Source organism: Cupriavidus sp. C3SS-1, from assembly GCF_057073755.1.
In genome coordinates this window covers 1,700,788-1,926,453 of the sequence record NZ_CP172699.1, presented here as the reverse complement: position 1 = coordinate 1,926,453, position 225,666 = coordinate 1,700,788, and the positions used below count along the sequence as shown (strand labels likewise).

Genomic DNA, 225,666 nt, shown 5'->3' with positions numbered 1-225,666 from the left:
GCGCTGGCGCTGTTCCTGTTCACGGCCATTGCGGGGCGGCTCTTCTGTGGCTACGCGTGTCCACAGACGGTCTACACCGAAATATTCATGTGGATCGAACGGCATGTCGAAGGTGACCGCTTCGCGCGGATCCGTCTGGACGGCGATCCGTGGAGTTTGCGCAAATTTCGCCTGAAGGCGACCAAGCACTCGCTGTGGCTACTGGTCGCGCTATGGACGGGCTTCACGTTCATTGGCTACTTCGCGCCGATACGCGAGCTTGGCGGTCAGGTCCTGAGCTTCTCGCTGGGGCCGTGGCAGGCGTTCTGGATGCTCTTTTACGCCTTCGCGACATGGGGCAATGCGGGCTTCATGCGCGAGCAGGTGTGCAAGTATATGTGCCCGTATGCGCGATTCCAGAGCGTGATGGTTGACCGCGACACCTACGTGGTCACCTACGACGTCGGGCGCGGCGAGCCGCGCGGGAGCCGGTCGCGCAAGGTGGATCATCATCAGGCAGGGCTTGGCGACTGCGTCAACTGCAGCATTTGCGTGCAGGTGTGTCCGACAGGCATTGATATCCGTGACGGGCTGCAGTACGAGTGCATTGGTTGCGGCGCCTGCATCGATGCCTGCAATCAGGTCATGGACAAGATGGACTACCCGCGTGGGCTGATCCGGTACACGTCCGAGAACGCCATGCGCAAGGCGCTGTCAGCCGCGGTGGCGCGCAAGCGGCTCGTGCGGCCGCGGACCATCATCTACTCGGTCATCTGGATGGTGATGGTAGCGGGTTTCGTGGTGTCGCTAGCGCTGCGCACGCCGTTGAAGGTCGACATCATCCGCGATCGCGGGGCGTTGGGGCGTGAGGTGGATGGACGCTGGATTGAGAACGTCTATCGACTGCAGCTGATCAACACCACCGAGGCACCCATGCGCATCAGCGTGCAGGCCGAAAGCGACGATCTGAAGAACCTGACGGTCGAGTACGATCCCGACGCGAAGGCCCTGGCGCCGACGTCGAACAAGCTGGTGCCGATCCGGATTCGCGTGCCGATCGACGATGCCGCGCAGGGTACGCACAAGATCAGCGTGACGGTGACAAGCGAAGGTTCGGGGCAAGGTAGTGCGCAAATCAGGCAATCTACCAGTTTCATCGTGCCGCGCAATTTGTGATGCTAAGGGCGGTGCAGCGCATCGGCGCTGCGCCGTACCAACCGCGAGCGCCTCGGTGAGGCGCCGACGAAGGAGGCAAGACGATGCAAGAAAGCAATCCGTGGTGGAAGGAGCCGTGGCCGTGGCTTCTGATGAGCGGCCCGTTGCTGGCCATAGTGGCTTGCGGCGTAACCATCTGGCTGGCTTCCACCCATCCTGACCGGCCGGTAGTCGAAGGTGTGTCCCGGCACGGCCTGGTCGTCGAGAAAGCAGAAGGGGTCCCGGGCAGTGCCAAGGCACCGCAAGCGAGGCGGCCATGAGGCTGCGCTGGCTGATGTGGGTACTGTGGCCGGCGTTCCTGATGGCCGGGGTGGCCACGGCAACCGTGTTTTCGGTGGTGGATCCCGGAGATCTGAATTTCTTCGGCCACCCGATCGAGGCCTCGCGCGAGGCCATTTATACGATCGGGTTCTTGCTGGCCTGGGTATTCTGCGCGTTGTCCAGCGGATTGACGCTCTATACCATGCCGACGAAGCTCAGCGAAACGGACGAGCTGGAGTGATTGGGCTGAAGCGGACCGTCTTGCCAGGCAAGGCGGTCAGACGGCCTCAGCAGGAGCGGCTGTAGACTTGCTTGATGCCTTCCATGTCGACGAGCTTGACGTGGCGTTGACGGATCTGGATCAGGCCCGCCTCGGCGAATCGTGAGAACAGGCGGCTGACCGTTTCGAGCTTCAATCCGAGATAGCTGCCGATTTCTTCCCGGCTCATGCGCATGACGAACTCGGTCGACGAATACCCGCGTGCGGACAGACGTTCTGACAGGTTGATCAGGAACGCGGCAAGTCGCTCTTCGGCACGCATGGACCCCAGCGTGACGAGCATGAGCTGATCATGCGATATTTCCTTCCCCATCAGTCGCAGGAACTGCTGCTGCAGCGATGGCAGATCCATGGACAGCGTCTGAAGATCGGCCATGCGTACGACGCATACTTCCGTGTCTTCAAGCGCGGTGGCATCCGAGGCGTGCTGCATTTCACCCAGGCCGTCGAGGCCGACCACTTCGCCAGGCAAATGGAAGCCGGTGATTTGCGAGCGGCCGTCTTCCGTGGTGACATGCGTCTTCAGGGTGCCGAAGCGAATGGCAAAAACCGCAGTCAGCGGATCGCCCATGCGGTACAGGGTTTCGCCCTTGTGGACACGGACGCGCTCTTGCACCAGGGTATCCATCTTTTGCAGATCCTGCTGGCTCATGCCCACCGGCAGGCACAGTTGCCCCATGCCGCAAGTGGAGCAACGGGGCGACATCTCGGTGACGGGGATGGATGTTAGCAATTGGAACCTGCAAGGAATGAGCGGCGAGGGCGCAATGCATGCATTTTAACGCGCGATGTGATGCGGTAGGGAGTTGCAATTGACTTTTGGTGTGCTTCTCAGTGTTTTCATGCTTGCCTTGCTGGGGGGCTTTCATTGCGCTGCCATGTGCGGTGGCGTTGCCCTCGCAGTCGAGCAGCGCGCCGCGGACGTGCCGATTGCCGTGGTGCGGCGCCCCCAAGACTGGCTCCTGGAGTTGCTGGTGATGCATGTGGGCAGGATTTCCACCTACATGCTGCTCGGTGCGATCCTTGGAGCGGTGGGGGCGACGGCCTGGCGCCAGGATTACCTGCCGGTTCAGCGCTGGCTATTTGGCGCCGGGAGTGCCTTGCTGCTGGTATCTGGCTGGCGCCTGCTACGCGGCGAAGCGTTTTCCATCGTGTGGCTGGAACGGTTCGGCGCGCGCGCGGGGACCGCCGTTGCCGGAAGCTTCGGCCGGCTTCGCCGCAAAACTCCGGCCACGGCGGCGAGAGGCGGTGGTCTGGTGCGCCGCTACGGCATGGGCTTGGCGTGGGGGCTCGTGCCCTGTGGCATGGTCTATGGTGCGCTTGCCCTCGCGTTACTGGCCGGTAATGCGCCCTCGGGTGCACTGGTAATGGGCGCCTTCGGGCTTGGCACGTTACCGAATTTGCTGGCGCTATCCAGCTTTTCGGGGCTGCTGCGCGCTTGGGCTCGCCGCCGTTGCGTCAGGATGGGAGCTGGATTGGCGGTCATGGTCTTCGGCGGCCTGGGAATCGGTCGAGCGGTGCTATTGCCACATTCGCTGGCCGAGCATGGTTTTTGCCTGGTGTTTTGACGCCACCGTGAAGGCGCGGGAGTGCGCGGTGGTTGCAGGCGGATGCGGGAATGCCATACAATCGCCTGCATTGCGGTATCGCGCGGCGTGTTTCCGAGCGGCGCCTGGCAGCCCTTCCAAAAAAAGGGCGTCCGGAGTTTCGGGCAAGCCGACATTTCGGCGCCGAACCCTTCCGCAGTCCATCCGGTTCATAATATCTGTTCAAAAGTCCGGCTGGCTCTGCGACCGTGGTGCGGTCATTGCTGGCCCTGATCCCGATATTCGTTTTTCTTGCGGCCCAGGCGGACGTTCGCCGGAAGCCATGTCCGCCCATGTGGGCGCGTGCAAGAGGTTCGTGCACTGGTACTTGCCGGTGACCGGGCAATCTCCTGCCGGAACACACCCGGCAAATCGAAGCAAAAGAAGGTGCACGGTCTCGAAGCGAAACGCTTTCGGGTTTGCTGCGCGATGAGATGGCGGTGGCAATCGCACCGTTAAATCCACAATGTCCAGGGCTCCGGATTCGTCCCTGAGCAGGTGCAAAGACAGGCTGCACACCCAACATGAATACCCAAGAGGCGAAGATCGTCCTCGAGACTGCGCTGATCTGTGCGCAGGAGCCCTTGCGCGTGAGCGACCTGCGCCGTCTGTTTGCAGACGATGTCGGCGCGGACACTGTTCGGGTCCTGCTTGATGAGTTGCGCCAGGACTGGCGCCAGCGTGGGGTCGAGTTGGTGGCACTGGCCAGCGGCTGGCGTTTCCAGAGCCGGCCTGAGATGCGGGAATACCTCGATCGCCTCAATCCCGAGAAGCCCCCCAAGTATTCGCGGGCCGTCATGGAAACGTTGGCGATCATTGCTTATCGTCAGCCGGTAACGCGTGGTGACATAGAGGAAATCCGTGGCGTGACGGTTAGCACGGAGGTGGTCAAGAAACTGGAAGACCGCAGCTGGATCGAGGTCATCGGCCACCGCGATGTACCGGGGCGACCGGCACTCTATGCGACCACCAAGGCATTCCTGGACGATCTGGGTTTGCGTACGCTGGACGAACTGCCTCCGCTCGAAGACGCCCAGGCGCAATCGCAGGCGGCGCTACTGGATCAGCAGGCGATCGATTTTGAAGAGATGGCAACGGCGCTGCCGGTGGCTGGCGACGAAGAGGCCTTCCCTGAGCCGGAGCCGGTTACGCCGGCCGGTGAGTCGTCCGATGCCGCCAAGCCGGCTGCTGGCGACGAACCTCCTGACGAGGCTGGGGCCGTCGCGCAGGCCAGCGCCGACGCCATGCAGGTGGCAGATCTCGCGTCGGCTGTGACCGAGGCAAATGGCTTCCATGCCGAAAGCGCGCCGGGCAACCAGGACGGCGGCAATTCATCCGGCGACGATACTGCGCCGCCGCACGCGAGCGAGCATGATGATGAGCGCGTGCCCAACTGAACAATATGCAACATCCGATAGTGAATACTTTGTCTGATTCCGTTGAACAAGACACCCGGTCAGCCGGGTCACCGGCTGCCGACGGCGCAGCAGAATCCGGGTCAGGCACCGATACGGCGCCGCGCCGGAAGGGGCTGAGACGCGGCTTGCGCAACCTGGTGGCTTCGCGCCGGCAGGGCGGGCAGGATCGAGACGGCAATCGCGCCGAAGGAGCCGAATCTGGCGCCCAGGCTGATGCTGGCGAGAGCAGGCCTGCCGGCGAACCCGGCGGGCGTGCGGCCCCGCGTGGCCGCGGCAAGCGCAAGCCGATCAGGGCGGAAAATGCGCCGGCCCGGGAAGGCGGTCAAGCTGGGCAGGAGCGCGGCGACAAGGGCGAGCAGGCGGGCCGCAAGCGCAAGCCGCAGGGCCAGCGCACTGCCCGGGCCACGCCGGAAGGCGATGTCCAGTCGGCGGGTCGGCAGCAGGGCCCGCGCAAGGGTGGTCAGTCGCAACGGAAGGGGCCGGCCGGTCCCGAGAAGGCGGGCGCGAGCAGCGAAGACCTGTTCCGCTTCGTTATCTCGGATCAGTACGACCAGGAAGACACCGTCATCCCACGCACCAAGGCTAAGCCGGTGCGCGAACTGTCCGCGGACGACGATGCGCCTAAGCTGCACAAGGTCCTGGCTGAAGGCGGCCTGGGCTCGCGCCGCGAAATGGAGGAGCTGATCCTGCAGGGCCGCGTTTCCGTCAACGGATTGCCCGCGCATATCGGCCAGCGGATCCTGCCGGCCGATCAGGTCCGGGTGAACGGCAAGCTGATTCATCGCAAGATTTCTTCCAAGCCTCCGCGCGTGCTGCTGTACCACAAGCCGGCCGGCGAGATCGTGAGCCAGTCGGATCCCGAGGGCCGCCCGACCGTGTTCGACAGCCTGCCGCGCATGAAAACCGGCAAGTGGGTCGCGGTGGGCCGCCTGGATTTCAATACCGAAGGCCTGCTGATCTTTACGACGTCGGGCGACATTGCCAATCGCTTCATGCATCCCCGCTATGGCGTGGAGCGCGAGTACGCGGTGCGTACGCTGGGTGAGCTGGCGGAAGCAGATCGCCAGCGCCTGCTCCATGGCATCAAACTCGATGACGGCGAGGCCAATTTCCTGCGCATTGCGGATGGTGGTGGCGAGGGCGTGAACCAGTGGTATCACGTGGCGCTGACCGAGGGGCGTAACCGTGAAGTGCGCCGCATGTTTGAAGCGGTGGGCCTGACGGTGTCGCGCCTGATTCGCACGCGTTACGGGCAGTTCCTGCTTCCGCGCGGCCTGAAGCGCGGGCGTTGGCAAGAGCTGGAGGCGACGGAAGTCAGGACGATGATGGATGCCATCGGCCTGAAGGTACCGGGCAGGGGTGAGCAGCAGGGTGGCAAGGGCATGACCAAGGTCGGTGGGCGCAAGCAGCGCACCGAGGCGGCAATTGCCGGCATGCCCATGCATACCGGTATGGACGGCCTGCCGCGGGTCGACAAGGGCGGTGCGGGCCGTGGCCAACCCGATCCTATGCGGACGTCGATGGGCTATATCAGCCATGGTCCCACCGTGCTGACGTCGCACGCCGCTAATCTGGGTGGCGGGCGCGGACAGGGTGGCGGACGCGCTGGCGGCGGGCGCGGCGGTGCGGGTGGCGCGGGCCTTGGTGGCCAGGGCCGGCCTCAGCGCCGCGGCGGCGATGTCAACGGCAATGTGATGCCGAAGGCTGCAAAGGGCGGCGGCAATCGCTCGGGCCGCGGCAAGGGCGGTGGCGCCGGCGGTGCTGGCGGCGGCAACCGGGGCGGTAACCGAGGTAACCGCTAAGCGGCAGCCCCGGCGGCCATTCACTGCCGGGGCCTGATCAGGCGCCGATACATGCCCTTTTGCCTTTTGGACATAATCTGCGTATAATTAAAGTCTATTCAAAAAGTCATCCTCCCAGAGGATGGGCGAATGATGGGCATTGTGCCCATTTTTTTTTGGTTCGCCCGTTTGACGCATGTGCGCCGGAGGCTGACTGGCAGGTGGCTTTGCCCATGTCGTCCCAGGCGGGGCAGGCAAGCCAGCCTGCCCTGGAAGTTGATGGCCATTACTTGGGAATACAGTGCATCTGGCAGATTTGATCGAAACCACCCTTAACGGCATGGGATACGAGCTGGTTGAGCTCGAACGTGCTCCGGCCGGACTGTTGCGTGTCTATATCGATCAGCCTGAAACCGGCATCGTCATCGAGGATTGCGAGAAGGTGAGCCGGCAGTTGACGCACGTGTTGACCGTCGAGAACGTCGATTACGAACGGCTTGAAGTCTCCTCGCCGGGGTTGGACCGGCCGCTGAAGAAACTGGCCGACTATGCCCGCTTCGCCGGGGCAGAAGCGCGCGTGACGCTACGCCTGCCTGTCAATGGGCAAAAGAACTTCACGGGCATTCTGCGCGAGCCGACGGGTGAGGCTGGCGCCGAGAAGGTTGGCCTGGAGTTCCAGGGCAAGGACGGTCCGGCGCTGCTGGAGTTCACGGTATCTGATGTCGATAAGGCGCGCCTGGTGCCGGTGATCGACTTCAAAGGAAATCAAAGAAAAGGGAACAAGCAATGAGCCGCGAAGTTCTGTTGCTCGTCGATGCGCTTGCGCGTGAAAAGAACGTCGACAAGGATGTGGTATTTGGCGCGCTGGAGGCTGCACTGGCCTCCGCGACCAAGAAGCGTTTCGAGGAAGACGTGGATATCCGTGTCGCGATCGACCGCGAATCGGGCGAGCATGAGACGTTCCGCCGCTGGCTTGTCGTCCCTGACGATCAGGGCCTGCAGGAGCCGGACAAGGAAATCCTGCTGTTCGAGGCACGCGACGACAACCCGAGCATCGAGCTGAACGACTATGTCGAGCAGCAGATAGAGTCCGTCGAATTCGGGCGTATCGGCGCCCAGGCCGCGAAGCAGGTGATCCTGCAGCGCATCCGCGACGCCGAGCGCGAGCAGATCCTGAACGACTACCTCGATCGCGGCGAGAAGATCATGACCGGTACGGTCAAGCGCGCCGACAAGAAGGGCCTGATCGTCGAATCCGGTCGCGTGGAAGCGCTGCTGGCACGCGACCAGATCATCCCGAAGGAAAATCTGCGCACCGGCGACCGTGTCCGTGCGTATATCCTGAACGTGGATCGCGCGGCCCGCGGCCCGCAGATCGAACTGTCGCGCACCGCGCCCGAGTTCCTGATCAAGCTCTTCGAGAACGAAGTGCCCGAGATGGAAGAAGGCCTGCTGGAGATCAAGGCGGCAGCCCGCGACCCGGGCGTGCGCGCCAAGATCGCCGTGGTGGCGCATGACAAGCGTATCGATCCGATCGGTACCTGCGTGGGTGTGCGTGGTACGCGCGTGACGGCCGTTCGCAACGAGATCGGCGGCGAAGCCGTGGACATCGTGCTGTGGTCGGAAGATCCGGCGCAGTTCGTGATCGGCGCGCTGGCGCCGGCGCAGGTGCAGTCGATCGTCGTGGATGAGGAAAAGCACAGCATGGATGTGGTCGTCGACGAGGAGAATCTCGCCGTGGCCATCGGTCGCAGCGGGCAGAACGTGCGCCTTGCGTCCGAACTGACCGGCTGGCAGATCAACATCATGACGCAGGAAGAGTCGGCGGCGAAGCAGGCCGAGGAAAGCGATGTCGTGCGCAAGTTGTTCATGGCCAAGCTGGACGTCGACGAAGAAGTGGCCGATATCCTGATCGACGAAGGATTCTCCACGCTGGAAGAAGTGGCCTACGTTCCCATCAGTGAAATGATGGAAATCGAGGCGTTTGATGAAGACACCGTCAACGAGCTGCGCAACCGCGCACGTGATGCGCTCCTGACGATGGAACTGGCCCGGGAAGAAAAGGTTGAAGAGGTGTCGCAAGACCTGCGCTCGCTCGACGGCCTCAACCCGGAACTGATCGGCAAACTGGCCGAAGGCGATATCCATACGCGTGACGACCTGGCAGAACTGGCCGTCGACGAACTGGTCGAGATGACAGGCGTCAGCGAGGAAGAAGCCAAGGCGCTGATCATGAAGGCACGGGAACATTGGTTCAACTGAGGGACACGTCCGGGCATGTGACAACATTACCGGACGCGCTTTCCACATACGATTTGTCCCGACGAAGAAACCAAGCATTGAAAGGGTTTGAATGGCAAGCACAACAGTTGCCCAACTGGCCGCAGAACTGAGTCGCAGCGCAGCTGCCCTGCTGGAACAATTGCAGGCGGCTGGGGTGGGCAAGGCGACGCCAGAAGATATCGTCACGGAATCGGATAAGACCAGCTTGCTGGACTATCTGAAGCGTTCGCACGGCCAGGCCGATGACAGCGCACGCAAGAAGATCACGCTGACCAAGCGTGAAACTTCCGAAATCCGTCAGGCCGACTCCACCGGCAAGACGCGCACCGTTCAGGTCGAGGTGCGCAAGAAGCGCGTGTTGATGAAGCGCGACGAAGCGACGTCCGACCATCACGCCGAGTCGGAGCCGCATACCGTGGACGCCGACGCCGCCGACCAGGCGCGCCGTGAAGAAGAGGAGCGCAACCAGGCGGAACTGCTGGCACGCCAGGAAGCCGAAGCGAAGGCGCGCCGCGAGGCCGCCGAGCGAGAGGAAGCCGAGCGCCGTGCGCAGCAGGAAGCCCTGGAAGCCGAACAGCAGCGCCAGAACGCTCTTCTCGCCAAGAAGGCCGAAGAGGAAGCTGCTGCCGCGCGTGCCGTGAACGAGGCCGCCGAAGAAGCTTCGCGCAAGAAGGCCGAGGACGAGCAGGCGCGCGTAGCCGCCGAGCGCGCGGTCGCGCAGAAGGCTGCCGACGATGCTAAGGCAGCTGCCGACAAGGCGCGTGTCGAGCAGCAGGACGCCGCACGCAAGCGCCGCGAGGCTGCCGAAGCCGAAGCCCGTGCCATCCAGCAGATGCTGAATGCGCCGGCACGCGTGCTCAAGGCACCGTCCGAGCGCAAGGCGGAAGAAAAGAAGGCCGAGCAGACCGGTACGCTGCACAAGCCGGTCAAGCCGGCCGGCGCCACGGCCGAGGCCAAGAAGGATGAGAAGAAGCCGGCCACCACTGCCGCACCCAGCACGACGGTCGACAAGAAGACCGGCAAGCCTGGTGCCCCGGGGTGGAAGGATGACGCCTCGCGCGGCAAGAAGGGCGGCCTGAAGACACGCGGCGATTCGTCGGGTGGCGTGGGCGGCTGGCGCGGTGGTCCGCGTGGCCGCGGTGGTCGTCACCAGCGTGACGACGACGGCCGCAGCAATTTCCAGGCGCCGACCGAACCCGTGGTGCGTGAAGTGCACGTGCCGGAAACCGTTTCGGTGGCGGATCTTGCACACAAGATGGCCGTGAAGGCATCCGAGGTCATCAAGCAGATGATGAAGCTCGGCCAGATGGTGACGATCAACCAGGTGCTGGACCAGGAAACCGCCATGATCGTGGTGGAAGAAATGGGCCACAAGGCGTTTGCCGCCAAGCTGGATGATCCGGAAGCGCTGCTGGTGGTGGACGGCGAAGAGCACACCGATGCCGAGCAGCTGCCGCGTCCGCCAGTGGTGACCGTCATGGGTCACGTCGACCACGGCAAGACCTCGCTGCTGGACTACATCCGCCGCACCAAGGTTGCAGCGGGCGAAGCCGGCGGGATTACGCAGCACATCGGTGCCTACCATGTGGAAACCGACCGCGGCGTGATTACGTTCCTGGACACCCCGGGTCACGAGGCCTTCACGGCCATGCGTGCCCGCGGTGCCAAGGCTACCGACATCGTGATCCTGGTGGTCGCGGCCGACGACGGCGTGATGCCGCAGACCAAGGAAGCCATTGCGCATGCCAAGGCTGCCGGGGTGCCGATCGTCGTGGCGATCAACAAGATGGACAAGCCGGATGCCAACCCCGACCGCGTCAAGCAGGAGCTGGTGGCCGAGCAGGTGTTGCCGGAAGAGTACGGTGGTGATTCGCCGTTCGTGCCGGTGTCGGCCAAGACCGGTGCCGGCATCGAGGATCTGCTCGAGCAGGTGTCGCTGCAGGCCGAAGTCCTGGAACTGAAGGCACCGGTCGACGCGCCGGCCAAGGGTCTGGTGGTGGAAGCCCAGCTCGACAAGGGCAAGGGCCCGATCGCGACGATCCTGGTCAGCAGCGGCACGCTCAAGCGTGGCGATGTAGTGTTGGCTGGTAGCGCCTATGGCCGCGTGCGTGCCATGCTGGACGAAAACGGCAAGCCGACCAAGGAAGCCGGTCCGTCGATCCCGGTGGAAATCCAGGGTCTGTCGGAAGTGCCGGCTGCCGGTGAAGAAGTACTGGTGCTGCCGGACGAGCGTAAGGCACGCGAAATCGCGCTGTTCCGCCAGGGCAAGTTCCGCGATGTGAAGCTGGCCCGACAGCAGGCTGCGAAGCTGGAAACGATGCTGGAGCAGATGAGCGAAGGCGACGTCCAGACGCTGCCGCTGATCGTGAAGGCAGACGTGCAGGGGTCGCAGGAAGCGCTGGTGCAGTCGCTGCTCAAGCTGTCGACCGCCGAAGTGCGCGTGCAGATGGTTCACGCCGCGGTGGGTGGCATCACCGAATCGGACGTCAACCTGGCGACCGCTTCGAAGGCTGTCATCATCGGCTTCAACGTGCGTGCCGACGCCGGTGCGCGCAAGCTGGCCGAGAACCATGGCATCGACATCCGCTACTACAACATCATTTACGATGCGGTAGACGAGATCAAGGCGGCCATGTCGGGCATGCTGGCGCCGGAGAAGCGCGAGACCAATATCGGTCAGGTCGAGGTGCGCCAGGTTTTCCGCGTGCCGAAGATTGGCGCGGTGGCTGGCTGTATGGTTACCGACGGTCTGGTCAAGCGCACCTCGCTGGTGCGCGTGCTGCGCAACAACGTGGTCATCCACACCGGCGAACTCGACTCGCTCAAGCGTTTCAAGGACGACGTCAAGGAAGTCAAGCAAGGCTTCGAGTGCGGTCTGTCGATCAAGAACTTCAACGATGTTCAAGAAGGCGACCAGCTCGAAGTGTACGAAATCACCGAGGTGGCGCGCACGCTGTAAGGCGGCGCAACAACGGCGGGCTTCGGCCCGCCGTTGTCGTCTCGACAAGATGGTATTGAATGGCCAAGAAAGGCAGTATTTCCTCCCGTAACCTGCGTATCTCCGACCAGATCCAGAAGGACCTGGCCGAGATGATCCAGCGCGAGCTGCGCGATCCGCGCCTCGGACTGATCACGCTGCAGTCCGTCACGCTCACGCCGGACTATGCGCACGCCAAGGTCTACTTCACGGTGCTTGGCGCCGATGCCGTGGAAGCGGCAGCAATCCTGAACGAAAAGGCGGGTTACCTGCACTCGTTGTTGTACAAGCGCCTGCATATCCATACCGTGCCGACGCTGCGGTTCTTCCACGACACATCGGTCGAACACGCGATCGAGATGTCCAAGCTGATCAACGAAGCGAACGCCACGCGTTCCAGCGACGACTGATCCGATTCCGGCCGCGCCGGAATGCACAGTCCCGGCGCGGGCAACACGCCCGCCGCCCCCGCATTGTTCCCATGACCGATTCCGCCAATAACCGTCCGCCCCGGCTGCCGCGCCGAGAGGTGCATGGCGTGCTGCTGCTCGACAAGCCGCTCGGGTTGTCCTCAAACGATGCGCTGGTGCGCGCCAAGCGGCTGCTGCGCGCGCTCAAGGCTGGCCACACCGGAACGCTCGACCCGCTCGCCACCGGTCTGCTTCCGCTTTGCTTCGGCGAGGCGACCAAGTTTTCGCAGGACCTGCTCGAGGCCGACAAGACCTACGAGGCGATCGTGCGGCTTGGGCAGAAGACGACGACGGGCGACGCCGAAGGCGAGGTGCTGGCGGAGCGTCCGGTCGCTTGCGATCGCGCTGCGCTCGATGCGGCGATTGCGCGCTTCATGGGCGAGATCGACCAGATTCCCCCGATGCATTCGGCGCTGAAGAAGGACGGCCGTCCGCTGTACGAATACGCGCGCGCCGGACAGACGGTTGATCGCCCGCCCCGGCGCGTCAAGATTCATGAAATCAATATCCTCGACTGCGCGTTGCCGCAGGCGCCGGCGTTCACGATGCGCGTGAAATGCAGCAAGGGTACGTATATCCGTACGCTGGCCGAGGATATCGGCGAGGCACTTGGTTGCGGCGCGCACCTGACTGGCCTGCGCCGCATTGCGGTCGGTGACCTGACCCTGGACGCCGCCGTGACCCTGGAGCAGATCACCGCACAGCCGGACGATGCGCGTCCGGCCCTGCTCGCGCCGGTGGATGCGCTGCTGCAGCGTTGCCCGCCCGTCACGCTGGACGCCGAAGCGAGCGCCCGGTTCCTGCAGGGCCAGCGCATTGCGCAGAGGGATCTGCCGGCAGGCAGCGTGCCGCAAGAGGACACGCTGGCCCGCGTCTATGGCGGCGCGCCGGCGCGTCTGCTCGGTGTAGCGCGCATGCGCGAAGGCGCGTTGCGGCCGGAGCGACTGGTGCGCCTCTGAGGGCGTTGCCGCAACCTTCTTCGAGGCACGCGCTGGTCGCTCGCCTACAATGCAAGAGCCGTATGAAGGCCAGAGGTAACAGGAGGTAGCATGAGCGAACAGATCAGCCAGTTCCGGCCCCTGGATCCGGGCCGCATCAACCTGATGGACCCGTTCGAGGTGCAGTACTGGTGCCGCGAGCTGGGGTGTACCGAGCGTGCCCTGGAGGATGCCGTGGACGTTGCGGGCGAGCATATCGCCGCGGTGCGGGCCCGACTGGAGGCCGCCGGAGGGCAGGCCGGCGCAAGTTAGCAACGGTGAACCGGGCCGCTCTAGAACAGGCTGGCCCTAAGGGAAAAGGCCACGTGCTATCCAGCGCGTGGCCTTTTTTCCATGAGAGCTTCCGTTAATGTGCGCCGGCGGCCGCGTCCGCCCCGGCACCGCCCTTGGCCGGCTTGGTCAGCCATACAAAGCCGATCAGCACGAAAAACAGGACGCCGGAAATCCAGAAGATGTCATTGGCGCCAAGCATCGCCGCCTGCTGGCTGATGTTGCGTTCCATCAGGCCTACCGCCTGGGCCTGGCTCATGCCCATCTGCATCAGGTGATGAAGCTGGTCCGAGTAGGCCGGATTGTAGGGATTGATCTTCTCCACCAGCTGGGCGTGGTGCAGGGCGGTCCGGTTTTCCCACACGGTGGTGGAAATCGACGCGCCGATGCCGCCGAACGTGATCCGCACGAAATTCGACAAGCCCGATGCGGCCGGGATCTTGTCGGGCGGCTGGCCCGACAGGATGATCGACGTCAGCGGGATGAAGAACATCGCCATGGCCGCGCCCTGGATCAGGGTGGGGATCATCAGCGTGCGCGTGTCTACCTGCGTGGTGAAGCCCGCGCGCATCAGGCTGACAATGCCGAACGTGACGAATGCGGCCGTGGCGACCCAGCGGGCATCCATTTTCGGCAGGTTCCTTCCGATCACCGGCGACAGCAGGATCGCGAAGATGCCCACCGGCGCCATCACGATGCCCGCATCCGTGGCCGTGTAACCCACGATGGTCTGCAGCCACAGCGGCAGGATCACCAGGTTGCCGAAGAACAATCCATACGCCACCGAGATCGCCACCACGCCTGAGCTGAAGTTCCGGCCCTTGAACAGCGTGATGTCGACGATCGGATGCTTCTCGTAAGTCTCCCACACCAGGAAGAACAGGAAGCCCAGCACCGCCACCAGCGTGAGCACCACGATCTCGGTCGAATGGAACCAGTCGAGCTCCTTGCCCTTGTCGAGCATCAGCTGCATCGAGCCTACCCAGATCACAAGCAGCGACAGCCCGATGCGGTCGATCGGCAGCACCTTGGTCGGCGTTTCGCGGTCCTTGTAGATCGTCCACGTGGCGTAGGCGGTCAGCAAGCCCACCGGCACGTTGATGTAGAAGATCCACGGCCAGGTCATGTTGTCCGAGATCCAGCCACCGAGCAGCGGGCCCATGATGGGCGCCACCAGCGTCGTCATGCCCCACAGCGCGAGCGCCATGGTGCTCTTTTGCGGAGGGTAGCTCGATAGCAGCAGCGACTGCGACAGCGGGATCATCGGCCCGGCCACCGCCCCCTGCAGCACACGCGCGGCCAGCAGCGTTTCCAGGTTGGGCGCCACGCCGCACAGCCAGGACGACAGCACGAACAGCAGGATCGACGTGATGAACAGGCGCACCGCCCCGAAGCGCGTGGTGAGCCAGCCCGTCAGCGGCACGGAAATGGCATTGGCCACCGCAAACGACGTGATGACCCATGTGCCCTGGTTCGGCGCCACGCCGAGGTCGCCGGAGATGGCCGGAATCGATACGTTGGCGATCGACGAATCGAGCACGTTCATGAACGTGGCCAGCGACAGCGCGATGGTGCCGACCACCAGCTTGCCGCCGCTAAGCGGCTGCGTATGCGTCGGCCGTGCCGGCGGCTTTGGCGCGGCGCCGGCACGTTCGCCCACGGTCAGTGCGTCCGCCATGATCAGCCGCGGTTCGAGGGCCGCGCCACGGCGGCGCTGGCCGCTGCGTCGTCGGCCGGGAGGTTGCGCACCGGTGCGCCCTTGGCCGGTACGGCATCGGCAGGGGCGGGTGCACGGCCGCCGTTGTTCACGGCGATGATGCGCGCGATCAGCTGGTCGGCATCCTGCGCGACCTTGTCATAGACGTCGGTCTGCATCGGCTTGGCCGCGGTGGTGCTGACCATCGCGGCGCCTTCTTCCTTGCGCACATCGACCGTCACGTTCATCGACAGGCCGACGCGCAGCGGGTGGTCCTTCAGTTGCTGCGGGTCAAGCGCAATGCGCACCGGCAGGCGCTGCACCACCTTGATCCAGTTGCCGGTGGCGTTCTGCGCCGGCAGCAGCGAGAAGGCGGAGCCGGTGCCGGCCGAGAATCCTTCCACCTTGCCGCTGTACTTGACCTTCGAGCCATAGACGTCGGCTTCAAGCGTCACGGGCTGGCCGATGCGCATATGCGTGATCTGCACTTCCTTGAAGTTGGCGTCGACCCAGACCTGGTCCAGCGGCACGATGGCCATCAGCGGTGCACCGGCGGCCACGCGCTGGCCAACTTGCACCGAGCGCTTGGCCACATAACCGGTCACAGGAGCGGGCAACGCCGAGCGTGCGTACGACAGGTATGCCGAGCGCACATTGGCCGCGGCGCGCTGCACGCTCGGGTGCTTGTCGACGGTGGTCTGGTCGGTCAGCACCTTGTTCGAGGCGAGTTGCTCGCGTGCCGCAAGCAGGGACGACTGCGCGCCTTGCAACGCGGCCTGCGCGTGGGAGATTTCTTCGCTCGACACCGCGCCCGAGCCCGCGATGGCCTGGCGGCGGCGCAGGTCATCGCGCGCCTTGGCGACGTCGGCTTCGCGCAGCGCCACATTGGCGGCCAGCGAACCGTTGTTGACGTAGAGCGTGCGCACCTCGCGCACTGCCTGGGCCAACTGGGCCTCGGCCTGTTCCAGCGCCACCTGCGTATCGGCGCGGTCGAGCTGGATCAGCGGCTGGCCGGCCGTGACGAGCTGCGTGTCATCGGCGGCGATCGATACCACCGTGCCGCCCACGAGCGGCGTCACCTGCACGACGTTGCCCGCGACGTAGGCATCGTCGGTGCTTTCAAAGTGCCGCGCATAGAGGCCCCAGTACACGCCATAGCCGACGCCTGCGACCACGATGGCCGCGGTCAGGGAAAGCAGCAGGCGCTTGCGCTTGCCATTGTTGTTGACGGATGCCGCCGGAGTATTGGAGTGGCCGGCTTGCTGGTTGTCGCTCATGTTGGTCTCTCGTGAATCTGTTCTGCAATGACGGGCGCGCGGATCAGCCGCGGGCGCCGGTCTGGCTGGTTGTCTGGTTCGTTGCTGCAGCGGCGGGGGCATGGCCTTCGCCGCCTTCCTGCGGTTCTTCGTAGCCACCGCCGAGGGCTTTCATGAGGGCCATCTGCAGGTCCAGCCGGCGGGCCTGCAGGTCGGTCGCCAGGCGGCGCTGCTGCAGCACATTACTCTCGGCGTTGAGCACGGTCAGTTGCGTGCCGAGGCCGGCCTTGTAGCGCATCGTGGCGAGCGAGTAGGCGTGTTCGGCCAGGTCCAGCGCTTCGCGCTGCGTCCTGATCTGGTTGTCCACGCTGCGGATGCTCGTCATCGTGTCGGCGGTTTCCTTGAGCGCGTCGACGAGGGTCTGGTTGTAACTCGCGACGGCAATGTCGTAGCGCGCGTACTTCCCCTTCAGGTTGGCGCGCAGCTTGCCGCCCTCGAAGATCGGCAGGTGCAGCGCGGGGCCGAAGCCCATGGTGCGGCTGATGCCCATGAACAGGTCTTCCGGGCGCAGCGACGCCAGGCCGGCAAAGCCGGTCAGCGTGATATTGGGCAGGAACTCCGCCTTGGCGACCTTGATCTCCTTGCCGCTGGCTTCCACGCGCCAGCGCGCGGCCACCAGGTCAGGGCGGCGGCCCAGTAGCCCGATGGTCAGGGCGTCCGGCACCTTTGGCGTGGCCTGCGCGAGCAGGACCGGCTTCTGGATCGACAGCCCGCGGTCCGGGCCCTTGCCCAGCAGCGCGGCGATCTGGTTGCGCGACAGCGCGATATCTTCGTCGATGCGCTGCAGGTCGGTGCGGGCGGCGGCCACCGTGCCGCGTGCCTGGGTGGTTTCCACCTGTGTGTCGAGGCCCGCGGCCAAGCGCTGCTGCGACAGCGAAGTGAGGTCCTGCCGTTGCGTGATGGCACGCTCGGCCACGTCGCGTTGCGCATAGAGCGCGGCCAGGCGGGCGTAAGCCCTGGCGACCGACGTGGTCAGGATCAAACGGGAGGCCTGGCTTTCGGCCTCCATGGCGTGATCGTCCGAGAGCGCGGCTTCGAGTGCCGAGCGGTTCTTGCCCCAGAAATCGAATTCATACGACAGGTTGGCCTGCAGGTGGGACTGGTTCCACCAGCGGCCCGCCAGCGGCGTGCCGGCGAACAGGTCGGTCTCGGAAAAGATCTGGCGTGTGATGTCGGCGCCGAAGCCGACCGTCGGGTAGAGCGCGCTGCGGGTCACGTCGGCCATGGCGCGCGACGCTTCCACGCGCGCAAAGGCGACCTGCAGGTTCGGGTTGTCCTTGACGGCTTCATCGACGAGCGAACGCAATTGCGGGTCCTGGAACTGATCGATCCAGTCGATGCCCGGCCATTGGCCATGTTCGGCCGGCAGGGTCTGATCGGTAGCCAGGGCGCTGGCTTCCGTCATGGTCTGCGTACTGTGGGAATTGCCAAAGGCGGCGCACCCGGCTAGCACGGCCGCGGCCACGACCGTCAAGGCCAGCGTGCCTGCGCGGCGGCCCAGGGCGCGTGCGTGCGACGGGCTATAAAGAAAGTTTGAGAGCGCTTGGTTCATGGTTGATGCACCGGGCTGCAAAGGCCGGGCTGGAAATCTGGATCGATATCGGTTCGATATGGGTGGCGCAAGCGGAAAACGTGCCGGCGCGCTAGCCGGAGTTGTTGCAGATCACCCGGCGCAGCATGCTGCGCAGCGCTTCGACTTCTTCCGTCGAAAAACCGCGGAAATGGCTGGCCATGACCTTGCAAAAGATGGCGGGAAGTTGTGCGGCGAGAGCATGGCCCGCCGGCGTCAGCGTCAAGTCGATCACACGGCGATCGTCGTCGCGGCGCGTGCGCTCGATCAGCCCGCGCTTTTCCATGCGACTCAGCAGGCGCGTAATCGAACCCATGTCGGTGCTAAGTTCACGGCCCAGATCAGTGACCGTGCTGGCGCGCCCGGAAGAAATCATGGTCAGGCAACTCGCCTGCGCATGCGTGATGTCCAGATTGCCCACCTCTTGCTCGATGCTGTGGGCGAGCGTGTTCCTGGCGCGGGATATCAGATACCCCACGCTTTCGCCCATGACGTAGCGCTCCGGGTCAAACAAATCATTGGAAGAAGTGGCGGACGGGTCCGGTGACATCATTTGCCTCTGCAATCTTTGCTCTGACAAATATATGTGTGTGTTTAACTATCCGCAAGGATGGAAATTCGTCATTTCTGTTTTGGAAATAATTAACGCACAGTTTGGGCAGGTTTGAAGCAAGGCGTGCCGCGCTGCAGCATGCTATAATGTTGGGTTACTTCAGATTTCTGCACAGCGAGCTGCAATGACCCGCGCCATCCGTAATATCGCCATCATCGCCCACGTCGATCATGGCAAGACCACTCTGGTCGACCAACTCCTGCGCCAGGCAGGCACCTTCCGTGACAACCAGCAGGTTGCAGAGCGGGTGATGGACTCGAACGACCTGGAAAAGGAACGCGGGATCACGATTCTCGCGAAAAACTGTGCTGTCGAGTACAACGGCACCCACATCAACATCGTCGATACCCCGGGGCACGCCGACTTCGGTGGCGAAGTGGAGCGCGTGCTGTCGATGGTTGACGGCGTGCTGCTGCTGGTGGACGCCGTCGAAGGTCCGATGCCGCAGACCCGCTTCGTGACCCGCAAGGCGCTGGCGCTGGGCCTGAAGCCGATCGTGGTGGTCAACAAGATCGACCGCCCGGGCGCACGCCCGGACTGGGTGATCAACCAGACCTTCGATCTGTTCGACAAGCTGGGCGCCACCGACGAGCAACTCGACTTCCCGGTGATCTACGCCTCGGGCCTGAACGGCTTTGCCGGCCTGACCGAAGATGTTCGCGACGGCGACATGAAGCCGCTGTTCGAAACCGTGCTGGACAAGGTGCCGGTGCGTGACGACGATCGCGACGGCCCGCTGCAGCTGCAGATCATCTCCCTGGACTACTCCAGCTACGTCGGCAAGATCGGCGTGGGCCGCATCTCGCGTGGCCGCGCTCGCCCGCTGCAGGACGTGGTGGTCAAGTTTGGCCCCGAAGGCAACCCGATCAAGGGCCGCATCAACCAGGTGCTGAAGTTCCAGGGCCTGGAGCGCGAGATCGTGCCAGAAGCCGAAGCCGGCGACATCGTGCTGATCAACGGTATCGAAGAACTGGGTATCGGCTGCACCGTGTGCGCGCCGGACGCCCAGGACGCGCTGCCGATGCTGAAGGTCGACGAGCCGACGCTGACCATGAACTTCTGCGTCAACACCTCGCCGCTGGCCGGCCGTGAAGGCAAGTTCGTGACCAGCCGCCAGCTGCGCGAGCGCCTGGATCGCGAACTGAAGTCGAACGTGGCGCTGCGCGTGGCCGATACCGGCGACGACACCATCTTCGAAGTGTCGGGCCGTGGTGAACTGCACCTGACCATCCTGCTGGAAAACATGCGCCGCGAAGGCTACGAGCTGGCCGTGTCGCGTCCGCGCGTGGTGTTCAAGGAAATCGACGGCGTCAAGAACGAGCCGTACGAACTGCTGACCGTGGACGTCGAAGACAGCCACCAGGGCGGCGTGATGGAAGAGCTGGGCCGCCGCAAGGGCGAACTGCTCGACATGGCCTCGGACGGCAAGGGCCGTACCCGCCTCGAATACCGCATTCCGGCCCGTGGCCTGATCGGCTTCCAGGGCGAGTTCCTGACGCTGACGCGAGGCACCGGCCTGATCAGCCACATCTTCGACGACTATGCGCCGGTGCGTGAAGGCGGCCTGGGCGAGCGCCACAACGGCGTGCTGATCTCGCAGGACGACGGCGATGCCGTGGCCTACGCGCTGTGGAAGCTGCAGGATCGCGGCCGCATGTTCGTCAAGCCGGGCGATGCGCTGTACGAAGGCATGATCATCGGCATCCACAGCCGCGACAACGACCTGGTCGTGAACCCGATCAAGGGCAAGCAGCTGACCAACGTGCGTGCATCGGGTACCGATGAAGCCGTGCGCCTGGTGCCGCCGATCCAGATGTCGCTCGAGTATGCGGTGGAATTCATTGCCGACGACGAACTGGTCGAGCTGACGCCGAAGAGCATCCGCCTGCGCAAGCGCCACCTGAAGGAGCACGAGCGCAAGCGTGCTTCCCGCGAAGGCGCATAAGCGCTGCCGTGCTGAAAAAAACCGCGCTTCAGGGCGCGGTTTTTTTTTGATGGACTCTCTAGACGCGACCATGTGTGCTGGCCTCGCGGGGTTGCGCGGGAGGGTTTCTCCAGGTAGGGAATCACGTGGGCCGAATGACGACAGGAAAGTCAGTTCTGTGTGTCATCGCGCAAGGGTCAAGGAACGATTTGCCGTGCCGTAGACCAGCAGGACGGCCGGCTGGGCCGTCCTTTTACTCCGGAGAGCCCATGTTTCGCAACACTACTATCGGAGCCAGATTGTGGTTTCTGGTTGTCGTCACAAATATCCTGCTGCTCATCGTTGGCGCAGTGGGCATGATCGGCATGTCGCGCAGCAATGACGCCACGCGCGAGATCTACGAGCATCAGTTGATCGCGGCCATGCACCTGGCCGATGCCCGTTCCAATCAGCTGCTCGTGCGCGTACTGCTGGACCAGGCAACCCTTGCCAAGGATCCCGCCGACGCGCGAGCGCGCGCCGAGACCGCGCAGGGCTTTGCGAAGAGTTCGGAGGCTGCGTGGAAGGCCTACCTCGCATTGCCGCGCGCGCCAGAGGAAGCGAGCCTGACGCAGGACGTGACGGCCAAGCGCGACGCGCTGTTTTCGCAGGGGGTCGCGCCGATGATTGCGGCGTTGAACGCCGGCGATCGCGAGGCGATGATGACCGCAGTGCTCGAAACCATCCCGAAGCTCGACATTGCCTTCACCGCAGCGAGTGCCGATCTCAATCGTGCGCAAGTCGCCGGTGCGCGTCGGGTCTATGAGGCATCGCAGCAGCGCTACAGCATGCTTTTGGCCGGGGCGGCGGTGGTGCTCGTTGCGGGGCTGGCGTTCAGCACGGTGGTGGCATGGCGCCTGCGCCGGTCCATCGTCAGGCCGCTGGATTTTGCCATTGCGCGCTTCGAGCGCATGGCAGGCGGCGACCTGAGCGGGAGGGCGGGCGACGGCGGCGTGATGGCCGATGAGCGGGCGCGCAGCGAGACCAGCCGGATGCTGGGCATGCTGGCGCGCATGCAGTCGAGCCTCGTCGCCATGGTTGGCCAGGTGAGCGGCGGTGCGGATTCGATTGCCGCGGCGAGCCGACAGATCGCCGGTGGCAATGCGGACTTGTCGCAGCGCACCGAGCAGCAGGCCGCGTCACTGGAGCAAACCGCGTCGAGCATGGAAGAACTGACCGGTACGGTGCGCCAGAACGCCGACAGCGCGCGCGAAGCCGCTACGCTGGCCAACGAAGCCACCACGCTTGCCGAACGTGGCAGCGAAGCGGTGGCGCGGGTCGTGCATACGATGCAGTCCATCGACGCGAGTTCGGGCAAGATCGTCGACATCATCGACGTGATCGAGAAGATCGCTTTCCAGACCAATATCCTTGCGCTGAACGCCGCAGTGGAAGCCGCGCGTGCCGGAGAGCATGGGCGCGGCTTCGCCGTGGTGGCCGGCGACGTGCGCGACCTCGCGCAGCGCTGCGCGGGCGCATCGAAGGAGATCCGCGGGCTGATCGGCAAGTCGGTGGCCAACGTGCGCGAGGGTACTGGGATGGTGGATGACGCAGGCCGCGCCATGCAGGACATCGTCGATGCGGTGCGGCGGGTCGGTGCGCTCATCCGCGACATCAGCGCGGCATCTGACGAACAGTCCAATGGCATCGAGCAGGTGAACCTGGCGGTCTCGCACATGGATGGCATGACGCAGCAGAACGCAGCGCTGGTGGAGCAGGCCGCGGCGGCTGCTGCGTCGCTGCAGGATCAGGCGCAACGACTGATGGCACTGATGTCGACGTTCAGGCTTGCATGATGGCGGCATGAAGGCGTGTGCGGATGCCGCACACGCAGGCGTTGCCGCGAGAATGATCGGCGTAGAATCGCGGCTTGCATTCGCGTAGGAGAGCAACATGACTGACTTCGTCACGACGGAAGTCCAGGGTGGCATTGGCTACCTGACGCTGAACCGGCCGCAGGCGCTCAACGCGCTCTCGCTGGACATGATTCGTGCCATGACCCAGGCACTGCGTGCATGGGCCGATGCACCGGAGGTCGTAGCCGTGGTGGTGGCAGGGGCCGGCGGCAAGGCTTTCTGCGCAGGCGGCGACATCCGCTATTTCCACAAGGCCTCGCATGAGGGCGATCCGCTGCTCGACCAGTTCTTTGTCGAGGAATATGCCCTCAACTTCCTGATTCACCGTTACGCCAAGCCGTATATCGCGCTGATGGATGGCGTGGTCATGGGCGGCGGCATGGGCATTTCGCAAGGTGCGCGCCTGCGCCTCGTCACCGACCGCACCAAGATGGCCATGCCCGAAACCAATATCGGGCTGTTCCCGGACGTGGGCGGCGGCTGGTTCCTCGCGCGCACGCCGGGCAGCATCGGCGAATACCTGGGCTTGACCGGCACCGTGATCCACGCGGCCGATGCCCTGTATGCCGGACTGGCTGATGCCTATCTGCCGGGCAATGTGCTGGCTGAAGTGGCGAACGACCTGCGTGCGCGAACGTTCGGCAACGGCCAGGCCGTGCTTGACCACATCGCCACGTTCACGCAGCAGCATCGTGAAGCCTGCGTGCCGGCGCAAAGCCAGCTCGCCGGCCTGTCGGCGCAGATTGACCACCTCTTTAGCGGCGCAACGATGGTCGACATCCTGGCCGCGATCAGCGATGCGCCGGGCGACTGGGCCGCTCACACGGCCGCGATGCTGCGCAGCCGCTCGCCGTTGATGCTTCATGTGTCGCTGGAGCAGATCCGGCGCGCGCGCACGATGTCACTGGATGACGAGCTTCGCATGGAACTCGACATGATGCACTACGTGTTCCGCAACGGCGACGGCGTGGAAGGCATTCGTGCGCTGGCCATCGACAAGGATCACCAGCCGCGTTGGCAGGATGCGCGCATCGACGAGGTAAGGCGCGAGAAGGTGCTGTCGTTCTTCGACAGCCCATGGCGCACGGAAGATCATCCGCTGGCGAGCCTCGCCTAGTAAAGTGGGTGCGCCGCGCGGCTCTGCGGACTCGGGTAGAGTGAAGGCTGGATCGGCGCCAGGCAGGCCATGTGATCCATGGGGCCAAGGCTGTTCCGCTTCATTCGAACCACACAGTTGAAGGAGTCGTGATGAGCAATCCTCGAGATGTCGCTGTATTGGTGGGAAGCCTGCGCAAGGAGTCGTTCAACCGCAAGCTGGCCAAGGTGCTGATTGGTCTGGCGCCGCAGTCGCTGAAGCTGGAGATCGTCGAGATCGGCAACCTGCAGATGTACAACCAGGACCTCGACGCCAGCCCGCCACCCGAGTGGACCGCTTTTCGTGACCGTATCCGCCGTGCCGATGCAGTGCTGTTCATTACGCCCGAGTACAACCGATCGGTGCCCGCGCCGCTGAAAAATGCCATTGACGTCGGATCGCGCCCCTATGGCAGCAGTGCATGGGATGGCAAGCCTGGCGGTGTCATCAGCGTTTCGCCCGGCGCAATTGGCGGCTTTGGCGCCAATCATCACCTGCGGCAGTCGTTGGTGTTCCTGAACGTGCCCGTGCTGCAGCAGCCGGAAGCGTATATCGGCGGGGCGGACAAGCTGTTCAGCGAGCAGGGCGGACTCGCGAACGACTCGACGCGCGGATTCCTCGAAAAATACCTCGCGGCCTACGCCGCCTGGATCGAGCGCAACGCAGCGCCTCGTTGAGGCGGCAATCGCCTGCGGGCGCGGGTCGCAGCGCAAACGCGCGCTGTGGCCTATACTCTTGACCTTTCCCGCGTAGACCCGATGCCGGTGCCCGCAGAACTGCCTGGGCCGGCACATGAGCGCGTATCGCGGCCGCTTTGCCGGCCACCTCCGCTCAGCAACAAGTCATTCATCCATGAAGCCAAGCCCACGCCGCATCTCGGTTGCACCGATGATGGACTGGACCGATCGCAATTGCCGAATGTTCCATCGCCAACTCAGCCGCCACACCTGGCTGTATACGGAAATGGTGACGACCGGCGCGCTGCTGCATGGCGACGTGCCGCGGCATCTGGACTTTGATGCCGCGGAGCATCCTGTGGCCTTGCAGTTGGGCGGTAGCGAGCCGGCCGACCTTGCCGTGGCGGCGCGCCTTGGTCAGCAGTGGGGATACGCGGAAGTAAACCTCAATTGCGGCTGCCCGTCCGAGCGCGTGCAACGGGGCGCGTTCGGTGCCTGCCTCATGGCAGAGCCGCAACTCGTGGCCGACTGCGTGAAGGCGATGCGCGACGCCGTGTCGATCCCGGTGACCGTCAAGCACCGCATTGGCATCGACAAGGTCGAGCACTACGAATTTGTCCGTGATTTTGTCGGCACGGTGGCGCAGGCCGGCTGCGAGACCTTCATCGTGCATGCGCGCAATGCGATCCTGAAAGGCCTGAGCCCGAAGGAAAACCGCGAAATTCCGCCGCTGAGGTACGAAGTGGCTTACCGCTTGAAAAGGGATTTCCCGCAACTGGAAATCCTGATCAACGGCGGCATCGTCAGCTACGACGACATGGCGGCCCACCTGGAGCATGTCGACGGCGTAATGATCGGACGCGAAGCCTATCACCAGCCTTATGTGCTCGCCGAAATGGATGGCCGTTTCTACGGCGATGCCGATGCGCCGGTGCCGTCGCGGCTGGAGGTGGAGCTTGCCATGCAGCGCTATATCGGCGAGCTGGTGGAACGTGGCGGATACATGGGGGCGGTGACTCGCCACATGCTGGGTCTGTACCGCGGCATCGCGGGTGGCCGTGGCTGGCGGCGCGTGCTGTCCGACGCCAAGCGGATGTCCGCAGCCCGCGCGCGGAGCGACGTAGATGCAATCTTCGCAGAGGCGCGTTCGCATCTGCATTCCACCGAGCACGCGGAGGCAAACCAACGCGTCGCCGCATAGGCGATTACTGCAAACAGTGCCAGGAAACTTGTGGAGTAAAAACTCTAATTCCGAACGGCGAACCTATGCATAGGGCGCTTCGGGTAGCGCGTGCGGCACATGTGCCCAGCCACTGCCCGGAAAGCCGCGCCAGGAAAGGGATTCCCCTAATTAGCCGAGGGCAGGCGCTTTCATACACTGTGCCTGCCCTCGAATACAGGGCTTTCTTCAACTGATTATTCAGCCCGCATTGCGGGCTGTTTTTTTAGTTGCCCGGCTGCGACGTTCGGTTAACCCGAATGGTGCCGGGCGAGGCTGCCAGCTACAGTGCAACGGCCTTCAGGGCATTTGAGATCGCAAAAGTTGAGAGTCCGCGCTGCGGGCTCTTTTTTTTTGACTCGTACCGAGCAGGCTGTTGGATGCAACTGTGACGGCAGAGTTCCTCCGGCGGCAACTATTTGCTTGTGTGGCTGACGCCGACATCAACCGTACCATAGGTGGTGATACTTGAGCCGCCACCCTCTGCCCCGCCGCCAGCGCATGCGGCCAGCATGATCGCCAGCAACGCTGTCATCGCCATCCCGGATATCTGTTTCACTACCACCTCCACAAAGCTAATACACGGCAGTGTTTGGCAAATGACTGGGCTCCTGGGTTCCGCGCCAGCAAGCTGTTCAATCCAAAAAAAAGCAGGCGGCTCTCCGAGAGGCCGCCCGGTGGGAAGGTCGAGGGGGGTCAATGTCCCTCGCGTAAAAGTATCCTTGCGCCGGAGCAGCCGTTGAACCCTGCATCAGTAGGGGCTGCGTAGAGCATATCTACGCTCGAATCGGATGTCCGGTGCGAGTGGCAAGGCCGCGTCTCATTGTGCGGGTGACCGTGATACGATCGGCGGCGACATGGAAGCGAAGCCGTGTTTTTGTCAATTCAATCGCTGGAATGAGGTGGCTGTGGTGGATGACCAGACGTCGTTCGGGGTCGTGTTCGAGGACTTCCGGTTGGTTTGGGTGGCCGAGCAATTGCAGGATGGCAAATGGACGGCCCGCTATTGCTGGCGCCTGGGCACGACCGAGGCAGCGGGCAGGGCGCTCCAGGAAGACGCGCTCAATGGAAAATCGCGCCGGCTCCTGGGGCAGTACAATACCGAGGCCGAAACCATCGAAGCGATCAAGCAGGCGGTGCTGCTGGAGGCAAAATGGTCGCCTCGCCGTTGACGATGCTGGGCCTCGAAAAAATTTTGTGCGGGATACTAGCCATAACGAAAAGTAGTTTGTATAATCTTGTTTTTCGTCGATCAGCGCTTCGCTGATGACCTCTACGGTGGCTGTAGCTCAGTTGGTAGAGTCCAGGATTGTGATTCCTGTCGTCGTGGGTTCGAGTCCCATCAGCCACCCCAAAATTCCTTTTTCGCATCAGTGCTTTGCGGGTTTTCTAACCCTTTAGTGATGCGAATTCCTTACGGCGCCATCGGCGCCGTTTCTGTTTCTGCTCCCCTTATTCTGTCGCCTGGGCCTCATCGACGAGGAGATAGTAATCCGCCGGGTGCCAAGGAATCACGAGGGTGCTTGACCCGGATTCGATGGGCGTTGCAGTGATCATCACCCCGTCCTTTCCGATCTCGCAGCGTTCAAAGACAGCGGCAAAGCCCTCTCGGGCCACCACGATTCTCCTGCCGGGGAAATGCTGCCGTAGTTGTGAAACTTTGTCAGTCAGTGCACTCAAGGCATCGCGGTCCTTCATTTTGACTCTCATTGTGAGCTAGTGGGTGCTGCCGACCGCGAGGCAACTCAGCCCGGTTGAACGGGTGCGTCGGAAGCAGGCTGCTGCGGCGCACAAATGAAAACTCAGTTTAGAGGGATGATTCTAATTTCGTCCCTAGGGGATTTCCCCCCCGAACCAGAGAAGGGGAGCGCGATGGGTGCCTATTAGGGCATGCATGACATATTCGCTGCTGCATTGGCGGACACCGTTCGGTGCCATATGAACAGAAGACACAGCAATCTCCAGTCTTTGGTCTGAGCATCGTGTGGCAGTACTCGCACATATAACGCCACATGCAGGCGTCCAGCGGCATGGTTTCTTCTTTGGCATGCCCGCAGTTAGGACAGGTGATGACTGACTGCAGCTTGAGGTTGCTCATCTTGGCCCCTTCCCCGAAGTGCACTGCGAATTGCAAACTGCCCTTTCCCAATGTGAGGTTTATGCCTAGCCTAGTTCCGTACCAAGGTACGGAGTCAAGCCATGGAGCACATGCTAACCATCGGCAAGCTGGCCAAGGCGGCGGGCGTCGGGGTGGAAACGGTGCGCTACTACCAGAGGTGCGGGTTGCTGTCGGTGCCAGAACGTGCCTTTGGGACCGTTCGCCGGTATTCGCAACAGAGCCTGCAGCGCCTTTATTTCATCCGCCGGGCCCAGTCTCTCGGTTTCACCCTGGATGAAATCCAGGTACTGCTGCGACAGAGCAATGGTGGCTCGTGCAAGACCGCCCGCACACTGGCCGAACAAAAGCTCGATCTTGTCGAGAAGCGATTGCAGGATTTGCGACGGTTGCAAGCCGAGTTGGAGCGTCTTGTCCGGCAATGCCACACCCATGGCGATGAGGCTTCGTGCCCATTGATCGATGCCTTGTCCGGGATTGAATGACAAGGCCCGGACATCAAACGCGTCCAGTCGCCGCGCGCGCCCGCCCGCTCATGTCGCTAGCCTCGAACCGGCGGCGTGGAGCGATGCAGCAGATTGAGGAGATCGGACTGCCTTGTCGTACCGGTCTTCGAAAAGATGTGCTGAAGATGGGTGCGAACAGTCGGCTCGCTGATGCCTAGCATCTCCGCCGATTCCATGCCTCCAAGCCCTTGTGAAAGCGCCAGTAATACGCGTAGTTCGCCACCGGTCAATCCGTGCAGCCGCGCAAAGGCTTCGCCGGGCATGAGCGGGACCTGGATGGGGTCTTGCATGAACACGGCGACCGATGCGGCGAACGGTGCCAGGATGCCGCTGCGCTCGCCGTTCTCTATTGGCAGCAGGGTGGCGACGTAGCCGCGGCCTGTTCCGGCGCCATCGGGAATCGCCACCGAATGCTCGTTCCACGATGAAGCGTTGTCGGCGCGCGTCGCGGCATCGATGTGCTTGGCAAGTGCCGCGCGAGCCGTGGGTTCGACCGCCGACAGCCGGTTGTGAGCTATGCAGATCGAATGGCCGGCCTTCACCTGTCGCTCGGCTGCGGCATTCATATAAACCACGTGCCCATCGCGCGCCGTAAGGAATACGCCTGCTGAAAGCCCGTCGAGCGTCTTTTCGAGCATCTCGGATCGAAGTGCCCGGATGTCGAGTGCGTCGGAGATCGCCATTGCCCGGCAGACATGAGGAGACAGCAGCCTGAACAGCTGCGCCTCGGGCTGCTGGTAGTGCGGCTTCTTGTTGCTGCGGGAAGCGTGCAGCGAGGCCACGCGTCCGCCCGTGCGAAGGGCCGGAAACCAGATGATGTCGGTCAGTCCGTACGGCTCCAGGACTTCGCGGTAGAAGCGGCTTTCAAGCAGTTGCCGGGGCTCCCTGGCCAGCGAATTGACGTCCCCGACATTCGAGACGATGTCCGCCGCGGCCATCGGGCTTTGCGCGAACTCACTGCCCAACTTCTCCAGGAATTCGGGCTGGTAGCCGAACACGAACAACTGGTCGTTGCGCACTTGCTTGAGGTCATGCACGCAGATGCCGCCGCCCGTGCTTGCGCACAAGTCCGCCACCGACCGGCACGCGCCGGGCCAGCGCGCGGGCTCTAGCGCGCAGTCGTAGATGGCGCCGATCACGTCGGAGAGTTGCTGGGCTGTCACGCCCTCCAGGCCGTCCATGGCGAACTCCCTTTTTTGTTATGGGTGTTGTCCGTCATCGCTTCCGATGACGCGGCGTTGCGAAGGAGTTTATACGCTTACGAGCAGCATGAATCCCTGTAACGAGAAGGTTGCCAAGATGCTCCACCGTGTCAATCGAGTTCTAGCCACGCCCGCCCGGCGAACATCCGCTGGCTATATGATCGCGCTGATCTACTGCATCCTTGCAGCGTTGATCTGGAGCGCGCCGGTCGGGCATGTCGGGACGACCATGTCTTCCCGGCCAACCGAGTCAACGATCGCTTGGCTCTACTTCATGACAAACGCGGCGCGCATCTTCACCTATGTGCCGCAATTGATGGCGGTGTGGCGCAGTACCGACGGCGCGCGCGACATTTCGCTGTTGACGTGGGGATCGTGGGTCGTGGCCAATGCCACCGCTGTGGCCTACGGTGTCATCGTCGTCCACGACCTGTTTTTCACGCTGATCGCGTTGCTCAACCTGGTGTGCTGTGCGGCGGTGACCGTGGTGTGCATGCACCGTCGCAGGGGGCCGCGGTAACGACCGGGCGCATGCTGACACTCCCATTTGGGGGGCTTCCATGATCGCGGTTGCGCCGTTGTAGGAAAGCACCCGGCAGTCACAGAACCCCTGTCCTACATCCTCCCGAAGGTCCGCTGCATATGCTGGAAAGGACGAGGATAGGACAGGAGAGTCTTATGAAAATCACTCTTGTGCTGCTTACCGCTTTCACAGCGTTGCTCAGCGGTTGCGTCGTGGCCCCCGATCGCGATGAGCACCGGGACGGTGGCTACTACAGCGATGGTCGATACCACAATCATGATCGCGATCGCGGCGACCGGGATGACCATCGGGACTACGGGGACAGGGATCGGTGGCAGAACGGGCCGAGATACTGACGCTGCAGCGTGGCGATTGACAATCGGACGGCCTAGCGACCGCGGGCGGGCAGCGCCTTGATGGTCATCGTGCCGTCCTTCTGGACATCCGCGCGGGCAAGTGCATCGAGCGAAATCGTCTTGGTCGGCTTTCTGGGCACGACGATCACCGCATCCCCGCGGAGATTTTTCACCCAGCAACCGGTGTCCCACGCGCCGTGGTAGGCCGCATAAAAGCGCATTTGATCGGCGCCGGCCAAGGGCAGGTCGCACTTCTTGTGCAGGTACAGCACCGTGGGGAACGGCGTTCGAACCGTTTCCCCGACCCTCATGTCGTCAAACGGATAGACATAGGCGTCTTCGGCGCGCGCGGCTGTGGCTGTGGCGGCGGCCAGTGCCGCGATCATCCATACCAGCTTCATCATGGCGATCACCAGGGGCTGACGAAGGCGGGTTTGCGAGCCCGCGCCCAGCCAGAGAGCTATCTGGCAAAAATTGTACGTCGCCTTGCAGCGAAAAACCCGGCGACACGCGCCGGGTTATGTTCGCCAGCCGCTATATCGAGCGTTGTCCTGGGTGTCCGGTTTCGCGAGCCGGCCCAGCCATCACTCTTTGATGTCGGGCGTCTCCTGGCCAAACGAATTCCTTTCATGGATCTGTCCATCCCGGCCGTGAATCAGCAGCTCGACCTTCGTCCGTCTCGCCTTCTCCGTGCCGGTGGCGATGGCGTGTTGCTGGCAGGTGAAACGCTGCTCATTTCCGGACCCGCCTTCGAGCTGTACGGCCCAGCCATTGTAGGTCGGCACGACGTGGATATTCTTGTTGGCCATGGCTGTCTCCTGGAGTCTGTGCAGATAGTGTCGGCCTGGGAACACCGCGCCGGTATCAGTCGCTGTCCGACAAGGCGATCGCAGGCGGATGGGGTTTATACCGACTGTCCCGATTCGCCAAGCGGATGTCACCTGGAGTCAAATGGATTTGCACCGGTTTTCCATACTGGCGTGGTAACGAACTCGTTCTCCACATCATCATGCTTGCCCTGGCTATCTGGCTGCTTTGTTCTTTCGGGATTGGTCTGCTGGCCCACATTCTGGGCCGCTCCGTTGCGGTCTGGCTGACCTTTTCGATGATCTTCACGCCATCCCTCGGGCTGATCGCAATGGCTATCCTGGGTAAGAAGGCAACGACACAGCAGCTGCGGGTCTGAAGAGTGCGGCCGTCGGCTCGGCACGACCCTGTTCCGCCCCCGCCGAGCGGGAAGCAACTGGCTTCGGATGGTCAGGACCTTCATGCTACGATGCCCCGGACACCGGGAGGCTGCCATGGAATATCGATACAAGAGCCGGGAAATCTCGATTCAGTCAATCAAGGCGCCCGACGGTCAATGGGACTGGTCGTTTGTCATCCGTGGACACGGACATCGACATAACGCCGGCGCGCTCGCGGCAACGGAAGACAGTGCCATCGAGGCGGCCTACGCGGCTGCGAGGCATGAGATCGACCATATCTCCGGCGACGCCAACGACTAGCCGCCGTCAGGGCGGCATTACCGCTGCATTTCACTCCGGCCGGCCCCGCCCATCGGCAAGCCTCAGGCCAGGAGCTTGGTCGGCTCGGCCAGTTCCAGCATCCGGCAGATCGCCGCCATGCTGCCAACCATGGTACGGCGCTGCGCGCCCTGATAGATGCGAACCCCCTTCGATTGCCGGAACGGCACGGGCTTGACCGGCTGGCGTGCGGCGATGTGGTTGGTTTGCGGCATGGCTACACCTCTCGATTGGCAAAAGCGGGGTCAACACCCGTCAGGCGGGCGGCGTCGGCACTGCAAGGAGGAGGGCGGCGGCTAGCGCGCGGCTGGCCGCGCTGGTCAGAAGCCCGAGGAGCGGATCAGCCCGACGGCAATGCCTTCGAGCGAGAACTCTTCGCGTCCGGGCCCGACCATGATGTTCGGGAAGTCCGGGTTTTCCGCGATCAGCTCGATGGCGCCGTCACGGCGCTGCAGGCGCTTGACGGTGACGTCGTCGCCCAGGCGCGCCACGACGATCTTGCCGTTGGGCGCCTCGCTGGCCTTGCGCACGGCCAGCAGGTCGCCGTCGAGGATGCCGGCGTCGCGCATGCTCAGGCCGCGCACGCGCAGCAGGTAGTCGGGGCGTTCGTCGAAGACCGAGGCATCGACCTGGTACTGCCGGTCGATATGCTCGGCGGCCAGGATCGGGCTGCCGGCGGCCACGCGGCCCACCAGCGGCAGCGTCAGCTGCATGACCCCGGACATCGGCAGGGAAAACTGGTCGGGGGTTTCCGAATCGCTGCGCGCCACCTTCAGGCGGATGCCGCGCGACGCGCCCGGCGTCAGTTCGATCACGCCCTTGCGCGCCAGCGCTCGCAGATGTTCTTCCGCGGCATTGGGCGATGAGAAGCCAAACTCCGCGGCGATCTCGGCGCGCGTGGGCGGGAAACCCGTGCCGCGGATCGTATTGCGGATCAGGTCGAAAATTTGCTGCTGCCGGGGTGTCAGGGTCGCCATGGAAGCGTTCCGATAAGTGCCCCGGTGCTATTTGTCCGCCAGCCGGGTGAGCACTGTATGTTTAAACAGTATGCTGTGATTTTATACAGTATCGGCGCAAGCGCAAGCAGAATTTCAGAAGCGTCTGCTCGACATCCGGTTTGCCCGCATGCCGCAGGTACAATCGCCGGACTTCAGCTCCCTGTATCCCCCACCATGTCCCAGCTTCCCCGCATCGTGGTTCTGGCCACTGGCGGCACCATTGCCGGCGCCTCGACCAATCCGGCCAGCAGCGCGCGCTACCAGGCCGCGACGGTGCCCGTGTCGACGTTGCTGGCGGCTGTGCCGGCGTTGCAGTCTATGGCGCGGATTGAAGCCGAGCAGGTGGCGCAGATCGATAGCAAGGACATGGTGTTCTCGCTTTGGCCGACGCTGGCCGCGCGTATTCAGCATTGGTCGGCCGAGCCGGACGTGGCCGGCATCGTCATTACACATGGCACGGACACGCTCGAAGAGACGGCGATGTTCCTGCACTTGACCCAGGCCTGTCCGGTGCCCGTGGTACTGACCGCCGCAATGCGGCCGTCGACGTCGTTGTCGGCGGACGGTCCGCTCAATCTGCTAGATGCGGTGCGCGTCGCCGGCCATCCGGCTGCGCGCGGCAAGGGGGTCCTGGTGGTGCTGAACCAGCAGATCCATGCGGCGCGCGACGTGACCAAGGCGCATACCTCGGCGGTGGATGCCTTTGCGTCGCCGCAGGGCGGTCCGCTGGGTTTCGTGCAGGACGAGCTGGTGCGGCTGCCGCGCACGCCCACGCAGTCCGTTGCGGCGGTCTTTCCCGTGCCGGCCCGGTGGCCCGAGGTCGAGATCGTCGCGAGCTATACGCAGCCGGGGCGCATCGCGGTGGACGCAATGGTGGCTGCCGGCGTACGCGGCCTGGTCGTTGCGGCGGCGGGCAACGGTTCGGTGCATGAGACGCTGATCGCGGCGCTCAGGGACGCCGCCGCGGCCGGTGTTGCCGTGGTGCGGAGTTCGCGGACCGGGGCCGGTCATGTGTCGATTCCGCCAGTTACGGACCCCGATGCCGGCCTGTTTGTCTCCGCCGCGGACCTGAACCCCTATAAGGCAAGGGTGCTGTTGCTGGTGGCGCTTGCGCAAGAACCGGGGCTGGCGGCGGCGCCGGACCGGCTCCAGGCGCTGTTCGCCTCGGCGTGATTGCGGTTGCGTGATTGTCAATAGCCGGGCTATACTTTAAGGCTATTCAACCTTGCCGCACCGGACGTGACGCCCGGGTGGCTTATCCAAAAGGAGCGTCAATGCGTCATTACGAAATCGTATTCATCGTCCACCCGGACCAGAGCGAGCAAGTGCCGGCCATGATCGAGCGTTACAAGTCGCTCGTGACGTCGCAAGGCGGCCAGATTCACCGCGTGGAAGACTGGGGCCGTCGCCAGATGGCTTACATGATCCAGAAGCTGGCAAAGGCTCACTACGTTTGCGTCAACATCGAGTGCGGCAAGGATACCCTGGTCGAGCTGGAACACGCCTTCAAGTTCAATGACGCCGTGCTGCGCCATCTGATCGTGCAGACCAAGAAGGCCGAAACCGCTCCTTCGCCGATGATGAAGGAAGTGCAGCGCGAAGAAGCCCGCAAGGCCGCGCAAACGACCACCGAAGGCCAGGCTGCCTGAATGCGGATTGCGGTGCCTGTCGTGGCTGGCAAGCCTGATCACGACAGCGTGGGCAACACACTGCAAGGGGCGACGCGTTGAATCAGCTTCGGCTAGCCGCCACCCTGGCGGAACGCGATGCCCTCAGGTACACCCCGGCCGGCGTGCCCGTCGTGAACTGCATCTTGCAGTACAGCGGCGCGGCAATCGAGGCGGAAACGCCGAGGCAGGTCGAGTTTGCCATTGCAGCGATGGGGATCGGGCCAGTTGGCCAGCGTTTGGAGCGGTTGCCGCTCGGCACGCTGCTCGATTGCGAAGGATTCCTGACCCGCAAGCACCGCAACAGCAAGGCCCTCGTCTTTCACATCACTGGATGTAAAGCATTCGTAAAGGATTGAATCGTGGCATTCATCAAACGTAACGACAAGAACAAGAAGCGCTTCCAGCAACAGAACCCGCTGTTCAAGCGCAAGCGCTTCTGCCGCTTCACCGTGGCTGGCGTGGAACAGATCGACTACAAGGATCTGGACACCCTGAAGGACTTCATCGGCGACAACGGCAAGATCACGCCGGCTCGCCTGACCGGCACCAAGGCTCACTATCAGCGTCAGCTGGATACGGCCATCAAGCGCGCGCGTTTCCTGGCGCTGATGCCGTACACCGACCTGCACAAGAACTGATAGTCCAGGCCATAGGTCCGTAAAGGAGAGAACACGATGCAAATTATTCTGCTGGAAAAAGTGATCAACCTGGGCAACCTGGGTGACATCGTCAAGGTGAAGGATGGTTACGCCCGTAACTTCCTGATCCCGAGCAAGAAGGCCCGTCGCGCCACGCAAACCGCGATCCAGGAATTCGAAGTGAAGCGCGCCGAGCTGGAAAAGGCCGCCGCCGAGAAGCTGGCCGCCGCGCAAGCCGAAGGTGAGAAGCTGAACGGCCAGACCGTTCAGATCTCGCAGAAGTCGGGTGTGGATGGCCGTCTGTTTGGTTCCGTGACCAACGCCGACATCGCTGTGGCCCTGGGCAACCAAGGCTTCAAGCTGGAAAAGGCTCAGGTTCGTCTGCCGAACGGCCCGCTGAAGACGGTGGGCGACCACCCGGTCAGCGTTGCCCTGCACACCGACGTGGTGGTCGACGTGACCGTCGCCGTCGTGGGCGAGCAAGTCTAAGCACGACCTTGCCGTGCCGGTCCATCCGGCACATGCAAGCGAAAAGGCAGGAGCATGGCTCCTGCCTTTTTCTTTGTCTGCAGTACCGGCTGCATGGCCGCCCGTTTTGCTGCACACCCGGCGCTGTCAAGGCCTGATGTCAAATTGTTGCCGCTCAAATGTCAGTCGGGCAGCGTCCACCCGCCGGTATAATCTCACCCCATGAACGCGCCCGTCGCCGACCCCCAACTTGAAAGTCTCAAGGTACCGCCGCATTCGATCGAGGCCGAGCAATCGGTGCTTGGTGGCTTGTTGCTGGACAATTCCGCCTGGGACCGCATTGCCGATTTCATCTCCGAAGCGGACTTCTACCGCTTCGACCACCGGCTGATCTTCCAGAACATTGCGAAGCTGATCTCGGCGACCAAGCCCGCCGACGTCATCACCGTCTTCGAAATGCTGCAGGTGGCTGGAAAGGCCGAGGAGGTAGGCGGCCTGGCCTACCTGAACTCGCTCGCGCAGAACACGCCCAGCGCTGCCAACATCCGCCGCTACGCGGAGATCGTGCGCGAACGCTCGGTGCTGCGCAAGCTGGTTACCGTGGCGGACGATATCGCGTCGTCGGCGTTCGCTCCGCAGGGGCGTGAAGTCCGCGAATTGCTGGATGCGGCCGAATCGAAGGTCTTCGCTATTGCCGAAGAAGGTTCGCGCGGGCAGAAGGGCTTCCAGGAAATCCAGCCACTGCTGACGCAGGTGGTGGAACGTATCGACGAGCTGTACCACCGCGATTCGACCACCGACGTGACCGGCGTGCCGACCGGCTTCATCGACCTCGACAAGATGACCAGTGGCATGCAGGCCGGTGACCTGATCATCGTGGCGGGTCGTCCGTCGATGGGTAAGACGGCATTCTCGCTGAACATCGGCGAACACGTGGCCGTGGAGCAGGGGCTGCCGGTCGCGGTGTTCTCTATGGAAATGGCGGGCACCCAGCTGGCCATGCGTATGCTGGGTTCGGTCGGCCGCCTGGACCAGCACCGGCTGCGTACCGGCCGGCTGCTCGACGAAGACTGGCCGCGCCTGACCCATGCGATCCAGCGCATGAACGACGCGCAGCTCTTCATTGACGAGACGCCGGCGCTCAACCCGATGGAGCTGCGTGCACGCTCGCGCCGGCTGGCGCGCCAATGCGGGCAGCTCGGCCTGATCATCATCGACTACCTGCAGCTGATGTCCGGCTCCGGCGGCGGCGAAAACCGGGCGACCGAAATTTCGGAAATCTCCCGTTCGCTCAAGGGTCTGGCGAAGGAACTGAACTGCCCGGTCATCGCGTTGTCGCAGCTGAACCGAAGCCTGGAACAGCGTCCGAACAAGCGCCCGGTGATGTCCGACCTGCGTGAATCGGGCGCTATCGAACAGGATGCCGACGTGATCCTGTTCATTTACCGCGACGAAGTCTACAACCAGGACTCCCAGGACAAGGGTACGGCCGAAATCATCATCGGCAAGCAGCGTAACGGCCCGATCGGCACGGTGCGCCTGACCTTCCTGGGGCAGTTCACGAAGTTCGATAACTTCAGCGGCGGCCCGGCCTTCTTCGACAACGACAACTGAAGTCAAGCCTGCCGGCAACCGAGCGTCTCGTTTGCGACATATCGGCAGGCATTGCTGCAACAACCCTGTAAAATATTGCGCTTTGATGACAGTGGCCGGAAATGCCGCTGTCGCGCGATGCATTGCGCAACCTCCAGCAACAAACCAAGCGGCGTACTGCGCTGCGACAAGGAACATTCCATGTTCGGCCGATTCATGCCCACAGAGGGCAAGTTCTTCGAATACTTCAACCAGCATGCCGACTGCGCGGTGACCGCCGCCCACGAACTGCAGACCCTGGTCAATGACTTGCCCAATGCCGAGGCGCATGCCCGCCGGGTCCAGGCGACCGAAAAGAAGGCCGACCGGATCACGCACGACACCATCGACCTGCTGCACAAGACCTTCATCACGCCGCTGGACCGCGACGAGATCCACAAGCTCATCACGACCATGGACGACATCCTGGACCTGATGGAAGACGTGGCCGAGACCATCTCGCTGTACGACGTGACCAGCCTTACCGACGAGGCGCTGCGCCTGGCGGCCATCTGCGTGCAGTGCTGCGACCAGGTCAAGATCGCGGTGGGCCTGCTCGAGGACATGGGCAATGCCAGCACCATCCTGAAGACGGCCCAGCAGATCGACCAGCTCGAATCGGAAGCCGACCGCGTGATGCGCTCGGCCATGTCCAAGCTGTTCCGCGACGAGACCGACGTCAAGCGCCTGATCAAGCTGAAGGCCATCTACGAGCAGCTCGAAACGATTACCGACAAGTGCGAGGACGTGGCCAACATCATTGAAGGCATCGTCCTGGAAAACGCCTGAGCGGAATCGGCATGCATACCATTCAAATGAGCCTGTGGGTGATCGGCCTGCTGGTGGCGCTCGCGCTGCTGTTCGACTTCATGAACGGCTTCCACGACGCGGCGAACTCGATCGCCACAGTGGTCTCCACGGGCGTGCTCAAGCCTCACCACGCGGTGGCGATGGCAGCGATGTGCAACGTCGTCGCGATCTTCATCTTCCACCTGAAGGTGGCAGCCACCGTGGGTACCGGCACCGTAGACGTCAATATCGTTGACCACTACGTGATATTCGGTGCGCTGGTCGGGGCCATCGCCTGGAATGCGATCACGTGGTACTACGGCATTCCGTCGTCGTCCTCGCATGCACTCATCGGCGGCCTGGTCGGCGCAGCGGTGGCCAAGGCGGGCACCGGCGCGCTGGTGGGCAACGGCTTGCTGAAAACGGTGGTGTTCATCGTGGTCTCGCCGCTGCTGGGCCTGATCCTGGGTTCGCTGATGATGGTGATCGTGGGCTGGACGTTCTTTCGCACGCCGCCGTCGCGCGTGGACCGCTGGTTCCGCCGGCTGCAGCTGGCATCGGCCTCGCTCTACAGCCTGGGCCACGGTGGTAATGATGCGCAGAAGACCATCGGCATCATCTGGATGCTGCTGATCGCGAGCGGCCATGTCGCCGCTGGCGGCGAGCCTCCGATCTGGGTGATCGTAAGCTGCTATGTGGCCATCGGCATGGGTACGCTGTTCGGCGGTTGGCGCATTGTGCGCACCATGGGCCAGAAGATCACCAAGCTGAAGCCGGTCGGCGGCTTCTGTGCCGAGACCGGCGGCGCCATTACGCTGTTCATCGCATCGGCGCTGGGCGTGCCGGTGTCGACCACGCACACCATCACCGGTGCCATCGTCGGTGTGGGCTCCGCGCGGAAGATGTCGGCGGTGCGCTGGGGCGTGGCCGGCAATATCGTCTGGGCGTGGGTGCTGACGATTCCCGCTTCCGCGTTCATGTCCGCGATTGCGTGGTGGATCGGCCGCCATATTCTGTAAGATGCGGCGGTTCCTCCGGTCGTGACAAAGAGCCAGGCAAGTTCCTGGCTTTTTGTCATTCATGGCGCCCTATTTGTTGGCGAAGGCGGCGATCGGGTCGTCGTCGACCGGCGGCGCGGATTCGGGCGGCATTGCCGGCGTCGGTACGGGAGCCGGTACCGGGCTCGCTGCCGGGGCCGGCAGCGGCTGGTTGACCGCCGCCACCACGCGTCGCGCGCCGTTGTACCGGGATGCCCAGTAAGACTTGCCCATGTCCTCAAGGCGCACGGTGCCGCCGGTGGATGGCGCGTGCACGAAGCGGTTCTGGCCGACGTAGATGCCGACATGGGAGTTGGCGCGGCCCGTGGTGTTGAAGAAGACCAGGTCACCCGATGCGACCTCGCTGCGGTCCAGAGCGGAGCCACGCGTACCCATGGCTTCGGTGGTGCGCGGCAGGTTGACGTTGGCGGCGCGCGCAACCACGTATCGCACCAGGCCACTGCAATCGAAGCCGCTGTCAGGCGTGTTGCCGCCGTAGCGGTAAGGCGTGCCGACCAGTGACATGGCCTGGATGGAGATTTCTTCGAGCCCGGCGCTCGGGTCGATCATCGGCTTGCCCGGCGCACGGGGCAGATTGGCATGGCGGGACGGGGTGCCGGCGCAGGCCGCCAGCAGCAGGGCGGCGGCACAAACCAGCGGCAGCCGTGCCGCGATGGGAACCGCGGGCAGGCGCAGCCGGATGGCGCGAAGGGCAAGGGATCGGCGCGAAGGCATCCTGTCTGGCTCGGTCGCCAGCCCCGACCCCGGATTTTCGCTACCAGCGCAACTGAGCGTCGCGGCTTCCGGTGCCGATCCTGATGGTCTTGGTCTGGCCCTTGTAACTGGCCTCGATATTGTAGCTGCCTTCGGGCGCACGTATGAGGCAGCGTGGGCCGGCGGCACGGAAGGCCGCGACCTCCTGCTCGTCGCGCAACAGCCGCACGGCGACGTCCGAGAGGAACTCCCCATTGTTGCCCTGTGTGAACAGGATACCCATGTTGAAGTTCTTTTCCAGGCCGGCCAGCGCCGCGCGTTCGTCGTCGGCAACGCCGCCGCAGACATAGCTCACCGGGCCCATGGTGCGGATCACCATGGGGTCGGCCGCCCGCGCTGGCCGCCAGGCGGTGGCCAGAGCCATGGCCGCCGCGGTCAGTGCGACGAGCGCCAGCATGCGCTTGCGGTCCCATCGGGGACACACGGCGCGCGTGCATAGCGCGGTGGGGCGATGCTGGCCCGGCGATTGCTGATGACTCATCGATGCCTCCTGTCGAGCGATCTCATCGCGAACAAAAAAAAAGCGCCCGCGGCACGGGCCGGGGCGCGGATTCTGGCCGCCGGCCTCGCTGCGGGGGCAGCCCGGCGGCACGCCTTACAGCACGTCGCCGGCGTGGTCGGCCAGCCGCGAGCGCTCGCCGCGCGCAAGGGTGATATGGCCGCTATGGCTCCAGCCCTTGAAACGATCGACCACGTAGGTCAGGCCCGACGAACCTTCGGTCAGGTACGGCGTATCGATCTGCGCGATATTGCCCAGGCAGATGATCTTGGTACCCGGGCCCGCGCGCGTGACCAGCGTCTTCATCTGCTTCGGCGTCAGGTTCTGCGCTTCATCGATGATGACGAACTTGTTGACGAAGGTGCGGCCGCGCATGAAGTTCATGCTCTTGACCTTGATGCGCGAGCGGATCAGCTCCTGCGTTGCCGCGCGGCCCCATTCGCCCGCGCTGTCATCGCTTTTCTGCAGGACTTCGAGGTTGTCGTCGAACGCGCCCATCCACGGCTGCATCTTCTCTTCCTCGGTGCCGGGCAGGAAACCGATGTCCTCGCCGACCGGCACGGTGGCGCGGGTGACGATGATCTCGTTGTACAGCTTCTGGTCCAGCACCTGCTCCAGGCCCGCCGCCAGCGCTAGCAGCGTCTTGCCGGTACCGGCCTGGCCGAGCAGCGTGACGAAGTCGATGTCCGGGTTCATCAGCAGGTTGAGCGCGAAATTCTGCTCGCGGTTGCGGGCGGTCACGCTCCACACGTTGTTCTTGTGGTGCGTGTAGTCCTTGAGCGTCTGCAGCAGCGCGGTCTTGCCGTTGATCTCCTTTACCTGCGCATAGAGCGGCAGGCTGCCATCCACGGGTTCGAGATAGACGAACTGGTTGACCAGGAAGGAGGGCACCAGCGGACCGGTCAGGCGATAGAACATCGCGCCGGTCTTCGGATCCTGCCAGCTCTCGACGCCCTTGCCGTGCTTGGCCCAGAAGTCGCCGGGCAGTTGCATCACGCCGGCGTAGAGCAGGTCCTTGTCTTCCAGGACCTGGTCGTTGTAATAGTCCTCGGCCGGCAGTCCCAGCGCACGCGCCTTGATGCGCATGTTGATGTCTTTCGACACCAGCACGACCTGGCGCTCCGGGTACTGCTGCTGCAGCGCGCTGACCACGCCCAGGATCTGGTTGTCGGCCTTGCCCTGCGGCAGGCCTTCGGGCAGCTTGATGTCGTTGAGCCGGGTCTGGAAGAACAGCTTGCCCTGCGCGTCGCGGTTGCCGAGCTTGGCCAGCGGCAGGCCCTCGTCGAGCACGCCGCCGGTGTCGCTTACCAGCGAATCGAGCGTGCGGCTGACCGTGCGCGCGTTGCGCGCGACTTCGCTCATGCCCTTCTTGTGGTTGTCCAGTTCCTCGAGCGTCATCATGGGCAGATAGACGTCGTGCTCTTCGAAGCGGAACAGGGAACTCGGGTCGTGCATCAGCACGTTGGTGTCGAGCACGAACAGCTTGCTCGGGCCTTCCGACTTGCGTGCGCGGCGCGTCGGGCCGGCCGCGGGTTTGACCAGGCTGACCGGGGCCGTGGCGACCGGCGTTTCCGGCAAGGTTGGCGCGGGGGTCGAGCGGGCGCGGGTACCGGCGGCGGCGCGCGCCTTGACGGCGGGCGCGCCGGTTTCACCGGTTTCCAGCAATGCCACGCGCTCGAGTGCCGACACAGGTTTCTTCTGCTGTGCGACGGCTTTGGCCTTGGGCACCGCGGAGACCGGAGCAAACTCGCTCGGATCCAGCAATTGGGCAGGCTTGGCGGGCATGGTGGGCAGCGGCATGCTTGGCTTTCCTTTCAGGGGGACAAGATGGGGGCGGAACTATCCGTGCGGCATTTCGCAAGGAAAATGCCAACAGCCACCGGAGCATGCACGCGCGAGGCACCCGGGGCATCGGATAAACAAAAAAGCCGCCATTCCTGCGATACAGGTTTGGCGGCTTGCATGCGGACCTGCGACACGGCAGATCCGCCACCGGCCTGCGGCGCGAACCGCCTGGGCCAGGAAGTCGAATCAGCGTGGCATCCGGAATCTGAACTCATTACGAGCCAATGTATCCGAAGGTTTTGGGTTTGGCAATTGCCACTCACGCGGAGAAAGTGCGGTGTCGCGGCGATGCCAAACGGGCCCGTCTCGCCACCTCGTTGGATAGTGGCCATGCGCATGCGTGTCAGAGGCCGCGAACGATCTCCAGCACCTCGTCCACGTGGTTGGGCACCTTGATGCCGCGCAGCTCGTGGCGCAGGATGCCCTTGCCGTCGACGATGAAAGTACTGCGCTCGACGCCGCGGTGCTCCTTGCCATAAAGCTTTTTCATTTTCATGACATCGAAAAGATTGCAGACCGCCTCGTCCGGGTCCGAAATCAGTTCGAACGGCAACTCGAGCTTCGCCTTGAAATTCTCATGCGAGCGCAGGCTGTCGCGCGAGATGCCGAACACGGCTACGCCGGCCTTGACGAAGTCGTCGTGCTGGTCGCGGAAGTTCATGGCCTCGGTGGTGCAGCCGGGGGTGTTGTCCTTCGGGTAGAAGTACAGCACCACGGTCTTGCCGCGCTGCTCGGACAAGCGGAAGGTGCCGCCGTCGCCGGTGACCGGCGCGCTGAAGTCTGGTACGGCCTTGTTGAGACTGACTGTCATTGTTGTGGCTCCAGGGGAGGGGCAGTATCGGAGAGGCTGCGAGGGTCCGCACGAAGGCCGCGCGGGTAGCGCGCCTGCGTCACGAGGGGAGCAGATTGGGGCGCGCGCGCGGACTTCAAGCGTGGCGCCTTCTCAACTTTTCCAGTCCGGCCAATGACGGCTCAGCGGCCTGCGGCTTCGGGTTCCAGCAGCAGCACGGCGGCCACCTTGCGGCCTTCGGCCATCAGGATATTGTAGGTGCGGCATGCGGCCTGCATGTCCATGGCATCCACCCCGACATGCTTGCGGGCCAGGGAGGCCGTCAGCCGCGGGTGCGGAAAGCGCAGGCGAGAACCCGTTCCCAGCAGCACGACCTCGGGCGCCAGTGCCGCCAGCGCCTCGAAGTGAGCGGGTTCGAGGTCTTCGAAGCGGTCCACCGGCCACGGACGGATCTCGCCCTCAGGAAGCACCAGGATGGAATGCGTGTGACGTATCAGGTTGATTTCAATGTAGTCCGGCCCATAGGCGGTGACGGTATTGAGCGCCTGCGGCTGGTCGGCGTGAAGTTTCAATTGGGGGCCCCGAAGGCTGTCTGGCCGGCGCCGTGGCGTTCCGCCCGGGGCGGATGGCCGGCAGCGCGGGCAGGCAGCGGGTTGGCGGCAGTGATGCAGGCGCCGGCGGCGGCGGGTTTCGCCGGGGGCCGGGGCACGCTGCAATGCAAGAATTGCTGCCGAAGTCTGTCATAATCCGATAAATTATAGCTTTTGCCTCCGTGTCTGCCACGTTCACGGCACGACAGCATTGCACCGCAACGGACGGCGCACCCAAACTCCATCCGGATCCCCATGTTCGCTGCCGCCGACGCGGCAGTTTTCGCCTCCGCCGACATCGCCGTGAAACCCATCCAGAAATCCAACAAACTCAATAACGTTTGCTATGACATCCGCGGCCCGGTGCTGGAAAAGGCCAAGCAGATGGAGGAAGAGGGGCACAAGATCATCAAGCTGAATATCGGCAACCTGGCCGTATTCGGTTTCGATGCGCCGGAGGAAATCCAGCAGGACATGATGCGCAACCTGCCGAATTCGGCGGGATACTCGGATTCGAAGGGCATTTTCGCCGCGCGCAAGGCGATCATGCACTACACCCAGCAGAAGAATATCCAGGGCGTCGGCCTGGAAGACATCTACGTGGGCAACGGCGCCTCCGAACTGATCGTGATGGCGGTCAACGCGCTGCTCAACAGCGGCGACGAAGTCCTGGTGCCGGCGCCGGACTACCCGCTGTGGACCGCCGCGGTGAGCCTGTCGGGCGGCACGCCGGTCCACTATATCTGCGACGAGTCCAACGAGTGGATGCCTGACCCGGACGATATCCGCGCCCGCATCACGCCCCACACCAAGGGCATCGTCATCATCAACCCGAACAACCCGACCGGCGCGCTGTATTCGGACGAACTGCTGCTGGAGATCGTCGCGATCGCGCGCGAGCATGGGCTCATCATCTTCGCCGACGAGATCTACGACAAGGTCCTGTACGACGGCAACGTCCATACCTCGATCGCCTCGCTGTCGACCGACGTGCTGACGGTCACGTTCAACGGCCTGTCCAAGAACTACCGCTCGTGCGGCTACCGGGCTGGCTGGATGGTGGTGTCGGGCGACAAGCGCCCGGCGCTGGACTATATCGAGGGCCTTAACATGCTGTCCTCGATGCGCCTGTGCGCCAACGTGCCGGGGCAGTGGGCCATCCAGACCGCGCTGGGCGGCTACCAGAGCATCAACGACCTAGTGGCAGAAGGCGGCCGCCTGCGCCGCCAGCGCGACCTGGCGTACGAGCTGATCACGGCGATTCCGGGCGTCACCTGCGTCAAGCCCAAGGCCGCGCTGTACCTGTTCCCGAAGCTGGACCTGTCGATGTACCCGGTGCAGGACGACCAGGAGTTCATCTATGAACTGCTGCAGGAGTCCAAGGTGCTGCTGGTGCAGGGCTCCGGCTTCAACTGGGACAAGCCGGACCATTTCCGGATCGTATTCCTGCCGCACGAGGAAGACCTGCGCGAGGCGATCAACCGCATCGCGCGCTTCCTGGAGGCGTACCGAAAACGCCACGGCAAGGTGGCTGCCTGATCGGGCGGCCGCTGCATCTCATCCTTAGCAACCTAGAGTCAGATTGTCCATGAACCCCATCAAAGTTGGCCTGCTCGGCATCGGTACCGTCGGTAGCGGCACGTTCAACGTGCTCAAGCGCAACCAGGAAGAAATTCGCCGCCGCGCCGGCCGCGGCATCGAGATCGCCCTGGTGGCAGATCTCAACACCGAGCGCGCACGCGAGCTGACCAACGGCGAAGTCGAGATCGTCAACGACGCCAACGTGGTGGTGACCCGCCCGGACATCGACATCGTGGTCGAGCTGATCGGCGGCTATGGCATCGCGCGCGAGCTGGTGCTCAAGGCCATCGAGAACGGCAAGCACGTGGTCACCGCCAACAAGGCGCTGCTGGCCGTGCACGGCAACGAGATCTTCGAAGCCGCGCGCCGCAAGGGTGTGATCGTCGCGTTCGAAGCGGCCGTGGCCGGCGGCATCCCCATCATCAAGGCGCTGCGCGAAGGCCTGACCGCCAACCGCATCCAGTGGATCGCCGGCATCATCAACGGCACCACCAACTTCATCCTGTCCGAAATGCGCGACAAGGGCCTGGATTTCGACACGGTCCTGAAGGAAGCGCAGCAGCTCGGCTATGCCGAGGCTGACCCGACCTTCGACATCGAAGGCGTCGATGCCGCGCACAAGGTCACGCTGATGAGCGCGATCGCCTTTGGCATGCCGGTGCAGTTCGACAAGGCCCACGTGGAAGGCATCACCAAGCTGGCCGCGACCGACATCAAGTACGCCGAGGAACTGGGCTACCGCATCAAGCTGCTGGGCATCACGCGCCGCCGCGACGACGGCGTGGAACTGCGCGTGCATCCGACGCTGGTGCCGGCCTCGCGGTTGATCGCCAACGTGGAAGGCGCGATGAACGCCGTGCTGGTGCAGGGCGACGCCGTGGGTGCCACGCTGTACTACGGCAAGGGCGCCGGCGCCGAGCCGACCGCTTCGGCCGTGATTGCCGACCTGGTCGACGTGACCCGCCTGCACACTGCCGATCCGGGCCACCGCGTGCCGCACCTGGCGTTCCAGCCGGACGAGCTGTCGAATGTGCCGGTGCTGCCGATCGAGGAAATCAACAGCGCCTACTACCTGCGCATGCGCGTGGCGGACGAGACCGGCGTGCTGGCCGAGATCACGCGCATCCTGGCCGAGGCGGGCATCTCCATCGACGCCATGCTGCAGAAGGAATCGCGCGAGGGGGAGCCGCAGACCGACATCATCATCCTGACGCACGTGACCCGCGAGAAGCAGGTCAATACCGCCATGGCGAAGATCGAGTCGCTGCCGACCGTGCTGTCGGCGGTCACGCGCCTGCGCATGGAAGAACTGAACTGAGCGGCAGGATATTCCGGACCCATGAAATACCAGTCGACCCGCGGCCATGAAGTGCCGCAAACGTTCTCCGAAATCCTGCTGGGCGGCCTGGCGCCGGACGGCGGCCTGTACCTGCCCGTGCAGTATCCGCAGGTCACCGCCGACGAGCTGGAAGCCTGGCGCAAGCTCTCGTATGCCGATCTTGCGTTCGAGATCCTGAGCAAGTTCTGCGATGACATCCCGGCCGAGGACCTGCGCGCGCTGACGCGCAAGACCTACACCGCCGAGGTGTACCGCAACGCGCGCGCCGGTGACAACACTGCCGACATAACGCCCCTGCGCACGCTTGGCGAAGAAGGCGGCACCAAGCTCCAATTGCTGGGCTTGTCCAACGGCCCGACGCTGGCCTTCAAGGACATGGCCATGCAGCTGCTGGGCAATATGTTCGAGTACGCGCTGGGCCGCGCCGGGCTGGAGCTGAACATCCTCGGCGCCACCTCGGGAGATACCGGCAGCGCTGCCGAATACGCGATGCGCGGCAAGCGCGGGATCCGCGTGTTCATGCTCAGCCCGCACCGCAAGATGAGCGCGTTCCAGACCGCGCAGATGTTCAGCCTGCAGGACCCGAACATCTTCAACCTGGCGGTGGACGGCGTGTTCGACGACTGCCAGGACATCGTCAAGGCGGTTTCGAACGATCTGGACTACAAGGCCCGCCAGCGCATCGGCACGGTCAACTCGATCAACTGGGCGCGTGTAGTGGCCCAGGTGGTGTACTACTTCAAGGGCTGGCTGCTCGCGACCTCGGGCCCGGGCCAGAAGGTGTCGTTCTGCGTGCCGTCGGGCAACTTCGGCAACGTCTGCGCCGGCCATATCGCGCGCATGATGGGCCTGCCGATCGACAAGCTGGTGGTGGCCACCAACGAGAACGACGTGCTCGACGAGTTTTTCCGCACCGGCGCGTACCGCGTGCGCAAGTCGGCCGAGACCTACCATACGTCCAGCCCGAGCATGGATATCTCGAAGGCGTCGAACTTCGAGCGCTTCATCTTCGACCTGCTCGGCCAGGACGCCGGCAAGCTGTCGGCGCTGTTCCGCGACGTGGAAGAGAAGGGCGGCTTCGACTTGTCCGGCACCCCGGAATTCGAGCGCATCCGCGGCGAATTCGGCTTTTTCTCGGGCCGCAGCACGCACGACGATCGCGTGGCGACCATCCGTGACATGTCGGCCCGCTACGGCATCACCATCGATACCCACACCGCCGACGGCATCAAGGTGGCGCGCGAGCATCTCAGCGCCGGCGTGCCGATGGTAGTGCTGGAAACCGCGCTGCCGGCCAAGTTCGCGGACACCATCCGCGAGGCCCTGGGCCACGAGCCCGAGCGTCCGGCTGCGTTCGAAGGCATCGAGAAGCTGCCGCAGCGCTTCGAGGTCATGGCCAACGACGTCGGCCAGATCAAGGCCTTTATCGCCGGTCACACCGGCCTGTAAGCGCGGGCGCCTCCGGGTGGCTGCGGCGCCGCCGCATGCCTTGGCGGCGTCAACTCGCTACAATCAGGCTAGCCGTGGCCCAGACCCGGCCCCCGCATTGCCCGCACCCGTCGATAGACGCTGTGCGACGCAATGCGCGGGCCGTTTTTCATGGGCGCTCCGAACCCACACATCCCATCATGACCCAAGCTGCAGCGTCTTCCCGCCCCCCGATGCTGACCATGGCCCAGGCGCTCGACGCCCTGCTGGCCGCCGCCCGTCCGCTGGCCCAGGTTGAACACGTCGACACCCTGGCCGCCAACGGCCGCGTGCTGGCTGCTCCGGTCACCAGTTCCCTGCAGGTACCTCCCGCCGACAACACCTCGATGGACGGCTACGCGATGCGCGCCGCCGAAGTGCCTGCCGCGGGAACGCGCCTGCCGGTGTCGCAGCGCATTCCGGCCGGCCATGTCGGCACCGACCTGGCGCCCGGCACCGCCGCGCGCATCTTCACCGGCGGGTTGATCCCGCCCGGGGCCGATGCCGTGGTGATGCAGGAGCAATGCGTGGCGGATGGCAACGACGTGATCGTCAACCACGTGCCGCAATCGGGCGAATGGATCCGCAGGGCCGGCGAGGATATCGAGGCCGGCAGCGTCATCCTGCCTGCCGGCACGCGGCTTACGCCGCAGGCGCTGGGACTGGCCGCCTCGGTGGGCCAGGCACGCCTGGACGTGGTGCGGCGCGTGCGCGTCGCGGTGTTCTTCACGGGCGACGAACTGGCCATGCCGGGCGAACCGCTCAAGCCCGGGGCGATCTACAACTCGAACCGCTTCACGCTGCGTGGCCTGCTGGAAAACCTGGGCTGCGAAGTCAGCGACCTGGGCATCGTGCCGGACACGCTGGCCGCCACGCGGGAGACGCTGCGCAAGGCCGCACAGGGCCATGACCTGATCATTACGTCGGGCGGCGTCTCGGTCGGCGACGAAGACCACATCAAGCCCGCAGTGGAAGCCGAAGGGCGCCTCGACATGTGGCAGATCGCCATCAAGCCGGGCAAGCCGCTGGCGTTCGGGCAGGTCGGCAACGACGGCAGCGATCCGGCGTTTTTCCTCGGCCTGCCGGGCAACCCGGTATCGAGCTTCGTCACCTTCCTGCTATTTGTGCGGCCCTTCATCCTGCGCCTGCAGGGCGTGGCCGACGTGACGCCGCGGCGCCTGCCGCTGCGCGCGGACTTCGAGTTGAAGAAGGGCGATCGCCGCAACGAGTTCCTGCGCGCGCGCATCAATGCCAATGGCGGCCTGGACCTGTTCCCGAATCAAAGCTCGGGCGTGCTGACCTCCACGGTGTGGGGCGACGGCCTGATCGACAACCCGCCCGACCGGGCAATCGCGCACGGCGATACCGTGCAGTTCATTCCGTTCGACGGCCTGCTGGCATAGCGGGCGGTGCGGACGGTGCTAGAAGTCGTGATGAACATCGAACTACGTTTTTTTGCCAGCGTGCGTGAACAGGTCGGCGTTGCCGCTGAGCGCGCGGAAATCCCCGCCGATGTGCGCACGGTGGGCGAGGTCCGCCAGTGGCTGCGCACGCGCGGCGGAGCCTGGGCCGAGGCCCTGGCAGAAGGCCGCGCACTGCGCATGGCCGTCGACCACGCCGTGGCCCGAGCCGATACGGCCATTGCCGATGGCTGCGAAGTGGCCTTTTTCCCGCCGGTAACCGGAGGCTGATATGACCGTCAGGGTACAGCGCGAAGATTTTGACCTCGGCGCAGAAGTCGCCGCGCTGCGGGCCGGCCGGCCCGGCGTTGGGGCGGTGGCAAGCTTCATCGGCACCGTGCGCGATGTGAGCGAGGGCAGCGCGGTCAGCGCGATGGAGCTTGAGCACTATCCGGGCATGACCGAGAAGGCGTTGGCGCAGATCGAGGCCGCTGCCTGCACGCGTTGGGAACTGTTGGGCGTGACCATCATCCACCGCGTCGGGCCGCTGCTGCCGCTCGACCAGATCGTGATGGTGGCCGTGGCGTCCGCGCACCGCGGCAACGCATTCGCGGCATGCGAATTCATCATGGACTACCTCAAGTCCGAAGCACCGTTCTGGAAAAAGGAAGAAACGCCGGAAGGCGCGCGCTGGGTCGATGCCCGCGTGACCGACGAGGCGGCCCTGAAGCGTTGGGGGATCCCGTCCATCAACGCCAGCGGCGCCGAGGCCGGCAGCGACGGCGGCAACTGATGGGCCCGCTGGGGTTCGTGGCGGTCGGCATTGGCGCGGCGATCGGCGCATGGCTGCGCTGGGGGTTCTCGGTCATCTGGAACGCCCTCAATCCCGCCTTGCCCTACGGCACCCTGGCCGCGAACCTGCTCGGCGGCTACCTGATCGGCGTGGCCGTCGGTTTCTTCGACTCCCATCCGGGGCTGCCGGCCGAATGGCGCCTGCTGGTCATTACGGGCTTCCTTGGCGGCCTGACCACGTTTTCCACGTTTTCCAGCGAGGCGCTGGCCAACCTCATGTCGGGCGACTACGGCTGGGCGCTGCTGCATGTGGCCAGCCATCTGGGTGGCTCGCTGCTGCTGGCCGGGCTGGGTTTGTGGACTTACCGCTTTTTGGCCTGACCGCAGGCGGGCGCGGCGCGGGTGCCGCATGGTACGGGAAAGCCATGCATTGACATCGGCCGCCGGCGGTCTATACGATGAAACGTGAATCAGCCCTCACGTTTCGCGGTGCCGCACCGGGCAGAGGAGGCCGGACGGCGGGGCAGGTCGCGGGACGCTGGTAACGCACACAGAGGGCGCCCGAGCGCCACAGTGGAGACACGATGTCCCAGACCGAATCGGGCAGGACTGACTCCGGCATCTGCCCGCCCAAGACAGCGCGCGGGCAGAAGACCCGCGAATCGCTGCTGCGTGCCGCCGAAAAGGTGTTCGGCGAGAAAGGCTACTACGTCGCATCGATTTCCGAGATCACGCAGGAAGCCAAGGTCGCCATGGGCACCTTCTACCTGTACTTCAAGGACAAGGAAGACATCTTCCGCGCGCTGGTCCACCACATGCTGGAGTTGTTGCGCGCCCACCTGCGCAACCACCTGGCATCGGCCACCAGCCAGCTGGACGCCGAACGGCTCGGACTGAAGGCTTTCCTGTCTTTTGTTTCCCGACACAAGAATCTCTACCGGATCGTGCTCGACTCGTATTCGGTGGACGAGACCATCTATAGCGGCTACTTCCAGGTCTTTGCGGACCTGTACAGCCGGCGCCTGAGCCGCGCGGCCGAGCAGGGCGAAGTGTGCCCGGGCGACGCCGAGGTGCGCGCCTGGTGCCTGATCGGCATCAGCAATTTCCTTGGCATGCGCTACGCACTGTGGAAGCGGCCGGCCTCGATGGACAAAGTGGTCGATGCCGCCTTCGACATGATCACGCGCGGCTTGCAGGCGCGGTGAGGGCGTTCTTACCGTGGTCTTCCGCACAGTCTGCACAGTGCCGTCGGCCATATTCGCTACCATGACCGGTGTGTTGCCGGCAGCGGCTGCTGTGGCTCGGGTTGCAGTCGCGCCCTGAACCGCGCCATGCACGCCGACCGGCAAGGTCGAACAACACATGCTGCGCGCACGCTTCCCGGGCCCGGGAAGGCGGCGGGTGGCCCGGCAGTTTGCAGTTCGGAAGTCTTCTCGGCATGAGCGGATAGTCAGCAAACCAGGAGGGTCCCATGCAGCATGACAACTTTCATCGCCGCGGCAAGATGGCTTTTGCTGCGGCCGCGGCATTGCTGTCCGCGGCCTGTGGCGGCAGCGACAGCGGCGACGGCAACACCAACCCCAATATCAAGCCGGCCAATATCGGCACGGTGACGATCAAGGCCTATGACGGCATCACGGACGACTTGCTGACCGCCGGCCTTGGCAAGGATGGGTTGGCAAGCGCCACGGCGCCGGTGCCCGCCAGCCCCAACGCGCCAACCGCGGCCGAGCTGCGCCGCTACGCGATCTACACAAACTACCGCGCGATCGTGGACACCACCGCCGGCGGGGGCTTCGGTACGTTCTACGGGCCCAATGTCGATGCGCAGGGCAATGTCACGACCGGGCAGGGCAGGATCGCCGGCGTCGAATACCTGGCCTTCTCCGACGACGGCAGCGGGCAGGAGAACGTGACGATGCTGGTGCAGATCCCGAACACGTTCAATCTCAGCAAGCCTTGCATGATTACCGCGACTTCGTCGGGTTCGCGTGGCGTGTATGGCGCGATTTCCGTGGGCGAGTGGGGCCTGAAGCGCGGCTGCGCCGTGGCTTATACCGACAAGGGCACTGGCGCCGCACCGCACGACCTCGATACGGACACCGTGCCGCTGATCGACGGCACGCGCGCGACGCGCAGCGCCGCCGGCAGCAACGCACAGTTCGCGGCCAGGCCGGGCATCCTGTCGCTGGCCGATTTCACGACGCAGGCACCGCATCGCCTGGCCTTCAAGCATGCCCATTCGCAGCGCAACCCGGAGAAGGACTGGGGCAAGTTCACGTTGCAGGCCATCGATTTCGGCATTTGGGCGATCAATGACCGCTTTGGCCTGGTCGCCGGAAATGGCGTGCGCCAGCGGACCCTGGGCAAGAACGCGATCCTGGTGATCGCCTCCAGTGTCTCCAACGGTGGCGGGGCGGCGATCGCGGCGGCCGAGCAGGACGCCACCGGCATGATTGACGGCGTGGCCGTGGCCGAGCCTAACCTGAACCTGCCGCCGAATGCCAACATCCTGGTCAAGCGTGGCGGCAGGCAGGTCAATGCATCGGGGCGCCTGCTGTATGACTACATCACCACGGCCAACCTGCTGCAGCTATGCGCGTCGCAGGCGACCTCGCTGGTCAATGCGCCGGCGTTTGCGACCAACCAGTTCTACATCGCCCGGTGCCAATCACTGGTCGACAACAACTTGATCTCCGGCACCACGGTCAGCGACCAGGCGGCAAGCGCGCTGCAAACGCTGCACGATTCTGGCTGGGAGCCGGAATCGGATGCGCTGCATCCGTCGCTGGCCCTCTTCGACACGGCGGCCTCGATTGCCGTGACCTATGCCAATTCCTACGCCCGGGCCAGCGTGACCGACCGGCTGTGCGGCTACAGCTTCGCCGCCACGCTGACCGACTTCAAGCCGGCGGCGATCGCGCCCGCGGCGCTGGCATCGATGTTCTCGACCGGCAACGGCGTACCGCCGACCAGTACGGTGCAACTGATCAATGACCGCGACCTGCAGCATGGCCCGTTCCTGAATGGCCAGTCGGTGTCCGCCTCCAGCAACCGGCCCGATGCCAACTTCGACGGAGCCAGATGCCTGCGGGACTTGCTGACTGGCACCGGTTCCCAGGCGTTGGCGCTGCAGTCGGGCCTGTCCGAAATACAGCGTTCGGGCAACCTGCGTGGCAAGCCTGCGCTGATCGTGCACGGCCGCAGCGATGGCCTGTTGCCGGTCAATCACACCTCGCGGCCATATCTCGGCTTCAACCGGCAGCAGGAAGGCGCAGCCAGCAAGCTGTCGTATATCGAGGTCGAGAACGCGCAGCATTTCGATGCCTTCATCGGCGCCGTGTCGGGTTACAGCAACCGCTACGTGCCGCTGCACCTGTACCTGATCCGGGCGCTGGATGCGGTCTATGACAACCTCACGACCGGCAAGGCGCTGCCGCCGTCGCAGGTGGTGCGGACGATCCCCCGCGGCGGCGCCACCAATACCACCACCGCGCCGACGCTGCTGCCGGCCAACGTGCCGCCGATCTCGGCAAGTCCGGACAACGGCAACCAGATCACCGCGAGTACCGGGTCTGTACAGGTACCGGATTAATCCGTGTTCCGGATGGGCTCGCCGATGGGTCGGCGAGCCGCGCCCCGGTGGCGTATTCGCCGCTTGGACCACTGACCTGCCTGCTCGCGCCATAGACCGATTTCTGCACTTTTTATCGTGCGAGGATCGCGTCGGCGTGGTCTTGAAATGTCAAGCCGAAGCCTTATCTTTCGGTAAGACATACAGTGTCCGGCCGGGCGAGCTCCCTAGCATCAGGACACTCACCGAGAGAGGGAATCCTATGCGTCTTGACAAACTGACTACCCGGTTCCAGGAAGCGCTCGCCGATGCGCAAAGCCTGGCACTGGCCAATGACAACCAATACATCGAACCGCAGCACCTGCTGCGCGCGCTGATCGCGCAGAACGACGGCGCCGCCAAGGCGCTGCTGCAGCGTGCCGGCGTGAATGTGAACGGGCTGCAGACTGCGCTGGACGCGGCCATCAAGCGCCTGCCGCAAGTGCAGGGCACGAGCGAGGTCCAGGTGGGCCGCGACCTCGTCAACCTGCTCAACGCCGCCGAGAAGGAAGCCATCAAGCGCGGCGACCAGTTCATCGCCAGCGAACTGTTCCTGCTGGCCGTGTCGGAAGACAAGGGCGACGCGGGCCGCATTGCGCGCGAGAACGGGCTCAACCGCAAGCCGCTGGAAGCGGCCATCCAGGCCGTGCGTGGCGGGGATACCGTCAACAGCGCCGACGCCGAAACGCAGCGCGAGGCACTCAAGAAGTACACCATCGACCTCACCGAGCGCGCCCGCATGGGCAAGCTCGACCCGGTGATCGGCCGTGACGACGAAATCCGCCGCGCGATCCAGATCCTGCAGCGCCGCACCAAGAACAATCCTGTGCTGATCGGCGAGCCGGGCGTGGGCAAGACCGCGATCGTCGAAGGCCTGGCGCAGCGCATCGTCAACGGCGAGGTGCCCGAGACCCTGAAGAACAAGCGCGTGCTCGTGCTCGACATGGCCGGCCTGCTGGCAGGCGCCAAGTACCGCGGCGAGTTCGAGGAACGCCTGAAGGCGGTGCTGAACGACGTCGCCAAGGATGAGGGCCAGACCATCGTCTTCATCGACGAGATCCACACCATGGTCGGCGCGGGCAAGGCCGAAGGCGCGATCGACGCGGGCAATATGCTCAAGCCGGCGCTGGCGCGCGGCGAGCTGCACTGCATCGGCGCGACCACGCTGGACGAATACCGCAAGTACATCGAGAAGGATGCCGCGCTCGAGCGCCGCTTCCAGAAGGTGCTGGTGGACGAGCCGTCGGTGGAAGCGACCATCGCCATCCTGCGCGGGCTGCAGGAAAAGTATGAGCTGCACCACGGCGTGGAGATCACCGACCCGGCCATCGTCGCCGCGGCGGAACTGTCGCACCGCTATATCACCGACCGCTTCCTGCCCGACAAGGCGATCGACCTGATCGACGAAGCCGGTGCGCGCATCAAGATGGAAATCGACTCCAAGCCGGAGTCGATGGACAAGCTTGAGCGCCGCACCATCCAGCTCAAGATCGAGCGCGAAGCGGTCAAGAAAGAGACCGACGAAGCCTCGCTCAAGCGCCTGGACCTGATCGAGCAGGAGATCACGCGCCTGGAGAAGGAGTACGCGGACCTCGACGAGATCTGGAAGGCCGAGAAGGGCGCCGCGCAGGGCACGGCCGCGCTGAAGGAAGAGATCGAGAAGGTCAAGCTGGACATCGCCAAGCTGCAGCGCGAAGGCAAGCTCGACAAGGTGGCCGAGCTGCAGTACGGCAAGCTGCCGGGCCTGGAAGGCAAGCTCAAGGCTGCGACCGACGCCGAGGCCAGCGAGCAGAAGCAGCCCAACAAGCTGCTGCGCACGCAGGTCGGCGCCGAGGAAATCGCCGAAGTGGTGAGCCGCGCGACCGGTATTCCGGTGTCGAAGATGATGCAGGGCGAGCGCGAGAAGCTGCTGAAGATGGAAGACCGCCTGCACAACCGCGTGGTGGGCCAGGACGAAGCCGTGCGGCTGGTGTCCGATGCCATCCGCCGTTCGCGAGCGGGTCTGGCGGACGAGAACAAGCCCTATGGCTCGTTCCTGTTCCTGGGACCGACCGGCGTCGGCAAGACCGAACTGTGCAAGGCACTGGCCGAATTCCTGTTCGACTCGGAAGAGCACCTGATCCGCATCGACATGAGCGAGTTCATGGAGAAGCACAGCGTGAGCCGCCTGATCGGCGCGCCGCCCGGATATGTCGGCTACGAGGAAGGCGGCTACCTGACCGAGGCCGTACGCCGCAAGCCGTACAGCGTGGTGCTGCTCGATGAAGTCGAGAAGGCCCACCCGGACGTCTTCAACGTGCTGCTGCAGGTACTGGACGACGGCCGCCTGACCGACGGCCAGGGACGCACGGTGGACTTCAAGAACACGGTGATCGTGATGACGTCCAACCTCGGTTCGCAGATCATCCAGTCGATGGTGGGCGAGCCGCAGGAAGCGGTGAAGGGCGCCGTCTGGCAGGAAGTGCGCACGCATTTCCGTCCGGAGTTCCTGAACCGGATCGACGAGGTCGTGGTGTTCCACGCGCTCGACCAGAAAAATATCGAGTCGATCGCGCGCATCCAGCTGCAACGCCTGCAGGCCCGCCTGGCCCGCATGGACATGACGCTGGAGGTCAGCGAGCTGGCGCTGGAGAAGATCGCGAGCGCGGGTTATGACCCGGTGTTCGGGGCGCGTCCGCTCAAGCGGGCGATCCAGCAGCAGATCGAGAACCCGGTGGCGCGCGCCATCCTGGAAGGCAAGTTCGCCGCCAAGGACGTGGTGCCGGTGGACTACGAGGACGGCGAGTTCACGTTTGGGCGCAACCTCGACTAAATCGACCGGACGGTGTGCATCCAATAAGGACCTCTGAGGAGGTCCTTATTTTTTGTCCGCAATCGTGGGGCGGTTGATCTTCATCAACTGGCCAATGGGAACGGCCCGCTAATATCTGAACCGTCATGGAGATGCGGGGGCGCTCTTCATGACTTGTCTACCCGTTTCCAAATGGAAACTTGGCCCGCACCGCTAACACGGTGCGGGCGTTTTCTTTTGGGCATCCGGTTTTCGGCTCGGGCCGCCGTGCTACAGCTGGCGCATGTCCATTGCGCCATGCGCGCCCGACAGAATCACTCTGCAATGTCCTTGCATCTGGCGCTGGCACGGCCCGGATCGGTGCCGTGCGCAGGCATGTGCATATTTCCGACCGATCTTATGCGGAAAACACGCAAGGTTCGGCGAAAGCATTCGTTCCGTTCAGATAGGCCGCTCGGTAGTCTTGCTCCTGACAGAAGCCCAGCCGCCACGGCGGGCAGCCAATGAGGCGCTCCAGCGCCATTCACGACACCTGACGGGAGCAACTAGATGATTCGCAAGCTGGCCATCGGCCTGGCCGCAGTGGCCGCCCTTGGCGCCGCGCAGACAGCGACGGCAACCACACTGCTCAATGTTTCCTACGATCCGACGCGCGAGCTGTATGTGGACGTGAACGCCGCATTCGCCAAGGCATGGAAGGCGCAGGGCGGCGATGCGGTGACGGTGCGCCAGTCGCACGGCGGCTCGGGCAAGCAGGCCCGTTCGGTGATCGACGGGCTGGATGCCGACGTGGTCACGCTGGCGCTCGGCTACGACATCGACGCCATTGCCGAGAAGGGCCTGCTCAAGTCCGACTGGCAAAAGCGCCTGCCGCACAACGCTTCGCCCTACACGTCGACCATCGTGTTCCTGGTGCGCAAGGGCAACCCCAAGGGCATCAAGGACTGGAACGATCTGGTCAAGCCGGGCGTGCAGGTTATCACGCCGAACCCCAAGACCTCCGGCGGTGCGCGCTGGAACTACCTGGCGGCATGGGGTTATGCGCTGCGCCAGCCGGGCGGCAATGACGCCAAGGCGCGCGATTTCGTCGGCGAGCTGCTCAAACACGTGCCGGTGCTCGATTCGGGCGCGCGCGGCGCCACCACCACGTTCGTGGAGCGCGGCCTGGGCGACGTGCTGATCGCCTGGGAGAACGAAGCGATCCTGGCGATCAAGGAGCTGGGACCGGACAAGTTCGACATCGTCGCGCCGTCGGTGTCCATCCTGGCCGAGCCGCCGGTTGCCGTGGTCGACAAGGTGGTGGACAAGAAGGGCACCCGCAAGGCGGCCGAGGCCTACCTGCAGTTCCTGTACACCGACGAAGGCCAGGAGATCGCGGCCAAGAACTATTACCGGCCGATCTCCCCGAAAATCGCCGCCAAGTACGCGGCGAACTTCCCGAAGGTCAAGCTGTTCACGATCGATGAAGTGTTCGGCGGCTGGCAGACGGCGCAGAAGACCCACTTTGCCGATGGCGGTTCGTTCGACCAGATCTACCTGCCCGGCAAGAAGTAATCCACCGAGACGGACGGGCCGGGGCCGGTGTCCCGGGCATCCGGCACCGTCCCGCCAACCCGAAGAAGGAAGCCCCGATGTCCATCCTCACCCTGTCCGGCAGTCCCTCGGCGCAATCGCGCTCCGCTCACCTGCTGGCCCACCTGCGCGGCGAGCTGGAAGCGGTTGGCGAAGGCACCCGCCACATCGACCTGCGCGGACTGCCCGCCGGCCCTCTGCTGGCCGCGCGCGCCGATGATCCCGCCATTGCCGCCGCCGCGCGCGCCGTCGCCGAGGCGCAAGTGGTGGTGCTGGCCACGCCGGTCTACAAGGCGGCGTACAGCGGCTTGCTGAAAGCCTTCCTCGATTTATTGCCGCAGACCGGCCTGCGCGACAAGGTCGTGCTGCCGATCGCCACCGGCGGCAGCCTGGCGCATGCGCTGGCGATCGACTATGCCCTGCGTCCGGTCCTGTCGGCACTCGGTTCGCGCCATATCCTGCCCGGCATTTTTGCCGTGGACCAGCAGATCGAGATCGACGGAAGCGAGCCCGCGCGCTTTGACGCCGCGCTGGCTCTGCGCCTGGAAGAGGGCGTGCTACGCGTGCGCGAGGCACTGGCCCGTGCGCGCATCGACGTCCCGCTTCAATTCGTGCCGGTCCCGCCGGCCCGGTGCGCCGCGCAAGCCGCGGTGGCGCAGCGATGTCCTGCCTGAGCTGATCCGTAGCCCGGCCGGCCACTAGCGCGTCAGCGCTGGCCGGCCTCACCGGCAATCCTGTTGTCATGCCGCCTGTGCACCAGGCCGGCAGGGCGGGTTGTTGCCCGGGGTGCTGCACACATCGGCCGACGATCCGGCCAAGACCATCCATCCATCCATGCAGGCAGATTGCCGGACGCGTGCCGGCTCAGGAAAGAATCCATGACATCGTCGACCTTGTCGCCGCTTGCCGGCGAATCCGCAACCACTTCGCGCCACCCGCAGATCGCGAACCAGCGTCGGCGCCGCGCCCTGATTGCTGCACTCGTGATCGCCACCGGCGTGGCCTATGGCCTGGTGCCGGGCCGTGCCGAAGCCCAGTCGAAGACCGTCGATGCCAAGGTGCTGCGCATCGGCTACCAGAAGTACGGCACGCTGACGCTGCTGAAGGCGCGCGGCACGCTGGAGAAGCGCCTTGCGCCGCAGGGAATCACCGTCAAGTGGACCGAGTTCCCGGCCGGCCCGCAACTGCTGGAAGGCCTCAATGTCGGCGCGATCGATTTCGGCACCGTTGGCGAGGCGCCGCCGATCTTTGCGCAGGCCGCCGGTGCACAGCTCGCGTATATCGGCAACGAGCCGCCGGCGCCGACTGCCGAAGCCATCGTCGTGCCCAAAGGCTCCGCCATCAAGAGCGTGGCGGATCTGCGCGGCAAACGCGTGGCGCTGAACAAGGGCTCGAACGTCCATTACCTGCTGGTGCGCCAGCTCGAGAAGGCTGGCATTCCTTACAACGAGATCCAGCCGGTCTATTTGCCGCCGGCTGACGCGCGCGCTGCCTTCGAACGCGGCGCGGTCGACGCATGGGTGATCTGGGACCCGTTCCTGGCTGCCGCCGAAAAGCAGCTCGGCGCGCGCGTGCTGGCCGATGGCCGCGGCGCGGATGGCAAGAACGTGGTCAGCAACCATCAGTTCTATCTGGCGTCGCGCCCGTATGCGGAGGCAAAGCCGGAGATCGTAAGGCTGTTGCTCGATGAACTGGCATCGCTGGGTGCGTGGGCCGAGAAGAACCCGAAGGACGCGTCAGCAGTTCTGATCGGGGAGGTCGGCCTGGAGCCTGCCGTGCTGGAACTGGCCGTATCGCGGTTCTCGTATGGCGCGCGGCCGGTGAACGCCGAGGTGCTCGCCGAGCAGCAGCGCATTGCCGATGTCTTTCATTCGCTCAAGCTGATCCCGAAGCCGATCAAGGTCTCGGACGCAAGCTGGCAGCAGGCGCAGCGCTGAGGCGCGCGGCCACAACGATAACGAGGTTCCGACATGCAAGTTTTCTGGTTTATCCCGACCCACGGCGACAGCCGCTACCTGGGCACATCCGAAGGTGCGCGTGAGGTCGGCATCGACTATCTGAAGCAGGTAGCCGTCGCCGCCGATACGCTTGGCTATGAAGGCGTGCTGATTCCTACCGGCCGCTCTTGCGAAGATCCGTGGGTAGTGGCTTCTGCGCTGGCTGCCGTGACACAGCGCCTGCGTTTTCTCGTGGCCGTGCGCCCGGGATTGATGACGCCGACGCTGGCCGCGCGCATGGCCGCCACGTTCGACCGCATCTCGAATGGCCGTCTGCTGGTGAATCTGGTGACGGGCGGTGACGTGGCCGAGCTGGAGGGCGACGGTTTGTTCCTCGATCACGCTGCGCGCTATGAGGCCTCGGCCGAATTCATCCGCATCTGGCGTGACGTGCTGGCGGCAAGCCACGACAGTGGCGAGATCAGCTTTGAAGGAAGTCATCTCAAGGTGAAGGGCGCGCGCGTGCTGTACCCGCCGTTGCAACGGCCGCATCCTCCGGTGTACTTCGGTGGTTCTTCCGCAGCCGCGCACGAACTCGCGGGTGAACAAGTCGATACCTACCTGACCTGGGGCGAGCCGCCGGCGGAGGTCGCGCAGAAACTCGCCGATGTGCGCAGGCACGCGGCACGCCACGGCCGCACGGTGAAGTTCGGCATCCGCCTGCACGTGATCGTGCGCGAGACCGAAGCCGCCGCCTGGGCCGCGGCCGACGATCTGATTAGCCGCCTCGACGACGACACCGTGGCGCGCGCGCAGGCGGTGTTCGCAAAGATGGATTCGGAGGGCCAGCGCCGCATGGCCGCCTTGCATGCCGGCGGCGGCAAGCGCACGCGCGAGGCACTGGAAATCGGTCCGAACCTGTGGGCCGGCGTGGGCCTGGTGCGTGGTGGCGCGGGCACGGCGCTCGTCGGCGATCCGCAACAGGTAGCGGAGCGCATGGGCGAATACGCGGAACTGGGCATCGACACCTTCGTGCTGTCCGGCTATCCGCATCTGGAAGAGGCCTACCGTTTCGCGGAACTGGTGTTCCCGCTGCTGCCGCGTTCGGTGCGTAGCAAGTTGCCGGGCCAGGTGCTGTCGGGGCCGTTCGGTGAAGTCATGGCGACCGGCATCGTGCCGCGCGCTTCGCAAAGCTGAGGAGATCGCCATGTCTGCTTCCTTGATCGCATCGCGCCGCGAATGGCGCACCGTGGCGCGCACGCTGGCGCCATGGGTAGTGCCGGCGCTGCTGTTCGTCGCCTGGCAGGCCGCATCGGAGTTCGGCTGGTTGTCCACACGCGTGCTGCCCGCGCCATTGGCCGTGGTGCGTGCTGCGTGGGAGCTGGCCCGTTCCGGTGATCTGTGGACTCATGTCTGGGTCAGCACGTGGCGCGCCGCTGTGGGCCTTGCCGTGGGCGGTGGCCTGGGTTTGCTGCTCGGACTGCTGACCGGCACGTTCCGCAGCGCTGCCACGCTGCTCGACAGCACGCTGCAGATGATCCGCAACATCCCGACGCTGGCGCTGATCCCGCTGGTGATCCTCTGGTTCGGCATCGACGAGACCGCCAAGCTGTTCCTGGTTGCGCTGGGTGTGTTCTTTCCGGTGTACCTGAATACGTTCCACGGCATCCGCTCCGTCGATCCGGGGCTGGTCGAAATGGCGCGCAGCTATGGGCTGTCGGGCTGGTCGCTTTATCGCGAGGTGATCCTGCCCGGCGCGCTGCCCAGCATCCTGGTTGGCGTGCGATTCTCGCTGGGCCTGATGTGGGTGATCCTGATCGTGGCCGAGACTATCTCCGCGCAGTCGGGCATCGGCTACATGACCATGAACGCGCGCGAGTTCCTGCAGACCGATGTGGTGCTGGTCGGCATCCTGCTCTATGCGCTGCTCGGCAAGCTGGCCGATGTGATGTCGCGCGGGCTGGAGCGCTTCTGGCTGCGCTGGCATCCGGGTTATCAAGCCGCCTGAAGCAAGGGAGAACTGACATGCAAAGCAATCCGGTAGAACAGGCCGCGCTCGCGTATGCCGATGCAAACCTGAAGGAAGTGCGCCGGGCGCGCCAGTCTGATGCGCCCGCCGGCGGTGTGGCGCTGCACGTGCATCAGGTGATCAAGCGCTATGACGGGCGCGCGGTGCTGCACCGTATCGCGCTGAGCGCGGCACCGGGGGAGTTCGTCGCCATCGTCGGGCGCAGCGGCTGCGGCAAGAGCACCTTGCTGCGGCTCGTTGCCGGGCTGGAAGCCACGGACGAAGGCGCCATCACGCTCGATGCGCAACCGGCCCGCGCGCGGCAGCAGGACATCCGCGTGATGTTCCAGGACGCTCGCCTGCTGCCGTGGAAGCGCGTGCTGGGAAACGTCGCGCTGGGCCTGCCGCGCGAGCGTCGCGAAGAGGCAGCGGCGGTGCTGGCGCAGGTCGGCCTGGCGGATCGCGCGGAAGCATGGCCGGCACGGCTTTCCGGCGGCCAGCGCCAGCGTGTTGCCCTGGCGCGCGCGCTCGTGCATCACCCGCGGTTGCTGCTGCTTGACGAGCCGCTCGGCGCGCTGGATGCGCTCACGCGCATCGAGATGCAGGGGCTGATCGAATCGCTGTGGGGCCGGCTCGGCTTTACCGCGCTGCTGGTGACGCACGATGTGTCCGAGGCCGTGGCACTGGCGGACCGCATCGTGCTGATCGAGGACGGCCACATTGCGATGGATGAACCCGTCGCGCTTGCCAGGCCACGGCAGCACGGTTCGGCAGCGTTCGCGCAATTGGAAGAGCGTGTGCTGCGTCGGGTCATGCAGCACACCCCGTCCGTCGGCTCGCCACCGCAGGTGGAGCAGGAACCCACTGCGGACTGGTCGCTGGTACGCACGGTGGAGTCGGTGCGCTTCGCGGTGTAACGCATCCGAAACCCGCACATCGTCATTACACAATCTTCATACGCCTTCACCAAAGGAGCTTCTATCATGAGCATTCAGGCCATCAACGTACGCAACCAGTTTCGCGGCAAGGTCGCCGCCATCATCGAAGGTCCGGTGGTTTCCGAAGTGGATGTGGAAACGCCGGCCGGCATCGTTACCTCGGTCATTACCACGCGCTCGATTCGCGACCTCGGCCTGACGCTGGGCAGTGAAGTCGTTGCGTTGGTCAAGGCGACCGAGGTATCCATTGCCAAGCTGTAAGTTGCCGCGGGCCATGTGCGCACGGCCCGCAGCGTGAACATCAAACGAAATCCCCGTGCCGGGAGGCGCGAAAGGAAACAGAAGCATGGCCATCGCAGGCGCGAATGCACCCGAAGCCAGGTCCAGCGCTCTCGAGCGCTACCTTGACACGCTGCCGCGGCAGCCGCTGGCCGACCGCCAGCTGTGGCGCGATGCGCGCGGCCAGGTGCAGGGCCAGTTCTTCAACTGTTCGCTGACCAGCGCGTTCGAGCCGCTGGTGACGCTGGCCGACCGCGAGGTCGTGGCACACGAAGGCGCGGTCCATACCTATGCGGAGGATGGCATGGGCCTGGCCGCGTGGAAGCTGTTTGCCATGGCGGCCGATGACACGACGCTGGTGTCGCTGGACCGGCTGTCGCGCCTGCTGCATGCGATCAATTACTTTGCGGCCGAAGGTTCGCACAAGCTCGTGCTCAATGTGCACAACCGCTTGCTGGCCGCGGTGGCGGATGACCACGGCGCCGCGTTCCGGCGCGCGCTGCAGTCGCTCGGACTGCCGCTGGAGCGATTCGTGATCCAGGTGCCGGCCAGTGCCAATGATGACCTGCCGCTGCTGCTTCACGTGGTGGGAAATTATCGCCGCAATGGCTTTGCCGTGAGCCTGCAGGCCTCCGACCCGGCCGAGGCCGGCGCGCTGATGGCGCATGCGGTGCCGGACTGGCTCAAGCTCGACATGCGCCGCACCTGGACCGATCGCCAACTCGCCGGACTGCGCGCGAGCGCGGCCAGTTCCGGCGTGACGTTGATCGGCCGGCGGCTGCAGGACGCGCGGAGCGTGGAGCGCCTGCAGGCGGCCGGCATCGGACTGGGGCAGGGGGTATTTGCCGGTGGACTGGTAACGCCCGCAAACCTGCGTGACGCGCGGACATTGAGCGAGGAGGTGGTATGACGGATCGCAGTAAGCCGGTTCCCCGGCTGGACATCCCCCGGCATCTGCAGGTGCTGACCGTGCCGGGCCTGCATGGCAGCGGCCCCGGCCACTGGCAGAGCCGCTGGGAGCAGCGCTTTCCCGACTGGCAGCGCGTGGAACAGCATGACTGGTCGCGTCCCAGCCTGCCGCTGTGGGCCGAACGCGTGTCGGAGGGCGTGATGCGCGCGCAGCGCGTGGCGGCACGCGGCGCCGTCCTGGTCGCACACAGCTTCGGCTGTCTGGCGACGCTGCGGCAGGCGGCGCTGGATCCGGCCTGGATTGCGGGCGCGCTGCTGGTGGCGCCGGCCGACCCGGACAAGTTCGGCGTCGCCCACCTGCTGCCTACCTACCGGCTGCCGTTCCCGACGATCCTGGTGGCGAGCCGCAATGATCCATGGATGCCACAACGCACGGCCTTCAGCTGGGGCACGCTGTGGGGCAGCGAGCTGATCGATGCGGGCAGCCTGGGTCACATCAATGCCGATTCCGGCTTGGGCGAGTGGGGCGAAGGGCTGGCCCTGCTCGGCACGTTGGTGCAGCGCATTGGATTCGAAGGTAGCGCCGAAGCCACGGGAGATCAGGCCGGCCCGTGGGAAGCGGGTGTAGAAGTGGCTTCCGCAGTTCCTTATATCTAATTCGTCTAAGAAAATTCGTAAAGATTCGTTCTGTTTATAAGGACGCATCTGCAGAATTTGTCTCGTAGGCCGGCGCTTTATGCGCCGGTTTCATAAGTGAGGCCCGTCTGGCGAGGGGCCCACCACAGACGAGACCACATGCCACCCTCCATTTCCCTGGCGGACACGCCATCCCCGGCCGCGCCAGAATCGGGCGCCACCCGCAATGCGCCGAGACGCAACGGCCGCCAGCGCTTCACCGTGCTGCCCGGCTTTGGCCTGTCGCTGGGCTTCACGATCTTCTATCTGACGCTGATCGTCCTGATTCCGCTGTCGGCGGTATTCCTGAAGACGTTCACGATGACGTGGGATGGCTTCTGGACCACGGTGACGGCGCCGCGCGTGGTGGCTTCCTACCAGCTGAGCTTTGGCGCGTCGCTGATCGCGGCAATCATCAATACGGTCTTCGGGCTGGCGGTGGCGTGGGTGCTGGTGCGCTACCGCTTTCCCGGCAAGCGCCTGATCGATGCGCTGGTGGACCTGCCGTTCGCACTGCCTACCGCGGTGGCGGGTATCGCGCTAACGGCACTGTTCGCGGGTAATGGCTGGATCGGCCGCTACCTGGAGCCGCTCGGCATCAAGGTCGCCTTCAGCCCACTGGGCGTGGTGGTCGCGCTGACGTTCATCGGCCTGCCGTTCGTCGTGCGCACGGTGCAGCCGGTGCTGGAAGACGTCGAACAGGAACTGGAAGAGGCCGCTGCCAGCCTCGGGGCCACGCGCCTGCAGACCTTCGGGCGCGTGATTCTGCCTGCCATCCTGCCGGCGCTGTTGACGGGCTTTGCGCTGTCGTTCGCGCGGGCCACTGGCGAGTACGGCTCGGTGGTGTTCATCTCCGGCAACATGCCGATGGTCTCGGAAATCGCGCCGCTGATGATCTATTCCAAGCTCGAGCAATACGACTACGCGGGCGCTACCGCGGTGGCCGTGGTGATGTTGGTGATTTCCTTCGCGCTGCTGCTGCTGATCAACCTGCTGCAGGCCTGGACCCGCCGCCACCAGTCTGGCGCGCGCGACGGCCTGGCACTCGAAGCGCCCGCCACGGGCAAGGAACACTGACATGGCCGGCGCAGTTTCGGGCCGCCTCGGGCGGCAGGGCACGGCCCACCATAAATTTGACGCGACCAACGAAGCGCCGTGGGTGCGTTACACGCTGATCACCGTGGCGGTGCTGTTCCTCGCGCTGTTCCTGTTCGTGCCGCTCGCTTCGGTCTTCTACGAGGCGCTGCGCAAGGGCGTGCAGACCTACTGGGAAGCGCTGGTCGAGCCGGATGCCTTGTCCGCGATCCAGCTCACGCTGACGGTGGCCGCGATCGCCGTGCCGCTGAACCTGGTGTTCGGCGTGGCGGCGGCGTGGGCCATCGCCAAGTTCGAGTTTCCCGGGAAGAACCTGCTGATCACGCTGATCGACCTGCCGTTCTCGGTGTCGCCGGTGATTTCGGGCCTGGTCTATGTGCTGCTGTTCGGCGCGCAAGGCTGGTTCGGGCCGTGGCTCGAGACGCATGACATCAAGATCATGTTTGCGGTGCCGGGCATCGTGCTGGCCACCATCTTCGTGACCTTCCCGTTCGTGGCGCGCGAGCTGATTCCACTGATGCAGGCGCAGGGCAGCGAAGAGGAAGAAGCGGCCATCGTGCTGGGCGCATCGGGCTGGCAGACGTTCAGGCATATCACGCTGCCCAATATCCGCTGGGGCCTGCTGTACGGCGTGATCCTGTGCAATGCGCGGGCGATGGGGGAGTTCGGCGCGGTGTCGGTGGTGTCGGGCCATATCCGCGGGCTGACCAATACCATGCCGCTGCATGTCGAGATCCTCTACAACGAGTACAACTTCGCGGCGGCATTCGCGGTGGCATCGCTGCTGACGCTGCTGGCCCTGGTCACGCTGGGCATCAAGACGCTGGTGGAACTTCGCGCCCGCAAGGAAAACGAAGACGCTGCCGCGGAAGTCCCATTGGCCGCTTTGCAAGGACAGGCATCATGAGCATTAAGGTCAAGAACGTAGAGAAGCGCTTTGGGGATTTTGTCGCGCTGGACAACGTCTCGCTGGACTTCGAAGAGGGCGAGCTGACTGCGCTCCTCGGGCCATCAGGCTGCGGCAAGACCACGCTGCTGCGCATCATCGCGGGCCTGGAGCGTGCCGACGCGGGCCAGATCGTACTGGCCGGGCGAGATGCCTCGCAGCAGCATGTGCGCCAGCGTCAGGTGGGCTTCGTGTTCCAGCACTATGCCTTGTTCAAGCATATGAGCGTGTTCGAGAACGTGGCCTTCGGCCTGCGCGTGAAGCCGCGCGCCGAACGCCCGAGCGAGGCGCAGATCCGCGAGAAGGTGAAGTCGCTGCTGGAACTGGTGCAGCTCGACTGGCTGGCCGACCGCTATCCCGCGCAGCTGTCTGGCGGCCAGCGCCAGCGTATCGCACTGGCCCGCGCGCTGGCGGTGGAGCCGCGCGTGCTCTTGCTCGATGAGCCATTCGGCGCGCTCGACGCCAAGGTGCGCAAGGAACTGCGCCGCTGGCTGCGGCGCTTGCATGACGATCTGCACGTTACCAGTGTGTTCGTCACGCACGACCAGGAAGAAGCGCTGGAAGTGGCCGACCAGGTGGTGCTGATGAACCGTGGCCATGTCGAACAGTTTGGCTCGCCTGAAGCGGTCTACAACCATCCGGCCACGCCGTTCGTGTTCGGCTTCCTCGGCAACGTCAACCTGTTCCACGGCCGCCTGGAAGTGGGCGAGAGCGGCGGCCTGCTGCACACCGGCGAAGCGGTGCTGCCGGTGGTGGGCAGCGGCCACGAGACCGCCGGCGATGCGGTGGCCTATGTGCGCCCGCACGACCTGGATCTCGAGCGCTATGCGCCGGGCACCGACGGCATCGCCGTCACGCTGCGCCGCGCGCTGACGCTGGGCCCGGTCGCCCAGCTCGAACTCGAGCGCGAGGACAACCAGGACGTGATCGAGGTGGCCCTGCCGCTGGAGCGCTACCGCCACGCGGGCTTCCGCGAAGGCGAGCTGCTTGCGGTACGGCCGCGCCAGCTGCGCGTCTTCAACCAGCCGACACCATAACAATCGAACGCGCGCGGCAACGGCGCGGCAACAAGCCGACAAGGGGCAGGGCAATGAATTTCCAGCAACTCCGATCCATCCGCGAGGCGGTGCGCCGCCAGTTCAACCTGACCGAGGTCGCCAACGCGCTCTACACCTCGCAGCCGGGGGTATCGCGCCAGATCCGCGAACTGGAGGAAGAACTCGGTGTGGAGATTTTCGAGCGCTACGGCAAGCGCCTGACCGGGCTGACCGAACCGGGCCGCGAGATCGTGCGCATTGTCGAGCGCCTGCTGCTCGAGGCGGAGAACCTGCGCCAGGCTGGCGACGAATTTGCTGGCCGCCATACCGGTCGCCTGACGGTCGCCACGACCCACACGCAGGCGCGCTACGCCTTGCCCCGCGTGGTGCAGTCGTTCCGCCGCGCCTATCCGCACGTCACGCTGGCGCTGCAGGAAGCGTCGCCCACGCATATCGTCGAACTGCTGCTGACCGGGCAAGCCGACATCGGCATTGCGACCGAGGCGCTGGCCACCGAGTCCGGACTGACCTCGTTCGACGCCTACACCTGGCAGCACGTGCTGGTGGTGTCGCCGGATCATCCGCTGACACGCCTGCCCGAACCGACGCTGGAGGACGTGGCAGGCTTCCCGCTCATCACGTACGACGCTGGCTTTACCGGACGGCGCAAGATCGACGGCGCCTTTGCCGAGGCTGGCCTGCAGCCAGAGATTGTGCTGACCGCGCTGGACGCCGACGTGATCAAGACCTATGCGGAGCTGGAACTGGGCGTGGGCATTATCGCGTCGATGGCCTATGACGAGCGCAAGGACACCGGCCTGGTGCGGATTTCCGCGGACCACCTGTTCGCCTCCAATACCACCAGCGTGGCGTTGCGCCGAGGCGCCTACCTGCGCGGCTACGCGCACGCCTTCATCAATATGTTCGCGCCGCACCTGTCGCGCGACACCGTCAGCAGCGCACTGGGCGAAGCCGACACGCAGCAGGCGCTGGCAGCCTGAGACCCGCGCCAGGCTGCACCAATCGCCACACGGGCCACGGCGCTGGCCCGCTGCTGTGCGGGCTGCTGCGCACGCCGCAGTCCATCCGGCCACCGCGCGGTTCGCGCCGCGCGCCCGCCATTCGTCGCAAGACGCTTTCCTTCTGGCCCACAAGCGTCGTAAAGTGCCTGCACATGCCGGGGAAGCCGTCTCTCCGGTCCATGCCGCAGCGCAACAGATATTGCGCGCGATCCCATCGACGAAGGAGAGAGACCATGAAAGCTGGCCGCAACGGCCGGGGCGTGTTTGTCCCGTTGATCCTGATCCTGGCTGGGGGCGTACTCCTGCTGCAATACCGCGGCATGCTGCCCGCGCAGTTCGCCCACGACTGGTGGCCCGTGCTGCTGATGGTGGCGGGCGTGGTCCTGCTGGCACGCCGACTTGCGCTGCGGTGCTGATCCCGTCGACTGCCCGACGACCGCGATGCGCGTTGACCGCCGGCATCCGGACCCTCCCGCATTGCACCCGGCACAGGCCGCGCTAACATGAATGCCATGGACCGCTGTCTTTCCTCCGCCCATCCTTCGCGGCTGACCATGCTTGGACGCGACCTGCTGTTCGTGCTATGCATGAACACGGTGATCGCCGTCAGCCTGAACTATGGCTTCCAGACCGGCGGCACGTTGTGGCACAACTTCGTCTATAGCCACCTGATTGGCTTGTCGATCTGGCTGCTGATCGATATCCCGCGCGTGCTGATCTGGTGGAATGAACGCCCGCGGCGCTGGCCATTCCTGATCCTGGCCGCCGCCGCCGTGCCCATGGGCGTGGTCCTGGGCAGCTGGGCCACGCGCGAGGTGCTGGACTTGCCGCCAAAGCTCTCCGCCGAAACCGGGGACATGCTGCGCATGTGCCTGGTGGTGGGCATGCTGGCGTCGGCGAGCATGATCTACTTCTACTGGTCGCGCGAAAAGCTCGCTTACCTGGAGCGCCAGGCCGCTCTGGACGCCCTGCAGCGCGAGGAGGCAGAGAAGCAGCTCGTACGCGCGCAGCTGATGGCGCTGCAGGCGCAGATCGAGCCGCATTTCCTGTTCAATTCGCTGGCCAACCTCGACGGGCTGATCGCTACCGACCCGCGCACAGCGCGCAAGCTGCTGCAGCGGCTGATCGGGTTTCTGCGCACCTCGCTGCTGCATACGCGCGCGGAACAGTGCACGCTGCGCCAGGAGTTCGAGCTGCTGCGCAGCTACCTGGATATCCAGGGCATGCGCTTCGGCACGCGGCTGGGCTATGACATCGACCTGCCGCCCGCGCTGGACGGCGTGGAGATCCCGCCCATGCTGATCCAGCCGCTGGTGGAGAACGCGGTGACGCATGGCATCGAGCCCTGCATGCGCGGCGGCCATATCACGCTGTCGGCGCGCGCGGCCGGGGACGATGCGGTGCAAGTCATCATTGCCGATACCGGCGTCGGGTTTGGCCATGGCTCGGGCAAGGGCTCGGGACTGGGCCTGACCCATGTGCGCGAACGGCTGGCGCGTATTTTCGGTGCGGCGGCCAGCATGCAGATGGAAGAAAACACGCCGCGCGGCGTGGTGGTGCGGCTGACGCTGCCGCTGACCAGGCACACCGAGTTGCCGGTGCCGCCGCCGGTGCACGCCGCGGTGCCGGCCACGCCTGCCGGCGTAACGCCGGCCATGCCGCGCCCTTGATCATTCGAGTCGGGCACCGTCCAATGCCCGCTCATTCTGCCTACTGACGCTGGTCACGCCCCCTGATCTCCGCCATGACCCCAACCCTGCTGATTGCCGATGACGAACCTTTGCTGGCCCGCGTGCTGGAATCCGAGCTGGCGGTGCTGTGGCCCGAAGCCAGGATCGCCGGCGTAGTCCATGACGGCGTGTCGGCGCTCGATGCGGCGCGCCAGTACCAGCCCACCGTGGTGTTCCTCGACATCCGCATGCCCGGCATGAGCGGCATGGATGTGGCGCGCGAGCTGGTCGACTTCGATGTGCCGCCGCTGGTGGTATTCGTGACCGCCTACGACCAGTTCGCGCTGGAGGCATTCGAGCGTGCCGCCGTCGACTACGTGCTCAAGCCCGTGCAGCACGAGCGGCTGGAGGCGACCGTCGCGCGCCTGAAGGCGCGCCTGGCGGCGGCCCTTGCCGATGCCGAGCCAAGCACGGCCCCGATCGACAACGGCCAGCTCGCGCAACTGCTCCATCGCCTCGAGGCGCTGGAACACCCGGCCCTGGGCGCGCGCGGCGCGCCGGAGCCGCAGGGCAACTACCTGCGCTTTATCCGCGCGCTGGTCGGGCAGGAGGTGCGCATCATCCCGGTCGACGAGGTGATCTACCTGGAAGCCACCGACAAGTATGTCAACGTGGTCTCCGCCGGCGGTGAAGCGCTGATCCGCACCAGCCTGCGCGAACTGACGCAGCAGCTCGATCCCGAGCGCTTCTGGCAGATCCACCGCGGCACGGTGGTCAATATCGCATGCGTGGCCAGCGCGGTCACGCAGTCGCTGGGGCGCGTGTCGCTGCGCTTGCGCGACCGGCCGGAATCGCTGCCCGTGGCCAGGCAATACGCGTACCTGTTCAAGCAGATGTAGCGGCCGCGGACATTGCGGCGCGCGCTGCACCGGTATGCAGCCGGTTGCGGTTTTCCTCTATGATGCGAGCTTCGGTACGCGCTGTTGCCTGCCCTCGCGGACAGGCGTGCGGCGCGTCTGCCCGCCCAGCTGGCTCCATCCCGCGAATCCGCCGCCATGACTACCGCCGCCCTCGATCCCAGCCGCAATCCGCTTCGCCATGATGCCCAGGTGATCGGCCTGGTCGGGCTGGCGCATGGCGTCTCCCACTTCTATCACCTGCTGCTGGCACCGCTGTTTCCGTGGATCAAGGCGGAGTTCGGCCTGAGCTATGCCGAGCTTGGCCTGCTGATGACGGTCTTCTTCGCGGTGTCGGCGGTGGTGCAGACGGCTTCGGGTTTCGTGGTCGACCGCGTCGGGGCGCGGCCGGTCTTGTTTGCCGGGCTGGCGTTCCTGGGCTCGGCCGCCTTGCTGCTGTCGGCCAGTTCCGGGTATGCCGCGCTGCTGCTCGGGGCCGGCGTGGCGGGGCTGGGCAACGGCGTATTCCATCCGGCCGATTTCACGCTGCTGAACAAGCACGTGTCGCAGCCCCGGCTGGGCCACGCGTTCTCGGTGCACGGCATCTCCGGCAACCTCGGCTGGGCGGCCGCACCGGTGTTCCTCGTGACCATTGCCAACCTGGCCACGTGGCGCGTGGCACTGGCTGCCGCGTCGATCGTGGCGTTCGGCGTGCTGGCGGTGCTGCTGGTCCTGCGCCACGTGCTCGACCCGCGCGAGCTTGGCAGTGCGGTGGGCCGTCCCAGGGCCGCGCAGGCCGGCGCCGGTGGCAGCCTGCTTGGCTTCCTGAAGTTGCCGCAGGTGTGGGTGTGCTGGGCCTTCTTCCTGCTGACCACGTTCTCGGCGGCCGGCATCCAGAGCTTCGCACCGACCGCGCTCACGCAGCTCTACGGCATTCCGTTCACGCTGGCCACCGCGTCCTACACCATCTACATGCTATGCAGCGCCGGCGGCATGCTGGTCGGCGGGTTTGCCGCCAGCCGCACCAGCAACCATGACCGCCTGATCGCGCTGAGCTTCACCGTGTCGGGGCTGATGGCCATCCTGGTGGGCCTGAACGTCGCGCCGGGCCTGCTGGTGCCGGCGCTGCTCGGCGTGATCGGCTTCGGGGCGGGTACGGCCGGCCCTTCGCGGGACCTGCTTGTGCGTGCGGCGGCCCCTGCCGGTGCCACGGGGCGCGTGTACGGCGTGGTCTATTCGGGCCTGGACATCGGCCTGGCCAGCGGGCCGCTGTTCTTCGGCGCGCTGATGGACGCACACTTGCCCAACTGGGTGTTCTTCATGATCGGCGGCTTCCAGCTGCTGTCGATCTTCACCGCGGTGACGGTCGGCAACGGCAACCGTTCACGCCGCGGCGCCGAGGCACAGGCGCCTGCCGTCTAGGCCGGGCTGCCGCGGCGTCGCATTCCCGCGCGCCGGCCACGCCGGCGCTCCCGCGTTTCTCCGAGGACCCTTCATGTCATCCAAGCCTGTTTCCGCCGGCACCGCGCAGCCTGAACCAATGTGCGGCGGCCATATCCTGGTCGACGCGCTGCTGGCGCACGGTGCCGAACTGGCCTTCGGCGTGCCCGGCGAGAGCTACCTGGCGGTGCTCGACGGCTTTCACCGCCGGCGCGACCAGATGCGCTTTGTCATCTGCCGCCAGGAAGGCGGCGCGGCGGTCATGGCCGAAGCCTATGGCAAGCTCACGGGCCGCCCGGGGCTGGCCTTCTGCACGCGCGGACCGGGCGCGACCAATGCCAGCATCGGCGTGCACACTGCCTTCCAGGATTCGACGCCGATGATCCTGTTCATCGGCCAGGTCGGCCAGGACTTCGCGGACCGCGAGGCCTTCCAGGAGATCGACTACCGCCGCATGTTCGGCCAGATGGCCAAGTGGGTCGCGCAGATCGACCGCGTTGAACGGATTCCCGAGTACATCGCGCGCGCCTACCAGACCGCCACCTCGGGCCGGCCGGGCCCGGTGGTTCTGGCCTTGCCCGAAGACATGCTGACGCAGGAGGCGGTCGTGCCGCAGCTCGCGGCCTACCAGCGCGTACTGAGCTGGCCAGGCGATGACGATATGCAGCGCCTGTCGGACAGGCTCGCGGCGGCGGAGCGCCCGTTCCTGCTGCTTGGAGGCAGTGGCTGGACGCCCGAAGCGTGCGTGCAGATCCAGCGGTTCGCCGAACGCTTTTCACTGCCGGTGGGTTGTGCGTTCCGCGGCCAGGACCTGTTCGACAACCGGCACCCGAACTATGCCGGCGATGTCGGCATCGGCATCAACCCGGCCCTGGCCGAACGCGTCCGCAATGCGGACCTCGTGCTGGCAATCGGGCCGCGCCTTGGCGAGATGACCACGGGCGGCTATGCGCTGATCCGCGCGCCACGGCCGGCGCAGCAACTGGTCCATGTCCACGCCGGGGCGGAGGAACTGGGCAGCGTCTACCAGGCGGACCTGATGATCCACGCCTCGATGCCGGCGATTGCCGCGCGCTTCGCGGCATTGCCGTCGCCGGCGGCGCCGCCGCGCTGGCAGGGCTGGGCACGCGACGCGCATGCCGACTACGAACGTTACCTGGCCCCGGCCGCCTATACGGGGCAGGGCGTCGACATGGCCGACGTGATCCGCACCCTCGACCGCCTGCTGCCTGCGGATGCCGTCGTGACCAACGGCGCGGGCAATTACGCCAGCTGGCTGCACCGCTATTTCCACTATCGTCCGTTCGCGGGGGGCGGCCGCGGCCAGCTTGCGCCGACCAGTGGCGCCATGGGCTACGGCGTGCCGGCTGCCGTGGGCGCAAAGATTGCGTTCCCGCAGCGCACGGTCGTGGCGCTGGCGGGCGATGGCTGTTTCCTGATGAACGGGCAGGAACTGGCCACCGCCATGCAATACAACGCGCCGGTGATCATCATCGTCGTCAATAACGGCATGTATGGGACCATCCGCATGCACCAGGAGCGTGAGTACCCGGCCCACGAATCGGGCACGGCGCTGCAGAACCCGGACTTTGCCGCGCTGGCCCGTGCCTATGGCGCGCGCGGCGCGACGGTGACGACGACCGGGGCGTTTGAACTCGCGCTGCGCGAAGCGCTGGCCGCACCGGTGTCCACGCTGATCGAGATCCAGGTGGATCCGGATGTGATCACGCCGCGCACCACGCTCAGCGCGATACGCGCGCAGGCGCTGGCCAGCGGCAAGCCGTAAGGCCCGACTGTCCGACTTCCGTCGGTACCGATTTTCTTCCTTGCAGGAGTTTTCGATGAAACATGCCACCACCGATCTGTGCGATGCCAACGAACTGCGCCTGGCCGACGGCACGCTGCGCGTCATGGCGCCGGGTTTCCGTGCGCTCGGCAAGCAACTGGCCTTTGCCGGCCAGGCCGCCACGCTGAAGGTCTTTGAAGACAATTCGCTCGTGCGCGAGGCACTGGAATCGCCGGGGCAGGGCCGCGTGCTGGTGGTCGATGGCGGCGGCTCGATGCGCTGCGCGCTGGTAGGGGGCAACCTCGGGTTGCTGGCCGAGAAGAACGGCTGGGTCGGCATCATCGTCAACGGCTGCGTGCGCGATACGGCCGAGCTGGAGGTCTGCGACATCGGCATCCGCGCGCTGGCCACGCATCCGCAGAAGAGCCAGAAGCGCGGCGCCGGCGAGCGTGACATCGCGGTGCAGATGCCGGGCGCCGTGGTGCGCCCGGGCAACTGGATCTACGTCGATGCGGACGGCGTGCTGGTGTCCGAAGAACAGCTCGGTGCCTGACATGACCAGGGTCTTTGTCTACGGCACCCTGCGCGCCGGCGAGGTCAACGACCTGAACGCCGCGGCGCGCCAGCACGGCATTGTCGGGCCCACGCTGCTCGGCACGGCGACCATTGCAGGCCGGCTCTATGACTTCGGTACCTATCCGGGCCTGGTGCTCGATCCCCAGGCCGGCCCGGTGGTCGGTGATCTCTATGAGGTGCCCGACGCGCTCGTGCCGGTGCTCGACGAGATCGAGGAGATCTATCCCGGCCAGTCCTCGCTGTTCGTCAGCGCACAGCACGCCGTGCTGCACGATGACCAGCTGGTGGCCTGCCTGCTGTATCCCGTGGCCGATGCTGCGGTCTCGGGCCTGCCGCGGATTGAAGGCGGCGACTGGGTGGCTTACCGCAAGTCGCGCGATACCGCTGCGGTCTGATGCCCCTTCGTAACTGAGTCGAAACGGCGCCCATCTGTGGCGCCTTTTTTATTTTGTGGCGAGCGGTCCGCGCGCGGGTGTGCCGCCCCAGCGTCCATGCGGAAGTTCCTTTTTCTGCGCAAATTTCATAATGCGGAAATATGTTTTGAACGGCAAAATTGCGTAGTTTGCAGAGCACAACGTCATTTCTCATGATGAAAAATCATGTTTCGTATTATGAAATAAATTATGTAATTATTTGATTTAATTGAATAAAAAAGCAGTATGCAAGCTGCATTCAAGGCTGTTGCGTCGCGGGATGCTTCTCTAAACTCTTATATAAGACACAGCATGCACGGCGGCAAAAACGCTTCCCTCGGCCAGAAGAACGGAACAGGGGGCGCACGTCACCAGTTTTCTTTGCCATTCCCCAATTTGTCGCTAGGAGAGTGATATGAACCGCGAACAACAGATCCAGGCACTGCAGAAGGATTGGGACACCAACCCCCGCTGGAAAGGCGTCCGGCGCAATTTCACTGCTGAAGACGTGGTACGCCTGCGCGGCTCCGTCCAGGTCGAGCACACGCTGGCCCGGCGCGGTTCAGAAAAGCTGTGGAACCTGTTGCAGACCGAGCCGTTCGTCAACTCGCTCGGCGCGTTGACCGGCAACCAGGCCATGCAGCAGGTGAAGGCGGGCCTGAAGGCGATCTACCTGTCGGGCTGGCAAGTCGCCGGCGACGCCAACCTGGCCGGCGAAATGTACCCAGACCAATCGCTGTACCCGGCCAATTCCGTGCCGCAGGTGGTCAAGCGCATCAACAATACGTTCCAGCGCGCTGACCAGATCCAATGGAGCGAAGGCAGCGGCGACACCGATTTCTTTGCCCCGATCGTGGCCGACGCCGAGGCCGGTTTCGGCGGCGTGCTGAACGCGTTCGAATTGATGAAGTCGATGATCGAAGCGGGCGCCGCCGGCGTTCACTTCGAAGACCAGCTGGCCTCGGTGAAGAAGTGCGGGCATATGGGCGGCAAGGTGCTGGTCCCGACCCGCGAAGCCGTTGCCAAGCTGACCGCGGCCCGTCTGGCTGCCGATGTTTCCGGCGTGCCGACCCTGGTGATCGCCCGTACCGACGCAGAAGCTGCTGACCTGCTGACCTCGGACGTGGACGAAAATGACAAGCCGTTCTGCACCGGCGAACGGACCGTGGAGGGCTTCTACCGCGTCCGCAACGGCCTGGAGCAGTCGATTTCGCGCGCCCTGGCCTACGCGGAAGTGGCGGACCTGGTGTGGTGTGAAACCGGTAAGCCGGACCTCGAGTTCGCCAAGAAATTTGCCGACGCCGTGCACGCCAGGTTCCCGGGCAAGATGCTGGCCTACAACTGCTCGCCATCGTTCAACTGGAAGAAGAATCTCGACGATGCCACCATCGCCAAGTTCCAGAGGGAACTGGGCGCCATGGGCTACAAGTTCCAGTTCATCACGCTGGCCGGCTTCCACTCCCTGAACTACTCGATGTTCAACCTGGCCTACGGCTACGCCCGCAACCAGATGAGCGCGTTCGTGGAACTGCAGGAAGCCGAGTTCAAGGCGGCCGAGAAGGGGTTCACCGCCGTCAAGCACCAGCGCGAAGTCGGGACCGGCTACTTCGACGCCGTGACCCAGACCATCGAAGGCGGCCAGTCGTCGACGACCGCCCTGAAGGGATCGACCGAAGACGAGCAGTTCTTCGAAGACAAGAAAGTGGCCTGACTCTCCTGGCCACCGTTTGCTGAAACATAGATCGGGGGGAACCGAGTAGTCTCTTGGTTCAGCAGACCACAGGAAGCGCGTGCGACCATCACGCGCTTCTTTTTCAGGCACCGCGCCGTTTCTCTCAGGAGGCGGCGCGGTTTTTTTTTAAAAAGGGGGCTGCAGCACAGAACAAGTCAAATGTAATCAATTGTCATAATTGGTGGTTATCGCGTATCAGCTCGTCCGCTCTGCCGCAAAAGTGGAATAAAGTCCCCGTGGCCTTGAATGAATGACACATTCAATGCACATCCAAAACACATTCCATTTGCACGCCTGACGTGCGTTGATTCCGCGACAACATGAAAGCACCTCTCTACATTGCCCTGGCAGCGGCGGCTGCCGCGTCCCTGGCCGGCTGTGGCGGCACCAACCTTGACGGCATGATGGCTGCCGGTTCGAGCCTGGCCAAGGCGGCTACGCTCAGCGACGCCGACGTCAGGAGCTTGTCGGACCAGGCTTGCACCGAATCGGACAAGACCAACAAGATCGCAGCGGCCAACAGCACCTATGGCCGGCGTCTGGCGAAGGTTATGGCCGGGCTGAAGAACTCCGACGTGCCGAACGTCAACGCCAAGGTCTACATGACGAAGGACGTCAACGCCTGGGCCATGGCCAACGGCTGCGTGCGCGTGTATAGCGGCCTGATGGACATGATGACCGATGAGGAGGTGCGCGGCGTGCTGGGCCACGAGCTTGGCCACGTGGCGCTGGGCCACACCAAGAAGGCGATGCAGGTGGCCTACACCGCGACCGCCGCACGCGGCGCGGCGGCAGCAGCCGGCAACGGTGCGGTGGCCGCGCTGTCGTCGTCGCAACTGGGCGAGCTTGGCGAGAAGCTGATCAACGCGCAGTTCTCGCAATCGCAGGAATCGGCGGCCGACGATTACTCGTTCGACCTGCTGACGAAGAACAAGGCCGGCACCAGCGGCCTGGTAACCGCGTTCCAGAAACTGGCCAAGCTCGATGGCGGCAAGTCCAGCATGTTCTCCTCGCATCCGGGTTCGGAAGCACGCGCTCAGCATATCCAGGAGCGCATCAGCAAGGGTTCCTGAGCCCGCTGCGTAAGCCAGCGTCCAATGAAGAAGGGCCGGGAAATTTCCCCGGCCCGGTCAGAGATCAGCGGCCCACGGCCGACGATCTGAGGTCAGCGATATACGATCACCGGAATGTCGGTGTGGGTCAGCACCTTCTGGGTTTCGGAGCCCAGCAGCAGGCCGGACAAGCCGCGCCGGCCGTGCGAAGCCATGAAGATCACGTCGCAGCCGTGGCGCTCCGCGGCGTCGATGATGCCCAGATAGGGCACCGCGAACGTCGACATGTCGGAGTCGAAGGTCACGCCCGCAGCCGCGGCGAGACCCTCCACCTCCTTGAGGTACAGCTTGGCCTGGTTTTCGATACGGTCCTTGAAGGCCTGCGGCGCCTCGACCACGATTTCGCTGAACGGGGTGTACGGATACTCCTCAAGGCAGACATAGGCGGTGATGCGCGCGCCAATGGCCTTGGCCAGCTCCAATCCGCCGTTGATTGCCTTCTTGGAGAGTTCGGAACCGTCGGTGGGAAGCAGAATGTGTTGGAACATGCAGGACTCCTTTCATGCGGGGGATGAGGGGAGGGGCAGGCCCGGTTGCCACCTTTACACGACCGTGGCTTGCGACCGGAAAAGCGCCTGTCTGAACTGCATTGTAGTCAGTGTGCCGAGTAGGGCATTGCGCTATATCAATTGCAACAAAGTGCGACAGCGCACGCTCGCACGCGCGTGCCCTGTTTTAGCTGGCCATGGCGGCCATTGCCGGGTGCGCCGGTGCGGGTTCGGTCCGGCGCCAGTAGGCCGGGTTGCCATAGGTGTTCTTCAGATGGTCGATGAACAGCCGTACCCGCAGTGGCAGGTGCTTGCGCTGCGGAAACACCGCGTGGATGCCGATCGGGGGCGCCTGGAACTCGTCGAGCACCGTCACCAGCCGGCCGCTTGCAATTTCGTTGCCGACCTCCCACCACGACCGCCATGCCAGCCCGTGGCCTTGCAGGCACCATTCGTGCAATACGGCGCCGTCGGTGCATTCCATCGTGCCGCCGACCTTGACCGTAACCGCTCGGCCTTCCTGCTGGAAGACCCAGCCGCGCTGGACGTTGGCGCTGGCGCCGAAAGCCAGGCAGTTGTGACGCTGCAGGTCCTCAGGCAATGCTGGCGTGCCCGCGCGCGACAGATAGTCGGGTGATGCCACCACCACGCGCCGGGTTTCCGCCAGGCGGATGGAAACGAGGCTGGAATCGGGCAGGTCCCCCAGGCGGATCGCGCAATCGAAGCCTTCATTGACCAGGTCCACCACGCGGTCGGATAGATCCAGCGTAATCGTCACATCCGGGTGCGATTCAATGAACAGCGGCACCAGCGGCGCCACATGCTTGCGTCCATAGCCCGCTGGCGCCGTGACGCGCAGGTGGCCGCTGGCCTTCACGCCACCCGCGGAAACGCTGGCCTCGGCGTTGTGCAGGTCGTTCAGGATGCGCTGGCAGTCTTCCAGAAAGGCGGACCCCTCGAAGGTCAGGCTGATCTTGCGGGTCGTGCGGATCAGCAGCTTGACGCCCAGCCGTTCTTCCAGCGCGTCGATGCGCCGTCCGATGATGGCCGGCGCGACGCCTTCCGCCGCAGCCGCAGCGGACAGACTGCCGCGCGAGGCCACGGACACAAAAGTCTCCAGTTGTTTGAAATGGTCCACGAATGATTATTTGCGATGCCTGCGCGATCACCCGGGCGTGCCCGCGGACGGCGATCTTGCGCGAATGAGAGGGAATTGGTGTTTATTGTCGAACAAGTCAGCCAAGATTAGATGCCGAAAAGTAAAAGATCAAGTGACCCGGGCCGACTTTGCCGCACTGCAGCGTCTGCCTACAATTCGATGCATTCAATGGTGTACAGCCCCACGCAACAGCCTACGGCAAGACCTGAACCAGGAAACCAGAGCGCCCCATGAACAAGATCCGCGCAGTCGTCTTCGACGCCTACGGCACGCTGTTCGACGTGTATTCCGTCACGGCGCGCGCGGAGCAACTGTTCCCGGGCAAGGGCGAGGCCCTAGCGCTGCTGTGGCGCGAACGGCAGATCGACTACACCCGTGTCCGCACCATGGCGAGCCCCGATGGCAAGTACTACAAGCCATTCTGGGCCCTGACCGTGGATTCGCTGCGCTATGCCGCGGAACGGTTGAAGGTGAAGCTGGACGACGCGACCGAGGCGCAGCTGCTCAAGGAATATGCATGCCTGTCGGCCTTTCCCGAGAACCTGGGCGCGCTGAAACGGCTGCGCCGCGCCGGACTGCCGCTGGGCATCCTGTCCAACGGCAATGCCGAGATGCTCGATATCTCGGTCAAGAGCGCGGGCATGCATGGCCTGTTCGACCATGTGCTGTCGGTCGACGCCGTACGTCAGTACAAGACCGCCCCGGAGGCCTATGCGCTCGGGCCGAAGGCATTCGAGCTGCCAGCCGAAGAGATCCTTTTCGTCTCATCGAACGGCTGGGATGCCTGCGGCGCCACCTGGTTCGGCTACACCACGTTCTGGATCAATCGTGCCGGCCATCCGGCGGAGCGGCTCGACGTAGCGCCCTCCGGCACCGGGCACGACATGAATGACCTGCTCGATTTTGTCCGCGCCAGGGGCGTGGACGTCTGAACGACAACGAGGGGTCGACTCTCTAACCAGCTATCGACTAACAGGAGAAGACTGATGGCTATCACGTTGCCCGCGGGCATGAAGATTACCGGCGAGATCCTGCCGGCCTACGAAGATATCCTCACGCCGGAAGCCCTGGCGCTGGTAGACAAACTCCACCGCGCCTTTGAACCGCGCCGCCAGGAACTGCTGGCCGCCCGCGTCGAGCGCGCCAAGCGCCTGGACGCCGGTGAAGTCCCCGACTTCCTGCCCGAAACCAAGCACATCCGCGAAGGCGACTGGAAAGTCGCGCCGATCCCCAAGGCCCTGGAATGCCGCCGCGTGGAAATCACCGGCCCGGTCGAAGCCAAGATGGTCATCAACGCCTTCAACTCGGGCGCTGACAGCTACATGACCGACTTCGAGGATTCCAACACCCCGAACTGGCACAACCAGATGCAGGGGCAGGTGAACCTGAAGGCCGCCGTGCGCCGCACGCTGACCCTGGAATCGAAGGGCAAGCAGTACAAGCTGAACGACAAGATCGCTACGCTGCAGGTGCGTCCGCGCGGCTGGCACCTCGACGAAAAGCACGTCACCATCGACGGCAAGCGCGTCTCGGGCGGCATCTTCGACTTCGCGCTGTTCCTGTTCCATAACGCCAAGGAGCAGATCGCCCGCGGCGACGGCCCGTTCTTCTACCTGCCGAAGATGGAAAGCCATCTGGAAGCACGCCTGTGGAACGACATCTTCGTGATGGCACAGAACGAAATCGGCCTGCCGCAAGGCACCATCAAGGCCACCGTGCTGATCGAGACCATCCTCGCCGCGTTCGAGATGGACGAAATCCTGTACGAACTGCGCGAGCACAGCGCTGGCCTGAACGCCGGCCGCTGGGACTACATCTTCTCGTGCATCAAGAAGTTCAAGAACGACAAGAACTTCTGCCTGGCCGACCGCGCCAAGGTCACCATGACCGCGCCGTTCATGCGCGCCTACGCGCTGCTGCTGCTGAAGACCTGCCACTACCGCGGCGCGCCCGCCATGGGCGGCATGAGCGCACTGATTCCGATCAAGAACGATCCGGAGAAGAACGCCGTCGCCATGCAGGGCATCATCAGCGACAAGCGGCGCGATGCCACCGACGGCTACGACGGCGGCTGGGTGGCCCACCCGGGCCTGGTCGAGCCCGCCATGAAGGAATTCGTGGACGTGCTGGGCGACAAGCCCAACCAGTTCGAGAAGCAGCGTCCGGACGTGAACGTGAAGGGTTCGGACCTGCTGGACTTCCAGCCGGAAACCCCGATTACCGAAGCCGGCCTGCGCATGAACATCAACGTCGGCATCCACTACCTGGGCGCCTGGCTGGCCGGCAACGGCTGCGTGCCGATCCACAACCTGATGGAAGATGCGGCCACCGCCGAAATCTCGCGTTCGCAGGTGTGGCAGTGGATCCGCTCGCCCAAGGGCAAGCTGGAAGACGGCACCAAGGTCACCGCCGAACTGGTGCGCACGCTGATCCCGGAAGAGCTGGCCAAGGTGAAGGCCGAGGTCGGCGGCGAGACGAAGACGTATGACCGCGCTGCCGAGATCTTCGAGCAGATGTCGACGTCGGAAGATTTCGCCGAGTTCCTGACGCTACCGCTGTACGAAGAAGTCTGAGACAGACAAGGCTCGATGAAGTGAAAAACCCGCGGTGTTCGCCGCGGGTTTTTTGTTCCTGGAAACGCGCGGCGCTTTCACCGGGTCGTGTGCGAATCCGGCACGATGGTCCTCAGCATTGCCTTTCGGTAGGTGCGTTGCACGGCAAGCGTTCGGCACAGCAAGCGCAGAACCCTCATCGAATGATGCGTGGGGTGGCCTTTCGATTTCAGCACCCGCAAATGATGCAGGCGCACGCGGATTTCTTTCCGCAAGGTTGCAATGCGCTGATCCAGCGGCAATATGTCCCGCTCCATCAGCAGGAGCCGCCGAAGCTCCTGCAGCTCCTGCCGGCTATAGCGCATGCCTTTCATTTCGCCCCTCCTCCTAATCGTGAGAGGGGTTCCGCATCTTTCGTTCCCGACACCATCGCGTGGAGAGCGGCGTGGCCTGACATTGTTATGGCGCGGACCGAAAGTACCGCGCGAAGGCCATATTGAAGTGGCGCGGCTTGCCGACTGTCGGTAATGAAGCGGTCACGAACCGCTATGCCTTCCGACGTAGGGCTTGCGCTGCTCCATCGCGTTTCGCCTTTGTACCTGCCAGCAATAGAAATAAGTACACTGCAGTGCAATTTCTACATTGCGCGCATGCCGCAGCGCACGAAGGCTTTCCCGCAAAAGGCGGAGCAGGCGATACGCGAAGTGCGTATCCTGGCCTTCCTGTCGCGCTGCCCGTATCAGCTGGATGTGTGCGCGAAGTCTCAGGCGCGTCTGCTGAATCGCGCTGTCAAGTTCCGTGATGCGGTCTCGGGCGATTTCCGTCTGGGCGACCATGGCAGGATCCTCGAGTGGAATGTCTTGAAGCAGTGCGCTTCGGCGGGCATCACGCAATTCTCTTGCCTGAGTAGGCTGCCATCGCCGAACCGGCCGAACCGGCCGACCCGGCCGACCCGGCTTCTGCAAGTCCTGGCGATTCGCGTTACCCTGATCGGCTACCGGTATAGATGGGCGATTTGCGCCAAAGACACCATGACCCAACCGCTTCGCATCGACTTCGTTTCCGATATCTCATGCCCATGGTGCGCCATCGGCCTGTCCTCGCTGCGGCTGGCGCTGTCGCGCCTTGGCGATGCAGTGGACGCCGAGATCGCCGTGCATCCGTTCGAACTGAATCCGGACATGGCGCCCGGTGGCGAAGCCATTGTCGAATACCTGGGGAAGAAGTACGGGCGCACGCCGGAACAGATTGCGCAAACGCAGGACATGATCCGCGAGCGCGGTGCGTCGGTCGGCTTCACGTTCGGGCCGCGCACACGGGTCTACAACACCTTCGATGCGCATCGCCTGCTGCATTGGGCCGGGCTCAAGGGCCGTCAGTTGCCGCTCAAGCTGGCGCTGCTCCAGGCCTATCATGGCCGGGGCAGGGATCCGAGCAACCATGACGTCCTGGTCGAGATCGCGGAATCGGTGGGGCTGGACGCCAAGCGCGCGCGCCAGGTGCTGCAGGGCGGCGACTATGCCGATGACGTGCGCGAGGCCGAGCGGGAGAACCAGTCCATGGGCCTGACTTCGGTGCCGGCGATCATCTTCAATCGACGCTATCTGGTGAGCGGCGGCCAACCGGCCGAGGCCTTCGAGCAGGTGATCCGCGACATTCTTGCCGAGGCGTCGACGGCTTGACCGGCGTGTCCTGATCCTGCTGCACTGCTCTCCCTGATGCAACGAGGGGGCGGCCCCTTGCGGAGCCGCCCCCTTGCCATTGGGACAGGACTACCGGACTGCGATTGCTGCGCCGGGAACGCCTTCGTCAACGCATTGACTGCGGTGGCAGTCGCCCGGTGTCCGCGCCGGCATTCACGCCGACAAAAGGGACTGTTCGCGAAATCGAACTTTACGCGACGGGGCAAAACGCCTGAAGGTACGGCTTTGCCATTGCGCCCTTTTTGAAATGAACGATCAAGCCCCCCAGACCGCCAGCGCCGCGGATGTTGCCATCAGTGAAGGGCGCGGCGGTTTCTGCCTTGACAATCCCGCTTTGGAAAGCACGGGTGTCAGGATCACGCAGTGGCGCCGCGATTACGTGGAACTGGAGCTGGACGTTGCGTCCCATATGCTCAACCGCAGCCGTGTGATCCACGGCGGCACCCTTTGCACGTTGCTGGATGCCGCGACCGGTTATTCCGGCCTTTACACGCCCGCTGGCGAGGCGCCGCTGCATGCCGTCACGCTTTCGCTGACCTCGAACTTCCTGAGCAACGGGACCGGCAAGCTGCTGACCGCGAAAGGGACGGTCGACCGGCGTGGGCGCTCGATTTTCTTTTCCCGGGCGGAAGTCTGGCTGGATGAGGAGTTGCTGGTCGCAACGGGCGTTGCGACGATGAAGTACCTGAAGTAGGCGCGGTGCTTTCCGGGCTGGCGGCCGTTACGTCGAACTGATGGTGCTCGCGCCTTCCGTCTCGGGCACTACGGCGCCCGACGGGACCTTGTAGCGGTTGTATCCCCACAGATACTGCTCGGGGAAGCGCCGGACCATGTCCTCCACCTCGGCATTGATCCACGCGGCCTGCGCTTCAGTGGACTGCGGCATGGGTCCGGTCAGGCGTTTTACGTGCATCTTCCAGCCTCGCCCGCCGGGCAGGCGTTCGCCAGCCGCAATGATGAGCGGCGCGCCGGTTTGCGAGGCCAGCTTGCACGGCAACGTGATCGTATAGGCCTTGCGGCCAAAGAACGGTGCCCAGACCCCATCGCCCTTGGGCGCCTGATCAGGCAATAAGCCAACGGCCTCGCCTTGCCGCAAGGCGCGCACGAAAGCGCGCACGCCTTGCGCGGTAGCGGGGAACGCCTTCAGTTTCGAAGCGCCGCGCACGGTATCGAGCAGGTCCCGGAACAGCGCCTTGCGGTGGGGCCGGAACATGATGGTCAGCGGGATCCGTTCCGCGGCGTAGCGTGCCGCCAACTCGAAGCATCCCAGGTGCGGCGTCAGCATGACGAGTCCGCGGCCTTCCGCCAGGGTGTTCTCGATCACGTCCCAGTCTTCGCAAATCACCTTGTCGAGGCAGTCGTCGAGGCGAAACCAGACATGGGCCAGCTCGGTCATCATGGCGCCGGTCTCACCCGCGGCCTTGCGTGCGAAAGATGGCGCGGCGAAGCCGGCCTGGATGGCGTTCTGCTGCAGGTGCCGGCGGTATCCGCCGGGCAGGGCATAGACGAGCCGCCCCAGCATGCGCCCGGCCGCATGCGCAACGGGCAACGGCAGGGCGGCAACAAGCCGGACCACCGCGGAGAGCATGCTACTTGTAAAAGGCAGACGTTGAGGCATGGTCACGATTGAAGGGTGAAAGACTGGCGCGGTTCCGACGGCCCTTGGTAGTCGGCACAGCGGCGACGGAATGGCGGGACTGGCGGGCCAGTTCGTTCCACGGCGCTTGCCGGCGGATTCACAACTGCCGGATCAAATCAGGGGACGTGGGGCCGATCGCTTGGGCGTGCCGGCTCACGCGGGGTCTCCACGATGCACCGCTTGTGACGGGCAGGGGGCCTGTCAGGTGTCTGCGTGGAATCATTGGCGCGGCGCGGCATGCGGAGTTCTAGCGTCGAAGGACGCTCACTTTAGCATGCATCGATGGGCGCGCCGCCGGTTTCCCCGCCAAAGCGGGGTCGGTATGGGTGCCAGCCCCGATTGCAGGGCTGGCCAATGCGGGACTGGTCCCGCATCCCGGTCCATCGATCAGAACGACGGAACCATCGCGCCCTTGAACTGGCTCTTCATGAACTGCTTCACTTCCTCGGACTGATAAGCCGCCACCAGCTTCTTTACCCACGGCTTGTCCTTGTCCTGGGTGCGGACCACGATGATGTTGGCGTACGGGCTGTGGATGTCTTCGAGGCCAATTGCGTCCTTGGTCGGCTGCAGGCCGGCCGCGAGCGCGTAGTTGGTATTGATGACCGCGGCGCCGACGTCCGGCAGGGCGCGGGCCAGCTGCGCGGCGTCGAGTTCGACGATCTTCAGCTTCTTGGGATTCTCCGCCACGTCCAGCGGGGTCGCGTTGGTGCCGCTGGTGCCCGCGCCCGCCTTGAGCTTGATCACGCCCTGGGACTGCAGCAGCAGCAGCGCGCGGTTCTCGTTCGAAGGATCGTTGGGCACGGCCACCTTGGCGCCCTGCGGCAGGTCCTTCGGCGACTTCAGGTTCTTCGAATAGATGCCCAGCGGCGAGATATAGGTGTAGCCCACGCTCACCATCTTGTAGCCGCGCTGCTTGATCTGGCTGTCCAGGTAGGGTTGATGCTGGAAGCTGTTGGCGTCCAGGTCGCCGGCGTCCAGCGCGGCGTTCGGCTGGACGTAGTCGTTGAATTCCACAACTTTCACGTTCAGGCCGTTCTTCTTGGCCACTTTCTGCACGACTTGCCAGACTTCGGAGTCCGGACCGCTGACGGTACCCACGCGGATGGTCTGTTCCTGGGCCGACACGCTGCCCGCCGAGGCGATGAGGCCAAAGGCGGACACCGCAACCGCCAGACGCTTGAAAAGGGAGATGCTGCGCATAGGAGAGTTTGGATGTTATTGGAAGCTTGTGGCTTGAAAGGCGCTTCGCCCCGGCTGGATATGACCGGGCGGGTGCGGTCCAAGATTAACGCAATTGCGTCCAAACGGGGCCGCGCAGGGAATTTTGGCGTCTATTTCTTTTTCATATGCTTATGAAGCTGGCGAGGGCAAAAAAGCTGGCATTTAATGCCAGGGCGCGACGCCGGGCGGCGCTAGTCAGCGAAGATCTCGCGCAGTGTCTTCAGCGCTGCAAGCAGGGCGTCGTCGACAACCGTACCGGCCTTTTTGACAAGCCTGCCTTGATCGACGGTGCGGACCTGGTCAAGCAACATGAGACCTGCTTTTCCCTGGAACGTGACCGGGGTCCTAAAGGGCGCCGGGCGGCTGCCCGTCGTCATGGGCGCCACAATGACCGTGCGCAGATGGTCATGGAGTTCAGGCGGCGAAATCACGACGCAAGGACGCGTCTTGCGGATTTCGCTGCCAACAGTCGGGTCGAGTGCAACCAGCCAGACGTCCCCACGACTTACCATTGCAGGTCCTCATCGTCAGCGTTGGGAAAGTCGCCAAGGACCAGGGCGTCGTCCCCGGCTGCCGCGATGGCCTTGCTGGCTTCCACCCAGCCATGGCGCGGCTTGTTCTTCGGGCGCCGGATGACGAGCGCATCGTTTTCAATTTCCATGTCAACCTCATCTTCCAGACCAAGTTGGGCGAGGATCGGTTTCGGAATCAGCACGCCTTGCGAGTTACCCATCTTGCGAATCACTGCCTTCATTGCGCCACCTCGGGTTTGCTTGCCAGCCAGGATAAGTGCGGCAGCACAATGTTATAACAGACGGCCTTGCGTCGTGTTACCTTGCGAACCTTGTCGCGTGGTTGCATCACTGTGCAGGGTGGTCCAGGCGGAACCAGCAGAATCCTCTGAATAAGCCCCATCCCTTTCTGCGGGTCCTTTCCTCCATGGCTAGTGCCGAACCAACCCATACCCTTCACCCCGCCACTCGATAAAACAAAGCCCATGCCCAAACGGATCCGACAGCGTGGCTTGCCGGCCCCAGTCGAACTCCTGCGGCCAGTCCTCGAGTTCCGCGCCTGCCTCCAGCGCGCGTTCGATCGCGCTTTCGAGGTTGTCGACGACAAAATCGAGATGCACTGGCGTCCAGTGCCGGCGGTAGTCGCGCCGGGGGCTGCCGCGCGTGGTCGGGCGAGAGCCGGGCGGTTTGGCAAGCAAATAGATGGGGGTGGCGCCGCCCGTCATCTCGGCCACGGTATCGTCGAACAGCTTGCGGCTCAGGCGCAGGCCCAGTCCTTCCTGATAGAAGCCGATGCCGCGCGGCAGGTCATCGACATCGATATTGATCAGCAACTCCATCACGGTCTCCTGACAGCTTCGGGGAAATGCCCGCGCATTGTGCGCCGGCGCTCCTGACAACTCCTGTCAGGAGGGTTGTCACCGGGCGAGGCGTTCGCGTACCACGGGCCGCAGTGCGTCGCCGAGCGCAAGGTGCGCCTCGGCATCGAGATGGACACCGTCGACGGCGCTGCTCTCGATCACCGTGCCGGCATCGAACAGCAGGCATCCGAGCGCGTCGCATACCTCGCGCACCGCGTCCGGCAAGCCAGTCCACTTGTGCTCGCCGCCGGCGAACTTGGGCGCGAGCGGGCCGCGTGGCGTGCGGATCGGCGGCGGCACCACGACCAGCACCGGTGGGACCGGCATCCCGGGCTCGATCGGCGCCGTGCGAATGACGTTGACCAGCGCGCCGATGCCCTGCGCGGCGTGCCAGGCGTTGTGCGGGTGCATCGACTGGAAATCATTGTTGCCGAGCATCAGGATCACGAGCGCGAGCGGGGAATCGATCTCGACGCGCTGCGCCAGACCTTGCAGGCCGTTGCGTCCGGGCTTGAACGGGTCGTCCCAGACCGTGCGGCGGCCGTTCAGGCAGTCTTCGATGATGCGGACCGGGGCGCCCCCGTCGGCGTTCAGCCCGAGTTCCAGTCGCCCCGGCCAGCGTACGGGGAACGGCAGGCGCCGGCGCGTGCCGGGCACGATGCCCCATGAGAGGGAATCGGCATACACCAGGACTTGCAGGGGATCGACTTCAGGGCGCGTGGCGAGGGACATGCGGCGGCTCCGGACGGGCGTGGCGCAGATGCTGCGCTGCGCAGTGAAATGGTGCTGACGAACAGTCAAGACACTTCATAATATCGATTACATCAGAACACGGAGAATAAAGTTGCGTTTCGAGCACTTGGTAGAGATCAACGATCCAGGCAATCCTCAACTGGATCCGCTTACGCCTGACCAGCTCTGGCAAGGGCTGGTCCTGCGCGCCGAGTCGCCCGAACTGTTCGTCCTGGGCCTCGACCGTGCTGAAGTCGTTGGCCGTGGCGACGGCTGGATCGACCGCGTGCTGCATTTCGGCGCGGCGACCATCGATGACCGCGTGGTATTCGAACCGCGCCGCCAGGTCCGCTACCAGACCGCCGCGACGGCCGACCATGCCGGCGGCACTTTGACGATGGTGATCGAAACGCCAGCGCCGGGCGCGTTGCTGCTGCGCTTCATCTACGACACCACCATGCCGGCGGTGGATGCCAGCGGCGACGACCGCTACGCCGAGATCGTCAAGTCCGCCTACCACGAAGCCGACCTCGACACCGTCCGCAAGATTCGAGAGATCGCCGCTACGGGGCGCCTGGGGTGAGCCGGGTCCCGCACGCGCCGGAGGCATCCGGCGGCGGGTCGGGCGGGCCGACCCGGGCGGCGCTGCGCACGCGCTATGGCGACCGGCTGCGCTGGCTGGTACTGGTCACGCTGATGCTGGGAACGATGTCGTCCATTGTCTCGTCCACCATCATCAACGTTGCCATTCCTGACCTGAGCCGCCATTTCGTGCTCGGCCAGGAACGCGCCCAATGGGTGGCGGCCAGCTTCATGATCGCGATGACGCTGGCAATGCTGCTCACGCCATGGCTGCTCAATCGCTACGGCCTGCGGCGCACGTTCCTGGGCGCGCTCGCGCTGCTGGGCGTGGGTGGCGCGGTGGGCGGGCTGTCGCCGACCTACGGCGTGATGATTGCCATGCGCGTGGCAGAGGGCATCGCGGCGGGCATCATGCAGCCGCTGCCCAGCATCCTGGTGCTGCGCGTATTCGACGAGCGCGAGCAGGGCAGGGCCATGAGCCTGTTCGGCTTCGGCGTGGTGCTGGCGCCGGCGCTGGGCCCTAGCCTCGGCGGTTTCCTGGTGGAGGCCTTTGGCTGGCGTTCGATCTTCTTTGTCGTGGTGCCGCTGACCCTGCTCGGCGCAGCCATGGCGCGGCGCTTCATGGCCGTCGATTCGATCATGATGGGCGAGCGCAAGCCGCTGGACTGGCGCGGCCTGGCGCTGGCCGGGGTCGCGACGGTCTGCCTGCTGAACGGGCTGGTCGAACTGCGCGAAAGCGTGGCCGCCGGCATGATGCTGGCGGGGCTGGGCGTGGTGCTGGTGGTGGCGTTCGTCATGTGGCAGCTGCGCGCGGCCGATCCGCTCATGGACATGCGGCTGTACAGCTACCGGCAATTCTCGGCAGGCGCGGTGGTGGCCTTGATCTATGGCGCGGGCCTGTTCGGCTCGACCTACCTGCTGCCCGTGTACATGCAGATGGCGCTGAACTACACGCCGTCGCGCGCGGGCCTGGTGCTGCTGCCGGCCGGCGTCGCGCTGGCGCTGACGATTGCGCTGGCGGGGCGCCTGACGCAGCGGGTCTCGCCGCATTACCAGGTGTCATTCGGGCTGGCGTTGCTGTCGCTGTCGTTCCTTCTGATGGCGACGGGCTCGCCATCCACGCCGTACCTGCTGCTGGTGGCGCTGGCAGTGCTCGGACGCATTGGCCTCGGTTGCATCCTGCCGTCGCTGACGCTCGGGTCGATGCGTGGCGTGGATTTCTCCCTGATCGCACAGGGATCGAGCTGCATCAATTTCGTGCGCCAGCTTGGCGGGGCGATTGGTGTCAGCCTGGCGGGCGTCGGCCTGCAATGGCGGCTGAACCAGCACGGCGCGGTGCTGGGGCAGGGTGGCGATGTGCTGGCGCAGGCGGCGCGCATCCGCGCCTTCGATGAAACCTTCCTGGCTGTTGGCGTGGTGATCGCCACGGCCATCCTGGCTTCCTGGCGCATCCGGCCGAAGCCGGTGCCGCTCAACTGAGGCGGGGACGCCGGCGAAGCTCAGCTCGCGGCGCCGCTGCGCAGTTCTTCCACCAGGGCGATGTAGCTTTCCATCGCGGCGTCGCGGGTGGTGCCCTTGAGGGCTTCCCACGCTTCGAACTTGTAGCGGCCGACGAAATCGGTCATGCCCGGCTTGTCGCCGTGGGCGTCGCCTTCGCTGCCTTGCTTGAACAGCGCGTACAGGCGCAGCAGCGTCATGTTGCTGGGCCGCTCGCTCAGTTGCTTGACGTCGGTCTGGGCCTGTTCGAAGCGGGCTTGCAGGTCACTCATGGGGTCTCCTGGAGAGGGCGGGGAAAAGAATGGCCCGATGATAGTCCCCAATCCGGCACGCAGGCCTGCCAAAAAACCGAGGAAGGACTCGATTTGGGGCGCCACCGGCTACAATCGCGCCATGTCTTGGATTCTTGCTGTCGAAACTTCCACCGAGTGGTGTTCTGTTGCACTGGGCCGTGCCACGGCCGATGGCGCGGTCGAGTCATGGTCTCGCCATGACCATACCGGCGCGCGGTCTTCCGCACGCGTGCTGCCCGCGGCCGGTGAACTCCTGGCCGAAGCCGGCATTGCGCTGGCCGACTGTGCAGCCATTGCATTTGGCGCTGGCCCGGGCTCGTTCACTGGCCTGCGTACCGCCTGCGGCGTGGCCCAGGGACTGGCCTTCGGCGCCGGGTTGCCGGTCATTCCGGTCAATACGCTGATGGCATGCGCGGAAAGCGCCCGCGGCGCCACGCCTGCACTGCCGGCTGAGGTGTCCGTGCTGGTCGCGCTGGATGCGCGCATGGATGAAGCCTATTCCGCCGCCTTCCGCTGGGACGCCGCCGCGCGCGAATGGGCAACAGAGACGCGGATGCAGGTGGGTCCCCCGGAAACCGTGCCCTTGCCCGCCGGCGAATTCTGGGTGGCCGGCAACGCCGGCACGGTCTTTGGCGAACGGTTGGCCGGGCTGGCGCGTGCCACGCGTGTGCTGCCCGAGGCCATGCCCCACGCGCAGCCGCTGGTGGCCATCGCGCTGCGGGCCCTGGCGCGCGGCGAGGCGATCGATGCCGCGCTGGCCATGCCGATCTACCTGCGCGACAAGGTCGCCCAGACCATCGAGGAGCGCGAAGCGGCTGCTGCTGCCAAGGCCGCCGCGCAGGCGGCCGGCGGGAGCCAGTCGTGAGCGTGACCTACAGCCCGGATACAGCCGTGTCGTCGGCGTGGCCCGATATTCCGGTCATGCCTGTGCTGGCCGACGGCTGGGCGCTTGCCCGCATGTCCGCGCTGGACCTGCGGGCGGTGGCGGAGATCGAATCCCGCGCCTACAGCCATCCCTGGACGCGCGGCAATTTCGAGAACTCCATCAAGGCGGGCCATATGGGCCTGACCCTGCGCGATCCGTCCGGCACGCTCGTGGCGTATGCCGTGCTGATGCCCGTGGTCGACGAGATGCATCTGCTCAACATCACCGTGGATCCGCACCGGCAGCGGCAGGGGCTCGGTCGCCTGATGCTGGCGGTGACGCTGGCGACATCGCAGACGCACCACCTGCATACGATGCTGCTGGAAGTGCGGCCTTCCAATACCGGAGCGCTGGCGCTTTACCTCGAGGCAGGCTTCGTCGAGATCGGCCGGCGCAAAGGTTACTATCCCGCGTCCGGCAACGTGCGTGAAGACGCGCTGGTGCTGCGCCGGACCTGGCCCGGCAACGAGGACGCAGCATGAGCCGCCGCGCACAGTTCCTGGAGGTCCTTGGCATTCCCACGGAGTGGGTGCCGCGCAAGCCGGTGGGCGCGCCGCAGGAGGCCGCTGCGCAACCTGACCGCTCAGCCACCCTGCAGGCCGGACCCGAGGCGCAAGCCGAACCCCTGCAGGCGCCTGAGCCCGGGGAAGTCAGTTCGGCCGTGGTCATGGAGTCGGTGCCGGACTTTGAAGAGGCCGCTCTCGCTTTCGTAGCCGAGCCCGCGCGCACCGCTGCCGTTCCCGACCGCGAGCTTGAGATCGCAGCCATGGCGTGGCCCGTGCTCGATGCCGCCGTGGCGGCGTGCACGGCTTGCGGCCTGTGCGAGACGCGCACCCGTACCGTGTTCGGCGTTGGCGATCGCCAGGCGGAGTGGATGCTGATCGGCGAGGCGCCCGGCGAGAACGAAGACCTTCAGGGCGAGCCGTTCGTCGGCCAGGCCGGCAAGCTGCTGGACAATATGCTGGGGTCGCTGGGCCTCGCGCGCGGTCGCAATGTCTTCATCGCCAACGTGCTCAAGTGCCGTCCGCCGGGCAACCGCAACCCGGAAGCGGCCGAGGTCGTGCAGTGCGAGCCGTTCCTGAAGCGGCAGATTGCGCTGGTGCGGCCCAAGGTCATTGTCGTACTGGGCCGCTTTGCGGCGCAGTCGCTGCTGCGCACCACCACGCCGATCGGCAAGCTGCGCGGCACGGTCCACAGCTACGAGGGGATTCCCGTGGTGGTGACCTACCATCCCGCCTACCTGCTGCGCACGCTGACCGACAAGGCGCGCGCGTGGGAGGACCTGTGCCTGGCCCGCGAGATACACGACCGTGCGGGAGCTCAGGCCTGACCTTTCGCTGAGCCACGGCGGCAACGGCGTGCATGCGCCGCCGGCGCCGTTGTGGCAACAGGCGCTGTCGCAACGCACGCGCGACCTGGCCTGGTGCAGCTTGTCGCCGACCTTGCTACAAGGCCTGCCCGCCGCCGGTGACAGCGGCGCGCGACTGGCGCGCTGGCCCGCTGGCACCCAGGCTGCCTGGGAGCACTGGCTGGGCCAGGCAGACCCCGCTGGCCTTCCCGCCACCATTGCCGAACTTGCCAACGGCATTACCGATGCCTTGCCCGAAGAGCCCGGCCGCGCCCGCAGCCTGCGCCTTGGGCGTCATGCCGAACGCCTGCTGCAGTTCGCGCTGCGCCATGCGCAGGGGCTGGAATTGCTGGCGGCAAACGTACCGGTCAGGCGCGCGCATGGGCACGGCATCCAGACCCTTGGCGAACTCGACTTCGTCTGGCGGGACCAGGGCAGCGGCGAGGTGGTGCATTGGGAAATGGCCGCCAAGTTCTACCTGATGGCCGATGCCGATGACACGCAAGCGTTGGGGCTGCGCGGGTTTGTCGGGCCGAACCTCGTCGACAGGCTCGGCGACAAGCTCGACCATATCGTCCACCGGCAACTGCCACTGGCCAGGACCGCGGAGGCGCGCGGGTTGCTGGGCAGGGCGGTCGACCGCAGCGAGGTCTATCTGCTGGGGTGGCTGTTCTATCGCGACGGCCTGGTGCCCGAGGGGCTGGACCGCCTGGGCATTGCGGGCAACCACCTGCACGGCTGGTGGTCCACGCTCGACGACTGGTATGCGCGCGCCGGCCAGGCGGCTGGCACGCGCTGGTGCCGGTTGTCGCGCTCGGGCTGGTTGTCCGGCGCGCTGCTGGAAGAGGGCGAGACCGAAGCGGCGGACGCCCTGCGCGAGGCGCTGGCCGAGCGCTTTGCCGATCCGCATCCCGACCACGGCTGGCGCCGCGAGTCACCGATCATGCTGTGCGAGATGGAACCGGCCGGCGCGCAGGCGCCGGGCTGCTGGCGCGAGCGCTCGCGCGGGTTCGTGGTGCCGGATGGATGGCCGCAGCGGGCCCGCGCCCGTGCGGCCATTGCCGCGACTGCCGGGTAGATCCCGGCCGGCGCCGCCTTTGGCGCCGGCGAGGCAATCAGTGGTGCTTGTCCTCGCCGATCATGGCGAGCGAGTTGAAGGTGCGTACGTTGTACTTGTGCACCCGCATGACCAGCGCCATGGTGATGCAGATGAACAGGCCCAGCGCGACGATCACCAGCCCGATTGGCGCGTTCACCTTGATCAGCAGCGCGTACAGGCAGAGCATCAGTAGCACGGAGACGTTCTCATTGAAGTTCTGCACGGCGATGGAGTGACCGGCCGAGAGCAGCACGTGGCCGCGGTGCTGCAGCAGCGCGTTCATCGGCACCACGAAGTAGCCCGACATGGCGCCGACCACCATCAGGAACACGTAGGCGATGGCCATGTACAGCGGCATATGCAGCCCCAGCACGTCCACCGTGATCTGCGGCATGGCGTCCTTGGTGTAGAACGCCATCAGCATCACGGTGGCGCCCATGGCCACGCCAAAGGGCAGCACCGACAGCGACTTGCGCAACGGAATGCGCGCTGCCGCCATGATGGCGCCGACAGCCACGCCCACGGCGACCACGGCCTGCAGCAGGGCGCCCTGCGACAGGTTCAGGCCCAGCGATTTTTCCGCCCACTTCAGCACGATGAACTGCAGGGTGGCGCCCACGCCCCAGAACAGCGTGGTCACGGCCAGCGAGATCTGGCCGAGCTTGTCGCGCCACAGCGCGACGAAGCAGTCGCCGAACTCCGCGATCAGCTTGATCGGGTTCTTTTCCTGTTGCGGGTAGCGTGCGCCGGTATCGGGAATGAACAGGTTGAAGATGGCGGCGATCACGTAAAACAGCATGATCACGACCATCGCCGCTTCGGCCGGCGTGTTGATGCCCGTGTCGATGTAAGGGATATCAAAGCGCAGCAGGAGCTGCGAAATGTGCACCGAAATCAGCGCGCCGCCCACCACGGTGCCCAGGATGATCGAGCCCACGGTCAGTCCTTCGATCCAGCCGTTGGCCATCACCAGCTTTTCGGGGGGCAGCAGCTCGGTCAGGATGCCGTACTTGGCCGGCGAGTACGCGGCCGCGCCGAAGCCCACGATGCCGTAGGCGAGCAGGGGGTGCAGGCCGAACATCATGATGGCGCAGCCCGCTATCTTGATGGCGTTGGTGATGAGCATCACCCGGCCCTTGGGCATGGAGTCGGCGAAGGCGCCGACGAACGCGGCCAGGATGACGTAGGAGAGAACGAAGAACAGCTTGAGCAGCGGAGTCATCCACTGCGGGGAATGCAACTCGGTGAGAAGGGCAATGGCGGCGATCAGCAGCGCGTTATCGGCCAGCGACGAAAAAAACTGCGCGGCCATGATGGTGTAAAAACCCTTCTTCATGCTTTCGACTTTGTCTCCAGCGCGTCCGTCGTGCGCTCTGGGAAGGGCTACGCCCACCGGCGTTGCCATGGTTGGTTGCAGGGGACCCTGGGCTGCGGCCGCGTCGAATTGTGTCTCATACGCCGCGCGTGAGCGCTGCGCCGCTTGCCTGACCGTCATTGACATATTGCTTCGCGTTTAGAACATGGCCTGAGCGTCCGGCTTTATATCACGAAAACACGACAATCCTGAATCCGCAAAGGCGCCAGTTTGACAGCGCAGACGCTCCGCGATTCCCCGGGAATTGCGGGTGGGCGCTCGCGAGTGTGTTCAAATAACGGATACGCATCGCTAGCCGAATACCGGGTCTTCCCTGATCTGGTGCATGACCATGCCGGACATGACGCCCGACTCACACTGCGCGTCTGGAAGGATGCTTCCAGCGGCAGCGATGCATGCCTTGCGAGATGTCACTTCATGCCAAGACCGATTCACGCCGTCATCCACCAACCCGCCATTGCCAACAACCTGGAAATCGCGCGCCGTCACGCGCCGAACTCGCGCGTCTGGGCCGTGGTCAAGGCCAACGCCTACGGCCATGGACTGCGCCGCGTCTTTGCCGGCCTGCGCGCGGCCGATGGTTTCGGGCTGCTGGACCTGAATGAGGCCGTGCAACTGCGCGACCTCGGGTGGCAGGGCCCGATCCTGCTGCTGGAGGGCTTTTTCCAGCCCCAGGATGTGCCGCTGCTGGAACAATACCGGCTTACCACCGCGATCCATTGCGAGGATCAGCTCCGGATGCTGGAGAGCGCGCGGCCGAAGGGCCCGCTTGCGATCCAGCTCAAGCTCAACACCGGCATGAACCGCCTGGGCTTCCAGCCCGCGCAGTACCGCGCCGCGTGGGAACGCGCCCGTGCGATGCCGTGCGTGGGCAGCATCGTCCATATGACACATTTCTCGGATGCCGACAGCGCGCGCGGCATCGCCCACCAAGTCGCGGCCTTCGATGCCGCCACCGCGAACCTGCCGGGCGAGGCCAGCCTGTCGAACTCGGCCGCGGTGCTGTGGCATCCGGAGGTCCACCGTGCGTGGGTTCGGCCCGGAATCATCCTGTATGGGGCCTCGCCCACCGGCCGCGAGGCCGACATTGCCGGGGTTGGCCTGCAGCCGGCCATGTCGCTGCACAGCGAATTGATTGCCGTGCAGGACCTGCAACCCGGCGATACGGTCGGCTACGGCTCCATGTTCACCGCCGACCGGCCGATGCGCATCGGCGTGGTGGCCTGCGGCTACGCGGACGGGTACCCGCGCCACGCCGTTGGCTGGGGCGAGAACCGCGCGCCGGTGCTGGTCGATGGCGTGCGCACCGAACTGATCGGCCGCGTTTCCATGGATATGATCTGTGTGGACCTGGGGCCGTGCCCGAAAGCCAGGATCGGCAGCCCGGTCACGCTGTGGGGCCAGGGCCTGCCGATCGACGATGTCGCCGGGGCCAGCGGCACGGTCGGCTACGAGCTGATGTGCGCGCTGGCGCCGCGCGTGCCGGCCACCGTGGCGACCATCACCGCGTCGGACAGCGCGTCGCCCCTCCTGGCCTGATCCCGGCAAGGATCGACCTGTCCTGACGGCCGGCCGCCCACGGATGGCCGGCCGTGGCGTTTCCGGCACTCACCCTCAAGGATCTTCCGTTGGCCAAGACCAAGACCGTCTACACCTGTACCGAATGCGGCGGCACCGTGCCGCGCTGGGCCGGCCAGTGCCCGCACTGCAACCAATGGAACACGCTGGTCGAGACCGTGTCGGAGGGCAGCACGGCGGGCAAGCGCTTCCAGCCACTGGCGGCATCGGCCACGGTGCTCAAGCTTTCCGAGATCGATGCCGCGGACGTGCCGCGCTTTTCGAGCGGGATCGACGAATTCGACCGCGTGCTCGGTGGCGGGCTCGTCGCGGGCGGGGTGGTGCTGATCGGCGGCGATCCGGGCATCGGCAAGTCGACGCTGCTGCTGCAGGCGCTTGCGAACCTGGCTGCACAGCGGCGCGTGCTCTATGTGAGCGGCGAAGAGTCCGGCGCACAGATCGCGCTGCGCGCGCAGCGCCTGGGGGTGGAGAGTCCGACGCTGGGCTTGCTCGCCGAAATCCAGCTCGAGAAGATCCAGGCCACGCTGGAGGCGGAAAAGCCCGATGTGGCCGTGATCGACTCGATCCAGACGCTTTATTCCGAAGCCCTGACCTCGGCGCCGGGCTCGGTCGCGCAGGTGCGCGAATGCGCGGCGCAACTGACGCGCATTGCCAAGAGCAGCGGCACCACCATCATCCTGGTCGGCCACGTGACCAAGGAGGGCAACCTCGCCGGTCCGCGCGTGCTCGAGCACATCGTCGATACGGTGTTGTATTTCGAGGGCGATACGCATTCCTCGCACCGGTTGATCCGCGCATTCAAGAATCGTTTCGGCGCCGTCAACGAACTTGGCGTGTTCGCCATGACGGAGCGCGGCCTGCGCGGCATCAGCAACCCGTCGGCGCTGTTCCTGTCGCAGCATGAAGAGACCGTGCCGGGCTCCTGCGTGCTGGTGACGCAGGAGGGCACGCGCCCGCTGCTGGTGGAGGTGCAGGCGCTGGTCGATACCGCCAACGTGCCCAACCCGCGCCGCCTGGCCGTGGGCCTGGAGCAGAACCGGCTGGCGATGCTGCTGGCCGTGCTGCACCGGCACGCGGGCATTGCGTGCTTTGACCAGGACGTGTTCCTGAATGCGGTGGGCGGCGTGAAGATCACCGAGCCCGCGGCGGACCTGGCCGTGCTGCTGTCGATCCATTCGTCGATGCGCAACAAGCCGCTTCCGCGTGGCCTGGTGGTATTCGGCGAAGTGGGCCTGGCCGGCGAAATCCGTCCCAGCCCGCGCGGGCAGGAGCGGCTGAAGGAAGCCGCGAAGCTCGGCTTCACGCTGGCGGTGATTCCCAAGGCCAACGCGCCCAAGCAGAAGATCGACGGGCTTGACGTGATCGCCGTTGAACGCATCGAGCAGGCGATCGATCGCGTGCGCCATCTCGACTGACCGATGGCCGATCTGATCGAAATCGAAACCGCGCGCCTGTGCCTGCGCCAATGGCGCGACGCCGACTATGCGCCGTTTGCTGCGTTGAACGCCGATGCCGAGGTGATGCGCTACTTTCCCGCGCTGCTGACCCGCGCGGAGAGCGACGGGCTGGCGGCGCGCTGCCGCGAGAAGATCGACTCGTTGGGCTGGGGCTTCTGGGCTTGCGAGCGCAAGGCGGACGGCGCCTTCATCGGCTTTGTCGGGCTCAACGTCCCCGCGGCGACCTTGCCATTTTCGCCCTGCGTGGAGATTGGCTGGCGCCTGGCGCGCGACGCATGGGGGCAGGGCTTCGCCACCGAGGGCGCGCGTGCGGCGCTGGCGGTGGGGTTTGAACAGATTGGCCAGGAAGAGATCGTTTCATTCACGGCGTTGGCCAACCAGCGCTCGCGCGCGGTCATGGAACGTCTGGGCATGCATGAGGAAGCGATCCCGTTCGAACACCCTGCGCTGCCTGAGGGGCATCCGCTACGGCTCCATCGCCTTTTCCGCCTGTCGCGTGACAAGTGGGAAGCCGGGGTGCAGCGTTCCAGCTGAGGCCATGGGCATCCCTGCGGCAATCCGCCACATGGCACGAGCCGGCGATTCGCGCGTCCGCCAAAGAGGACATTTCGCAAAATCGGTAATAATGCCGACCAACAGCCGGAGCGGCCCCGCGCCGGCAACCTGGCCACAGAGATCCCGATCCATCCACCGTTTATGCAAGCCAATTCCCGCGCCTATTTCCTGCTGATTGCCATCATCTCGTTCGGGATGGTTGGCTTTGCGCTCTACCTGCAGTTCGAGAAGGGGTACCAGCCTTGCCCGCTGTGCATCATGCAGCGGTTCGCCTTTATCGGCATCGGCCTGTTCTCGCTGCTCGCGGCCATTGCGCAGAACACGCGTTCGCTGTGGCAGGGGCTGGGCATGCTGTCCGGCGTCGGCGGCATTGCCGTGGCCGTGTACCACGTGTCGCTGCTGCTGAACCCCAAGGCGAGCTGCGGCATCGACCCGCTCGAAAACTGGGTCAATGCCTTGCCGACCGCCAAGGTGCTGCCGCAGGTGTTTTATTCCGATGGCCTGTGCACTGCGCCGCTGCCGCCGGTGCTGGGCCTGTCGGTGCCGGCCTGGTCACTGATCTGGCTGTTCATCCTGACGCTGACGCTGGCGGTCGGGTTGATCCGGCGCGAGAAAAATTTCCGCTGAGGGAAAACAAAAAAACCGGCGCATCAGGCGCCGGTTTTTCTTTCTACCCACGACCTTCGATAAGGTCGTGGCAAGGGAGGGGACTAAAACCCTTCACACAATCTGCTCGATCTGCTCCTGCAGTTCCAGCCATTTCTCTTCCAGTGTTTCCAGCTCGCCATTGACTTCGCCCTGGCGCTTGAGCATTTCCATCAGCCTGGACTTGTTGGCCTCGGCATAGCTGGTCTCGTCGGCCATGAACTGGTCGATCTCTGCCTTGGCGGTCTGCAGCACCGCCATGCGCTTCTCCACCTTTTCCAGTTCCTTGGTGAGAGGCTTGCGCAGTTGCGCGAGGCGTTGTCGTTCGTCGGCTTCGGCACGGCGCTGGTCCTTGCGGTTGACCCCCGCTGACGCACCGCCCGATTCCGCCTGGTGAGCGGCCACGGCGGCATTGCGTTTGGCTGCGGCTTGCTGGAGCAGCCAGTCGCGGTAGTCGTCCAAATCGCCGTCGAACGGCTTGATGGTGCCGTCGGCGACCAGCATGAACTGGTCGGCGGTGGCGCGCAGCAGGTGCCGGTCGTGCGAGACCAGGATCAGCGTGCCTTCGAACTGCGCCAGCGCCATGGTCAGCGCTTCACGCGTGTCGAGGTCCAGGTGGTTGGTCGGCTCGTCGAGCAGCAGCAGGTTGGGCTTCTGCCAGACGATCAGCGAGAGCGCCAGCCGGGCCTTCTCGCCGCCCGAGAACGGCTCGATCGGCGCGGTCGCCATGTCGCCACGGAAGTTGAAGCTGCCGAGGAAGTCGCGCAGCTCTTGCTCGCGCGTGTCCGGCGCCAGCCGGGCCAGGTGCTGCAGCGGCGAGTCGTGATCGCGCAGCGTTTCGAGTTGATGCTGGGCGAAGTAGCCGATCTGAAGCCCTTTGCCAAGGCGCAGATTGCCAGTCAGCGGATCCTGGGTGCCCGCCAGGGTCTTGACCAGTGTCGACTTGCCCTGGCCGTTGGCGCCGAGCAGGCCGATGCGCTGGCCGTTCTGGATCGACAGCGCCAATTTGTGCAGGATGGTCACCGGCGGATCGGCCTCGGCATAGCCGCAGTCGACGCCATCCAGCACCATCATAGGATTCGGGGCCGCATCGGGTTCGCGGAACTCGAACGCGAAGCCGGCCGCGACGTGGACCGGCGCCAGCCGCTCCATCTTTTCAAGCGCCTTCACGCGGCTTTGCGCCTGGCGCGCCTTGGTGGCCTTGGCCTTGAAGCGCGTGATGAACGATTCGAGGTGCGCGATTTCCTTCTGCTGGCGCACATAGGCCGATTGCTGCTGCGCCATCTGCTGCAGGCGCAGGGTCTCGAACAGCGTGTAGTTGCCGCCGTAGCGGCGCAGCTGCTGGTTCTCGATATGGACCGTGACATTGCAGATCGCGTCCAGGAATTCGCGGTCGTGCGAAATCATGACCAGGGTGCCCGGGTAGCGCGCCAGCCAGTCTTCGAGCCAGACGATGGCGTCCAGATCCAGGTGGTTGGTTGGTTCGTCGAGCAGCAGCAGGTCGGACGGGCACATCAGCGCCTGCGCCAGGTTCAGGCGCATGCGCCAGCCGCCCGAGAACGATGACACCGGCTGCGACACCTGCGCCAGCGTGAAACCCAGGCCCAGCAGCAGCGCTTCGGCACGGGCCGGCGCGGTGTAGCCGTCGGCATCGGCAAAGCCGGCATGGGCCTCGGCCTCCGCGCTGCCGTCGCCGACCGCTTGCGCTTCGGCGATGGCCGCTTCGATCTCGCGCAGGCGTGTGTCGCCGTCGATCACATAGTCCACCGCGCTGCGGGCCACAGCCGGCGTTTCCTGCGCCACGTGGGCAATGCGCCACTGCGCCGGGACGGACAGGTCGCCGCCATCCGGATGCAGCTCGCCGCGCAGCATCGCGAACAGGGTGGACTTGCCGCTGCCATTGGCGCCGACAAGGCCCACACGCTCGCCCGGATTGAGCGTCACGCTGGTGTGGTCGAACAGCACCTTGGTGCCGCGCTGGAGGACAAGCTGGTCGATTCGGATCACGAGGAAGGCAGGAACGTCGGTAACGGGGCAAACGGCGGAAAGCGGCGCGAAAGCGCGAGGCAGCCCGGCATAGGCGCTGGCCGGCATTGTAGCGTTTCCAGCAGGCACCCCCCGTGCGGATAGCGGCGAAGCCTAGGGATTACCCTCGAACAATGAAATCTCTATTTTCTTGTTTTGCGTCTGCGTGTAAATTAATTTTCATTGCAGACTTGTGACTGATGCCTGATTTTCCACATCGGCCTATGCCCGACACCATGCCGGATGGCACCTCGATCTCCGAACGTATTGCACGCAGCCTGCCTGCGCTGACGCCCGCACATCAACGCATGGCCGAGTACGTGCTCGCCAATCCGTTCCGCGCGGCGACCATGCGCATCGACGAGTTTGCGGCCGCGGTACAGGTGTCGGTCGCCACGGCCAACCGCTTTGCGCGTGCGCTGGGGTTTGACGGCTATCCGCAGTTCCGCGCGGAACTGGTGCGCGGATTCGAGGCGACGCTGGCACCTGTGGAGCGCCTGCGCTCGGAACTGGAGCGGCCGTCCACGGCTGCGGAAGCCTTCGCCGCATCGCTGGACGATGCCGCGGCCAACCTCGAGGCCACGCGCCGGGCATTGGACGCGGATGCCTGCGAACGCGCGGTTTCCGCGATTCTTGCCGCGGATCGTGTCTATATCGCCGGCTTCGGTGCCAGCGGTTATCTGTCAGGCCTGCTGCAGCACGGGCTGGAAATGCATTGCCGCGTGGTGACTTCCGTTGCGGGTGCGGGCGGCGCATCGCACGCGGCGCGCCAGCTGTTCAAGCTGAGCCCGGCCGATCTCGTGATTGCCATTGCCTTTCCGCGCTATGTGTCCGACACGGTAGTACTGGCCCAGCGCGCCAAGGCACGCGGGGCGCAACTGCTCGCGCTGACCGACGGCCCGACGTCGCCGCTGGCGCCGATCGCCGATATCGCGCTCTACGCGCAGGCCGCCAACCGGCTGTCCGCCAATTCCGACGCCACCGTGCTGGCCCTGATCGAAGCGCTGTGCGGCGCCGTGGCGCACCGGGCCGAGCGCCCGGTCAAGGCCGCTGCCGAAATGACCGAATTCCTCCTGCCCTGGCTGTACGGCGCCCATGCCGGCAATACCGGTAGCGCGGCCAGCACGCCGGCAGCGCAGCCCTTGTCGCAAGCCGGCGGCGAAGGCGAGCCCGGTGCCGTGCGCCGCAACTCTTCCAAGCATCTCAAAGCGTAGCCTCCCATGAACCAAGCAGTCATTGCCATCCACGGCGGCGCCGGCACCATCACGCGCAACGCCATGGACCCCGCCCGCGAACGCGAATACACCGAGGCACTCGAACACGTGCTGCTGGCCGGCCAGCGCGTGCTGGCCAGCGGCGGCACCGCCGTCGATGCGGTGACCGAAGCCGTGCGGCTGCTGGAAGAGTGCCCGCTGTTCAACGCCGGCAAGGGCGCGGTGCTGACGCATGCCGGCACCTACGAACTCGATGCCGCCATCATGGATGGCGCGACGCTCGACGCCGGCGGGGTCGCGTGCGTGACACGTCTGCGCAACCCGGTGCTGGCCGCGCGCGCGGTGATGGACCACAGCGAGCATGTGCTGTTCGCGGGAGAGGGCGCCGAAGCCTTCGCCCGGGCACATGGGCTGGAACTGGTATCGCGCGACTACTACTACACGCAAGCCCGCTACGAGCAATGGGAGCGTGCCCGCGCGGTGGAGGGCATGGCGCTGCTAGATCACGATGCCGCCACGCTGGCCGCGCGTGCGCTCTCCGGCAAGGCTGATCCGATCGATCCGGACAGCAAGTTCGGCACGGTGGGCGCCGTGGCCTGCGACAGCTTCGGCAACCTGGCCGCGGCAACGTCAACGGGCGGTGTCACCAACAAGCAGGTGGGCCGCGTCGGCGATACGCCGCTGATCGGCGCGGGCTGCTATGCCGATGACGTGGCAGCCGTTTCGGCCACGGGCACCGGTGAAATGTTCATCCGCACCGTGGCCGCGCACGATGTCGCGGCGCAAATGCGCTATGCCGGCCTGTCGCTGGAAGAATCCGCGCGCCGCGTGGTCATGGAGAAGCTGCCCGCCATTGGCGGCCGCGGCGGCCTGATCGCGGTGGACCGCGCCGGCAACGTCACGCTGCCGTTCAACACCGAAGGCATGTACCGCGGTTTTGCCCGCGCGAGTGGCCCGGTGAGCGTGTCGATCTACGGCTGACGCCCGACGCGCGCCGTTCCCTTTCAGCAATTCCCGCAGCAATCCAAGGGGTGCCAGTGGCTGAACTCTCTTCCCAAGCAAACATTGAGCTGCCGCCGCAGCGCGTGGTGTCGGTGGACGGCCTGACCGTCCGCTTTGCCACCTCGGAGCGTACCGTCGAAGCCGTGCGCAACCTGTCCTTCCACGTCGACCGTGGCGAGACGCTGGCCGTGGTCGGGGAATCCGGCTCCGGCAAGTCGGTGACCTCGCTGGCGCTGATGCGGCTGGTCGAACATGGCGGCGGCAAGATCGTGTCGGGCAGCATGGCGTTGCGCCGGCGCAGTGGCGAGATCATTGACCTGGCGCGCGCTGGGAATGCCACGCTGCGCAGCGTGCGCGGCGCGGACGTGGCGATGATCTTCCAGGAGCCGATGACTTCGCTGAACCCGGTGTTCCCGGTGGGCGAGCAGATCGCGGAATCGATCCGCCTGCACCAGGGCAAGAGCCGCTCCGCCGCGCGCGCCGAGGCGCTGCGCATGCTGGAACTCGTGCGCATTCCGGAAGCGAAGCGCGTGCTGGACCGCTTCCCGCACCAGTTGTCCGGTGGCATGCGACAGCGCGTGATGATCGCCATGGCACTGTCGTGCAAGCCCGCATTGCTGATTGCCGATGAGCCGACCACCGCGCTGGACGTGACCATCCAGGCCGAGATCCTGCAATTGATCCGCGGCCTGCAGGCGGAGATGCACATGGGCGTGGTGTTCATCACGCACGACATGGGCGTGGTGGCCGAAGTGGCCGACCGCGTGCTGGTGATGTACCGCGGCGAAAAAGTGGAAGAGGGTAGTTCGGATGAGGTGTTCCGCGCCCCGGCACATCCCTACACGCGCGCGCTGCTCTCCGCCGTGCCGCGACTTGGCGCCATGCAGGGCACCGACCTGCCGGCCAAGTTCCAGTTGCTGCAGGTTGGCGATGCCATACCTGTGCCAGCGGCGCCGCAGGACACCGTGTCTCCGCAAGCCACGCCGATCCTGCGCGTGCGCGAGCTGGTGACACGGTTCGACGTGCCGGGCGGCCTGTTCGGCCGTGTTGCGCGGCGCGTCCATGCGGTCGAGAAGGTTAGCTTCGATCTCTATCCGGGCGAGACACTGGCGCTGGTCGGCGAGTCTGGCTGCGGCAAGTCGACCACCGGTCGTTCGCTGCTGCGGCTGGTGGAAAGCCAGAGCGGCACGGTCGAGTTCGGCGGCCAGGATATCAGCCGCATGGAAGGCGCCGCCTTGCAGCACCTGCGGCGCAATATCCAGTTCATCTTCCAGGATCCGTTTGCCTCGCTCGATCCGCGCGTGCCAGTCGGCTATTCGATCATGGAGCCGCTGCTGGTGCACAAGGTCGCAAGCGGCAAGGAAGCCGAGCAACGCGTCGCCTGGCTGCTGGAGAAGGTCGGGCTCGATGCTTCGCATGCGGCGCGCTATCCGCACGAGTTCTCGGGCGGGCAGCGCCAGCGCGTTTGCATCGCACGCGCACTGGCGCTCAACCCGAAGGTGGTGGTGGCCGACGAGTCGGTGTCCGCGCTGGACGTGTCGATCCAGGCCCAGATCGTCAACCTGATGCTGGACCTGCAGCGCGAGCTGGGCATTGCCTTCCTGTTCATCTCGCACGACATGGCGGTGGTGGAGCGCGTGAGCCATCGCGTGGCGGTGATGTACCTCGGGCAGATCGTCGAGATCGGCCCGCGCCGCGCGATCTTCGAGAACCCGGAGCACCCGTACACGAAAAAGCTGATGGCGGCCGTGCCGATCGCCGATCCGTCGCGCCGGCATCTGCGGCGCGAACCGCTGTCCGATGAAATCCCGAGCCCGATCCGTGCGGTCGGCGACGAACCGGTGGTGCACCCACTGGTGCCGGTCGCCGGCAGCGCAGGAACCGGCCACTTTGTTGCCCGGCACGCCGTTGGCGGTGCCTACTGAAACGCAAGTCAATCCAAGGAGAATCGAGATGTCTGCACGGATGGTTTCGCCCAGGCTGGTAGCCGGGCTGCTGATGGCCGGCGCGATGGGCGCGCTGGCGCCGGTGTCCGCCTTTGCCGCCAAGGATGCGGTGATGGCCGTCGCTTCCACGTTCACCACGCTGGATCCGTACGATTCCAACGACACGCTGTCGCAAGCCGTGTCCAAGAGCTTCTACCAGGGCCTGTTCGGCCTGGACAAGGACATGAAGCTGGTCAACGTGCTGGCCGAAAGCTATGACGTCAGCAAGGACGGCCTGGCCTATACCATCAAGCTCAAGAAGGGCATCAAGTTCCACGACGGCACCACCTTCGACGCCGCCGCTGTGAAGGCCAACCTCGACCGCGTGACCAACCCGGCCAACAAGCTCAAGCGCTATACGCTGTTCAACCGCGTTGCCAGGACTGATGTGGTGGACAGCAGCACGGTCAAGGTCACGCTGAAGGAGCCGTTCTCGCCGTTCATCAATGTGCTGGCACACCCGTCGTCCGTGATGATCTCGCCCGCGGCGCTGCAAAAGTACGGCAAGGAGATTGCCTTCCATCCGGTCGGCACCGGCCCGTTCGAGTTCGTCGAATGGAAGCAGCCCGATCACCTGAAGGGCAAGAAGTTCGCCGGCTACTGGAAGACCGGTTATCCGAAGATCGACACCATTAACTGGAGGCCCGTGGTCGACAACAACACGCGCGCGGCCATCATGCAGACCGGCGAGGCGGACTTCGCCTTCAGCATTCCGTTCGAGCAGGCCGCGGTGCTGAAGAACAGCCCCAAGGTGGACCTGGTCGCCGCGCCGTCGATCATCCAGCGCTACCTGAGCCTGAACACGACGGTCAAGCCATTCAATGATCCGAAGGTGCGCCAGGCGATCAACTACGCGATCAACAAGGACGCGCTGGCCAAGGTGGCTTTTGCCGGCTACGCCGTGCCCGCCGATGGCGTGGTGCCGGCGGGCGTGGACTACGCCGAGAAGCTCGGTCCGTGGCCGTATGACCCGGCCAAGGCGCGCGCGCTGCTCAAGGAGGCCGGCTATCCGAACGGCTTCGAGACCACGCTGTGGTCGGCCTACAACCACACCACCGCGCAGAAGGTGATCCAGTTCGTGCAGCAGCAGTTGCAGCAGGTCGGCATCAAGGCCAGCGTGCAGGCGCTGGAAGCCGGCCAGCGCGTGGAGAAGGTCGAAAGTGTGCAGAAGCCGGAAGACGCCGGCGTGCGCATGTACTACGTGGGCTGGTCGTCGTCGACCGGTGAGTCCGACTGGGCACTGCGTCCGCTGCTGGCCTCGGAATCGATGCCGCCGAAGCTGCTGAACACCGCGTACTACAAGAACGACCAGGTCGACGCCGACATCGCCGGCGCGCTGCGCACGACCGATCGCGGTGAGAAGGCCAAGCTGTACAAGGACGCGCAGGAACGCATCTGGAAGGACGCGCCATGGGCTTTCCTGGTGACCGAGAAGGTGCTGTTCGCGCGCAGCAAGCGACTGACGGGCGCGTATGTCATGCCGGACGGCTCGTTCAATTTCGACGAGATCGATATCAAGCAGTAAGCAGTAAGCCGAGTGTGGCCGCCGGCCCGCGTCGCGGGGGCATGGGCGGGCGGCCCGCGGCCTTTCCATCTAAAGCGTCATGCTGAACTATTTCCTCAAACGATGCCTGGGCGTGATCCCCACACTGCTGATCGTCGCGGTGCTGGTGTTCCTGTTCGTCCACCTTCTGCCCGGTGATCCGGCGCGCCTGGCGGCAGGCCCGGAGGCGGACCAGGCCACGGTCGAACTGGTGCGCAAGGACCTGGGACTGGACAAGCCCATGCCCCAGCAGTTCGTGCACTTCTTCTCGAACGCGGTCCGAGGTGAGTTCGGGCATTCGCTGCGCACCAAGCGCCCGGTCAGCGAAGAGATCGGCGACCGCTTCATGCCGACGCTGTGGCTGACCATTGCATCGATGGTCTGGGCCGTCGTGTTCGGCATGGTGATCGGCATCTGCTCGGCGGTGTGGCGCAACCGCTGGCCTGATCGCCTGGGCATGACGCTTGCCGTGTCCGGCATCTCGTTCCCGGCCTTTGCACTGGGCATGCTGCTGATGGAAGTGTTCTCCGTCCAGCTCGGCTGGCTGCCGTCGATCGGCGCCGAAAGCTGGAAGCACTACATCCTGCCGTCGCTGACGCTCGGTGCCGCGGTGGCGGCGGTGATGGCGCGCTTCACCCGCGCCTCGTTCGTCGAGGTGCTGCAGGAAGATTTCGTGCGCACCGCCCGTGCCAAGGGCGTGCGCGAGACCGTGGTCGTCGCCAAGCACACGCTGCGCAACGCCATGATCCCGGTCGTGACCATGATGGGCCTGCAGTTCGGCTTCCTGCTGGGCGGCTCGATCGTGGTGGAGAAGGTCTTCAACTGGCCGGGCCTCGGGCGCCTGCTGGTCGATGCCGTGGAGATGCGCGACTACCCGGTGATCCAGGCCGAGGTGTTGCTGTTCTCGCTCGAATTTATCCTGATCAACCTGGTGGTGGATTTGCTCTACACGGTGATCAATCCAACCATCCGCTACAAGTAAGAGAGGGAGGCCGGCATGACAGAGATTTCCACGCCCGCCGCCAGCCCGGCAACCGCGGCAGCCGCGGCGCCGCAAGCCGTGCGTACGCCCTGGACCGAGTTCTGGCGCAAATTCCGCAAGCAGCACCTGGCGCTCGGCGCCGGCGCGTTCGTGCTGCTGCTGATCGTGGTGGCGATCCTGGCGCCGCACCTGGTGCCATACGACCCCGAGAACTTCTTCGACTACGACGCGCTCAACGCAGGCCCGTCCGCGGCCCACTGGATGGGCGTTGACTCGCTCGGCCGCGACATCTTCAGCCGCATCCTGGCCGGCACGCGCATCTCGCTGGCGGCGGGCTTCCTGTCCGTCATCATCGGGGCGCTGATCGGTACGGCGCTGGGTTTGCTGGCCGGCTACTATGAAGGCTGGTGGGACCGCATCGTCATGCGGATTTCCGACGTGCTGTTCGCGTTCCCGGGCATCCTGCTTGCGATCGGCATCGTGGCGATTCTCGGCAATGGCATGGTCAACGTGATCTTCGCCGTGGCCATCTTCAGCATTCCGGCCTTTGCGCGCCTCGTGCGCGGCAATACGCTGATGCTCAAGCAGCTGACCTATGTGGAGGCCGCGCGCAGCATCGGCGCATCGGACTGGACCATCCTGATGCGGCATATCCTGCCGGGCACGGTGTCGTCGATTGTGGTGTATTTCTCGATGCGCATCGGCACATCGATCATCACGGCGGCAAGTCTCTCGTTCCTCGGGCTCGGTGCGCAGCCGCCGACGCCGGAGTGGGGCGCCATGCTCAACGAGGCGCGCGCCGACATGGTGACGGCGCCGCACGTCGCGATCTTCCCGAGCCTGGCAATCTTCCTGACGGTGCTGGCCTTCAACCTGCTGGGCGATGGCCTGCGCGACGCGCTCGATCCCAAGATCGACCGGCGCTGACGACATGCAGAGGAAACAGGTAATGGCGCCGTTCATCGGCACGCTGCCCGCAGGCGCGCGCAACAGCATCACGGACGTGGCCGGTGTGACGGTCGGCCATTGCACGCTCGATGCCGGCGACCTGCAGACCGGCGTGACGGTGGTGCGGCCGCATAACGGCAATCCCTACTTGCAAAAGGTGCCCGCCGCCTGCGCCGTGATCAACGGCTTCGGCAAGAGCGTAGGCCTCGTGCAGGTGGAGGAACTGGGCGTGCTGGAGACGCCGGTTGCACTGACCAACACGTTCGCTGTCGGCGCGGTGGCGCAAGCGCAGATCCGCGAGGCGATCGCGGCCAATCCGGAGATCGGCCGGGCGCTGCCGACGGTCAACCCGCTGGTGTTCGAGTGCAATGACGGTTACCTGAACGATATCCAGGCCTTGGCGGTCAACGGTGGCCACTATGAGGCGGCCTGTACTGCTGCCAGCGCGGACGTTGAGGCCGGCTCGGTCGGGGCCGGGCGCGGCATGTCGGCGTTTGGCGTCAAGGGCGGCATCGGCACGGCTTCGCGGCTCGCCGGCGGCTACTGCGTCGGCGCGCTGGTGCTGGCGAACTTCGGGACGCCGGAATCTCTCGTCGTGGCAGGCCGGCATGTCGGTGGTGCGCTGGCCGCACGGCTCGCGGCACGGACGCCGGAGCCCGAGAAGGGTTCGATCATCATGATCGTGGCCACCGACGCGCCGCTCGATGCGCGCCAACTGCGCCGGCTGGCCCTGCGCGCAGGCGCGGGCCTGGCGCGCACGGGGTCGGTGTACGGGCATGGATCGGGCGATATCGTGCTGGCGTTTTCCAGCGCGTACACCGTGCCGCACCATGCCGCAGATCCGATGCCTTCCGTGGCGCTGCTGCACGAAAGCCGCCTGGATCCGCTGTTCCGCGCGGCCTCCGACAGCGTTGAGCAGGCCATCCTCCACGCGCTCTGGCGCGCCTTGCCTGTGCAGGGCCGCGATGGCCACGTGCGGCAGGCCTTGCTGGACGTCATGCCCGAACTGCGCAATCCGACATGAAGCTGCTGATCTCTACCGACATCGAAGGCATTGCCGGTGTCTTTCACGCCGAGCAGACCCGCGCCGGAAACGGCGAGTACGAGCGCGCGCGCGCGTGGATGACTGGCGAAGCCAACGCCGCGGTGCAGGGCGCCTTTGAAGCCGGCGCCACCGAGGTCCTGGTCAATGACTCGCACGGCGGTTTTCGCAACCTGTTGCCCGACCAGATCGATTCGCGTGCGCAGCTCGTGCTGGGCAAGCCGCGCTACCTCGGCATGATGGCCGGCGTGGAAACGGGCTGCGACGGCGTGTTCATGATCGGCTATCACGGCCGTGCGCAAAGCCGGGGCGTGCTGGCGCATACGATCAACAGCGGCGCGTTCGCGCGGGTGTTGCTGAACGGGCAAGAGCTGGGCGAGGCCGGGCTTTACGCTGCGTTGGCTGGCGAGTTCGGCGTGCCGGTGCTGATGGCGAGCGGCGATAACGTGTTTATCGGCGAGACCCGGCCCCTGATGCCGTGGGTGCGCTATGTGCAGACCAAGTCGGCGGACGGCTTCGGCAGCGGCAGCACGCTTGCGCCGGAGGCGGCGCGCGATGCTATCCGCGACGCGGCTGCGGTGGCGGTGCGCGAACGGGCCACGGCCCGCGCGTTCCGAATCGATGCGCCGGTGAATTGCCGGCTCCAGACCCAGACCCCCGCGCACGCGGATCTGTTTTGCCAGTGGCCGACGCTGGAGCGCGTGGACGGTGTCACGCTGACCTTCGCGGCGGACTCGGTGCAGTCGGCGGTGCGCATGCTGAACTGCCTGTCGGCGATGTCGTTCATGCTGAAATAGCGGAACCTGGCCGGTCGCGGCACGATCGGCGACAATAACCGGTTCGGCTGAGTGGTCAATCAGTAGATGGGGCCAGCCGCTTTTACCCGCTATACCGCACACATGACCCAGGCACAACACGGGGGCTGGATTCCCGTACGCAAGGACTTCGTCGACCTCGACACGCGCTGCCACGCGCGCGGCACGACCGGGCGCCACCATGGCTTTCCCGATGGCCGGGCCTACATCCTGCGCGACGCGCAGGGCCACGAGTACCCGTTCGGTGAAGCCTGCGCCCAGGCCGCTTTGGTCCATCCGGCGCTGCTCGTGCAAGTGCCTGACTATACCGAGCGCGACGTAGTGCGCCAGTCGGAGGCGCTGGATGCGTCCCTCGCTGCTGCCAGGACGCCGCGCCGCCGGCCCACCGCTGCGCAGCGCGATGCCGAGCAGCGCCTGGCGGCCATCCGCTACCTCGTGCTGCGCATGGAAAAGGTCGCGGCCGTGCCGCGCGTCCAGCCCACGGTGCGTTTTGCGCCACTGCAGGATGTCTACGAGCAATTCCAGCGTACCGGCGATATGAGCCGGGCACAGGTGGCCCGCATTCTTGCCATCGAGAAGAGTCCCACGACGCCGCCGCGGCTCAAGGCCACCAATCTGCTCGATGTCTACACCGCCCATGTCAAGCTGGAACGGCTGATCGCGGCCTCCAACCGGCTTGATAACATCCGCTTCCTGCGCAGCCTGCATGACTGGCTGGCGCGCCAGCTCGTCCTGTCGGCCGCGCAGATCGCCGCGGCGGGCATTGAAATGCATCCGCAGGCCTTCAGTGCTCCAGGCATCTGGGGACCCGACGATGCCCGGCCGGGCGCGAGCGGCGAGCTGTTCTGACGCACTGCACGTTGGCAAGGCCTGACGATTTGGCGTCTAATGCGAGCATCTCCGTTCGTGTGGGGCAGTCGCCATGGGCCAGGTTTCGGGTTGCTTTGCCACCAGTTATGCCGAGGCGCGGCAGAAGTTCCTGGCCGCCGCGCGTGCCGCCGGCGCAACACTAGCCGAATTCCCCCATCCGACCCGGCGCGGCAGTGCTGGCGAGGACCTGGCCATGGATATCGCGTGGGTCGGCCCTGCCGATGCGCGTCGCGTGCTGATGGTGAGTTCCGGGGTCCATGGCGTGGAAGGCTTCTGCGGCTCTGGCGCGCAAGTTGCCCTGCTGACCGATGCGGTGCTGCTGGCCGACTGCGCCGAGGCGCGGCTGGGCCTGTTGCTCGTGCATGCCGTCAATCCCTATGGTTTTTCCCATCTGCGCCGGGTCAACGAAGACAACGTTGACCTGAACCGCAATTTCATGGATTTTGCGCAGCCGCTGCCGGATAACGTTCCCTACGCGGAGATCGCACCGATGCTGGTGCCGGCGCACTGGCCGCCGTCCGGCGCGGAGCAGGCGCAGTTCATGAAGGCGGTGGCGGAAAAAGGCATGGACTGGTACCAGACCGCGGTCAGCGGCGGCCAGTACCAGGATCCGCGCGGCCTGTTTTATGGCGGCAACAAGGAAACGTGGAGCAATTACACGCTGCGTCGCGTGCTGGCGCGCTTCGGCAGCGGCCGCAGCAGCTTGCGCTGGATCGACATCCACACCGGACTGGGGCCGTGGGGCTATGGCGAGCCGATCTGCATGGGGCCCGACGACGACGCGCAACTCGGGCGGACCCGCGCCATCTGGGGCAACGAGGTGACGTCGATCTATGACGGTTCGTCCACATCCTCCCGGCTATCCGGCCTGGCCTGGCAAGCGGTGCCGGGCACGTTGCCCGATATCGACTATGCGGGGATCGCGCTGGAGTTCGGCACGCTGCCCGTTGCGGAAGTCCTGGATGCCCTGCGCGCCGACCATTGGCTCTATCTGCATCCGGAAGCTGACGAAAACCAGCGCACCCTGGTCAGGCAGGCCATGCGGCAGGCCTTCTATGGCGATGCCGACGACTGGCGTGCAGACGTGGTCGAGCAGGTGACGGCAGCTGTCCGGAAGGCTATGCGCGGGCGGTAGGGCGGTGGTGTGTTTCAGTCTATGTCTTGCGAAGCCTTCGGCAGCTTGAGCCGCGTCTGGCCATCTGGCGTGAAGTGTGTGCCAAATCTCACCAGCCCGGCCTGATGCAGATGACAGGTCATAAGCATGCCGGGCTCGGTCTCTCCGATCGTCAGGTCGATCGCCTTCAGCCTCGGCTCATGGCGCAGCAGCGTGGCATCTATCTCGCGCTTGAGGGTGTGCGAAGTTGGCGGTCAAGGATGTGGTGCTCCGGCGAGGCGCTGCGGTGAGCATCAGCGAACCCATGAAGAATGACACCGAATATGTCGGTGTGGTCGCGTTGTTTCGGGAAGCCGGAAAGGATGCCGTGTGGAAACTTGCGATCCCGAAAGCGCAGTGGAAGAAGACAGACCCGATGAAGATTGAAGTCCGGGACAACATGCTCGAAGTGGGCGGGTCGGAGTCCATCAAGCGAACGGCTCCCCAGCAGAGCTGAGTCAAAGTCACTGAAGAACTCAAATATCCGCCCGCTCGCACCACGCCACCACCGCATCCCGAAAATCCTGGCATATCGGCGACAAATAGCCCTCTGCACGCCAGAAGATCTCCAGTTCGTGCTGCCACGCCATGCCGGGGCCTTCGATGGCCTCAAGCCCTTGCCCTTCTGCCTGCTTGAGGATGCGTGGCGGCATGATGCCGAGCAGGTCCGAATGGCGCAGCAGTTCGCCGAACGCAACCGGCGATGCCGTGCTTTCCACGGCCACACGCGGTGGCGGCAAACCGACGGCGGTGAAGCGCTCCTCCAGCCATTGCCGCAGGTAGAGCGAACTCGCAGGCACGGCCCAGCGCTCTTCGGTCAGGTCCGCCAGCGTATGAAACCGCGCGCGGCGCGGGTGCTCGCTGCGCGCCACAATCTGCATCGTCAGCGGGCCTAGCGGCAATCCACATACATCCTCGGGAACGACGGTGGGACGCGCGGCCAGGATCAGGTCGACGTCGCCGTTCTGCAGCACCGCCACCAAGCGGGCGCTCAGGTGGGTTTCGATCGAAAACACGGCAAGCGGCCGGCTCACGAAGAACTGCGCCAGCAATGGCGAGAGCAACGAAGGTACCAGGTACGGGATGGCGCCGATTCGCACCGTGCCGGATTTGGCCACGCGCTGTTCGGCCAGTTCCTGCTGCATATCGCTGGCGGCCAGCGAGATCCGCCGCGCATGCGCATGAAGGGTCTTGCCCACGCTGGTCAGGATGAGGCCCCGCGGAGTGCGCTCGAACAGCGGCATGCCGGCCTGCGCTTCCAGTCTCGCCAGTGTCTTGGACAAGCCCGACTGCGTCACGCCCAGCGCGGTGGCGGCGCGGTGCAGGTTGGCGTGCTGGGTCACTACCAGGAAGGCTTCCAGGTCCTCGAATCGCATCGCGTCGGCTGGGGGAGGGCGCAAAAGTGGGGTCGAGGCATTGTATAGCAGCCATTGGCAGGCCATTCCCGCCGGGAATCGCGGCGGGAATGGATGGAATCACGCTGGCCCGGCGACTGCCATAGACTGCGGCCTGGGCGCTGACATCCGACGCATAAAAATCAGGCGCCATACAAAGGAGACAAGCCAATGCACAACCAATCCGCCGCTTGGGGCGCGCGCCTGCGTGCCGCCTTGCTGGGCATCATGCTGAGCGCCGTGACCGCGGCCGCCGCCACGGCGGCAGACACCGAGCCCTATCCGTCGCGGCCGCTGACCATCGTGGTGCCGTCCGTGGCCGGCAATGTCAACGACGCCGTGGCAAGACTGATCGGGCAGGAACTCACCAGGACCTGGAACCAGCCCGTGATCGTCGAGAACAAGCCCGGTGCCGGCACCACCACGGGCACCAAGTACGTCGCCCGCGCGGACAAGGACGGCTATACCGTGCTGCTGACGTTTACCGCGCACGTACAGAACCCGTCGCTGTACCAGCGCATCGGCTATGACCCGATCGCGGATTTTGCGCCGGTCAGCGAGGTGGCCGTTTCCTACACCGTGCTGGCGGTGTCGTCGGACTTCCCGGCGCGCACGCTGAAGGATGTGGTGGCACTGCTCAAGGCCAATCCAGGCAAGTATCCATATGGCTCCTATGGAGCCGGCACCACGGGCCATATCCTTGGCGAGCTGTTCAAGCGCGAGGCCGGGCTGGACATGACCCACGTGGCATACAAAGGTGGCGCACCGCTGGTCACGGACCTGGCCGCGGGCCATGTGAAGATCGGGCTCGTGCCGGTCGGCACGGCCATGTCGCTGCTGCAGAGCGGCAAGATCATCCCGGTCGCGCTGGCCGGTGCCGAGCGTTCGGCGCTGCTGCCCAATGTGCCGACGTTCCGCGAGGCCGGCTACAAGGGCTTCGAGCCCGATGCGTGGATGGGCCTGATGTTCCCGGCGGGCGTGCCCAGGGCGCGTGTCGATGCGCTGTCGCGCGAGGTCGCGCGCATCGTGCGGATGCCGGAGGTGTCGAAGCGCATGAAGGACCTGAACCTGGTGCCAGTCGGCAATTCGCCGGAAGCGTTTGCCGCGGTCATGAAGAGCGACCAGGATAAATGGAGCCGCATCATCCGCGAAGTCGGCATCACGATGGAATGAGGGAGGCTTGAGCACGGTATGAGCGATTACCTTGGACTGGTGTGCTCGCGCTGGTGTCACTGGAGCGAACTGGAACTGCAGCGTATCGAGCGGCGTCCGCTGGCGCCGGGCCAGGTGCGCATCCGCGTGCGGCATGCGGGCGTGGGCTTTGCGCTGAGCCTGTTCGTGTCGGGCAAGTACCAGCGCAAGCCGCCGCTGCCATTCACGCCTGGCACGGAGGCCGCGGGCGAGATCATCGAAGTGGCGCCCGACGTGACCCGTCTGCGGCCCGGCCAGCGCGTGGCCGCCGCGCTGGACTGGGGCGGGTTCGCGCAGGAAGTGGTGACCACTGCCGATACCGTCTATCCCGTGCCCGATGGACTGGATCTGGCCAGCGCCGCGGCATTGCCCGTCACCTACGGCACCGTCTGGGCCGCGCTCGCGTGGCGCGCCGCGCTGCAGCCCGGCGAGACCATGCTCGTGCATGGCGCGAGCGGCTCGCTGGGGACGGCGGCCGTGCAGGTGGGCCGCCTGATGGGAGCGCGCGTGATCGCCACGGCCAGCACCGGGGCCAAGCGCGAAGCCGCGGTGCGCAATGGCGCCGCGCATGCGCTGCCGTCCGATCCGCAGGCGCTGGCAGCCGAAGTCAAGGCGCTGTGCCCGCCTGGCGGCGTGGATGTCGTGTTCGATCCGGTCGGCGGCGATCTCTTCGATGCCTCGTTGCGCTGCGCGGCGCCGGGCGCGCGCCTGCTGTCCATCGGCTATGCGAGCGGGCGTATTCCGGAGGTCCCTGCCAACCTGCTGCTCGTCAAGAACCTGTCGATGATCGGCTTCAACTACGGCTACTACATCGGCTGGGGCCTGACGGACGAGCGCAGCCGCTTCGCGCCGCAGGTGCAGGACGTGGTGGGCAAGATCATGCAGGCCGTGGCGCACGGCGAGATGCCGAAGCCGGTGCTGCAGCATTTTGGCCTGCACCAGTGGCTCGAAGCCGTCGACACCACCATGTCACGCCGCGCGATCGGCAAGGTCATGCTCGACATGCCGTGATGCGGCGGCGCAACCAGCGAAAAGACAAACGGGAGACAGACATGAACAAGACCCCCGCGGCAGCCTCCGCGCCCGATGACGAACCGATGCTCGCCGGCCTGACGGTGCTGGACCTGAGCCAGGGCATTGCCGGCCCGTACTGCGGCCTGATCCTGCGCCAGCAGGGCGCGCGCGTGATCAAGGTCGAGCCGCCCGCCGGAGACTGGGGCCGCCAGATGGGCCGCGCGCGCGATGGGATGACGGCGATCGCCATTGCGTACAACGCCGGCAAGGAAAGCGTGGTGCTCGATACGCGCACCGATGCCGGCCGGGCGGCGCTGCGCAAGCTGGCCGACCAGGCCGACGTGGTCATCCAGAACTATCGCCCCGGCGTGGCCGAGCGCATGGGCGTGGGCTATGAGGCGTTGGCCGCGCACAACCCGGCGCTGGTCTATGTCTCGATCAGTGGCTACGGGCAGGACGGTCCGCTGGCCGCGTTGCCGGCCGTCGATACCACCATCCAGGCCTTCAGCGGCCTGATGCATGTGAATCGGGACGCGACCGGCCAGCCGCGCCGCATTGGCTTTTTCCTGGTGGACCTCAGCACGGGCCTGTACGCGGCGCAGCATGCGTCGGCGGCGCTGTTCCGCGCGGCGCGCGGCGGCAAGGGGCGACACGTAAAGATGTCGCTGCTGGAAGCGAGCGCGGCATTGCAGTCCTACCTGATGCTCGACGATGCCATGTTCCCGGACGCCGAGATGGCCGCCGCCAACGCGCCCACGGGCTTGTTCCAGGCCGCGGATGGTGCGCTCTATGTGAGCATGCTCAACGACGCCATGTTCGTGAGGCTGGCTACTGTGCTCGGTTTCGACGACTGGCTCGCCGATGCAAGCCTGCGCACCAGCGCGGGCCGCCTGCCGCGCGCGGCCGAACTGTGCCAGCGCCTGGGCGTCGCGCTGGTGCAGCAGCCGCTGTCGCACTGGGAGGCGGTCTTTACCGAGAACGATGTCTTGTTCGGACGCGTCGGGCATCCGCGCGAGATGCTCGGGAGCGAACATTGCGCGCAGGCGGGCGTGTTCGGCAGCGTGGCGCAGGCAGGGCTTGGCCAGTTGCCGTGGGCGAACCTGCCTGGCCTGGCGCGCACCGCGCGGCCGCACGGCCCGGCTCCGCTGCTGGGGGAGCACACGGTCTCTGTGCTTGCCGAGTTCGGACTTGTTGCCTGACGGGCAAGGGCTGGCCGGCTGTCGTCAGCACTGGGACAGCGTATCGGCCAGCCATTCGATCACCGGCCGGAAGCGCGACGCGCCGCGGAACTCGGTCGGGTAGGCCAGCCAGATCTCGCGCATGACCTCGGGTACTTCGCGCAGGAGTCGCAGCCCCGCATCGTCGTGCGCGACATAGTGCGGCAGCAACGCGGTTCCGAGGCCCGCGCGCACCGCTTCACGAACCGCCAGCAGGTTGTTGGAGTGAAAGGCGATGCGGCGCTTCGCACCATGCGGCCAGGTGGCCTCGGGAATGCCATAGCCTTCGTCGAGCAGCGCGCATAGCGGCGTGCTGTCGTCCATCTGAATGGTGGCCGAACCATAGAGTCCGAACCGCACGGTGCCGACGCGCTGCGCGACGATATCGTCTTCCTGCGGTCGTGCAAGCCGCACGGCGAGATGCGCGTGCCGCCGCGCCAGGCTGGCACGGCGGTCATCGAGTTCAAGACGGACAACGATGTCGGGATTGGCCGCGTACAGCCCCGGCAGGCGCGGAATCAGGAAGTGGCTGCCCAGCGCGGCCGTCGCGGCCACGCGCACCACGCCGGACGTGCCGCTGCCCGTGCCCTCAAGCTCGCGCATCAGGCGGTCTGCCGATTGCTCCATCTGTCGCGCCGCCGTCAGCGCGTTGCGGCCTGCCGAGGTCAGTTCGAAGGCGCCTTCGGCGCGCGTGGCAACGGGCTTGCCCAACGCGGTCTCCAGTCGTCGGATGCGCCGGATGGCCGTGGCATGCGTGATATCGAGCTCGCGTGCGCAGGCCGAGTAGCTACCGGCGCGAATGAGCGTGGACAGGGTCAGCAGGTCGTCCCACGAAACTGTACGTTTTTGCACAGCGGCTGTGTGTGAGTGGGTAATTGGCGCACAGCATAGCGTGGTCTACGATGCCTGCACAACCTACTCGACCGGAGAATCCGCGATGTCTGCTACGACCCCCGTTACGCTGCTCGACGCCGTCGGCGCCAGCCGCAAGCCATCTGCCTGGGAGGACGCCGCGCTGATCCTCGTGGATCACCAGCGCGAATACACAGACGGCGTGCTGCCACTGGTCGGGATGCCGGAGGCCGTGGCCGCTTGCGCCGACCTGCTGGCGCTGGCGCGGCAGCGGGGTACGCCGGTGATCCACGTCATGCATCACGGCAAGGGCAAGGGTGCCTTCGATCCGGCGGGGCCTTATGTGTCGTTCATCGAAGGACTGACGCCGCAGGCCGATGAGCAGACCGTGGTCAAACACCTGCCCAACAGCTTTGCCGGTACGGACTTGGCCGCGCGGCTTGCGCAGCTGGGCCGCAAGGAACTGATCGTGGCCGGATTCCAGACGCACATGTGCATCAGTGCGACGGTGCGCTCGGCGCTCGATCATGGCTATCGCGTCACGCTGGTGGCCAATGCCTGTGCCACGCGCGACCTGCCTGATCCGCTCGGCGGCGAGCCGCTGCGCGCGGCGCAATTGCACCGTGCCACGCTGGCGGCCTTGCATGACCGCTTTGCGACGGTGGTGCCGGATGCATCGGCCTGGAAAGCTTGATTCCGGAAAGGCGCGCCGCAAAAACAAAAACGGACGGTGCCGAAGTGGCGACCGTCCGTGTTTGCGTTGTGCGTTGGTAGGCTCGATTGGACTCGAACCAACGACCCCCACCATGTCAAGGTGGTGCTCTAACCAGCTGAGCTACGAGCCTAGCGAAGCCGCAGATTATAGAGATGCCTTCGCGGCGGCGCAAGTATTTCGGAAATGTTTTTGTTCAGGCGGTGATGCGGTCCCGCAGCTCGCGCTTTAGCACCTTGCCGATGGCGCTGCGGGGCAGGCTGTCGACGACGTGCAGCGCGCTCAGCCGCTGGGTCTTGCCAAGGCGTTCGTTGGCCCAGTCGAGCACCGCCTGCGCCGTGGCGCCGTGCCCATCGCGCAGCGCGATAAAGCCGACCGGCGTCTCGCCCCAGCGCTCCGACGGCACGCCGACCACGGATACATCGAGCACAGCCTCATGCGTTCGTACCACGGCTTCAATATCGCTCGGGTAGATATTGAAGCCGCCCGAGATGATCACGTCTTTCATGCGGTCCATCAGCACCAGGAAGCCGTCTTCGTCGAAGCGGCCGATATCGCCCGTGCGGATAAAGCGATTGCCCTCGGCGTCATGCCATTCCACCTCGGCCGACTTGGCCGGCAGGTTGTGGTAGCCGTTCATCATGGCGCCGGAGCGGCCGACGACTTCACCAGTGCTGCCGGGCGGCAGTTCCTTGCCGTCTTCGTCGATGATGCGCACGTCCGCGCCCGTTGCGGGACGTCCGACCGTGTGCAGCTTGTCGGGGAACTCGTCGGCGGCCAGCATGCAGCCGCCACCGCCTTCGGTCATGCCATACAGCTCCGTCAGCTTGCCGGGCCAGCGGCGCAGCACTTCGGCCTTGAGCGCAGCGCTGAACGGCGCGCTCGTGCAGAACTTGCGCCGGAAGCTCGACAGGTCGTACTTGTCGAAGTCCGGATGGGCCATCAGGCGCTGGTATTGCACCGGCACCAGCATGGTATGCGTGACGCGATGGCGCTGGGCCAGTTCCAGGTACTTGCCGGCGTCGAACTTCGGCATCAGCACGGCCGTGCCGCCCAGCCCGATGGTCGGGAAGAAGCTTGCAAGCGTGGTGTTCGAGTAGAGCGGGGTGGAGAGCAGCGTGATGGCGTCGGTGCCGTACCCGGTCATCGCGCCGCGCGACACGTGCGCCCAGCGCATGCCGTGCGATTGCACGATGCCCTTGGGCATGCCCGTCGTACCGGACGAATAGATGATATTGAGCGGCAGTTCCGGCCGCACTTCCGGCTCCGTGAATGGTGTCCCCGCCGGTGCCAGCCAGGCCTGGAAAGGCTGGCCCGCGGCGCTGTTGTCCAGCGTCACGATACGCGTGGCGCCAAGCTGCGGCAGCACGGGCTGCAGGGCGGCGGCTACCGCGGCATCGACGAACAGGATGCCTGCCCCTGCATCGGCCACCATGTCGGCCAGGCTTTGCGCGGTGGAGGAGGGCGCGAGCGGTGCGACGACCACGCCGGCGCGGATGGCGCCGAGATACACGGCGGCATATTCGATGGAAGAGGTCGCACAGATCGAGATCGCGCCGCCGGGCTGCACGCCGTCGCGCTGCAGTGCTGCGCCGATGCGGGTCATGATGGCATCGAGTTCGCCATAAGACATCGATTGCTCGCCCTGCACAAGGGCGGCATGCGCGGGATGGCTCGCAGCGTGGCCGCGCACAAGGACGGACATGCTGGTGAAGGGGCGTTGCATCGGGGAGGTGTCGGTCATGGCATACAGGCCGGCGGAAGTTGTCCTTGCGCCGGCGATCAGGGATTCAGTTCGGGGAAGCTTATTGCACCTGGGCGCCGGAGTCTTTAACAACCTTGCTCCAGCGCGTGATCTCGGCGTCGATGTGCGTGCGCAGCGCGTCAGGCGTGGAGCCCACCGGTTCATAGCCATTGGAGGCGAGATTGGCCTTCAGCTCGGGCTCCTTCAATACCGTCGCAATCTCGCGGCTGAGGCGGTCGACCACCGGAGCCGGCGTGCCGGCCGGTGCCAGCACGGCATACCAGCCGGTGATGTTGATGCCCGGCACGCCAGCCTCGGCCAGCGTCGGGACATCGGGCGCGATGGCCGCGCGCTTCGTGCCGGTCACGGCGAGTGCGCGCACCTTGCCGGCGCGCACATGCGGCAGCGTGGTCGAGATGCTGTCGAAGGTAAGCTGGACCTCGCCCGACAGCATCGCCGTCACCACCTGCGCGCTGCCCTTGTACGGTACGTGTGTCATCTTGATGCCTGTCACCGAATCGAACAGCTCGCCCGCGAGGTGGCCGGTGTTGCCGTTGCCAGCCGAGGCGAACGTGAGCTTGCCCGGCGACGCCTTGGCTTCGGCAATCAGCTCCGGCACCGTGTTGGCACGCAGCGAACTGCTGCCGGCCAGAATCATCGGCAGGTTGGCCACCAGCGAGACCGGTGCGAAGTCCTTGCGCGTGTCATACGGCAGTTTGGGATACAGGCTGGCGTTGATCGCATGCGCGGCCAGCACCATGATCAGGGTGTTGCCGTCGGGTTTGGCGCGCGCCAGCATCTGCGTGGCGATGGTGCCGCCGGCGCCGGGACGGTAGTCGAGCACCACGGGCTGGCCCAGCCGTTCCTGTAGCCTTGCGGCCACCGGGCGCGCGAGCAGGTCGGCGCTGCCGCCGGGCGGGTACGGAATCAGCAGCTGGATCGGACGGGAAGGCCAGGTCTCTGCCCCGGCCAGGCCGGCGTGGCCAAGCGTGGCTGCAGCGGCAAATGCCAGGCCGGTTGCCAGCAGCCAGGCGCGGCGCTGTGTTCCAGTGCTCGAATGCGTGTTCATCGATGTCTCCTTCGGTTTCTTATACCGGTTGTGCCGCAGCGTCCTCTCGCGTGGCGGCTGGGACACTTATGTGGGAAACCTTAAATCGCGCGCGCAAGCAGGGGAATTCCGAAATGGCAAAGGTTGGCTTCTGCAACACGTTGCTTGGCCGGAATCTTGGTGTTTGGGGAGATTTTGGCGTTTGGTTCCTTCGATCAAGCAAAATCTCTGTGATCAGGGAGATTTCTTGCTTCTGCTAGCGTGGCAACCTAAAATCCTTGCGATCAGGGAGATTTTTTATGCAACTCCAGCTTGGCGATGCCGCCGACATCGGTGCCATCGTACGTGCATCCCGGAAGGCACACGGCATGCGACAGGACGACGCCGCTGGCGCGATCGGCGTTAGCGAGAACTTTATGGTCCGCGTCGAAAACGGCGCCGAGGGGATCCAGTGGGGCAAGTTGTTCCAGGTACTGAACGGATTGGGCATCCGCATCGTGGTGGACGTGCCGGAGGCCGCTTTCCCGCTGGTCGATTCCGAGCGCGACAAGCTCCGGCATCGCCAGGCCCGCAGCCGCCGGCGCCGGGCTTCGGCGGGAACGGAGCCTGCAGCAAAGGATGGGCATGGCTGATCGTGTCCTGCTGGCGAGCATCAACGGCGCACTGGTGGGCACGCTGCGCGACGAGCACGACGTCTGGTCATTCGAATACACGCCCGCCTGGCTGGCGGATTCGCAAGGCTTTGCGCTGAGCCCGGCGCTGCCATTGCAGGCCGGCCGGCAAATCGACGGCAGCAGCGTGCGTCCGGTCCAGTGGTACTTTGACAATCTGCTGCCCGAAGAGGGCCAGCGCGTCTTGCTGGCCCGTGACGCAGGCATCCGCAACGAAGCCGACGCCTTCGCCTTGCTGGCGTGGTATGGCGCGGAATCGGCCGGATCGCTGACGTTGCTGCCGCCGGGCAAGTCCTTGCAGCAGGCGCCGGCGATGCGCCCGTTGCCGGACGCCGAACTCGATGCGCGCATCCGCAATCTGCCGCGCGTTCCGCTGACGCACGATGCGCTCAAGCGCATGTCGCTGGCGGGCGCCCAGCACAAGCTGGCAGTGGTGCTGCAAGACGGCCAGTTGTACGAGCCCGGCGCGGATACCCCATCGACGCATATCCTCAAGCCGACGCACCAGGAAAACGCGTTCTATCCGCACTCGGTCGCGAACGAGTGGTTCGTGATGTCGCTGGCCGCAAGGCTGAAGCTCGACGTGCCGGGGGTGCACCGGCGTTATGTGCCGTCTCCCGTCTACCTGGTCGATCGCTTCGACCGTCGCCATCTTCCGCAGGGCTGGCGGCGCCTGCACGCCATCGACGCGTGCCAGTTGCTGAACCTCTCGCGCGCGTTCAAGTACGACCAGGGCAGCGTCGAAAGGCTGGGGGAGCTGGCGGATCTATGCCGTGCGCCGGCACTGGTGCGGGCGAGGCTGTTCGACTGGCTGGTGTTCAATATCCTGACAGGCAATTCCGACGCGCATTTGAAGAACCTGAGTTTTCTGGTTTCCGGCGAGGGCATTGCGCTGGCGCCGTTCTATGACCTGCTGAGCGAAGCGGCATACGGCACGCGCACTTACGACAAGACCAACTGGCCGGACGGACACCGCTTTGCGTGGCCGGTGCTGGGCGTCGAATTCTATGGCGACTTTTCGCGTGCGCTGGTGCTAGAGGCCGGGCGCTTGATGGGGCTGGCGGCACCGACCGCGGAGCGTCGCCTCGATGTCATGCTGAAGGCCATCGGGCCCGCCGTCGAAGGCCTCTATGCGCAGGCGGAACAGGAAAACACCGCCATGGCAGCGAAGGATCCGGCACTGCGCAGCGGGCTGGCTGGTGAACTGTCCTGCTTGCGCGTGATTCGCTTCACGGTGATTGGCGACATGTTGAGAGTGCTGTCGCGGTGAAGGTTGCGGCATAAGATTGTTGGGAGCTCTTCACAAGGTGCCGAACATGACGATTGACTACTTTGCAGAAAACAATCCCGCAACACGAATGCTACCGCGCTCGCTGGCGACAAAGGCCGGTGACTTTGTCTATGTATCCGGGCAAGTGGCAAGGGCGGAAGACGGTACTCTTGTCGTCGGCGGGATTGAAGTACAAACGCGCCAGACCTTGCACAACGTTGCCAGTGTTCTGGCACTGGCAGGTTGCACACTCAACGACGTCGTCAAGACAACGGTGTGGCTCGAAGACCCGAGCGACTTCGAGGGATTCAATCGCATCTACGGCGAGTTCTTTCCCGGAGGCAAGCCGGCACGTTCGACATTGCAGGGCAGGAATATGGCAGGCACCAAGATAGAAGTTGAGGCTATTGCCTTTAACCCTGTGTCTTCGTGAGCGGGATCGAGGTCATGGAAGAAGCCGCAGATGGCACCGAGCGCCAGCGGAACCCGGTTCAGTCGGCGGAGCAGGCCTGGGATGAGAGACCTGCTCAAGCCGGGATCTTCACAGGCCGAGTGCCATGCCGTCACTGCGTGGATCATGTGCCCCGGTCATGCGCCCGTCCGGATCGAGGCGGATTGCTCCGGGATGGCCGGCAAGCTGGCTCTGGGCCGGCAGCGGGCTGAGTTCGTGTCCACGCCTGGCCAGCTCCGCAAACACTGGCTTGCCGGCGTCCTGCTCCAGCTTGAGACTGTCCCGGCTGTCGGAGAACGTCTTGCCCAGCAGGAAGCGCGGGCGGCGCAGCGCGGTGAGCGGGTCCATGCCGTAGTCGATCAGCCGTGTCAGGACCGCAGCCAGCGTCTGTGGCTGGCCATCGGCCCCCTGCGTGCCGTAGAGCAGGTGCGGCTGCCCTTTCTTCAGGTACATGCCGGGGTTCAGGGTGTGGAACGGACGCTTGCCGCCCCGCAAGACGTTCGGGCTCGCCGGGTCGAGGCTGAAGGCCGCGCCGCGGTTGTGCCAGAGGATGCCGGTATCCCCCGCGACAACACCACTGCCCCAGTCGAAATAGACCGTCTGGAGCATGCTGACGCAGTTGCCGTGGCTGTCGGCCGCACCGATATAGACGGTGTCGCCAGGTTTGAACACCTGTGGCCAGGGCATCGCCTTGTCCAGGTGTATGCGCCTGGCGTGGGCGTCCAGGTTCTGTTTGGACAGCAAGTGGTCCACCGGTACGTCGGCGAAATCGGGATCCGCGACATACTGGTTCCGGTCGAGGAAGGCCAGCTTCACGGCTTCCACGAGCAGGTGATAGTAATCGGCGCTGCCTTCCGGGATCGACGCAAGGTCGAAACGATTGAGGATGCCCATGATCTCCAGCGTGGTCACGCCCTGGGTGGGAGGCCGCAGGCCCAGCAGTTCGCCATCCCGATACGCCACCCGCAGCGGTACTTCGTCCCGCGCGCGGCAGCGGGCCAGGTCCGCGGCGGTCAGCGGCGATCCGGCCCGCTTCAGGCCTGCGGCGATGCGGCCGGCGAGGTCGCCCTCGTAGAATTCGCGGCCGCCATACGTTGCCAGCCGGTCCAGCGTGCGGGCAAGTTCCGGTTGCCTGAAGGGTTCTCCGGCGGCCGGAATCCTGCCTTGCGGCATGAAGACGCGGCCGAAGCCCGGCCAGTCGGCCAGGTCCGCGGCGCGAAATTCCTGCCAGAAGCGCTGCGACGGCGTCACCGCGAAGCCGTTGACCGCATATTCGGTGGCTCTGGAGAACAGGGAGGACCATGCCTGCTTGCCGCCCCATTCCTTGCGGCTGAGCTCGAATGCCTGCTCCCAGGTGGCCACCGTCGCCGCGGCGGTCAAGGTAGCGCCGGGGCCCCGTGTCGGAATGGCGCTACCGTATGCAGGCGGACGCATGGCCGCCTGACCGATGCCGGAGAGCGTGCGGACATTGCCATGCCGGTCGCTGATGACCAGGAATGCGTCGCCGCCCAGCCCCGTAAAGTGCGGGTACGTGACGCTCAGCACGGCGCCAATGGCGATGGCCGCCTCGATTGCATTGCCTCCGGCCTGCAGCACTTCCAGCCCGGCCCGGCTGGCGAGTTCGTGCGGGCTGGTTACCATGCCATGTGTCGAGCGCGCCGGCCTGCGCTGATCCGGCAGCGTGTCCGCCTGCCCGTTGCACGGCAGCACGGCCGCGCCTGCCACGGCGGCAGAGCCGGCCAGAAACTCCCGGCGCGTGGTGCCCGCGCTGACCGGAAAGCCGTCGTCAAGAATTCCCATGAACGTTCCCCAAAATCTGCTTCGTCTGCCGGATTGATTGCCGGACCTGACAGTTGCCACACAAGACTGCCGGGCAGCGGGCATGCAGCGCGAGTCAGCCGCATGCCCCCTACGCAGACTCAAGCCTCCTGTTGCCATCCATTCCACGACTTCTTGCCGCTGCCCTCGGGGGCCGAATAACGCTCCTTGAGCCATGCGTATGCCGGCCCGAGCGCGTTCATCGCCACTACGGCGCCCAGGGCGGCAACGGGATCGTGCGGCACCGGTCCGAAACCTCCGAACAGGGTGGCAAAGTACGATGCGAAGCCGAAGAACATCCCCGCGATAAAGCCGAGTAACGGGAAGACGCGGGCCAGGAACATCATGCTGGCGTTTAGCGTGAACAGGATCACCATCTGTGCAACGATGAACGACGCGCCCGTGAACTGCGTCGAGGCCTGACGGAAGCACAGTACGATCAGGAACGCGAACAGCGATCCGACCGGCAAGGTCGGCCAGATCTTCTTCAGGTTCTCTGCCGTCGGCCCGCCCATGGCGAACGTGGCGGCCCAGCTGATGAAGATCGCCCAGGGCGGCAGGTGATAGGGCGGCAAGGCGATCAGGACCGTGGTGACGGCGAGCAACGACGCTACGATCTCTGCAGGCAGCTTCTTCATGGTGGTCTCCTCCTGGTCAGGACAATTCAGTGCGCACAGCACTGGTGGCGGTGGATTTCACAGCGATGCTGGGTCACGACGGTGATCCTTCCGCGCTTGACGACCCAGAGCCGAGGCGGAATATCCAGCAATGCGTCGGCCACCTTGTAGGCGTCGAGGACGATCAGGTCGGCGTCCTTGCCGACGGCAAGGCCATATCGCCCGTCCAGTCCGATGGCGCGAGCCGCGTTGTAGGTCCCCATGTCGAGCACTGCAAGCTGGTGCTCGGGCACGCCGAACTGCGCGACATGCGCGAGCATGTTGCCGATCTGCAGCATGTCGGCCGTGCCAAACGGGGTGAAGGCATTGCGGACGTTGTTCGACGAATAGGCAACATTGACGCCGGCACTGTGCAGCGCTTTCACCGGGGTCAGTCCGCGTCGCTGGCAAACTCGATCCTTGCGGCCGCCCAGGTAGAGATCGGTGGCCGGCAGGGTCACGATGCTGATGCCGGCTTCGCGCACCAGCTCGATCAGCGGTGCGAGTTCGTCGGGATCGAGCGCGCCCAGGCTGGTGACGTGGCCGAGCGCTACCTTGCCCTGGTACCCGGTCTCGATGGTCTTCTGCGCGATGTACGAGATGGCGGCGAAGCGCTGGTCGCTGGCATCGTCCGCGAAGTCGGCATGGAGATCGACGGGCGCGCCATAGTGCTGGGCCAGTTCGAACACCATGTCGATATGGCGCCGGGTGTCGGCCCACGTCAGTTCGTTGTATGGGCAGCCGCCGACCACGTCGGCGCCCATCTGCATGGCCTCGTGCATCAGCGCGTAGGTGCCGTTGGATTTCAGGATGCCTTCCTGCGGGAAGGCGACGATCTGGAGGTCGAGCAGGTCGTTGTATTCCTGCTTCAGCTCCAGCAGCGTCTCCACGCCAATGAGGCCCTGGATCAGGTCCACGTCCGGATGCGCGCGAACCGCAACGGTGCCATTCCTGACGGCCATGTCGAGTACCTGCCGCGAGCGATCGAGCACGTCTGCGCGTTCCTGCTTGCCCTTCAGGATGCCGGTGACGCGGATGGCCTCGTCGAGGGTGCCGAACCGGGCTGGCAGGCGACGGTGCAGCAGCGCCTTGTCGAGGTGCAGGTGTGCCTCGATCAACCCGGGAATGACGGCGCGGCCACCGGCGTCGATGATCTCGTCCGCATGGACGTCGATGCCAGGCTCGATCGCTGCGATCCTGCCGTTGGCGATGGCGATATCGGTCAGCGGTGCGTCATCGCGGACGCAGGCGTTCCGAATCAGCAGATCTGTCTGCATGGGTGTCTCCTCGCATGAGGTTTTGATTGGATTGCCTGCTGGTTTCACAGGCGGCGCGGCGTCCATGTCGGTGGTGTCTCATGCATCCGCCGCGAGATCCGGCGGATGGGGAAACAGGCAGGAGGCGGAATGACAGGCGCTGCGTTGACTCAAGCGTAGATGCGCGGGCCGGTGCCTTGCATCAGGATCGGCTGGTTTTGGTCTAAGGATTTTCTTAGACCGACGCGAGCATGCCGTGGCCTGGCGATGCGTGCAATACGTGCAATGCGTGGCTCAGGACCAGCTCTCGGGCGCCTCGCCAATCAGGCCGTGATGGATGGCGTAGTGCACCAGACCCGCCGTCGACGCGATGTCCATCTTGTGATGGACATTGGCCTTGTGTGTGCTGACGGTCTTGTTGCTCAGCGACAGCGCTTGCGCGATGTCGTTGATGCTCCTGCCCTCTGCCAGCATCTGGAAGATCTGGAACTCGCGCGCGGTCAGGCCGGCATGCGGCAGTGCGGCCTCTGGCCGCTGCACCTGGCGAATCAGTTTCTCGGCAATCTGAGGGGATACGACGGTTCCGCCTTGCGCGATCCTGCGAATGGCGCCGACCAGCTGGTCGGTTTCCGTGTTCTTGGTCAGGTAGCCGGCCGCGCCGGCGCGGATGGCCTGTACGGCGTACTGCGATTCCCTGTACATGCTCAGGACCAGGATGGGCAGGGCAGCGCGGCAGGCGCGAATCTGCTGGATCAGCGCGATCCCGTTTTTTCCGGGCATCGACATGTCGAGCAGCAGGATATCGGCGGTGGTCTTGCGCAGCCTGGCGAGCACATCGGTCCCGTCGACGGCTTCGTCCACGACGCACATCTCGGGCACGGTCGAGATGATCTGTTTCAGACCGTCGCGAATGATGGCGTGGTCGTCGGCAATCATGATCCGTATCATGACGTCAGCTGCCCCCCTGGCGGCGTGTAGGCGACAGGGATCTCGGCCTCGACGCGGGTTCCCCCCGCTTCCTGATTGCAGACTGTCAGCCGCCCTCCGAGCATCAATGCGCGTTCGCGCATGCCGAGCAGGCCAAGACTGCCGCGCGGCGTGGCCTGGGACGCATCGATGCCGCAGCCGTTGTCGGCAACGACGACGTGCAGCATCCCGGCCCGTTCATCGAGCGATACCGATACCGCTGTCGCATTGCCATGGCGGCGGGCATTGGTGAGCGCTTCCTGCACGATGCGGAAGACGCCTGTGCTGATCTCCGGCCCGAAGTCGCGCTCGCGCTGCGCTAGTTGCAGTGCGCAGCGCAAGCCGGTTCGCTCGGCAAAGGATTCGGCAAGCCATTCGATGGCCGAGCCCAGCCCCAGTTCATCCAGCACGGGAGGGCGCAGGTCGGCGGCGATGCGCTGCACCGATTCCACCGTAGAGTCCGCGATCTCCTTGAGCCTGCGCACGTGCTGCCGCCACGCGGTGTCCTCGGCGGCCGGCCGCTGTGTTTCAAGGAAGTTCAGGCCCAGCCGCAGCGCGGTCAGCGACTGCCCCAGTTCATCATGCAGTTCGCGCGAGATACGGGTTCGCTCGGCCTCCCGCACCGTTTGCAGGTGGGCGGACAGCTCGCGCAAGCGGGAACGGGATTCCAGCAACTCCTCCCGCGCCTGCCGGCCGCGGGCCGCCTCGGCGATATAGTCCAGCGAGAACGAGAGATCGCGCGACAAGGCCGCGGCGAGCCGGGCGATATCGGGGCTGAAGAAATCGGCATCCCGTGCGAACAGCAGGCAGTAGCCGACGGGCTTTCCGGACTGGGTCAGGGGCAGCGCGACAAAGCTGCCCATCCCCAGGGAGCGGGCCACGCGCGCCTGGGAGCCGAAGCGGCGTGGTCGCGCGATATCCCGGCACACATATGCGCGCGGCTCGGCGGGAAAAAGCCCGCCGAGCCCGTACCAGCCGGCCTCGGCGCCAGCCATGAACTGCTCTTGCAGCGCCTGCGTGCTGGCGTGGCAGGCTACCCCTGAAGTGGCATCCTCGGGCAGGCAGATCCATGCCAGCTGCAGTCCGCCGGCCTCGACCGCGATCCGGCAGACCCTCGAAAGCAACGCATCGGGCCGCCCGATCTGTGTGATGGCCTTGTTGATCCCGCTGCGCAGCGCATAGAGGCGGTTCAGCCGCGCCATATCGCGCTCGAAGCGCTTGCGGTCGCTAATGTCCCGCGAGATGCCGACGGTGCCGATGACGGCGCCGTCGGCGTCGCGGATGGGCGTCTTGATGGTGTCGAACCACCTTGGCACGCCATCCGCGGAGATGCGGCTTTCCTCGTAGCGGCTGCGTCGGCCGCTCGACACGACGGCCCGATCGGTGCGCATATACACCTGTGCCCACTCCGTTGACCAGACCTTGTCCGGCGTACGGCCCAGGATCTCGTGCTCCGGGTGGCCACATGCCGCCACGAAGGCCTCGTTGACGAGGATGTAGCGGGAGTTCTTGTCCTTCAGCCAGGCCTGATCGGGAATGTTGTTGAGTATGGTGCGCTGCAATTCCCCGTAGATGTCCACCATTTCTCCCGATCATGCGTCTTTGCGCGTCATGCAGGCGCGTTGCCCGCCAGGATGTCGCCGGGCAGTCTGAGCGACGCACTTGGTCAACCAAGTCTAGCCAATTTGGTCAACCATCGTTGTTGGTGATTTCCCCAAGAATGGATGACCATATCCGGTATCCCCTACAATCGAGCCGCCCGCCACTTCAGAGCCGCCACATGTCGACGTCGAGTGCTTCCCCCATCGCGAGCGGTCCGCAACGCGGGGTAACGCCTGGGCCGCTTGCCGCAGCGGGTGTGGAAGATCGCATCTACGCGGCCATCAGCGCCGCGTTGCTCGGCGGCAAGCTGCGCCCCGGCATGCCGCTGCGCGAGCGCAGCCTGGCGGAGGCCTTCCACTGCACACGTGGCGCGGTGCGCAAAGTGCTGGCGCGCCTGGGCGCCGAAGGCAAGCTCGAGCTGGAGCCCAATCGCGGCGCCTACGTGCCGCGTCCATCGGTGGAGGACATCCGGCAGGTCTATTGCGCCCGCCGCGCTGTCGAGGCAGGTATCGTGGCGACGTTATGCGGCCGTCTCGACGACGCGCAGCTTGCCCGGTTGCTGCAACACGTAGAGGCGGAGGAGGCGGCGCTGCATGCGCATCGCCGCGAAGAATCGATCCGCCTTGCCGGTGGCTTCCATGCACTGCTCACCGAAATGGTTGGCAGCGCCGACCTGCTGGCGTTCGTGGGGCGGCTGCTCACCAGGACCGAACTCTACAAGGCGCTCTATGATCCTGCGGAGTTCATCGAATGCGCGCCGACCGAGCATCGGGAGCTGGTCGAGGCGCTGCGAACCGGGGATGTGCAGGTCACCATCGACATGATGAGCGCGCATCTCGACGACATCGAAAGGCGCGTGGTGGAGCAGGCGCAGCGCGCAGAGGAAGTTCCCGACGTGAAGACGATCTTCGCCGGCGGCTAGGTGAATGTCTCTGCCAGGTTCTCGATGGCGCAGCAGAGCTCGGTGCAGAGACGCCGCCGTCGACCTGATTCGTTCATCGGTCATGCAGCGGTGGACGGATGCGTGGCCTGAACGATCCTAAACCTGCTTGCGGGATGCCATGCTCGCAAGCAGTGGGGGCCACATCTTCAGCCGACCGCCCGCAAGGCATAGCCTCGTAACGGTCGAAGCAAGCAGTCGTCCGCCGTGGCGAAGCCATGCTTGCTGCGGCGCCGCGCCAGACTGGCAAGGCTGCGGGATTTCAGTATCGGCCGCCGAATCGGGTCTTGAAGCGGGCTGTGCCAACACTGCGTGTCCGCTGTACTGGGCCAGCAGTTCATCGTGATCGACCTCTTGCACGCCGCCGCCCCAACCTGGCAAGGCGACGATCAGCCGTCCGTCATCGCAGCGCCGCAGCAGCACGCACGGCCTGTTTCCGTCGAGCAAGAGGATGGCGGGCAGCGTGGTGTCGGATATCTCTTCGAGACTGCAATCCACCAGCCGCGTCGACAAGCCGAAATGTGCCGCTGCGACGCCCAGCAGCGGTAACGTCAGCTGCATGCCGTCCCCAGCGCCCATTTCCGCCAGGGCTGCGGACGACACCGGCCGTCGCAGGGCACGGTTCAACAATAGCAAGCAGCCCAGCAGCGGATCGTCTGACCCCGATCGCCGACCCGCCGCGCACGACATCCGATCACCCATGATTCCCCCGGTTTCACTGGTGTGATTCTTTGCTTCGAGCGTAGTGCAACGCGGCACGTGCGCCTATCGTGAAAACGGGCGATAGCAACCGCCCAAGGCTGAGTCACGATTGAAACGCCTGTCTGGATGGTCGACTTCATCTGCCGCTTGCTCGGCCCTGAAGAAATCGACCAGCAGTTTCGCCGCTGAGCCGCCTGCGCAGCCGCCTCAATACGCCGTAAAGCGCCACGATTTGTTGATCGCCACGCCATTTCGCGCACCGGCAAAGCTCGCGGTATAAGTGCCGGCAGCGATGGGCTGCGTCGGCAGCAGGAACACCACGCCGCGATACAGGCTCGCGTCCGCGATAGCCGAAGCCACCGAGCCAGCCTTCGATTCGGCAGGCACCAGGATGCGAGCGGGCACGGCATCACCGCGTGGGCCCGTTAGCGTGAAACTGGAAACCGTCAGCACGTCAGCCGGTTTTTCCACGTTCACCCGGAACATGATCGGCGTACCCGCGGTGGCCAGGTCGGGCGCCGGATTCGGGGTCTCGTCCGCGGGAATGAACAGGCCGTGCACGCTGGCATTGTTGGCGGGGTAGTGCGCGGCAGCGCCAGCAGGCAATTGCTGGCCGCCCCATTGCGCGAGGCCATAGCCACCTGTACCCGCCGCGGTCACCACGCCAAAGTTCGCCACGCAGTAGTTGTCACGCATGGCGAGGCCGATGGTCTCCTGATTGCTGGTGATCCCCTGCAAGTGATAAACCGAGTTCGCCAGCGCGGCAAGACAGCGGCCGATATCGCCGTTGTAGGCATTCTGCCCGACCCATTGCTGTTGCGCGCCGCCCACGGCAAGCACCTGGTGGTACGGATCGGGGCTGGTGAAGCCGGGATTCCCGGGGATCTCCGTATGGCTCATCACCGCGTTGAGTTTCATATACTCGAGATGGTTCTCGGCCGCGGCGTCGAGGGCCGGATCCTGGCGCAATGCCCCGACCCCCATTGCGACCCGCAGGGCGTTGAGCGCGTTGAAGAATTCGAAGCGCGGATCGGTTCGGAAGTACGTGGATCTATGCGCGATTCCGGCCGGAGCAGACGAAGTCATTTCCTTGCTGGCGGTCGGTTTGCGCGACAGGTTTGCGACGATGGTGGGAGGGGTGGCGCCAGCGCTGTCAATGCTGGCGCAAACCGCGACGACGACAGACGTCGCGGCGCATGCGAGGAGGCTCTTTCTCACGTTTTCCGGGTTGTTTTTGTCTGACCAAGCGGGAGCTCATGGTCCGCGTAGGACGTCTGCTGATCCGCTTCCGGAGGCTTAACGTGAAAGGATGAAGATTCGTGTACAGGAGCCCGCATGCCCGCGGGCGGAACGGCTGCGTTCGGGCTTTTTCGTGCCCGAAACTAATGATTGCCCTGCGCCGGACTGAAGAAATAGGGCACCAGCGCTGCAGCCACCAGCACGGCCGCCGACAGGAAGATCGCGGCATACGTCGCGGGCTCGCCCCAACGCTGCAGATGGCCCATATTGGCGATGAGCCCATAGCCCCACGACGTCAGCGCGGAGCCCAGAAACACGAAGGTATTGAGCAATCCCAGCCCGCGCCCGCGTTTGGACGGCGGGATCAGGCTGCGGCCCTGCGCCATCACGAGCGGATGCAGCATGCCGATGGTCGAGAGCAGGGCCATCATCGCCACGCCGCTCACGACGCCGGAGGCGGGCCACAGCGTCAGCAGCACGCCACCGGACATCGACAGGACGGACCACGCGAGGATGGCGGTCTTGAGCGTGCTGCGCCGTACCAGGACGGGCAGCAGGAAAGCGGTGAGGAATCCGGCCACGCTCAGCAGCGTGAGCGCCACGCCGCGGGACCCCGAACTGAGCCCGTAGACATCGGCCAGATAAGGCCCGCTCCATGCATTGCGGAAGGCCGTGCCAGCGGACATGGCCACGCACAGCGGGATCAGCGTCCACAGCGGCACCAGCCCCAGCAGCCGGGCGCTTTGCGTGAGCATGGACGGCCACGAGGCGCTGCGCGCCTCTGCGTGGCCGGTGTCGCGCACGAAGCGCCAGACGCCCCACGCGGCGACGACCATGCCCAGTGCCGATACCGCCATCGACGGGCGCCAGCCCACCAGTTCGGTCGCCCACCCCAGCGGCGCGGTCGCGCACAAGGCCCCGATCATCCCCATGGCGTTCGACTTGCTGACCACTTGCGTGTAGTCGCGCTCGGACAGCTGCTCCGAGGCGAAATGCAGCAGCCCCATGAATACCGGCGCGCACGCCAGCCCCAGCCCCACCTGCGCCAGCGTGGCCACTGCACCGTTGGGCGCCAGGACGAAGAGGATCGACGATACCGCGCCGATCGCCAGCATTCCGGCAGTGGGCCGGCCTACGCCATAGCGGTCGAAGGCGATGCCAACCGGGATCTGGGCCACGGCAAAGGCCAGGAAAAACGAAGAGGACAAAGCACCGTATCCGGCCGGGGACAGACCGAAATCGTGCTGCAGTTCCGGCGCCATGACCGCCAGGCAGGAACGGAAGAACTGGCTGAGCGCGAAGGCGAAGGTCAGGACGGCGATGCCGCGCAAAGCGTGCGTCGTGGCGGCAGCGGCGGGCAGGGCGGGGGATCCGGGAGGCGATCCGGGAAGCGGAGTGGGACTTGGGGTCACGGCGTCAGTGGCGCTATCTCTGCCGCGAGTGTAGAGCCTGCGCGTGTTGCGGGATCAACGCGTGGCCGATGTTCGCCCAGATTGCGTGGGCGCAGCCTGTGCCGGCGGGAGACTCCTTCTCCCGCGGCACAGGGTTGCCATCATGTCGAACGGGAATTATCCCGGCAGAGCGTCGTAGGTCAGCAGGAAGACCTGCTCGTCGCCCGCGCTGACGGGCAGCCAGACGATCTCCAGGTCCGGGAACGCCGCCTCGACATTGGTGTGCTCGTTGCCGATTTCCACCACCAGCACGCCGCCCGGGTTGAGGCGGGCCTTGGCGCCGGCAATGATGCGGCGCACGATGTCCATGCCATCGTCGCCGCCAGCCAGTGCAATGCGCGGCTCCGCCTGATACTCGGGCGGCAGCGCCTGCATCGAGGCTTCGTTGACGTACGGAGGATTGGTCAGGATCACGTCGTACGTGGCGCCCGGCGGCAGCGGTGCGTACAGGTCGCCCTCGAACAGGTGGATGCGGTCCTGCATCTTGTAGTCGGCCACGTTGCGGCGCGCCACGGCGAGCGCATCGGGCGAGATGTCGACGGTATCGATCTGCGCGTTGGGCCAGACGTGGGCGGCAATGATCGGCAGGCAGCCCGAACCCGCGCACAGTTCCAGCACGGGGCCGATCTTGGCGGTGTCGCCGATCCACGGCTCCAGTCCGTCCTGCAGCAGTTCGCCGATAAAGCTGCGCGGCACGATCACGCGCGAATCGACGTAGAAGCGCAGGCCGTGCATAAAGGCTTCATGCGTGATGTAGGCGGCCGGCACGCGTTCGGTGACGCGGCGGTCGATGACTTGCATGACCGCGTCGATTTCCTCGGGCAGCAGGCGCGCGTCGAGGAACGGGTCGAGCGTGTCGAGCGGCAGGTTCAGCGTGTGAAGCACCAGGTAGGCGGCTTCGTCATAGGCGTTGGCGCTGCCGTGGCCGAACGAAAGACGCGCGGCCGTGAAGCGCGACACCGCCAGGCGCAGCAGGTCGCGCACGGTGCGCAGCGGGGAGGGAGTTGCCATGGTCGTGGATGCTGTGTCGAGAAGGGTGCGATCGGCAGGCGATCAGGCAATGAGCCGTTCCAGCACGCCACGGTAGACGTTCTTGAGCGGCTCGATAAAGCGGACTTCGACGTTCTCGTCGATCTTGTGGATGGTCGCGTTGGGCGGGCCGAACTCGATCACCTGCGGGCAGATCTTGGCGATGAAGCGGCCATCGGAGGTGCCGCCCGTGGTCGACAGTTCGGTCTTGACGCCGGTCTCGGCCTCGATGGCGGCCGAGAGCGCGTCGGACAGCTCGCCGCGCGGCGTCAGGAAGGGCTCGCCGCCGAGCGTCCAGTCCAGCGAATACTCGAGCTTGTGCTGGTCCAGGATCGCATGCACGCGCGACTTCAGGCCTTCCGGCGTGCTCGCGGTCGAGAAGCGGAAGTTGAAGTCGATCGTGACATGGCCCGGAATCACGTTGGTCGCGCCGGTGCCGCCGTGGATGTTCGACATCTGCCAGCTCGTCGGCGGAAAGTATTCATTGCCCTGGTCCCATACTTGCGCGGCCAGTTCGGCGAGCGCGGGGGCGGCTTCGTGGATCGGGTTGCGGCCCAGGTGCGGGTAGGCGATATGGCACTGCACGCCCCTGACGACCAGCTTGCCCGACAGCGAGCCGCGGCGGCCGTTCTTGACCATGTCGCCCAGCGTGTCGACCGATGTCGGTTCGCCGATCACGCAGTAGTCCAGTCGTTCGCCGCGTGCCTTCAGGGCCTCGACCACCTTGATGGTGCCGTCATGCGCCGGCCCTTCTTCATCGCTGGTGATCAGGAAGGCGATGGTGCCGGCATGGTCCGGATGCGCCTTGACGAATTCCTCGACCGCCACGACAAAGCCGGCGATCGATGTCTTCATGTCGGCGGCACCGCGGCCGAACAGGCGGCCGTCACGGTGCGTCGGCTCGAACGGGTCGGAGTTCCACTGTTCGAGCGGACCGGTCGGCACGACGTCGGTATGGCCGGCGAAGGCCAGCAGCTTGCCGTCCTTGCCTTGCGTGCCGCGCTTGACGGCCCACAGGTTGGTCACGCGGAAATCGTCGGGACCGCTGACGAGCGCTTCGCAGGCGAAGCCGAGCGCCTTCAGGCGGGTTTCCAGCACGGCCTGGCAGCCTTCGTCGGCGGGCGTGACGGAGCGGCGGCGGATCAGGTCTTCGGTGAGGGCAAGGGTGGCGGTCATGGCAGGGCGAAGAAATTCAGAACTGGCTGGCGTACTGGTCGGCGGAAAAACCCACGCTGACCTTGCCGTCGTGCGCAAGCACCGGGCGCTTGATCAGCGACGGGCTTTGCTGCATCAGCGCGATGGCGCCGGCTTCATCTTCGGCGCGGACCTTGTCGGCGTCCGATAGCGCGCGCCAGGTCGTGCCCTTGCGATTGAGCAGGGTCGACAGCGGCACATGTTTCAGCCAGCCGCGCAGCATGGCTTCATCGACGCCTTGCTTCTTGAAATCGTGGAAGGTGTAGGCAACGCCGTTGGCGTCCAGCCAGGTGCGGGCCTTCTTGACGGTGTCGCAATTCGGGATGCCGTAGAGCAGGACGGTCATGGCGGGTGAGAATTCGTGCTGATGTTCAGCGGAAAAGCAGGTTCAGGGCAATCACCAGGCCGCCAAGGCCAAGCGCCACGCCGGCCATCGCCACCGTCGTCATCAGGCGCAGTCGGCGGTCCAGCCGCGCGGCTTCCTTGCGCAAGGCGTCGATGGTGATGGCGTGCTGCTCGGCGAGCAGCTTGACTGCCTCGGCCTGCTGCACGGCGGCGGCCTCCAGTTCCGCGATGCGTGCGGCCGGGTCGCGTGTTTCCGGCGCGGCGCCATCGGTGCCGTCATCCTTGCGCCGGCCCTTCTTGATCTTGTCGATGGTCTTGTTGGCCTGTTCGAGGATCGTGGGCAGGAGGGAGAGCACGGTGCTGACGGTGGTGGGATCCAGGGCCATGAGTCGCTTGCGGAGGGAGGGCACGTCGCGGGCGGTGTGGCGGGGTGATGCGGGGAGGGCCCGGCCAGCCGCCGCGCGCATGGCGCAGCGCCGGGCCGGGCCAGCCGCGGGCGATCAGTCGCCGCGCAGCAGGTCGTTCAGGCTGGTCTTGGCGCGGGTCTGCGCGTCCACCTTCTTGACGATCACGGCGCAGTACAGGCTGTACTTGCCGTCCTTGGACGGCAGGTTGCCCGCCACCACGACCGAGCCGGCCGGCACGCGGCCATAGTGGATCTCGCCGGTTTCGCGGTCATAGATCTTGGTCGACTGGCCCAGGTACACGCCCATCGAGATGACCGAGTTCTCTTCGACAATCACGCCTTCCACGACTTCCGAGCGGGCGCCGATAAAGCAGTTGTCTTCGATGATGACCGGGTTGGCCTGCAGCGGCTCCAGCACGCCACCGATGCCCACTCCGCCCGACAGGTGGACGTTCTTGCCGATCTGCGCGCACGAACCGACGGTGGCCCAGGTGTCGACCATGGTGCCTTCATCGACATAGGCGCCGATGTTCACGTACGACGGCATCAGCACGGCGTTCTTGGCGATGAACGAGCCGCGGCGCGCCACGGCGGGCGGCACCACGCGGAAGCCGGCCTTGGCGAAGTCGTCGCCGCTCCAGTTGGCGAACTTGGTCGGGACCTTGTCGTAGAACTGGGCAAAGCCGCCGGCGCTCATCGGCGCGTTGTCTTCCAGGCGGAACGACAGCAGCACGGCCTTCTTGACCCACTGGTTGACGATCCAGTCCTTGCCTTGCTTCTCGGCCACGCGCAGGGTGCCGGCGTCGAGCTGGCCGATCACATTGGCGACGGCCTCGCGGATATCGGCGGGGGCGGACTTCGGCGACAGGCTGGTGCGGTCTTCCCAGGCCTGGTCGATCAGGGCTTGCAGAGCTTGCGTCATTTGGGTTTCTTCAGTGGTTGTTTGGAAAAGGCGCGGCGGTCGGGCCGCGCCACGGTATGCGTTGGATCCCGACGGATCAGCCCAGCGACTTGCAGAATTCCACAATCCGCCGCGCGCCTTCCAGGCATTCCTCGGGCGTGGCCACCAACGCCATGCGCACGCGGTTCGCGCCGGGGTTGATGCCATCGGCTGCGCGCGCCAGGTAGCTGCCTGGCAGCACGGTGACGTTTTGCGCCGCCAGCAGTTGCGCGGCGAACTCGACATCGTTCAGTCCGGTGCGCGACACATCGGCCCACAGGTAGAAGCCGGCATCGGGAAGCGCCACGTCCAGCACCTCGGCCAGCATCGGCGTGACCTCGCTGAACTTGCGCACATAGGCGGCGCGGTTCTCGCGCACGTGGGCCTCGTCGTTCCAGGCGGCAATGCTGGCGGTCTGAACGGCCGGGTTCATCGCCCCGCCGTGGTAGGTACGGTATAGCAGGAATTTCTTCAGCAGGGCGGCGTCGCCGGCGACGAAGCCGGAGCGCAGGCCCGGCACATTCGAGCGCTTGGACAGGCTCGAGAACATCACCAGCCGATCAAAACCGCGGCCAAGCTTGTGCGCGGCCTCCAGCGCACCGAGCGGTGCGCGGCTCTCGTCGAAGTAGATTTCCGAGTAGCACTCGTCCGACGCAATCACGAAGCCGTACTTGTCCGACAGCGCGAACAGCTGCTTCCAGTCTTCGAGCGACAGCACCGCGCCGGTCGGGTTGCCGGGCGAGCAGACGAACAGCAATTGCACCTTCTGCCAGACTTCGTCGGCAATGCGGTCGAACGCCGGGGCAAAGTTGCGTGCCGGGTCGCTGTTCGCGAACACCGGCGTGGCGCCGGCCAGCAGCGCAGCGCCTTCGTAGATCTGGTAGAACGGGTTCGGGCACAGCACCAGCGCGCCGGGGCGCGTGCCGTCGACCACGGTTTGTGCGAACGCGAACAGCGCTTCGCGGGAGCCGGTCACGGGCAGCACCTCGGTCGAGGCGTTGACCTTCGGCAGCCCATAGCGGCGTTCCAGCCAGCTGGCGATGCACTGTCGTAGTGCATCGGAACCAGCCGTTGTGGGATAATTCGCCAGCCCGGCCAGCGACTCGGCCAGCGCCTGCTTGATGAATTCGGGCGTCGGGTGCTTGGGCTCGCCAATGCCGAAGCTGATCGCCGGCTTGTCGGCCGGCTTCACTTCCGCGAAGAGCACCCGCAGTTTCTCGAAGGGGTAGGGCTGGAGCAGGTCGAGGCGCGGATTCACGTTCTGGATGGGGCCGGTTGAAACGCAGCATTATAAGGGAACGGCGCCCTTTCCCGTGCGATGGCGCGGCCCGCGCCGCGCATGCGGTGTGCGGATGCCGGGCATCACCGGCATGTGATGCCGGCGGCGGATGTACCGCGTTTCCCCGGCAAGCCGGCCCCTAGCCATTTCCAAATGACCAACAAGAATATTGCGGCGCAACATGGGGCCGCCGACCGCCATGCGGTCAAGTCCTCGCTGTCCATCCTGATCGGTGCCTCGGTTTGGGGCATTGCCTGGTTCCCGTATCGCCTGCTGGCGAGCTGGGGCCTGGGTGGCATGAGCGCCGCGGCGCTGGTGAGCTGTGCGGCCGCGCTCCTGTCGCTGCTGGCCTTTCGCAGGCAGCTGCGCGGCATGCGCGCATCGTGGCTGTTCGTGGCGATCGGCCTGGCCGCGGGCGTGACCAATGCGGGCTTTGTCTGGGGCAGCGTGAACGGGCACGTCATGCGCGTGCTGCTGCTGTTCTACCTGACTCCGGTCTGGACGGCGTTGTTCGCGCGCATGTTCCTGGGCGAACGGCTCTCGGCCGGCGGCCTGGCGCTGATTGCGCTGGCGCTGTCGGGCGCCGGCCTGATGCTGTGGACGCCCGAGGTCGGCGTGCCGCTGCCGGGCAGTGCCGCCGAATGGTCCGGGCTGGTCGGCGGCATGGGCTTCGCCGTCAACAACGTGCTGTCGCGGCGCGCCGGGCAGCGCTTTCCCGATATGGACGCGCGCCTGCGCACGGTGGTGGTCTACCTGGGCTGTACCGCCGTCGGCGTGCCGTGCGCGCTGCTGCTCGATGGCCCCTCCGCGATCATCGTCCCGGGAGCAGGCGGCGCCGTGCTGGCCCTGGTGGCGGCGCTGGCCGCGGTGCTGGTGCTCAGCAATTCGGTGGTCCAGTACGGCCTGCAGCGCCTGCCGGCCAATCGCGTATCGCTGCTGATGCTGTTCGAGATCGTGGTGGCGGCCGTGTCGTCGTGGTGGCTGGCGACCGAGACGCTGAGCTGGAAGGAGTCCGCGGGCGGCCTTTGCATCGTGGCGGCCGGGGCGCTGTCGGGGCTGGTGCATCGGAGCCGGCGCGCAACCGAAGCCGTGGCGTCCGGGGCCGAAGCGGCCGCCTGAGCGGCGCAAACGGCGTTCCGGGTCAGTGCAGCATGACCCGGCTCACGACTGCGACGAGCGGCTTGCGCACCGCGCGCTCCAGCGTGCTGTGCAGATGCAGCGGCCGCAGCAGCATCTTCACGGTCATTTCGACGGGCAGGTGGCGCCGGACCACGGCACTGACGCGCGAGTTGAGTGCTTTCACCTCATGTTCCGGGATGTCTTCCTGTCCGCGCTCCATGCGCAGGACATTGCGCAGCGCGATGGCCGCATCCTCGTTCTTGATTTCCAGCAGCCGGCGCGCCAGGGCGCCCAGCACCCTGGCGCGGCCCAGCCCTTCGGACTCGGCAAAGTGGTTGAAAAAGCGATAGAAGTGCTTGTAATGCCGCACCTCGTCATCGGCAATGCGCCGCGTCAGGGCGCGTAGCACCGGTTCGTCGCTGGCCTGTTCCAGGGCGCGGTAGTAGGCTGCCGTGCCGGTCTCCACGACGCAGCGGGCCGCCATTTCCAGCGCCTCGGTCGGCTCGAACTGGTCGATCGAGCAAGTCTGGCTGTACTCCGCGAAAAAGCGCCGGTAGCCGCGTTCCCAGTCGAATTCCGGCCAGACATGCTCGACATAGCGGCGCAGCGCCAGGCCGTGCTGCAGTTCCTCGGCTTCCCAGTGGTGGGACAGCCAGCCGGCCGCTTCAGGCGCTCCGGCGTAGTAGACCGCGAGGTTGCCGGCGTAGGTGTCGGACCCGCTCTCGATGAACGACGCCGATACCAGCAGGTAGAACAGGTCGCGGTTCCCGCGCACGCGTTCGGACTCGATGGCCCGGTAATCAATCTCGCTGACAGACCACGGCAGGGTTGCCGCTGACGGCTGGGTCATGCTGGATCCTCCGCAAATGGCCGGTGCCGCCCTGATTGTCACCCGGAGGGCATCCGGCGTCACGCTGGCATATCAGAGAGACTGGCATTTACCCTAGTTAGTTTCCCGGTTATTGCCTAACTATTCCGACACGCGAGGCGCCGGCCCCTCCCAAAAGTGCTTGCAAAAACGCCTGTAAATGGCTGTGAGCAAAGGGAAACCGGGCGCCAAAAATGCCGTGGAACCCACTGCCGGAGCGGCCGGAACGCCGGGTTGCGATGGTATGATTACCGCCAATTCTCGGGCACGGGGGGCGAGAAGGGACGCTGGCGGCACGCCGCGCGTCCGCCCGTCCGCGTGCGCCGCTCATTCCTGAACGCTCTAATGCTGCGCGCGCTGCCATCAGCGCCGATACCACACGACAACCGTGCGACTATCTTCGATCAAGCTGGCGGGCTTCAAATCATTCGTCGATCCGACCAATTTCCAGGTGCCCGGCCAGCTGGTCGGGATCGTAGGTCCCAACGGCTGCGGCAAATCCAACATCATCGACGCGGTCCGCTGGGTGCTGGGCGAATCACGCGCGTCCGAGCTGCGTGGCGAATCCATGCAGGACGTCATCTTCAACGGTTCCACGGCCCGCAAGCAGGCGGGGCGGGCCAGCGTCGAACTGGTCTTCGACAATGCCGAGGGCCGCGCCGCCGGCCAGTGGAGCCAATACGCCGAAGTGGCGGTCAAGCGCGTGCTGACGCGCGATGGCACCTCGTCCTATTACATCAACAACCAGCCGGTACGCCGCCGCGATATCCAGGACATCTTCCTGGGCACGGGCCTTGGGCCGCGCGCCTACGCGATCATCGGCCAGGGCATGATCTCGCGCATCATCGAGGCCAAGCCCGATGACATGCGGATCTTCCTCGAAGAGGCCGCGGGCGTATCCAAGTACAAGGAACGCCGCCGCGAAACCGAGAACCGCCTGTCCGACACGCGCGAGAACCTGACGCGCGTCGAAGACATCCTGCGCGAGCTCGGAACCAACCTCGAGAAGCTTGAAGGACAGGCCGAAGTCGCGCAGCGTTTCAAGACGCTGCAGGCCGACGGCGAAGAAAAGCAGCAGCTGCTGTGGCTGCTGCGCAAGCGCGAGGCGCAGGTCGAGCAGGAACGCCACCAGCGCGCCATCGAACAGGCCCAGATCGACCTCGAAGCCCAGACCGCGCAACTGCGCCACGTCGAAGCCGACCTCGAGACCATGCGGGTCGCGCACTACGCGGCCTCCGACGGCATGCACGCAGCGCAGGGCGCGCTGTACGAGGCCAATGCCGAAGTCAGCAAGCTGGAAGCCGAGATCCGCTACGTGGTGGAATCGCGCAACCGCGTGCAGGCCCAGATCGCGGCACTGACCACGCAGCGCGAGCAATGGCAGGGCAAGTCGGAGCAGGCCAGCGACGAACTCGCGCAGGCCGAGGAAAACCTCGCCGTGGCCGAAGGCCGCACCGTCGAAGCGCAGGAAGCGGTGGCCCAGAAGACCGATGAGCTGCCGACGCTGGAAGCGCAGTGGCGCGACGCGCAGCAACTGCTCAACGAGCAGCGCTCCGGCATCATGCAGGCCGAACAGGCGCTCAAGCTCGAAGCCGCGCAGCAGCGCAGCGCCGACCAGATGCTGCAGCAGCTCGAACAACGCCGCGAACGCTTGTCGGGCGAGGAAAAGGGACTCGATCGTCCGGACGAGGCGCGGCTGGAAGAGGCACGTGCCGAACTGGCCGAACAGGAAGCCGTGCTGGAGGAAGCGCAGGCTATCCTGGCCGATGCCGAGGACAGCGTACCGCGCCTCGACGGTGAGCGCCGTGCCGCGCAGGAGCGCGTGCAGAGCGAAGCCGCGGCGATCGCCGCGCTGGAGGCGCGCCTGTCCGCGCTGAAGCAGCTGCAGGAAAACGTGCAGACCGACGGCAAGGTGCAGCCGTGGCTGGCCAGGCATGGCCTGGCTGAATTGCCGCGCCTGTGGAAAAAAGTCCATATCGAGCCGGGTTGGGAAAGCGCGCTGGAATCGGTGCTGCGCGAAAAGCTCGCCGCGCTCGAGGTATCGAACCTGGACTGGGTCAAGGCCTTCCTGTCGGATGCGCCGCCCGCCAAGCTGGCGTTCTATTCGCCGCCGCCGGCTGCCCGTCCGATCGAAACGCCAGCAGGCCTGCGTCCCCTGATGTCGCTGGTGCAGATCACCGAGCCCGGCATCCGCGCGGTGATGCAGGACTGGCTGGCCGATATCTACACGGCCACGGACATGGCGCAGGCGCTGGCCGCGCGCAACACGCTGCCCGACGGCGCGTCGTTCGTGGTGGCCGAAGGACACCTGATTGGCCGCAACGCCATCCAGATCTATGCAGCCGATTCCGAGCAGGCCGGCATGCTGGCCCGCGAGCAGGAAATCGAGAACTTGCAGAAGCAGGCCCGCGCCCAGGTGCTGCTCTCGGACGAGGCCAAGAGCCAGGCCGTGCGTGCCGAAGCGGCCTATACGCAGGCCAGCCAGGCCCTGGCCGAGGCGCGCTCGCGCGGCGAGCAGGCCACGCGTCGCGCGCACGCGCTGCAGATGGACGTGCTCAAGCTGTCGCAGGCAATGGAGCGCTACGCCGCGCGCAGTGGCCAGATCCGCGAGGAACTGGCCGAGATCGGCGCGCAGATCGACGAGCAGCGCGCCATCCGGGCTGAGTCCGAAGCAAGCTTCGAGCAGCACGATGCCGCGCTGGCCGAGATGCAGGCCACGCATGAAGACCAGCAGATGGCGTTCGAAGCGCTGGACAGCAAGCTGTCGTCGGCGCGCCACCAGCTGCGCGACCTCGAGCGCGCGGCGCAAGAGGCGGTCTTTGGCGAGCGCAACCTGGCCAGCCGCATCGAAGAGCTGCACCGCAATATCCAGGTGGCCAGCGACCAGGCCGAGCGCATCGCCGAATCGCTCGAGAACGCACGCGCGGAACTCGAAACGATCAACGAGCAGACCGCCCACACCGGCCTGCAGGACGCGCTGGAACGCCGCGCCGAGAAGGAAGAAAAGCTCGGCGCCGCCCGCATCGAGCTGGATGCGCTGACCGCGCAGTTGCGCCAGCACGACGAACAGCGCCTGGCCGCCGAGCGCAGCCTGCAGCCGCTGCGCGACCGCATCACCGAATCCCAGCTCAAGGAGCAGGCCGCGCGCCTGAACCAGGAGCAGTACAGCGAGCAACTGGCCGGGGCCCAGGTCGACGAGGTGGCGCTGGCCGACAAGCTGACCACGGACCTCAAGCCGTCCTATCTGCAGGGCGAAGTCACGCGCATCAACAATGCCATCAACGCGCTGGGCCCGGTCAACATGGCCGCGCTCGACGAACTGTCCGCGGCGCGCGAACGCAAGACCTTCCTCGACGCGCAGTCGGCCGACCTGAACGATGCGATCACCACGCTGGAAGACGCCATCGCCAAGATCGACCAGGAAACCCGCGCGCTGCTGCAAGGCACCTTCGACCAGGTCAACCACCATTTCGGCGAGCTGTTCCCGTCGCTGTTCGGTGGCGGCCAGGCACGCCTGATCATGACCGGCGAGGAAATCCTCGATGCCGGCGTGCAGGTGATGGCGCAGCCGCCGGGCAAGAAGAACTCAACCATTCATTTGTTGTCGGGCGGCGAAAAGGCGCTGACCGCGATTGCGCTGGTGTTTGCCATGTTCCAGCTCAATCCGGCCCCGTTCTGCCTGCTGGACGAGGTGGACGCCCCGCTCGATGACGCCAATACGGAGCGCTACGCCAATATGGTGGCCCGCATGTCGGACAAGACGCAGTTCGTCTTCATTTCGCACAACAAGATCGCCATGGAAATGGCGCACCAGCTGATCGGCGTGACCATGCAGGAGCAGGGCGTGTCGCGCATCGTGGCGGTGGATATGGATGCGGCGGTGTCTATGGCGGAGGCAGCATGAGCATCAACATGGATTTGCAGACCTCGCTGATCGTCGCCGGTCTTGTTTTCCTGGCGCTGCTGTTTGGCTACAACCAGTGGCAGATCCGCAAGGCGCGCCGCCCGCGCGAGCTGCGCCCCGAGGATGACCTGCCGCCGATGCGCGAGCCTGTGGTGGGCGAGTCCACCGCGCCGGAGGTGGCTGCCAAGCTGCATGAGGCCCCTGCACCGGAGCATGTCGAGCGGCGCGAGCCGACGCTGACGCCGGCCGCGCGCCCGGCGCCGCATGAGGTGGCGGCGGTGGCCGCTGCCGCCGCGGCTGGTTCGGCGGACGCCGATGAAGCCGTAGCCGACGAGGTGGCACTGGCAGCCGCGCCGGCCGCCTCTGTCGCCGCCGAAGCCGAACCTGAAGAGAAAGCCGAGAACCAGGCGCAAGCAAAGGCAGAGCCGCCGCCCAGGGTGGCTGAGCCCGTAGTGTCCGACGGCCAGCCGCAGCCGGCCACGATCGATCCGCTGATTGACTGCATCGTGCCGCTGCACCTGGAGCGCAAGGCTTCGGGCGACCGCATCCTGCCGCTGACCGGCCGGCTGCGCCGCGCCGGGACCAAGCAGATCCATATCGAGGGCCTGCGCGAGGAAGCCAATGCCTGGGAGCCGGTGACCGCCGGCCACCAGTATGAGGACCTGCAGGTGGCCGTTCAGCTGGCCAGCCGCAGCGGCCCGCTCAATGCGCTGGAGTTCTCCGAATTCGTGAACGCGGTCGAAGCACTGGCCGAATCGCTGGATGCCTCGGCCGACCTGCCCGACATGGGCGAGACCGTCGCCAACGCGCGCGAACTTGACGGGTTCGCCGCAAGTTGCGACGTGCAGCTTGGCGTCAACGTGATCTCGGACGGCGCGCCGTGGTCGGCTGCCTACGTGCAGAGCGTGGCGACACAGGACGGCCTGGTGCTGTCGCGCGACGGTACGCGCTTCATCCGCTACGTGGCCAATGCCGAAGGCGTGCAGCGCACGCTGTTCGCGCTCCAGTTCGGCGACACGAACTTCCTGCGCGATGACCTGACCGTCAAGGGCGGTGGCCAGATCACGCTGCTGCTCGACGTACCGCAAGCGGACCAGGGCGGCAAGCCGTTCAAGACGGTCTGCGAATACGGCTACTCGCTGGCCCAGCGCATGGGCGCGCAACTGGTCGACGACAATATGCGGCCGCTGACCGAAGCCTCGTTCGTCGCGATCTTCAACCAGCTCGAGGCCCTCTACCAGAAGCTGGAGGCACGCGGCATGCCCGCCGGTTCGCCGGTCGCGGTACGGTTGTTCAGCGTCTAGCCGGAGCCTGCCATGAACGCAACCCATCGCGGCGCGCAGGCAGATGCCTCCGCGCCGGCCGGCGGCTTGTCGCCCGCAGCCGCCGCTGAACGCGTGCAATGGCTGCGCGAGGAACTGGATCGCCACAACTACCAGTATTACGTACTGGATGCCCCGACCATCCCGGATGCCGCGTACGACGCGCTGTTTTCCGAACTGCAGGCGCTTGAAGCCGAGCACCCCGAACTGCTGACGCCGGACTCGCCGACGCAGCGCGTGGGCGGCGCACCGCTATCGGCCTTCGATACGGTGCGCCACCGCGTGCCGATGCTGTCGCTCAACAACGGTTTTTCCGAAGAAGACGTGATCGGCTTTGACCGTCGCTGCGCACAGGGGCTTGGACGCAGCGCGGCGGGCGGCGCGCAGGATCTGTTCAGCGCCGCGGAAGCCGTCGAGTACGCGAGCGAGCTGAAGTTCGACGGCCTGGCGATGTCGCTGCGCTACGAGGACGGCCGGCTGGTACAGGCGGCAACGCGCGGCGACGGCGAGAGCGGCGAAGACGTGACGGTGAACGTGCGTACCATCAAGGCGATTCCGCTGAAGCTGCGTGGCGCGGCGCCGCCGGTGCTTGAAGTGCGCGGCGAGGTCTTCATGTACCGGCGCGATTTCGACAAGCTCAATGCACGCCAGGCCGAGGCCGGCGAGAAGACCTTCGTGAATCCGCGCAATGCCGCCGCTGGCAGCCTGCGCCAGCTGGATCCGCGTATTACCGCCAGGCGTCCGCTGTCGTTCTTCGCCTATGGGCTTGGAGAATTGCAGGGCATGGAACGTCCTGCCACGCACAGCGCCATGCTCGACGGCTTTGCCGCCATGGGGCTGCCGGTCTGCAAGGAGCGCGCGGTGGTGAGGGGCGCGCAGGGCCTGCTGGATTTCTACCGCAAGGTGGGCGAGAAGCGCGACCAGCTTCCGTACGACATCGATGGCGTGGTCTACAAGGTCAACGCGCTGGCCGAGCAGGAGCAGCTCGGCTTCGTGTCGCGTGCGCCGCGCTTTGCGCTGGCGCACAAGTTCCCGGCGCAGGAGATGACCACGGTTGTCGAGGACATCGAAGTGCAGGTCGGCCGTACCGGTGCCATTACGCCGGTAGCGCGCCTGCAACCGGTGTTCGTCGGCGGCGTGACGGTGACCAATGCCACGCTGCACAACGAGGACGAGGTGCGGCGCAAGGACGTGCATATCGGCGATACCGTGATCGTGCGCCGTGCCGGCGACGTGATTCCCGAAGTGGTCGCCGTGGTGCTGGAACGGCGCCCCGACGACGCACGCGCCTTCGTCATGCCGACTACCTGCCCGGTATGTGGTTCGCATATCGAGCGCCTGGAGGACGAGGCCATCGCACGCTGCACGGGCGGCCTGATCTGCGCCGCGCAGCGCAAGCAGGCGCTGCTGCATTTCGCGCAACGCCGCGCCATGGATATCGAAGGGCTGGGCGACAAGGTGGTGGAGCAGGTGGTGGACCAGGGCATCGTCCACACGCCGGCGGATCTGTACAAGCTAGGCGTGGCCAAGCTGGCAGCGCTGGACCGCATGGCCGACAAATCGGCCGGCAACCTGGTGGCGGCCATTGACGCGTCGCGCAGCACGACGTTCAACCGGTTTATCTTTGCGCTGGGTATCCGGCATGTTGGCGAGGCCACGGCCAAGGACCTGGCGCGCCATTTCGGCAAGCTGGACGCGCTCATGGCGGCTGACGAGGCCGCGCTGCTCGAGGTCAATGACGTGGGGCCCGTGGTGGCGCAGTCGATCGTCAACTTCTTCGGCGAGCCGCACAACGTGGAGGTCATCGAGCAGTTGCGCGCGGCGGGCGTACACTGGGCCGAAAGCGAGCCTGCCGCCAGGGCGCCGGCGCCGCTGGCCGGCAAGACTTTCGTGCTGACCGGCACCTTGCCGACGCTTTCGCGCGAGGCCGCAAAGGAAATGCTGGAAGCCGCCGGGGCCAAGGTGGCCGGGTCGGTATCGAAAAAGACTGACTACGTGGTCGCAGGCGCCGAGGCTGGCAGCAAGCTCGACAAGGCCGAAGCCCTCGGCGTGCCGGTGCTCGATGAGGCCGGCATGCTGGCGCTACTGGAATCGGTCGGGGCAGGGCAACCGGGGGAACAGGCATGATCCGAGAGATTCTCAAGATGGGCGACGCGCGCCTGCTGCAGGTGGCGCGGCCGGTGGAGCGCTTCAATACGCCGGAACTGCGCGCGCTGATCGAAGACATGTTCGACACCATGGACCATGCCAATGGCGCGGGCCTGGCGGCGCCGCAGATCGGCGTGGACCTGCAGGTGGTGATCTTCGGCTTCGACCGCAATCCGCGCTATCCCGACGCGCCTCAGGTGCCCAAGACCGTGCTGATCAACCCGGTGCTCGAGATGCTGTCCGACGAAATGGAAGACGGCTGGGAAGGGTGCCTGTCGGTGCCGGGGCTGCGCGGCGTGGTGCCGCGCCACACGCGGCTGAAGTACTGCGGCTATGACCTGCGGGGTGAGCGTATCGAACGCGTCGCCGAGGACTTTCACGCGCGCGTGGTGCAGCATGAATGCGACCACCTGCAAGGCATCCTGTACCCAATGCGCGTCCGCGATTTCACGCGTTTCGGTTTTACCGAGGTGCTGTTTCCCAACTTGCCGCCGAACAGCGACGATTGACGGGGTGTGACACCAATGCAAACGGGGCGCCATCTGGCGCCCCGTTTGCATTGGTGCCTGCCGGCGATGCGAGCGCGCCGGCAGTGATGCCATACCTCAGAATTTCTCGAACGGCCCGAGGAAGCGCCATTGCCCCGGCGGCAGGTCGCCCAGCACGATGCGGCCCATGCGCACGCGCTTGAGGCCCACCACCTCCAGCCCCACCTGTTCGCACATGCGGCGAATCTGGCGTTTGCGGCCTTCACGCAGCACGAAGCGCAATTGCTCTTCGTTCTGCCAGCTCACCTTCGCCGGCTTGAGGATCACGCCGTCGAGCGACAGGCCGTGGCGCAGCAGTTCGAGCTGGTCTTCCGGGAAGACTTCGCTGACCTTGCGGTCGACCACGCCTTCGGGCGAGTGCCATTGCACGCGCACCAGGTATTCCTTCTCGACGTTCGAGTCCTCGCCGATCAGGGCGCGGGCCACGCGGCCATCCTGCGTCAGGACCAGCAGGCCGGTCGAGTCGATATCGAGGCGGCCGGCCGGCGCCAGGCTCTTGCGTTGCCACGGCGCAAAGCGCTTGCGCGTTGGGTCTTCCGACCACTGGTTCTCTTCGGTGAAGAGCACGGCGGCGGGCTCGTAGCCATCTTCGGCCTGGCCGGAGACAAAGCCCATCGGCTTGTGTAGCAGCACCGTGACGCGTTCGCCTTGCTCGGAGCGGGCGGACTGATGGATCTCGATGCTGGCATCAGCCCGCACGCGCGAGCCGAGTTCGGTCACGGGCTTGCCGTCGACCAGCACCCAGCCGCGCGGGATCCATTCGTCGGCTTCGCGACGCGAGCACAGGCCCAGTTCGGACATGCGCTTGGACAGGCGCACCAGGCCGTCATCGTGGCTGGACTCATGCGCGTCGGCGTCGGCGTGGGACGGCTTGTCGGCGCGAGGCGGCCGCGCGCGGTCGGCGGTGTCGCTGAAGCGGCGCGCCGGCGCATCGCTCTCGCGGCGCGGGCGTGGCGGCCGGTTGTCATCGCTGAAACGGCGCGGGCGTGCGTCGTCATTGCCGAAACGGCGCGGGGCTTCACCGCCTTCGCGGCGCGGCGGGCGGTTGTCGTCGCTGAAACGGCGCGGGCGTGCGTCGTCATTGCCGAAACGGCGCGGGGCTTCACCGCCTTCGCGACGCGGCGGCCGGTTGTCATCGCTGAAACGACGCGGGCGTGGGTCGTCATTGCCAAAGCGGCGGGGCGCGTCACCACCCTCGCGGCGCGGTGGGCGGTTGTCGTCGCTGAACCGGCGCGGCCGTACATCGTCATTGCCAAAGCGGCGCGGTGCATCACCGCCTTCGCGGCGCGGCGGGCGGTTGTCATCGATGAACCGGCGCGGGCGCGAATCGTCATTGCCGAAGCGGCGCGGTGCGTCACCACCCTCGCGGCGCGGCGGGCGGTTGTCGTCGCTGAACCGGCGCGGGCGAGCGTCGTCATTGCCGAAGCGGCGGGGCGCATCACCACCCTCGCGACGCGGCGAGCGGTTGTCATCGCTGAACCGGCGCGGGCGAGCGTCGTCATTGCCGAAGCGACGCGGGGCTTCACTGCCTTCGCGGCGCGGCGGGCGGTTGTCATCGCTGAACCGGCGCGGGCGAGCGTCGTCATTGCCGAAGCGGCGGGGCGCATCACCACCCTCGCGACGCGGCGGGCGGTTGTCGTCGCTGAAACGGCGCGGGCGGGCGTCGTCATTGCCGAAGCGACGCGGGGCTTCACCGCCCTCGCGGCGCGGCGGGCGGTTGTCATCGCTGAAACGGCGCGGGGGTGCCTGCCGCTCGCCATCGGCCGGACGGCCCTGGCGCGGGGCGCGGCCAGTGGCAGGTTCGCCCGGTGACTTTGTCCCCTTGGCGGGCTTCGCGCCGCCTTGTGCGCGCCGGATGCCATCCGCCACGGCCTGCACGCGCTTGCGGTTCAGGTCCGAGACGCGCACGGGCCGGTTGCCGGCCGGCTTGCGGACGGCGTTGTCTTCGGGCGGCTTGATGCCGAGCGTCTTGCGCTTCGGCGAATTGCTGTCGGTCATATCTTCAATGCTGCGCGGCCGGGTCAGATTTCCAGCGCGGCGAGCAGGTCCTGTTCAAGCTGAATCTGCAATCGGTTGTCGGCGGCAAGACGGCTGCCGTCGACAAGGAACACGTCTTCGACGCGTTCGCCAAGGGTATTGATGCGTGCCGTATGCACGGACACGCGATGCTTCGCCAGTACGCGCGCGATCGCGTAGAGCAGGCCGGTGCGATCATTGGCCGACAGCGACAGCAGGTAGTACTGGCCGCGCTCGTCGGGCCGCAGGTCCACGCGCGGCTTGATCGGGAAGCTGCGCGACTGGCGCGACAGCCGGCCCTGGCTGGGTTCCGGCAGCGCGGCCTGTTGCTGCAGGCGGTCGCACAGCTCGTGCTCCACCAGCGCGAGGATGTCGCGGTAGTTGCCGCCTTCGCCAACCATGCCAGGGTCGGTCACCTGGAACGTGTCGAGCGCGTAGCCGTGGCGGGTGGTGTGGATCTTGGCGTCCTGGATCGAGAACGCCTTGCGCTCGAAGTAGCCGCAGATGCGCGCGAAGAGGTCGGGCTGGTCCTTGACATAGACCGCTACCTGCAGGCCTTCGCCTGCCGGCGAGATCCGGGCCTTCACCACCGGCACCGGACTGTCCACCTTGTTGAACAGGTGGCGCGTCAGCCAGGCGATATCGCGGGAATCGTGCCGCAGGAAGAAGGCCACGTCGAGCTGGGCCCACAACGGCTTGCCCAGTTCGGGATCGAATGCGTTCAGGCGCAGTTGCGAGACTGTTTCTTCCTTGCGCTGCGCCCAGATGGAATGCCGGTCGACCTTGGCGCCGCCCAGCACGCGCAGCGTGATGCGGTACAGGTCTTCGATCAGCTTGCCCTTCCAGGCATTCCACACCTTGGGGCTGGTGCCGCGGATATCGGCGACGGTCAGCAGGTACAGTGCGGTGAGATAGCGTTCGTCCCCCACCACGCGCGCGAAGGCGTGGACCACTTCGGGGTCGGTGAGGTCCTGCTTCTGGGCCACCTGGCTCATCGTCAGGTGGTGCTCCACGAGCCAGCAGATCAGGTCGGCGTCTTCGCGCGCAATGCCGTGCCGCTTGCAGAAGCGGCGTGCATCGACGGTGCCGAGCTTCGAGTGGTCGCCGCCGCGGCCCTTGGCGATATCGTGGAACAGTGCCGCCACCGAGAGCACCCACGGCTTGTCGAAGCTCGCCATGAGCTGGCTGCAGAACGGGAATTCGTGCGTGTGCTCGACAATCGCGAAGCGGCGCATATTGCGCACCACCATCAGGATGTGCTGGTCCACGGTGTAGACGTGGAACAGGTCATGCTGCATCTGTCCGACGATGCGCCGGAAATTGATCAGGTAGCGGCCCAGCACGCTGGTCTGGTTCATCAGGCGCAGCGCATGGGTGATGCCTTGCGGCTCCTGCAGGATGGCGAGGAACAGGCGGCGGTTTTCCGGGTCGTTGCGCCAGCGCGCATCCATCACGGTGCGCGCGTTATACAGGCCGCGCAGCGTGCGCGGCGACAATCCCTTGATTCCCGGCGTGCGTTCGTACAGCAGGAAGGTTTCCAGGATCGCGTGCGGATCGTCTTCGTAGAGGCTGTCGCTGGTGATTTCCAGCATGCCCTGGCGCTCGACGAAGCGCTCGTTGATGACGCGCGTCACCTGCGATTCGCTGGGGAACAGCAAGGCCTCGATGTTGAGCAGCAGTACGCTGTTGAGCTGGGTCACCGCCTTGGCCGCCCAGTAGTAGCGGCGCATGAGCTGCTCGCTGGCGCGCTTGTTGTCGTTCTGGCGGTAGCCGAACGATTCGGCCAGGGCGGTCTGCAGGTCGAAGACCAGCACATCCTGGCGGCGTCCCGCAATCAGGTGCAGCCGGGCGCGGATGGTCTTCAGCAGGCGTTCGTTGCGGGCCAGTTCCTGCGCTTCGCGCTGCGTCAGCAGGCCTTTCTCGAACAGCTCCTTCCAGCTGTCGCCCAGGCCGGCGGCCTTGGTCATCCACAGGATCACCTGCAGGTCGCGCAGGCCGCCCGGGCTTTCCTTGCAGTTCGGTTCGAGCGAGTAGGGCGTGTCCTGGTACTTGGCGTGGCGCTGGCGCATTTCCAGCAGCTTGGCCTGGAAGAAGTCGGCCGGATCGAGGTCGGCCTTGTGCTGCACGCGCATCGCGTTGAACAGCTTGCGCTCGCCCGTCAGCAGGCGCGCCTCCAGCAGCGAAGTCTGGATGGTGATGTCCGCGCGGGCTTCACGGATGCAGTCTTCCACGGTGCGGACCGAGGAGCCGATCTCCAGCCCAAGGTCCCAGCAGATGCCGATAAAGCGCTCCAGCCGGCTCGCGGTGGTGGCGTCGGGTTCGGACGACAGCAACAGCAGCACATCCACATCGGAATACGGGGACAGTTCCCCGCGGCCGTAGCCACCGACGGCGACCAGCGCCGCGTCCGCGGGCATGTCGAGTCCGCGCCAGGCTTCGACCAGCGCGGCGTCAACGGCACGGCGCAGGCGCGTGATCAGTGTGCCGACGTGCGCCGTCAGGGCGAAGTCGGCAAACAGGGCCTGCTTGTCGGCTTTCAGCTGATCGCGAACGCGTGCGGCGAGCAGGAGTTCCGGCGTGGTGTCCATGGGCTGTGCAGGAAGATTCGTGGGCATGGCTGGAAAAAGAAAGGCGCCCGTCAGGCGCCCCCAACCATGTTGCGGCTCAGGCCGCGACCGACTCCGTGATAAAGGCCGGTGGTGCCGGCGTGGCGGCGGACACCGTCAGCACCTCGTAGCCGGTTTCCGTCACCAGCACGGTATGTTCCCATTGCGCGGAGAGGCTGCGGTCGCGTGTCTTGACCGTCCACTGGTCGGGCATGGTGCGGATATCGCGCTTGCCGGCATTGATCATCGGCTCGACGGTGAAGATCATGCCTGCCTTGATCTCGGCGCCGGTGCCGGCACGGCCGTAGTGCAGGATCTGCGGATCTTCATGGAAGTTCTTGCCGATGCCGTGGCCGCAATACTCACGCACCACGCTGTAGCCGGCCGCTTCCGCATGGACCTGGATGGCATGGCCGATGTCGCCCAGGCGCGCGCCGCCGCGTACCTGCGCGATGCCTTTCCACATGCATTCGTAGGTCACCTGCGCGAGCCGCTTGGCCAGGATCGAGGCCTCGCCGACCAGGAACATGCGGCTGGTATCGCCGTAGTAGCCTTCCTTGGTGATGACGGTGATATCGAGGTTGACCGCGTCGCCGCTCTTGAGCACGCGGTCGCCGGGGATGCCGTGGCAGATCACATCATTGACCGAGGTGCAGATCGCGCCAGGGAAGGGCGGGTAACCCGGGGGCGCATAATTCAGAGGCGCCGGCACGGTGCCTTGCACGTCACGCATATAGGCATGGCACAGGCGGTCGAGTTCGCCGGTCGTCACGCCGGGCTTGACGAACGGCGTGATGTAATCGAGGACTTCCGAGGCAAGGCGGCAAGCCACGCGCATTTGGGCGATGTCTTCGGCGGTGTTCAGGTGGATGCTCATGCTGCTTCGCCAGAAAAAGTGAAGGCGAGGCCACGGGCCGCGCCAGAATCGAATAGGGAATGTGGGATTATCGCACCATCGGGGCTCCATCGCAGCGGTTCGCCCGGCAATCGGGGTCAGATGAGAGGGGCCTGGCCGTTTTTCCGCGTCCCGTCGGCAGCGTTCGGCTCCGCTTGAGTGGTGCGGGCATTTATTGCTAGAATAGCCGGCTGGCCTGATTGCGGTGCAACATTTGCCGCTGCGGTCGTTTTTGAAATCGTGAAATCGCTGGTCCGCCCATCCGGGGTGTTCCTTTTCAGGAATGTCGGGGCGGACTTCAGACCTAACCCTATTGGAGAATCACATGTCCGTTACCATGCGCGAAATGCTGGAAGCCGGTTGCCACTTCGGCCACCAGACCCGCTTCTGGAACCCGAAGATGGCCCCCTACATCTTCGGTCACCGCAACAAGATCCACATCATCAACCTCGAAAAGACGTTGCCGATGTTCCAGGACGCAATGAAGTATGTGCGTCAACTGGCTGCCAATCGCGGCACCGTCATGTTCGTGGGTACCAAGCGCCAGTCGCGTGAAATCCTGGCTGAAGAAGCTGGCCGCGCCGGCATGCCCTACGTCGACGCCCGCTGGCTCGGCGGCATGCTGACCAACTTCAAGACGGTCAAGACCTCGATCAAGCGCCTGAAGGACATGGAAGCCGCCAAGGAAGCCGGCGCGCTGGAAACCATGAGCAAGAAGGAAGCGCTGATGTTCGAGCGCGAAATGATCAAGCTCGAAAAGTCGATCGGCGGCATCAAGGAAATGGGCGGCGTGCCTGACGCCATCTTCGTGGTGGACGTCGGCTACCACAAGATTGCCGTGACCGAAGCCAAGAAGCTGGGCATCCCCGTGATCGGCGTGGTCGATACCAACCACTCGCCGGAAGGCATCGACTACGTGATCCCGGGCAACGACGACTCGTCCAAGGCCGTGGCCCTGTACGTGCGCGGCGTGGCTGACGCGATCCTGGAAGGCCGTGCCAACGCCGTTCAGGAAGTTGTCGAAGCCGCTCGCGGCGGTGACGACTTCGTCGAAGTGCAGGAAGGCTGATAGCCGGCTGCCGAGAGGACCCCGATCACGCGCATCGCCACGGAACGATCTCAATGCATCGGCCACCGGACCTGGCAAAAGGTACGGGGCGTTGCGCGGAGCCGGTGAATACCGGCCTTGGCACGGCGACAAGAAGAAAAGGGGGCACATCCGGCGCCCCCTTTTTTTAAATTTGCAGTATCTGGATTGTTGTCATCCGCCGCAGGCAAGCTCTGCCGCGGGTGAGGCTGTACACCCCGGCCGGTTGCCAGACAGGAAACTGGGGCACCCGGCGCGAACCATTCAAGGAGTGACAAATGGCGGCAATTACCGCAAGCATGGTGGCTGAACTGCGCGCGAAGACCGACGCGCCGATGATGGAATGCAAGAAGGCCCTGACCGAGGCCGACGGCGACCTGAACAAGGCTGAAGAGCTGCTGCGCGTCAAGCTGGGCAACAAGGCCAGCAAGGCCGCATCGCGCGTGACCGCCGAAGGCGTGGTCGCCTCGTTCATCGACGGCACCACCGGCGTGCTGGTCGAATTGAACTGCGAGACCGATTTCGTCTCCAAGAACGACGACTTCCTGGCTTTCTCGGCCAAGGTCGCCGAGCTGATCGCCAAGCAGAACCCGGCCGACGTGGCCGCGCTGTCGGCGCTGGAAATCGATGGCGTGAGCGTCGAAGCCACCCGTACCGCCCTGATCGGCAAGATCGGCGAGAACCTGACGATCCGCCGCTTCGTGCGCTACGCCAACGGCGGCAAGCTGGTTTCGTACCTGCACGGCACCCGTATCGGCGTGATGGTCGAGTTCGACGGCGACGAAGCTGCCGCCAAGGACGTCGCCATGCACGTGGCCGCCATGAAGCCGGTGTCGCTGTCGGCTGAGCAGGTTCCTGCCGAGCTGATCGCCAAGGAGCGCAGCATTGCCGAGCAGAAGGCTGCCGAGTCGGGCAAGCCGGCCGAAATCGCCGCCAAGATGGTGGAAGGTTCGGTCCAGAAGTACCTGAAGGAAGTGTCGCTGTTCAACCAGCCGTTCGTGAAGAACGACAAGCAGACCGTCGAGCAGATGCTCAAGGCTGTCAACACGACCGTGAAGGGCTTCACCCTGTACGTGGTGGGCGAAGGCATCGAGAAGAAGCAGGACGACTTCGCTGCCGAAGTGGCCGCCCAGGTGGCCGCTGCACAGAAGGGCTGATGTCCGGGGCGGGGTGCCACCCTTCCGGGTTGGCCCGCCGCCTATAATGCCGAAGGGGCGCCGCGAGGTGCCCCTCTGTGTAAGTAGGATCGAAGCAGCAGCACGCGGTCTCCTTGTGTGCACCGCAACAGCCAGTTTCCGGGGTCATCCGCCCGTCGCGGGTGACCTCGAAAACCGGTTCAATCCGGCATTCGCGCGGCCTGCCGCACGGGTGTATCAAAACTATACGTCTCAAATCGAGCGACTTGCTCCTGTCCGAGGGTGAACATGCCAGCCTACAAGCGCGTCCTACTGAAACTCTCCGGTGAAGCCCTCATGGGCGACGATGCCTTCGGCATCAACCGCGCCACCATCGAAGGGATGGTCAATGACATTGCCGAGATCGTGAAGCTCGGCGTCCAGGTCGCGGTCGTGATCGGCGGTGGCAATATCTTCCGCGGCGTCGCCGGTGGTGCGGCCGGCATGGATCGCGCCACCGCGGACTACATGGGCATGCTGGCCACCATGATGAACGCGCTGGCCCTGCAGGACGCCATGCGCCACGCCAATATCGAAGGGCGCGTCCAGTCCGCGCTGCGCATGGACCAGGTGGTCGAGCCTTACATCCGTCCGCGCGCCATCCGCCAGCTCGAAGAGGGCAAGGTGGTGATCTTCGCCGCAGGCACCGGCAACCCGTTCTTCACCACCGACACCGCTTCGGCGCTGCGCGGGGCGGAGATCGGCGCCGAGATCGTACTCAAGGCCACCAAGGTGGACGGTGTGTACACGGCGGACCCCAAGAAGGACCCGAGCGCCACGCGCTACACCACGATTACGTTCGACGAGGCTATCTCGCGCAACCTGCAGGTCATGGACGCCACGGCTTTCGCGCTGTGCCGCGACCAGAAGCTGCCGATCAAGGTGTTCTCGATCGTCAAGCCGGGCGCGCTCAAGCGCGTGATCCTGGGCGAGGACGAAGGTACGCTGGTCCACGTCTGAAGGCGGTCCGGGCGCGAAATCTGGTGCGCGGCCCGGCAAAGAGTAGAATGATTCATTTTCGATCCCGGGATGCCGGGATTCTGGTAGCTGATTCCGGAGGTAATGATGAGCGTCGCCGAAACCAAGAAGAGCGTCGAGCAGAAGATGCAGAAGTCGATCGAGGCCTTCAAGGCCGATCTGGCTAAAGTCCGCACCGGCCGTGCCCACACCGGCCTGCTCGACCACGTACAGGTGGACTACTACGGTTCGATGGTACCGATCAGCCAGGTCGCGAACGTCGGCCTGGGCGATGCCCGCACCATTACCGTCCAGCCCTGGGAAAAGAAGATGGTTGGCGCGATCGAGAAGGCCATCCGCGACTGCGACCTGGGCCTGAACCCGGCCACCATGGGCGAGGTCATCCGCGTGCCGATGCCGGCCCTGACCGAAGAGCGCCGCAAGGAGCTGACGAAGGTCGTCAAGGGTGAGGCCGAGGGCGCCAAGGTAGCGGTGCGCAACCTGCGCCGTGACGCCAACGAGCAGTTCAAGAAGCTGGTGAAGGACAAGACCATCTCCGAGGACGACGAGCGCCGCGGCCAGGACGATGTGCAGAAGCTGACCGACAAGTTCGTTGCCGAAATCGACAAGCTGGTCGCCGAAAAAGAGAAGGAGATCATGACGGTCTGAGGACTGCCCCGCGCCTTGTCGCCGGAGTCTTCAGTGTCGTTTGCCACCATGCAGCACATCAGTTCTACGCTCGCCGTCCCTGACACCACTTATGTGCCCCGCCACGTTGCCATCATCATGGATGGCAACGGCCGCTGGGCGACGCAACGCCATCTGCCGCGCGTGGCCGGTCACAGTCGCGGACTCGACGCCGTGCGCGCCGTGGTGGAAGCCAGCGCCGCTCGCGGCGTGAAATTCCTGACCTTGTTTGCGTTCAGCTCGGAGAACTGGCGCCGCCCTGCGGACGAGGTCTCGTTCCTGATGCGCCTGTTCATGACGGCTCTGCGCCGCGAAGTGGTCAAGATGCACGCGAACAATATCCGCGTGCGTGTGGTCGGGGATCTGAGCCGCTTCAGTCCGCGCATCCAGCAGTTGATCCGGGATGCCGAGGCGCGCACGGCGGACAACAGCGGCCTGACCGTGACCATCGCCGCCAACTACGGCGGTCGCTGGGACCTGCTGCAGGCCATGCGCAAGATGCTGGCCCGCTCGCCCATGCTCGATCCCGAGTCGATCGACGAGTCGGTGCTGGCGCCGCACCTGGTGATGTCCTACGCGCCGGAGCCGGACCTGTTTATCCGGACCGGGGGCGAGCAGCGCATCAGTAATTTCCTGTTGTGGCAGCTGGCCTATTCCGAGCTGTATTTCACCGACGTCTACTGGCCGGACTTCGACGCCGCCGAGCTCGACAAGGCCTTCGCCTCGTACCGCCAGCGTGAACGCCGCTTTGGCCGCACCAGCGCGCAGCTGGTTGCGCCGGGGCTGTCCGGCACTGCCTGAGCGGCAGGCCGATCCACCTTTCCACGGGACTAGCAGCGCATGCTTCTCACCCGCGTCATCACCGCCCTGTGCCTGTTGCTGCTGATTCTGCCGATCCTGTTCCTGGCGCCGCCTTCGGCGCTGGCCGGCCTGGTCGCGGTGATCGTGCTGCTCGGGGGCTGGGAGTTCGGGCGGCTTATCGGCCTGCGCGGCGCCTGGCCTTACGTCTATGCGGTGGCCTGCCTGCTGGCCCTGATCGCCTGGCATGATGTCCCGTCCCGCCAGGGCCTGGTCTGGCTGCTGCAGGCAGCCGTGGTCTGCTGGGGCGTTGCGCTGGTGCTTCTCGCGCGCGGCGTACGCTCGGCAACAGCCAGCTTCACCCTTCTGGGCGCCATTCTCGGCCTGATCATGCTGCCCGCCTTCGGGCACGCAACGATGATCCTGCGTGGCGCCGGCATCGGCGTGCTGCTGACGGCGGCGGTGCTGGTGTGGGCCGCCGACATTGGCGCCTATTTCGTCGGCAAGGCCATCGGCCGGCGCAAGCTGGCGCCATCCATCAGCCCGGGCAAGTCCTGGGAAGGCGCCATCGGCGGCTGGCTGCTGGCGATGCTGATCGGCCTGAGCCTGGCGGCGACGCATGCGTTTGCCCCGACCTGGTTCTCTGTCATGGCCGACCATGGCGGGCTGGTGCTGGTGGCGCTCTTGACCACGCTCCTGGTTGCGGCCAGTATCATCGGCGACTTGTTCGAATCGCTGCTCAAGCGGCAGGTCGGCATGAAGGACAGCAGCCGGCTGTTGCCGGGCCATGGCGGCGTGCTGGATCGCATTGATGCCCTGGTGCCGGTGTTTCCGCTGGCGGCCCTGATGGTGACCTATTTCTGAAGCCGTTCTGTCCTGATATGCATCGAATTACCATCCTCGGCGCAACCGGCTCGATCGGCGAAAGCACGCTCGACGTGGTGCGGCGCCACGCCGGCCGGTATGCAGTACATGCCCTGACCGCGCACCGGCAGGTGCAGAAGCTGGCGGCGAGCTGCATCGAGTTCAGGCCCGCCCGCGCCGTCGTGGGCACGCCGGAAGCCGCTCGGGAGCTGGAAGCGCTGCTGCGCGCCGCCGGGGTCACGACCGAAGTCAGCCACGGCGAGGCCGCGCTGGAGTCGGTCGCGAGCGATGCGCAGACCGACTCGGTCATGGCCGCGATCGTCGGCGCGGCGGGGCTGCGCCCCACGCTGGCGGCTGCGCGCGCCGGCAAACGCGTACTGCTGGCCAACAAGGAAGCGCTGGTCATGTCCGGGCGCATCTTCATGGATGCGGTGCGCGAGCACGGCGCCACGCTGCTGCCGATCGACAGCGAACACAACGCCATCTTCCAGTGCCTGCCGGCGAACGATCAGCGCTATCGCGCCGGTGTGGCAAAGGTCGTGCTGACGGCGTCCGGCGGTCCGTTCCGTACGCGCGACCCCTCCACGCTGCATGACATCACGCCGGACCAGGCCTGCGCCCACCCCAACTGGGTCATGGGACGCAAGATATCGGTAGATTCGGCCACCATGATGAACAAGGGGCTGGAGGTCATCGAAGCCCACTGGCTGTTCGCGGCGCCGGCCGAGCATATTGAAGTGCTGATTCACCCGCAGAGCATCGTGCATTCGATGGTCGCCTATCGCGACGGTTCGGTGCTGGCGCAGTTGGGGAATCCGGATATGCGCACGCCGATCGCCTATGGCCTGGCCTATCCCGAGCGGATCGATGCGGGGGTTTCCGCGCTGGACCTGACTCTGGCCGGCGCGCTCAATTTCGAAAGGCCGGACCTGGCGCGGTTTCCCTGCCTGGCACTGGCCTTCGACGCGCTGCGCGCGGGCGGTGTGGCGCCGGCGGTGCTGAATGCGGCCAACGAAGTGGCTGTGGACGCATTCCTGCAGGGTAGCGTCCGCTTTACCGACATCGCACGGATCGTCGGCAACGTGCTGGAAAGTACACCCAACCACGCCGCCGATTCGCTTGAATGCGTGCTCGATGCCGACCAGAAGGCGCGGCACGCTGCACGTGCCTGTCTACAGGAGCTAACAATCAGCGCGCCGCGCTGACAGCGTGGCCAGTGGCATCTGCGACAATGGCAATGCTGCGATGGCGCGCGCTCCTGACAGGTGCGACCGTCATGCGGCCTGGCCATCGCCAGCCCGGCCAACTTTCCTGACGACCCTGCCATGCAAACCGTAATCGCCTTTGTCGTCGCCCTCTGCGTGCTGATCTTCGTGCACGAGATGGGCCACTACCTTGCCGCGCGCGCTTGCGGAGTCAAGGTGCTGCGGTTCTCGATCGGCTTCGGCCGGCCGCTGCTGCGCTGGACCTCCAAGGGAAGGGACCGCACGGAATGGACCGTCGCGGCGATCCCGCTGGGCGGCTACGTCAAGATGCTGGACGAGCGCGAACGGGACCCCGAGCACGATGCGGCCATCGACCCGGCCGAGCTGCCACGCGCCTTCAACCGGCAGCCGGTGGGCAAGCGCTTTGTCATTGTCGCGGCGGGACCGCTGGCCAATTTCGTGCTGGCGATCGTACTGTACTTCGCACTCTTTACAGGCGGGATGCGCGAGCCGGCACCCATCCTCACAGCTCCAGCGAGCGGCACGGTGGCGGCCCTGGCCGGCGTGCGCGAAGGCGACCGGGTGCTGTCATTGGAGGCCAACGGGAGTAAAGAAGCCATCCGTTCGTGGAACGAGCTGCGCATGGCGGTATTTGCCGAAGGCTTCGGTGACGCGCGCGCCGTGCTGCGCGTGCGCGGCGCCGACGGCGGCGAGCGCGACCTGACGCTGGCCCGGCTGCCGAGCACCGGCAGCAATCCTGATCAGGATCCGCTTGCCATGATGGGCCTGGCGCTGAAGGGTGGCCCCGTGACGATCACGGAAGTCCTGCCCGGTTCCGCGGCGGAACGGGCAGGGCTGAAACCGGGCGATCGGGTCGTGGCATGGCAGGGCACACCTCTCACGCAGGCCGCTGAACTGATCAAGGCAGTGCGCGCGCAGCCGGGCCAGCGCGTGGCGCTGGGCATCGAACGCGGCGGCCGGCGCCTCGATGTTCCGGTAACGCTAGACAGCACGCCACCCCGCGAAGGCGACGCCCAGGGGGCAGCCCCGTCGGGCAAGCTGGGCGCGGCGCTTACCCAGGCGGTGCAGATGGAAACCGTGCGCTATGGGCCGGTACTGGCGCTGTCCCGCGCCACCGGCCAGGTCTGGAGCACCAGCGTCCTGTCGCTCAAGCTGCTCGGCAAGATGCTGATCGGGCAGGCCTCGCTGCAGAACCTGAGCGGCCCGCTGACCGTGGCGGACTACGCCGGACGTGCCGCTCACCTCGGCGTACAGGCCTTTGTCAGCTTCCTGGCGCTGGTCAGCGTCAGCCTCGGCGTGCTGAATTTGTTACCTATTCCGGTTCTGGATGGGGGGCATTTGCTGTATTATTGCGTGGAATTTTTGACTGGCAGGCCCGTCCCAGACCACTGGCAGGCAATGCTGCAGAAGGTAGGCATCGCCTGCATCTTGCTCCTGACTTCGCTCGCTTTGTTCAATGACGTCAGCCGGATGTTCCTGGCCAATGGCTAGAAACAGGTCACGGCAAGCAGGGCGGTCGTGTTGCCGACACCATCGCCCGGGACGCTTTGACAGGCGCAGTCCCACGAAGCATCGGAGCGCAATCCTGGATGGAATCAAAGAGGGGATCAAGATTGATCAGACATAAGCGCATCTCGCTGGGCTTGCTAGCGAGTGCCATTATTGCAGCCTGGAGCCCGGCAGGCTGGGCCGCCGATCCGTTTGTCGTGAAGGACATCCGCGTTGAGGGTCTGCAACGCGTGGAACCCGGTACGGTCTTTGGCTACCTTCCCGTCCGCGTCGGTGAGACGTTCACCGACGACAAGGGCGCCGACGCCATCCGCGCCCTGTATAACACGGGCTTCTTCAAGGACGTGCAGATCCGCGCCGAAGACGGCGTGCTGGTCGTGCAGGTGGAAGAGCGCCCGGCTATTTCGCAGCTCGAATTCGTCGGCATCAAGGAATTCGACAAGGACACGCTGCGCCGCTCGCTGCGCGCCGTGGGTGTCGCCGAAGCGCGTTACTACGACAAGGCCCTGATCGACAAGGCCGAGCAGGAACTGAAGCGCCAGTACGTGGCCCGCGGCTATTACGCGGCCGACGTGCAGACCACGATTACGCCGGTGGACCGCAACCGCGTGTCGGTCGTGTTCAACGTGGAAGAAGGCCCGGTCGCCAAGATCAAGCAGATCAATATCGTCGGCAACAAGGCCTTCAAGGAAGGCACGCTGCGTGACGAGATGCAGCTGTCCACGCCGAACTGGCTGTCCTGGTACACCAAGAACGACCTCTACTCCAAGCAGAAGCTCACGGCTGACCTGGAAGCACTGCGTTCGTACTACCTGAACCGCGGTTACCTGGAGTTCGCCATCGAGTCGACCCAGGTGTCGATCACGCCGGACAAGAAAGACATCTACCTGACGCTGAACATCAAGGAAGGCGAGCAGTACAAGGTGTCCGATATCCGCCTGGCCGGCGAACTGCTCGGCAAGCAGGAGGAAATGGAAAAGCTGCTGCAGCTGAAGAAGGGCGATATTTTCTCTTCCGAAAAGCTGACGGCCAGCACCAAGTCCATTACGGACCTGCTCGGCACCTATGGCTACGCGTTCACGACGATCAACCCGCAGCCGCAGATCGATCAGGAAAAGCGTGAAGTCGCGCTGACGCTGATGGTCGATCCGGGCCGCCGCGTGTACGTGCGCCGCGTGAATGTGGTCGGCAACAGCAAGACCCGCGACGAAGTGGTGCGCCGTGAAATGCGCCAGATGGAAAGCTCGTGGTTCGACAGCGAGAAGCTCCAGCAGTCGCAGGCGCGTATCAACCGCACCGGCTACTTCACCGACACGAACATCACCACCGAGGACGTGGCGGGCGCGCCTGACCAAGTCGATGTGAACGTCAATGTGACTGAAAAGCCGACCGGCCAGATCAGCCTGGGCGTGGGCTTCTCGTCCACGGACAAGCTGGTGCTGCAGGCCGGCCTGCGGCAGGACAACGTGTTCGGCTCCGGTACCAGCCTGGGCCTGGACGTGAACACCGCCAAGTCGTTCCGTACCATTGCGCTGACGCAGTACGACCCGTACTTCACGGTGGATGGCATCAGCCGCTCGACCGATATCTACTACCGTACGTCGCGTCCGCTGTACTACACCGGCGACCAGGACTACAAGATCGAAACGGCGGGTGGCGGCTTCAAGTTCGGCGTGCCGTTCTCGGAAGTCGATACCGTGTTCTTCGGCATCGGCTACGAATGGACCCGTATCTCGGTCTCGCCGAATACGCCGGCCCAATATGTCAAGTTCCTGCACGACATCGGCAAGCTTCCGGCCGGCCAGACCGTGGGTACCGCGTCGCCGATCAACAACTTCCCGTTCACGATCGGCTGGGCGCGTGACCGCCGTGACTCGGCGCTGGTGCCGACCAAGGGCCCTTACACCCAGGCCAACCTGGAAGTCGGGATTCCGGGCGGCGACGTGCAGTACTACCGTGCCAGCGTGCAGCAGCAGTATTTCTATCCGCTTTCGAAGGCCTTTACGCTCGCGCTTAACGGTGAAGTTGCTTATGGCCACGGCTATGGCAACACCCCGTTCCCGGTGTACAAGTACTTCTACGCCGGTGGTATCGGCTCGGTGCGTGGCTACCAGACCAGCACGCTGGGCCCGAAGGACCAGAACGGCAACCCGGTGGGTGGTGCGTCCAAGATGATCGGTAACGTGGAATTCATCTTCCCGCTGCCGGGTTCGGGCGTGGACCGCACGCTGCGCCTGTTCACCTTCTTCGACTTCGGTAACGTGTACCAGGAAGGCGCGCCACTGTCGTTCAGCGAACTGAAGTACTCGACCGGTTTCGGCATGTCGTGGCTGTCGCCGATCGGCCCGCTGAAGATCAGCATGGGCTTCCCGCTGAAGAAGGACGAGACCGACAAGGTTCAACGCTTCCAGTTCCAGATCGGCACTGCGTTCTGATTCTGTAAAAGGATCTGTTTCATGAATACAAAATCCAAATTGGTCAAGACCCTGAGCGCCGCCGCGGTGGCTGCTGCGGCGCTGTGCGCCGCAGCGCCGGCGATGGCCCAGGAAGCCCGCATTGCTGCCGTGAATTCCGAGCGCATCCTGCGCGATTCGCAGCCGGCCAAGGCCGCGCAAGTCAAGCTGGAGCAGGAGTTCTCCAAGCGCGACCGCGAGCTGCAGGACATGGCCCAGAAGATCAAGGGCATGGCTGACAAGCTGGACAAGGACACGGCCGTGCTGGCCGACTCCGATCGTCAGCGCCGCCAGCGTGAAGTCGCGGACCTGGACCGCGAGTTCCAGCGCAAGCAGCGCGAATTCCGCGAGGACCTGAACCAGCGCCGCAATGAGGAACTGGCACAGGTGCTCGAGCGCGCCAACCGCGTGATCCGTTCGCTTGCCGAGCAGCGCAAGTACGACCTGATCGTGCAGGAAGCCGTGTACGTGAACCCGCGCATCGACATCACCGACGATGTGATGAAGGCGCTGAACGCCGGCGGCAAGTAAGCCACTGGCCGTTTTTTTCAGGAAGTACCGCCATGCAGACACCCACACTGGGGCAGCTCGCCACCGAGAACGGCGCGCAGGTTGTGGGTGATCCCGACCTCGCGATCATTGGCCTGGCTCCGCTGGACCAGGCCGGTCCCGGCGAGCTCTCGTTTCTCTCCAATCCGCTCTACCTGTCGCAGGCGCTGGCTTCCAACGCCAGTGCCGTGATCGTGTCGGCGCCGGATCTGGAGCGCATCCGTGCGCAAGGGGCGGCCGATGGCCGCAACTGGCTGGTGGCGCGCAATCCGTACGCCTGCTTCGCCTGGATTGCGCAGCGCTTCGACCGGGCCAACCGCGACACGCGCACGGGCATCGACCCGCGCGCCAGCGTTGCCCCGGGGGTTGCCGTTCCGGCTTCGTGCTTCATCGGGCCGAACGTGGTGATTGAATCGGGCGCGCGCATCGGCGAGCGCGTGCGTATCCTGGCCAACTGCTTCGTCGGCGCCAATGCGGAGATCGGCGACGATTCGCTGATCTACGCCAATGTGTCCGTCTACCACGATTGCGTGGTGGGCGCGCGCGCGATCCTGCACAGCGGGGTCGTGATCGGTGCCGACGGTTTCGGCTTTGCGCCGGACATTGGTCCCACCGGCGTCGAGTACGTGAAGATTCCGCAGACGGGCCGGGCAATACTCGGCAACGATATCGAAGTTGGCGCGAATACCGCCATCGACCGTGGCGCGATGGCCGATACCGTGATCGAAGACGGCTGCAAGATCGACAACCAGGTCCAGATCGCGCACAACGTGCGGGTTGGCGCCCATACGGTGATTGCGGGCTGCGCGGCGGTGTCGGGCAGCACGCGCATCGGACGGTTCTGCGTGATCGGCGGTGCCGCGAATTTCTCGGGGCACCTGACCATCGCCGAACGCACCACGGTGTCGGGCGGGACCTCGATCACCAAATCCATTACCAAGCCCGGCGGCCACTTTACCAGCGTGTTTCCGTTCCTGCCGCATGGCGAATGGGAGCGCAACGCCGCGATCGTGCGCGGCCTGACCAAGCTGCGCGAACGCGTCATGCAGCTGGAGCGCCGCCTGCGCGGCCAGTCCGCCGGGACCCAAACCTCACAAGACTAAGACAAGAGAAAGATCATGACCGCCGCCGAAATCGACATTCGCAAGATCCTCAAGCTGCTGCCCCATCGCTACCCGATGCTGCTGGTGGACCGCGTGCTCGAGTTCGAACCGCAGAAGCGTATCAAGACGCTGAAGAACGTCACCATCAACGAGCCGTTTTTCCAGGGACATTTCCCCGGCCAGCCGGTCATGCCGGGCGTGATGATCCTGGAAGCGCTGGCCCAATCGGCCGGCCTGCTGACCTTCGGCGCCGACATGGAGCGCAAGGAAGGCGCGCTGTACTACTTCGTCGGCATCGACGGCGCGCGCTTCAAGCAGGTCGTCTACCCGGGCGACCAGCTGCATATGAATGTGACCGTGGAGCGCTATATCCGCGGCATCTGGAAGTTCAAGGCATTTGCCACGGTGGACGAAAAGGTAGCGTGCGAGGCGGAGCTGATGTGCACCGTCAAGCAGGCTGACGCCTGAGTCCACATGCCCGCGGCAGCGCCGCGGGCACGGCGGCTACCTGCCGCCACGCCTGGGCCGGGGCGGCCCAGCCACGCCCCCAGACACCAGACCAACAGGACAGGACGTATGACGCAAATCCATCCCACCGCACTGGTCGACCCGAAAGCAGAACTTGCGGCCGACGTGACCGTTGGCCCGTTTTCCATTGTCGGGCCGAATGTGCGGATCGGCAGCGGCACCCAGATCGGCGCGCACTCGACGGTCGAAGGCCATACCACGATCGGCGAAGGCAACAAGATTGGCCCGTACGCTTCGGTGGGCGGTGTGCCGCAGGACATGAAGTATCGCAACGAGCCGACCCGGCTCGATATCGGCGATCGCAACACCATCCGCGAATTCACCACGATCCACACCGGCACGGTGCAGGATCGCGGCGTGACCACGATCGGCAGCGACAACTGGATCATGGCCTACGTGCACATCGCGCATGACTGCTCGGTGGGCAACCACACGGTATTCTCCAGCAACGCACAGATCGCCGGCCACGTGGAAGTGGGCGACTGGGCAATCCTCGGCGGCATGAGCGGCGTGCACCAGTTCGTGCGCATCGGCGCCCATGCCATGCTGGGCGGTGCTTCCGCCCTGGTGCAGGACGTGCCGCCGTTCGTGATCGCGGCCAGCGACAAGAGCGGCAACAAGGCCACGCCGCACGGCGTCAACGTGGAAGGCCTGCGCCGCCGCGGCTTTGATGCTGGGCAGATCGCCGCGCTGCGCCAGGCTTACAAGCTGCTCTACAAGTCGGATCTCAGCTTCGACGACGCCCGCAATGAAATTGGCGCCCTGCTGGCGCAAGCCGATGCGAGCACCGCAGAGCCCCTGCGCGCGTTCCTGGACTTCATTGCCGCTACCCAGCGCGGCATCGTACGCTGAGACTGGCCGGACATGGTCGACGTCGCGATTCGGGGCAGCTCGCCTGACGGTACTGCAAGCAACGCAAGCCAGCGCGGCACCATTGCCATGGTGGCCGGCGAAGCCTCCGGCGACCTGCTGGCATCGTTGATGCTGGGCGGGCTCAAGGCCCGGCTGGGCGATACGGTCAGCTATGCCGGCATCGGCGGCAAGCGCATGATGGCGGAGGGATTTGTTTCACATTGGCCGATGGAGACACTGTCGGTCAATGGCTACGTCGAGGTCCTGGGTTCGCTGCGCGAGATCCTGGCCACGCGCCGCGCCATCCGTGATTCGCTGCTGGCCAATCCGCCGGTCTGCTTTATTGGCGTCGATGCGCCGGACTTCAATTTCGGGCTCGAGGTGCCGCTGCGGCGCGCGGGGATTCCGGTGGTCCATTTCGTCAGCCCATCGATCTGGGCCTGGCGGGGCGGGCGCATCCGCACCATCGCGCGCGCGGTCGACCACATCCTCTGCCTGTTTCCGTTCGAGCCCGAGATCTATGCCAAGGCCGGCATTCCGGCCACCTATGTAGGCCATCCGCTGGCCGACGTCATTCCGATGGTGCCCGATGTCGCGGGCGCGCGCGCGGCGCTGGGCCTGCCCGCGGGCCATCGCGTGGTGGCGGTGCTGCCGGGCAGCCGGCAGTCCGAGGTACGCAATCTCGGCGCCACGTTCTTTGCCGCCATGGCGCAGATGCAGCGCATGGACCCGAACCTGGCGTTCGTGCTTCCGGCCGCGAGCGCGCCGTTGCGCGCCATCGTGGAGAGCCTGCACCTGCAGTATCCGGAGCTGCGCCTGACGATTGTCGATGGCAATTCGCACCTGGCCATGGAATCCGCGGATGTGGTGCTGCTGGCCAGCGGCACCGCGACGCTGGAAGCGGCGCTGTACAAGAAGCCGATGGTGATCTCGTACAAGGTGCCCTGGCTGACCGCGCAGATTATGAAGCGGCAGGGCTACCTGCCCTACGTCGGCCTGCCGAATATCCTGTCAGGTCGCTTTGTCGTGCCCGAGTTGCTGCAGGACGATGCCACGCCCGAAGCGCTGGCGCGCGAGACGCTGCTGCAGCTCAACGACCAGGGCAATATCGCCTTCCTGTACGAACACTTCACGCGCATGCACGAAACGCTCAAATGCAATACCGCGCAGATTGCCGCTGACGTGGTCGTTGACCTCGTGCGCGCGCGAGGGCTGGCTTGATGGCGCGCCGCGATTCGCCGTCTCCGCAAATGGGACTCGACCTGGCACCGGTCGCGGCGAGCGTCCGGTTCCTGTGCGGTGTCGATGAGGCAGGTCGGGGCCCGCTCGCCGGGCCGGTGTACGCCGCGGCCGTGGTGTTCGATCCGGCCAGGCCGATGCTTCGCGGGCTCGCGGATTCGAAGATTCTCACCGCGAAAAAGCGCGAGGAGCTTTACGACAAGATCTGCGAACGCGCGCTGGGCTGGCATATCGCCTTCGCCACCGTGGAAGAGATCGATACCATCAACATCCTGCATGCATCCATGCTCGCCATGCAGCGTGCAGTGCAGGGACTGGCTGAGAAGGGCATTACGCCGGACCTGGTCCAGGTAGATGGGAACCGCTGCCCGCAGGTACCGTTTCCGGTCGAGGCGATCGTCAAGGGCGATGCCTTGGTCAAGGCTATCTCGGCGGCGTCCATCCTGGCGAAGGTTGCAAGGGACCGGGAGCTGCTGGTCTTGCATGACGCTTATCCGCAGTACGGCTTCGACGCCCACTCGGGCTACCCGACGCCGCAGCATCTGGCGGCCCTTGCGCAATTCGGCGCTTCGCCGCACCATCGGCGGTCGTTCGCACCCGTGCGCGAGGCATTGGCCCGCGGCCCGGCAGCCTTTTGAGCGCAGCGCGCGCATCGAGAATCAACCTGTGAAGCACGTCACTTCGCGCGACAACGCGCTGTTCAAACATCTCAAGGCGCTCGCCACATCGACGCACCAGCGCCGCAAGGCCGGGCAGTCGCTGCTCGATGGCGTGCACCTTGCCCAGGCCTATGTCGGGGCGCTGGGGCAACCGGTAAGCTGCGTGGTGTCGGAGCGCCACTACGATCATGCGGAAGTGGCACCCTTGCTGTCACAGATCGATAGCCAGCGCGTCGTCGTACTGGCCGACGCGCTGTTCGTGCAGGTCAGCGGCGTAGCCAATGGCATCGACCTGATGCTGGTGATCGAAACCCCGCCGGGACATTTGCCGGCGCGGATCGAGGAAGACTGCATTATCCTCGATGGCTTGCAGGATGCCGGCAATGTCGGGTCGATATTGCGTAGCGCGGCCGCGGCGGGTATCCGTCACGCGTTCCTGGGCACCGGCTGCGCGTTCGCGTGGTCAATCAAGACGCTGCGCGCCGGCATGGGCGCCAACTTCCACCTGAACATCGTCGAGCACTGCACCATCGACATGCTGGCGCCGCGGCTGGCCGTGCCACTGCTGGCGACGTCATCGCATGCCGACGCGGCGGTGTTTGATACCGACTTGCGCCAGCCGGTCGCATGGATCGTGGGCAACGAAGGCGCAGGCGTCAGCGCGGCATGGATGGAGCGCGTGGCGCGCACCGTCGGCATTCCGCAGCCTGGCGGCCTGGAATCGCTGAACGTGGGGGCCGCGACCGCGATCTGCCTGTTCGAGGCAGTGCGGCAGCGGCGCACGGCGCCATAGGCGCCGCGACGTTCAGTAGTTGTCGCGATCGACCTTGATTTCCTGCAGGATGGTCGTGGCAATTTCCTCGATCGACTTGTGCGTCGATGATAGCCACTTGATGCCCTCGCGGCGCATCATCGCCTCGGCCTCGTTCACCTCGTAGCGGCAGTTTTCCACGGCGGCGTACTTGCTGCCGGGACGGCGCTCGTTGCGGATTTCCGTGAGACGCTGCGGGTCGATGGAAAGGCCGAAGATCTTGCTCTTGTAGTCGTACAGGGCCTTGGGCAGCTTGCCGCGCTCGAAGTCGTCGGGAATCAGCGGATAGTTCGCAGCCTTCAGGCCGTACTGCATGGCCAGGTAAAGGCTGGTCGGCGTCTTGCCGCTGCGCGAAACGCCGACGAGGATGACGTCGGCCTCCTGCAAGTTCTTGTGTGACTGGCCGTCATCATGGGCGAGCGAGAAATTGATGGCCTCGATGCGGTTCTTGTAGGCCTCGGTATCCGCGTTCTGGTGAAAGCGGCCGATCGCGTGCGTCGACTTGAGCCCGAGTTCCTTTTCCAGCGGTTCGATGAAGGTCTGGAACATGTCCAGGATCATCGCCTTGGCGCGTCGCAGTGCCTTGTTCGCTTCCTGATTGACGAGCGTGGTGAAGACGATCGGCGGAGCACCTTCAGCGTAGAACGCTTCGTTGATTTTCCCGACGGCAATATGTGCCTTTTCCGGAGTATCGACGAACGGCATGCGCACCTTGCGGAAGCGCATCTCGAACTGTGCCAGGATCGAGTGGCTGAACGTTTCGGCAGTAATGCCGGTGCCGTCCGAGACGATGAATACCGTGCGGGTGGCGGGGCGGTCGCTCGCGACGGGTTGGGGAGACTGCGGCGTGGCACCGGCATTCGCCGGCTGGGCGCCGTCCGGCGCGACAGGCTCAGACATGGGCAAGCAGAATAAATAGATTGGATGTTCCGCAGAAAAGTGCGGCGCAGCACGGTAGAATAGCGGCGATCTTTTCGCTAAGCAATTCCGTTGGGCCTTTGCCGGTGCGGCCTTCCCGGCTGGAATTGTTGACAATGTGCGCTGCGAGACGAGAGCCACAAAACACAATTCCCCTGATGTGTGCGGGGTTGTTTAGCCAAGCGATCTGTTTATGAACAGAGCTCCGGGAACAGAACAACAAGAACATACCGGACAGTCGCGCCAGATTTCTTACTTTGTTTTGAGGCTTTCATGACTAACCAGGCAAATAACGGCGCCTACGTGCAGCCGTTCGAGCAGTTGCGCATGTCGGATGTGGAAACGGTTGGCGGCAAGAATTCGTCGCTGGGCGAGATGATCTCCCAGCTGGCCGAAGCCGGCGTCCGTGTCCCCGGTGGTTTTGCCACCACCGCGCTGGCGTTTCGCGACTTCCTCGCTCACAACAACCTGACCCAGCGCATTTCCGATCGCCTGAAGACCCTGAACGTCGATGACGTCAAGGCCCTGGCCGAAGCCGGCGCCGAGATCCGCAACTGGGTCGTCGAGGCACCGTTCCAGCCGCGCCTGGAGCAGGAAGTCCGCGAGTTCTACGCCCGTGCCGCCGAGCGCGAAGGTGCCGAGGCATCGTTCGCCGTGCGTTCTTCCGCTACGGCCGAAGACCTGCCGGACGCTTCCTTCGCCGGCCAGCAGGAGTCCTACCTGAACGTCAGCGGCATCGACGACGTGCTGGACAAGATCAAGCACGTGTTTGCGTCGCTGTACAACGACCGTGCCATTTCGTACCGCGTGCACAAGGGCTTTGCGCATGACGTGGTCGCACTGTCGGCAGGCGTGCAGCGCATGGTCCGTTCGGACCTGGCTTCGTCGGGCGTGATGTTCACCATCGACACCGAATCGGGCTTCCCCGACGTGGTCTTCATCACCTCCAGCTATGGCCTGGGCGAAACGGTGGTGCAGGGCGCCGTGAACCCGGACGAGTTCTACGTCTTCAAGCCGACGCTGCAGGCTGGCAAGTACCCGATCATCCGCCGCTCGATCGGCTCCAAGCTGATCAAGATGGAATTCACCAAGCCGGGCGAAGCCGGCCGCGTGAAGACCGTTGACGTTCCCGCCGAACTGCGCAACCGCTACTCGATCACCGACGCCGACGTGTCGGAGCTGGCCAAGTACGCCGTGATCATCGAGAAGCACTATGGCCGCCCGATGGATATCGAGTGGGGCAAGGACGGCAAGGACGGCAAGATCTACATCCTGCAGGCCCGCCCGGAAACCGTGAAGAGCCAGTCGGCCGGCAAGGCCGAGCAGCGCTTCAAGCTGAAGGGCACCGCCCCGATCCTGACCAGCGGCCGCGCCATTGGCCAGAAGATCGGTACCGGCCCGGTGCGCGTCATCAACGACCCGGCCGAGATGGAGCGCGTGCAGCCCGGCGACGTGCTGGTGGCCGACATGACCGACCCGAACTGGGAGCCGGTGATGAAGCGCGCCTCGGCGATCGTCACCAACCGTGGCGGCCGTACCTGCCACGCGGCCATCATCGCCCGTGAACTGGGCGTGCCGGCCGTGGTCGGCTGCGGCGACGCCACCGACGTGCTGAAGGACGGCACGCTGGTCACCGTGTCGTGCGCGGAGGGCGACGAAGGCCGCATCTACGACGGCCTGCTCGAAACCGAAGTCACGGAAGTGCAGCGCGGTGAAATGCCGGAGATCGCCGTCAAGCTGACGATGAACGTGGGCAACCCGCAACTGGCCTTCGACTTCGCGCAGATCCCGAATTCCGGTGTGGGCCTGGCTCGCCTCGAGTTCATCATCAACAACAACATCGGCGTGCACCCGAAGGCCATCCTCGACTACCCGCAAGTCGATGCCGACCTGAAGAAGGCAGTGGAAAGCGTGGCCCGCGGCCATGCCAGCCCGCGCGCGTTCTACGTCGACAAGCTGGCAGAAGGTATCGCGACGATCGGTGCCGCGTTCTATCCCAAGCCGGTCATCGTGCGCCTGTCGGACTTCAAGTCCAACGAGTACAAGAAGCTGATCGGTGGCTCGCGCTACGAGCCGGACGAAGAAAACCCGATGCTGGGCTTCCGTGGTGCGTCGCGCTACATCGCCGAAGACTTCGCCGAAGCCTTCGAGATGGAATGCAAGGCCATGAAGCGCGTGCGCGACGAAATGGGCCTGACCAACGTCGAGATCATGGTGCCGTTCGTCCGTACGCTGGGCCAGGCCGAGAAGGTCATCGGCCTGCTGGCCAAGCATGGCTTGAAGCGTGGCGAGAATGGTCTGCGCGTCATCATGATGTGCGAAGTGCCGTCTAACGCCATCCTGGCCGAGCAGTTCCTGGAGCATTTCGATGGTTTCTCGATCGGTTCGAACGATCTGACCCAGCTGACCCTGGGCCTGGACCGCGACTCCGGCATGGAGCTGCTGGCGAAGGACTTCGACGAACGCGACCCTGCTGTGCGCTTCATGCTTTCGCGTGCGATTCAGGCCTGCCTCAGCCAGAACAAGTATGTCGGCATCTGCGGCCAGGGTCCTTCGGACCACCCGGATTTTGCCGCCTGGTTGGTCAAGGAAGGCATCAAGTCGATCTCGCTGAACCCGGATTCGGTCGTCGACACGTGGCAACAACTGGCGTCCTGATGTATTTGGCGTCACAATAACGACAACTGCCGGCGCTACGATGCGCCGGTTGGCACCGGCCCTGCGGCAGGTGTGAAAAGAACCCCCGCAGACGCCGATGGCGTTGCGGGGGTTTTTCTTTGCCCGACGCATTGGATGACGGTGGAAAGGGGAAGCCCGGCCTCGCCGGGGGAAAGGGGACACATGGCAATGCACTACCTGTGGTTCGTCGCCGCGGCCGTGCTCGTGATCGCCGAGCTGGCTACTGGTACGTTCTATCTGCTGATGGTTGCGCTCGGCCTCGCCGCGGGCGGCTTAGCGGCACTGTCAGGCCTGGAGCCACCGACGCAGACAGTGGTGGCGGCAGTGGTGGCCATCATCGGCATCGTCCTGCTGCGCCGCACGCGGTTTGGCCGTCTGCGCAGGAGCAATGCGGCGTCCGATCCAGGCGTCAACCTCGACATCGGCCAGGAACTCGAAGTGCCGGCGTGGGATACCTACCGCCGTGCGCGTGTGCCGTACCGTGGAGCGGACTGGACCGTCGAACTGGCGCCTGGCCCCGATGCGGCGCCGGGGCGTTATCGCATTGTCGAAGTCCGCGGTTCGACGCTGATCGTCCTGCCGCGCTGAGTCCCGTTGTTGCCGCGCCCTGGCGGCGCGGCATTGCTGTCAACTGTCCGGAGGGTCTTACATGGAAGTCTTTCAGCTTGGCTTGTTGCCGCTGATTATCCTAATCGGTGCCATCGTGCTGATTGCGAGAGGCGTCAAGATCGTGCCCCAGCAGCATGCCTGGGTGCTCGAGCGCCTGGGGCGGTATCACGCAACGCTGACGCCGGGGCTGACGATCGTGGTGCCGTTCGTCGACCGCGTCGCCTACAAGCATATCCTGAAGGAAATCCCGCTCGACGTCCCGAGCCAGGTCTGTATCACGAAGGACAACACCCAGCTTCAGGTCGACGGCGTGCTGTACTTCCAGGTCACGGACGCGATGAAGGCCTCTTACGGATCCAGCAATTTCGTGGTGGCGATCACGCAGCTGTCGCAGACCACGCTGCGCTCTGTCATCGGCAAGCTGGAACTCGACAAGACCTTCGAGGAACGCGAGTTCATCAATCACAGCGTGGTGAATGCGCTGGACGAGGCGGCTTCGAACTGGGGCGTGAAGGTGTTGCGCTACGAGATCAAGGACCTCACGCCGCCGAAGGAGATCCTGCACGCCATGCAGGCGCAGATCACGGCCGAGCGGGAGAAGCGCGCGCTCATTGCCGCGTCCGAAGGCAAGCGCCAGGAGCAGATCAACCTGGCGTCAGGCGCGCGCGAAGCCGCGATCCAGAAGTCCGAAGGCGAAAAGCAGGCCGCCATCAACAAGGCGCAGGGCGAGGCGGCAGCCATCCTTGCGGTGGCGGAGGCCAACGCGCAGGCCATCCAGAAAATCGGTCAGGCTATCCGCGTGGACGGCGGCATGGAGGCCGTGAACCTCAAGGTGGCCGAGGAGTACGTCACGGCCTTCGGCAACCTGGCCAAGCAGGGCAATACGTTGATCGTGCCGGGCAACCTGGGCGAGATGAGCAGCATGATTGCCTCTGCCTTGCAGATCGTGAAAGGGCAGAAGGCCGTCTGATTGAAGCAGGGCCGGCGGCTTATTCCTTGCTGCCGCCCTTCATGATGCGCGACTTCTCGCGCTGCCAGTCGCGTTGCTTCTCGGTTTCTCGCTTGTCGAAAAGCTTCTTGCCCTTGCCCAGGCCGATCTCGCATTTCACGCGGCCGCGCGTGTAGTGGAGGTTCAGCGGCACCAGCGTATAGCCGCGCTGTTCGACCTTGCCGATCAGCCTCTTGATCTCGTCGGCCTTGAGCAGCAGCTTGCGCGTGCGCACCGGGTCCGGATTGATGTGGGTCGACGCGCTCTGCAGCGGGCTGATGTGGGCGCCGATCAGGAACATCTCGGCATCGCGCACCACGACGTAGCCTTCCTTGATCTGTACGCGGCCCGCGCGGATCGCCTTGACTTCCCAGCCTTCCAGCACGATGCCGGCCTCGTATCGCTCTTCGATGAAGTAGTCGAAAAAGGCCTTCTTGTTATCTGCAATGGTCATGCGTGCTGGGCAGGGGTGCGTGAGTGAAAAATCTCGCCGGACGGGGCGGGCCTGGTGGCCCATTCTGCGGCGGGGATGCCGCGGGCGCCTGTGTCGGCTAAAATCCGGATTTTAGCAAACCAGCCCCGGTACCGGTCCATGTCCGCGGCGCGCCAGGTCCGATTGGCGCGATATTGCAGTGCGGGATGACCGGATACCCGATTTTTCCATTCATGGCAGACGTCCATAAATCCGTGCTGCTCGGCTATTCGGCCGGGCAGATGTACGACCTGGTCACGCGCGTGGAGGACTATCCAAAGTTCCTCCCGTGGTGTGGCGGCGTCGAGGTGTTCGAACAGACCGAGACCACGCTCGATGCCAAGATCCATATCCAGTTCAAGGGTATCCAGCAGTTTTTCCATACGCGCAATACGCAAGAGCGGCCCACGCGCATCGACATGACGTTTGCCGACGGGCCATTCAAGACGTTCAACGGCTCCTGGCGCTTTACCCCGCTGCGCGAGGATGCCTGCAAGATCGAATTCCACCTGCATTACGAGTTCTCCAGCTTGCTGCTGGAAAAGATTATCGGCCCGGTATTCAGCGTCATCGCGAATACCTTCGTGGATGCCTTCGTCAAGCGTGCCGAGGTGGTTTATGGCGCCAACTGATGCCGCGCCGGGCACGGTGCGCATCTCGGTGTGCTACGCCAGGCCGGATTCGGTTTTCCTGGAGGAAATCGATGTGCCGGAGGGCACCACGATTGCCGCGGCCATCGTCGGCTCGGGGCTGCAGCAGGCCTGCCCCGAGGTGGATCCGTCGACCATGCGCGTCGGTATCTACGGCAAGCTCAAGACACCCGATACCGTGGTGCGGGCTGGGGATCGTCTCGAAATCTATCGGCCCCTGACCGCGGATCCGAAACTGGCCCGGCGCCGGCGCGTGCAGAAGACGCGTGCGAGTGGCACGCGCGAAGGGCAGAAGTGGTTGCGCGGGGGCGGTTGAGGGCCGGGGACGCCAGCGTTGGTGTTCGGTACTGGCCTTAGCCGCAGTCCTTCTCGATATTGGCGTTGGTTTTCACGATCTCGGCCTGGCGTTGTTCGCCGCCGAGAAACTGCACGCCGCCGTCTGCGGTCATCACGCCGGTACGCGCGCCCTGTTGCAGGCCCTGCGCGTAGTTGCGCAGCTGGGCGCAACGCGTGGCGCGCTCGTTGGCTTCCGCCTCTTTCTGCGCATCCTTGGCAGCCGCCTCGAGCCGCTCCGCGCGGCGCTTCTGGAACGCTTCCTCGGCCGTTGGTGCGGGTGCCGCGGCGGCCTTTGCGGCGGCCGGCCGGGCCGGAGCGGCTTCGGCAGTGCCGGGTGTGACGGATGTGGCGGGCGTGGCCTCGACGGGCTTGTATTCGCCGGAAAGTTTCCCTGGCCCCTTCACGATGCGCGTGACGTCGGGAGGCGGGGGCACGTCGCTATACACCATCCGACCACTGGCGTCGCGCCATTGCCACTGGGCGGATGCCGATGCCGGCACAGCGGCGAGGGCGGCGGCAAGCAGCGAAAGCGACAGCGCGGACGAGCGGATCATGGCTGGGTACGGGTAGTGTCTGGACAGATGTTCCGAGGCCGGCGTTGGCTTGCCGGGCCGGCCGGGCATCCTGGATGTGACCCCGGCGACATCGAGTGCAAGTCTACGCAGACTTGTCGCTGGCGTGCAAGCGAACAGACCAGGCGACGCCGACCATGAGCAGTGCGATGGCGGCGATTTCCAGCGGCCGCGGCCAGCGGTGATCGAACACAAACCCGTATGCCAGCGCGAAAAGCGTCTCGAACACGATCATCTGGCCCGACAGCGTCAGCGGCAGCCGGCGGCTGGCGATGTTCCAGAGGTTGTTGCCAATCAGCGACGCTCCCAGTGCCATGGCGGAGTTGACCATCCAGAACCATTGCCAGTCGCGCCCGGAGCCAGGGGCGCTCAGCGCGTCGCCGGCCAGCAGCCAGCCGCCCAGGGCGAGCACGGCGGAGACCGCGCCGGTCGACAGTCCGTACAGCGCCGACCACTCATTGCCGCTGTAGTGCGGATTGCGCTGCAGGTAGCGCGCGTTATCCACGGCATACAGGGTCCAGCAGACCAGCGCGCCGGCCGCGCAGGCTACGCCCGCGAGCTTCTGCCAGACTGGCCGGGCGATGGCGCCGGCTGCGGCGGCATGCGCGCTCTGGCCGCCGCCGAACAAGTCGATGTTGATGCAGGCAATGCCGGCCGCGACCACCAGCAGCGGCCATACCAGCCGGGACAGCGGCACCGCGCCATGGTCGCGCCGGCCCATGATGGTCACGGAAATCGGCAGGATGCCGATGATCAGCGAGGTCGGACCTACCCCGGCGAGCTGCACGCCGAAGGCCAGCAGTACGTAGTACAGCAGGTTGCCCGTGAAGGCCTGGCGCAGCAATGCCACGCAATCGGCACGCGTAAGCTTGCGTGCAATGCGCTTCATCAGCGGCAGGGCGGCGACTAGTGCGACCAGCCCGTAGGCAAGGTAACGCCCGATGGCCAGCTCCCACGGCGAAAACGCCGGCAGCAGCTTGGGCGCGATGAAGACCATGCCCCAGAACGCGCCCGCCAGCAGTCCGCACAGTACGCCAATCCCCATTCCCGCCACACTTCGAAGAAAAAAGATTTCGAGCATAGCAGAGGCCGTCGTGCGCGGGCGTCTGCGCCGCGTCAAGATGCGCGCCTTCCTGTATAATTCGGTTTTGCGCCTAGAGGAATTGCTATGCGTCTTGTCCAGAAAGCACTCACGTTCGATGATGTGCTGCTCGTGCCGGCCTATTCGGCCGTCCTGCCCCGGGATGTCTCCCTTCGTACCCGCCTGACCCGTTCGATCGACCTGAACATTCCGCTGGTGTCCGCCGCCATGGATACCGTGACGGAGGCTCGCCTGGCTATTGCCATGGCGCAGGCGGGCGGCATCGGAATCGTTCACAAGAATCTGAAGCCGGCCGACCAGGCCCGGGAAGTGGCTCGCGTCAAGCGCTACGAATCGGGTGTGCTGCGTGATCCGATCACCATTTCCCCCGACATGAAGGTGCGGGAAGTGATCGCGCTGTCGCAGCAGCATGGCATTTCGGGCTTCCCGGTGCTGGAGGGCAAGACCGTCGTCGGCATCATCACCAACCGCGACCTGCGCTTCGAGGAAGAGCTGGACGCGCCGGTGCGCGCCAAGATGACCCCGCGCGAAAAGCTGGTGACCGTCAACGAAGGCGCCACGCTGGAGGAAGCCAAGCGCCTGATGAACCGTCACCGCCTGGAGCGCGTGCTGGTGGTCAACCAGGCCTTCGAGCTGCGCGGCCTGATCACCGTGAAGGACATCCAGAAGGCCGTGGACAATCCGCTGGCCAGCAAGGACGACCATGGCCAGCTGCGCGTCGGCGCGGCGGTCGGCGTGGGTCCGGACAACGACGAGCGTGTCGAACTGCTGGTCAAGGCCGGCGTGGACGTGATCGTGGTCGATACCGCCCATGGCCACAGCCAGGGCGTGCTGGACCGCGTGCGCTGGGTCAAGCAAAACTACCCGCAAGTGCAGGTTGTCGGCGGCAACATCGCCACTGGCGACGCCGCGCGTGCGCTGGTCGAGCATGGCGCGGACGGCGTCAAGGTCGGTATCGGCCCGGGCTCGATCTGCACCACGCGTATCGTTGCTGGTGTCGGCGTGCCGCAGATCACCGCCGTGTCGAACGTGGCCGAAGCCCTGAAGGGCACCGGCGTGCCGCTGATCGCCGATGGCGGCGTGCGCTACTCCGGTGACGTGGCCAAGGCGCTGGCGGCCGGCGCCCACACCGTGATGATGGGCGGCATGTTCTCGGGTACCGAGGAAGCGCCGGGCGAGGTGTTCCTGTTCCAGGGCCGCTCGTTCAAGAGCTACCGCGGCATGGGTTCGGTGGGCGCCATGAAGGACGGCGCGGCTGACCGCTACTTCCAGGAAGACAACACCGCCAACGTCGACAAGCTGGTTCCGGAAGGCATCGAAGGCCGCGTGGCCTACAAGGGCTCGGTCATGGCCATCATCCACCAGCTCACCGGCGGCGTGCGCGCCTCGATGGGCTACTGCGGCAGCAAGTCGATCGCCGACTGGCATGAGAGCTCGCAGTTCGTGCAGATCACCGCGGCCGGCATGCGCGAGTCGCACGTGCACGACGTGCAGATCACCAAGGAAGCGCCGAACTACCACATCGACTGACCCGCGCGGCGGGCCTGCCGAGCCAGGTGCCAGGCATCCCGGCAGGCAAGCCTGCCGGGCCTGCTGAGGACCGCTCATGAAGGTGCTGCTGCGAGCCGTACTGTTCTTCGACGCCTTGCTCGACCTGATGCTCGGCGTGCTGCTGCTGATGTCGCCGTTCACGACGTTGTATGCGGCCCTGCAACTGCCCCAGCCGCAACCGGCGCTGTTCGGACAGTTGCTGGGTGTCGCGCTGATCGGCTTGTCCTGGCTGCTGTGGCATGCCACCGTCAACGGACAGATGACGGTGACCGTGGCTCGGACCGTTGGCTACGTGAACCTGGCCAGCGCGCTGCTGATCCTCTCCTGGCTGGTGTTCCTGGAACTGCCGCTGGAAGGCGCCGGCAAGGTCTGGGTGCCCATCCTGGTGGCCATGCTTGGCTTTTTCGCGCTGGTGCAGATACCGGCGGCCAAGCGCGTCCGCAACCGCGAGCGGCAGGCGAAGGCAGAGCGCGAGCTGCAGCAGGCCAGCGAAGCCCATGATCCACGCCCGCAACCCGGCCCCGCGCGCCGCGCGCAAACATCGACATTCCCCGACAACCGGCGCGAGCCGGTCATCACGCCGCCGCCCGGCTATGGCCCGGGCACGGAAGTGACAACCGAACCCGAACCGGAAGATACGCCACCCGCCCATCATGCACGACAAAATCCTTATTCTTGATTTCGGCTCGCAGGTCACGCAGCTGATTGCCCGCCGCGTTCGCGAGGCCCACGTCTACTGCGAGATCCATCCGAACGATGTGAGCGACGAATTCGTCCGCGAATTCGCGCCCAAGGGCATCATCCTGTCGGGCAGCCACGCCAGCACCTACGAAGACCACCAGCTGCGCGCGCCGCAGGCGGTGTGGGACCTGGGCGTGCCGGTGCTCGGCATCTGCTACGGCATGCAGACCATGGCCGTGCAGCTCGGAGGCAAGGTCGAGTGGAGCGATCACCGCGAATTCGGCTACGCCGAAGTCCGCGCGCATGGCCATACCGCGCTGCTCAAGGACATCGAGGATTTCACCACGGCCGAAGGCCATGGCATGCTCAAGGTCTGGATGAGCCACGGCGACAAGGTTGCCGCGCTGCCGCCTGGCTTCAAGCTGATGGCCTCCACCCCGAGCTGCCCGATCGCCGGCATGGCCGACGAGGCGCGCGGCTACTACGCGGTCCAGTTCCACCCGGAAGTCACGCACACGTCGAAGGGCCGCGAGATGCTGGAGCGCTTCGTGCTGGGCGTCTGCGGCGCCGGCGCGGACTGGGTGATGAAGGACCACATCGAGGAAGCGGTATCCCTGATCCGCAAGCAGGTCGGCGACGAGGAGGTGATCCTGGGCCTGTCCGGCGGCGTGGATTCGTCGGTGGCTGCCGCGCTGATCCATCGCGCGATCGGTGACCAGCTCACCTGCGTGTTCGTCGACCATGGCCTGCTGCGCCTGGACGAGGGCAAGATGGTGATGGAGATGTTTGCCGGCCGCCTGCATGCCAAGGTCGTGCATATCGATGCGTCGGAGCAATTCCTCGGCCATCTGGCCGGCGTGACCGACCCCGAACAGAAACGCAAAATCATCGGCCGCGAGTTTGTTGAGGTCTTCCAGGCGGAAGCCAAGAAACTCACCAACGCGAAGTGGCTGGCCCAGGGCACGATCTACCCCGACGTGGTCGAGTCGGGCGGCACCAAGACCAAGAAGGCCACCACCATCAAGAGCCACCACAACGTGGGTGGGCTGCCCGAGACGCTTGGCCTGAAGCTGCTGGAGCCGCTGCGCGACCTGTTCAAGGACGAAGTCCGCGAACTGGGCGTGGCGCTGGGCCTGCCGCCGGAGATGGTGTACCGCCATCCGTTCCCGGGTCCGGGCCTGGGCGTGCGCATCCTCGGCGAAGTCAAGCGCGACTACGCGGACCTGCTGCGCCGTGCGGATGCCATCTTTATCGAGGAACTGCGCAAGACCATCGCGACGGAGCAAGACGCCGCCGCCGGCTTGTGCGAGCCGCAGCAGGTGGGCAAGAGCTGGTACGACCTGACCAGCCAGGCTTTTGCGGTGTTCCTGCCGGTGAAGTCTGTGGGTGTGATGGGCGATGGCCGGACCTATGACTACGTCGTGGCGCTGCGCGCCGTGCAGACCACCGACTTCATGACCGCGCACTGGGCGCACCTGCCGTACTCGCTGCTGGGCCGTTGCTCGAACCGGATCATCAATGAAGTCCGGGGCCTGAACCGGGTCGTGTATGACGTGTCGGGCAAGCCGCCTGCGACGATCGAGTGGGAATGATGCGGCGCGAGCCGATCGCTATCCCAGGCGGTTGAGCCAGTACCGAGTCTGTCACCGAAGCCCGCGCTGTTGCGCGGGCTTCGTGTTTTTTGGCGATCACGAGATCGCTATCCGTGTGGGAATACGCCGACAACGGAACGGGATGTCACCGGCTGACGACGGCAAACGCGTCACCTACGCTTCACGGTAGCGGGTGGTGGCTGGCAGCGGGATCCGCTCGGGTTTTCGACTGCCGGGTTCCATCTGGCAATGGGCCACCTGAACGGCCGGTCGGGGGAAGCATGGCAACAAAGCGGCGTGACGTCACGCCACCTTCGCCCCCGGTAGCGCGCAAGCTGCCGGAATTGTTTGCCGCGCGCCACTGGCAGCCGTTCGACTTCCAGCGCGCGGTATGGGACGCCATCGGACGAGGGCAAAGCGGCTTGCTGCACGCCACCACAGGCACCGGCAAAACCTATGCCGCATGGCTGGGCGCCTTGCTCGCCTTTGCCAGCCCGCCAACCCGCCCCGGAGCGCCGTCACCTTCGTTGACCGTGCTCTGGCTGACGCCGATGCGCGCGCTTGCGGCGGACACCACCCGGGCGCTGCTCGCACCGCTTGCCGAACTCGGCCTCGACTGGAGTGTGGGGTTGCGCACCGGCGATACCAGCAGCAGCGAGCGCGCGGCACAGGCACGCCGGCTGCCGACCGCGCTGGTCACCACACCGGAAAGCCTGTCGCTGCTGCTGACGCGCGCCGATGCGCGCGAGGCGCTCCAGAGCGTGCGGCTAGTCGTGGTTGACGAGTGGCACGAACTGATCGGCAGCAAGCGCGGGGTGCAAGTGCAACTGGCGCTGGCCCGGCTGCATCAATGGCAGCCGGACCTTTGCGTGTGGGGCTTGTCCGCGACGCTTGGCAACCTGAATCATGCGCGCGATGTGCTGCTCGCCGGTGTTGCGCCGGAACGGCGCGTGCTGGTCCACGGCCATACGCCCAAGACACTCATCATCGACACGCTGCTACCGGACGCCGCCAGCCGTTTCCCATGGGCGGGACACCTTGGCCTGTCGATGTTGCCGCACGTGGTGCGCGAACTGGAAGCGAGCACCACCACGCTTGTGTTCCTGAATACTCGATCGCAGGCGGAGCTCTGGTACCAGGCATTGCTGGAGGCTCGACCGGACTGGGCCGGCCAGATTGCGCTGCATCACGGATCGCTGGACCGCGCCGTGCGCGAATGGGTCGAGCAGCACCTCAAGAACGGCGAGTTGCGCGCCGTGGTGTGTACCTCCAGCCTGGACCTTGGCGTGGACTTCCTGCCGGTGGAACGCGTGCTGCAGATCGGCTCGCCCAAGGGCGTGGCGCGGCTGCTGCAGCGCGCCGGGCGATCGGGGCACGCCCCGGGCAGGGCATCGCGCGTGACCGTGGTGCCCACGCACAGCCTGGAACTTGTGGAGTCGGTCGCAGCGAGAGAGGCTGCGCTGGCCGGGCGGATCGAGGCGCGCGATTCGCCGGACAAGCCGCTCGACGTGCTGGTGCAGCATCTGGTCACGGTGGCACTGGGCGGCGGATTCCGGGCGGACGACCTGCTGGCCGAAGCGCGGACCACGTGGGCCTACCGCGCGCTGACCGGGGAGGAATGGCGATGGTGCCTCGACTTCGTGCGAAATGGCGGCGGTACGTTGTCTGCCTATCCCGACTATCACCGAGCGATGCCCGACGATGACGGCGTCTGGCGCGTGCCGGATGCCCGGCTGGCGCGCCGGCACCGGATGAGCGTGGGTACGATCGTCAGCGATGCGACGATGCAGGTGCGCTACTGGACTCGCGCAGGCAGCGGCGGTGCATCCCTGGGGACAGTCGAGGAAGGCTTTATCGCTCGCCTGGCGCCCGGTGACTGTTTCCTGTTCGGCGGCCGCCTGCTGGAACTGGTGCGCACGCAGGAGATGACCGCCTACGTGCGCCGCGCCACGGGCAAGCGGCCGGCCGTGCCGCGCTGGAACGGCGGCAAGATGCCGCTTTCCACGGAGCTCGCCGACGCCGTCGTCGCCACACTTGATGCCGTGCGCGCGGGTCGGCTGGATCTGGCCACGACGCCCGAACTGCCGTTGATCGAGCCGCTCGTGGCCTTGCAGATGCGCTGGTCGTCAGTGCCTGCGCCGGACACGCTGCTGGCGGAGACGCTGCATTCGCGCGAAGGCTGGCACCTGTTTCTCTACCCCTTCGCCGGGCGTTCCGTGCATCTCGGCCTCGGCAGCTTGCTGGCATGGCGGCTGGGGCAGAAAGTACCGGCTACGTTCTCGGTGGCAGTCAACGACTATGGATTGGAGTTGCTGGCGTCCGCGCCGCTGGATTGGGGGCAGTGGCTGCCACAGGTGCTGGCCGAAGAGCGCCATCGCGATCTGGCCGCCGACGTGATGGGCAGCCTGAACGCCGGCGAGCTGTCGCTGCGCCGCTTCCGCGAGATCGCTCGCGTGGCGGGGCTGGTGTTCCAGGGCTATCCCGGCGCCGCCAGGAGCGCGCGGCAGCTGCAGGCCTCGTCGAGCCTGTTCTATGAAGTCTTTCGCAAGCACGACCCCGGCAATCTGCTGCTCGGGCAGGCCGAACGCGAGGTGCTGATGCAGGAGCTGGATGCGCACCGCCTGACCACCACGCTGGCGCGGCTGGCGTCAATGCGGCTGGACTTGCGCGTGCTGGAACGGCCGTCGCCGCTGGCGTTCCCGCTGATCGTGGAATTCCTGCGCGAGAAACTCAGCACCGAGAAGCTTGCGGACCGCATCGCCCGCATGCTCTCCGACCTGGAACGCGCCGCGGGTCCGGCGCCGGACTACACGGGGCCGATGCATGACATGCCGCCCGGCGTTGATGCAGCGCGCGTGGCAGAGCAAGCGCGCTTCGGCATGTCCGACCACGCAGGACCGGCGGGCCCGCGCAAGCCTCGACGGACGCGCAAGCCGTCCCGGCCACTACCGCTGCTATGACCGGCATGAGCGATATCCACCTGGTTGCGTCGGGGGCCCATGCCGTGCGTGTGGCCGGCGAGACGCTGTGGCTGCTGCCGGAGCATGCGGTGTGGTGGCCGGCGGGCAGCATGCTGCTCGTGGCGGATGTCCATATCGGCAAGGGCGCGGCCTTCCGCGCATTGGGCCAGCCGGTGCCGAGCGGGACCACTGCCGACAACCTGGCGCGGCTACATGCGCTGGTGCGTCGCTATCCGGCGAACGAACTGGTGTTTCTCGGGGACTTTCTGCACGCCCGCGCCGCGCGCACGGGCGCCGTATTGATGGCGCTGCGCGACTGGCGGCGCTGCCTGCCGGCGCATCTGCGCTGCACGCTGGTACGCGGCAACCACGACACTCACGCCGGTGATCCGCCGCCCGACCTGGAGATCGCAGTCGTCACCGAGCCGCTTTCGGCCGGACCCTTTGCTTTGTGCCACATGCCGGGGACTTCGCCTCAAGGCTTCGTGCTGGCGGGCCATCTGCACCCTGCCTGCGTGCTGCGCGGCACCGGCGGCGACGTGTTGCGGCTGCCGTGTTTTGTGTTCGGCGCAGAGGGCGCCATCCTGCCAGCGTTTGGCGCGTTCACGGGACACGCTACGATCCGGGCGCAACCTGGCGAGCAGTGCTACGTGGTTGGCGACGGCCGGGTGTGGCCCGTGCCGGTCAGGTAAGGCAGGGGCGCAACTCAGGCCCCGCCCAGCAGATCCTGCTCATCCAGCAGCGCATAGGCAATCTCGGGCGTGGTCTCCATCGCCCGGCGTATCGCCGCGGGAATCGCCTGCTTCGTCTTCCGGCATAGTCCCGGCTTATCTTCGAGCTGGATGTTGATCCCCCGCAGCGTGCGCACGCCATTCGCGCTCGGCGTGATGGTCAGGACGATGCCAAGTTGTGCCTGCAAGCGGCCGCCCAGATGCCGCAGGTCGGCGAGGCTCGTCACGCTTTCCAGCCGCGCCACCAGCCGTTTTTCCTCCTCGCGGGTCAGGCGCAGGACGCTGAGATCGGCGGCCGGATCGGCCAGCAGTTCTTCCCGGCGGCAAGTGCAGGCGCCGGGGGGGCATTCCGTGCGGATCGGGAAGGGCGCGTTCATCGGGGGCGGCCGGGCTGGCCCCATGCGGGGGCGGTAACTGGATATCTTAATGCACGGCGCGGTGGGCCGGCGCATGGACCGTCTGCAAGAGGCGCCAATTCGATTTATGCTGCCGCTGGCGACGCAGCACAGCCGCATACCCATAACCGGATATGACCATGCCAGGAGACCACATGGCCCTCTCGATGTATGAAGTATCGATTCCCGCGTTTATCCGCGCCTTGAACAACCTGTCGGCCATTTTGGAAAAAGGCGCGGCGCATGCGCAGGCGCAGGGCATGGACCCCGCCGACCTGATCCAGACGCGACTGATCGCCGACATGGATACGCTGGCGAACCAGGTGCAACGCGCCAGCGATGCCGCGAAGGGCTGCGCGGCGCGGCTCGCGGGGATCGATGTGCCATCGTTTGCCGATACGGAAGCGACGTTTCCCGAACTGCAGGAGCGCATCGCGAAGACCGTGGACTTCCTGAAGTCGGTCCGTCCCGAGCAGCTCGAAGGCAGCGAAGCAAGAAGCATCGAACTGAAGCTCAGGCAGGGTGCCATCACCTTCGACGGGAAAAGCTATCTGCTGGGCTTTGCCCTGCCGAACTTCTACTTTCACATCACCACTGCCTACGACATCCTGCGCCACAAGGGCGTGCAGATCGGCAAGATGGATTACCTCGGCACGCGCTGAGCCGCCGGCCTTGCCCCGGGTGGGGCAAGGGGCCGGAGTTCAGTGCATAGCGGCGCCGGCAGGCAGTGGGCCGCGTGCATCGAAACCGGCGGCGCGGTCCAGCCGGCCGCTCAGTTCCGTCAGGCCAAGCGCCACCAGCACAACCAGCGCGCCGATCCACGGCGTATGCATCAGGCCCAGGTGCGTGACGATCAGGCCACCGGCCCAGGCCGCCCCGGCAATGCCAAGGTTGAAGGCCGCGATGTTCAGCCCGGAGGCCACGTCGACGGCATTGGGCGTATGGCGCTCCGCCTGCTTGACTACGTAGACCTGCAGGCCGGGCACATTGCCGAAGGCCACGGCACCCCAGGCCAGCACGGTGGCGACCACCAGCCAACGGTGCGGCGCGGTGAACGTCAGCACGAACAGCACCACGGCGAGCAACAGGAAGACCAGCCGCAGGGCGGGAATGGGGCCATGGCGATCGGCCAGGCGGCCGCCCCAGATATTGCCCACCGCCACGGATACGCCGTACACGAGCATCACCAGCCCGACGGCGCTGGCGCTGAAGCCCGATACATCCTGCAGGATCGACGCCAGGAAGGTGAACGGAATGAACGAGCCGCCATAGCCGATCGCCGTCTTCGCATACACCAGCAACAAGCGTGGCTCCGCCAGCACGCGGGCCTGCTGCAGCAGCGAGGCAGGCGGCGAATGCGGGATCGACGACGGCACGAACAGCAGGCTGCCGACAAAGGCGATCATGCCGAGTGCCGAGACGGCCAGGAAGGTCTCGCGCCAGCCGAAATGCTGGCCGATGAAGGTGCCCAGCGGAACGCCGGTCACCAGTGCGACCGTCAGGCCGGTGAACATGATGGCAATGGCACTGGCCGCCTTGTCCTTCGGCACCAGGCCGGTAGCGATGGTGGAGCCGATCGAGAAGAACACGCCGTGGGCCAGGCCGGTCAGGATGCGCGCGACGACCAGCGATTCATAGCTCGGCGCTTTCCAGGCAAGCAGGTTGCCAAGCGTGAAGAGCGCCATCAGCGAAAGCAACAGTGCCTTGCGCGGCAGCCGGCCGGTCAGTGCGGTAAGCACCGGAGCGCCGACCGCTACCCCAAGGGCATACAGGCTGACCAGCATGCCGGCCGACGGCACGCTGATGTGCAGGTCGGTGGCGATGGTCGGGATCAGTCCGACGATCACGAATTCCGTCGTGCCGATGGCGAACGCGCTGAGTGTCAGCGCTAACAGGGCAATGGGCATGGTCTGCCTCCAGGAGAAGATGGGATGGCGGCAGTGTGCCTGTCTTACCTTTGCGGATTAAGGTGGTGATCGACAGAAGATATTTGAAATGAACGCAACAATGGTTCGTGCGTCCTGACGAGGCTGTCCGGTGCCCGGGCGAGAGGCGAGGTGATGGAGGCGACCCTTGCGCCACGTGCGGTGCGGTGGCCATCTCAGCGAAAACCCTGACTCGTCTGGTATACTTCCGCGTTGTCTGGCCGCTGCCGGATACAGCCTGCGAGAGGCCATGCGGAGCCCCGCCCCGATGCACTGCCGGAGGCCGCCTTGCCTCAAGCCATCTCTGATCCGGAGTCCTGGCCTCGCTCTCCCGACCCATGAAAGACTGGCCGCCATTGGCCGCTGAAACCATTGCGTTCCTGACCGGAGCGCGCCGCAAAGCATGACTTACGCCGTCAAGGAAATCTTCTATACGCTGCAGGGCGAAGGCGCCAACGCCGGCCGAGCCGCGGTGTTCTGCCGCTTTGCCGGCTGCAACCTGTGGAGCGGGCGCGAAGAGGACCGGTCCACTGCGGTTTGCCAGTTCTGCGACACGGATTTCGTCGGCACCGACGGCACGCGCGGCGGCAAGTACCGCACGGCCGGGGAACTGGCCGCGACGGTCGCTTCCGAATGGCCGCAAGGCGCCGGCGGCAAGCCGCTGGTGGTGTGCACCGGCGGCGAGCCGCTGCTGCAGCTCGATGGTCCGCTGATCGACGCGCTGCACGCGCAGGGCTTCGAGATCGCGATTGAAACCAACGGCACGATCGAGGTGCCGCCGGGAATCGACTGGGTTTGCGTGAGCCCCAAGATGGGCTCCGAACTCGTGGTCAGGAAGGGCGACGAGCTGAAGGTGGTGATGCCGCAGGCCGGGCAAGACTTCGCCGCATACGAGCAGCTGGATTTCCGGTATTTCCTGGTGCAAGCCATGGACGGCCCGCTGGCCCGCGAAAATACCGCCGCCGCCGTGGCGTTCTGCCAGCGACACCCGCGCTGGCGCCTGTCGCTGCAGACCCACAAGCTGCTGGGCATCCGCTGATTCAGGCGGATTCCTGTCCCGTGGCCGCAGCGTGGGCCACAATAGAGCCTGCGGACTCCGGCATGAAGTCCACCCAATGCAGGCCGCCTTGCAAGCGCCCGTACCCATGAGCAAACAAGTTTCCATTACCCGCCGGCTCGAATTCGATTCCGGCCATCGCATCCCGAACCACTGCGGCCAGTGCCGCAATATCCATGGCCATCGCTATCGCCTGGACCTGACGCTGTCGGGCGAGGTGCTGCATCGCGAGGGTGCGTCGGATGACGGCATGATCCTCGATTTCGGCGATATAAAGTCGCTGGCCCAGGACCACCTGGTGTCCAAATGGGACCATGCGTTCCTGATTTATCGCGGCGACACCGCGCTGCTGAACTTCCTGCAGTCGATGGAAGGGCACAAGACCGTGGTGCTGGACGCCATCCCGACGGTCGAGAACCTGGCGCAGATCGCCTTCGACATGCTGGCCCCGGTGTTCAAGGACTGCTTCGGCCACCATTTGCAACTGACCCGCCTGGTCCTGTTCGAAACGCCCAACTGCTGGGCCGAAGTCACCGCCACGGCGGAGCTGCCGGCACAGGACTGAGTCGCCCATGTCGGAAACCCGCACGGCGCAGGACATCGCGCGCGACGAGCGCTATATGCGCGCTGCCATGGACGAGGCGCGCCTGGCCGAAGCCGCGGGCGAGGTGCCGGTCGGCGCGGTGGTGGTGTGGAACGATGCCATCATCGCGCGCGGGCACAACCTGCCGATCACGTCGATGGATCCGTCGGCCCATGCCGAGATGCAGGCCCTGCGCGCGGCCGCGCAAGTGCTGGGCAACTACCGCATGCCCGAGTGCGAGCTGTACGTGACGCTGGAACCGTGCGCGATGTGCAGCGGCGCCATCCTCCATGCGCGCCTGCGCCATGTGGTGTTCGGCGCGACGGACCCGAAGACGGGTGCGGCCGGCAGCGTGGTGAACCTGTTCGAGCAGGCGCAGCTCAACCACCAGACCACCATGACGAGCGGCGTGCTGGCAGCCGAATGCGGGCAGATGCTGAAGGACTTCTTCGGCGCCCGGCGCCGCGCGCAGAAGGCCGCGCAACTCGCTGCACGAAGCTTGTCCGATCCCGAACAACCCTGATCAAGCCAACCCGTATGAGCACACCGAGCATCCAGCCGCATACCGAAGTCCGTCTGATCGCATCGTCCGGGTATCCGCACGATGTCGCCATCGCGGCACGCGGCTGTGCCTGGCTCAAGGCGCACGGGTACCACACGACCAACCCCGACGTGCTGGCGCGGCGCTACCTGCGCTTTGGCGGCACCGATGCCGAACGGCTCGCGGACCTGCATGCGATCGGCACCGGTACTCCGCACGAGCTCACGCTGGCCGTGCGTGGTGGCTACGGCATCGCACGACTGCTGGAGCGGCTCGATTTCGCGCAGATCGCCGAGCAAGCGCGCGCCAGCGGCACGCCCATCGTCGGCCACAGCGATTTCACGGCGTTCCAGCTGGCCTATCTGGCGGCAACCGGCGGCGTGACGTTTGCCGGGCCGATGCTGCTGGCGGATTTCGGCGCGGACATGGTCGACCCGTTCATGTGGGAGCACTTCGAAGGCATCCTGCGCGATCCGGCCTACACGGTGACGGTGCTGGCCCCGCAGGACGGCGGGCAGCCGTTCTCGGGCACGGTGGCGGGCACGCTGTGGGGCGGCAACCTGGCCATGCTGTGCAGCCTGCTGGGCACTCGCTTCATGCCGAAGGTGGAAGGCGGCATCCTGTTCCTGGAGGACATCAACGAGCCGCCGTATCGCGTGGAACGCATGCTGGTCCAGTTGCACCAGGCCGGCGTGCTCGGTGCGCAGCGCGCCGTCGTCCTTGGTGATTTTTCGAACTACCGCGTGACGGACTACGACAACGGCTACGACATGGACGCCGTCGTCGCCTACCTGCGCGACGAGTTGAAGGTGCCGGTGGTGACCGGCCTGCCGTTCGGCCACTGTGCGCGCAAGCTGACGCTGCCGGTTGGCGCGCAGGCGCAGCTCAGCGCAAGTGCGGAGGGGTTCACGCTGGGCCTTTCGGATTATCCGGTGCTGCCGGCCCTGGCCTGACGCGCTTTCGACCCGCACCCTCCGGTCGCCGGAAAGGCGTGCGGATGGTAAAATAATCGGTTATTCCCCCACTTCCTCCGGGGTTCTCCCATGAACCGGGGCGCATCGCATTCGGCGGCGCCGCCCCGTTCCGGCAAGCCTGGCGCATTGGCGCCATACCCGTTTCCAGACAAGGTTCCAGACGTGCTTTCTACCGCAAACATCACCATGCAGTTCGGCCCCAAGCCGTTGTTCGAGAATATCTCGGTCAAGTTCGGCGAGGGCAACCGCTACGGCCTGATCGGCGCGAACGGCTGCGGCAAGTCCACCTTCATGAAGATCCTCGGTGGCGACCTGGAGCCGTCGTCGGGCAACGTCATGCTGGAGCCGGGCATTCGACTGGGCAAGCTGCGCCAGGACCAGTTCGCCTATGAAGACATGCGCGTGCTGGACGTCGTGATGATGGGCCACACCGAGATGTGGGCCGCCGCGCAGGAGCGCGACGCCATCTACGCCAACCCCGAAGCGACCGACGAAGACTACATGAAGGCCGCCGAACTGGAGGCCAAGTATGCCGAGTACGACGGCTACACCGCCGAGGCCCGTGCCGGCGAACTGCTGCTGGGCGTAGGCATTCCCACCACCCAGCACCAGGGCCCGATGAGCGACGTCGCGCCGGGCTGGAAGCTGCGCGTGCTGCTGGCGCAGGCACTGTTCTCGAACCCGGACGTGCTGCTGCTCGACGAGCCGACCAACAACCTGGACATCAACACGATCCGCTGGCTGGAGACTGTGCTCAACGAGCGCAACTCCACCATGATCATCATCTCGCACGATCGCCACTTCCTGAACTCCGTGTGCACGCACATGGCCGACATGGACTACGGCACGCTCAAGGTCTACCCGGGCAACTACGACGACTACATGGAAGCGTCGATGCAGGCCCGCGAGCGACAGATGGCCGCCAATGCGCGCGCCAAGGAGCGCATCAGCGAACTGCAGGACTTCGTGCGCCGCTTCTCGGCCAACAAGTCCAAGGCCCGCCAGGCGACCTCGCGCGCCAAGCAGATCGAGAAGATCAAGGTCGAGGACATCAAGCCCTCGTCGCGCCAGAACCCGTTCATCCGCTTCGAGTTCGAGAAGAAGCTGCACAACCTGGCGGTCGAGGTGGAAGGCATCACCAAGACCTACGACCGCAAGATCATCAACAACCTGTCGCTGGCGATCCAGGCCGGGGAGCGCGTGGCGATCATCGGCGAAAACGGCGCGGGCAAGACCACGCTGCTGCGCAGCCTGCTGAACGGCGCGGTGCAGACCGGCGTGCAGCGCGGTGTCGAGGTCGACCGCGGCCTGGTCAAGTGGGCCGAGAACGCCAACGTCGGCTACATGCCGCAGGACACCTACGAGGAATTCCCGACCGACCGCGACGTCATGGACTGGATGAGCCAGTGGACGCAGGCCGGCGATGACGAGACCTCGCTGCGCGGCACGCTGGGCCGCCTGCTGTTCTCGGCGGACGACATCAAGAAGAACGTCAAGGTGCTGTCCGGTGGCGAAAAGGGCCGCATGATCTGGGGCAAGCTGATGCTGGGCCGCCACAACGTGCTGGCGCTGGACGAGCCGACCAACCACATGGACATGGAGTCGATCGAGTCGATGCAGATCGCGCTGGACAAGTTCCAGGGAACGCTGATCTTCGTCTCGCACGACCGCGAGTTCGTAAGCGGCCTGGCCACGCGCGTGATCGAAGTGCGTACCGATGGCACGCTGACGGATTACCTCGGCACGTATGACGAGTACCTGCAGTCGCAGGGCATCGACGGCTAAGCGCCCGAACCCGTGTCAACGCAAAGGCCGCCTCCGGGCGGCCTTTGTGCTTCTCGTTCGCTGTTTGCGACGGCTCGAGTTCAGCCGCCTGCGTCCATCCCCATCATCCTGACGAGCTCGTCGAGCTGCCCGGTGATGGCTTGCGCGGTGATCTCGCCCTTGGCCTTGAGCAGTGCGCCGTTGAGCGGGTCACGCAGGGCGATCAACGCCGGGAGATCGGTGGCTTTTTCGACCTTGACCTGCATGACGTAACCGCGCAGGCCAAGGTGCTGGCTGATGACGTCCGTGTAGAAGTGGTACAGGCGCTGGTAGGCCCGGATATCCGCCTCTGAGTGGGGCGCCGTAGCCGGCGCCTGGGCGGACTCCTGCGCTTCGACGCGGCGCATGGCATACATCGAGAAGAGATTGCTGTCCTCGCTGGCGGGTGCGGCCTTCACCGGGGCGGGCCGCTGCTGCGGGGCGGCTTCCGGCACGGTCTCGACCAGGGCCATTTGCACCAGCTGTTTGAGCGACTCCGACCCTATTCCCATGCCGTCAAGCTGCGACAGCAGTTCCTGCTCGCGCCGTTCGCCATTGACGATCAGCAGCAGGGCGCGCAGCTTGTGATCCAGCTTGCGCGCGCGCGTCTTGATCTCGTCAAGGCCGGCTTCGGTCTTGCGGTAAATCGGGTTAACCACGTCTCGCTCCCTGTTATGTATCCGCCGCGCTGGCGAGATCCCAGGGGCGCGGCCGATTATCGCCATCTGTTGCCTCGCGGATGGCGCAGCCTGAAAAACCGCCTGCTCCAATCCGCTCTACAATGTGGTGCACCATAAAAGTAACAAAATAATTGCAACCGCTGATTGACCAAACTGACAACTGTGGCCATGCAACAACGAGACAAACTCTTTATCAACGGCAAATGGGTCAGCCCGCACGGCACGGGGCTGATCGACGTCATCCATTCCACCACCGAAGCGGTCATGGGGCGTATCCCCGAGGGAAGCCCGCGCGACGCGGAAGACGCGATCCAGGCTGCCCGGGCCGCGTTTGATGGCTGGGCCAGCACGCCGCCGGCGGTGCGCGCCGACTATATCCGCAAGATCGCCGAGGGCCTGAAGGCGCGGACCGAAGAACTGGCCCAGCTGATTGCGGGCGAGGTCGGCATGCCGATCAAGCTGGCACGCGCGATCCAGGTCAGCGGCCCGGTCTACAACTGGGGCCAGGCCGCGAAGCTGGTGGAAAGCTTCGAATTCGAGGAAGAGGTCGGCAATTCGCTGGTCGTGCGCGAGCCGGTCGGCGTGGTGGCCGCGATCACGCCATGGAACTACCCGCTCAACCAGATCACGCTGAAGGTGGCGCCCGCGCTGGCCGCCGGCTGCACGGTGGTGCTCAAGCCGTCGGAAGTGGCGCCGCTCAATGCCTTCGTGCTGGCCGAGGTGATCGAAGCGGCAGGCCTGCCGCCGGGCGTGTTCAACCTGGTGACCGGGTATGGTCCGGTGGTAGGCGAGGTGCTGGCCAGCCATCCCGAGGTCGACATGGTGTCGTTCACGGGCTCGACCCGGGCCGGCAAGCGTGTGTCGGAACTGGCATCGCAGACCGTCAAGCGCGTGGCGCTGGAACTGGGCGGCAAGTCCGCCTCGGTGGTGCTGGACGATGCCGACCTGCCGGCGGCGGTGAAGGGCACCATCAATGCGTGCTTCCTGAATTCCGGCCAGACCTGCTCGGCGCATACGCGCATGCTGGTACCGCGCGGCCGCTATGACGAAGTGAAGGCGCTGGCCGCGAAGGTGGCCGAAGGCTTTACGGTGGGCGACCCGCTGCAGGAAACCACCCGGCTCGGGCCGCTGATTTCCGCGGTGCAGAAGGACCGCGTGACAGGTTATATCCGCCGTGGGCTGGAAGAGGGTGCCGAACTGGTCGCGGGCGGCCCCGACGCGCCGGCGGGCCTGGAGAAGGGCTTCTTCGTCAAGCCGACCGTGCTGGGCAATGTGGACCCGCGCGCCACGGTGGCGCAGGAGGAGATCTTCGGGCCGGTCCTGTCGATCATCTGCTACGACACCGAGGAAGACGCGGTGCGTATCGCCAACGACAGCGTCTATGGCCTGGGTGGCGGTGTCTGGGCCGGTGACGAAGCGCGCGCGATCCGCGTGGCGCGACGCATCCGTACCGGCCAGGTGGACATCAACGGCGGCCCGTTCAACATGCAGGCGCCGTTCGGCGGCTACAAGCAGTCCGGCAACGGGCGCGAGGCCGGCAAGTACGGGCTCGAGGAATTCCTCGAGTACAAGGCCCTGCAACTCAAGAAGCCGGCCTGATAGCCGATAATCCGTCCGGGTATCTGGGTCCAAGGCCCCGCATGGCAGCATGCGGGGCTTCTTGTTTGTGCGCGTTGGTGGCGATAATTGCCGCCAAACAAAAATTCTCTCGGGGAGATGACCGATGCGCTGGTTCCGACGGCTGGCCTGGCTGGTAGCGGTGCTGTTGCTGGTGTCCGCGGCGGCGCTGGCGGGCGGCTATATCTGGTATCGGCAGGCGTCGCAGCCGCAGTCCGCGGGCACGCTGGCGCTGCCCGGGCTGCACGGACGCGTCACCATCGTGCGCGATCGCAACGCCGTGCCGCATATCCAGGCTGCTTCGCGGCTGGATGCGTATTACGCGCTGGGCTTCGTGCATGCGCAGGACCGCCTATGGCAGATGCAGATGAACAAGCGCATCGTCGCGGGCCGGCTCGCCGAGATCCTCGGGCCCAAGGCGCTCGATACCGACCGCTTCCTTCGCACGCTGGGCGTGCGCCGCAATGCCGAGGCAATCTTCGCGCAGCTCGAACCGGACTCGCGTGCCGCATTGCAGGCTTATGCGGCCGGCGTGAACGCCTATATCGACCAGCGCAAGGAACCGCTGCCGCCCGAGTTCGTGATCCTGCGGACGCGTCCGGAGCACTGGGAGCCCGCCGACACGCTCGGCTGGCAGACCATGATGGCATGGGACCTGGGCGGCAACTGGACCCAGGAAACCCTGCGCATGGCGCTGTCGCAGGTATTGCCGACCGCGCGCATCAGCGAGCTGCTGGCACCGTATCCGGGCGAGCGGCCGGTCCGCACGCTGGACTACGGCAACCTGTACCGCCACCTGGCCCCGCTGGCCTCGGCGCTGGCCCGCGCCGGCGACATGGCGCCGCCCGGCTACGTGGAAGGAATGGGATCGAACAACTGGGTGGTGTCCGGCGCGCATACGCGGTCGGGCAAGCCCATGCTGGCGAATGACCCGCACCTCGGCCTGCAGGCGCCAGCGCTCTGGTACCTGGCTAGACTGCAGGCGCCGGGGCTGGACGTGGCCGGCGCCACGCTGCCTGGGTCGCCGCTGGTCGTGCTGGGCCATAACGCGCGCATTGCCTGGGGTTTCACCAATACTGCGCCGGACGTCCAGGACCTGTTCCTCGAACGCCTGCAGCCGGGCAGCACCGAGAAATACCAGACGCCGGATGGCTGGGTGTCGTTCCTGACGCGTGCCGAGACCATCCATGTCAAGGGCGCGGCCGATGTCACCCTGACGGTGCGCGAAACCCGTCACGGCCCGGTCATTTCCGATGTGGCCGAACCCGTCGCCAATGCCGCGGCCCCGCTAGGCGCGCGTTACGTCGTGGCGTTCCAGTGGACGGCGCTGCGCCCTGACGATCTCACCTTCCAGGCCGGGCTGAAGATGAACCTGGCCACCGACTGGGCGAGTTTCACGCAAGCGCTGCGCGACTTCCACTCGCCGCAGCAGAACATGGTTTATGCCGACGTGGACGGCAATATCGGTTTCATCGCGCCGGGACGGGTTCCGCTGCGCCGCGCCGACAACGATCTCAAAGGTTTGGCGCCGGCACCGGGCTGGGACGCGCGCTATGACTGGAACGGCTTTATCCCGTTCGAGCACCTGCCGCGTGCCTACAACCCGCCCAACGGCATCATCGTGACGGCGAACCAGCGCATCGTGGGGCCCGACTATCCCTACTTCATCACGAGCGAATGGACCGTGCCGTATCGCTACCAGCGCATCCGCGCGCTGCTCGATGGCGTGCCGCGCCATACGTTCGAGTCGTTCGGGGCCATCCAGAAGGACGTGGTCTCGCTGGCCATGCGCGATGTCCTGCCGCTGCTGCTGGCAGCGCCCGTGGCGAATGACGCCACCCGGCCACAGCGCGAGCGCGAACTGTTCGAGGCGTTGCGCAACTGGGACGGCACCATGGATGCCGCGGCGCCGCAGCCGCTGATCGTCACTGCCTGGCTGCGCGAGCTGTCGCGCCGGCTGTTCGAGGACAAGGTCGGCGAGGCGCTGTTCCAGCGCATGTGGGAGCAGCGCAACGTGCAGCAGCCGATGCTCAACATCCTGCGCAATGCCGCCGGCCCCGGCTCGCTCGGCAGCTTCTGGTGCGACAAGTCTGGGACGACCGAGCACGAGACCTGCGCCGATGCCGTCGCGGATGCGTGGACACTCGCGCTCGCCGACCTCTCGCGGCGCTATGGCGACAACCCCGGCAAATGGCGCTGGGGCAATGCGCATGCGGCCCGCTCCGAACACAAGCCGTTCGGCAAGCAGCCGTACCTGTCGGGGTTGTTCAACCTGCGCGTGCCGACCGGAGGCGACACCTACACGGTCAATGTCGGGCGCAACAACCCGCGCGACGAGCAGGCGCCGTTCGAGAGCACGCACGCAGCCAGCCTGCGCGCGCTCTATGACCTGGCCGACCTGGATGCCTCGCATTTCATGGATTCGACCGGGCAGTCGGGCAATCCGGTGTCGCCGAACTACCGCGACTGGACCGGCAAGTGGGCGGCGGTGGAGTACATCACGCTGGCGCGGCGGCGTGAACCGGCGCGCGAACCGTTCGACACGCTGGTGCTGGAGCCCGCCACGGCAAAGGAAGGGGGCAGTCGTGGCAAATAGCCGCGTTGCGGACGTCCTTGACCGAATGGCAGTACTATTTCGGGCCATCCCATCGGCAGGAGCCGTGCATGGCAACGTCCACCCCTTCGCGTACCACTCACATCATCCAGCACGTCGCCTTTGAACACGGCGGCGTGATTGCCGAAGCGCTGCGCGCGCGCGGCCACGCCCTGCAGGTATTCCAGGCCGGCGTCGATGACCTCCAGCCCATTGCGGACCATCCGGCCGACCTGCTGCTGGTGCTCGGCGGACCGATCGGGGTCTATGAGACCGAGGCGTACCCGTGGCTGGAACAGGAAATCGCGCTGATTCGCGCGCGCCTTGCCGCCAAGGGGAAGGTGATCGGGGTTTGCCTCGGGGCGCAGCTGATTGCGCGGGCCTGCGGTGCGCGCGTGTACCCGGGAACGCGCGAAATCGGCTGGGCGCCGATCGTGCCGACCGCCACTGGTCGTGCCTCGGCATTGGCCGAACTGGCCACGGCCAACTGGGAGGTCTTGCACTGGCACGGCGACACCTTCGATCTGCCCGCGGGGGCGGAACTGCTGGCATCGACCGCCGCGGTGCCCAACCAGGCGTACGCCATTGGCGACCAGGTCCTGGCGCTGCAGTTCCATCCGGAAGTGCTGCCGCGCGATATCGAGGCCTGGCTGATCGGCCACACGGTTGAACTGGGCAAGGCGGGCATTGACCCGCGCACCATCCGCGCGCGTACCGCGGAAGTCGGCGAGACAGTCGCGGCGGCGGGCCGCCGCATGTTCGCGCGCTGGCTCGACGAGGCCGGCCTGTGAACCGCACCGACCTGCCCGCGCTGCGTGGCGTTCCGGTCGATGCGGTCCTGATCGGCCAGGTTCGCCCTTTCGGCCCGCAGGGCGTGCCGAGCGGCATCGACAAGCGGGCGATCGCGGATGCTGTGCGGGTGACTGCGCTTGGCCTGTCGGGCGATGGCCAGGGCGATCCGAAGCACCATGGCGGTCCGGAAAAGGCGCTGCATCACTACGCATACGACCATTACGCGGCCTGGCGGGCCGAGCTTGCGGATCTCTGCGCGCCGGCCGGCACGGTCTTCTCCGCGCCGGGGGCCTTTGGCGAGAACTTGAGCACCACGGGGCTCACCGAAGCGGACATCTGCATCGGCGACCGCTTCCGCCTTGGCACCGCACTGGTGGAGGTGTCGCAGGCGCGCCAGCCATGCTGGAAGCTGAACCATCGCTTCGGGCACGCAGGCTTGTCGCGCGCGGTGCAGCAGAGCCTGCGCACGGGCTGGTACTACCGCGTGCTGGAAGAGGGCGAACTGCGCGTGGGCGACGGACTAATGTTGGTCAGCCGTCCGTATCCGGACTGGAGCATGGCCCGCCTGCTGCGCGTGCTTTATGTGGATCGCCTGGACTATGCGGCGTTGGCCGAGATGGCCGAGTTGCCGCCGCTGGCCGAGAGTTGGCGCAAGCTGGCCCGCCAGCGGCTGGCGAAGCACGAAGTCGAGGACATGGAAAAGCGCCTGACAGGCGGCTGAAACGGGAAGCGGCCGGCTACGCTCGGCCCTGGCGGAAGCGCCGGGCCGTGCCCTCGCGCGTGATGCGTTCCCAGACCGCCTGCTTTTCCTCGTCGCTCAGGAATACCCAGTTGCTGACTTCCGAGGCGGTGCGTCCGCACCCTTGGCAGATTTCGTCGAACAGCGTCGAGCAGATGCCGACGCAGGGGCTGTCAGGGCGGTCAGCCAGTCCGGTGGCGTCGGACTGGACGGCGGACAGGACGGAGTCTGAGGGGGAAGACGACATGCAGGCGTGGAAAGGGCTGGCAGTCGGGCATTATAAACGAGCTGCTGCTGCGGCCCCGGTTCCATGCGCGGACAGATTTGAAGCGAGTGCCGCCGGCAGGGCATGGAATCATTCCGATTACCTCGGAGGTCGTTGAGCGGCTGCATCATGCCGCGTACGCTGCGTTGCGTTGACCATCGATCCCAAGGAGCCACAGATGCGCGAAGCCACCCCAGCCGTTTCCGTTCCCGCCGTGACGCACCCCCGCATGCGGCAGATGGTGGAGGAGGTCCTGATGGGCTCGCCGGTCGCGCGCGCGCTCGGCGTGCAGCTCGATGTGCTCAAGCCGGAGCACGTGGAGCTGGTATTGCCGTACAGGCAGGAGAACGTCACCCTGGGCAACACGGTCCACGGTGGCGTGATCGCCACGCTGATCGATATCGCGGGCGCTGCCGCCGCGGCCTCCGGTGCCGATCCGGAGCAGGTGAAGGGCGGGGCCACGGGTTCGCTCACCATCCAGTACCTGGCCCCGGCAAACGGAGCAGGCCTGCGCGCCGTCGCGAGCGTGGTGCGGCGCGGCCGCCGGCAGGTGATCAGCGATGTCGAGGTGTACGCCGAAGCGTCCGATGCCGGCATCCTGGTGGCCAAGGCGCTGATGAGCAGCACGATGTTCGGGTAAAGGTCGAAGGTCGCCACGACCCTTTACCCGGCTTCGCCCGCTGGGCAATTCCTACATCTTGCCGACCTTCGGCGGCTGGTTTCGACCATGCGTGGGCCGTGGGCGGGACATGCCCGTCGGCGCTGGCCTTGCCGTGGCGCGGGTTTCGTCTCCCGCCACCCCGGCACGTCCGCCGGGCACCAATCCTGCTAGTTGGCGGAAATGGACAGCGCATGGACGTCGGGGAACCGGTTCCGATTGCTTGAGAACGGGGAGGAGTTCTTCCCGAGCCTGATCGTGGCCATTGGTGCCGCGCGCAGCAGCGTGCTGCTGGAAACGTTCATCCTGGCCGACGACGAGGTCGGCAAGCCGCTTGCCGACGCACTGGTGGCGGCCGCGCAACGGGGCGTGGACGTCGCGCTGACCGTCGATGGTTTCGGCACGGCCGAGCTCTCCGCCGACTATATGGCGCGACTGGCCGAAGCTGGCGTTGCGGTGCGCATGTTCTCGCCGGGCCACCACCTGCTGGGCAAGCGGACCAATCTGTTTCGACGGCTGCATCGCAAGCTGGTGGCGATCGATGCGTCCATCGCCTTTGTCGCGGGGATGAACCTGTGCGTCGATCACCTGGTCCAGGCCAGCCCCAGAGCCAAGCAGGACTATGCCGTGGAGGTGCAAGGGCCGGCCGCGCAGGTGATCCACGCATTCATGCTGGAGGCCATTGGCGCGGCTGCCACCGGGCCTTACGCCACGCACCGGTGGCGGCGTCCGGCTGCGCCTGGCAACACTGCGTTCGAACCCTCGCTGCCCGGGGCCGCGTTGCTCGTGACGCGCGACAACCACGAGCACCGCAACGACATCGAGCGGCATTACCTGATGGCGATCCGCGCGGCACGGCACGAGATCATCATTGCCAACGCCTACTTCCTGCCGGGCTATCGGCTGCTGCAGGCGATCTGCGCCGCGGCGCAGCGCGGCGTCGATGTGCGGCTGATCCTGCAAGGCCGGCCGGACATGCTGTGGGTCAAGCGCGCCGTCGACATGCTGTATGCGCGCTTGCGCGAATCGGGTGTGCGGATATTCGAATTCTGCGAGCGGCCGAACCATAGCAAGGTGGCCGTGGTGGACGATGACTGGGCCACAGTGGGATCCAGCAATCTCGACCCCTTGAGCCTGTCGCTGAACCTCGAAGCCAATCTCGTGATCCGCGATAAGGCGTTCGTGGCCTTGCTCAAGGATAACCTGCGCGGCCTGATGTCCCGCAGCTGCACCGAGATCTCCGCGGCCGAAGGGCGGCACGAGGCGTGGTGGCACGGCATCGTCACGCCGGTGATCTTCCACTTCCTGCGCAAGTTTCCCGCGTGGGCGGGATGGCTGCCGGCCCATACGCCGCAGCTGGTGTCGCCGGAGGTACCGGAGCCGGCCATCGATGCGCCGGCTGGGATGGACGTGGACAACGCTCAACGGGATGGTCCATGAAGGCCACGGTCCGCCTCCGCCAGACTCTGCGGCGCGGCAAGCCCTGGCCGATCATCCGGCGCGTGGCAGTCATCGCCTTCGTGGCGCTCGTCGTGTACCTGATCTATCACAGCCTGCGAGGCGTCGACTGGGCGCAGGTATGGCAGGCCCTGACGCGCTACAACGTCGCCACGCTGTTGCCGGTGATGGGCCTGGCCTGCGTCAGCTTTGCCCTGCATGCCTCGTTCGACGTCCTCGGGCGCCAATACACCGGACACCACCTATCCACGCCGCGCGTCATGCTGATCGCGTTTATCGCCTATATCTTCAATCTCAACGTGGGGGCGGTGGTGGGCGGGCTGGGCATGCGGCTGCGGCTCTATTCGCGCGCGAACGTCAGCGGGTCGCAAGTGGCCGGCGTCTACACCATTGCCGTCATTACCAACTGGACCGGCTACATGCTGCTGGCCGGCGGCGTGCTCGCCATCGTGCCGCCCCTATTACCGGCCGAGTGGGGTGTCACGCCATGGATGCTGCGCGCCATCGGCTTGCTGATGCTGACATGCGGGCTGCTCTACTGGCTGGCCTGCGCGAAGGCCAGCACACGCAGCATACGGTTCAGGAAGCGCGTGTTCCGGCTGCCCGGATTCCGTTTTGCCTTGCTGCAGACAGCGTTGTCCGTCACGAACTGGATCGTGCTCGCCAGCATCCTGAATTTGCTGCTGCCCAAAGAAGTGACCCTGTGGCAGTCGCTCACCGCCTTGCTGGTCGGCGCGGTCGCCGGCGCGATTGCCCATATCCCGGCCGGTATCGGCGTCCTGGAAAGCGTGTTCGTGCTGCTGCTGCGTCCGGTCGCCCCCGAGCATGTCGTGGTCGCGGCCCTGATCGCTTACCGGGCGCTCTACTACCTGTTGCCGATGGTGATCGCGTCGGCGATGTACGCGTGGATGGAACTGCGCGGCGCGCCCGCGACGGGGCAGGCCGACCATGCCTGAAGCGTCAGCGGAACATCCACGCCCGCGGGCGCCACATACTCCGTCATGCGCCGCCGCGACAGGTCCATATGGGCGCGCGGAACCGTTTCCGGACGACTGGGCCGGATAAAGCTCTGCTTCGCGGGACCGGTCATCTCCGTCCTAAGCATGACCAGTACACCGAAATCAAGACGATCCGGATCGACGTGCCGGCCCCGGCACGGTAACGTACGACCCTTCATGCATTTATCGATGGCCCCACCCAAATGGCATTCATGCAAAGAAAACAGGCAACGCTGATCGGACTCGTGGCCGTGCTGCTCTGGAGTTCGATCGTCGGCCTGATCCGCGGCGTCAGCCAAAGCTTCGGCGCCACGGGCGGGGCAGCCATGATCTACACGGTAGCCGCCGTGCTGCTCTGGTTCTCGGTGGGGCCGGTGTGGCGAGGCGCGCTGCCGCGCAGCTATCGGCTCTGGGGCAGCCTGTTGTTCGTCTCGTACGAACTGTGCCTGTCGCTGTCGATCGGCTATGCGAACAGCGGGAGGCAGGCTATCGAGGTCGGCATGGTCAATTACCTCTGGCCCACGTTCACGATGCTGGCTGCGATCCTGTTCAACCGGCAGCGGGCAAACTGGCTGATCGTGCCCGGCTTCCTGGTGGCCATCCTGGGCATTGCGTCGGTGCTGGGCGGTGATCAGGGACTTGATCTGCAGAGCATGGCTGGCAACGTGCGGGACAACCCCTTGAGCTACGGCCTGGCGTTTGCCGGTGCGGTGATCTGGGCGGGCTACTGCACGGTGACGGCGCGCATTGCGCAGGGCAAGAACGGCGTCACGCTGTTCTTCATCCTGACGGCGCTCGCGCTGTGGGCGAAGTACCTGTTCACCGGCGGCGAGATCATCAGCTTCAGCGTCGCTGGCCTGATCTACCTGGCGTTGGCGGCTTGTGCAATGGGCTTTGGCTATGCCGCGTGGAATGTCGGCATCCTGCATGGCAACGTGACGGTCCTGGCCGGCGCGTCATATTTCATCCCGGTGCTTTCGGCTGCCCTGGCCGCTGCGCTGCTGCATGCGCCGCTTTCCTTCGCGTTCTGGAAAGGGGCGGCGATGGTTTGCGCGGGCTCCGTCCTGTGCTGGCTGGCTACGCGTGGGCGAGGCGAGCGAGCGTCCGCGTCGTCCGGTTCAGGTCAGACGACATAGCAACTGCACCCGGGGCTACGTATCCCAAGGGAATTTAGCAATGTCGGGGGCCATAGCCAGGTCGCCATGGCCAGCGGTTTCCCGCATGGCAGCCGCTGGGGGCCTGAAGGACACCGAGGAGCTCGGCGGCGGCACCAAGGCCATCTTTCAGCTCGACGCGTTCTCGAAGCGCACGGACGTCTACGTGCAAGCGATGGTCCAGCACGGCGCCGCCTACTTCGCCTTTGCGCGCAGCGCGCGTATGGTCGCCGGGGCGCCGTTCAGGAACATGTCGACTTTCTGCCGGACCACGGCTTCCATGTCGGTCGGCACCTTGAGCCCGTAAATCCACTTGCGCACGCCGATATAGAAGATCGCGGCGTGCAGGCCCCAGATCATCTCGATCTCGGCTTCGGTCTCGGCCGCGTCACGGGGGGCGGGAATGCCGAACTCGGCCCTGACCTCGGCCAGCACGGGCACGAACACCTTGCTGCGCAGCTTGCCGAGGTATTTCTTGTTGATGCCTTCGTGCGTGAGCCCGGCGAAGATGAACAGCCGGATCCATTCTTCGCGGAGGATGACGGACGAGTAGTCGAGGTAAAACGCGTAGAGCCGTTCCGTCAGCGGCAGGGAGCGGTCGGTGATCTGCTGGTCCCAGTCCGGACGCCACTGGAACACCTCGTTGTAGACGCGTTCGATCAGTGCATCCTTGCTCTCGAAATAGCGGTACAGCAGCGGTTGCGTGACGCCGATCTGCCGTGCCAGCTCGCGCGTGCTGCCGCCGAAGCCGTTGCGCGTGAAGTGCTCGATGGCCTTTTCGACAATCTGTTGCTCGCGTTCCTCCGGCAACAGCCGCCGCGTGCCCTTGGCAACGGCGTCTTCCATGTCGGGTTCGTGGCCTGTCTCCATGACGTTCTCTTTCGCCATTGCGATGCGGATGATGGCGGATTGTACCAATCGCGCGATCCGCGAGAAGACGGGCAGGCGCGGTTGTCCGCGTCCGCCCGTCGGCATTGGGACGTGCGGCGCTAGCTCGCCGACTTGCTTCCCATGCCCAGTTCGCAGTCCACGCGCTGGTTCTGATAGGCGGCCCGTTCCCAGGCGCCGCGCGCCGAGCGGTCAGTGACCGAGAACACATAGATCCCGGCAAAGGCCGCCAGCATCGAGAACAGCGCGGGGTACTCGTACGGATAGACCGGCGAGGCATGGCCCAGCACCTGCACCCAGACGGTGGGACTGAGGATGGTCAGCACGACCGCCGTCACAAGTCCCATCATGCCGCCGAGCACAGCGCCGCGCGTGGTCAGGCCGCGCCAGTAGATCGACAGCAGCAGGACCGGGAAATTGGAGCTGGCGGCGATCGAGAAGGTGAGGCTGACGATGAATGCAATGGTCTGCTTCTCGAACAGGATCCCGAGCAGGATCGACAGCACGCCCAGCACCAGCGTGGTGAGGCGCGACACCCGCATCTCGTCCTTGTCCGAAGCCTGGCCCTGGCGGATCACCGTCGCATACAGATCATGCGAAATGGCCGACGACCCCGCCAGTGTCAGACCCGCCACGACCGCGAGAATGGTAGAGAACGAGACGGCGCAGATGAAGCCGAGGAAAACATTGCCGCCGACCGCATGCGCCAGGTGCACGGCCACCATATTGACGCCGCCGATCACCGCGCCCGCGCCGTTGTGATAGAGCGGGTCCGGTGCCACCAGCGCGATCGTGCCGAAGCCGATCACGATGATCATGGCGTAGCCGGCGCCGACGATGCCAGTCGCATAGAGCACGCTCTTGCGCGCGGCCTTGACGTCCGCGACGGTGAAGAAGCGCATCAGGATGTGCGGCAGGCCCGCGGTGCCGAAGATCAGCGCCATGCCCAGCGACACGGCCGAAACCGGATCGGAAACCAGGCCGCCGGGGCGCATGATCGCGTCATGCTTGCCGTGGGCCGTGATGGCGTGCTCGAACAAGGTGTCCAGGCTGAAGCCGAAACGGCTCAGCACCATGAAGGCCATGAACGCGCACCCGGCCAGCAGCATGACCGCCTTGATGATCTGGATCCACGTGGTGGCCAGCATGCCGCCGAAGAACACGTAGACCACCATCAGGACGCCGACCAGCACGACCGCCGATGTGTAGTTGAACCCGAACAGCAGTTCGACCAGTTTGCCGGCGCCCACCATCTGAGAGACCAGGTAGAGCAGCACGATCACGATCGAGCTCGATGCCGAGAAGCCGCGGATCGGGCGCTGCCGGAGACGGTAGGAAAGCACGTCGGCCAGCGTATAGCGGCCCAGGTTGCGCAGCGGTTCGGCGATCAGGAACAGGATGATCGGCCAGCTTGCCAGGAAGCCGATCGAGTAGATCAGGCCATCGTAGCCGCTGGTGAAGACCAGTGCCGAGATGCCCAGCAGCGAGGCGGCCGACATGTAGTCCCCCGCAATGGCCCAGCCATTCTGCATGGCCGTGATCTTGCCGCCGGCGGCGTAGTGATCGGCCACGCTGTGGTTGCGCCTGGCAGCCCAGCGCGTGATGGCAAGCGTCGCCGCGACGAACGCCAAGAACATGCCGATCGCGATCAGGTTCAGCCCCTGGCCGACGGGCGGCGTGGCGGCCCAGGCCGGGGTGGTCGCCGCCAGCGCGGCAACCGTGGTCAGCAGGTGTTTCATGACGGTTCTCCGTTGCGGATGTCCGCGATCATCCTGTCGTAGACGGTGTTGCTTCGATGCACGTAGATGGCGACGAGCGCGAAGGTGAACGCGAACATGCCGAAGCCGATCGGGATGCCGATGCTCATCGGCTGGCCGGCCACCAGCGGCTGGGCAAGCAGGTCCGGCCTGAAGGCCAGGGTCAGGATGAAGCCGAAGTAGACCAGCAGCATGGCGGCGGTAAGCGACCATGAGAAGCGCCGTCGCATGCGGTGCAGGCGCTCGAAGGCCGGCTCGCTCAGCATCGGGTGCGGCACGGCGGGCGTGTCGGATGCGGCAAGGCCAAGGCCAGCCGGGCAGGGGGCAGCTTGGGGCATGGTGTTGTCTCCCAGTGATTGTCGTTCAGGTTTCAGAAGCGCCGCGACACGGCGGTTTCGCGCATGACGGCCTCGGGCGTGCGATAGCGTTCGGCCATTTCGCGGTCCTGTGCGCTGCGCAGTTGTGCCTGCATATACGCGCCAAGATGCCGCGCATGCTCGACGACGGCCTGGCCGACCGGCACGCGTTCGGCGCTGTAACGTTCCAGCGCGGCTTCGACGGGTTCGTGCCCGGCCAGCGCGCGGACCAGCGCCATGGCATCGCCGGCCGCCTTGGTGACGCCCATGCCGCAATGCGGACGCGCGACAAAGGCGGCATCGCCGAGCAGTGCGATCCGGCCGAAGGCCATGCGCGGCACGGTCAGGTCGTAGATCGGCTGGAACAGCGGCTGCGGCGTCCTGGCGACGACTTCGGCGAACGGGGGCGCGAGCAGGTCGGTGGCGGCGCTTTCCATGTCGGCCAGCACATCGGGGCGGATCAGGCCCGGCGGGATGCCATGGGCCCACACCTTGCCCGTGGCGTCCGTCAGCAAGTCCGGCAGCTGATCGACCTCCCGAGTCGCGCGGTACCAGACGAAGTTGTAGCGGCGCCGGCCCGGTTCGGTGCTGTTGCCTTCGCCCGCCACCGGGTAGCCCAGGATCTGCTCGTGCGGCGGCAGGCAGAAGGCAAACTTGCCGAAGATGGCGGCATGCGTGTCCGCAGAAAGCCGCGCCTCATCCACCAGGCCGCGCCAGGCAATGTAGCCCGCGTACTCAAGGCGCACCGATGGCAGCAGGCGTTCGCGCACGGCGGAACGGAAGCCGTCCGCGGCGATGACGATATCGGCGTGGTGTGTCGACCCGTCCTGCAGCGTGACCACGGCGTGGTCGGCATGCGAATCCACGGCGGTCACCGTGGCACCCGTGCGGTAGACGCCGGAGAAGGCCTTGGCCAATACGTCGTACATCTTTCCCCATGCCGTCAGCGTCTGCGGCATCGGGCGTTCGGACACGGCGCTGCCGTCGCGCGAGAGCGTCACGCGGGTCTCGACGCGAACGCCGATGCTGTCATCGATTACCACGCCGGCGGCGGCGAGCGCCTCGAACAGCTCGGGGTGGGTGACGATGCCGGCGCCGCGGCCCGTCAACGCCTCGGGCGTTCGCTCGAAGATCTCGACGTCCCAGCCATCGCGCAAGAGCATGTTGGCGGCAAACAGCCCGCCGAGCGAGCCACCGACGAGGATGGCCCTGGGTTTCCGGTTCGGTGCGGGGTTCATGCCATGGCTCCGTCAGTGGATTGCGCCGCGTGCGGCAGTTCCAGGCCGGCGACTTCGCTGGCCGGATAGTTCAGTTCGATGGTCACGCCCGACGGGTCTTCCAGGAAGACCTGGTGCAGGCCGAGGCTTGGGACGGTGCGGTCGCGCCACGCAATCCCGGCGGCGCGCAGGGTCGCCCACATCTCGCGCACGCCGGTGGCCAGGAAGGCGATGTGGTCGAGCGTGCCGGTGCCCGACGCAGGCGGGGCCTTGTCGCCGAGATAGGCAGACAGCCCCGAGGGATCATCGGGGTCCACGCCAATGATGTGCACGGTGCCGTAGTCGCGTTCGTCGTCGCCCATGTAGAGCCACGCGCCGGGAAAGTCGAACGGTGGGCGGTATCCGCGACGGAAACCCAGGATGCGTTCGTAGAACGCGCAGGACCGCTCCAGGTCGGTGGTGCGGATCGAGAAATGTGCCAGCCTGGCCAGTGCCATCGCTTCCTCCTTAATTTATCAATTGATCAGTGATCGGTTGATAAATAATAGGGCGAAAGATTCGATCAGCCAAGGGCGGGGAAGGTGGTATTAACCCTGATCCGGCGGATGCGATGAACGGGGACGGTGTCGCTGCAAACGCGTCCGGCAGCGTGTCGTCGGCGGCACAAGGCATCGTGCTCGGCAATAATGGCAGCCACTGCATGAACGCTGAGGCAAACGATGGACAAGCTGCTGGCTTTGAAGATGTTCGTGGAGACGGTGGATGCCAAGGGCTTTTCCGCCGCCGCGCGCCGCCTGAACCTGGCGACGTCGTCGGTCACGCGCGCGCTGGACGGCCTGGAGGATTCGCTTGGCGCGGTCCTGCTGAACCGCTCGACGCGCCTGATTTCGGTCACCGAGGCCGGTGCTGCTTACTACCAGCGCGCCCGCAGCATCCTGGATGCCGTCGCGGAGGCCGACGCGCTGATCGCTGACCGGGGCGACGTGCCGGTCGGGCAACTGCGTGTGTCGCTGCCCGTGGCGTTCGGGCGCCAATGCATCGCGCCCTATCTTGGCGGCTGGCTGGCGAAGTATCCGCAGGTCGAACTCGACGTGACGCTGACCGATGACATCGTCGACCTGCTGGGCGAACGGATCGACCTGTCCGTGAGGCTGGGCAGCCCGGCATCCTATGACAACGTGGTGGCGCGGGAGATCGGCGTGTTTCGCCGCCGCGTCGTGGCCAGCCCCGCCTATCTGGAAAAGCACGGCATGCCGGCCGAACCGGTCGACCTGGTGAACCATCGCTGCAGCCGTTTCAGCTACGGGTCGCGGGATCAGGTCTGGACCTTCCGGCAGGGCGAGACCGAGATTCGGGTCCCCGTCAGGGGGCATTTCCGCAGCAATAACATCGATGTCCTGCGCGATGTGGCGCTCGCTGGAGGCGGCATCGGGCTGCTGCCGGACTGGCTGGTCGATGACGATATCGACAGCCAGCGGCTGACGGTGCTGTTTGACGCGTGGTCGGTCAATCCGGACCAGGCGAGTTCGGCGATCTCCGCGCTGTATCTGCCGAACCAGCGCGGCTCGCGGCGGATCGGCGCATTCCTGGAGTTCCTGGCGGAACTGCCAGGGCCGACGCGCCGCCGGCCCTGACTGCACGCGCCGGGCGATGGTTCAGGCGGACGGCAGCCTGCCTTCGAATGCGTCTTCCGGCAATTGCCGGACGCGGTCACGCCCGAGCGGCCGCGACGTTCCCCACAGCGTGTGGCAAAGCTTGTGATGCAGTCCTGCCGTCACGCTGCCGAGCACGGTCACGCGCCATAGAGCGCGTCGCTGCGTGCGTTGCGCACGGCCTCGCCGGTGCGGTCCGCCGTCACCGCGCTGAGGTTGACTTCACCGAATCAATGGCGGTTACGCGCTTCCTTCCTTCATGGGCAGCAAGGCCGGTGGCGGTATTGGCTTGCGGCACCGCTTCTAAAGAACCCGGACCCGGTGCACGAGCAGCGATTCATGCACCGTGTTGATCAATCTATAGGAATTATGCAATTCCCTCCCTTGAGCGAGGAGACCAGAATCAATTCGCGTGCAGGTGCCGCTCTGGCACGGACAGCAAGGAGAGAGCAGTGAACGAACAGGCAATGGACCCGCGGACATGGATCGGACGCAGGGAGCAGCATGAAGATACGATTACCGCGGTTCCTGTGACTGCTCTGCGGGCTACGCTGGACTATCCGGCTGCACCACAGCCGACTGGTACGCCATTGCCCCCCCTGTGGCATTGGCTTTACTTTCTTCCCATGCACCGACAGAGCGAGATCGGTGCGGATGGTCATGCCAAGCGTGGTGGCTTCCTGCCTCCCGTGCCTTTGCCACGTCGCATGTGGGCTGGTGGCCAGTTTGAATTTCGTACTCCGCTTCGGGTGGGTGACCGCGTTGTGCGCACCTCGACCATCGATGACGTCTCGACCAAGGAGGGCAGGACCGGCAAGTTGGTCTTCGTCAAGGTCCGTCATGAGGTGTGCGTCGAAGGGCTCCTTGAGCCCTCGCTCGTCGAGTTCCATGACATCGTCTATCGCGAGGCACAGCAATCGGGTGATGTTGCCGCCACACCCCAAGTGGCGCCTTCTGAAGCGGCCTGGCGACGCCAAATCGTGCCGGACGATGTACTGCTGTTCCGCTATTCGGCGCTGACATTCAATGGCCACCGCATTCACTATGACCGCCGCTATGTGACGGAAGTAGAAGGCTACCCAGGCCTCATCGTACACGGACCGCTTATCGCCACGCTGCTGCTGGACCTGCTTCGGCGCGAGCTCCCGCAAGCCGACGTGGCGAGCTTCCGCTTTCGCGCAGTGCGTCCGACATTCGACCTGCACCCTTTCCACGTCAATGGGCAGCCTCAGGCTGATGGCAAGACCATTCGTCTTTGGGCGTCGGACCATGAAGGATGGCTGACCATGGACGCCACTGCCGTCTTGCGCTGATTTGCTTCCCGGACTCTCACAATGCAACCACTTAAAGACATCACCGTCGTTACGTTCGAGCATGCTATCGCGGCGCCGTTTGCGACCCGTCAGCTAGCCGATCTGGGCGCCCGTGTCATCAAGATCGAAAGGCCGGGCGTGGGCGACTTCGCTCGCGGATACGACGAACGGGTGCGCGGCCTGGCGTCGCATTTCGTATGGACCAATCGTTCGAAGGAGAGCTTGACGCTGGACGTCAAGCATCCGGCGGCTGCTGACGTGCTCGAGCGTCTCATCCTGAACAAGGCGGACGTCGTGGTGCAGAATCTCGCGCCCGGGGCGGCCGCCCGCCTGGGACTGGGCTATGAGAGGCTGTCCGCGGTCAAGCCGGAACTGATTGTTTGCGATATTTCCGGCTACGGCGATGACCCGGTCAATCCAGGGCCCTATCGGGACAAGAAGGCCTATGATCTCCTGATTCAAAGCGAAGCCGGCTTCGTCTCGGTGACAGGGACCCCCGAGGAACCCTGCAAGGCTGGACCGTCCATCGCCGATATTGCCGCAGGCATGTATGCCTACTCCAATATCCTGGCCGCGCTGCTCCAGCGCGGTCAGACCGGACGCGGTCAGCGTATCGATATCTCGATGCTTGAATCGCTGGCGGAGTGGACAAGCTATCCGCTTTACTACGCGTTCGACGGCGCGGAGCCGCCGCCGCGCACTGGCGCGAGTCACGCCACGATCTATCCGTATGGTCCTTTCCCTGCAGGCGACGGCGTCACTGTGATGCTGGGTCTGCAGAACGAACGGGAGTGGGCGAGCTTCTGCCTGAAAGTGCTGCAGCAGCCCGAACTTGTCGAGGATCCGCGCTTTACCTCCAACTCGAAGCGGGTGGCCGCGCGCACAGCCTTGCGGCAGATTATCGTCGACGCCTTCGCTTCGCTGACCGGCGCGCAGGTGGTGGAGCGGCTGGAAATCGCGCAGATCGCCAATGCCCGTGTCAACGATATGAACGGGGTCTGGGAACATCCGCAACTCAAAGCGCGGTGTCGCTGGACTGAGGTTGGGTCGCCGCAGGGCACGCTGCCTGCCTTGTTGCCGCCTGGCACCTGGAACGAAGGGCCGCGTATGGACCCGATCCCTGCCCTTGGCCAACACACCGACTCCATTCTTGCGGAGCTCGGATACGCCTCCCACGAGATTACGGCACTGCGTTCGGACAATGCGGTGTGAATCCGACTCCATCCGTCGACTCGTTCGACAAGATCAAGCAGAGGTAGAACATTATGGCTTCCACAATTATTGACTCGCGCATCTTTGGCGACATGTTCAGTGATGCGCGCATGCGCGAGGTGTGGTCGGACGAGAACCGGACCGCCAAGTACCTTGACATCGAACGCGCCCTGGCAAAGGTGCAGGGCGAACTCGGTATCATCCCGAAAGAGGCCGCCGACGAAATCGTGCGCAACTGCGAACTCTCGCAGATCGACTGGGTTAAGCTCAAAGCCAAAACCGAGCAAATCGGCTATCCAATCATCGCCGTGGTCAACCAGATCAACCAAAACTGCCGGGACGGCCTCGGCGAGTTCTGTCACTGGGGAGCCACGACCCAGGACATCACCGACACTGCGGCAGTGCTGCAAATGCGTGAGGGTCTCGCACTGATCGAGGCGGATCTGGACGACATTGCGGGGGCGCTCGCCAAGCTGGCGAAGACCTATCGGGACACGCCAGTCATCGGCCGTTCTAACTTGCAGCAAGCCACGCCGATTACGTTCGGCTACAAGATGGCCAGCATCCTGGCTGGCATTGACCGTCACCGCGAGCGGTTGCAGCAGCTTAAGCCGCGTGTACTGATGGGAGAATTCGGCGGCGCCTCCGGTACGCTTTCTTCCCTGCAGACGGGCGCTATGGAGACGCAAGCCGCGCTGATGAAAGAGCTGGGTTTGGCGCAGCCGCTCATCTCCTGGCACACGGTACGCGACACCGTAGCCGAGGTTGGCGCCTTCCTGGGTCTCGTCGGTGGATCGCTTGGCAAGATTGCCATGGATGTGAAGCTGATGATGCAGACGGAGGTGGCGGAGGTGTTCGAGCCATTCGCGCCCGGGCGCGGCTCGTCGTCTACCATGCCGCAGAAGCGCAACCCGATTTCGTGCCTATACATCCACGCGAACATTTCAGTGGTGCGGCAACACGCAGCGGCCCTGATGGATGCGATGGTCGCCGACCATGAGCGCTCCACCGGGCCGTGGGAGATTGAATGGGTGTCGTTGCCCGAGATCTTCTGCCTGATCTCCGGCGCGTTGAAGCAGGCCAAATTTGTCCTGCAAGGGCTGGAAGTAGACGCCGACCGCATGCGCGCCAACATCGATATGACCAACGGGCTTGTGATGTCCGAAGCGGTGATGATGGGGTTGGGCCCGTACATCGGCCGGGAATATGCGCATGACCTGGTCTATGACCTGTGCCGCAAGGCCATCGACGAAAACCGGCCATTGATCGACATACTCGCGGCTCACCCGGAAATCAGCGGACATGTCACACGAGCACAACTCGAGGCGATGTGCGACCCCGCCAATAACCTGGGGCAGGCTGGCGTGATGGTCGACCGCGTGCTTGCAAGCCGGCGTTGAAAGATCGACACGCTTGGCGAAAATTCCGGCAATTCACATGCCGGTCGCAATAATATAAGGAGACACCGTTATGAAACTACGGAGCCCATTCAAGCACTTATACGTCCAGGTGCTCATAGGACTGATGCTCGGCATCACTGTCGGGCACTACTGGCCAGATATCGGTGCATCGCTCAAGCCGCTCGGCGACGGGTTCGTCAAGCTGGTCAAGATGATGATCGCGCCGGTCGTGTTCTGTACGATAGTGACCGGCATTACGTCGCTTAGCGATACCAAGGAGATTGGAAAGACTCTGCTGAAGTCGATGGGGTTGTTTTATGTGCTGACCATCATTGCCTTGCTAACCGGTCTCGTCACGGTATTTCTGATGCAGCCCGGCGCAGGTATGCACATCGACCCGAAGCAGCTCGATGCAAGTGTTGCGGCGCGCTTTGCCAACGACGTCCATATCCACGGCTTTGCCGACTTTGCATTGCACATCATTCCTAATGCGTTCGTCGGGGCGTTCGCGCAAGGTGAGGTCCTTCCGGTCCTGTTGCTCGCGGTGTTGTGCGGTTTCGGCCTCTCGCGCATTGGGTCCGCGGCTCGTCCCGTACTGGACACCATCGATGGCTTCTCCCACATGCTTTTCGCCGTCTTTGGCGTCATCATGCGGGTGGCACCCATCGGGGCTTTCGGGGCGATGGCTTTCACGGTCGGACGCTATGGAATCAAGTCGATTGGCTCTTTGGGACTCCTCATCGGGACTTTCTATGTAGCCTGTTCCTTCTTCGTCGTAGTGGTACTCGGTCTCCTGTGTCGCCTGCATGGTTTCCGACTTTGGCAGTTGCTGCGTTATATCAAGGAAGAACTACTTGTCGTCCTGGGTACGTCGTCAAGCGAGCCGGTGCTGCCTCGGTTGTTGTTGAAACTCGAGCGCCTGGGCTGCAAGAAGGGCGTCGTCGGGTTGGTACTTCCGACAGGGTACTCCTTCAACCTGGATGGCACTGCGATCTATCTGACCCTTGCGTCGATGTTTATTGCCCAGGCGTGCGACATCCACCTGACCTGGCATCAGATTGCTGCCATGCTCGGCATCATGTTGTTGACCTCAAAGGGCGCAGCGGGGGTAACCGGGAGCGGATTCGTGGCACTGGTAGCTACGCTGACCGTCATGCCGGACCTTCCCGTTGCAGGCGTCGCGCTTATCGTCGGTGTTGACCGCTTCATGTCCGAGGCTCGGGCCCTGACGAGTACGATCAGTAACGTCGTTGCCTGTATCGTGGTTTCGATGTGGGAGAACGCTTGCGATCGTGAAGTACTGAAGCGCGAGTTGACATCGAACTACACATTCACGGAGGCAAAGCTCGAGGCGGGCGATGTGCCGTCGGTGGTCATGGCCGGTCCGTCGCCGCGCTGAATGCGTGTGGCTGTTCGTAACTATGCGCGGCGACTGCCGCGCTTGCCCCGCGTTGACTTCATTTCGCTGAGGAAATCATAGAGCTGTTGCGCCGCGGGCGGCAACGAACGCCCCTTGCGGCGAATGAGTCCGATATTGCGCGTGATGACGGGATCGGTCAGCGGAACACTTACGAGTAGCGGATGGTCCGGACCGGGCATGGCAATCGAAGGCACAGCCGCAACGCCGAGCCCGGCTTCGACCAGTCCCAGCGTTGTTGTGACGTGCTGAGTCTCATAGATGCTGTAGGGGAGGCCGGATACGTTGGATAGCGCCTGGTCTAACAGCAGTCGGTTGCCGGAGGCCTTGCTCACGGAAATATAGTCATACTCGGCCAAGTCTGCCCATTTGACACGCCGATGCTTCGCGAGTGGATGGTCGCGCCGGCATGCCGCCACGAATCTCTCTTCAAGCAGGGGCCGAAACTCGATTTCCGGCTCCTGGTTACCCACGAAATTGAGTCCGAAGTCCGCTTCACCGCCCGATACCGCGGACAAGACCTCGTTTGCGCTGGCGTCAAGGAGCTTGACGCGAATCTTCGGATAGCGCTCGTGATAGCGCGAGATGACCTGCGACAAAAAATAATAGACCGTTGAAGGTACGCAGGCGATGGTCACTTCCCCCATGCGTGTGGTCGTTACCCCTCGTATGCCAAGCAGCGTCTGGTCCAGGTCATCCAGAATCTGTTGGAGCTTGCGGTCGAACTCCCGCCCCACCGATGTCAGGCTAACGCGTCGCGTGGTGCGATCCAGCAAGCGGACACCCAGTGCTTCTTCCAGCTTTTCGATTCGGCGACTGAAGGCCGGCTGCGAAATATGCAGTGCGTCGGCCGCCTTCCGGAAGTTGTTCAACTCGGCAACGGCACGGAATGCCTGCAAGTCGTTGAGGTTGAAATTGATGGTCATTGGTGTCCCTTGCTTCGCCCTCACTGATCCATAGTGTGCATCAACCGTTCGTAATTATGCAATTCCATAGGTATCAGAAAAGTACGACGATACGTTCGCGGGCCGCAGAGGCCCTCGATCGAACGATAACTAATCGGAGCAGGCAGATGCGGTTGACCCAACGACTCATCCTCGGCAGTCTCGCCATCGCGGCCGCCATGGCCAGCCCGGGTGCCTGGAGCGCCTTCCCGGACAAGCGCATCACCCTGGTCGTGCCCACTGCGGCCGGAGGCGCCAACGACGCGATCGCGCGCGTGGTTGCGCAAGCCATGTCGTCAATTCTCAAGCAGACCGTTGTGGTGGACAACAAGGCCGGCGCCAACGGCGCAATTGCCAGCGAATTCGTGATGCGAGCCCCGCCCGATGGTTACACGCTCTTGCTTGGATACGTCGCCACCCATGCGATGAATCCGGCACTGCAGCGTCTGCGCTACGACCCGGTCAAGGACTTCGTGCCGGTCGGCATGGTCGGGTCGTCGGCGACGGTGATGGTCCTCAATCCCGGGGTGAAGGCGAACGATGCGAAAGCTGTCGTGGCGCTGCTGAAAGCGACGCCGGGCAAGGTCAGCTACGCATCCGCCGGCAATGGGACCGCCCCACACTTTGCCGCCGAGATGTTCAAGCTCTCCACGGGCACCGACATGCTGCACGTGCCGTATAAGGGGTCTGCACCCGCGATCAACGACACCATGGCAGGCCAGACACAAGTGATGTTCCCAAGTCTTTTTACGGCCATTCCTTATATAAAGGGTGGCAAGCTCAAGGTGGTCGGCGTCGCGGGCAGCAAGCGTTCTGCATTGATGCCGAACGTCCCCACACTAAAAGAGCAGGGCATCAATGATGTCGACGTTTCGCAGTGGTATGGAATCTTCGCGCCTGCCAATACCCCAATGCCCGTCGTAGAAGCGTTAAACAAGGCTCTCAACCAAGCACTGGCGGAGAAAAGCGTTGTTCAACGTCTGGAAGGCCAGGGCGCGGAGGTCGCGACGATGACGCCAAGTCAAATGCAAGTATTTATGCAACAGGAGCAAGTGAAATGGAAGGCGGTTGTGCAGGCGGCGAAGTTGAAGGCGGACTGAGATGAGTAAAACTATTCCCTGTGTCCTGATGCGCGCCGGCACCTCTCGCGGACCGTTCTTCCTGCGCGAATGGCTACCGGAAAACGATGAGGAGCGCGACCAGGCGCTGATTGGCGCTATCGGAGCATCGGATCCCCTGCAACTTGACGGCGTTGGAGGCGGCAGCACGCTTAACAGCAAGGTAGCCATTGTGTCACGGTCCGCGCAGCCCGATTGTGACCTGGACTATCTGTTTGTACAGGTGGGGGTGGGGAACTGCTCGGTGGATACGCGCCCCAACTGCGGCAACATGCTGTCAGGCGTCGCGCCTTTTGCCATCGAACAGGGTCTCGTCAAGGTCGAGCGCGACACGACTCGCGTACGCGTGCATAACGTCAATACTGGCGCTCGAATTGACGTGACCGTACGTACGCCGGATGGCCGGATCACCTATGACGGTGACACCCGCATCGACGGCGTCGCTGGAACGGGCGCTCCGATCCTGCTTGATTTTCTGGATGCCTGGGGTGCCGTGACAGGTCAAGTATTCCCAACGGGAAACCGCATCGATGTGATCGACGGCGTCGAGGTGACTTGCATCGACGCGGCCATGCCGCTGATGATTGTCCGGGCTTGCGACCTGGGCGTCAGCGGCCGTGAAGCACCGGCCACGCTTGACAGTGATGCAGCATTGCTGGCGCGACTGGAGACGCTGCGATTGCAAGCCGGCCTGCTGATGGGGCTCGGCGATGTGTCCGACAGCGTCATTCCGAAGCCAGTGTTGGTTAGCGGGGGCGACTCGCGGGACAGCATCACATCGCGCTACTTCACTCCGCGCAAGTGCCATGCCTCTCATGCCGTTACGGGAGCTATCGGCGTGGCCAGCGCCTTCGCATTGTCGGGTACCGTCGCGAGCCAAAACGAGAGGCACTCTGGCCGACATGCCCTCGTGGTGCTTCATCCTGCCGGGCGGATCGAAGTCGAAGTAGAACTGGAAGGCGAGGGTGATGCCACAAAAGTCACTCGTGCAGCGCTTGTTCGAACGGCCCGAAAAATCATGGCTGGTGAACTCCATCTGCCCGACTACGTTTTCTCCCGGCCCGCGCCAATGGCAAAGCCTTCGGTGGGATCGCGAGCGAAGCCTTTGCAAATCATCCTTCCTACACGCGCAGGCGGTGGCAATGACGCTGTGGCTCACCTCATCGGTCCCCGCATCGGGCGGCTGCTGGGACAAGAGGTGGTCATCGATAACCGGGCTGGTGCGAACGGAGGGATAGCCTGCGAGTATGTTGCGCGGGCGGTCCCCGATGGACATACGTTGCTCCTTGGCTACGTGGGAACACATGCAATGAATCCCGCACTTCAGAAGGTTGGGTACGATCCCCTCCGCAGCTTCGCGCCGATAGGTCTCATTGGGTCATCCCCGATATTGTTGGTGGCAAATCCGTCGAACGTGCCGGCTGACGTGGACGCTTTGATCGCCCGCTTGAAACAAGAGCCACATGGTCTGCGCTACGCGTCCGCAGGCGACGGCACACCGCCTCATTTCGGTGCGGAACTCTTCCAGCTTGCCACCGGCACATCGATGCGCTCTCTCACCTTTGACGGCGCTGCGCCGGCAATCGCGTCCACCATCGAAGGGCGCACACAGGTGATGTTTTCAAGCCTGCTCACTGCGTATCGGCCGCTACGGGCCGGGCGCCTTCATGCGCTTTCGGTTGCGGGTCCGCAACGCCTCTCTTGTTTGCCGGAAGTTCCTACCCTGGCTGAAGCGGGGATTTCTGGCGTGCAATTGACACAGTGGTACGCGCTGTTCGCGCCCGCTGGCACTCCCTCCGCTAAGGTGGATGAGCTGAATCAAGTACTGAACGAGGTTTTGCGAGACCCAGACGTCATTGCGGGTTTTGAAAGTTATGGTGCGACGGCGGAGCCAAGCAGTCCGGAGGCGCTGACGGCAAAAGTAGAGTCCGAGCTGACCCGATGGCGGCGCGTCGTTACGGAGTCAAGTCTGGCGCCGGCACTTCCCGCTCCATATCCTCAATTAGCCGACTCGTGTTAACTGCACTGTGATGAGCAGGCCAAGGGATTGCCTACAGTCTTGCAACTGCATATCAGCCGGGTTCCGTGTCGGCTTGAAGGAAGTTGGCAATGATTTCGGCAGACTTGGTCGGCGGAAAAGTGAAAACCGCTTTAAACCCTCTACGGATTCAGCAATAGCAGCAATAGGAGAAGTCATGACCATAGTCGAAGCTCACTTGGGCAGCGAAACGAGGCCGGAGCTGGTATCCCGGCCTTGCTACGCTGTCACGCCGGTTGCGGTTAAGGACCCCGATCCAATGGCCATTTCTTGGAGACGGACACCGACCGAGGTGCTGATGGCGAATTTGAATGACCGGCAAGACGTGACCGATATCGCATTCTTGGGATACAACTAGCCGTTCTCGACGATGGCGAGCTTCGAAAGGTACGCCGCGACTTCCGTAGCGAGCCATAGTCTTCATTTTCTTGCATCTGGTCGACCGCCGTCGCAGTTGGCCGTACTGAGCGGCTGATCAACTGCGCCGCGTCGCACGTGATTGAGCAGCACGACGTGCACGAGGACTCCGTGTTCCACCTTGCCGCCCGCTGAAAGGCACCGCCATGAACATCGCCACCACCTATCTCTTCGTGCCGGGCAATCGGCACGAGCGCTTCGACAAGGCCGTTGCCGCCGGCGCAGACGTGACAATCTTCGATTTGGAGGATGCAGTCCACCCAAACGGCAAGGACGCCGCCCGAGTGGCAATCGCCTCGTGGCTCGCGGCAAGGCGGCTTTCAGGGCAGGCGGCGAATGTCCTTGTCCGGATCAATGACGCCGCCTCGCCTTATTGCAGTGCCGACCTTGAGTGGCTCGCCAGCCTGCCCGCCGGCACGCCGCTGGCCGGGCTAATGGTTCCCAAGGCCGAACAACCTGCGGCGTTGGGCGGCGTCGCCGAGGCGCTGCGCAGGGTCAATCCACACGGGGTACTGGTGGCGCTCATCGAAAGCGCCATTGGGTTGCACCAGGCCGACGCCATCGCCACCGCGCCCGGCGTGGCGCGGCTTGCGTTCGGCTCCATCGACTATGCCGTCGACCTCGGCTGCGAGCACACCCGTGACGCACTGGCCTACGCACGCAGCCGCCTCGTGCTGGCCTCGCGCGTTGCCCGTCTGCCGCCGCCCGTCGACGGCGTGACCACTGCGCTGAAGGATGAGAGCGTTCTGGCCGAGGACGTTGCCTACGCCCGGGAACTCGGCTTCGCGGGTAAGCTGTGTATCCACCCGTCACAGGTGGCCGGCGTGAGGGCGGGCTTTCGGCCGTCCGCGCAGCAGATCGAGTGGGCCCGCCGCGTGATCGAAGCCACCTCGTCCGGCAGCCATGCCGTGCAGGTCGATGGCAAAATGGTCGACCGGCCCGTCATCGAGCAGGCGAAGCGCATCCTCGCGCTGTGCCTGCCACTGGTCGGAAACGTTTCCATGGACACAGTGATCCTCGACGTGACCGATGTTCCGGCCCATGAGCTCGCAGGGGAACGCTCATCACACTAGCCGACGACGCTCTGCATGCGGACAGCCTCGCGCGCCGGAACTATCGGCTACGAGGTCCTGACCCGCCGGGGAATCGCTATTTACGCTCGTACATTAATGATTGAGCGCTGGCCGCGGCATGCCCCTTCAGGCCTCGACCATCCCCAGAAACTGCTGAAGTTCAGGCGTCTGCGGTCGGCCGAACACGTCGTTGGGGGCGCCGGTTTCGTGGACCTTGCCCTGATGCATGAAGACAACACGGTCGCACACCTCCCGCGCGAAGCGCATTTCGTGCGTCACCATCAGCAGCGTCATGCCGTCTGCGGCCAGGCCGCGCACCACCTGCAGCACCTCGTTGACGAGCTCCGGGTCCAAGGCCGAGGTAATCTCATCGCACAGCAGCGCGGTCGGCTGCATGGCGAGCGCGCGCGCAATGGCAACGCGTTGCTGCTGACCGCCAGAGAGCTGGTCGGGGTATGCATCGAACTTGGCGGAAAGCCCCACCCGCGCCAGGTTGAGTTCAGCCAGTTCACGGGCCTTGGCCTCTGGCACCCCCTTGACGGTCATTGGCGACAGCATCACGTTGCGCCCGGCGCTCAGGTGCGGGAAGAGATTGAACTGCTGGAATATCATGCCTACCTTCAGCCGCAGCGCGCGCAGTTGCAGCTCGCTGTCGGCCAGATGAGCACCTGCCACGGTAATGGCGCCCGAATCGATTCGCTCCAGCCCGTTGATGCAACGTAGCAGCGTGCTCTTGCCCGAGCCACTCTTGCCGATGATGGCGATGACTTCGCCAGACTCAACCGAGAGCGACACACCCTTCAGGACCTCGTTGCTGCCAAACGACTTGCGAACCTGATCAATGGCGATGAGCGGCATGGAATCTCCTCTCCAGCATTTTGCTGTATTGCGAAAGCGGCCAGCACAGCGCGAAGTACATCAGCGCGACGGCGGCATACACGGTAAATGGTTGGAACGTGGCGTTCACGATCATGGTGCCCGCCTTCGATAGCTCGGTGAAGCCGATGATCGAGGCCAGCGCCGTGCCCTTGACGACCTGGACGCCAAAGCCAACGGTCGGTGCCACGGCAATCCGCAGGGCCTGTGGCAGGATCACGTAGCGCATCTGCTGCACGTAGTTCATCGCCAGGC

General features: G+C 65.1%; 216 protein-coding genes, 2 tRNA genes and 1 pseudogene (2 of these 219 cut by a window edge). 150 read left to right on the top strand and 69 right to left on the bottom strand.

All coding sequences use genetic code 11. From position 1 onward, the window contains the following. The 3 genes from ccoG to ACIGJC_RS08915 all read left to right on the top strand — a co-directional run. A protein-coding gene (gene ccoG / locus ACIGJC_RS08925) for a cytochrome c oxidase accessory protein CcoG (protein WP_483708411.1) crosses the window boundary here: on the top strand, positions 1–1,155 show its 3' portion. It extends 318 nt beyond the left edge of the window; 1,155 of the gene's 1,473 nt are visible here — the last part of the coding sequence; its start codon lies beyond the left edge, outside the window; its stop codon occupies positions 1,153–1,155. Positions 1,156–1,238: 83 nt separating this feature from the next. After that, positions 1,239–1,454: a FixH family protein gene (locus ACIGJC_RS08920; protein WP_483708410.1), complete on the top strand. Its 216-nt coding sequence runs from the start codon at positions 1,239–1,241 to the stop codon at positions 1,452–1,454. Continuing rightward, complete coding sequence (locus tag ACIGJC_RS08915) at positions 1,451–1,696, top strand: hypothetical protein (protein WP_483708409.1); 246 nt, start codon at positions 1,451–1,453, stop codon at positions 1,694–1,696. Before ACIGJC_RS08920 ends, ACIGJC_RS08915 begins: the two co-directional genes overlap by 4 nt. A gap of 46 nt (positions 1,697–1,742) precedes the next feature. Here ACIGJC_RS08915 and fnr read toward each other — a convergent pair whose 3' ends face one another. Then, a complete protein-coding gene (gene fnr / locus ACIGJC_RS08910; protein WP_483708407.1) occupies positions 1,743–2,468 on the bottom strand; it encodes a fumarate/nitrate reduction transcriptional regulator Fnr in 726 nt (241 codons plus the stop codon). A 79-nt stretch (positions 2,469–2,547) separates the two neighbouring features. Between fnr and ACIGJC_RS08905 the strand changes: the two genes are divergently transcribed. The 9 genes from ACIGJC_RS08905 to ACIGJC_RS08865 all read left to right on the top strand — a co-directional run bounded on the left by ACIGJC_RS08905 (position 2,548) and on the right by ACIGJC_RS08865 (position 13,500). Next, complete coding sequence (locus ACIGJC_RS08905) at positions 2,548–3,303, top strand: sulfite exporter TauE/SafE family protein (protein ID WP_483708406.1); 756 nt, start codon at positions 2,548–2,550, stop codon at positions 3,301–3,303. Between the two features lie 542 nt (positions 3,304–3,845). Beyond that, positions 3,846–4,718, top strand: a complete 873-nt coding sequence (scpB, locus tag ACIGJC_RS08900; RefSeq protein WP_483708405.1) for an SMC-Scp complex subunit ScpB — start codon at positions 3,846–3,848, stop codon at positions 4,716–4,718. 5 nt (positions 4,719–4,723) lie between these two features. Then, a complete protein-coding gene (gene rluB / locus ACIGJC_RS08895; protein WP_483708404.1) occupies positions 4,724–6,541 on the top strand; it encodes a 23S rRNA pseudouridine(2605) synthase RluB in 1,818 nt (605 codons plus the stop codon). A gap of 280 nt (positions 6,542–6,821) precedes the next feature. Further along, positions 6,822–7,310 (top strand): ribosome maturation factor RimP, encoded by a 489-nt coding sequence (gene rimP / locus ACIGJC_RS08890; protein WP_483708403.1) that lies wholly within the window; start codon positions 6,822–6,824, stop codon positions 7,308–7,310. Further along, positions 7,307–8,782 carry a transcription termination factor NusA gene (gene nusA / locus ACIGJC_RS08885; protein ID WP_483708402.1) on the top strand — a complete coding sequence of 492 codons (1,476 nt, stop codon included), beginning with the start codon at positions 7,307–7,309 and terminating at the stop codon, positions 8,780–8,782. The genes rimP and nusA overlap by 4 nt, the downstream gene beginning before the upstream one ends. Positions 8,783–8,873: 91 nt before the next feature. Continuing rightward, complete coding sequence (gene infB / locus ACIGJC_RS08880) at positions 8,874–11,762, top strand: translation initiation factor IF-2 (RefSeq protein ID WP_483708401.1); 2,889 nt, start codon at positions 8,874–8,876, stop codon at positions 11,760–11,762. A 59-nt stretch (positions 11,763–11,821) separates the two neighbouring features. Next, complete coding sequence (gene rbfA, locus ACIGJC_RS08875) at positions 11,822–12,190, top strand: 30S ribosome-binding factor RbfA (RefSeq protein WP_483708399.1); 369 nt, start codon at positions 11,822–11,824, stop codon at positions 12,188–12,190. 71 nt (positions 12,191–12,261) lie between these two features. After that, a complete protein-coding gene (truB, locus tag ACIGJC_RS08870) occupies positions 12,262–13,209 on the top strand; it encodes a tRNA pseudouridine(55) synthase TruB (RefSeq protein WP_483708398.1) in 948 nt (315 codons plus the stop codon). A gap of 90 nt (positions 13,210–13,299) precedes the next feature. Then, positions 13,300–13,500: a DUF3606 domain-containing protein gene (locus ACIGJC_RS08865; RefSeq protein ID WP_483708397.1), complete on the top strand. Its 201-nt coding sequence runs from the start codon at positions 13,300–13,302 to the stop codon at positions 13,498–13,500. 94 nt (positions 13,501–13,594) lie between these two features. On the opposite strand, the gene ACIGJC_RS08860 is transcribed toward ACIGJC_RS08865, so the two are convergent. The 4 genes from ACIGJC_RS08860 to ACIGJC_RS08845 all read right to left on the bottom strand — a co-directional run bounded on the left by ACIGJC_RS08860 (position 13,595) and on the right by ACIGJC_RS08845 (position 18,650). Further along, a complete protein-coding gene (locus ACIGJC_RS08860) occupies positions 13,595–15,196 on the bottom strand; it encodes a DHA2 family efflux MFS transporter permease subunit (RefSeq protein ID WP_483708396.1) in 1,602 nt (533 codons plus the stop codon). 2 nt (positions 15,197–15,198) lie between these two features. Then, positions 15,199–16,491, bottom strand: a complete 1,293-nt coding sequence (locus ACIGJC_RS08855; protein WP_483708395.1) for an EmrA/EmrK family multidrug efflux transporter periplasmic adaptor subunit — start codon at positions 16,489–16,491, stop codon at positions 15,199–15,201. Positions 16,492–16,534: 43 nt separating this feature from the next. Beyond that, positions 16,535–18,082: an AdeC/AdeK/OprM family multidrug efflux complex outer membrane factor gene (locus ACIGJC_RS08850; protein WP_483708393.1), complete on the bottom strand. Its 1,548-nt coding sequence runs from the start codon at positions 18,080–18,082 to the stop codon at positions 16,535–16,537. Positions 18,083–18,173: 91 nt separating this feature from the next. Further along, a complete protein-coding gene (locus tag ACIGJC_RS08845) occupies positions 18,174–18,650 on the bottom strand; it encodes a MarR family winged helix-turn-helix transcriptional regulator (RefSeq protein WP_483711503.1) in 477 nt (158 codons plus the stop codon). A gap of 187 nt (positions 18,651–18,837) precedes the next feature. Here ACIGJC_RS08845 and typA point away from each other — a divergent pair, with 187 nt between their 5' ends. The 7 genes from typA (at position 18,838) to ACIGJC_RS08810 (ending at position 26,917) form a co-directional block, all read left to right on the top strand. Continuing rightward, on the top strand, positions 18,838–20,658 hold the full coding sequence (gene typA, locus ACIGJC_RS08840; RefSeq protein ID WP_342911965.1) for a translational GTPase TypA: 1,821 nt from the start codon (positions 18,838–18,840) through the stop codon (positions 20,656–20,658). Between the two features lie 248 nt (positions 20,659–20,906). Beyond that, positions 20,907–22,472, top strand: a complete 1,566-nt coding sequence (locus ACIGJC_RS08835; RefSeq protein ID WP_483708391.1) for a methyl-accepting chemotaxis protein — start codon at positions 20,907–20,909, stop codon at positions 22,470–22,472. A 97-nt stretch (positions 22,473–22,569) separates the two neighbouring features. Then, positions 22,570–23,649 (top strand): enoyl-CoA hydratase/isomerase family protein, encoded by a 1,080-nt coding sequence (locus ACIGJC_RS08830; RefSeq protein ID WP_483708390.1) that lies wholly within the window; start codon positions 22,570–22,572, stop codon positions 23,647–23,649. A 131-nt stretch (positions 23,650–23,780) separates the two neighbouring features. Further along, positions 23,781–24,344 carry an NADPH-dependent FMN reductase gene (locus ACIGJC_RS08825; protein ID WP_483708389.1) on the top strand — a complete coding sequence of 188 codons (564 nt, stop codon included), beginning with the start codon at positions 23,781–23,783 and terminating at the stop codon, positions 24,342–24,344. Between the two features lie 175 nt (positions 24,345–24,519). Then, a complete protein-coding gene (dusA, locus tag ACIGJC_RS08820; protein ID WP_483711502.1) occupies positions 24,520–25,545 on the top strand; it encodes a tRNA dihydrouridine(20/20a) synthase DusA in 1,026 nt (341 codons plus the stop codon). An 875-nt stretch (positions 25,546–26,420) separates the two neighbouring features. Beyond that, positions 26,421–26,735, top strand: a complete 315-nt coding sequence (locus ACIGJC_RS08815) for a hypothetical protein (RefSeq protein ID WP_483708387.1) — start codon at positions 26,421–26,423, stop codon at positions 26,733–26,735. 106 nt (positions 26,736–26,841) lie between these two features. Then, positions 26,842–26,917 (top strand) — tRNA-His (locus tag ACIGJC_RS08810). 98 nt (positions 26,918–27,015) lie between these two features. On the opposite strand, the gene ACIGJC_RS08805 is transcribed toward ACIGJC_RS08810, so the two are convergent. Continuing rightward, positions 27,016–27,261: a hypothetical protein gene (locus ACIGJC_RS08805; RefSeq protein WP_483708386.1), complete on the bottom strand. Its 246-nt coding sequence runs from the start codon at positions 27,259–27,261 to the stop codon at positions 27,016–27,018. 109 nt (positions 27,262–27,370) lie between these two features. Continuing rightward, the gene (locus tag ACIGJC_RS08800) at positions 27,371–27,595 is read right to left on the bottom strand and encodes a GDCCVxC domain-containing (seleno)protein (protein WP_483711501.1); all 225 of its coding nucleotides are present in this window, start codon (positions 27,593–27,595) and stop codon (positions 27,371–27,373) included. A gap of 167 nt (positions 27,596–27,762) precedes the next feature. Here ACIGJC_RS08800 and ACIGJC_RS08795 point away from each other — a divergent pair, with 167 nt between their 5' ends. Beyond that, the gene (locus ACIGJC_RS08795; RefSeq protein ID WP_483708385.1) at positions 27,763–28,164 is read left to right on the top strand and encodes a MerR family transcriptional regulator; all 402 of its coding nucleotides are present in this window, start codon (positions 27,763–27,765) and stop codon (positions 28,162–28,164) included. 56 nt (positions 28,165–28,220) lie between these two features. On the opposite strand, the gene ACIGJC_RS08790 is transcribed toward ACIGJC_RS08795, so the two are convergent. Next, on the bottom strand, positions 28,221–29,366 hold the full coding sequence (locus ACIGJC_RS08790) for a helix-turn-helix transcriptional regulator (protein ID WP_483708384.1): 1,146 nt from the start codon (positions 29,364–29,366) through the stop codon (positions 28,221–28,223). 178 nt (positions 29,367–29,544) lie between these two features. Between ACIGJC_RS08790 and ACIGJC_RS08785 the strand changes: the two genes are divergently transcribed. Beyond that, complete coding sequence (locus ACIGJC_RS08785) at positions 29,545–29,907, top strand: hypothetical protein (RefSeq protein ID WP_483708383.1); 363 nt, start codon at positions 29,545–29,547, stop codon at positions 29,905–29,907. Between the two features lie 391 nt (positions 29,908–30,298). Here ACIGJC_RS08785 and ACIGJC_RS08780 read toward each other — a convergent pair whose 3' ends face one another. Together ACIGJC_RS08780 and ACIGJC_RS08775 are read right to left on the bottom strand one after the other, a co-directional pair. After that, entirely contained in the window at positions 30,299–30,670 is a 372-nt protein-coding gene (locus tag ACIGJC_RS08780; RefSeq protein WP_483708381.1) for a hypothetical protein, read from the bottom strand. Positions 30,671–30,850: 180 nt separating this feature from the next. Further along, entirely contained in the window at positions 30,851–31,075 is a 225-nt protein-coding gene (locus tag ACIGJC_RS08775; protein ID WP_483708380.1) for a DUF2188 domain-containing protein, read from the bottom strand. Between the two features lie 200 nt (positions 31,076–31,275). On the opposite strand from ACIGJC_RS08775, the gene ACIGJC_RS08770 reads away from it, so the two are divergent. Then, a complete protein-coding gene (locus tag ACIGJC_RS08770; protein ID WP_483708379.1) occupies positions 31,276–31,452 on the top strand; it encodes a hypothetical protein in 177 nt (58 codons plus the stop codon). A gap of 115 nt (positions 31,453–31,567) precedes the next feature. Further along, the gene (locus ACIGJC_RS08765) at positions 31,568–31,774 is read left to right on the top strand and encodes a hypothetical protein (RefSeq protein ID WP_483708378.1); all 207 of its coding nucleotides are present in this window, start codon (positions 31,568–31,570) and stop codon (positions 31,772–31,774) included. A gap of 62 nt (positions 31,775–31,836) precedes the next feature. Here ACIGJC_RS08765 and ACIGJC_RS08760 read toward each other — a convergent pair whose 3' ends face one another. Together ACIGJC_RS08760 and lexA are read right to left on the bottom strand one after the other, a co-directional pair. Beyond that, positions 31,837–32,007, bottom strand: coding sequence for a hypothetical protein (locus ACIGJC_RS08760; RefSeq protein WP_483708376.1), 171 nt, complete (start codon positions 32,005–32,007; stop codon positions 31,837–31,839). Between the two features lie 105 nt (positions 32,008–32,112). Further along, a complete protein-coding gene (gene lexA, locus ACIGJC_RS08755) occupies positions 32,113–32,769 on the bottom strand; it encodes a transcriptional repressor LexA (RefSeq protein WP_483708375.1) in 657 nt (218 codons plus the stop codon). A 195-nt stretch (positions 32,770–32,964) separates the two neighbouring features. Between lexA and ACIGJC_RS08750 the strand changes: the two genes are divergently transcribed. From ACIGJC_RS08750 to ACIGJC_RS08715, 8 genes are all read left to right on the top strand, one after another. Further along, positions 32,965–33,963 (top strand): asparaginase, encoded by a 999-nt coding sequence (locus ACIGJC_RS08750; RefSeq protein WP_483708374.1) that lies wholly within the window; start codon positions 32,965–32,967, stop codon positions 33,961–33,963. A gap of 101 nt (positions 33,964–34,064) precedes the next feature. Then, the gene (gene rpsF, locus ACIGJC_RS08745; protein ID WP_483708373.1) at positions 34,065–34,439 is read left to right on the top strand and encodes a 30S ribosomal protein S6; all 375 of its coding nucleotides are present in this window, start codon (positions 34,065–34,067) and stop codon (positions 34,437–34,439) included. Between the two features lie 77 nt (positions 34,440–34,516). Next, entirely contained in the window at positions 34,517–34,816 is a 300-nt protein-coding gene (gene priB, locus ACIGJC_RS08740) for a primosomal replication protein N (RefSeq protein ID WP_483708372.1), read from the top strand. 3 nt (positions 34,817–34,819) lie between these two features. Further along, positions 34,820–35,098: a 30S ribosomal protein S18 gene (gene rpsR, locus ACIGJC_RS08735; protein WP_483708371.1), complete on the top strand. Its 279-nt coding sequence runs from the start codon at positions 34,820–34,822 to the stop codon at positions 35,096–35,098. A gap of 36 nt (positions 35,099–35,134) precedes the next feature. Then, entirely contained in the window at positions 35,135–35,587 is a 453-nt protein-coding gene (rplI, locus tag ACIGJC_RS08730; protein WP_483708370.1) for a 50S ribosomal protein L9, read from the top strand. Positions 35,588–35,788: 201 nt separating this feature from the next. Further along, the gene (locus ACIGJC_RS08725; RefSeq protein ID WP_483708369.1) at positions 35,789–37,180 is read left to right on the top strand and encodes a replicative DNA helicase; all 1,392 of its coding nucleotides are present in this window, start codon (positions 35,789–35,791) and stop codon (positions 37,178–37,180) included. 180 nt (positions 37,181–37,360) lie between these two features. Then, complete coding sequence (locus ACIGJC_RS08720; RefSeq protein ID WP_011298163.1) at positions 37,361–37,987, top strand: DUF47 domain-containing protein; 627 nt, start codon at positions 37,361–37,363, stop codon at positions 37,985–37,987. An 11-nt stretch (positions 37,988–37,998) separates the two neighbouring features. Further along, entirely contained in the window at positions 37,999–39,006 is a 1,008-nt protein-coding gene (locus ACIGJC_RS08715; RefSeq protein ID WP_483708368.1) for an anion permease, read from the top strand. 69 nt (positions 39,007–39,075) lie between these two features. Here the strand turns inward: ACIGJC_RS08715 and ACIGJC_RS08710 are convergent, their stop codons facing one another. The 5 genes from ACIGJC_RS08710 to ACIGJC_RS08690 all read right to left on the bottom strand — a co-directional run bounded on the left by ACIGJC_RS08710 (position 39,076) and on the right by ACIGJC_RS08690 (position 43,504). Next, complete coding sequence (locus tag ACIGJC_RS08710; protein ID WP_483708367.1) at positions 39,076–39,759, bottom strand: C40 family peptidase; 684 nt, start codon at positions 39,757–39,759, stop codon at positions 39,076–39,078. A 40-nt stretch (positions 39,760–39,799) separates the two neighbouring features. Then, complete coding sequence (locus ACIGJC_RS08705) at positions 39,800–40,195, bottom strand: hypothetical protein (RefSeq protein ID WP_483711500.1); 396 nt, start codon at positions 40,193–40,195, stop codon at positions 39,800–39,802. A 198-nt stretch (positions 40,196–40,393) separates the two neighbouring features. Further along, complete coding sequence (locus tag ACIGJC_RS08700; protein WP_483708366.1) at positions 40,394–42,097, bottom strand: PhoH family protein; 1,704 nt, start codon at positions 42,095–42,097, stop codon at positions 40,394–40,396. Positions 42,098–42,485: 388 nt separating this feature from the next. Further along, the gene (locus ACIGJC_RS08695) at positions 42,486–42,953 is read right to left on the bottom strand and encodes a peroxiredoxin (RefSeq protein WP_483708365.1); all 468 of its coding nucleotides are present in this window, start codon (positions 42,951–42,953) and stop codon (positions 42,486–42,488) included. 161 nt (positions 42,954–43,114) lie between these two features. Further along, positions 43,115–43,504 carry an Mth938-like domain-containing protein gene (locus tag ACIGJC_RS08690; protein WP_483708363.1) on the bottom strand — a complete coding sequence of 130 codons (390 nt, stop codon included), beginning with the start codon at positions 43,502–43,504 and terminating at the stop codon, positions 43,115–43,117. Positions 43,505–43,777: 273 nt separating this feature from the next. On the opposite strand from ACIGJC_RS08690, the gene ACIGJC_RS08685 reads away from it, so the two are divergent. The 32 genes from ACIGJC_RS08685 to loiP all read left to right on the top strand — a co-directional run bounded on the left by ACIGJC_RS08685 (position 43,778) and on the right by loiP (position 78,509). Continuing rightward, positions 43,778–45,061, top strand: a complete 1,284-nt coding sequence (locus ACIGJC_RS08685; RefSeq protein WP_483708362.1) for a pyridoxal phosphate-dependent aminotransferase — start codon at positions 43,778–43,780, stop codon at positions 45,059–45,061. A 49-nt stretch (positions 45,062–45,110) separates the two neighbouring features. Continuing rightward, positions 45,111–46,421 (top strand): homoserine dehydrogenase, encoded by a 1,311-nt coding sequence (locus ACIGJC_RS08680; protein WP_483708361.1) that lies wholly within the window; start codon positions 45,111–45,113, stop codon positions 46,419–46,421. Between the two features lie 21 nt (positions 46,422–46,442). Continuing rightward, complete coding sequence (thrC, locus tag ACIGJC_RS08675; RefSeq protein WP_483708360.1) at positions 46,443–47,891, top strand: threonine synthase; 1,449 nt, start codon at positions 46,443–46,445, stop codon at positions 47,889–47,891. Positions 47,892–48,070: 179 nt separating this feature from the next. Continuing rightward, positions 48,071–49,312, top strand: coding sequence for a molybdopterin molybdotransferase MoeA (locus tag ACIGJC_RS08670; RefSeq protein WP_483708359.1), 1,242 nt, complete (start codon positions 48,071–48,073; stop codon positions 49,310–49,312). Positions 49,313–49,342: 30 nt separating this feature from the next. Further along, positions 49,343–49,600: a molybdopterin converting factor subunit 1 gene (moaD, locus tag ACIGJC_RS08665; RefSeq protein ID WP_483708358.1), complete on the top strand. Its 258-nt coding sequence runs from the start codon at positions 49,343–49,345 to the stop codon at positions 49,598–49,600. A 1-nt stretch (position 49,601) separates the two neighbouring features. Then, the gene (gene moaE / locus ACIGJC_RS08660) at positions 49,602–50,102 is read left to right on the top strand and encodes a molybdopterin synthase catalytic subunit MoaE (protein ID WP_483708357.1); all 501 of its coding nucleotides are present in this window, start codon (positions 49,602–49,604) and stop codon (positions 50,100–50,102) included. Further along, positions 50,102–50,482: a fluoride efflux transporter CrcB gene (gene crcB / locus ACIGJC_RS08655; protein WP_483708356.1), complete on the top strand. Its 381-nt coding sequence runs from the start codon at positions 50,102–50,104 to the stop codon at positions 50,480–50,482. The genes moaE and crcB overlap by 1 nt, the downstream gene beginning before the upstream one ends. A 203-nt stretch (positions 50,483–50,685) precedes the next feature. After that, positions 50,686–51,306 carry a TetR/AcrR family transcriptional regulator gene (locus ACIGJC_RS08650; protein ID WP_483708355.1) on the top strand — a complete coding sequence of 207 codons (621 nt, stop codon included), beginning with the start codon at positions 50,686–50,688 and terminating at the stop codon, positions 51,304–51,306. Positions 51,307–51,572: 266 nt separating this feature from the next. Beyond that, complete coding sequence (locus ACIGJC_RS08645; protein WP_483708354.1) at positions 51,573–53,696, top strand: D-(-)-3-hydroxybutyrate oligomer hydrolase; 2,124 nt, start codon at positions 51,573–51,575, stop codon at positions 53,694–53,696. Positions 53,697–53,937: 241 nt separating this feature from the next. After that, positions 53,938–56,526 carry an ATP-dependent chaperone ClpB gene (gene clpB, locus ACIGJC_RS08640; protein ID WP_483708353.1) on the top strand — a complete coding sequence of 863 codons (2,589 nt, stop codon included), beginning with the start codon at positions 53,938–53,940 and terminating at the stop codon, positions 56,524–56,526. 528 nt (positions 56,527–57,054) lie between these two features. Further along, positions 57,055–58,059, top strand: a complete 1,005-nt coding sequence (locus ACIGJC_RS08635; protein ID WP_483708352.1) for a sulfate ABC transporter substrate-binding protein — start codon at positions 57,055–57,057, stop codon at positions 58,057–58,059. A gap of 77 nt (positions 58,060–58,136) precedes the next feature. Beyond that, positions 58,137–58,751, top strand: coding sequence for an NADPH-dependent FMN reductase (ssuE, locus tag ACIGJC_RS08630; protein WP_483708351.1), 615 nt, complete (start codon positions 58,137–58,139; stop codon positions 58,749–58,751). Positions 58,752–58,955: 204 nt separating this feature from the next. After that, positions 58,956–60,014, top strand: coding sequence for a sulfonate ABC transporter substrate-binding protein (locus ACIGJC_RS08625; RefSeq protein WP_483708350.1), 1,059 nt, complete (start codon positions 58,956–58,958; stop codon positions 60,012–60,014). A 33-nt stretch (positions 60,015–60,047) separates the two neighbouring features. After that, on the top strand, positions 60,048–61,211 hold the full coding sequence (ssuD, locus tag ACIGJC_RS08620) for an FMNH2-dependent alkanesulfonate monooxygenase (protein WP_483708349.1): 1,164 nt from the start codon (positions 60,048–60,050) through the stop codon (positions 61,209–61,211). A 10-nt stretch (positions 61,212–61,221) separates the two neighbouring features. After that, positions 61,222–62,022 (top strand): aliphatic sulfonate ABC transporter permease SsuC, encoded by an 801-nt coding sequence (ssuC, locus tag ACIGJC_RS08615; RefSeq protein WP_483708348.1) that lies wholly within the window; start codon positions 61,222–61,224, stop codon positions 62,020–62,022. Positions 62,023–62,039: 17 nt separating this feature from the next. After that, positions 62,040–62,939, top strand: coding sequence for an ATP-binding cassette domain-containing protein (locus ACIGJC_RS08610; protein WP_483708347.1), 900 nt, complete (start codon positions 62,040–62,042; stop codon positions 62,937–62,939). Positions 62,940–63,005: 66 nt separating this feature from the next. Further along, positions 63,006–63,221 (top strand): TOBE domain-containing protein, encoded by a 216-nt coding sequence (locus ACIGJC_RS08605; RefSeq protein ID WP_011298135.1) that lies wholly within the window; start codon positions 63,006–63,008, stop codon positions 63,219–63,221. An 85-nt stretch (positions 63,222–63,306) separates the two neighbouring features. Further along, positions 63,307–64,149, top strand: a complete 843-nt coding sequence (locus ACIGJC_RS08600; RefSeq protein WP_483708346.1) for an EAL domain-containing protein — start codon at positions 63,307–63,309, stop codon at positions 64,147–64,149. Beyond that, positions 64,146–64,805, top strand: coding sequence for an RBBP9/YdeN family alpha/beta hydrolase (locus ACIGJC_RS08595; RefSeq protein WP_483708345.1), 660 nt, complete (start codon positions 64,146–64,148; stop codon positions 64,803–64,805). The genes ACIGJC_RS08600 and ACIGJC_RS08595 overlap by 4 nt, the downstream gene beginning before the upstream one ends. A 138-nt stretch (positions 64,806–64,943) precedes the next feature. Continuing rightward, positions 64,944–65,900 (top strand): sulfate ABC transporter permease subunit CysT, encoded by a 957-nt coding sequence (gene cysT, locus ACIGJC_RS08590; RefSeq protein ID WP_483708343.1) that lies wholly within the window; start codon positions 64,944–64,946, stop codon positions 65,898–65,900. Between the two features lies 1 nt (position 65,901). After that, positions 65,902–66,825, top strand: a complete 924-nt coding sequence (gene cysW, locus ACIGJC_RS08585) for a sulfate ABC transporter permease subunit CysW (protein ID WP_483708342.1) — start codon at positions 65,902–65,904, stop codon at positions 66,823–66,825. Continuing rightward, entirely contained in the window at positions 66,822–67,901 is a 1,080-nt protein-coding gene (locus ACIGJC_RS08580) for a sulfate/molybdate ABC transporter ATP-binding protein (protein WP_483708340.1), read from the top strand. The genes cysW and ACIGJC_RS08580 overlap by 4 nt, the downstream gene beginning before the upstream one ends. A 53-nt stretch (positions 67,902–67,954) precedes the next feature. Beyond that, entirely contained in the window at positions 67,955–68,902 is a 948-nt protein-coding gene (locus tag ACIGJC_RS08575; protein ID WP_483708339.1) for a CysB family HTH-type transcriptional regulator, read from the top strand. Positions 68,903–69,156: 254 nt separating this feature from the next. Then, positions 69,157–69,339, top strand: a complete 183-nt coding sequence (locus ACIGJC_RS08570) for a LiaI-LiaF-like domain-containing protein (RefSeq protein ID WP_483708338.1) — start codon at positions 69,157–69,159, stop codon at positions 69,337–69,339. Between the two features lie 87 nt (positions 69,340–69,426). Further along, positions 69,427–70,593: a sensor histidine kinase gene (locus ACIGJC_RS08565; protein ID WP_483708337.1), complete on the top strand. Its 1,167-nt coding sequence runs from the start codon at positions 69,427–69,429 to the stop codon at positions 70,591–70,593. Positions 70,594–70,667: 74 nt separating this feature from the next. Next, a complete protein-coding gene (locus tag ACIGJC_RS08560; RefSeq protein WP_483708336.1) occupies positions 70,668–71,492 on the top strand; it encodes a LytR/AlgR family response regulator transcription factor in 825 nt (274 codons plus the stop codon). A 156-nt stretch (positions 71,493–71,648) separates the two neighbouring features. Beyond that, positions 71,649–72,911 carry an MFS transporter gene (locus ACIGJC_RS08555; RefSeq protein ID WP_483708335.1) on the top strand — a complete coding sequence of 421 codons (1,263 nt, stop codon included), beginning with the start codon at positions 71,649–71,651 and terminating at the stop codon, positions 72,909–72,911. A gap of 73 nt (positions 72,912–72,984) precedes the next feature. After that, positions 72,985–74,715, top strand: a complete 1,731-nt coding sequence (locus ACIGJC_RS08550; RefSeq protein ID WP_483708333.1) for a thiamine pyrophosphate-binding protein — start codon at positions 72,985–72,987, stop codon at positions 74,713–74,715. A 55-nt stretch (positions 74,716–74,770) separates the two neighbouring features. After that, on the top strand, positions 74,771–75,268 hold the full coding sequence (gene rraA, locus ACIGJC_RS08545) for a ribonuclease E activity regulator RraA (protein ID WP_483708332.1): 498 nt from the start codon (positions 74,771–74,773) through the stop codon (positions 75,266–75,268). Between the two features lies 1 nt (position 75,269). Beyond that, positions 75,270–75,686: a gamma-glutamylcyclotransferase family protein gene (locus tag ACIGJC_RS08540; protein WP_483708331.1), complete on the top strand. Its 417-nt coding sequence runs from the start codon at positions 75,270–75,272 to the stop codon at positions 75,684–75,686. Positions 75,687–76,119: 433 nt separating this feature from the next. Beyond that, the gene (gene aceA, locus ACIGJC_RS08535) at positions 76,120–77,415 is read left to right on the top strand and encodes an isocitrate lyase (protein ID WP_483708330.1); all 1,296 of its coding nucleotides are present in this window, start codon (positions 76,120–76,122) and stop codon (positions 77,413–77,415) included. A 341-nt stretch (positions 77,416–77,756) separates the two neighbouring features. After that, positions 77,757–78,509, top strand: coding sequence for a metalloprotease LoiP (gene loiP / locus ACIGJC_RS08530; RefSeq protein WP_483708329.1), 753 nt, complete (start codon positions 77,757–77,759; stop codon positions 78,507–78,509). A 92-nt stretch (positions 78,510–78,601) separates the two neighbouring features. On the opposite strand, the gene ACIGJC_RS08525 is transcribed toward loiP, so the two are convergent. Both ACIGJC_RS08525 and ACIGJC_RS08520 read right to left on the bottom strand, forming a co-directional pair. Beyond that, positions 78,602–79,036 carry a universal stress protein gene (locus ACIGJC_RS08525; protein WP_483708328.1) on the bottom strand — a complete coding sequence of 145 codons (435 nt, stop codon included), beginning with the start codon at positions 79,034–79,036 and terminating at the stop codon, positions 78,602–78,604. 187 nt (positions 79,037–79,223) lie between these two features. Next, positions 79,224–80,174 carry a LysR family transcriptional regulator gene (locus ACIGJC_RS08520; protein ID WP_483708327.1) on the bottom strand — a complete coding sequence of 317 codons (951 nt, stop codon included), beginning with the start codon at positions 80,172–80,174 and terminating at the stop codon, positions 79,224–79,226. A gap of 251 nt (positions 80,175–80,425) precedes the next feature. Here ACIGJC_RS08520 and ACIGJC_RS08515 point away from each other — a divergent pair, with 251 nt between their 5' ends. Beyond that, a complete protein-coding gene (locus ACIGJC_RS08515) occupies positions 80,426–81,127 on the top strand; it encodes a haloacid dehalogenase type II (protein WP_483708326.1) in 702 nt (233 codons plus the stop codon). Positions 81,128–81,181: 54 nt separating this feature from the next. Further along, complete coding sequence (aceB, locus tag ACIGJC_RS08510; protein WP_483708325.1) at positions 81,182–82,768, top strand: malate synthase A; 1,587 nt, start codon at positions 81,182–81,184, stop codon at positions 82,766–82,768. A 77-nt stretch (positions 82,769–82,845) separates the two neighbouring features. On the opposite strand, the gene ACIGJC_RS08505 is transcribed toward aceB, so the two are convergent. Next, positions 82,846–83,121, bottom strand: a complete 276-nt coding sequence (locus ACIGJC_RS08505) for a hypothetical protein (RefSeq protein ID WP_483708324.1) — start codon at positions 83,119–83,121, stop codon at positions 82,846–82,848. Positions 83,122–83,778: 657 nt separating this feature from the next. Here ACIGJC_RS08505 and ACIGJC_RS08500 point away from each other — a divergent pair. After that, positions 83,779–84,429, top strand: a complete 651-nt coding sequence (locus tag ACIGJC_RS08500; protein WP_483711499.1) for a DsbA family oxidoreductase — start codon at positions 83,779–83,781, stop codon at positions 84,427–84,429. A 268-nt stretch (positions 84,430–84,697) separates the two neighbouring features. After that, positions 84,698–85,144: a PaaI family thioesterase gene (locus ACIGJC_RS08495; protein WP_483708323.1), complete on the top strand. Its 447-nt coding sequence runs from the start codon at positions 84,698–84,700 to the stop codon at positions 85,142–85,144. Positions 85,145–85,171: 27 nt separating this feature from the next. Here ACIGJC_RS08495 and ACIGJC_RS08490 read toward each other — a convergent pair whose 3' ends face one another. From ACIGJC_RS08490 to ACIGJC_RS08465, 6 genes are all read right to left on the bottom strand, one after another. Then, positions 85,172–86,038 (bottom strand): lysophospholipid acyltransferase family protein, encoded by an 867-nt coding sequence (locus tag ACIGJC_RS08490; RefSeq protein WP_483708322.1) that lies wholly within the window; start codon positions 86,036–86,038, stop codon positions 85,172–85,174. A gap of 438 nt (positions 86,039–86,476) precedes the next feature. Beyond that, entirely contained in the window at positions 86,477–87,292 is an 816-nt protein-coding gene (locus ACIGJC_RS08485; RefSeq protein ID WP_483708321.1) for a MetQ/NlpA family ABC transporter substrate-binding protein, read from the bottom strand. A 212-nt stretch (positions 87,293–87,504) separates the two neighbouring features. Continuing rightward, positions 87,505–87,825: a type II toxin-antitoxin system PemK/MazF family toxin gene (locus ACIGJC_RS08480; protein WP_483708320.1), complete on the bottom strand. Its 321-nt coding sequence runs from the start codon at positions 87,823–87,825 to the stop codon at positions 87,505–87,507. After that, on the bottom strand, positions 87,819–88,067 hold the full coding sequence (locus ACIGJC_RS08475) for an AbrB/MazE/SpoVT family DNA-binding domain-containing protein (RefSeq protein ID WP_483708319.1): 249 nt from the start codon (positions 88,065–88,067) through the stop codon (positions 87,819–87,821). Before ACIGJC_RS08475 ends, ACIGJC_RS08480 begins: the two co-directional genes overlap by 7 nt. A gap of 189 nt (positions 88,068–88,256) precedes the next feature. Beyond that, positions 88,257–88,664 carry a VOC family protein gene (locus ACIGJC_RS08470; protein WP_483708318.1) on the bottom strand — a complete coding sequence of 136 codons (408 nt, stop codon included), beginning with the start codon at positions 88,662–88,664 and terminating at the stop codon, positions 88,257–88,259. Between the two features lie 78 nt (positions 88,665–88,742). After that, positions 88,743–89,417 carry an SGNH/GDSL hydrolase family protein gene (locus tag ACIGJC_RS08465; RefSeq protein ID WP_483708317.1) on the bottom strand — a complete coding sequence of 225 codons (675 nt, stop codon included), beginning with the start codon at positions 89,415–89,417 and terminating at the stop codon, positions 88,743–88,745. 112 nt (positions 89,418–89,529) lie between these two features. On the opposite strand from ACIGJC_RS08465, the gene ACIGJC_RS08460 reads away from it, so the two are divergent. Together ACIGJC_RS08460 and ACIGJC_RS08455 are read left to right on the top strand one after the other, a co-directional pair. After that, complete coding sequence (locus ACIGJC_RS08460; protein WP_483708316.1) at positions 89,530–90,000, top strand: SRPBCC family protein; 471 nt, start codon at positions 89,530–89,532, stop codon at positions 89,998–90,000. Beyond that, entirely contained in the window at positions 89,997–91,478 is a 1,482-nt protein-coding gene (locus ACIGJC_RS08455) for a DHA2 family efflux MFS transporter permease subunit (protein ID WP_483708315.1), read from the top strand. Before ACIGJC_RS08460 ends, ACIGJC_RS08455 begins: the two co-directional genes overlap by 4 nt. Before the next feature lie 20 nt (positions 91,479–91,498). Here ACIGJC_RS08455 and ACIGJC_RS08450 read toward each other — a convergent pair whose 3' ends face one another. Continuing rightward, complete coding sequence (locus ACIGJC_RS08450) at positions 91,499–91,768, bottom strand: acyl-CoA-binding protein (RefSeq protein ID WP_483708314.1); 270 nt, start codon at positions 91,766–91,768, stop codon at positions 91,499–91,501. Positions 91,769–91,889: 121 nt separating this feature from the next. Between ACIGJC_RS08450 and tsaB the strand changes: the two genes are divergently transcribed. Genes tsaB through ACIGJC_RS08430 form a run of 4 tightly spaced genes read left to right on the top strand, consistent with a single transcriptional unit; the run spans position 91,890 to position 95,140 of the window. Beyond that, positions 91,890–92,654, top strand: a complete 765-nt coding sequence (gene tsaB, locus ACIGJC_RS08445; protein ID WP_483708313.1) for a tRNA (adenosine(37)-N6)-threonylcarbamoyltransferase complex dimerization subunit type 1 TsaB — start codon at positions 91,890–91,892, stop codon at positions 92,652–92,654. Positions 92,655–92,710: 56 nt separating this feature from the next. Further along, positions 92,711–93,196, top strand: a complete 486-nt coding sequence (gene rimI / locus ACIGJC_RS08440; RefSeq protein ID WP_483711498.1) for a ribosomal protein S18-alanine N-acetyltransferase — start codon at positions 92,711–92,713, stop codon at positions 93,194–93,196. Next, entirely contained in the window at positions 93,193–94,044 is an 852-nt protein-coding gene (locus ACIGJC_RS08435; protein WP_483708311.1) for a uracil-DNA glycosylase, read from the top strand. Before rimI ends, ACIGJC_RS08435 begins: the two co-directional genes overlap by 4 nt. Further along, the gene (locus ACIGJC_RS08430) at positions 94,025–95,140 is read left to right on the top strand and encodes a DUF1853 family protein (protein WP_483708310.1); all 1,116 of its coding nucleotides are present in this window, start codon (positions 94,025–94,027) and stop codon (positions 95,138–95,140) included. Before ACIGJC_RS08435 ends, ACIGJC_RS08430 begins: the two co-directional genes overlap by 20 nt. Before the next feature lie 37 nt (positions 95,141–95,177). Here ACIGJC_RS08430 and lplT read toward each other — a convergent pair whose 3' ends face one another. Continuing rightward, positions 95,178–96,497, bottom strand: a complete 1,320-nt coding sequence (lplT, locus tag ACIGJC_RS08425; protein WP_483708309.1) for a lysophospholipid transporter LplT — start codon at positions 96,495–96,497, stop codon at positions 95,178–95,180. A gap of 456 nt (positions 96,498–96,953) precedes the next feature. Here lplT and alr point away from each other — a divergent pair, with 456 nt between their 5' ends. The 4 genes from alr to ACIGJC_RS08405 all read left to right on the top strand — a co-directional run bounded on the left by alr (position 96,954) and on the right by ACIGJC_RS08405 (position 100,753). Next, positions 96,954–98,075, top strand: a complete 1,122-nt coding sequence (gene alr / locus ACIGJC_RS08420; RefSeq protein WP_483708308.1) for an alanine racemase — start codon at positions 96,954–96,956, stop codon at positions 98,073–98,075. An 89-nt stretch (positions 98,076–98,164) separates the two neighbouring features. After that, a complete protein-coding gene (gene radA / locus ACIGJC_RS08415; RefSeq protein ID WP_483708307.1) occupies positions 98,165–99,529 on the top strand; it encodes a DNA repair protein RadA in 1,365 nt (454 codons plus the stop codon). Positions 99,530–99,532: 3 nt separating this feature from the next. After that, entirely contained in the window at positions 99,533–100,105 is a 573-nt protein-coding gene (locus tag ACIGJC_RS08410; protein ID WP_483708306.1) for a GNAT family N-acetyltransferase, read from the top strand. Positions 100,106–100,267: 162 nt separating this feature from the next. Next, positions 100,268–100,753, top strand: a complete 486-nt coding sequence (locus tag ACIGJC_RS08405; protein WP_483708305.1) for a disulfide bond formation protein B — start codon at positions 100,268–100,270, stop codon at positions 100,751–100,753. A gap of 93 nt (positions 100,754–100,846) precedes the next feature. Here ACIGJC_RS08405 and ACIGJC_RS08400 read toward each other — a convergent pair whose 3' ends face one another. Then, entirely contained in the window at positions 100,847–102,778 is a 1,932-nt protein-coding gene (locus ACIGJC_RS08400) for an ATP-binding cassette domain-containing protein (RefSeq protein ID WP_483711497.1), read from the bottom strand. A 254-nt stretch (positions 102,779–103,032) separates the two neighbouring features. On the opposite strand from ACIGJC_RS08400, the gene ACIGJC_RS08395 reads away from it, so the two are divergent. The 10 genes from ACIGJC_RS08395 (at position 103,033) to ACIGJC_RS08350 (ending at position 114,332) form a co-directional block, all read left to right on the top strand. After that, the gene (locus tag ACIGJC_RS08395; RefSeq protein ID WP_483711496.1) at positions 103,033–104,010 is read left to right on the top strand and encodes a MurR/RpiR family transcriptional regulator; all 978 of its coding nucleotides are present in this window, start codon (positions 103,033–103,035) and stop codon (positions 104,008–104,010) included. A gap of 6 nt (positions 104,011–104,016) precedes the next feature. After that, positions 104,017–104,991 (top strand): isoaspartyl peptidase/L-asparaginase family protein, encoded by a 975-nt coding sequence (locus ACIGJC_RS08390; protein WP_483708304.1) that lies wholly within the window; start codon positions 104,017–104,019, stop codon positions 104,989–104,991. Between the two features lie 56 nt (positions 104,992–105,047). Further along, the gene (locus tag ACIGJC_RS08385) at positions 105,048–106,937 is read left to right on the top strand and encodes a dipeptide ABC transporter ATP-binding protein (protein ID WP_483708303.1); all 1,890 of its coding nucleotides are present in this window, start codon (positions 105,048–105,050) and stop codon (positions 106,935–106,937) included. 28 nt (positions 106,938–106,965) lie between these two features. Beyond that, entirely contained in the window at positions 106,966–108,522 is a 1,557-nt protein-coding gene (gene gsiB, locus ACIGJC_RS08380; RefSeq protein ID WP_483708302.1) for a glutathione ABC transporter substrate-binding protein GsiB, read from the top strand. A 79-nt stretch (positions 108,523–108,601) separates the two neighbouring features. Beyond that, positions 108,602–109,522, top strand: a complete 921-nt coding sequence (gsiC, locus tag ACIGJC_RS08375; RefSeq protein ID WP_483708301.1) for a glutathione ABC transporter permease GsiC — start codon at positions 108,602–108,604, stop codon at positions 109,520–109,522. A gap of 15 nt (positions 109,523–109,537) precedes the next feature. Then, complete coding sequence (gene gsiD, locus ACIGJC_RS08370) at positions 109,538–110,449, top strand: glutathione ABC transporter permease GsiD (protein WP_483708300.1); 912 nt, start codon at positions 109,538–109,540, stop codon at positions 110,447–110,449. A 22-nt stretch (positions 110,450–110,471) separates the two neighbouring features. Continuing rightward, entirely contained in the window at positions 110,472–111,494 is a 1,023-nt protein-coding gene (locus ACIGJC_RS08365) for a DmpA family aminopeptidase (protein ID WP_483708298.1), read from the top strand. Continuing rightward, the gene (locus ACIGJC_RS08360; protein ID WP_483708296.1) at positions 111,491–112,309 is read left to right on the top strand and encodes a M55 family metallopeptidase; all 819 of its coding nucleotides are present in this window, start codon (positions 111,491–111,493) and stop codon (positions 112,307–112,309) included. The genes ACIGJC_RS08365 and ACIGJC_RS08360 overlap by 4 nt, the downstream gene beginning before the upstream one ends. Positions 112,310–112,411: 102 nt before the next feature. After that, positions 112,412–113,176 carry a hypothetical protein gene (locus tag ACIGJC_RS08355; protein ID WP_483708295.1) on the top strand — a complete coding sequence of 255 codons (765 nt, stop codon included), beginning with the start codon at positions 112,412–112,414 and terminating at the stop codon, positions 113,174–113,176. 73 nt (positions 113,177–113,249) lie between these two features. Continuing rightward, positions 113,250–114,332, top strand: a complete 1,083-nt coding sequence (locus ACIGJC_RS08350; RefSeq protein WP_483708294.1) for a M14 family metallopeptidase — start codon at positions 113,250–113,252, stop codon at positions 114,330–114,332. A gap of 14 nt (positions 114,333–114,346) precedes the next feature. Here ACIGJC_RS08350 and ACIGJC_RS08345 read toward each other — a convergent pair. Continuing rightward, a pseudogene (locus ACIGJC_RS08345) lies at positions 114,347–114,565 on the bottom strand (GPW/gp25 family protein); the annotation flags it as partial. 50 nt (positions 114,566–114,615) lie between these two features. On the opposite strand from ACIGJC_RS08345, the gene ACIGJC_RS08340 reads away from it, so the two are divergent. Continuing rightward, a complete protein-coding gene (locus ACIGJC_RS08340) occupies positions 114,616–114,807 on the top strand; it encodes a hypothetical protein (RefSeq protein WP_483708292.1) in 192 nt (63 codons plus the stop codon). A gap of 19 nt (positions 114,808–114,826) precedes the next feature. On the opposite strand, the gene ACIGJC_RS08335 is transcribed toward ACIGJC_RS08340, so the two are convergent. Then, the gene (locus ACIGJC_RS08335; RefSeq protein WP_483708290.1) at positions 114,827–115,726 is read right to left on the bottom strand and encodes a LysR family transcriptional regulator; all 900 of its coding nucleotides are present in this window, start codon (positions 115,724–115,726) and stop codon (positions 114,827–114,829) included. 189 nt (positions 115,727–115,915) lie between these two features. On the opposite strand from ACIGJC_RS08335, the gene ACIGJC_RS08330 reads away from it, so the two are divergent. The 3 genes from ACIGJC_RS08330 to ACIGJC_RS08320 are packed head-to-tail and all read left to right on the top strand — an operon-like array spanning position 115,916 to position 119,148. Beyond that, complete coding sequence (locus ACIGJC_RS08330; protein WP_483708289.1) at positions 115,916–116,917, top strand: Bug family tripartite tricarboxylate transporter substrate binding protein; 1,002 nt, start codon at positions 115,916–115,918, stop codon at positions 116,915–116,917. Between the two features lie 18 nt (positions 116,918–116,935). Continuing rightward, positions 116,936–117,946 (top strand): NADPH:quinone oxidoreductase family protein, encoded by a 1,011-nt coding sequence (locus ACIGJC_RS08325; RefSeq protein ID WP_483708288.1) that lies wholly within the window; start codon positions 116,936–116,938, stop codon positions 117,944–117,946. Positions 117,947–117,987: 41 nt separating this feature from the next. Continuing rightward, positions 117,988–119,148 (top strand): CaiB/BaiF CoA transferase family protein, encoded by a 1,161-nt coding sequence (locus ACIGJC_RS08320; RefSeq protein ID WP_483708287.1) that lies wholly within the window; start codon positions 117,988–117,990, stop codon positions 119,146–119,148. 24 nt (positions 119,149–119,172) lie between these two features. On the opposite strand, the gene ACIGJC_RS08315 is transcribed toward ACIGJC_RS08320, so the two are convergent. Continuing rightward, on the bottom strand, positions 119,173–120,018 hold the full coding sequence (locus tag ACIGJC_RS08315; RefSeq protein WP_483708285.1) for a LysR family transcriptional regulator: 846 nt from the start codon (positions 120,016–120,018) through the stop codon (positions 119,173–119,175). Between the two features lie 85 nt (positions 120,019–120,103). Between ACIGJC_RS08315 and ACIGJC_RS08310 the strand changes: the two genes are divergently transcribed. Beyond that, positions 120,104–120,712, top strand: coding sequence for a cysteine hydrolase family protein (locus ACIGJC_RS08310; RefSeq protein WP_483708284.1), 609 nt, complete (start codon positions 120,104–120,106; stop codon positions 120,710–120,712). A gap of 74 nt (positions 120,713–120,786) precedes the next feature. Here the strand turns inward: ACIGJC_RS08310 and ACIGJC_RS08305 are convergent. From ACIGJC_RS08305 to ACIGJC_RS08295, 3 genes are all read right to left on the bottom strand, one after another. Beyond that, a tRNA-Val gene (locus ACIGJC_RS08305) sits at positions 120,787–120,863 on the bottom strand. A gap of 63 nt (positions 120,864–120,926) precedes the next feature. After that, positions 120,927–122,474: a class I adenylate-forming enzyme family protein gene (locus tag ACIGJC_RS08300; RefSeq protein ID WP_483708283.1), complete on the bottom strand. Its 1,548-nt coding sequence runs from the start codon at positions 122,472–122,474 to the stop codon at positions 120,927–120,929. A 61-nt stretch (positions 122,475–122,535) separates the two neighbouring features. Beyond that, positions 122,536–123,543: a tripartite tricarboxylate transporter substrate binding protein gene (locus ACIGJC_RS08295; RefSeq protein ID WP_483708282.1), complete on the bottom strand. Its 1,008-nt coding sequence runs from the start codon at positions 123,541–123,543 to the stop codon at positions 122,536–122,538. A gap of 278 nt (positions 123,544–123,821) precedes the next feature. On the opposite strand from ACIGJC_RS08295, the gene ACIGJC_RS08290 reads away from it, so the two are divergent. The 3 genes from ACIGJC_RS08290 to ACIGJC_RS08280 are packed head-to-tail and all read left to right on the top strand — an operon-like array spanning position 123,822 to position 125,896. Further along, entirely contained in the window at positions 123,822–124,154 is a 333-nt protein-coding gene (locus ACIGJC_RS08290) for a helix-turn-helix domain-containing protein (protein ID WP_483708281.1), read from the top strand. Continuing rightward, a complete protein-coding gene (locus tag ACIGJC_RS08285) occupies positions 124,147–125,463 on the top strand; it encodes a HipA domain-containing protein (RefSeq protein ID WP_483708280.1) in 1,317 nt (438 codons plus the stop codon). The genes ACIGJC_RS08290 and ACIGJC_RS08285 overlap by 8 nt, the downstream gene beginning before the upstream one ends. 46 nt (positions 125,464–125,509) lie before the next feature. Beyond that, the gene (locus ACIGJC_RS08280; RefSeq protein ID WP_483708279.1) at positions 125,510–125,896 is read left to right on the top strand and encodes a RidA family protein; all 387 of its coding nucleotides are present in this window, start codon (positions 125,510–125,512) and stop codon (positions 125,894–125,896) included. 108 nt (positions 125,897–126,004) lie between these two features. On the opposite strand, the gene ACIGJC_RS08275 is transcribed toward ACIGJC_RS08280, so the two are convergent. The 5 genes from ACIGJC_RS08275 to ACIGJC_RS08255 all read right to left on the bottom strand — a co-directional run bounded on the left by ACIGJC_RS08275 (position 126,005) and on the right by ACIGJC_RS08255 (position 132,193). After that, complete coding sequence (locus ACIGJC_RS08275; protein WP_483708278.1) at positions 126,005–127,714, bottom strand: gamma-glutamyltransferase family protein; 1,710 nt, start codon at positions 127,712–127,714, stop codon at positions 126,005–126,007. A gap of 119 nt (positions 127,715–127,833) precedes the next feature. After that, positions 127,834–128,370, bottom strand: a complete 537-nt coding sequence (locus ACIGJC_RS08270; RefSeq protein ID WP_483708277.1) for a DUF1097 domain-containing protein — start codon at positions 128,368–128,370, stop codon at positions 127,834–127,836. A gap of 26 nt (positions 128,371–128,396) precedes the next feature. After that, positions 128,397–129,665 carry an amidohydrolase family protein gene (locus tag ACIGJC_RS08265; protein WP_483708276.1) on the bottom strand — a complete coding sequence of 423 codons (1,269 nt, stop codon included), beginning with the start codon at positions 129,663–129,665 and terminating at the stop codon, positions 128,397–128,399. Positions 129,666–129,938: 273 nt separating this feature from the next. Further along, a complete protein-coding gene (locus tag ACIGJC_RS08260; RefSeq protein ID WP_483708275.1) occupies positions 129,939–130,592 on the bottom strand; it encodes a response regulator in 654 nt (217 codons plus the stop codon). Next, entirely contained in the window at positions 130,589–132,193 is a 1,605-nt protein-coding gene (locus ACIGJC_RS08255) for a PAS domain-containing protein (RefSeq protein ID WP_483708273.1), read from the bottom strand. Before ACIGJC_RS08255 ends, ACIGJC_RS08260 begins: the two co-directional genes overlap by 4 nt. Positions 132,194–132,468: 275 nt before the next feature. Here ACIGJC_RS08255 and ACIGJC_RS08250 point away from each other — a divergent pair, with 275 nt between their 5' ends. Continuing rightward, positions 132,469–133,134, top strand: coding sequence for a GntR family transcriptional regulator (locus tag ACIGJC_RS08250; protein ID WP_483708272.1), 666 nt, complete (start codon positions 132,469–132,471; stop codon positions 133,132–133,134). A 117-nt stretch (positions 133,135–133,251) separates the two neighbouring features. Here ACIGJC_RS08250 and ACIGJC_RS08245 read toward each other — a convergent pair whose 3' ends face one another. The 9 genes from ACIGJC_RS08245 to dapC form a co-directional block, all read right to left on the bottom strand. Continuing rightward, a complete protein-coding gene (locus ACIGJC_RS08245) occupies positions 133,252–133,854 on the bottom strand; it encodes a cysteine peptidase family C39 domain-containing protein (protein ID WP_483708271.1) in 603 nt (200 codons plus the stop codon). 207 nt (positions 133,855–134,061) lie between these two features. After that, positions 134,062–134,940 carry a CAP domain-containing protein gene (locus tag ACIGJC_RS08240; protein WP_483708270.1) on the bottom strand — a complete coding sequence of 293 codons (879 nt, stop codon included), beginning with the start codon at positions 134,938–134,940 and terminating at the stop codon, positions 134,062–134,064. A gap of 296 nt (positions 134,941–135,236) precedes the next feature. Beyond that, complete coding sequence (locus tag ACIGJC_RS08235) at positions 135,237–136,505, bottom strand: MFS transporter (protein WP_483708269.1); 1,269 nt, start codon at positions 136,503–136,505, stop codon at positions 135,237–135,239. 156 nt (positions 136,506–136,661) lie between these two features. Then, positions 136,662–137,555, bottom strand: a complete 894-nt coding sequence (prmB, locus tag ACIGJC_RS08230) for a 50S ribosomal protein L3 N(5)-glutamine methyltransferase (protein WP_483708268.1) — start codon at positions 137,553–137,555, stop codon at positions 136,662–136,664. A 42-nt stretch (positions 137,556–137,597) separates the two neighbouring features. Further along, positions 137,598–138,749, bottom strand: coding sequence for a succinyl-diaminopimelate desuccinylase (dapE, locus tag ACIGJC_RS08225; protein ID WP_483708267.1), 1,152 nt, complete (start codon positions 138,747–138,749; stop codon positions 137,598–137,600). A gap of 16 nt (positions 138,750–138,765) precedes the next feature. Next, positions 138,766–139,113 (bottom strand): ArsC family reductase, encoded by a 348-nt coding sequence (locus ACIGJC_RS08220; protein WP_483708265.1) that lies wholly within the window; start codon positions 139,111–139,113, stop codon positions 138,766–138,768. 25 nt (positions 139,114–139,138) lie between these two features. Next, complete coding sequence (locus ACIGJC_RS08215) at positions 139,139–139,498, bottom strand: hypothetical protein (protein WP_483708264.1); 360 nt, start codon at positions 139,496–139,498, stop codon at positions 139,139–139,141. 114 nt (positions 139,499–139,612) lie between these two features. After that, positions 139,613–140,440 carry a 2,3,4,5-tetrahydropyridine-2,6-dicarboxylate N-succinyltransferase gene (dapD, locus tag ACIGJC_RS08210; RefSeq protein ID WP_011298055.1) on the bottom strand — a complete coding sequence of 276 codons (828 nt, stop codon included), beginning with the start codon at positions 140,438–140,440 and terminating at the stop codon, positions 139,613–139,615. Between the two features lie 76 nt (positions 140,441–140,516). After that, entirely contained in the window at positions 140,517–141,716 is a 1,200-nt protein-coding gene (gene dapC / locus ACIGJC_RS08205) for a succinyldiaminopimelate transaminase (RefSeq protein WP_483708263.1), read from the bottom strand. Positions 141,717–141,890: 174 nt separating this feature from the next. Between dapC and ACIGJC_RS08200 the strand changes: the two genes are divergently transcribed. Then, complete coding sequence (locus tag ACIGJC_RS08200; protein WP_483708262.1) at positions 141,891–142,856, top strand: DMT family transporter; 966 nt, start codon at positions 141,891–141,893, stop codon at positions 142,854–142,856. Positions 142,857–142,878: 22 nt separating this feature from the next. Here ACIGJC_RS08200 and ACIGJC_RS08195 read toward each other — a convergent pair whose 3' ends face one another. Further along, entirely contained in the window at positions 142,879–143,706 is an 828-nt protein-coding gene (locus ACIGJC_RS08195) for a ferritin-like domain-containing protein (RefSeq protein ID WP_483708261.1), read from the bottom strand. A 406-nt stretch (positions 143,707–144,112) separates the two neighbouring features. On the opposite strand from ACIGJC_RS08195, the gene smc reads away from it, so the two are divergent. From smc to def, 4 genes are read left to right on the top strand one after another with little or no spacing between them, the layout of a single operon-like run. Continuing rightward, a complete protein-coding gene (gene smc / locus ACIGJC_RS08190) occupies positions 144,113–147,628 on the top strand; it encodes a chromosome segregation protein SMC (RefSeq protein ID WP_483708260.1) in 3,516 nt (1,171 codons plus the stop codon). Further along, positions 147,625–148,932: a cell division protein ZipA C-terminal FtsZ-binding domain-containing protein gene (locus ACIGJC_RS08185; protein WP_483708259.1), complete on the top strand. Its 1,308-nt coding sequence runs from the start codon at positions 147,625–147,627 to the stop codon at positions 148,930–148,932. Before smc ends, ACIGJC_RS08185 begins: the two co-directional genes overlap by 4 nt. Before the next feature lie 12 nt (positions 148,933–148,944). Next, positions 148,945–151,077, top strand: coding sequence for an NAD-dependent DNA ligase LigA (gene ligA / locus ACIGJC_RS08180; protein WP_483708258.1), 2,133 nt, complete (start codon positions 148,945–148,947; stop codon positions 151,075–151,077). Beyond that, positions 151,074–151,607, top strand: coding sequence for a peptide deformylase (def, locus tag ACIGJC_RS08175; RefSeq protein ID WP_483708257.1), 534 nt, complete (start codon positions 151,074–151,076; stop codon positions 151,605–151,607). Before ligA ends, def begins: the two co-directional genes overlap by 4 nt. Before the next feature lie 96 nt (positions 151,608–151,703). Here the strand turns inward: def and ACIGJC_RS08170 are convergent, their stop codons facing one another. The 3 genes from ACIGJC_RS08170 to map form a co-directional block, all read right to left on the bottom strand. Continuing rightward, positions 151,704–153,644 (bottom strand): pseudouridine synthase, encoded by a 1,941-nt coding sequence (locus ACIGJC_RS08170; protein ID WP_483708256.1) that lies wholly within the window; start codon positions 153,642–153,644, stop codon positions 151,704–151,706. 23 nt (positions 153,645–153,667) lie between these two features. Beyond that, positions 153,668–156,250, bottom strand: coding sequence for a [protein-PII] uridylyltransferase (locus tag ACIGJC_RS08165; protein WP_483708254.1), 2,583 nt, complete (start codon positions 156,248–156,250; stop codon positions 153,668–153,670). A 76-nt stretch (positions 156,251–156,326) separates the two neighbouring features. Beyond that, positions 156,327–157,145 (bottom strand): type I methionyl aminopeptidase, encoded by an 819-nt coding sequence (gene map / locus ACIGJC_RS08160; RefSeq protein WP_483708253.1) that lies wholly within the window; start codon positions 157,143–157,145, stop codon positions 156,327–156,329. Positions 157,146–157,488: 343 nt separating this feature from the next. Here map and rpsB point away from each other — a divergent pair, with 343 nt between their 5' ends. The 16 genes from rpsB (at position 157,489) to ACIGJC_RS08080 (ending at position 173,642) form a co-directional block, all read left to right on the top strand. Next, positions 157,489–158,232, top strand: coding sequence for a 30S ribosomal protein S2 (rpsB, locus tag ACIGJC_RS08155; protein ID WP_483708252.1), 744 nt, complete (start codon positions 157,489–157,491; stop codon positions 158,230–158,232). Positions 158,233–158,528: 296 nt separating this feature from the next. Next, entirely contained in the window at positions 158,529–159,407 is an 879-nt protein-coding gene (gene tsf, locus ACIGJC_RS08150; protein ID WP_483708251.1) for a translation elongation factor Ts, read from the top strand. Positions 159,408–159,674: 267 nt separating this feature from the next. After that, positions 159,675–160,385: a UMP kinase gene (gene pyrH, locus ACIGJC_RS08145; protein WP_483708250.1), complete on the top strand. Its 711-nt coding sequence runs from the start codon at positions 159,675–159,677 to the stop codon at positions 160,383–160,385. 105 nt (positions 160,386–160,490) lie between these two features. Further along, positions 160,491–161,051: a ribosome recycling factor gene (gene frr, locus ACIGJC_RS08140; protein ID WP_483708249.1), complete on the top strand. Its 561-nt coding sequence runs from the start codon at positions 160,491–160,493 to the stop codon at positions 161,049–161,051. 48 nt (positions 161,052–161,099) lie between these two features. Then, entirely contained in the window at positions 161,100–161,870 is a 771-nt protein-coding gene (locus tag ACIGJC_RS08135) for an isoprenyl transferase (RefSeq protein WP_483711495.1), read from the top strand. A 39-nt stretch (positions 161,871–161,909) separates the two neighbouring features. Then, complete coding sequence (locus tag ACIGJC_RS08130) at positions 161,910–162,731, top strand: phosphatidate cytidylyltransferase (RefSeq protein WP_483708248.1); 822 nt, start codon at positions 161,910–161,912, stop codon at positions 162,729–162,731. 17 nt (positions 162,732–162,748) lie between these two features. Next, positions 162,749–163,936, top strand: coding sequence for a 1-deoxy-D-xylulose-5-phosphate reductoisomerase (gene ispC / locus ACIGJC_RS08125; RefSeq protein ID WP_483708247.1), 1,188 nt, complete (start codon positions 162,749–162,751; stop codon positions 163,934–163,936). Between the two features lie 120 nt (positions 163,937–164,056). Further along, complete coding sequence (gene rseP / locus ACIGJC_RS08120; RefSeq protein WP_483708246.1) at positions 164,057–165,448, top strand: RIP metalloprotease RseP; 1,392 nt, start codon at positions 164,057–164,059, stop codon at positions 165,446–165,448. Between the two features lie 98 nt (positions 165,449–165,546). After that, positions 165,547–167,901 carry an outer membrane protein assembly factor BamA gene (bamA, locus tag ACIGJC_RS08115; protein ID WP_483708245.1) on the top strand — a complete coding sequence of 785 codons (2,355 nt, stop codon included), beginning with the start codon at positions 165,547–165,549 and terminating at the stop codon, positions 167,899–167,901. Positions 167,902–167,922: 21 nt separating this feature from the next. Then, positions 167,923–168,450: an OmpH/Skp family outer membrane protein gene (locus ACIGJC_RS08110; RefSeq protein ID WP_483708244.1), complete on the top strand. Its 528-nt coding sequence runs from the start codon at positions 167,923–167,925 to the stop codon at positions 168,448–168,450. Positions 168,451–168,482: 32 nt separating this feature from the next. Then, complete coding sequence (gene lpxD, locus ACIGJC_RS08105; RefSeq protein WP_483708242.1) at positions 168,483–169,571, top strand: UDP-3-O-(3-hydroxymyristoyl)glucosamine N-acyltransferase; 1,089 nt, start codon at positions 168,483–168,485, stop codon at positions 169,569–169,571. Positions 169,572–169,586: 15 nt separating this feature from the next. Beyond that, positions 169,587–170,039 carry a 3-hydroxyacyl-ACP dehydratase FabZ gene (gene fabZ / locus ACIGJC_RS08100; protein ID WP_483708241.1) on the top strand — a complete coding sequence of 151 codons (453 nt, stop codon included), beginning with the start codon at positions 169,587–169,589 and terminating at the stop codon, positions 170,037–170,039. Positions 170,040–170,147: 108 nt separating this feature from the next. Further along, entirely contained in the window at positions 170,148–170,951 is an 804-nt protein-coding gene (gene lpxA, locus ACIGJC_RS08095) for an acyl-ACP--UDP-N-acetylglucosamine O-acyltransferase (protein WP_483708240.1), read from the top strand. Positions 170,952–171,038: 87 nt separating this feature from the next. After that, positions 171,039–172,172: a lipid-A-disaccharide synthase gene (lpxB, locus tag ACIGJC_RS08090; RefSeq protein ID WP_483711494.1), complete on the top strand. Its 1,134-nt coding sequence runs from the start codon at positions 171,039–171,041 to the stop codon at positions 172,170–172,172. Further along, positions 172,172–172,828, top strand: a complete 657-nt coding sequence (gene rnhB / locus ACIGJC_RS08085) for a ribonuclease HII (protein ID WP_483708239.1) — start codon at positions 172,172–172,174, stop codon at positions 172,826–172,828. The genes lpxB and rnhB overlap by 1 nt, the downstream gene beginning before the upstream one ends. A 28-nt stretch (positions 172,829–172,856) precedes the next feature. Continuing rightward, complete coding sequence (locus ACIGJC_RS08080; RefSeq protein ID WP_483708238.1) at positions 172,857–173,642, top strand: TrmH family RNA methyltransferase; 786 nt, start codon at positions 172,857–172,859, stop codon at positions 173,640–173,642. A gap of 12 nt (positions 173,643–173,654) precedes the next feature. Here ACIGJC_RS08080 and ppsR read toward each other — a convergent pair whose 3' ends face one another. Beyond that, the gene (ppsR, locus tag ACIGJC_RS08075; protein WP_483708237.1) at positions 173,655–174,560 is read right to left on the bottom strand and encodes a posphoenolpyruvate synthetase regulatory kinase/phosphorylase PpsR; all 906 of its coding nucleotides are present in this window, start codon (positions 174,558–174,560) and stop codon (positions 173,655–173,657) included. Between the two features lie 291 nt (positions 174,561–174,851). Here ppsR and ppsA point away from each other — a divergent pair, with 291 nt between their 5' ends. The 3 genes from ppsA (at position 174,852) to ACIGJC_RS08060 (ending at position 178,836) form a co-directional block, all read left to right on the top strand. Next, complete coding sequence (gene ppsA / locus ACIGJC_RS08070; RefSeq protein WP_483708235.1) at positions 174,852–177,236, top strand: phosphoenolpyruvate synthase; 2,385 nt, start codon at positions 174,852–174,854, stop codon at positions 177,234–177,236. A gap of 183 nt (positions 177,237–177,419) precedes the next feature. Then, positions 177,420–177,845 carry an NfeD family protein gene (locus tag ACIGJC_RS08065; protein ID WP_483708234.1) on the top strand — a complete coding sequence of 142 codons (426 nt, stop codon included), beginning with the start codon at positions 177,420–177,422 and terminating at the stop codon, positions 177,843–177,845. A gap of 61 nt (positions 177,846–177,906) precedes the next feature. Continuing rightward, positions 177,907–178,836 (top strand): SPFH domain-containing protein, encoded by a 930-nt coding sequence (locus ACIGJC_RS08060; RefSeq protein WP_483708233.1) that lies wholly within the window; start codon positions 177,907–177,909, stop codon positions 178,834–178,836. Positions 178,837–178,855: 19 nt separating this feature from the next. Here ACIGJC_RS08060 and smpB read toward each other — a convergent pair whose 3' ends face one another. Further along, positions 178,856–179,308, bottom strand: coding sequence for an SsrA-binding protein SmpB (gene smpB, locus ACIGJC_RS08055; RefSeq protein ID WP_483708232.1), 453 nt, complete (start codon positions 179,306–179,308; stop codon positions 178,856–178,858). A gap of 212 nt (positions 179,309–179,520) precedes the next feature. Here smpB and ACIGJC_RS08050 point away from each other — a divergent pair, with 212 nt between their 5' ends. Both ACIGJC_RS08050 and ACIGJC_RS08045 read left to right on the top strand, forming a co-directional pair. Next, the gene (locus ACIGJC_RS08050; protein ID WP_483708231.1) at positions 179,521–179,958 is read left to right on the top strand and encodes a type II toxin-antitoxin system RatA family toxin; all 438 of its coding nucleotides are present in this window, start codon (positions 179,521–179,523) and stop codon (positions 179,956–179,958) included. Next, positions 179,945–180,292: an RnfH family protein gene (locus ACIGJC_RS08045; protein ID WP_483708230.1), complete on the top strand. Its 348-nt coding sequence runs from the start codon at positions 179,945–179,947 to the stop codon at positions 180,290–180,292. The genes ACIGJC_RS08050 and ACIGJC_RS08045 overlap by 14 nt, the downstream gene beginning before the upstream one ends. A 37-nt stretch (positions 180,293–180,329) precedes the next feature. Here the strand turns inward: ACIGJC_RS08045 and ACIGJC_RS08040 are convergent, their stop codons facing one another. Continuing rightward, complete coding sequence (locus ACIGJC_RS08040; RefSeq protein ID WP_483708229.1) at positions 180,330–180,866, bottom strand: DUF4124 domain-containing protein; 537 nt, start codon at positions 180,864–180,866, stop codon at positions 180,330–180,332. 103 nt (positions 180,867–180,969) lie between these two features. After that, entirely contained in the window at positions 180,970–181,929 is a 960-nt protein-coding gene (locus ACIGJC_RS08035) for a DMT family transporter (protein WP_483711493.1), read from the bottom strand. Positions 181,930–182,052: 123 nt separating this feature from the next. Between ACIGJC_RS08035 and guaB the strand changes: the two genes are divergently transcribed. The 5 genes from guaB (at position 182,053) to pdeM (ending at position 189,462) form a co-directional block, all read left to right on the top strand. After that, positions 182,053–183,516 carry an IMP dehydrogenase gene (gene guaB, locus ACIGJC_RS08030; protein ID WP_483708227.1) on the top strand — a complete coding sequence of 488 codons (1,464 nt, stop codon included), beginning with the start codon at positions 182,053–182,055 and terminating at the stop codon, positions 183,514–183,516. Positions 183,517–183,592: 76 nt separating this feature from the next. Further along, a complete protein-coding gene (locus ACIGJC_RS08025) occupies positions 183,593–184,216 on the top strand; it encodes a hypothetical protein (RefSeq protein WP_483708226.1) in 624 nt (207 codons plus the stop codon). Further along, on the top strand, positions 184,191–185,810 hold the full coding sequence (guaA, locus tag ACIGJC_RS08020) for a glutamine-hydrolyzing GMP synthase (protein WP_483708224.1): 1,620 nt from the start codon (positions 184,191–184,193) through the stop codon (positions 185,808–185,810). Before ACIGJC_RS08025 ends, guaA begins: the two co-directional genes overlap by 26 nt. Positions 185,811–186,091: 281 nt before the next feature. Next, positions 186,092–188,770: a ligase-associated DNA damage response DEXH box helicase gene (locus ACIGJC_RS08015; RefSeq protein ID WP_483708223.1), complete on the top strand. Its 2,679-nt coding sequence runs from the start codon at positions 186,092–186,094 to the stop codon at positions 188,768–188,770. Further along, on the top strand, positions 188,767–189,462 hold the full coding sequence (pdeM, locus tag ACIGJC_RS08010; protein WP_483708221.1) for a ligase-associated DNA damage response endonuclease PdeM: 696 nt from the start codon (positions 188,767–188,769) through the stop codon (positions 189,460–189,462). The genes ACIGJC_RS08015 and pdeM overlap by 4 nt, the downstream gene beginning before the upstream one ends. A gap of 14 nt (positions 189,463–189,476) precedes the next feature. Here the strand turns inward: pdeM and ACIGJC_RS08005 are convergent, their stop codons facing one another. Next, the gene (locus tag ACIGJC_RS08005) at positions 189,477–189,878 is read right to left on the bottom strand and encodes a hypothetical protein (RefSeq protein ID WP_483708220.1); all 402 of its coding nucleotides are present in this window, start codon (positions 189,876–189,878) and stop codon (positions 189,477–189,479) included. A 173-nt stretch (positions 189,879–190,051) separates the two neighbouring features. On the opposite strand from ACIGJC_RS08005, the gene ACIGJC_RS08000 reads away from it, so the two are divergent. Beyond that, positions 190,052–190,558 carry a DUF1993 domain-containing protein gene (locus ACIGJC_RS08000; protein WP_483708219.1) on the top strand — a complete coding sequence of 169 codons (507 nt, stop codon included), beginning with the start codon at positions 190,052–190,054 and terminating at the stop codon, positions 190,556–190,558. Positions 190,559–190,597: 39 nt separating this feature from the next. Here the strand turns inward: ACIGJC_RS08000 and ACIGJC_RS07995 are convergent, their stop codons facing one another. Next, a complete protein-coding gene (locus tag ACIGJC_RS07995) occupies positions 190,598–191,803 on the bottom strand; it encodes an MFS transporter (protein WP_483708218.1) in 1,206 nt (401 codons plus the stop codon). A gap of 421 nt (positions 191,804–192,224) precedes the next feature. Here ACIGJC_RS07995 and queE point away from each other — a divergent pair, with 421 nt between their 5' ends. The 5 genes from queE (at position 192,225) to ACIGJC_RS07970 (ending at position 196,761) form a co-directional block, all read left to right on the top strand. Next, positions 192,225–192,860, top strand: coding sequence for a 7-carboxy-7-deazaguanine synthase (gene queE / locus ACIGJC_RS07990; protein WP_483708217.1), 636 nt, complete (start codon positions 192,225–192,227; stop codon positions 192,858–192,860). Between the two features lie 106 nt (positions 192,861–192,966). Beyond that, positions 192,967–193,443: a 6-pyruvoyl trahydropterin synthase family protein gene (locus tag ACIGJC_RS07985; RefSeq protein WP_483708216.1), complete on the top strand. Its 477-nt coding sequence runs from the start codon at positions 192,967–192,969 to the stop codon at positions 193,441–193,443. A 7-nt stretch (positions 193,444–193,450) separates the two neighbouring features. Beyond that, positions 193,451–193,984: a tRNA adenosine(34) deaminase TadA gene (tadA, locus tag ACIGJC_RS07980; protein ID WP_483708215.1), complete on the top strand. Its 534-nt coding sequence runs from the start codon at positions 193,451–193,453 to the stop codon at positions 193,982–193,984. A gap of 14 nt (positions 193,985–193,998) precedes the next feature. Then, complete coding sequence (gene ldcA, locus ACIGJC_RS07975) at positions 193,999–194,955, top strand: muramoyltetrapeptide carboxypeptidase (RefSeq protein WP_483708214.1); 957 nt, start codon at positions 193,999–194,001, stop codon at positions 194,953–194,955. 183 nt (positions 194,956–195,138) lie between these two features. After that, positions 195,139–196,761 (top strand): ABC-F family ATPase, encoded by a 1,623-nt coding sequence (locus ACIGJC_RS07970; protein ID WP_483708213.1) that lies wholly within the window; start codon positions 195,139–195,141, stop codon positions 196,759–196,761. An 80-nt stretch (positions 196,762–196,841) separates the two neighbouring features. Here ACIGJC_RS07970 and ACIGJC_RS07965 read toward each other — a convergent pair whose 3' ends face one another. Then, entirely contained in the window at positions 196,842–197,438 is a 597-nt protein-coding gene (locus tag ACIGJC_RS07965) for a hypothetical protein (protein WP_483708212.1), read from the bottom strand. A gap of 189 nt (positions 197,439–197,627) precedes the next feature. Between ACIGJC_RS07965 and ACIGJC_RS07960 the strand changes: the two genes are divergently transcribed. From ACIGJC_RS07960 to ACIGJC_RS07945, 4 genes are all read left to right on the top strand, one after another. Continuing rightward, positions 197,628–199,058 carry an aldehyde dehydrogenase family protein gene (locus tag ACIGJC_RS07960; protein WP_483708210.1) on the top strand — a complete coding sequence of 477 codons (1,431 nt, stop codon included), beginning with the start codon at positions 197,628–197,630 and terminating at the stop codon, positions 199,056–199,058. 124 nt (positions 199,059–199,182) lie between these two features. Further along, positions 199,183–201,672, top strand: a complete 2,490-nt coding sequence (locus ACIGJC_RS07955; RefSeq protein WP_483708209.1) for a penicillin acylase family protein — start codon at positions 199,183–199,185, stop codon at positions 201,670–201,672. A 68-nt stretch (positions 201,673–201,740) separates the two neighbouring features. After that, a complete protein-coding gene (locus ACIGJC_RS07950) occupies positions 201,741–202,460 on the top strand; it encodes a glutamine amidotransferase (protein ID WP_483708207.1) in 720 nt (239 codons plus the stop codon). Beyond that, complete coding sequence (locus tag ACIGJC_RS07945; protein ID WP_483708206.1) at positions 202,457–203,182, top strand: MOSC domain-containing protein; 726 nt, start codon at positions 202,457–202,459, stop codon at positions 203,180–203,182. Before ACIGJC_RS07950 ends, ACIGJC_RS07945 begins: the two co-directional genes overlap by 4 nt. A 16-nt stretch (positions 203,183–203,198) precedes the next feature. On the opposite strand, the gene ACIGJC_RS07940 is transcribed toward ACIGJC_RS07945, so the two are convergent. Continuing rightward, on the bottom strand, positions 203,199–203,447 hold the full coding sequence (locus tag ACIGJC_RS07940) for a DUF1289 domain-containing protein (protein ID WP_483708205.1): 249 nt from the start codon (positions 203,445–203,447) through the stop codon (positions 203,199–203,201). A gap of 196 nt (positions 203,448–203,643) precedes the next feature. Here ACIGJC_RS07940 and ACIGJC_RS07935 point away from each other — a divergent pair, with 196 nt between their 5' ends. The 4 genes from ACIGJC_RS07935 (at position 203,644) to yddG (ending at position 207,715) form a co-directional block, all read left to right on the top strand. Beyond that, positions 203,644–204,105, top strand: coding sequence for a PaaI family thioesterase (locus tag ACIGJC_RS07935; protein WP_483708203.1), 462 nt, complete (start codon positions 203,644–203,646; stop codon positions 204,103–204,105). Between the two features lie 237 nt (positions 204,106–204,342). Further along, a complete protein-coding gene (gene clsB / locus ACIGJC_RS07930; protein WP_483708202.1) occupies positions 204,343–205,563 on the top strand; it encodes a cardiolipin synthase ClsB in 1,221 nt (406 codons plus the stop codon). Beyond that, positions 205,560–206,537 carry a lysylphosphatidylglycerol synthase domain-containing protein gene (locus ACIGJC_RS07925; RefSeq protein ID WP_483708201.1) on the top strand — a complete coding sequence of 326 codons (978 nt, stop codon included), beginning with the start codon at positions 205,560–205,562 and terminating at the stop codon, positions 206,535–206,537. The genes clsB and ACIGJC_RS07925 overlap by 4 nt, the downstream gene beginning before the upstream one ends. A gap of 254 nt (positions 206,538–206,791) precedes the next feature. Then, positions 206,792–207,715, top strand: a complete 924-nt coding sequence (yddG, locus tag ACIGJC_RS07920) for an aromatic amino acid DMT transporter YddG (RefSeq protein ID WP_483708199.1) — start codon at positions 206,792–206,794, stop codon at positions 207,713–207,715. A 213-nt stretch (positions 207,716–207,928) separates the two neighbouring features. Here yddG and ACIGJC_RS07915 read toward each other — a convergent pair whose 3' ends face one another. The 5 genes from ACIGJC_RS07915 to ACIGJC_RS07895 all read right to left on the bottom strand — a co-directional run bounded on the left by ACIGJC_RS07915 (position 207,929) and on the right by ACIGJC_RS07895 (position 212,448). Further along, on the bottom strand, positions 207,929–208,603 hold the full coding sequence (locus tag ACIGJC_RS07915) for a TetR/AcrR family transcriptional regulator (RefSeq protein WP_483708198.1): 675 nt from the start codon (positions 208,601–208,603) through the stop codon (positions 207,929–207,931). Between the two features lie 119 nt (positions 208,604–208,722). After that, positions 208,723–210,360, bottom strand: coding sequence for a cation acetate symporter (locus tag ACIGJC_RS07910; RefSeq protein ID WP_483708196.1), 1,638 nt, complete (start codon positions 210,358–210,360; stop codon positions 208,723–208,725). After that, positions 210,357–210,716, bottom strand: coding sequence for a DUF485 domain-containing protein (locus ACIGJC_RS07905; protein ID WP_483708195.1), 360 nt, complete (start codon positions 210,714–210,716; stop codon positions 210,357–210,359). Before ACIGJC_RS07905 ends, ACIGJC_RS07910 begins: the two co-directional genes overlap by 4 nt. Before the next feature lie 32 nt (positions 210,717–210,748). Beyond that, positions 210,749–211,972: an FAD binding domain-containing protein gene (locus ACIGJC_RS07900; protein ID WP_483708194.1), complete on the bottom strand. Its 1,224-nt coding sequence runs from the start codon at positions 211,970–211,972 to the stop codon at positions 210,749–210,751. Continuing rightward, complete coding sequence (locus ACIGJC_RS07895) at positions 211,969–212,448, bottom strand: VOC family protein (protein ID WP_483708193.1); 480 nt, start codon at positions 212,446–212,448, stop codon at positions 211,969–211,971. Before ACIGJC_RS07895 ends, ACIGJC_RS07900 begins: the two co-directional genes overlap by 4 nt. A 222-nt stretch (positions 212,449–212,670) precedes the next feature. Here ACIGJC_RS07895 and ACIGJC_RS07890 point away from each other — a divergent pair, with 222 nt between their 5' ends. From ACIGJC_RS07890 to dctA, 5 genes are all read left to right on the top strand, one after another. Further along, positions 212,671–213,585: a LysR family transcriptional regulator gene (locus ACIGJC_RS07890; protein WP_483708191.1), complete on the top strand. Its 915-nt coding sequence runs from the start codon at positions 212,671–212,673 to the stop codon at positions 213,583–213,585. 485 nt (positions 213,586–214,070) lie between these two features. Beyond that, a complete protein-coding gene (locus ACIGJC_RS07885; RefSeq protein ID WP_483711492.1) occupies positions 214,071–214,916 on the top strand; it encodes an HTD2 family dehydratase in 846 nt (281 codons plus the stop codon). A gap of 21 nt (positions 214,917–214,937) precedes the next feature. Continuing rightward, positions 214,938–216,128, top strand: coding sequence for a CaiB/BaiF CoA transferase family protein (locus ACIGJC_RS07880; protein WP_483711437.1), 1,191 nt, complete (start codon positions 214,938–214,940; stop codon positions 216,126–216,128). Between the two features lie 53 nt (positions 216,129–216,181). Then, positions 216,182–217,528 (top strand): class-II fumarase/aspartase family protein, encoded by a 1,347-nt coding sequence (locus tag ACIGJC_RS07875; RefSeq protein ID WP_483711436.1) that lies wholly within the window; start codon positions 216,182–216,184, stop codon positions 217,526–217,528. A gap of 70 nt (positions 217,529–217,598) precedes the next feature. Then, positions 217,599–218,927: a C4-dicarboxylate transporter DctA gene (gene dctA / locus ACIGJC_RS07870; RefSeq protein ID WP_483711435.1), complete on the top strand. Its 1,329-nt coding sequence runs from the start codon at positions 217,599–217,601 to the stop codon at positions 218,925–218,927. A 20-nt stretch (positions 218,928–218,947) separates the two neighbouring features. Here the strand turns inward: dctA and ACIGJC_RS07865 are convergent, their stop codons facing one another. After that, positions 218,948–219,871 carry a LysR family transcriptional regulator gene (locus tag ACIGJC_RS07865; protein WP_209761285.1) on the bottom strand — a complete coding sequence of 308 codons (924 nt, stop codon included), beginning with the start codon at positions 219,869–219,871 and terminating at the stop codon, positions 218,948–218,950. A 146-nt stretch (positions 219,872–220,017) separates the two neighbouring features. Between ACIGJC_RS07865 and ACIGJC_RS07860 the strand changes: the two genes are divergently transcribed. The 4 genes from ACIGJC_RS07860 to ACIGJC_RS07845 all read left to right on the top strand — a co-directional run bounded on the left by ACIGJC_RS07860 (position 220,018) and on the right by ACIGJC_RS07845 (position 224,535). Continuing rightward, positions 220,018–220,989, top strand: a complete 972-nt coding sequence (locus tag ACIGJC_RS07860) for a Bug family tripartite tricarboxylate transporter substrate binding protein (RefSeq protein ID WP_483711434.1) — start codon at positions 220,018–220,020, stop codon at positions 220,987–220,989. A 1-nt stretch (position 220,990) separates the two neighbouring features. Continuing rightward, a complete protein-coding gene (locus ACIGJC_RS07855; RefSeq protein ID WP_483711433.1) occupies positions 220,991–223,027 on the top strand; it encodes a 4-oxalomesaconate tautomerase in 2,037 nt (678 codons plus the stop codon). A gap of 175 nt (positions 223,028–223,202) precedes the next feature. Continuing rightward, positions 223,203–223,403, top strand: coding sequence for a hypothetical protein (locus tag ACIGJC_RS07850; protein ID WP_483711432.1), 201 nt, complete (start codon positions 223,203–223,205; stop codon positions 223,401–223,403). Positions 223,404–223,608: 205 nt separating this feature from the next. Then, on the top strand, positions 223,609–224,535 hold the full coding sequence (locus tag ACIGJC_RS07845; protein ID WP_483711431.1) for an HpcH/HpaI aldolase/citrate lyase family protein: 927 nt from the start codon (positions 223,609–223,611) through the stop codon (positions 224,533–224,535). A gap of 126 nt (positions 224,536–224,661) precedes the next feature. On the opposite strand, the gene ACIGJC_RS07840 is transcribed toward ACIGJC_RS07845, so the two are convergent. Beyond that, complete coding sequence (locus ACIGJC_RS07840) at positions 224,662–225,393, bottom strand: amino acid ABC transporter ATP-binding protein (RefSeq protein ID WP_483711430.1); 732 nt, start codon at positions 225,391–225,393, stop codon at positions 224,662–224,664. Then, positions 225,374–225,666, bottom strand: the 3' portion of a protein-coding gene (locus ACIGJC_RS07835; protein WP_483711429.1) for an amino acid ABC transporter permease. The gene runs 364 nt beyond the window's last position; the window shows 293 of its 657 coding nt (coding positions 365–657); its start codon lies off the right edge, out of view; it ends in the stop codon at positions 225,374–225,376. Before ACIGJC_RS07835 ends, ACIGJC_RS07840 begins: the two co-directional genes overlap by 20 nt.

Coding starts and splice junctions, on each gene's coding strand:
- ACIGJC_RS08920 (WP_483708410.1), top strand. CDS start 1,239: ATGCAAGAAAGCAATCCGTGGTGGAAGGAGCCGTGGCCGTGGCTTCTG.
- ACIGJC_RS08915 (WP_483708409.1), top strand. CDS start 1,451: ATGAGGCTGCGCTGGCTGATGTGGGTACTGTGGCCGGCGTTCCTGATG.
- scpB (WP_483708405.1), top strand. CDS start 3,846: ATGAATACCCAAGAGGCGAAGATCGTCCTCGAGACTGCGCTGATCTGT.
- rluB (WP_483708404.1), top strand. CDS start 4,724: ATGCAACATCCGATAGTGAATACTTTGTCTGATTCCGTTGAACAAGAC.
- nusA (WP_483708402.1), top strand. CDS start 7,307: ATGAGCCGCGAAGTTCTGTTGCTCGTCGATGCGCTTGCGCGTGAAAAG.
- infB (WP_483708401.1), top strand. CDS start 8,874: ATGGCAAGCACAACAGTTGCCCAACTGGCCGCAGAACTGAGTCGCAGC.
- rbfA (WP_483708399.1), top strand. CDS start 11,822: ATGGCCAAGAAAGGCAGTATTTCCTCCCGTAACCTGCGTATCTCCGAC.
- truB (WP_483708398.1), top strand. CDS start 12,262: ATGACCGATTCCGCCAATAACCGTCCGCCCCGGCTGCCGCGCCGAGAG.
- ACIGJC_RS08865 (WP_483708397.1), top strand. CDS start 13,300: ATGAGCGAACAGATCAGCCAGTTCCGGCCCCTGGATCCGGGCCGCATC.
- ACIGJC_RS08860 (WP_483708396.1), bottom strand. CDS start 15,196: ATGGCGGACGCACTGACCGTGGGCGAACGTGCCGGCGCCGCGCCAAAG.
- ACIGJC_RS08855 (WP_483708395.1), bottom strand. CDS start 16,491: ATGAGCGACAACCAGCAAGCCGGCCACTCCAATACTCCGGCGGCATCC.
- ACIGJC_RS08850 (WP_483708393.1), bottom strand. CDS start 18,082: ATGAACCAAGCGCTCTCAAACTTTCTTTATAGCCCGTCGCACGCACGC.
- ACIGJC_RS08845 (WP_483711503.1), bottom strand. CDS start 18,650: ATGTCACCGGACCCGTCCGCCACTTCTTCCAATGATTTGTTTGACCCG.
- typA (WP_342911965.1), top strand. CDS start 18,838: ATGACCCGCGCCATCCGTAATATCGCCATCATCGCCCACGTCGATCAT.
- ACIGJC_RS08835 (WP_483708391.1), top strand. CDS start 20,907: ATGTTTCGCAACACTACTATCGGAGCCAGATTGTGGTTTCTGGTTGTC.
- ACIGJC_RS08830 (WP_483708390.1), top strand. CDS start 22,570: ATGACTGACTTCGTCACGACGGAAGTCCAGGGTGGCATTGGCTACCTG.
- ACIGJC_RS08825 (WP_483708389.1), top strand. CDS start 23,781: ATGAGCAATCCTCGAGATGTCGCTGTATTGGTGGGAAGCCTGCGCAAG.
- dusA (WP_483711502.1), top strand. CDS start 24,520: ATGAAGCCAAGCCCACGCCGCATCTCGGTTGCACCGATGATGGACTGG.
- ACIGJC_RS08815 (WP_483708387.1), top strand. CDS start 26,421: ATGGAAGCGAAGCCGTGTTTTTGTCAATTCAATCGCTGGAATGAGGTG.
- ACIGJC_RS08805 (WP_483708386.1), bottom strand. CDS start 27,261: ATGAAGGACCGCGATGCCTTGAGTGCACTGACTGACAAAGTTTCACAA.
- ACIGJC_RS08800 (WP_483711501.1), bottom strand. CDS start 27,595: ATGCCGCTGGACGCCTGCATGTGGCGTTATATGTGCGAGTACTGCCAC.
- ACIGJC_RS08795 (WP_483708385.1), top strand. CDS start 27,763: ATGGAGCACATGCTAACCATCGGCAAGCTGGCCAAGGCGGCGGGCGTC.
- ACIGJC_RS08790 (WP_483708384.1), bottom strand. CDS start 29,366: ATGGACGGCCTGGAGGGCGTGACAGCCCAGCAACTCTCCGACGTGATC.
- ACIGJC_RS08785 (WP_483708383.1), top strand. CDS start 29,545: ATGATCGCGCTGATCTACTGCATCCTTGCAGCGTTGATCTGGAGCGCG.
- ACIGJC_RS08780 (WP_483708381.1), bottom strand. CDS start 30,670: ATGATGAAGCTGGTATGGATGATCGCGGCACTGGCCGCCGCCACAGCC.
- ACIGJC_RS08775 (WP_483708380.1), bottom strand. CDS start 31,075: ATGGCCAACAAGAATATCCACGTCGTGCCGACCTACAATGGCTGGGCC.
- ACIGJC_RS08770 (WP_483708379.1), top strand. CDS start 31,276: ATGCTTGCCCTGGCTATCTGGCTGCTTTGTTCTTTCGGGATTGGTCTG.
- ACIGJC_RS08765 (WP_483708378.1), top strand. CDS start 31,568: ATGGAATATCGATACAAGAGCCGGGAAATCTCGATTCAGTCAATCAAG.
- ACIGJC_RS08760 (WP_483708376.1), bottom strand. CDS start 32,007: ATGCCGCAAACCAACCACATCGCCGCACGCCAGCCGGTCAAGCCCGTG.
- lexA (WP_483708375.1), bottom strand. CDS start 32,769: ATGGCGACCCTGACACCCCGGCAGCAGCAAATTTTCGACCTGATCCGC.
- ACIGJC_RS08750 (WP_483708374.1), top strand. CDS start 32,965: ATGTCCCAGCTTCCCCGCATCGTGGTTCTGGCCACTGGCGGCACCATT.
- rpsF (WP_483708373.1), top strand. CDS start 34,065: ATGCGTCATTACGAAATCGTATTCATCGTCCACCCGGACCAGAGCGAG.
- rplI (WP_483708370.1), top strand. CDS start 35,135: ATGCAAATTATTCTGCTGGAAAAAGTGATCAACCTGGGCAACCTGGGT.
- ACIGJC_RS08725 (WP_483708369.1), top strand. CDS start 35,789: ATGAACGCGCCCGTCGCCGACCCCCAACTTGAAAGTCTCAAGGTACCG.
- ACIGJC_RS08720 (WP_011298163.1), top strand. CDS start 37,361: ATGTTCGGCCGATTCATGCCCACAGAGGGCAAGTTCTTCGAATACTTC.
- ACIGJC_RS08715 (WP_483708368.1), top strand. CDS start 37,999: ATGCATACCATTCAAATGAGCCTGTGGGTGATCGGCCTGCTGGTGGCG.
- ACIGJC_RS08710 (WP_483708367.1), bottom strand. CDS start 39,759: ATGCCTTCGCGCCGATCCCTTGCCCTTCGCGCCATCCGGCTGCGCCTG.
- ACIGJC_RS08705 (WP_483711500.1), bottom strand. CDS start 40,195: ATGCTGGCGCTCGTCGCACTGACCGCGGCGGCCATGGCTCTGGCCACC.
- ACIGJC_RS08700 (WP_483708366.1), bottom strand. CDS start 42,097: ATGCCGCTGCCCACCATGCCCGCCAAGCCTGCCCAATTGCTGGATCCG.
- ACIGJC_RS08695 (WP_483708365.1), bottom strand. CDS start 42,953: ATGACAGTCAGTCTCAACAAGGCCGTACCAGACTTCAGCGCGCCGGTC.
- ACIGJC_RS08685 (WP_483708362.1), top strand. CDS start 43,778: ATGTTCGCTGCCGCCGACGCGGCAGTTTTCGCCTCCGCCGACATCGCC.
- ACIGJC_RS08680 (WP_483708361.1), top strand. CDS start 45,111: ATGAACCCCATCAAAGTTGGCCTGCTCGGCATCGGTACCGTCGGTAGC.
- thrC (WP_483708360.1), top strand. CDS start 46,443: ATGAAATACCAGTCGACCCGCGGCCATGAAGTGCCGCAAACGTTCTCC.
- ACIGJC_RS08670 (WP_483708359.1), top strand. CDS start 48,071: ATGACCCAAGCTGCAGCGTCTTCCCGCCCCCCGATGCTGACCATGGCC.
- moaD (WP_483708358.1), top strand. CDS start 49,343: ATGAACATCGAACTACGTTTTTTTGCCAGCGTGCGTGAACAGGTCGGC.
- moaE (WP_483708357.1), top strand. CDS start 49,602: ATGACCGTCAGGGTACAGCGCGAAGATTTTGACCTCGGCGCAGAAGTC.
- crcB (WP_483708356.1), top strand. CDS start 50,102: ATGGGCCCGCTGGGGTTCGTGGCGGTCGGCATTGGCGCGGCGATCGGC.
- ACIGJC_RS08650 (WP_483708355.1), top strand. CDS start 50,686: ATGTCCCAGACCGAATCGGGCAGGACTGACTCCGGCATCTGCCCGCCC.
- ACIGJC_RS08645 (WP_483708354.1), top strand. CDS start 51,573: ATGCAGCATGACAACTTTCATCGCCGCGGCAAGATGGCTTTTGCTGCG.
- clpB (WP_483708353.1), top strand. CDS start 53,938: ATGCGTCTTGACAAACTGACTACCCGGTTCCAGGAAGCGCTCGCCGAT.
- ACIGJC_RS08635 (WP_483708352.1), top strand. CDS start 57,055: ATGATTCGCAAGCTGGCCATCGGCCTGGCCGCAGTGGCCGCCCTTGGC.
- ssuE (WP_483708351.1), top strand. CDS start 58,137: ATGTCCATCCTCACCCTGTCCGGCAGTCCCTCGGCGCAATCGCGCTCC.
- ACIGJC_RS08625 (WP_483708350.1), top strand. CDS start 58,956: ATGACATCGTCGACCTTGTCGCCGCTTGCCGGCGAATCCGCAACCACT.
- ssuD (WP_483708349.1), top strand. CDS start 60,048: ATGCAAGTTTTCTGGTTTATCCCGACCCACGGCGACAGCCGCTACCTG.
- ssuC (WP_483708348.1), top strand. CDS start 61,222: ATGTCTGCTTCCTTGATCGCATCGCGCCGCGAATGGCGCACCGTGGCG.
- ACIGJC_RS08610 (WP_483708347.1), top strand. CDS start 62,040: ATGCAAAGCAATCCGGTAGAACAGGCCGCGCTCGCGTATGCCGATGCA.
- ACIGJC_RS08605 (WP_011298135.1), top strand. CDS start 63,006: ATGAGCATTCAGGCCATCAACGTACGCAACCAGTTTCGCGGCAAGGTC.
- ACIGJC_RS08600 (WP_483708346.1), top strand. CDS start 63,307: ATGGCCATCGCAGGCGCGAATGCACCCGAAGCCAGGTCCAGCGCTCTC.
- ACIGJC_RS08595 (WP_483708345.1), top strand. CDS start 64,146: ATGACGGATCGCAGTAAGCCGGTTCCCCGGCTGGACATCCCCCGGCAT.
- cysT (WP_483708343.1), top strand. CDS start 64,944: ATGCCACCCTCCATTTCCCTGGCGGACACGCCATCCCCGGCCGCGCCA.
- cysW (WP_483708342.1), top strand. CDS start 65,902: ATGGCCGGCGCAGTTTCGGGCCGCCTCGGGCGGCAGGGCACGGCCCAC.
- ACIGJC_RS08580 (WP_483708340.1), top strand. CDS start 66,822: ATGAGCATTAAGGTCAAGAACGTAGAGAAGCGCTTTGGGGATTTTGTC.
- ACIGJC_RS08575 (WP_483708339.1), top strand. CDS start 67,955: ATGAATTTCCAGCAACTCCGATCCATCCGCGAGGCGGTGCGCCGCCAG.
- ACIGJC_RS08570 (WP_483708338.1), top strand. CDS start 69,157: ATGAAAGCTGGCCGCAACGGCCGGGGCGTGTTTGTCCCGTTGATCCTG.
- ACIGJC_RS08565 (WP_483708337.1), top strand. CDS start 69,427: ATGAATGCCATGGACCGCTGTCTTTCCTCCGCCCATCCTTCGCGGCTG.
- ACIGJC_RS08560 (WP_483708336.1), top strand. CDS start 70,668: ATGACCCCAACCCTGCTGATTGCCGATGACGAACCTTTGCTGGCCCGC.
- ACIGJC_RS08555 (WP_483708335.1), top strand. CDS start 71,649: ATGACTACCGCCGCCCTCGATCCCAGCCGCAATCCGCTTCGCCATGAT.
- ACIGJC_RS08550 (WP_483708333.1), top strand. CDS start 72,985: ATGTCATCCAAGCCTGTTTCCGCCGGCACCGCGCAGCCTGAACCAATG.
- rraA (WP_483708332.1), top strand. CDS start 74,771: ATGAAACATGCCACCACCGATCTGTGCGATGCCAACGAACTGCGCCTG.
- ACIGJC_RS08540 (WP_483708331.1), top strand. CDS start 75,270: ATGACCAGGGTCTTTGTCTACGGCACCCTGCGCGCCGGCGAGGTCAAC.
- aceA (WP_483708330.1), top strand. CDS start 76,120: ATGAACCGCGAACAACAGATCCAGGCACTGCAGAAGGATTGGGACACC.
- loiP (WP_483708329.1), top strand. CDS start 77,757: ATGAAAGCACCTCTCTACATTGCCCTGGCAGCGGCGGCTGCCGCGTCC.
- ACIGJC_RS08525 (WP_483708328.1), bottom strand. CDS start 79,036: ATGTTCCAACACATTCTGCTTCCCACCGACGGTTCCGAACTCTCCAAG.
- ACIGJC_RS08515 (WP_483708326.1), top strand. CDS start 80,426: ATGAACAAGATCCGCGCAGTCGTCTTCGACGCCTACGGCACGCTGTTC.
- aceB (WP_483708325.1), top strand. CDS start 81,182: ATGGCTATCACGTTGCCCGCGGGCATGAAGATTACCGGCGAGATCCTG.
- ACIGJC_RS08505 (WP_483708324.1), bottom strand. CDS start 83,121: ATGAAAGGCATGCGCTATAGCCGGCAGGAGCTGCAGGAGCTTCGGCGG.
- ACIGJC_RS08500 (WP_483711499.1), top strand. CDS start 83,779: ATGACCCAACCGCTTCGCATCGACTTCGTTTCCGATATCTCATGCCCA.
- ACIGJC_RS08495 (WP_483708323.1), top strand. CDS start 84,698: ATGAACGATCAAGCCCCCCAGACCGCCAGCGCCGCGGATGTTGCCATC.
- ACIGJC_RS08490 (WP_483708322.1), bottom strand. CDS start 86,038: ATGCTCTCCGCGGTGGTCCGGCTTGTTGCCGCCCTGCCGTTGCCCGTT.
- ACIGJC_RS08485 (WP_483708321.1), bottom strand. CDS start 87,292: ATGCGCAGCATCTCCCTTTTCAAGCGTCTGGCGGTTGCGGTGTCCGCC.
- ACIGJC_RS08480 (WP_483708320.1), bottom strand. CDS start 87,825: ATGGTAAGTCGTGGGGACGTCTGGCTGGTTGCACTCGACCCGACTGTT.
- ACIGJC_RS08475 (WP_483708319.1), bottom strand. CDS start 88,067: ATGAAGGCAGTGATTCGCAAGATGGGTAACTCGCAAGGCGTGCTGATT.
- ACIGJC_RS08470 (WP_483708318.1), bottom strand. CDS start 88,664: ATGGAGTTGCTGATCAATATCGATGTCGATGACCTGCCGCGCGGCATC.
- ACIGJC_RS08465 (WP_483708317.1), bottom strand. CDS start 89,417: ATGTCCCTCGCCACGCGCCCTGAAGTCGATCCCCTGCAAGTCCTGGTG.
- ACIGJC_RS08450 (WP_483708314.1), bottom strand. CDS start 91,768: ATGAGTGACCTGCAAGCCCGCTTCGAACAGGCCCAGACCGACGTCAAG.
- tsaB (WP_483708313.1), top strand. CDS start 91,890: ATGTCTTGGATTCTTGCTGTCGAAACTTCCACCGAGTGGTGTTCTGTT.
- rimI (WP_483711498.1), top strand. CDS start 92,711: ATGCCTGTGCTGGCCGACGGCTGGGCGCTTGCCCGCATGTCCGCGCTG.
- ACIGJC_RS08435 (WP_483708311.1), top strand. CDS start 93,193: ATGAGCCGCCGCGCACAGTTCCTGGAGGTCCTTGGCATTCCCACGGAG.
- lplT (WP_483708309.1), bottom strand. CDS start 96,497: ATGAAGAAGGGTTTTTACACCATCATGGCCGCGCAGTTTTTTTCGTCG.
- alr (WP_483708308.1), top strand. CDS start 96,954: ATGCCAAGACCGATTCACGCCGTCATCCACCAACCCGCCATTGCCAAC.
- ACIGJC_RS08410 (WP_483708306.1), top strand. CDS start 99,533: ATGGCCGATCTGATCGAAATCGAAACCGCGCGCCTGTGCCTGCGCCAA.
- ACIGJC_RS08405 (WP_483708305.1), top strand. CDS start 100,268: ATGCAAGCCAATTCCCGCGCCTATTTCCTGCTGATTGCCATCATCTCG.
- ACIGJC_RS08395 (WP_483711496.1), top strand. CDS start 103,033: ATGCCGGATGGCACCTCGATCTCCGAACGTATTGCACGCAGCCTGCCT.
- ACIGJC_RS08390 (WP_483708304.1), top strand. CDS start 104,017: ATGAACCAAGCAGTCATTGCCATCCACGGCGGCGCCGGCACCATCACG.
- gsiB (WP_483708302.1), top strand. CDS start 106,966: ATGTCTGCACGGATGGTTTCGCCCAGGCTGGTAGCCGGGCTGCTGATG.
- gsiC (WP_483708301.1), top strand. CDS start 108,602: ATGCTGAACTATTTCCTCAAACGATGCCTGGGCGTGATCCCCACACTG.
- gsiD (WP_483708300.1), top strand. CDS start 109,538: ATGACAGAGATTTCCACGCCCGCCGCCAGCCCGGCAACCGCGGCAGCC.
- ACIGJC_RS08365 (WP_483708298.1), top strand. CDS start 110,472: ATGGCGCCGTTCATCGGCACGCTGCCCGCAGGCGCGCGCAACAGCATC.
- ACIGJC_RS08360 (WP_483708296.1), top strand. CDS start 111,491: ATGAAGCTGCTGATCTCTACCGACATCGAAGGCATTGCCGGTGTCTTT.
- ACIGJC_RS08355 (WP_483708295.1), top strand. CDS start 112,412: ATGACCCAGGCACAACACGGGGGCTGGATTCCCGTACGCAAGGACTTC.
- ACIGJC_RS08350 (WP_483708294.1), top strand. CDS start 113,250: ATGGGCCAGGTTTCGGGTTGCTTTGCCACCAGTTATGCCGAGGCGCGG.
- ACIGJC_RS08340 (WP_483708292.1), top strand. CDS start 114,616: ATGAAGAATGACACCGAATATGTCGGTGTGGTCGCGTTGTTTCGGGAA.
- ACIGJC_RS08335 (WP_483708290.1), bottom strand. CDS start 115,726: ATGCGATTCGAGGACCTGGAAGCCTTCCTGGTAGTGACCCAGCACGCC.
- ACIGJC_RS08330 (WP_483708289.1), top strand. CDS start 115,916: ATGCACAACCAATCCGCCGCTTGGGGCGCGCGCCTGCGTGCCGCCTTG.
- ACIGJC_RS08325 (WP_483708288.1), top strand. CDS start 116,936: ATGAGCGATTACCTTGGACTGGTGTGCTCGCGCTGGTGTCACTGGAGC.
- ACIGJC_RS08320 (WP_483708287.1), top strand. CDS start 117,988: ATGAACAAGACCCCCGCGGCAGCCTCCGCGCCCGATGACGAACCGATG.
- ACIGJC_RS08310 (WP_483708284.1), top strand. CDS start 120,104: ATGTCTGCTACGACCCCCGTTACGCTGCTCGACGCCGTCGGCGCCAGC.
- ACIGJC_RS08300 (WP_483708283.1), bottom strand. CDS start 122,474: ATGACCGACACCTCCCCGATGCAACGCCCCTTCACCAGCATGTCCGTC.
- ACIGJC_RS08295 (WP_483708282.1), bottom strand. CDS start 123,543: ATGAACACGCATTCGAGCACTGGAACACAGCGCCGCGCCTGGCTGCTG.
- ACIGJC_RS08290 (WP_483708281.1), top strand. CDS start 123,822: ATGCAACTCCAGCTTGGCGATGCCGCCGACATCGGTGCCATCGTACGT.
- ACIGJC_RS08285 (WP_483708280.1), top strand. CDS start 124,147: ATGGCTGATCGTGTCCTGCTGGCGAGCATCAACGGCGCACTGGTGGGC.
- ACIGJC_RS08280 (WP_483708279.1), top strand. CDS start 125,510: ATGACGATTGACTACTTTGCAGAAAACAATCCCGCAACACGAATGCTA.
- ACIGJC_RS08275 (WP_483708278.1), bottom strand. CDS start 127,714: ATGGGAATTCTTGACGACGGCTTTCCGGTCAGCGCGGGCACCACGCGC.
- ACIGJC_RS08270 (WP_483708277.1), bottom strand. CDS start 128,370: ATGAAGAAGCTGCCTGCAGAGATCGTAGCGTCGTTGCTCGCCGTCACC.
- ACIGJC_RS08265 (WP_483708276.1), bottom strand. CDS start 129,665: ATGCAGACAGATCTGCTGATTCGGAACGCCTGCGTCCGCGATGACGCA.
- ACIGJC_RS08260 (WP_483708275.1), bottom strand. CDS start 130,592: ATGATACGGATCATGATTGCCGACGACCACGCCATCATTCGCGACGGT.
- ACIGJC_RS08255 (WP_483708273.1), bottom strand. CDS start 132,193: ATGGTGGACATCTACGGGGAATTGCAGCGCACCATACTCAACAACATT.
- ACIGJC_RS08245 (WP_483708271.1), bottom strand. CDS start 133,854: ATGGGTGATCGGATGTCGTGCGCGGCGGGTCGGCGATCGGGGTCAGAC.
- ACIGJC_RS08240 (WP_483708270.1), bottom strand. CDS start 134,940: ATGACTTCGTCTGCTCCGGCCGGAATCGCGCATAGATCCACGTACTTC.
- prmB (WP_483708268.1), bottom strand. CDS start 137,555: ATGGCAACTCCCTCCCCGCTGCGCACCGTGCGCGACCTGCTGCGCCTG.
- dapE (WP_483708267.1), bottom strand. CDS start 138,749: ATGACCGCCACCCTTGCCCTCACCGAAGACCTGATCCGCCGCCGCTCC.
- ACIGJC_RS08220 (WP_483708265.1), bottom strand. CDS start 139,113: ATGACCGTCCTGCTCTACGGCATCCCGAATTGCGACACCGTCAAGAAG.
- ACIGJC_RS08215 (WP_483708264.1), bottom strand. CDS start 139,498: ATGGCCCTGGATCCCACCACCGTCAGCACCGTGCTCTCCCTCCTGCCC.
- dapD (WP_011298055.1), bottom strand. CDS start 140,440: ATGACGCAAGCTCTGCAAGCCCTGATCGACCAGGCCTGGGAAGACCGC.
- ACIGJC_RS08200 (WP_483708262.1), top strand. CDS start 141,891: ATGACCAACAAGAATATTGCGGCGCAACATGGGGCCGCCGACCGCCAT.
- ACIGJC_RS08195 (WP_483708261.1), bottom strand. CDS start 143,706: ATGACCCAGCCGTCAGCGGCAACCCTGCCGTGGTCTGTCAGCGAGATT.
- ACIGJC_RS08185 (WP_483708259.1), top strand. CDS start 147,625: ATGAGCATCAACATGGATTTGCAGACCTCGCTGATCGTCGCCGGTCTT.
- ligA (WP_483708258.1), top strand. CDS start 148,945: ATGAACGCAACCCATCGCGGCGCGCAGGCAGATGCCTCCGCGCCGGCC.
- def (WP_483708257.1), top strand. CDS start 151,074: ATGATCCGAGAGATTCTCAAGATGGGCGACGCGCGCCTGCTGCAGGTG.
- ACIGJC_RS08170 (WP_483708256.1), bottom strand. CDS start 153,644: ATGACCGACAGCAATTCGCCGAAGCGCAAGACGCTCGGCATCAAGCCG.
- ACIGJC_RS08165 (WP_483708254.1), bottom strand. CDS start 156,250: ATGGACACCACGCCGGAACTCCTGCTCGCCGCACGCGTTCGCGATCAG.
- map (WP_483708253.1), bottom strand. CDS start 157,145: ATGAGCATCCACCTGAACACCGCCGAAGACATCGCCCAAATGCGCGTG.
- rpsB (WP_483708252.1), top strand. CDS start 157,489: ATGTCCGTTACCATGCGCGAAATGCTGGAAGCCGGTTGCCACTTCGGC.
- tsf (WP_483708251.1), top strand. CDS start 158,529: ATGGCGGCAATTACCGCAAGCATGGTGGCTGAACTGCGCGCGAAGACC.
- pyrH (WP_483708250.1), top strand. CDS start 159,675: ATGCCAGCCTACAAGCGCGTCCTACTGAAACTCTCCGGTGAAGCCCTC.
- frr (WP_483708249.1), top strand. CDS start 160,491: ATGAGCGTCGCCGAAACCAAGAAGAGCGTCGAGCAGAAGATGCAGAAG.
- ACIGJC_RS08135 (WP_483711495.1), top strand. CDS start 161,100: ATGCAGCACATCAGTTCTACGCTCGCCGTCCCTGACACCACTTATGTG.
- ACIGJC_RS08130 (WP_483708248.1), top strand. CDS start 161,910: ATGCTTCTCACCCGCGTCATCACCGCCCTGTGCCTGTTGCTGCTGATT.
- ispC (WP_483708247.1), top strand. CDS start 162,749: ATGCATCGAATTACCATCCTCGGCGCAACCGGCTCGATCGGCGAAAGC.
- rseP (WP_483708246.1), top strand. CDS start 164,057: ATGCAAACCGTAATCGCCTTTGTCGTCGCCCTCTGCGTGCTGATCTTC.
- bamA (WP_483708245.1), top strand. CDS start 165,547: ATGGAATCAAAGAGGGGATCAAGATTGATCAGACATAAGCGCATCTCG.
- ACIGJC_RS08110 (WP_483708244.1), top strand. CDS start 167,923: ATGAATACAAAATCCAAATTGGTCAAGACCCTGAGCGCCGCCGCGGTG.
- lpxD (WP_483708242.1), top strand. CDS start 168,483: ATGCAGACACCCACACTGGGGCAGCTCGCCACCGAGAACGGCGCGCAG.
- fabZ (WP_483708241.1), top strand. CDS start 169,587: ATGACCGCCGCCGAAATCGACATTCGCAAGATCCTCAAGCTGCTGCCC.
- lpxA (WP_483708240.1), top strand. CDS start 170,148: ATGACGCAAATCCATCCCACCGCACTGGTCGACCCGAAAGCAGAACTT.
- lpxB (WP_483711494.1), top strand. CDS start 171,039: ATGGTGGCCGGCGAAGCCTCCGGCGACCTGCTGGCATCGTTGATGCTG.
- rnhB (WP_483708239.1), top strand. CDS start 172,172: ATGGCGCGCCGCGATTCGCCGTCTCCGCAAATGGGACTCGACCTGGCA.
- ppsR (WP_483708237.1), bottom strand. CDS start 174,560: ATGTCTGAGCCTGTCGCGCCGGACGGCGCCCAGCCGGCGAATGCCGGT.
- ppsA (WP_483708235.1), top strand. CDS start 174,852: ATGACTAACCAGGCAAATAACGGCGCCTACGTGCAGCCGTTCGAGCAG.
- ACIGJC_RS08065 (WP_483708234.1), top strand. CDS start 177,420: ATGGCAATGCACTACCTGTGGTTCGTCGCCGCGGCCGTGCTCGTGATC.
- ACIGJC_RS08060 (WP_483708233.1), top strand. CDS start 177,907: ATGGAAGTCTTTCAGCTTGGCTTGTTGCCGCTGATTATCCTAATCGGT.
- smpB (WP_483708232.1), bottom strand. CDS start 179,308: ATGACCATTGCAGATAACAAGAAGGCCTTTTTCGACTACTTCATCGAA.
- ACIGJC_RS08050 (WP_483708231.1), top strand. CDS start 179,521: ATGGCAGACGTCCATAAATCCGTGCTGCTCGGCTATTCGGCCGGGCAG.
- ACIGJC_RS08045 (WP_483708230.1), top strand. CDS start 179,945: ATGGCGCCAACTGATGCCGCGCCGGGCACGGTGCGCATCTCGGTGTGC.
- ACIGJC_RS08040 (WP_483708229.1), bottom strand. CDS start 180,866: ATGATCCGCTCGTCCGCGCTGTCGCTTTCGCTGCTTGCCGCCGCCCTC.
- ACIGJC_RS08035 (WP_483711493.1), bottom strand. CDS start 181,929: ATGGGGATTGGCGTACTGTGCGGACTGCTGGCGGGCGCGTTCTGGGGC.
- guaB (WP_483708227.1), top strand. CDS start 182,053: ATGCGTCTTGTCCAGAAAGCACTCACGTTCGATGATGTGCTGCTCGTG.
- ACIGJC_RS08025 (WP_483708226.1), top strand. CDS start 183,593: ATGAAGGTGCTGCTGCGAGCCGTACTGTTCTTCGACGCCTTGCTCGAC.
- guaA (WP_483708224.1), top strand. CDS start 184,191: ATGCACGACAAAATCCTTATTCTTGATTTCGGCTCGCAGGTCACGCAG.
- ACIGJC_RS08015 (WP_483708223.1), top strand. CDS start 186,092: ATGGCAACAAAGCGGCGTGACGTCACGCCACCTTCGCCCCCGGTAGCG.
- pdeM (WP_483708221.1), top strand. CDS start 188,767: ATGACCGGCATGAGCGATATCCACCTGGTTGCGTCGGGGGCCCATGCC.
- ACIGJC_RS08005 (WP_483708220.1), bottom strand. CDS start 189,878: ATGAACGCGCCCTTCCCGATCCGCACGGAATGCCCCCCCGGCGCCTGC.
- ACIGJC_RS08000 (WP_483708219.1), top strand. CDS start 190,052: ATGGCCCTCTCGATGTATGAAGTATCGATTCCCGCGTTTATCCGCGCC.
- ACIGJC_RS07995 (WP_483708218.1), bottom strand. CDS start 191,803: ATGCCCATTGCCCTGTTAGCGCTGACACTCAGCGCGTTCGCCATCGGC.
- queE (WP_483708217.1), top strand. CDS start 192,225: ATGACTTACGCCGTCAAGGAAATCTTCTATACGCTGCAGGGCGAAGGC.
- ACIGJC_RS07985 (WP_483708216.1), top strand. CDS start 192,967: ATGAGCAAACAAGTTTCCATTACCCGCCGGCTCGAATTCGATTCCGGC.
- tadA (WP_483708215.1), top strand. CDS start 193,451: ATGTCGGAAACCCGCACGGCGCAGGACATCGCGCGCGACGAGCGCTAT.
- ldcA (WP_483708214.1), top strand. CDS start 193,999: ATGAGCACACCGAGCATCCAGCCGCATACCGAAGTCCGTCTGATCGCA.
- ACIGJC_RS07960 (WP_483708210.1), top strand. CDS start 197,628: ATGCAACAACGAGACAAACTCTTTATCAACGGCAAATGGGTCAGCCCG.
- ACIGJC_RS07955 (WP_483708209.1), top strand. CDS start 199,183: ATGCGCTGGTTCCGACGGCTGGCCTGGCTGGTAGCGGTGCTGTTGCTG.
- ACIGJC_RS07950 (WP_483708207.1), top strand. CDS start 201,741: ATGGCAACGTCCACCCCTTCGCGTACCACTCACATCATCCAGCACGTC.
- ACIGJC_RS07940 (WP_483708205.1), bottom strand. CDS start 203,447: ATGTCGTCTTCCCCCTCAGACTCCGTCCTGTCCGCCGTCCAGTCCGAC.
- ACIGJC_RS07935 (WP_483708203.1), top strand. CDS start 203,644: ATGCGCGAAGCCACCCCAGCCGTTTCCGTTCCCGCCGTGACGCACCCC.
- ACIGJC_RS07925 (WP_483708201.1), top strand. CDS start 205,560: ATGAAGGCCACGGTCCGCCTCCGCCAGACTCTGCGGCGCGGCAAGCCC.
- yddG (WP_483708199.1), top strand. CDS start 206,792: ATGCAAAGAAAACAGGCAACGCTGATCGGACTCGTGGCCGTGCTGCTC.
- ACIGJC_RS07915 (WP_483708198.1), bottom strand. CDS start 208,603: ATGGAGACAGGCCACGAACCCGACATGGAAGACGCCGTTGCCAAGGGC.
- ACIGJC_RS07910 (WP_483708196.1), bottom strand. CDS start 210,360: ATGAAACACCTGCTGACCACGGTTGCCGCGCTGGCGGCGACCACCCCG.
- ACIGJC_RS07905 (WP_483708195.1), bottom strand. CDS start 210,716: ATGCCCCAAGCTGCCCCCTGCCCGGCTGGCCTTGGCCTTGCCGCATCC.
- ACIGJC_RS07900 (WP_483708194.1), bottom strand. CDS start 211,972: ATGAACCCCGCACCGAACCGGAAACCCAGGGCCATCCTCGTCGGTGGC.
- ACIGJC_RS07895 (WP_483708193.1), bottom strand. CDS start 212,448: ATGGCACTGGCCAGGCTGGCACATTTCTCGATCCGCACCACCGACCTG.
- ACIGJC_RS07890 (WP_483708191.1), top strand. CDS start 212,671: ATGGACAAGCTGCTGGCTTTGAAGATGTTCGTGGAGACGGTGGATGCC.
- ACIGJC_RS07885 (WP_483711492.1), top strand. CDS start 214,071: ATGGACCCGCGGACATGGATCGGACGCAGGGAGCAGCATGAAGATACG.
- ACIGJC_RS07880 (WP_483711437.1), top strand. CDS start 214,938: ATGCAACCACTTAAAGACATCACCGTCGTTACGTTCGAGCATGCTATC.
- ACIGJC_RS07875 (WP_483711436.1), top strand. CDS start 216,182: ATGGCTTCCACAATTATTGACTCGCGCATCTTTGGCGACATGTTCAGT.
- dctA (WP_483711435.1), top strand. CDS start 217,599: ATGAAACTACGGAGCCCATTCAAGCACTTATACGTCCAGGTGCTCATA.
- ACIGJC_RS07865 (WP_209761285.1), bottom strand. CDS start 219,871: ATGACCATCAATTTCAACCTCAACGACTTGCAGGCATTCCGTGCCGTT.
- ACIGJC_RS07860 (WP_483711434.1), top strand. CDS start 220,018: ATGCGGTTGACCCAACGACTCATCCTCGGCAGTCTCGCCATCGCGGCC.
- ACIGJC_RS07855 (WP_483711433.1), top strand. CDS start 220,991: ATGAGTAAAACTATTCCCTGTGTCCTGATGCGCGCCGGCACCTCTCGC.
- ACIGJC_RS07850 (WP_483711432.1), top strand. CDS start 223,203: ATGACCATAGTCGAAGCTCACTTGGGCAGCGAAACGAGGCCGGAGCTG.
- ACIGJC_RS07845 (WP_483711431.1), top strand. CDS start 223,609: ATGAACATCGCCACCACCTATCTCTTCGTGCCGGGCAATCGGCACGAG.
- ACIGJC_RS07840 (WP_483711430.1), bottom strand. CDS start 225,393: ATGCCGCTCATCGCCATTGATCAGGTTCGCAAGTCGTTTGGCAGCAAC.